Annotated in this window: 218 protein-coding genes, 2 tRNA genes and 2 pseudogenes; 86 read left to right on the forward strand and 136 right to left on the reverse strand. The window is 62.5% G+C overall.

The window, feature by feature from the left end; all coding sequences use genetic code 11:
* Nucleotides 1-108: 108 nt before the first annotated feature.
* From OEZ71_RS10835 to OEZ71_RS10855, 5 genes and pseudogenes are all read left to right on the forward strand, one after another.
* On the forward strand, nt 109-423 hold the full coding sequence (locus OEZ71_RS10835) for an acetate--CoA ligase family protein (protein WP_263740010.1): 315 nt from the start codon (nt 109-111) through the stop codon (nt 421-423).
* Nucleotides 420-1,724 (forward strand): NAD(P)/FAD-dependent oxidoreductase, encoded by a 1,305-nt coding sequence (locus OEZ71_RS10840; RefSeq protein ID WP_263740012.1) that lies wholly within the window; start codon nt 420-422, stop codon nt 1,722-1,724. The genes OEZ71_RS10835 and OEZ71_RS10840 overlap by 4 nt, the downstream gene beginning before the upstream one ends.
* 307 nt (nt 1,725-2,031) lie before the next feature.
* Nucleotides 2,032-2,289, forward strand: a pseudogene (locus OEZ71_RS10845) (FAD:protein FMN transferase); the annotation flags it as partial.
* A gap of 5 nt (nt 2,290-2,294) precedes the next feature.
* On the forward strand, nt 2,295-4,202 hold the full coding sequence (locus OEZ71_RS10850; protein ID WP_263740013.1) for a heavy metal translocating P-type ATPase: 1,908 nt from the start codon (nt 2,295-2,297) through the stop codon (nt 4,200-4,202).
* Nucleotides 4,199-4,900: a VIT1/CCC1 transporter family protein gene (locus OEZ71_RS10855; protein ID WP_263740015.1), complete on the forward strand. Its 702-nt coding sequence runs from the start codon at nt 4,199-4,201 to the stop codon at nt 4,898-4,900. The genes OEZ71_RS10850 and OEZ71_RS10855 overlap by 4 nt, the downstream gene beginning before the upstream one ends.
* Nucleotides 4,901-5,278: 378 nt before the next feature.
* Here OEZ71_RS10855 and OEZ71_RS10860 read toward each other — a convergent pair whose 3' ends face one another.
* The 3 genes from OEZ71_RS10860 to OEZ71_RS10870 all read right to left on the reverse strand — a co-directional run bounded on the left by OEZ71_RS10860 (nt 5,279) and on the right by OEZ71_RS10870 (nt 6,809).
* Nucleotides 5,279-5,443 (reverse strand): hypothetical protein, encoded by a 165-nt coding sequence (locus OEZ71_RS10860; RefSeq protein ID WP_263740017.1) that lies wholly within the window; start codon nt 5,441-5,443, stop codon nt 5,279-5,281.
* 509 nt (nt 5,444-5,952) lie between these two features.
* Nucleotides 5,953-6,384, reverse strand: a complete 432-nt coding sequence (locus OEZ71_RS10865; RefSeq protein ID WP_263740018.1) for a DUF6691 family protein — start codon at nt 6,382-6,384, stop codon at nt 5,953-5,955.
* The gene (locus tag OEZ71_RS10870; protein ID WP_263740020.1) at nt 6,384-6,809 is read right to left on the reverse strand and encodes a YeeE/YedE family protein; all 426 of its coding nucleotides are present in this window, start codon (nt 6,807-6,809) and stop codon (nt 6,384-6,386) included. Before OEZ71_RS10870 ends, OEZ71_RS10865 begins: the two co-directional genes overlap by 1 nt.
* A 576-nt stretch (nt 6,810-7,385) precedes the next feature.
* Here OEZ71_RS10870 and OEZ71_RS10875 point away from each other — a divergent pair.
* Nucleotides 7,386-7,790, forward strand: coding sequence for a hypothetical protein (locus OEZ71_RS10875; RefSeq protein WP_263740021.1), 405 nt, complete (start codon nt 7,386-7,388; stop codon nt 7,788-7,790).
* A 93-nt stretch (nt 7,791-7,883) separates the two neighbouring features.
* Here OEZ71_RS10875 and OEZ71_RS10880 read toward each other — a convergent pair whose 3' ends face one another.
* Entirely contained in the window at nt 7,884-8,285 is a 402-nt protein-coding gene (locus OEZ71_RS10880; protein ID WP_263740022.1) for a nuclear transport factor 2 family protein, read from the reverse strand.
* A 204-nt stretch (nt 8,286-8,489) separates the two neighbouring features.
* On the opposite strand from OEZ71_RS10880, the gene OEZ71_RS10885 reads away from it, so the two are divergent.
* Entirely contained in the window at nt 8,490-8,873 is a 384-nt protein-coding gene (locus OEZ71_RS10885) for a hypothetical protein (protein ID WP_263740023.1), read from the forward strand.
* Nucleotides 8,874-9,103: 230 nt separating this feature from the next.
* Here OEZ71_RS10885 and OEZ71_RS10890 read toward each other — a convergent pair whose 3' ends face one another.
* The 5 genes from OEZ71_RS10890 to OEZ71_RS10910 form a co-directional block, all read right to left on the reverse strand.
* A complete protein-coding gene (locus OEZ71_RS10890; RefSeq protein WP_263740024.1) occupies nt 9,104-9,640 on the reverse strand; it encodes a DUF3833 domain-containing protein in 537 nt (178 codons plus the stop codon).
* Between the two features lie 158 nt (nt 9,641-9,798).
* On the reverse strand, nt 9,799-11,916 hold the full coding sequence (locus OEZ71_RS10895) for an oxidoreductase (RefSeq protein WP_263740025.1): 2,118 nt from the start codon (nt 11,914-11,916) through the stop codon (nt 9,799-9,801).
* Between the two features lie 7 nt (nt 11,917-11,923).
* On the reverse strand, nt 11,924-14,440 hold the full coding sequence (locus OEZ71_RS10900; RefSeq protein ID WP_263740026.1) for a GcvT family protein: 2,517 nt from the start codon (nt 14,438-14,440) through the stop codon (nt 11,924-11,926).
* A 716-nt stretch (nt 14,441-15,156) separates the two neighbouring features.
* A complete protein-coding gene (locus OEZ71_RS10905; RefSeq protein ID WP_263740027.1) occupies nt 15,157-15,861 on the reverse strand; it encodes an IS6 family transposase in 705 nt (234 codons plus the stop codon).
* A 31-nt stretch (nt 15,862-15,892) separates the two neighbouring features.
* Nucleotides 15,893-16,630, reverse strand: coding sequence for a DNA cytosine methyltransferase (locus tag OEZ71_RS10910; protein ID WP_263740028.1), 738 nt, complete (start codon nt 16,628-16,630; stop codon nt 15,893-15,895).
* A gap of 67 nt (nt 16,631-16,697) precedes the next feature.
* On the opposite strand from OEZ71_RS10910, the gene OEZ71_RS10915 reads away from it, so the two are divergent.
* The 9 genes from OEZ71_RS10915 to OEZ71_RS10955 all read left to right on the forward strand — a co-directional run bounded on the left by OEZ71_RS10915 (nt 16,698) and on the right by OEZ71_RS10955 (nt 34,924).
* Nucleotides 16,698-17,195, forward strand: coding sequence for a very short patch repair endonuclease (locus tag OEZ71_RS10915; protein ID WP_263740029.1), 498 nt, complete (start codon nt 16,698-16,700; stop codon nt 17,193-17,195).
* Between the two features lie 558 nt (nt 17,196-17,753).
* Nucleotides 17,754-17,954 carry a helix-turn-helix transcriptional regulator gene (locus OEZ71_RS10920; protein WP_071167189.1) on the forward strand — a complete coding sequence of 67 codons (201 nt, stop codon included), beginning with the start codon at nt 17,754-17,756 and terminating at the stop codon, nt 17,952-17,954.
* Nucleotides 17,955-18,240: 286 nt separating this feature from the next.
* Entirely contained in the window at nt 18,241-19,128 is an 888-nt protein-coding gene (locus OEZ71_RS10925) for a WYL domain-containing protein (protein WP_263740030.1), read from the forward strand.
* Between the two features lie 102 nt (nt 19,129-19,230).
* Nucleotides 19,231-21,114: a GmrSD restriction endonuclease domain-containing protein gene (locus tag OEZ71_RS10930; protein ID WP_263740849.1), complete on the forward strand. Its 1,884-nt coding sequence runs from the start codon at nt 19,231-19,233 to the stop codon at nt 21,112-21,114.
* On the forward strand, nt 21,115-26,292 hold the full coding sequence (locus OEZ71_RS10935) for a DEAD/DEAH box helicase (protein ID WP_263740031.1): 5,178 nt from the start codon (nt 21,115-21,117) through the stop codon (nt 26,290-26,292).
* A 1-nt stretch (nt 26,293) separates the two neighbouring features.
* Nucleotides 26,294-29,065: a DEAD/DEAH box helicase gene (locus tag OEZ71_RS10940; protein ID WP_263740032.1), complete on the forward strand. Its 2,772-nt coding sequence runs from the start codon at nt 26,294-26,296 to the stop codon at nt 29,063-29,065.
* Nucleotides 29,066-29,067: 2 nt separating this feature from the next.
* Complete coding sequence (locus tag OEZ71_RS10945) at nt 29,068-32,985, forward strand: Eco57I restriction-modification methylase domain-containing protein (RefSeq protein ID WP_263740033.1); 3,918 nt, start codon at nt 29,068-29,070, stop codon at nt 32,983-32,985.
* Between the two features lie 3 nt (nt 32,986-32,988).
* Nucleotides 32,989-34,143, forward strand: a complete 1,155-nt coding sequence (locus OEZ71_RS10950) for an ImmA/IrrE family metallo-endopeptidase (protein ID WP_263740034.1) — start codon at nt 32,989-32,991, stop codon at nt 34,141-34,143.
* Between the two features lie 4 nt (nt 34,144-34,147).
* Complete coding sequence (locus tag OEZ71_RS10955) at nt 34,148-34,924, forward strand: HNH endonuclease (protein WP_263740035.1); 777 nt, start codon at nt 34,148-34,150, stop codon at nt 34,922-34,924.
* A gap of 30 nt (nt 34,925-34,954) precedes the next feature.
* On the opposite strand, the gene OEZ71_RS10960 is transcribed toward OEZ71_RS10955, so the two are convergent.
* The 14 genes from OEZ71_RS10960 to OEZ71_RS11025 all read right to left on the reverse strand — a co-directional run bounded on the left by OEZ71_RS10960 (nt 34,955) and on the right by OEZ71_RS11025 (nt 48,605).
* Nucleotides 34,955-36,880 carry a DUF2793 domain-containing protein gene (locus OEZ71_RS10960; protein ID WP_263740036.1) on the reverse strand — a complete coding sequence of 642 codons (1,926 nt, stop codon included), beginning with the start codon at nt 36,878-36,880 and terminating at the stop codon, nt 34,955-34,957.
* Nucleotides 36,881-36,890: 10 nt separating this feature from the next.
* The gene (locus tag OEZ71_RS10965; protein ID WP_263740037.1) at nt 36,891-40,856 is read right to left on the reverse strand and encodes a baseplate multidomain protein megatron; all 3,966 of its coding nucleotides are present in this window, start codon (nt 40,854-40,856) and stop codon (nt 36,891-36,893) included.
* 9 nt (nt 40,857-40,865) lie between these two features.
* Nucleotides 40,866-41,300, reverse strand: a complete 435-nt coding sequence (locus OEZ71_RS10970; protein WP_263740038.1) for an NlpC/P60 family protein — start codon at nt 41,298-41,300, stop codon at nt 40,866-40,868.
* The gene (locus tag OEZ71_RS10975; protein WP_263740039.1) at nt 41,297-42,181 is read right to left on the reverse strand and encodes a DUF2163 domain-containing protein; all 885 of its coding nucleotides are present in this window, start codon (nt 42,179-42,181) and stop codon (nt 41,297-41,299) included. Before OEZ71_RS10975 ends, OEZ71_RS10970 begins: the two co-directional genes overlap by 4 nt.
* Nucleotides 42,178-42,324, reverse strand: coding sequence for a hypothetical protein (locus OEZ71_RS10980; protein WP_263740040.1), 147 nt, complete (start codon nt 42,322-42,324; stop codon nt 42,178-42,180). The genes OEZ71_RS10975 and OEZ71_RS10980 overlap by 4 nt, the downstream gene beginning before the upstream one ends.
* Entirely contained in the window at nt 42,308-43,027 is a 720-nt protein-coding gene (locus tag OEZ71_RS10985) for a lysozyme (RefSeq protein ID WP_263740041.1), read from the reverse strand. The genes OEZ71_RS10980 and OEZ71_RS10985 overlap by 17 nt, the downstream gene beginning before the upstream one ends.
* Before the next feature lie 5 nt (nt 43,028-43,032).
* On the reverse strand, nt 43,033-43,164 hold the full coding sequence (locus OEZ71_RS10990) for a hypothetical protein (RefSeq protein ID WP_263740042.1): 132 nt from the start codon (nt 43,162-43,164) through the stop codon (nt 43,033-43,035).
* Complete coding sequence (locus OEZ71_RS10995; protein WP_128513659.1) at nt 43,157-43,507, reverse strand: hypothetical protein; 351 nt, start codon at nt 43,505-43,507, stop codon at nt 43,157-43,159. The genes OEZ71_RS10990 and OEZ71_RS10995 overlap by 8 nt, the downstream gene beginning before the upstream one ends.
* The gene (locus tag OEZ71_RS11000) at nt 43,504-44,130 is read right to left on the reverse strand and encodes a DUF2460 domain-containing protein (protein ID WP_263740043.1); all 627 of its coding nucleotides are present in this window, start codon (nt 44,128-44,130) and stop codon (nt 43,504-43,506) included. The genes OEZ71_RS10995 and OEZ71_RS11000 overlap by 4 nt, the downstream gene beginning before the upstream one ends.
* A complete protein-coding gene (locus OEZ71_RS11005) occupies nt 44,130-46,565 on the reverse strand; it encodes a phage tail tape measure C-terminal domain-containing protein (RefSeq protein ID WP_263740044.1) in 2,436 nt (811 codons plus the stop codon). Before OEZ71_RS11005 ends, OEZ71_RS11000 begins: the two co-directional genes overlap by 1 nt.
* Nucleotides 46,558-46,716, reverse strand: coding sequence for a DUF7697 family protein (locus OEZ71_RS11010; protein WP_263740045.1), 159 nt, complete (start codon nt 46,714-46,716; stop codon nt 46,558-46,560). The genes OEZ71_RS11005 and OEZ71_RS11010 overlap by 8 nt, the downstream gene beginning before the upstream one ends.
* A gap of 68 nt (nt 46,717-46,784) precedes the next feature.
* On the reverse strand, nt 46,785-47,222 hold the full coding sequence (locus tag OEZ71_RS11015; protein ID WP_263740046.1) for a hypothetical protein: 438 nt from the start codon (nt 47,220-47,222) through the stop codon (nt 46,785-46,787).
* On the reverse strand, nt 47,222-48,160 hold the full coding sequence (locus OEZ71_RS11020; RefSeq protein WP_263740047.1) for a phage tail tube protein: 939 nt from the start codon (nt 48,158-48,160) through the stop codon (nt 47,222-47,224). The genes OEZ71_RS11015 and OEZ71_RS11020 overlap by 1 nt, the downstream gene beginning before the upstream one ends.
* 25 nt (nt 48,161-48,185) lie before the next feature.
* Complete coding sequence (locus tag OEZ71_RS11025) at nt 48,186-48,605, reverse strand: acyl-CoA transferase (protein WP_263740048.1); 420 nt, start codon at nt 48,603-48,605, stop codon at nt 48,186-48,188.
* 156 nt (nt 48,606-48,761) lie between these two features.
* On the opposite strand from OEZ71_RS11025, the gene OEZ71_RS11030 reads away from it, so the two are divergent.
* Nucleotides 48,762-49,172 carry a hypothetical protein gene (locus tag OEZ71_RS11030; RefSeq protein WP_263740049.1) on the forward strand — a complete coding sequence of 137 codons (411 nt, stop codon included), beginning with the start codon at nt 48,762-48,764 and terminating at the stop codon, nt 49,170-49,172.
* On the opposite strand, the gene OEZ71_RS11035 is transcribed toward OEZ71_RS11030, so the two are convergent.
* From OEZ71_RS11035 to OEZ71_RS20240, 8 genes are all read right to left on the reverse strand, one after another.
* Nucleotides 49,169-49,798, reverse strand: a complete 630-nt coding sequence (locus tag OEZ71_RS11035; protein WP_263740050.1) for a DUF6441 family protein — start codon at nt 49,796-49,798, stop codon at nt 49,169-49,171. The genes OEZ71_RS11030 and OEZ71_RS11035 overlap by 4 nt on opposite strands.
* Complete coding sequence (locus OEZ71_RS11040; protein WP_263740051.1) at nt 49,795-50,106, reverse strand: head-tail joining protein; 312 nt, start codon at nt 50,104-50,106, stop codon at nt 49,795-49,797. Before OEZ71_RS11040 ends, OEZ71_RS11035 begins: the two co-directional genes overlap by 4 nt.
* Nucleotides 50,106-50,441, reverse strand: coding sequence for a DUF2190 family protein (locus OEZ71_RS11045; protein WP_263740052.1), 336 nt, complete (start codon nt 50,439-50,441; stop codon nt 50,106-50,108). Before OEZ71_RS11045 ends, OEZ71_RS11040 begins: the two co-directional genes overlap by 1 nt.
* 74 nt (nt 50,442-50,515) lie before the next feature.
* Nucleotides 50,516-52,552, reverse strand: a complete 2,037-nt coding sequence (locus OEZ71_RS11050; protein WP_263740054.1) for a prohead protease/major capsid protein fusion protein — start codon at nt 52,550-52,552, stop codon at nt 50,516-50,518.
* A gap of 4 nt (nt 52,553-52,556) precedes the next feature.
* Nucleotides 52,557-54,077 carry a phage portal protein gene (locus OEZ71_RS11055; protein ID WP_263740055.1) on the reverse strand — a complete coding sequence of 507 codons (1,521 nt, stop codon included), beginning with the start codon at nt 54,075-54,077 and terminating at the stop codon, nt 52,557-52,559.
* On the reverse strand, nt 54,077-54,298 hold the full coding sequence (locus OEZ71_RS11060; protein ID WP_263740056.1) for a phage head-tail joining protein: 222 nt from the start codon (nt 54,296-54,298) through the stop codon (nt 54,077-54,079). The genes OEZ71_RS11055 and OEZ71_RS11060 overlap by 1 nt, the downstream gene beginning before the upstream one ends.
* Complete coding sequence (locus OEZ71_RS11065) at nt 54,289-56,202, reverse strand: phage terminase large subunit family protein (protein ID WP_318527847.1); 1,914 nt, start codon at nt 56,200-56,202, stop codon at nt 54,289-54,291. Before OEZ71_RS11065 ends, OEZ71_RS11060 begins: the two co-directional genes overlap by 10 nt.
* The gene (locus tag OEZ71_RS20240; RefSeq protein ID WP_318527835.1) at nt 56,117-56,713 is read right to left on the reverse strand and encodes a terminase small subunit, Nu1; all 597 of its coding nucleotides are present in this window, start codon (nt 56,711-56,713) and stop codon (nt 56,117-56,119) included. Before OEZ71_RS20240 ends, OEZ71_RS11065 begins: the two co-directional genes overlap by 86 nt.
* Before the next feature lie 115 nt (nt 56,714-56,828).
* Between OEZ71_RS20240 and OEZ71_RS11070 the strand changes: the two genes are divergently transcribed.
* From OEZ71_RS11070 to OEZ71_RS11080, 3 genes are all read left to right on the forward strand, one after another.
* Complete coding sequence (locus OEZ71_RS11070; protein ID WP_263740058.1) at nt 56,829-57,011, forward strand: hypothetical protein; 183 nt, start codon at nt 56,829-56,831, stop codon at nt 57,009-57,011.
* Nucleotides 57,012-57,022: 11 nt separating this feature from the next.
* Entirely contained in the window at nt 57,023-57,271 is a 249-nt protein-coding gene (locus tag OEZ71_RS11075; RefSeq protein WP_263740059.1) for a hypothetical protein, read from the forward strand.
* 93 nt (nt 57,272-57,364) lie between these two features.
* Nucleotides 57,365-57,877, forward strand: a complete 513-nt coding sequence (locus tag OEZ71_RS11080; RefSeq protein WP_263740060.1) for a DUF3489 domain-containing protein — start codon at nt 57,365-57,367, stop codon at nt 57,875-57,877.
* Between the two features lie 46 nt (nt 57,878-57,923).
* On the opposite strand, the gene OEZ71_RS11085 is transcribed toward OEZ71_RS11080, so the two are convergent.
* The 20 genes and pseudogenes from OEZ71_RS11085 to OEZ71_RS11180 form a co-directional block, all read right to left on the reverse strand.
* Nucleotides 57,924-58,610: a DarT ssDNA thymidine ADP-ribosyltransferase family protein gene (locus OEZ71_RS11085; protein WP_263740061.1), complete on the reverse strand. Its 687-nt coding sequence runs from the start codon at nt 58,608-58,610 to the stop codon at nt 57,924-57,926.
* Nucleotides 58,611-58,732: 122 nt separating this feature from the next.
* Entirely contained in the window at nt 58,733-58,960 is a 228-nt protein-coding gene (locus OEZ71_RS11090) for a DUF7220 family protein (protein ID WP_127657428.1), read from the reverse strand.
* Nucleotides 58,957-59,439 (reverse strand): hypothetical protein, encoded by a 483-nt coding sequence (locus OEZ71_RS11095; RefSeq protein ID WP_263740884.1) that lies wholly within the window; start codon nt 59,437-59,439, stop codon nt 58,957-58,959. The genes OEZ71_RS11090 and OEZ71_RS11095 overlap by 4 nt, the downstream gene beginning before the upstream one ends.
* Nucleotides 59,440-59,641: 202 nt before the next feature.
* A pseudogene (locus OEZ71_RS11100) lies at nt 59,642-60,151 on the reverse strand (DNA cytosine methyltransferase); the annotation flags it as partial.
* A 3-nt stretch (nt 60,152-60,154) separates the two neighbouring features.
* A complete protein-coding gene (locus OEZ71_RS11105; protein WP_263740062.1) occupies nt 60,155-61,381 on the reverse strand; it encodes a DNA modification methylase in 1,227 nt (408 codons plus the stop codon).
* A gap of 370 nt (nt 61,382-61,751) precedes the next feature.
* The gene (locus OEZ71_RS11110; protein WP_126156057.1) at nt 61,752-62,138 is read right to left on the reverse strand and encodes a DUF6362 family protein; all 387 of its coding nucleotides are present in this window, start codon (nt 62,136-62,138) and stop codon (nt 61,752-61,754) included.
* Nucleotides 62,131-62,328 (reverse strand): hypothetical protein, encoded by a 198-nt coding sequence (locus OEZ71_RS11115; protein ID WP_154491262.1) that lies wholly within the window; start codon nt 62,326-62,328, stop codon nt 62,131-62,133. Before OEZ71_RS11115 ends, OEZ71_RS11110 begins: the two co-directional genes overlap by 8 nt.
* A complete protein-coding gene (locus OEZ71_RS11120; RefSeq protein WP_263740067.1) occupies nt 62,325-62,813 on the reverse strand; it encodes a crossover junction endodeoxyribonuclease RuvC in 489 nt (162 codons plus the stop codon). The genes OEZ71_RS11115 and OEZ71_RS11120 overlap by 4 nt, the downstream gene beginning before the upstream one ends.
* A 390-nt stretch (nt 62,814-63,203) precedes the next feature.
* Entirely contained in the window at nt 63,204-65,477 is a 2,274-nt protein-coding gene (locus tag OEZ71_RS11125; RefSeq protein ID WP_263740068.1) for a PriCT-2 domain-containing protein, read from the reverse strand.
* Nucleotides 65,477-65,701, reverse strand: coding sequence for a DUF6511 domain-containing protein (locus OEZ71_RS11130; RefSeq protein WP_093359441.1), 225 nt, complete (start codon nt 65,699-65,701; stop codon nt 65,477-65,479). The genes OEZ71_RS11125 and OEZ71_RS11130 overlap by 1 nt, the downstream gene beginning before the upstream one ends.
* Nucleotides 65,698-67,434: a DEAD/DEAH box helicase gene (locus tag OEZ71_RS11135; RefSeq protein ID WP_263740070.1), complete on the reverse strand. Its 1,737-nt coding sequence runs from the start codon at nt 67,432-67,434 to the stop codon at nt 65,698-65,700. Before OEZ71_RS11135 ends, OEZ71_RS11130 begins: the two co-directional genes overlap by 4 nt.
* Nucleotides 67,428-68,372 carry a PD-(D/E)XK nuclease family protein gene (locus OEZ71_RS11140; RefSeq protein ID WP_263740071.1) on the reverse strand — a complete coding sequence of 315 codons (945 nt, stop codon included), beginning with the start codon at nt 68,370-68,372 and terminating at the stop codon, nt 67,428-67,430. Before OEZ71_RS11140 ends, OEZ71_RS11135 begins: the two co-directional genes overlap by 7 nt.
* Entirely contained in the window at nt 68,372-68,731 is a 360-nt protein-coding gene (locus OEZ71_RS11145; protein ID WP_263740072.1) for a hypothetical protein, read from the reverse strand. Before OEZ71_RS11145 ends, OEZ71_RS11140 begins: the two co-directional genes overlap by 1 nt.
* A gap of 64 nt (nt 68,732-68,795) precedes the next feature.
* Nucleotides 68,796-69,296 (reverse strand): DUF669 domain-containing protein, encoded by a 501-nt coding sequence (locus tag OEZ71_RS11150; RefSeq protein WP_164612602.1) that lies wholly within the window; start codon nt 69,294-69,296, stop codon nt 68,796-68,798.
* A gap of 19 nt (nt 69,297-69,315) precedes the next feature.
* Entirely contained in the window at nt 69,316-70,062 is a 747-nt protein-coding gene (locus OEZ71_RS11155) for an ATP-binding protein (RefSeq protein WP_263740073.1), read from the reverse strand.
* Nucleotides 70,062-70,547 carry a hypothetical protein gene (locus tag OEZ71_RS11160; protein ID WP_263740074.1) on the reverse strand — a complete coding sequence of 162 codons (486 nt, stop codon included), beginning with the start codon at nt 70,545-70,547 and terminating at the stop codon, nt 70,062-70,064. Before OEZ71_RS11160 ends, OEZ71_RS11155 begins: the two co-directional genes overlap by 1 nt.
* Before the next feature lie 11 nt (nt 70,548-70,558).
* The gene (locus OEZ71_RS11165) at nt 70,559-70,768 is read right to left on the reverse strand and encodes a helix-turn-helix transcriptional regulator (protein WP_043869387.1); all 210 of its coding nucleotides are present in this window, start codon (nt 70,766-70,768) and stop codon (nt 70,559-70,561) included.
* Nucleotides 70,769-71,005: 237 nt separating this feature from the next.
* Entirely contained in the window at nt 71,006-71,557 is a 552-nt protein-coding gene (locus OEZ71_RS11170) for a hypothetical protein (RefSeq protein WP_263740075.1), read from the reverse strand.
* Between the two features lie 192 nt (nt 71,558-71,749).
* Nucleotides 71,750-72,679 carry a hypothetical protein gene (locus OEZ71_RS11175; protein WP_263740076.1) on the reverse strand — a complete coding sequence of 310 codons (930 nt, stop codon included), beginning with the start codon at nt 72,677-72,679 and terminating at the stop codon, nt 71,750-71,752.
* Nucleotides 72,672-73,898: a hypothetical protein gene (locus OEZ71_RS11180; protein ID WP_263740077.1), complete on the reverse strand. Its 1,227-nt coding sequence runs from the start codon at nt 73,896-73,898 to the stop codon at nt 72,672-72,674. The genes OEZ71_RS11175 and OEZ71_RS11180 overlap by 8 nt, the downstream gene beginning before the upstream one ends.
* A gap of 161 nt (nt 73,899-74,059) precedes the next feature.
* Here OEZ71_RS11180 and OEZ71_RS11185 point away from each other — a divergent pair, with 161 nt between their 5' ends.
* From OEZ71_RS11185 to OEZ71_RS11210, 6 genes are all read left to right on the forward strand, one after another.
* Nucleotides 74,060-74,380 (forward strand): helix-turn-helix domain-containing protein, encoded by a 321-nt coding sequence (locus tag OEZ71_RS11185; RefSeq protein WP_206892583.1) that lies wholly within the window; start codon nt 74,060-74,062, stop codon nt 74,378-74,380.
* Complete coding sequence (locus OEZ71_RS11190; RefSeq protein WP_263740078.1) at nt 74,377-75,297, forward strand: ImmA/IrrE family metallo-endopeptidase; 921 nt, start codon at nt 74,377-74,379, stop codon at nt 75,295-75,297. The genes OEZ71_RS11185 and OEZ71_RS11190 overlap by 4 nt, the downstream gene beginning before the upstream one ends.
* Nucleotides 75,298-75,695: 398 nt before the next feature.
* On the forward strand, nt 75,696-76,193 hold the full coding sequence (locus OEZ71_RS11195) for a DUF2924 domain-containing protein (protein WP_263740079.1): 498 nt from the start codon (nt 75,696-75,698) through the stop codon (nt 76,191-76,193).
* 2 nt (nt 76,194-76,195) lie between these two features.
* Nucleotides 76,196-77,527: a recombinase family protein gene (locus OEZ71_RS11200; RefSeq protein WP_263740080.1), complete on the forward strand. Its 1,332-nt coding sequence runs from the start codon at nt 76,196-76,198 to the stop codon at nt 77,525-77,527.
* Entirely contained in the window at nt 77,524-77,904 is a 381-nt protein-coding gene (locus OEZ71_RS11205; protein ID WP_263740081.1) for a hypothetical protein, read from the forward strand. Before OEZ71_RS11200 ends, OEZ71_RS11205 begins: the two co-directional genes overlap by 4 nt.
* Before the next feature lie 171 nt (nt 77,905-78,075).
* Complete coding sequence (locus OEZ71_RS11210; protein WP_263740082.1) at nt 78,076-78,738, forward strand: hypothetical protein; 663 nt, start codon at nt 78,076-78,078, stop codon at nt 78,736-78,738.
* A 54-nt stretch (nt 78,739-78,792) separates the two neighbouring features.
* Here the strand turns inward: OEZ71_RS11210 and OEZ71_RS11215 are convergent, their stop codons facing one another.
* The 10 genes from OEZ71_RS11215 to OEZ71_RS11260 form a co-directional block, all read right to left on the reverse strand.
* Complete coding sequence (locus tag OEZ71_RS11215) at nt 78,793-79,629, reverse strand: protein NO VEIN domain-containing protein (RefSeq protein ID WP_263740083.1); 837 nt, start codon at nt 79,627-79,629, stop codon at nt 78,793-78,795.
* Between the two features lie 349 nt (nt 79,630-79,978).
* Nucleotides 79,979-80,068, reverse strand: a tRNA-Ser gene (locus tag OEZ71_RS11220).
* A 140-nt stretch (nt 80,069-80,208) separates the two neighbouring features.
* Nucleotides 80,209-80,925 carry an alanyl-tRNA editing protein gene (locus tag OEZ71_RS11225; protein ID WP_263740084.1) on the reverse strand — a complete coding sequence of 239 codons (717 nt, stop codon included), beginning with the start codon at nt 80,923-80,925 and terminating at the stop codon, nt 80,209-80,211.
* The gene (locus OEZ71_RS11230) at nt 80,922-83,345 is read right to left on the reverse strand and encodes a DUF3772 domain-containing protein (RefSeq protein WP_263740085.1); all 2,424 of its coding nucleotides are present in this window, start codon (nt 83,343-83,345) and stop codon (nt 80,922-80,924) included. Before OEZ71_RS11230 ends, OEZ71_RS11225 begins: the two co-directional genes overlap by 4 nt.
* Nucleotides 83,345-84,376, reverse strand: a complete 1,032-nt coding sequence (locus OEZ71_RS11235; protein WP_263740086.1) for a cysteine synthase A — start codon at nt 84,374-84,376, stop codon at nt 83,345-83,347. The genes OEZ71_RS11230 and OEZ71_RS11235 overlap by 1 nt, the downstream gene beginning before the upstream one ends.
* 51 nt (nt 84,377-84,427) lie before the next feature.
* Entirely contained in the window at nt 84,428-85,555 is a 1,128-nt protein-coding gene (locus tag OEZ71_RS11240; protein ID WP_263740087.1) for an NUDIX domain-containing protein, read from the reverse strand.
* A gap of 4 nt (nt 85,556-85,559) precedes the next feature.
* Entirely contained in the window at nt 85,560-86,000 is a 441-nt protein-coding gene (locus OEZ71_RS11245) for a TrgA family protein (RefSeq protein ID WP_263740088.1), read from the reverse strand.
* The gene (locus OEZ71_RS11250; protein WP_263740089.1) at nt 86,001-87,215 is read right to left on the reverse strand and encodes an SAM-dependent methyltransferase; all 1,215 of its coding nucleotides are present in this window, start codon (nt 87,213-87,215) and stop codon (nt 86,001-86,003) included.
* Nucleotides 87,216-87,286: 71 nt separating this feature from the next.
* On the reverse strand, nt 87,287-88,687 hold the full coding sequence (locus OEZ71_RS11255; RefSeq protein ID WP_263740090.1) for a cryptochrome/photolyase family protein: 1,401 nt from the start codon (nt 88,685-88,687) through the stop codon (nt 87,287-87,289).
* Between the two features lie 55 nt (nt 88,688-88,742).
* The gene (locus OEZ71_RS11260; protein ID WP_263740091.1) at nt 88,743-89,969 is read right to left on the reverse strand and encodes an aminotransferase class V-fold PLP-dependent enzyme; all 1,227 of its coding nucleotides are present in this window, start codon (nt 89,967-89,969) and stop codon (nt 88,743-88,745) included.
* Nucleotides 89,970-90,269: 300 nt separating this feature from the next.
* Here OEZ71_RS11260 and OEZ71_RS11265 point away from each other — a divergent pair, with 300 nt between their 5' ends.
* From OEZ71_RS11265 to rplI, 7 genes are all read left to right on the forward strand, one after another.
* On the forward strand, nt 90,270-92,102 hold the full coding sequence (locus OEZ71_RS11265) for a BCCT family transporter (protein ID WP_263740092.1): 1,833 nt from the start codon (nt 90,270-90,272) through the stop codon (nt 92,100-92,102).
* Nucleotides 92,103-92,285: 183 nt separating this feature from the next.
* Nucleotides 92,286-92,795 carry a hypothetical protein gene (locus OEZ71_RS11270; protein WP_263740093.1) on the forward strand — a complete coding sequence of 170 codons (510 nt, stop codon included), beginning with the start codon at nt 92,286-92,288 and terminating at the stop codon, nt 92,793-92,795.
* 2 nt (nt 92,796-92,797) lie between these two features.
* Nucleotides 92,798-93,169: a DUF1275 family protein gene (locus OEZ71_RS11275; RefSeq protein ID WP_263740094.1), complete on the forward strand. Its 372-nt coding sequence runs from the start codon at nt 92,798-92,800 to the stop codon at nt 93,167-93,169.
* 131 nt (nt 93,170-93,300) lie between these two features.
* Nucleotides 93,301-93,681 (forward strand): potassium channel family protein, encoded by a 381-nt coding sequence (locus OEZ71_RS11280; protein ID WP_263740095.1) that lies wholly within the window; start codon nt 93,301-93,303, stop codon nt 93,679-93,681.
* Nucleotides 93,682-93,818: 137 nt separating this feature from the next.
* The gene (gene rpsF, locus OEZ71_RS11285; RefSeq protein ID WP_263740097.1) at nt 93,819-94,181 is read left to right on the forward strand and encodes a 30S ribosomal protein S6; all 363 of its coding nucleotides are present in this window, start codon (nt 93,819-93,821) and stop codon (nt 94,179-94,181) included.
* A 28-nt stretch (nt 94,182-94,209) separates the two neighbouring features.
* Nucleotides 94,210-94,437, forward strand: coding sequence for a 30S ribosomal protein S18 (rpsR, locus tag OEZ71_RS11290; RefSeq protein ID WP_068765176.1), 228 nt, complete (start codon nt 94,210-94,212; stop codon nt 94,435-94,437).
* A 12-nt stretch (nt 94,438-94,449) separates the two neighbouring features.
* Complete coding sequence (gene rplI / locus OEZ71_RS11295) at nt 94,450-95,034, forward strand: 50S ribosomal protein L9 (protein ID WP_263740098.1); 585 nt, start codon at nt 94,450-94,452, stop codon at nt 95,032-95,034.
* Between the two features lie 77 nt (nt 95,035-95,111).
* On the opposite strand, the gene OEZ71_RS11300 is transcribed toward rplI, so the two are convergent.
* Nucleotides 95,112-96,827, reverse strand: a complete 1,716-nt coding sequence (locus tag OEZ71_RS11300; protein ID WP_263740099.1) for an NAD(P)H-hydrate epimerase — start codon at nt 96,825-96,827, stop codon at nt 95,112-95,114.
* Nucleotides 96,828-97,006: 179 nt separating this feature from the next.
* Between OEZ71_RS11300 and OEZ71_RS11305 the strand changes: the two genes are divergently transcribed.
* Both OEZ71_RS11305 and glnA read left to right on the forward strand, forming a co-directional pair.
* The gene (locus OEZ71_RS11305) at nt 97,007-97,345 is read left to right on the forward strand and encodes a P-II family nitrogen regulator (RefSeq protein WP_263740100.1); all 339 of its coding nucleotides are present in this window, start codon (nt 97,007-97,009) and stop codon (nt 97,343-97,345) included.
* A gap of 51 nt (nt 97,346-97,396) precedes the next feature.
* Nucleotides 97,397-98,803, forward strand: coding sequence for a type I glutamate--ammonia ligase (gene glnA, locus OEZ71_RS11310; RefSeq protein WP_263740101.1), 1,407 nt, complete (start codon nt 97,397-97,399; stop codon nt 98,801-98,803).
* A 115-nt stretch (nt 98,804-98,918) separates the two neighbouring features.
* Here the strand turns inward: glnA and hflX are convergent, their stop codons facing one another.
* The 9 genes from hflX to dusB all read right to left on the reverse strand — a co-directional run bounded on the left by hflX (nt 98,919) and on the right by dusB (nt 110,851).
* On the reverse strand, nt 98,919-100,205 hold the full coding sequence (gene hflX / locus OEZ71_RS11315; protein ID WP_318527848.1) for a GTPase HflX: 1,287 nt from the start codon (nt 100,203-100,205) through the stop codon (nt 98,919-98,921).
* Nucleotides 100,202-100,435, reverse strand: coding sequence for an RNA chaperone Hfq (gene hfq / locus OEZ71_RS11320; protein ID WP_105512925.1), 234 nt, complete (start codon nt 100,433-100,435; stop codon nt 100,202-100,204). The genes hflX and hfq overlap by 4 nt, the downstream gene beginning before the upstream one ends.
* A 138-nt stretch (nt 100,436-100,573) precedes the next feature.
* Nucleotides 100,574-102,088, reverse strand: coding sequence for a TrkH family potassium uptake protein (locus tag OEZ71_RS11325; protein WP_263740103.1), 1,515 nt, complete (start codon nt 102,086-102,088; stop codon nt 100,574-100,576).
* Nucleotides 102,089-102,091: 3 nt separating this feature from the next.
* Nucleotides 102,092-103,468 carry a Trk system potassium transporter TrkA gene (gene trkA, locus OEZ71_RS11330; protein WP_263740104.1) on the reverse strand — a complete coding sequence of 459 codons (1,377 nt, stop codon included), beginning with the start codon at nt 103,466-103,468 and terminating at the stop codon, nt 102,092-102,094.
* Between the two features lie 164 nt (nt 103,469-103,632).
* A complete protein-coding gene (ntrX, locus tag OEZ71_RS11335; RefSeq protein WP_263740105.1) occupies nt 103,633-105,045 on the reverse strand; it encodes a nitrogen assimilation response regulator NtrX in 1,413 nt (470 codons plus the stop codon).
* A complete protein-coding gene (locus OEZ71_RS11340; protein WP_412175625.1) occupies nt 105,042-107,240 on the reverse strand; it encodes a sensor histidine kinase NtrY-like in 2,199 nt (732 codons plus the stop codon). The genes ntrX and OEZ71_RS11340 overlap by 4 nt, the downstream gene beginning before the upstream one ends.
* Before the next feature lie 175 nt (nt 107,241-107,415).
* Nucleotides 107,416-108,783 (reverse strand): sigma-54 dependent transcriptional regulator, encoded by a 1,368-nt coding sequence (locus tag OEZ71_RS11345; RefSeq protein ID WP_263740107.1) that lies wholly within the window; start codon nt 108,781-108,783, stop codon nt 107,416-107,418.
* Nucleotides 108,783-109,862, reverse strand: a complete 1,080-nt coding sequence (locus OEZ71_RS11350; protein ID WP_263740108.1) for a two-component system sensor histidine kinase NtrB — start codon at nt 109,860-109,862, stop codon at nt 108,783-108,785. The genes OEZ71_RS11345 and OEZ71_RS11350 overlap by 1 nt, the downstream gene beginning before the upstream one ends.
* Nucleotides 109,859-110,851, reverse strand: coding sequence for a tRNA dihydrouridine synthase DusB (gene dusB, locus OEZ71_RS11355; protein ID WP_263740109.1), 993 nt, complete (start codon nt 110,849-110,851; stop codon nt 109,859-109,861). The genes OEZ71_RS11350 and dusB overlap by 4 nt, the downstream gene beginning before the upstream one ends.
* A 191-nt stretch (nt 110,852-111,042) precedes the next feature.
* Here dusB and OEZ71_RS11360 point away from each other — a divergent pair, with 191 nt between their 5' ends.
* The 4 genes from OEZ71_RS11360 to OEZ71_RS11375 all read left to right on the forward strand — a co-directional run bounded on the left by OEZ71_RS11360 (nt 111,043) and on the right by OEZ71_RS11375 (nt 114,479).
* Nucleotides 111,043-112,167, forward strand: a complete 1,125-nt coding sequence (locus OEZ71_RS11360) for a bifunctional 2-C-methyl-D-erythritol 4-phosphate cytidylyltransferase/2-C-methyl-D-erythritol 2,4-cyclodiphosphate synthase (protein WP_263740850.1) — start codon at nt 111,043-111,045, stop codon at nt 112,165-112,167.
* On the forward strand, nt 112,164-112,664 hold the full coding sequence (locus OEZ71_RS11365; protein WP_263740110.1) for a phosphatidylglycerophosphatase A family protein: 501 nt from the start codon (nt 112,164-112,166) through the stop codon (nt 112,662-112,664). Before OEZ71_RS11360 ends, OEZ71_RS11365 begins: the two co-directional genes overlap by 4 nt.
* The gene (locus OEZ71_RS11370; RefSeq protein ID WP_263740111.1) at nt 112,661-113,134 is read left to right on the forward strand and encodes a CinA family protein; all 474 of its coding nucleotides are present in this window, start codon (nt 112,661-112,663) and stop codon (nt 113,132-113,134) included. Before OEZ71_RS11365 ends, OEZ71_RS11370 begins: the two co-directional genes overlap by 4 nt.
* A gap of 166 nt (nt 113,135-113,300) precedes the next feature.
* Nucleotides 113,301-114,479: an ammonium transporter gene (locus OEZ71_RS11375; protein ID WP_263740112.1), complete on the forward strand. Its 1,179-nt coding sequence runs from the start codon at nt 113,301-113,303 to the stop codon at nt 114,477-114,479.
* A gap of 53 nt (nt 114,480-114,532) precedes the next feature.
* Here OEZ71_RS11375 and OEZ71_RS11380 read toward each other — a convergent pair whose 3' ends face one another.
* Entirely contained in the window at nt 114,533-114,988 is a 456-nt protein-coding gene (locus OEZ71_RS11380) for a type II toxin-antitoxin system RatA family toxin (protein WP_263740113.1), read from the reverse strand.
* Between the two features lie 65 nt (nt 114,989-115,053).
* Here OEZ71_RS11380 and hpt point away from each other — a divergent pair, with 65 nt between their 5' ends.
* On the forward strand, nt 115,054-115,608 hold the full coding sequence (gene hpt, locus OEZ71_RS11385; protein ID WP_263740114.1) for a hypoxanthine phosphoribosyltransferase: 555 nt from the start codon (nt 115,054-115,056) through the stop codon (nt 115,606-115,608).
* A 171-nt stretch (nt 115,609-115,779) separates the two neighbouring features.
* Here the strand turns inward: hpt and OEZ71_RS11390 are convergent, their stop codons facing one another.
* The gene (locus tag OEZ71_RS11390; RefSeq protein ID WP_263740115.1) at nt 115,780-116,652 is read right to left on the reverse strand and encodes a LysR family transcriptional regulator; all 873 of its coding nucleotides are present in this window, start codon (nt 116,650-116,652) and stop codon (nt 115,780-115,782) included.
* Between the two features lie 188 nt (nt 116,653-116,840).
* Between OEZ71_RS11390 and OEZ71_RS11395 the strand changes: the two genes are divergently transcribed.
* The 4 genes from OEZ71_RS11395 (at nt 116,841) to OEZ71_RS11410 (ending at nt 119,736) form a co-directional block, all read left to right on the forward strand.
* Nucleotides 116,841-117,305: a c-type cytochrome gene (locus tag OEZ71_RS11395; protein ID WP_263740116.1), complete on the forward strand. Its 465-nt coding sequence runs from the start codon at nt 116,841-116,843 to the stop codon at nt 117,303-117,305.
* 64 nt (nt 117,306-117,369) lie between these two features.
* Nucleotides 117,370-118,260: a c-type cytochrome gene (locus OEZ71_RS11400; RefSeq protein WP_263740117.1), complete on the forward strand. Its 891-nt coding sequence runs from the start codon at nt 117,370-117,372 to the stop codon at nt 118,258-118,260.
* Between the two features lie 219 nt (nt 118,261-118,479).
* On the forward strand, nt 118,480-118,680 hold the full coding sequence (locus OEZ71_RS11405) for a hypothetical protein (protein ID WP_263740118.1): 201 nt from the start codon (nt 118,480-118,482) through the stop codon (nt 118,678-118,680).
* A gap of 150 nt (nt 118,681-118,830) precedes the next feature.
* Complete coding sequence (locus OEZ71_RS11410; RefSeq protein ID WP_263740119.1) at nt 118,831-119,736, forward strand: hypothetical protein; 906 nt, start codon at nt 118,831-118,833, stop codon at nt 119,734-119,736.
* A 35-nt stretch (nt 119,737-119,771) separates the two neighbouring features.
* Here the strand turns inward: OEZ71_RS11410 and lipA are convergent, their stop codons facing one another.
* Nucleotides 119,772-120,722 (reverse strand): lipoyl synthase, encoded by a 951-nt coding sequence (gene lipA / locus OEZ71_RS11415; protein WP_263740120.1) that lies wholly within the window; start codon nt 120,720-120,722, stop codon nt 119,772-119,774.
* Between the two features lie 177 nt (nt 120,723-120,899).
* Between lipA and OEZ71_RS11420 the strand changes: the two genes are divergently transcribed.
* Entirely contained in the window at nt 120,900-121,382 is a 483-nt protein-coding gene (locus OEZ71_RS11420; RefSeq protein ID WP_263740121.1) for an aquaporin, read from the forward strand.
* 34 nt (nt 121,383-121,416) lie between these two features.
* Here the strand turns inward: OEZ71_RS11420 and OEZ71_RS11425 are convergent, their stop codons facing one another.
* Nucleotides 121,417-122,346, reverse strand: coding sequence for a hydrogen peroxide-inducible genes activator (locus OEZ71_RS11425; protein ID WP_263740122.1), 930 nt, complete (start codon nt 122,344-122,346; stop codon nt 121,417-121,419).
* 159 nt (nt 122,347-122,505) lie between these two features.
* On the opposite strand from OEZ71_RS11425, the gene katG reads away from it, so the two are divergent.
* Complete coding sequence (gene katG, locus OEZ71_RS11430) at nt 122,506-124,680, forward strand: catalase/peroxidase HPI (protein WP_263740123.1); 2,175 nt, start codon at nt 122,506-122,508, stop codon at nt 124,678-124,680.
* 55 nt (nt 124,681-124,735) lie between these two features.
* On the opposite strand, the gene OEZ71_RS11435 is transcribed toward katG, so the two are convergent.
* Nucleotides 124,736-125,875: a DUF6456 domain-containing protein gene (locus OEZ71_RS11435; RefSeq protein ID WP_263740124.1), complete on the reverse strand. Its 1,140-nt coding sequence runs from the start codon at nt 125,873-125,875 to the stop codon at nt 124,736-124,738.
* Nucleotides 125,876-126,095: 220 nt separating this feature from the next.
* Here OEZ71_RS11435 and OEZ71_RS11440 point away from each other — a divergent pair, with 220 nt between their 5' ends.
* The gene (locus tag OEZ71_RS11440) at nt 126,096-126,380 is read left to right on the forward strand and encodes a DUF6477 family protein (protein WP_263740125.1); all 285 of its coding nucleotides are present in this window, start codon (nt 126,096-126,098) and stop codon (nt 126,378-126,380) included.
* Between the two features lie 76 nt (nt 126,381-126,456).
* Here the strand turns inward: OEZ71_RS11440 and OEZ71_RS11445 are convergent, their stop codons facing one another.
* The 7 genes from OEZ71_RS11445 to recA all read right to left on the reverse strand — a co-directional run bounded on the left by OEZ71_RS11445 (nt 126,457) and on the right by recA (nt 134,147).
* On the reverse strand, nt 126,457-128,001 hold the full coding sequence (locus OEZ71_RS11445; protein ID WP_263740126.1) for a trimethylamine methyltransferase family protein: 1,545 nt from the start codon (nt 127,999-128,001) through the stop codon (nt 126,457-126,459).
* Nucleotides 128,002-128,147: 146 nt separating this feature from the next.
* Entirely contained in the window at nt 128,148-128,939 is a 792-nt protein-coding gene (locus OEZ71_RS11450; RefSeq protein WP_263740127.1) for a class II glutamine amidotransferase, read from the reverse strand.
* A 148-nt stretch (nt 128,940-129,087) separates the two neighbouring features.
* Nucleotides 129,088-129,576 carry an MOSC domain-containing protein gene (locus tag OEZ71_RS11455; protein ID WP_263740128.1) on the reverse strand — a complete coding sequence of 163 codons (489 nt, stop codon included), beginning with the start codon at nt 129,574-129,576 and terminating at the stop codon, nt 129,088-129,090.
* Nucleotides 129,576-129,872: a DUF1330 domain-containing protein gene (locus OEZ71_RS11460; RefSeq protein ID WP_263740129.1), complete on the reverse strand. Its 297-nt coding sequence runs from the start codon at nt 129,870-129,872 to the stop codon at nt 129,576-129,578. The genes OEZ71_RS11455 and OEZ71_RS11460 overlap by 1 nt, the downstream gene beginning before the upstream one ends.
* Nucleotides 129,869-132,532 (reverse strand): alanine--tRNA ligase, encoded by a 2,664-nt coding sequence (gene alaS / locus OEZ71_RS11465; protein ID WP_263740130.1) that lies wholly within the window; start codon nt 132,530-132,532, stop codon nt 129,869-129,871. The genes OEZ71_RS11460 and alaS overlap by 4 nt, the downstream gene beginning before the upstream one ends.
* 91 nt (nt 132,533-132,623) lie before the next feature.
* Nucleotides 132,624-132,983: a nuclear transport factor 2 family protein gene (locus OEZ71_RS11470; RefSeq protein WP_263740131.1), complete on the reverse strand. Its 360-nt coding sequence runs from the start codon at nt 132,981-132,983 to the stop codon at nt 132,624-132,626.
* Nucleotides 132,984-133,070: 87 nt separating this feature from the next.
* Nucleotides 133,071-134,147, reverse strand: coding sequence for a recombinase RecA (recA, locus tag OEZ71_RS11475; RefSeq protein WP_263740132.1), 1,077 nt, complete (start codon nt 134,145-134,147; stop codon nt 133,071-133,073).
* Nucleotides 134,148-134,338: 191 nt separating this feature from the next.
* On the opposite strand from recA, the gene OEZ71_RS11480 reads away from it, so the two are divergent.
* Nucleotides 134,339-134,944 carry a sulfotransferase family protein gene (locus OEZ71_RS11480; protein WP_263740133.1) on the forward strand — a complete coding sequence of 202 codons (606 nt, stop codon included), beginning with the start codon at nt 134,339-134,341 and terminating at the stop codon, nt 134,942-134,944.
* 72 nt (nt 134,945-135,016) lie between these two features.
* On the opposite strand, the gene OEZ71_RS11485 is transcribed toward OEZ71_RS11480, so the two are convergent.
* From OEZ71_RS11485 to guaB, 3 genes are all read right to left on the reverse strand, one after another.
* A complete protein-coding gene (locus OEZ71_RS11485) occupies nt 135,017-137,293 on the reverse strand; it encodes an ATP-binding response regulator (protein ID WP_263740134.1) in 2,277 nt (758 codons plus the stop codon).
* Between the two features lie 135 nt (nt 137,294-137,428).
* On the reverse strand, nt 137,429-138,613 hold the full coding sequence (locus tag OEZ71_RS11490; protein ID WP_263740135.1) for an RsmB/NOP family class I SAM-dependent RNA methyltransferase: 1,185 nt from the start codon (nt 138,611-138,613) through the stop codon (nt 137,429-137,431).
* Between the two features lie 58 nt (nt 138,614-138,671).
* Nucleotides 138,672-140,120, reverse strand: a complete 1,449-nt coding sequence (guaB, locus tag OEZ71_RS11495; RefSeq protein WP_263740136.1) for an IMP dehydrogenase — start codon at nt 140,118-140,120, stop codon at nt 138,672-138,674.
* Nucleotides 140,121-140,250: 130 nt separating this feature from the next.
* Between guaB and OEZ71_RS11500 the strand changes: the two genes are divergently transcribed.
* Nucleotides 140,251-140,964: a type 1 glutamine amidotransferase gene (locus OEZ71_RS11500; protein WP_263740137.1), complete on the forward strand. Its 714-nt coding sequence runs from the start codon at nt 140,251-140,253 to the stop codon at nt 140,962-140,964.
* Here OEZ71_RS11500 and OEZ71_RS11505 read toward each other — a convergent pair.
* Nucleotides 140,961-141,926 carry a TDT family transporter gene (locus tag OEZ71_RS11505; protein ID WP_263740138.1) on the reverse strand — a complete coding sequence of 322 codons (966 nt, stop codon included), beginning with the start codon at nt 141,924-141,926 and terminating at the stop codon, nt 140,961-140,963. The two genes, OEZ71_RS11500 and OEZ71_RS11505, sit on opposite strands and share 4 nt — an antisense overlap.
* A gap of 209 nt (nt 141,927-142,135) precedes the next feature.
* On the opposite strand from OEZ71_RS11505, the gene speB reads away from it, so the two are divergent.
* From speB to OEZ71_RS11540, 7 genes are all read left to right on the forward strand, one after another.
* On the forward strand, nt 142,136-143,110 hold the full coding sequence (gene speB, locus OEZ71_RS11510; RefSeq protein WP_263740139.1) for an agmatinase: 975 nt from the start codon (nt 142,136-142,138) through the stop codon (nt 143,108-143,110).
* Nucleotides 143,107-144,012: a DMT family transporter gene (locus tag OEZ71_RS11515; protein ID WP_263740140.1), complete on the forward strand. Its 906-nt coding sequence runs from the start codon at nt 143,107-143,109 to the stop codon at nt 144,010-144,012. Before speB ends, OEZ71_RS11515 begins: the two co-directional genes overlap by 4 nt.
* A gap of 112 nt (nt 144,013-144,124) precedes the next feature.
* The gene (locus OEZ71_RS11520; protein WP_263740141.1) at nt 144,125-145,207 is read left to right on the forward strand and encodes an outer membrane protein transport protein; all 1,083 of its coding nucleotides are present in this window, start codon (nt 144,125-144,127) and stop codon (nt 145,205-145,207) included.
* Nucleotides 145,208-145,346: 139 nt separating this feature from the next.
* Nucleotides 145,347-146,210 (forward strand): ATPase, encoded by an 864-nt coding sequence (locus tag OEZ71_RS11525; RefSeq protein ID WP_263740142.1) that lies wholly within the window; start codon nt 145,347-145,349, stop codon nt 146,208-146,210.
* Nucleotides 146,211-146,247: 37 nt separating this feature from the next.
* Nucleotides 146,248-147,180, forward strand: a complete 933-nt coding sequence (metA, locus tag OEZ71_RS11530; RefSeq protein WP_263740143.1) for a homoserine O-acetyltransferase MetA — start codon at nt 146,248-146,250, stop codon at nt 147,178-147,180.
* 161 nt (nt 147,181-147,341) lie between these two features.
* Nucleotides 147,342-148,238 carry a polyphosphate kinase 2 gene (gene ppk2 / locus OEZ71_RS11535; protein WP_263740144.1) on the forward strand — a complete coding sequence of 299 codons (897 nt, stop codon included), beginning with the start codon at nt 147,342-147,344 and terminating at the stop codon, nt 148,236-148,238.
* On the forward strand, nt 148,231-148,848 hold the full coding sequence (locus OEZ71_RS11540; protein WP_263740145.1) for a TetR/AcrR family transcriptional regulator: 618 nt from the start codon (nt 148,231-148,233) through the stop codon (nt 148,846-148,848). The genes ppk2 and OEZ71_RS11540 overlap by 8 nt, the downstream gene beginning before the upstream one ends.
* 57 nt (nt 148,849-148,905) lie before the next feature.
* On the opposite strand, the gene OEZ71_RS11545 is transcribed toward OEZ71_RS11540, so the two are convergent.
* Nucleotides 148,906-150,108 carry a class I SAM-dependent methyltransferase gene (locus OEZ71_RS11545; protein ID WP_263740146.1) on the reverse strand — a complete coding sequence of 401 codons (1,203 nt, stop codon included), beginning with the start codon at nt 150,106-150,108 and terminating at the stop codon, nt 148,906-148,908.
* Between the two features lie 201 nt (nt 150,109-150,309).
* Nucleotides 150,310-150,621 (reverse strand): hypothetical protein, encoded by a 312-nt coding sequence (locus tag OEZ71_RS11550; protein WP_263740147.1) that lies wholly within the window; start codon nt 150,619-150,621, stop codon nt 150,310-150,312.
* 269 nt (nt 150,622-150,890) lie between these two features.
* On the opposite strand from OEZ71_RS11550, the gene dddP reads away from it, so the two are divergent.
* Nucleotides 150,891-152,234 (forward strand): dimethylsulfonioproprionate lyase DddP, encoded by a 1,344-nt coding sequence (gene dddP, locus OEZ71_RS11555; protein ID WP_263740148.1) that lies wholly within the window; start codon nt 150,891-150,893, stop codon nt 152,232-152,234.
* A gap of 13 nt (nt 152,235-152,247) precedes the next feature.
* Here dddP and OEZ71_RS11560 read toward each other — a convergent pair whose 3' ends face one another.
* On the reverse strand, nt 152,248-152,448 hold the full coding sequence (locus OEZ71_RS11560; RefSeq protein WP_263740150.1) for a hypothetical protein: 201 nt from the start codon (nt 152,446-152,448) through the stop codon (nt 152,248-152,250).
* A 220-nt stretch (nt 152,449-152,668) separates the two neighbouring features.
* On the opposite strand from OEZ71_RS11560, the gene OEZ71_RS11565 reads away from it, so the two are divergent.
* On the forward strand, nt 152,669-153,892 hold the full coding sequence (locus tag OEZ71_RS11565) for a bifunctional alpha/beta hydrolase/OsmC family protein (RefSeq protein ID WP_263740151.1): 1,224 nt from the start codon (nt 152,669-152,671) through the stop codon (nt 153,890-153,892).
* 48 nt (nt 153,893-153,940) lie between these two features.
* Nucleotides 153,941-154,810 (forward strand): alpha/beta fold hydrolase, encoded by an 870-nt coding sequence (locus tag OEZ71_RS11570; protein ID WP_263740152.1) that lies wholly within the window; start codon nt 153,941-153,943, stop codon nt 154,808-154,810.
* A 9-nt stretch (nt 154,811-154,819) separates the two neighbouring features.
* Here the strand turns inward: OEZ71_RS11570 and OEZ71_RS11575 are convergent, their stop codons facing one another.
* Nucleotides 154,820-155,233, reverse strand: a complete 414-nt coding sequence (locus OEZ71_RS11575; RefSeq protein ID WP_263740153.1) for a DUF6314 family protein — start codon at nt 155,231-155,233, stop codon at nt 154,820-154,822.
* Nucleotides 155,230-155,577, reverse strand: a complete 348-nt coding sequence (locus OEZ71_RS11580; protein WP_263740154.1) for a hypothetical protein — start codon at nt 155,575-155,577, stop codon at nt 155,230-155,232. The genes OEZ71_RS11575 and OEZ71_RS11580 overlap by 4 nt, the downstream gene beginning before the upstream one ends.
* An 81-nt stretch (nt 155,578-155,658) precedes the next feature.
* Between OEZ71_RS11580 and purB the strand changes: the two genes are divergently transcribed.
* The 4 genes from purB to OEZ71_RS11600 all read left to right on the forward strand — a co-directional run bounded on the left by purB (nt 155,659) and on the right by OEZ71_RS11600 (nt 159,398).
* On the forward strand, nt 155,659-156,963 hold the full coding sequence (gene purB, locus OEZ71_RS11585; RefSeq protein ID WP_263740155.1) for an adenylosuccinate lyase: 1,305 nt from the start codon (nt 155,659-155,661) through the stop codon (nt 156,961-156,963).
* A 106-nt stretch (nt 156,964-157,069) separates the two neighbouring features.
* A complete protein-coding gene (locus OEZ71_RS11590; protein WP_263740156.1) occupies nt 157,070-157,237 on the forward strand; it encodes a carbohydrate-binding module family 14 protein in 168 nt (55 codons plus the stop codon).
* A 69-nt stretch (nt 157,238-157,306) separates the two neighbouring features.
* Nucleotides 157,307-158,377 carry a flagellar motor switch protein FliG gene (locus OEZ71_RS11595; protein WP_412175626.1) on the forward strand — a complete coding sequence of 357 codons (1,071 nt, stop codon included), beginning with the start codon at nt 157,307-157,309 and terminating at the stop codon, nt 158,375-158,377.
* Nucleotides 158,378-158,522: 145 nt separating this feature from the next.
* Complete coding sequence (locus OEZ71_RS11600; protein WP_263740158.1) at nt 158,523-159,398, forward strand: lysophospholipid acyltransferase family protein; 876 nt, start codon at nt 158,523-158,525, stop codon at nt 159,396-159,398.
* 9 nt (nt 159,399-159,407) lie between these two features.
* Here the strand turns inward: OEZ71_RS11600 and OEZ71_RS11605 are convergent, their stop codons facing one another.
* Together OEZ71_RS11605 and OEZ71_RS11610 are read right to left on the reverse strand one after the other, a co-directional pair.
* Nucleotides 159,408-160,808, reverse strand: coding sequence for an aldehyde dehydrogenase family protein (locus OEZ71_RS11605; RefSeq protein ID WP_263740159.1), 1,401 nt, complete (start codon nt 160,806-160,808; stop codon nt 159,408-159,410).
* Nucleotides 160,809-160,898: 90 nt separating this feature from the next.
* Entirely contained in the window at nt 160,899-161,606 is a 708-nt protein-coding gene (locus tag OEZ71_RS11610; protein WP_263740160.1) for a DUF1223 domain-containing protein, read from the reverse strand.
* 222 nt (nt 161,607-161,828) lie between these two features.
* Between OEZ71_RS11610 and acnA the strand changes: the two genes are divergently transcribed.
* A complete protein-coding gene (gene acnA / locus OEZ71_RS11615; protein ID WP_263740161.1) occupies nt 161,829-164,519 on the forward strand; it encodes an aconitate hydratase AcnA in 2,691 nt (896 codons plus the stop codon).
* A 688-nt stretch (nt 164,520-165,207) separates the two neighbouring features.
* On the opposite strand, the gene OEZ71_RS11620 is transcribed toward acnA, so the two are convergent.
* The 9 genes from OEZ71_RS11620 to yajC all read right to left on the reverse strand — a co-directional run bounded on the left by OEZ71_RS11620 (nt 165,208) and on the right by yajC (nt 171,449).
* Entirely contained in the window at nt 165,208-165,750 is a 543-nt protein-coding gene (locus OEZ71_RS11620) for a DsbE family thiol:disulfide interchange protein (RefSeq protein ID WP_263740162.1), read from the reverse strand.
* Entirely contained in the window at nt 165,743-165,898 is a 156-nt protein-coding gene (gene ccmD / locus OEZ71_RS11625; protein ID WP_412175627.1) for a heme exporter protein CcmD, read from the reverse strand. The genes OEZ71_RS11620 and ccmD overlap by 8 nt, the downstream gene beginning before the upstream one ends.
* The gene (locus OEZ71_RS11630; protein ID WP_263740164.1) at nt 165,898-166,626 is read right to left on the reverse strand and encodes a heme ABC transporter permease; all 729 of its coding nucleotides are present in this window, start codon (nt 166,624-166,626) and stop codon (nt 165,898-165,900) included. The genes ccmD and OEZ71_RS11630 overlap by 1 nt, the downstream gene beginning before the upstream one ends.
* 56 nt (nt 166,627-166,682) lie before the next feature.
* Nucleotides 166,683-167,339 (reverse strand): heme exporter protein CcmB, encoded by a 657-nt coding sequence (gene ccmB / locus OEZ71_RS11635; RefSeq protein ID WP_263740165.1) that lies wholly within the window; start codon nt 167,337-167,339, stop codon nt 166,683-166,685.
* A gap of 76 nt (nt 167,340-167,415) precedes the next feature.
* The gene (gene ccmA, locus OEZ71_RS11640) at nt 167,416-168,042 is read right to left on the reverse strand and encodes a heme ABC exporter ATP-binding protein CcmA (protein WP_263740166.1); all 627 of its coding nucleotides are present in this window, start codon (nt 168,040-168,042) and stop codon (nt 167,416-167,418) included.
* Nucleotides 168,043-168,081: 39 nt separating this feature from the next.
* Nucleotides 168,082-168,441, reverse strand: coding sequence for an Mth938-like domain-containing protein (locus OEZ71_RS11645; RefSeq protein ID WP_412175628.1), 360 nt, complete (start codon nt 168,439-168,441; stop codon nt 168,082-168,084).
* The gene (secF, locus tag OEZ71_RS11650; RefSeq protein ID WP_263740167.1) at nt 168,438-169,412 is read right to left on the reverse strand and encodes a protein translocase subunit SecF; all 975 of its coding nucleotides are present in this window, start codon (nt 169,410-169,412) and stop codon (nt 168,438-168,440) included. The genes OEZ71_RS11645 and secF overlap by 4 nt, the downstream gene beginning before the upstream one ends.
* Before the next feature lie 12 nt (nt 169,413-169,424).
* Nucleotides 169,425-171,095, reverse strand: coding sequence for a protein translocase subunit SecD (secD, locus tag OEZ71_RS11655; protein WP_263740168.1), 1,671 nt, complete (start codon nt 171,093-171,095; stop codon nt 169,425-169,427).
* Nucleotides 171,096-171,119: 24 nt separating this feature from the next.
* Entirely contained in the window at nt 171,120-171,449 is a 330-nt protein-coding gene (gene yajC, locus OEZ71_RS11660) for a preprotein translocase subunit YajC (protein WP_263740169.1), read from the reverse strand.
* A gap of 193 nt (nt 171,450-171,642) precedes the next feature.
* Between yajC and serS the strand changes: the two genes are divergently transcribed.
* Nucleotides 171,643-172,932 (forward strand): serine--tRNA ligase, encoded by a 1,290-nt coding sequence (serS, locus tag OEZ71_RS11665; protein ID WP_263740170.1) that lies wholly within the window; start codon nt 171,643-171,645, stop codon nt 172,930-172,932.
* Nucleotides 172,933-172,995: 63 nt separating this feature from the next.
* Here the strand turns inward: serS and der are convergent, their stop codons facing one another.
* The 4 genes from der to OEZ71_RS11685 form a co-directional block, all read right to left on the reverse strand.
* A complete protein-coding gene (gene der / locus OEZ71_RS11670; protein WP_263740171.1) occupies nt 172,996-174,456 on the reverse strand; it encodes a ribosome biogenesis GTPase Der in 1,461 nt (486 codons plus the stop codon).
* A 45-nt stretch (nt 174,457-174,501) separates the two neighbouring features.
* Complete coding sequence (locus OEZ71_RS11675; protein WP_263740172.1) at nt 174,502-175,818, reverse strand: outer membrane protein assembly factor BamB family protein; 1,317 nt, start codon at nt 175,816-175,818, stop codon at nt 174,502-174,504.
* A gap of 46 nt (nt 175,819-175,864) precedes the next feature.
* Nucleotides 175,865-176,524 carry a tetratricopeptide repeat protein gene (locus OEZ71_RS11680; protein WP_263740173.1) on the reverse strand — a complete coding sequence of 220 codons (660 nt, stop codon included), beginning with the start codon at nt 176,522-176,524 and terminating at the stop codon, nt 175,865-175,867.
* A gap of 154 nt (nt 176,525-176,678) precedes the next feature.
* Nucleotides 176,679-178,541 carry an ABCB family ABC transporter ATP-binding protein/permease gene (locus tag OEZ71_RS11685; RefSeq protein ID WP_263740174.1) on the reverse strand — a complete coding sequence of 621 codons (1,863 nt, stop codon included), beginning with the start codon at nt 178,539-178,541 and terminating at the stop codon, nt 176,679-176,681.
* Between the two features lie 92 nt (nt 178,542-178,633).
* Between OEZ71_RS11685 and OEZ71_RS11690 the strand changes: the two genes are divergently transcribed.
* Nucleotides 178,634-178,975 carry an ArsR/SmtB family transcription factor gene (locus tag OEZ71_RS11690; protein ID WP_263740175.1) on the forward strand — a complete coding sequence of 114 codons (342 nt, stop codon included), beginning with the start codon at nt 178,634-178,636 and terminating at the stop codon, nt 178,973-178,975.
* Here the strand turns inward: OEZ71_RS11690 and OEZ71_RS11695 are convergent.
* Nucleotides 178,941-180,170, reverse strand: a complete 1,230-nt coding sequence (locus OEZ71_RS11695) for a cytochrome P450 (RefSeq protein ID WP_263740176.1) — start codon at nt 180,168-180,170, stop codon at nt 178,941-178,943. The two genes, OEZ71_RS11690 and OEZ71_RS11695, sit on opposite strands and share 35 nt — an antisense overlap.
* 5 nt (nt 180,171-180,175) lie before the next feature.
* Nucleotides 180,176-181,696 (reverse strand): LysM peptidoglycan-binding domain-containing protein, encoded by a 1,521-nt coding sequence (locus OEZ71_RS11700; protein ID WP_263740177.1) that lies wholly within the window; start codon nt 181,694-181,696, stop codon nt 180,176-180,178.
* A 96-nt stretch (nt 181,697-181,792) separates the two neighbouring features.
* On the opposite strand from OEZ71_RS11700, the gene OEZ71_RS11705 reads away from it, so the two are divergent.
* Nucleotides 181,793-182,350: an LOG family protein gene (locus OEZ71_RS11705; protein WP_263740178.1), complete on the forward strand. Its 558-nt coding sequence runs from the start codon at nt 181,793-181,795 to the stop codon at nt 182,348-182,350.
* 4 nt (nt 182,351-182,354) lie between these two features.
* Here the strand turns inward: OEZ71_RS11705 and rarD are convergent, their stop codons facing one another.
* The 5 genes from rarD to OEZ71_RS11730 all read right to left on the reverse strand — a co-directional run bounded on the left by rarD (nt 182,355) and on the right by OEZ71_RS11730 (nt 186,912).
* Entirely contained in the window at nt 182,355-183,257 is a 903-nt protein-coding gene (rarD, locus tag OEZ71_RS11710; RefSeq protein WP_263740179.1) for an EamA family transporter RarD, read from the reverse strand.
* Nucleotides 183,254-184,111 carry a metallophosphoesterase gene (locus tag OEZ71_RS11715; RefSeq protein WP_263740180.1) on the reverse strand — a complete coding sequence of 286 codons (858 nt, stop codon included), beginning with the start codon at nt 184,109-184,111 and terminating at the stop codon, nt 183,254-183,256. The genes rarD and OEZ71_RS11715 overlap by 4 nt, the downstream gene beginning before the upstream one ends.
* 40 nt (nt 184,112-184,151) lie before the next feature.
* Entirely contained in the window at nt 184,152-184,751 is a 600-nt protein-coding gene (locus OEZ71_RS11720) for a superoxide dismutase (RefSeq protein ID WP_263740181.1), read from the reverse strand.
* Nucleotides 184,752-184,911: 160 nt separating this feature from the next.
* Nucleotides 184,912-185,763: a putative rhamnosyl transferase gene (locus OEZ71_RS11725; RefSeq protein ID WP_263740182.1), complete on the reverse strand. Its 852-nt coding sequence runs from the start codon at nt 185,761-185,763 to the stop codon at nt 184,912-184,914.
* A 39-nt stretch (nt 185,764-185,802) separates the two neighbouring features.
* Nucleotides 185,803-186,912, reverse strand: a complete 1,110-nt coding sequence (locus OEZ71_RS11730; RefSeq protein WP_263740183.1) for a glycosyltransferase family 61 protein — start codon at nt 186,910-186,912, stop codon at nt 185,803-185,805.
* A gap of 782 nt (nt 186,913-187,694) precedes the next feature.
* Here OEZ71_RS11730 and OEZ71_RS11735 point away from each other — a divergent pair.
* Nucleotides 187,695-188,147: a c-type cytochrome gene (locus OEZ71_RS11735; protein WP_263740184.1), complete on the forward strand. Its 453-nt coding sequence runs from the start codon at nt 187,695-187,697 to the stop codon at nt 188,145-188,147.
* A gap of 67 nt (nt 188,148-188,214) precedes the next feature.
* On the opposite strand, the gene OEZ71_RS11740 is transcribed toward OEZ71_RS11735, so the two are convergent.
* From OEZ71_RS11740 to OEZ71_RS11755, 4 genes are all read right to left on the reverse strand, one after another.
* On the reverse strand, nt 188,215-188,775 hold the full coding sequence (locus tag OEZ71_RS11740) for a sarcosine oxidase subunit gamma (RefSeq protein ID WP_263740185.1): 561 nt from the start codon (nt 188,773-188,775) through the stop codon (nt 188,215-188,217).
* Nucleotides 188,768-191,749, reverse strand: a complete 2,982-nt coding sequence (locus tag OEZ71_RS11745) for a sarcosine oxidase subunit alpha family protein (protein WP_263740186.1) — start codon at nt 191,747-191,749, stop codon at nt 188,768-188,770. Before OEZ71_RS11745 ends, OEZ71_RS11740 begins: the two co-directional genes overlap by 8 nt.
* Complete coding sequence (locus OEZ71_RS11750) at nt 191,746-192,069, reverse strand: sarcosine oxidase subunit delta (RefSeq protein ID WP_263740187.1); 324 nt, start codon at nt 192,067-192,069, stop codon at nt 191,746-191,748. The genes OEZ71_RS11745 and OEZ71_RS11750 overlap by 4 nt, the downstream gene beginning before the upstream one ends.
* Before the next feature lie 76 nt (nt 192,070-192,145).
* On the reverse strand, nt 192,146-193,396 hold the full coding sequence (locus OEZ71_RS11755; protein ID WP_263740188.1) for a sarcosine oxidase subunit beta family protein: 1,251 nt from the start codon (nt 193,394-193,396) through the stop codon (nt 192,146-192,148).
* 202 nt (nt 193,397-193,598) lie between these two features.
* Here OEZ71_RS11755 and ccmI point away from each other — a divergent pair, with 202 nt between their 5' ends.
* Genes ccmI through OEZ71_RS11770 form a run of 3 tightly spaced genes read left to right on the forward strand, consistent with a single transcriptional unit; the run spans nt 193,599 to nt 195,498 of the window.
* Entirely contained in the window at nt 193,599-194,792 is a 1,194-nt protein-coding gene (gene ccmI / locus OEZ71_RS11760; RefSeq protein WP_263740189.1) for a c-type cytochrome biogenesis protein CcmI, read from the forward strand.
* Nucleotides 194,789-195,265 (forward strand): Holliday junction resolvase RuvX, encoded by a 477-nt coding sequence (gene ruvX, locus OEZ71_RS11765; protein ID WP_263740190.1) that lies wholly within the window; start codon nt 194,789-194,791, stop codon nt 195,263-195,265. The genes ccmI and ruvX overlap by 4 nt, the downstream gene beginning before the upstream one ends.
* A complete protein-coding gene (locus OEZ71_RS11770; RefSeq protein WP_263740191.1) occupies nt 195,262-195,498 on the forward strand; it encodes a DUF1289 domain-containing protein in 237 nt (78 codons plus the stop codon). Before ruvX ends, OEZ71_RS11770 begins: the two co-directional genes overlap by 4 nt.
* 10 nt (nt 195,499-195,508) lie before the next feature.
* On the opposite strand, the gene OEZ71_RS11775 is transcribed toward OEZ71_RS11770, so the two are convergent.
* The 3 genes from OEZ71_RS11775 to OEZ71_RS11785 all read right to left on the reverse strand — a co-directional run bounded on the left by OEZ71_RS11775 (nt 195,509) and on the right by OEZ71_RS11785 (nt 198,068).
* Nucleotides 195,509-196,318, reverse strand: coding sequence for an FkbM family methyltransferase (locus OEZ71_RS11775; protein WP_263740192.1), 810 nt, complete (start codon nt 196,316-196,318; stop codon nt 195,509-195,511).
* Nucleotides 196,318-197,208 carry a glycosyltransferase family 2 protein gene (locus OEZ71_RS11780; protein WP_263740193.1) on the reverse strand — a complete coding sequence of 297 codons (891 nt, stop codon included), beginning with the start codon at nt 197,206-197,208 and terminating at the stop codon, nt 196,318-196,320. Before OEZ71_RS11780 ends, OEZ71_RS11775 begins: the two co-directional genes overlap by 1 nt.
* Before the next feature lie 395 nt (nt 197,209-197,603).
* Nucleotides 197,604-198,068: an outer membrane protein assembly factor BamE gene (locus OEZ71_RS11785; RefSeq protein WP_263740194.1), complete on the reverse strand. Its 465-nt coding sequence runs from the start codon at nt 198,066-198,068 to the stop codon at nt 197,604-197,606.
* A gap of 119 nt (nt 198,069-198,187) precedes the next feature.
* Between OEZ71_RS11785 and OEZ71_RS11790 the strand changes: the two genes are divergently transcribed.
* The 8 genes from OEZ71_RS11790 to OEZ71_RS11825 all read left to right on the forward strand — a co-directional run bounded on the left by OEZ71_RS11790 (nt 198,188) and on the right by OEZ71_RS11825 (nt 203,619).
* The gene (locus OEZ71_RS11790; protein WP_263740852.1) at nt 198,188-198,739 is read left to right on the forward strand and encodes a YceD family protein; all 552 of its coding nucleotides are present in this window, start codon (nt 198,188-198,190) and stop codon (nt 198,737-198,739) included.
* Nucleotides 198,740-198,916: 177 nt separating this feature from the next.
* On the forward strand, nt 198,917-199,123 hold the full coding sequence (gene rpmF, locus OEZ71_RS11795) for a 50S ribosomal protein L32 (protein ID WP_263740195.1): 207 nt from the start codon (nt 198,917-198,919) through the stop codon (nt 199,121-199,123).
* Between the two features lie 25 nt (nt 199,124-199,148).
* On the forward strand, nt 199,149-200,270 hold the full coding sequence (plsX, locus tag OEZ71_RS11800; protein ID WP_263740196.1) for a phosphate acyltransferase PlsX: 1,122 nt from the start codon (nt 199,149-199,151) through the stop codon (nt 200,268-200,270).
* A complete protein-coding gene (locus tag OEZ71_RS11805) occupies nt 200,267-201,241 on the forward strand; it encodes a beta-ketoacyl-ACP synthase III (RefSeq protein WP_263740197.1) in 975 nt (324 codons plus the stop codon). The genes plsX and OEZ71_RS11805 overlap by 4 nt, the downstream gene beginning before the upstream one ends.
* Before the next feature lie 89 nt (nt 201,242-201,330).
* Entirely contained in the window at nt 201,331-201,633 is a 303-nt protein-coding gene (ihfA, locus tag OEZ71_RS11810; RefSeq protein ID WP_263740198.1) for an integration host factor subunit alpha, read from the forward strand.
* An 11-nt stretch (nt 201,634-201,644) separates the two neighbouring features.
* Complete coding sequence (locus OEZ71_RS11815; RefSeq protein WP_263740199.1) at nt 201,645-202,313, forward strand: MerR family transcriptional regulator; 669 nt, start codon at nt 201,645-201,647, stop codon at nt 202,311-202,313.
* Between the two features lie 88 nt (nt 202,314-202,401).
* Nucleotides 202,402-202,479: transfer RNA gene (locus OEZ71_RS11820), tRNA-Pro, on the forward strand.
* A gap of 57 nt (nt 202,480-202,536) precedes the next feature.
* The gene (locus OEZ71_RS11825; RefSeq protein ID WP_263740200.1) at nt 202,537-203,619 is read left to right on the forward strand and encodes a 2'-deoxycytidine 5'-triphosphate deaminase; all 1,083 of its coding nucleotides are present in this window, start codon (nt 202,537-202,539) and stop codon (nt 203,617-203,619) included.
* Nucleotides 203,620-203,706: 87 nt separating this feature from the next.
* On the opposite strand, the gene OEZ71_RS11830 is transcribed toward OEZ71_RS11825, so the two are convergent.
* From OEZ71_RS11830 to OEZ71_RS11865, 8 genes are all read right to left on the reverse strand, one after another.
* Complete coding sequence (locus OEZ71_RS11830) at nt 203,707-203,919, reverse strand: hypothetical protein (protein ID WP_263740201.1); 213 nt, start codon at nt 203,917-203,919, stop codon at nt 203,707-203,709.
* Between the two features lie 9 nt (nt 203,920-203,928).
* Nucleotides 203,929-204,531, reverse strand: a complete 603-nt coding sequence (gene scpB, locus OEZ71_RS11835) for an SMC-Scp complex subunit ScpB (RefSeq protein ID WP_263740853.1) — start codon at nt 204,529-204,531, stop codon at nt 203,929-203,931.
* A 44-nt stretch (nt 204,532-204,575) separates the two neighbouring features.
* Nucleotides 204,576-205,364, reverse strand: a complete 789-nt coding sequence (locus OEZ71_RS11840) for a segregation and condensation protein A (RefSeq protein WP_263740202.1) — start codon at nt 205,362-205,364, stop codon at nt 204,576-204,578.
* Nucleotides 205,357-206,397: a glycoside hydrolase family 3 N-terminal domain-containing protein gene (locus tag OEZ71_RS11845; protein ID WP_263740203.1), complete on the reverse strand. Its 1,041-nt coding sequence runs from the start codon at nt 206,395-206,397 to the stop codon at nt 205,357-205,359. The genes OEZ71_RS11840 and OEZ71_RS11845 overlap by 8 nt, the downstream gene beginning before the upstream one ends.
* Nucleotides 206,373-207,335, reverse strand: a complete 963-nt coding sequence (locus OEZ71_RS11850) for an SPOR domain-containing protein (RefSeq protein ID WP_263740204.1) — start codon at nt 207,333-207,335, stop codon at nt 206,373-206,375. The genes OEZ71_RS11845 and OEZ71_RS11850 overlap by 25 nt, the downstream gene beginning before the upstream one ends.
* 73 nt (nt 207,336-207,408) lie before the next feature.
* Nucleotides 207,409-209,151 (reverse strand): arginine--tRNA ligase, encoded by a 1,743-nt coding sequence (gene argS / locus OEZ71_RS11855; protein ID WP_263740205.1) that lies wholly within the window; start codon nt 209,149-209,151, stop codon nt 207,409-207,411.
* Nucleotides 209,152-209,300: 149 nt separating this feature from the next.
* Nucleotides 209,301-211,121, reverse strand: coding sequence for a cation:proton antiporter (locus OEZ71_RS11860; protein ID WP_263740206.1), 1,821 nt, complete (start codon nt 211,119-211,121; stop codon nt 209,301-209,303).
* Between the two features lie 3 nt (nt 211,122-211,124).
* Nucleotides 211,125-211,832, reverse strand: a complete 708-nt coding sequence (locus OEZ71_RS11865; RefSeq protein WP_263740207.1) for an SDR family oxidoreductase — start codon at nt 211,830-211,832, stop codon at nt 211,125-211,127.
* 147 nt (nt 211,833-211,979) lie between these two features.
* Between OEZ71_RS11865 and OEZ71_RS11870 the strand changes: the two genes are divergently transcribed.
* A complete protein-coding gene (locus tag OEZ71_RS11870) occupies nt 211,980-212,264 on the forward strand; it encodes a hypothetical protein (RefSeq protein ID WP_263740208.1) in 285 nt (94 codons plus the stop codon).
* 176 nt (nt 212,265-212,440) lie between these two features.
* Here OEZ71_RS11870 and OEZ71_RS11875 read toward each other — a convergent pair whose 3' ends face one another.
* Nucleotides 212,441-213,619 carry a deoxyguanosinetriphosphate triphosphohydrolase gene (locus OEZ71_RS11875; RefSeq protein WP_263740209.1) on the reverse strand — a complete coding sequence of 393 codons (1,179 nt, stop codon included), beginning with the start codon at nt 213,617-213,619 and terminating at the stop codon, nt 212,441-212,443.
* Between the two features lie 74 nt (nt 213,620-213,693).
* Between OEZ71_RS11875 and OEZ71_RS11880 the strand changes: the two genes are divergently transcribed.
* The 5 genes from OEZ71_RS11880 (at nt 213,694) to OEZ71_RS11900 (ending at nt 218,517) form a co-directional block, all read left to right on the forward strand.
* A complete protein-coding gene (locus OEZ71_RS11880; RefSeq protein ID WP_263740210.1) occupies nt 213,694-214,026 on the forward strand; it encodes a HesB/IscA family protein in 333 nt (110 codons plus the stop codon).
* A gap of 134 nt (nt 214,027-214,160) precedes the next feature.
* Nucleotides 214,161-216,005, forward strand: a complete 1,845-nt coding sequence (locus OEZ71_RS11885) for an ABC-F family ATP-binding cassette domain-containing protein (RefSeq protein WP_263740211.1) — start codon at nt 214,161-214,163, stop codon at nt 216,003-216,005.
* Between the two features lie 3 nt (nt 216,006-216,008).
* Entirely contained in the window at nt 216,009-216,626 is a 618-nt protein-coding gene (locus OEZ71_RS11890; RefSeq protein ID WP_263740212.1) for a MarC family protein, read from the forward strand.
* 3 nt (nt 216,627-216,629) lie between these two features.
* Complete coding sequence (locus OEZ71_RS11895) at nt 216,630-217,205, forward strand: retropepsin-like aspartic protease family protein (RefSeq protein ID WP_263740213.1); 576 nt, start codon at nt 216,630-216,632, stop codon at nt 217,203-217,205.
* 94 nt (nt 217,206-217,299) lie between these two features.
* On the forward strand, nt 217,300-218,517 hold the full coding sequence (locus tag OEZ71_RS11900) for an MFS transporter (protein ID WP_263740214.1): 1,218 nt from the start codon (nt 217,300-217,302) through the stop codon (nt 218,515-218,517).
* Between the two features lie 58 nt (nt 218,518-218,575).
* Here the strand turns inward: OEZ71_RS11900 and OEZ71_RS11905 are convergent, their stop codons facing one another.
* The 5 genes from OEZ71_RS11905 to OEZ71_RS11925 all read right to left on the reverse strand — a co-directional run bounded on the left by OEZ71_RS11905 (nt 218,576) and on the right by OEZ71_RS11925 (nt 224,060).
* Nucleotides 218,576-219,343: a squalene/phytoene synthase family protein gene (locus OEZ71_RS11905; RefSeq protein WP_263740215.1), complete on the reverse strand. Its 768-nt coding sequence runs from the start codon at nt 219,341-219,343 to the stop codon at nt 218,576-218,578.
* On the reverse strand, nt 219,340-220,050 hold the full coding sequence (locus tag OEZ71_RS11910) for a class I SAM-dependent methyltransferase (protein ID WP_263740216.1): 711 nt from the start codon (nt 220,048-220,050) through the stop codon (nt 219,340-219,342). The genes OEZ71_RS11905 and OEZ71_RS11910 overlap by 4 nt, the downstream gene beginning before the upstream one ends.
* Nucleotides 220,047-221,669, reverse strand: a complete 1,623-nt coding sequence (cimA, locus tag OEZ71_RS11915; protein WP_263740217.1) for a citramalate synthase — start codon at nt 221,667-221,669, stop codon at nt 220,047-220,049. Before cimA ends, OEZ71_RS11910 begins: the two co-directional genes overlap by 4 nt.
* Entirely contained in the window at nt 221,666-223,087 is a 1,422-nt protein-coding gene (gene cysS / locus OEZ71_RS11920) for a cysteine--tRNA ligase (RefSeq protein ID WP_263740218.1), read from the reverse strand. Before cysS ends, cimA begins: the two co-directional genes overlap by 4 nt.
* A gap of 364 nt (nt 223,088-223,451) precedes the next feature.
* Entirely contained in the window at nt 223,452-224,060 is a 609-nt protein-coding gene (locus OEZ71_RS11925) for a DUF6778 family protein (protein ID WP_263740219.1), read from the reverse strand.
* 326 nt (nt 224,061-224,386) lie between these two features.
* Here OEZ71_RS11925 and OEZ71_RS11930 point away from each other — a divergent pair, with 326 nt between their 5' ends.
* A complete protein-coding gene (locus OEZ71_RS11930) occupies nt 224,387-225,262 on the forward strand; it encodes a TPM domain-containing protein (protein ID WP_263740220.1) in 876 nt (291 codons plus the stop codon).
* A 39-nt stretch (nt 225,263-225,301) separates the two neighbouring features.
* On the opposite strand, the gene OEZ71_RS11935 is transcribed toward OEZ71_RS11930, so the two are convergent.
* Nucleotides 225,302-225,895 carry an outer membrane protein gene (locus OEZ71_RS11935; protein ID WP_263740221.1) on the reverse strand — a complete coding sequence of 198 codons (594 nt, stop codon included), beginning with the start codon at nt 225,893-225,895 and terminating at the stop codon, nt 225,302-225,304.
* Between the last annotated feature and the right edge of the window lie 178 nt (nt 225,896-226,073).

Consider the following 226,073-nt stretch of genomic DNA (forward strand, 5'->3'; position numbering starts at 1 on the left):
AAGGGCGAGCGTTTGGTCATCGGGGAAGGCTACTCAGCCCCCTGCCCCGCCGCAAGCCAAGTTCTTCTGACACAGCCGTGAAAGCCCTTGAACGGGTCAGGTTTGGTCATGCTCCGACGCTACGTGGCCGCCCTGCCCGTCTCAACCGAAATCCTTCTGACAACACCCAGTGCTGCAATGCCTCGGCGGCGAACTCGGTCCGTTGTCGAAACGGATGAACGACGGGGCACCACGCAGGTTGAGATCGCTCAATCGCCCCTGGCGCGTGATGCACTGGCAGAGGCTGCGGCACGCCTGTCGCAACTCGCCCATGACGCGCGCCACGTGATCGAGGAGTTACACGTCAATCCGGTGATCGTGGCACTTGACAGTGCGGTTGCCGTCGATGTCCTGATCACACCAGGGGTACGGGGGCATGAATGAGCGGCACAGATGATCTTTTCACGCCGGACTTCAAACCCGCCCCCTATTGGTGGGATCGTACGCCGCGCCCCGATCTGCCCCGCGCCGATCCTCCGACTGAAGCGGATGTGGTCATCATCGGATCGGGCTATACCGGGCTGCACGCGGCACTCGTGACCGCGCGGGCGGGCCTGTCGACCATGGTGGTGGATGCCGAGGATGCCGGCCATGGCTGCTCGACGCGTAATGGAGGCCAGATCTCGACCAGCATCAAGCCGGGCTATGCGGAGCTTTCCCGGCGCTACGGGCCCGACGTGGCCACCGCGATCCGGGCCGACGGTCAGGCTTCGCTCGACTTCACGGGCGAATTCATCCGGATCGAAGGGATCGACTGCGATCACCGCGTCGTCGGGCGGTTCCACGGCGCGCATCTGCCGAAAAGTTATGATCAGCTGTCCCGCGACTGCGCGGTCACGCATCCGGGCTATACGACCGACGCCTTCATGGTCTCGCCGCAGGACATGCCCGGCGAACTGGGGACCAAAGCCTATCACGGCGGCTGCGTCTTTCCGCATCACGCCAGCGTCGATCCCGCCCGCTATCACGCGGGTCTTTTGTGCGTCGCGATGGAAGCAGGTGCCACGGTCATCCCGCATTGCGCGGCGACCAATCTGGCGCGCGGGCCGACCGGCCAGACCGTGACCACAGCCAGGGGCCGTATTCGCGCAGGGCGGGTGATTCTTGCCACCAACGGTTATTCCGGGCCGCTCTCACCATGGCACCGGCGGCGGATCATCCCGATCGGCTCTTACATGATCGCGACCGATCCCATCGCACCAGAGTTGATGGACAGTCTTTTCCCTACCGACCGCGTGCTCTCAGACACCCGCAAGCTCGTCTACTATTACCGCCCCTCGCCGGACCGGACGCGGGTGCTGTTCGGCGGGCGTGTCTCGGTCACCGAGACCGATCCGAGAATGAGCGCGCCAAAGCTCCACGCAGAACTGGTCCGGCTGTTCCCTGAGTTGAAGGGCACCAAAGTCAGCCATTCCTGGATGGGCTTTGTCGGTTACACGTTCGACACGCTTGCCCATATCGGCGAGAGGGACGGCGTTCATTACGCTATGGGCTATTGCGGGTCCGGCGTTGGCATGGCCGGCTATCTGGGCATGAAGCTCGGCCGCAAGGCGGCGGGCCTCGCCGACGGGGAGACCGGGCTGGAACAGGCACCCTTTCCGACGCGGCCGCTTTACTCCGGAAACCCATGGTTTCTTGCACCGGCAGTTATGGCATACAGAATGCGTGACAGGTTCGGTGTTTGATCGCGCGACACGCAATCGCAAACGGCCTGCCGCCTGTAGGTAGCCTTTCGCCCATTTTTACGCATGTCTCAACACGCCGCGATGCTTATCCGCTGTGAACTGAAGGGCCACATTCTTGCAGACGATGGCCGGTTTGGCGGGCCGCAGCGCAGCACCTATAAGATTCCTCGAGGGTCCGGTCGGGGTCGGCCGTTACGGCGGTGGCCGCCGACCTCATGGCCTCCGAGCTGTACCGCCGCAGGTCTGCTTTGAGCCCAATGCGGACGCTGAGAATTTGGCGGATCACCTATCTTTAGGAGCAGAAGGAGTCGACCCGCAGCGCGGCGCGCCGCTGATCGCGTCGCCGGCGTCCGTCACGGTCGTCGCCCGCACCTGCGCAGAGACCGACGCTTGGGCGACGGTCATTATGGTGCTTGGGCTAGAGAAGGGCGCAACGCTCGCAAGACAAAGCGACCTCGACGCCCTGTTCCTCTTGCGCGATGATGATACCAGCGCAAGGGGCGTGGGAGTCGGACGACTATTTTCCGAGGAACCAGCGGCAATCGCCTCAGCCGAGAGGAGATGAGCCGCATGGAAACGACCCGGGCCGATCGCTTCAAGACCGCTATCCTGCTCATTGCCGCGACCGGCTTGACAGTGGGACTCGCATTCCACTTCACCGGCCGGCCCGACATAGCGAACCTGATCTGGATCGCCGGCGTTGTTCCGGCGCTCGCCGCGCTCTTGGTTGAGATTTTTGGCAGCATCGGGCGCGGTGAAATCGGTCTGGACGTTGTTGCTGCGCTGTCCATGTCGGCGGCACTTGTCTTCGGCGAGACCCTCGCCGCGGCGGTGGTCGCTGTGATGTATTCCGGCGGCACCTTACTCGAAGCCTTCGCCGAAGGCCGTGCCCGCCGTGAAATGCACGACCTGCTGTCCCGAGTGCCGCGGACCGCGACCCGGCACCGCAATGGTGGGCTGGAGGAAGTCCCGCTCGACCAGATCGCCCCCGGTGACCGTTTGCTGATCCGGCAGGGCGACGTGGTGCCGGTGGACGGCACGGTGGCGTCCGAGGCGGCCTTCGTCGACACCTCGGCGTTGACCGGCGAGTCCCTTCCGGTGCGCCTAGCGCACGGCGCCGACGCCATGAGCGGCTCGACCAACGCGGGCGAGGCGTTCGATCTGACGGCAACGCGAGAAGCTAAGGATAGCACCTATGCCGGGATCGTTCGGCTCGTGAAGGCGGCGCAGGCGTCCAAGGCGCCCATGTCGCGGCTGGCCGACCGCTGGTCACTGGGATTTCTTGCGGTCACCGTGATCATCGCCTTTGCGGCTTGGTGGTTCACCGGCGATCCGATCCGGGCGGTTGCCGTGCTGGTCGTCGCCACGCCCTGTCCCCTGATCCTCGCCGTGCCGGTCGCGCTGGTCGCCGGCCTGTCGCGCGCCGCGCATTTCGGGGTGCTGATCAAGGGCGCGGGACCGCTGGAGACGATGGCGCGCATCCGAACGCTGATCCTCGACAAGACCGGCACGCTGACGGATGGCCGTCCGCAGATCGTCTCGATCGACAGCCACGACGGCATGGTTGAGGACGACATACTGCGCCTCGCTGCAGCGCTCGATCAGGCGTCCAAGCACCCCGTGGCGCTGGCAATCGTCGCGACCGCGAAGGAGCGGGGCTTCGCTCTGCCCGTTCCGTCAGACGTGGCGGAGATCCCGGGTGAAGGCGTCGTGGGCCATGTCGAAGGCCGAAAGGTCATCGTCGGTGGGGATGCCTTCGTCGTGTCCCGCGTAGGTCGGCGGCCCGGCGATCAATCCGTCATCGCCGCCGGCTCGGTCCTCGTCGCAGTCGCCGTCGACGGGCACATGGCCGGGCACCTCGTGATGTCCGATCCGCTGCGCGAAGGCGCGGGCGGCATGCTCGACGGGCTGCGGCGGGAGGGGATCGCGCGAATCCTGCTCGCCACCGGCGACCGCGCCGACGTGGCCGAGCGCGTGACCGAGGGGCTTGGCCTCGACGGGCTGCGCGCCGGGCTCACGCCCGACCAGAAGGTTCTGCTGGTTCTCTCCGAGCGCAAGCGCGGGCCCGTGATGATGGTTGGCGACGGCGTCAACGACGCGCCGGCCCTCGCGGCGGCCGATGTGGGTGTCGCGATGGGCGCACGCGGGGCCGCTGCATCGGCGGAGGCGGCAGACGTCGTGCTGTTGGTCGACCGTATCGACCGGCTCGGGCCGGGGATCGAGATCGCGCGCGGCGCGCGCCGCATCGCTGTCGAAAGCGTTGTCGCCGGGATCGGGCTGTCGGTCATGGGCATGATCGCGGCGGCTTTCGGCTATCTCACTCCGGTGCAGGGTGCGCTCCTGCAGGAGGTCATCGACGTTGCAGTTATCCTGAACGCCCTCCGTGCGCTGCGCATCGCGCCCCATGAACCCACCACTCCGAAACCAAAGGCTGTCTCCTCCGGGCAGGACGACATCGCGCAAGGAGCCACGCCATGAGCCGCCTCTCGCATTTCGAAATTCACATGGTGCATCGCATCGGCTGGCTGCGGGCGGCCGTGCTGGGTGCCAACGACGGACTGGTGTCGACTGCGAGCCTCGTGGTCGGCGTCGCCGCAGCGGGATCCGGAAAACCGGAGGTCCTGATCGCGGGGCTGGCTGGCCTCGTGGCCGGTGCGATGTCCATGGCGGCAGGAGAATACGTCTCGGTCAGTTCCCAGACCGATGCGGAACGAGCCGATCTTGCCCGCGAGACCCGCGAGCTGGCGGAAACGCCCGAGGCAGAGCTCGAGGAGCTCACCCGGATCTACGTAGACCGAGGGCTGGATCGCGACCTGGCGGAAAAGGTGGCCCACCAGCTGACCGAACGGGACGCGCTCGGATCGCATGCCCGCGATGAGCTTGGCATCTCCGAGAGAGTGACGGCCCGCCCAATCCAGGCTGCCCTGGTGTCGGCTCTCACCTTTGCCGTTGGCGCCGTGCTTCCGTTGATCCTCGCGCTGCTTGTGCCGGAAACGCGGATCGGGCTTCTAGTGGCGGCATCGTCGATCGTTGGGCTGGCGGTGCTCGGTGGGCTTGGCGCGTCAGCCGGCGGAGCAGGCGTGCTACGTGCGGCCGCAAGGGTAACGTTCTGGGGCGCACTGGCCATGGGCGCGACAGCTGCGGTCGGGGCGTTGTTCGGGGTCACGGTGGGGTAGCCTTATCAGACCCGCGCCGAACGACCACAAAGTCCCGCAAAGCGGTCATTGGCTTGGTGAGTACAACTCGGGCACAAAGCCAACCCAAGCGCCCCGCCCAGCGCCCTAGAGCCGCGCCGAGATGTCACGCTAGAGCCAAGTCCACCGGCGAGCGCTGCAAGCCCCAGTGGTCACGGGCTGGGACGTTTGCCGCATTCACGGCGCGGGCGGAGGTGCGCCGCGCAGTAAAGCGCATTGAAACTGGAAGCATGGCGGGCGGTCAGCCGATGCGGTCGAAATGCGCCGACTGGTGAACGCGCTTGCGCGTTTGGCCCGCGATGAAGGGGAAGCTATCTAGGGCCCCTCTGACACACCACGTTTTATCGACCCGCAGCCGGTTTAACCAACAAGAAGCCAGTTCACCGCCAGAGCGACTACAAGTCCGGCAGTAAATGATGCCGACAGCACCCTAAGCACTACACCCGCATTCGTATTTGGTTTGGGCTTCGGTGCCTCAATCTCTTGCTGTGATACCAAATCAGGAAACAGTGTTACGTTGTTCATTGCTATTGTCACAAATTTACCATTTACATCATAAGCTTAGCATTCAGACGCGCAACCGTAGTGAAAAATCGTGCTTCGACGCAAAACTTGTCCGCTCGCCGAACCAGTACCCGGTGACAGCCGAAATTGAAGGGGCAGAGAACACAACCGCATCTGGACTATCGGTATCTCCACAGCATTGACGCACTCAATCTTGTGCAAAGCAGAGATACACCGCGGTTCAGAGACGCATCCAAGTGCCATGCCAAGGAAAAAGCTACCGGCGAGCGGTGTACGGCCGCAGCGGTCAAGGGAGGGGCCGTGCAAGCACTCGGCCACCTCGCCGGTCTGGCCGGTTATAGCCGTCCGGTGGCCCGGCGCGGTCAGGCCGCTCTACGGTACCGTGTCAGGAACAATTATGCAGACGGGTTGCAGCGGGGGTAAACCACCGCGCGGTGCGTGCTGACCGTGCATTGCGCTACGGACGACACAGGCGTTTGCAAGGCCGAAGTCGGACTTCAGTTGCTGCGTTATGACGAACCCGCCACTGCGTCTAGCCAGCGCCGGGCTGGCGGCGCGGCCAGCATTCCGGCAATCATAGCGATGAGGAATACTCCGCCGCCGAACCCGCCATAGCTCAGCGAGGCAATTGCCGGGCCGGGGCAGAGCCCTGCAAGCCCCCAACCGAGACCGAAAATGAGAGAACCGAGCACGAGGTTATGATCGAGTTTCGGTTCTGGCGGCGCCGGAAACTTGCCTCCAAGCCGTGGCAGACGACCATCGGTGTAGCGCCAAGCGAAAAACATCGGCACCACCGCACCGCCGAGCACGAAAGCCAGCGTTGGGTCCCAGTCACCGAATATATCGAGCCAGCCCTGTACCTTGGTGGTGTCGGTCATCCCGGAGACTACCAACCCGGTGCCGAACGTCCCCCCGGCAATGAATGCAAACAGCGCGCGCATCAAATCACACCCAGGACATGCTTGAAGAGCAGCAACGACGCGCCGCCACCGAGCAGGTAAAAGACTGTGGCGACCATACCGCGCGGAGCCAGCCGGGAGATGCCGCAAACACCGTGGCCGGAGGTGCAGCCGTTAGCAAGCCTCGTGCCGACCCCAACCAAAAGCCCTGCGAATATCACTACAGCGAGGTTCGGCGTCAGGTGGGTGTCGACGGAAGAATAAAATGGCACCACCGAAACGGGCACGAGCACCAGCCCCGCCAGGAATGCAAGTCGCTCCTTCGAGTGTGCCCTCTCGGTTCCGTCGACCAACCCGCCCAGAATGCCGCTCGCACCCAATATCCGGCCATTCACCAGGAGGTAGAGTGCCGCAGCGATCCCAATCAACCCACCACCGACAAGGCCCCAAATCCAGTCCTGATACATGCCCCCTCTCCTGACAAGTTTGTTGCATAAGGGTCTACTGCAACCTGAAGACATGGTCCATTCCCCGCAATTTCGACGCCGCCGACATCGCATGTTTTGTGGCCCCTCGGAAATTGCCCGCACTCTCCACGCCGCACAGCCCCTGAACACATCCGGTTCAGATCGTCTGCTACAAGCCTGACTAGATAGATCAATGAACGGTAGTTGGTTGGTCTGCAAAATCCGCAAAGCAGTCGTGCATCATGTCAAATGTTGCTGCCACGCAGCAAACGGCAGGTTCGTCCCGCTGAGCCGACATTGGGCTGAGGATGAAGCACTAACCGAGCGGCGAACGGCAGCGCCGAGCCCAAAATTTACAGCGTGCATATATCTATCATCGAGGCAAACCGTGCAGCTATGCTTGATCGTGCTCAATGCAACTAAATTCCCGCTCTGTTACGAACATCGCGTTCGGCGTCGTTCTAGTAAGTAAGAGCGTCGGAAGGACTTCCCCGTCTCTTGCTTTCGAGACGACATCGGCGGACTCCCCGGAGTTTGGCGTGGTGCCAGACAGGGGAGGGTCTGCGGGAGGTTCAGATGCCGCAAGTCTCTCAAAATTACTTCAAGGTAGCCGCGATCTTTCTTCTGGCGAGTATCGCCATCGGTCTGCAAATGTCGATCAGCGGAGCGCACAATGTCGCCGGTGCTCACGCTCATATGAGCCTTCTTGGCTGGCTGTCTCCCGCGGTATTCGGGACGTACTTCGCCTTGAACAAGGAGAAAGCAAAATCCGGCTTGGCAACCTTGCAGTTCTGGATCGTTGTTGCGTCCTGCGCTGTAATGACAGGAGCCCTCTATCTCCTGCTCCTCGGAAATAAGGCAATGGTACCAGTCGTTGCCGCGAGTTCGCTTGCCTATGCCGTGGGTGCCGCCTTGTTTGCGTGGATCGTCTTTTCACATCGCGCCACGGATGCAGCACTAAGCGATCATGCTCACGGCTGACTCGAAGCTGTAGCCTTGGCGAGCCGCCTGCCTTCAGGGCCGGCCGCTCAGAACCCGAAGCGGCGTGGCTAGCACTTCTTCGGAGCGCCAAAATCAGGCGCATGTCATGTTTTGGACGGGTGTTGCCTGAAAAGCTTCTCTCAGCCATTGACCTTTGTCCCACCGCCAAACTTGCGTGAACGCGATGGACAGATCACGGCTGTCATCGGCTTTCAAGATTCCTCCTCCGGAAATGTCGTTGAAACCGGTCACGATGGCTATCCCGTCAAAGATGCGGAACTCCACGTCACGAAAGGCGATCTGCGTCCCCCGACCTGTTCTCTTGGCAGCATAGGAAAGCCAGGCATCGCGTTTCAGATGCTCTCCGGTGGCATCGTTGTGAGTGTAAGTCGGGGAAAGGAGTTCGGCCAGCGCCACGGTGTCTCCGCGAGCCCATGACTCTCCGAACTTTTGTAATGCACCGTTGAGTGCGTCAGTAGTCGGTTCTTTGTCCACTTGATACTCCACGAGCGATTGCTTGCGTGCTCATCATAACTAGGCGACTATTCCCATGCTTGTCGCGGCGCGACCCTTACAGCGTTTCCCGCCATCCGCCGCTTTTCCCGCGAAGCAGACGTTCAAGCTGATCCCGGTCGATGGTTGCTTCGAGCCGGAAGGCGACTCTTTTAGATTTCGGAGCCTACATGTAGTCTTCGGACCATGAGTGGCGATCCCCAAAAACGAATAGCCTTCCTGAGAGAGTATCTTGCCGGAGTGCAGTCTATGGACCCGGAACGCGCCATGCGTGCTGCTGCACCTGGATACCTCTGGTACGACGGAATGGTTGCCGAACCGATTACGAAGGATCAGTTCGCAAACTACCTTCTGGGCTGGGAAGACAGAATGAAGGCGATTGGAGGTACCGGTCGATACGAGGTTTCTGATGAGTTATCCGCAGATCAAAATGGACATATACTCCGATGGGCATGGTGGCGGTTCGTCGGCACGGATGTGGGTGGATCTGCCTTGTTAAAAGTCGGAGATGAAGGCGTGATCTACGAGAAGATCGCATACTTCAAGCCGGTTGATGCCGCAGACGTCTGAAGAGTCCGCAACTCGGCCGTTAGCGCAATTGTCGCGAGTGACCGGTGTCGGCTTGAGCGGTCGTTGAATACGGATTCCGCCAGTCGTCGCCAACCAATGACGGCTAACCGCGAGAGACCGGTCATCTGACAAAATGGCTAAGATGACGGCTCCGAGCTCAAAGCGGACAACAATCAGCCATCTAATCGGTTCTGCTTCGCAATCTCCAGCCTTCAGTATCGCCTTGCCCGCTAGTTGCGTTCGAAACTGATAATCACCTCTCCAATAAGAACTCCGAAGCGGCGCATGTAAGCCCTGTTCAGCAAACGATCCTCGGACAGAAGCCACATCCAGTCGTCGAAACTTACGCGAACGGTTTCGCCATTCGAGATTGGCAGATCAATGGTGTACTTCCAATTGAATACGTCGCCGCGCTCTTCTCCGGCGGCCATACCAATCACGCCTGGGGCGGTGCCCTCCCAAGTTTCCAGCCCAGTTTTTCGGAGCTTCCAGACGCGCCGCTCTGTTGAAAGGTCTTCATAAATGAAGTCTTCGACAAGATGGAGAGTTTCACCATCCCATGTGCCTTCGATATCGACAGTGAACCGTCGGCTTACATTCCCGAAAATATCTTGAAATTGCCCGTGGGCAATAACCTTGCCTGCGAAGAACTCTTCCAAGTTCAGATCCCGGTCAGACAACACCTTGTCCTCTAACGAGGGTCGGCCAACGCATGCAGACAAAACCAGGAAGATTGAAAGCAGGGGCGGTGCGAGCAAGCGTCTCAAGAAACAGGCTCCCTAGTTCAGTCGATAGTTGGTTGGATACGATCGGTAGTTGAAAGCAGATCATTTGTTTCAGTCAAAGCACCTGCTTCTCTGACACTGTCTACCCGCAGTTGCAGTTAGTTTAGTCTTACGCGAAGGCTCGCAATGAACTTTTCTTGCTAGCGGCCATGACGAGGGGTTGGGGCCGGGACGGAGGTTAGTCCCTTTGGATTTTTGTCACCGCAGGTAATTTCGACTCGGTCGCGTAGTGGCTCGCTGTCAATGTCGACCGTGGTGTCCAGCGCTAGTGCATAGCGGTGCCCGGAGAGGATGGCGGCTGCGATGATCGCGGGCGCCTCGCAATCGCCGATCCGTGTTAGCGTAAAGGGCAAGTCGCTATTGCCGGCCTCGTCCTTTAACTCGCGATACAATCGGTCATTGGGTGTCCGCCCGGTGACCATGACCACATGTCCCACGGCGATGCGTTCATCTGTACCGCCGTATGTGCCGCGAAGCACCGCTTCGATCCCGTCAAACCCCTTAAGCGTACGCGCGGTCAAGAGAGGTATGCCCAGTTGCGTCAAATGCCTGCGAATGCGGGCCCGGTCACCAGTATTGCCTGACCAGTTGGAAACGCTGTCATATGCCGTGGCATAGGTCACTTGCAGCCCGGCCGCATGCAGATGCTCCGCGATCACGCCACCCATGTAGTAGCCATCACCATCGAAGACGAGTGTTGGGCCGGCAGGCAACTTGCCATCCATTATTTCGTCGGGCGTGAGGACATGTGCTGCCGCTTCAGGGTCATAGGCGGGAAGAAACCTTTCGCCGTCGAAAAGTTCGGGCCGCCAGTTTGATCCGGTTGCGATGACCACATGTGAGGCATCGACTTCGAAGACGTCGGCGGCACTCATGTGGCTTTCGCGGAACACCTCAACATTGGCCATCTTGCGCAACTGTTGCTCGCGGTAGTCACGCACCCGAATGTACTCGCGCATCCCCGGTAGTTTGGCTTCGCGGGTAACGCGCCCGCCCAAGTCGCGTCCTGCTTCGGCCAACATGACCTCATAACCACGTTGTCCGAGCGCGCGGGCCGCTTCCATGCCCGCCGGCCCGGCGCCGACGATTAGAACCCGAGCATGAGATGTCTTAGGTGGCAGCGATTCCGGATGCCAACCGCGCCGCCATTCCTCGCCCATGGTTGGGTTTTGGGTGCACCGGATCGGTACGCCAATGCTGTCCCCAGAGTAGCATACGTTGCAGCCGATGCACTCGCGGATTTCGGAAAGCCGGCCCTCTTCGATCTTCTTCGGCAGGAAGGGATCGGCGATCGAGGGGCGTGCGGCACCGATCAGATCGACGATCCCGCTGCGGACCTGCCGCGCCATTGTGTCGGGTGAGGTGAAGCGCCCCACTGTAACGACCGGCTTGGTCGTCACTGACCTTACCCAGGACATATATGGCTCAAGTGGCGCCTCCTTGATGAAGCGCGACGCGCCCATCTCGACCGAATAGTCTGAGATGTTGATGTCCCAAAGATCCGGTAGATCGGCCAACATCGCGAGCATGTCACGCCGTTCTCCAAAGACGGGCTCACCGTCCTCGCCGATCTTGTCGTCCGCCGCGAAGCGCACGGCAACTGCGCAGCGGTCGCCGATGGCCTCCCTGGTTTCTTCGATCAACTCTCGCACAAGCCGTGTGCGGTTCTCAAGTGAACCACCATATTCGTCGCAGCGCGTGTTGATACGCGGATTAAGAAAGTTTGACAGCAGATAGCCGTGCGTAGCGTAGACATAGACGATGTCGAAGCCCGCATCCCGCGCCCTGATCGCAGCCCGTCTGTGCCAACGTCGAAAGGTCCGGATGTCCTCTTTGTCCATCGCGCGGGTCTGTAGCGGATGGCCGGCGAGATTTGGAAAACTGCCCACGTCCATCGGGGTGATCCGCGTGAGCAGGTTCGGGGTGCGCGCTCCTCCGTACCAGAGTTCAGCCCCGGCGAGTGCGCCGTGCTGGTGCACGGCGTCAGTCATCAAGCTATGGGCGCGAATGTCGTTGTCGTCCCAAAGCGATGCCGAGGGATGCGGAAGGTCGTCGGAACTAGGGTGGATCGAATTGTACTCGGTGCAGACCACACCCCAGCCGCCCTCGGCCTTAACCTTTCTCATGGCAGCGAGCATGCGCGGCCTCAGCCAGCCCATCCCGGTGCAATGCGGCACTTGGTAGAAGCGGTTCTTCGCGGTGACTGGTCCGATCTTCACCGGCTCAAAAAGGATGTCGTAACGGGGGTCGCGCGTCATGGACAACTCAGCATTTCACGCGCGCCATTGCCGGATCGAAGAGTGGCTTGAGAGAGGCCACCGCACCTACACGTTGTCCGGCAATGTCGATTTCCCAGTTGCCGCCATTCACGATCTCGGCAGTCAGCGACGTCTTGTACTCAGTAAATCCTATACCGACGGCGGCCCCAAGAGTATGTCCGTAGGCGCCGACCTGAATATATCCCACGTCCGTGCCATCGAGATAGATCGTTTCGTTTCCATGAAGCAGGGGCGCGGGGTCCTTCAGGAGGAATTGCAGCATCCGTCGCTTTGGCACGCCTGCCGCCTTCAGTGCCGCTAATGCGTCCCGCCCGATGAAGCCACCTGGCTTGTCCAGCCTTACCGCGAAGCCGAGCCCGGCCTCGATCGGGTTGTCGGTGTTGTCCACATCGACGCCGAAATCGCGATAGGCCTTCTCTAGTCTCAATGACGCCAGCGTCTGCATCCCCGCGTCCCTTACGCCCAGGTCCCGTCCCGCCTCCTTGAGAAGGTCGTAGACTTGGACAGCGTGAAGGTTCGGCACATGCAATTCCCAGCCAAGCTCACCGACATAGGTCACACGCAGCGCGACCACGTTGAAGTAGCCGATATCGATCTCCCGCGCCGTCATAAAAGGAAAGGCTTCGTTGGACAGATCCACCGTGCTCACCCGTTGCATGAGGTCACGCGCTCTGGGGCCATGGACATTGATCTGTGTAGTACCGGGTGTGACGTCGGTGATTGTAACGAACTCGTCGGCTGCGATATGCCGGCGCATCCAGGTTTCGGTATGGCCGTGCGAGTTCTCGCCGACGACCACCAGGAAACGGTCCTCTGAAAGACGGGTCACGGTTAGATCGGCCTCGAAGCCGCCCATTTCGTTAGTCCATGCCGTGTAGACAACCCGGCCCGGCGTGACATCCACATCGTTGCAACTGATCCGGCTGAGGAACCTTGCGGCGTCGCGCCCCTGCACAAGAAACTTCGCCATCGAGGACATGTCCATCAGAATAGCGCCGTTCCGCGCGGCCCGGTGCTCGGCGGCATGCCAGTCCCACCATTTCTGCCGGCCCCAGCTGTAGGTTTCGAGTCTGGCCTCGTCCGGCGATGGCGCGAACCAGTCAGGCTGTTCCCAGCCATGGCTCTCGACGAAGTGCGCGCCAGCCGATTTCAGGCGATCGTAGAGGACCGAGCGTTTGAGACCCCGCGCGGTCTTGAAAGTGTCATTCGGGAAATGTGCACCAAAACTCTTTGCAAGCAACTCCTTCGTACGGTCCCGTCGAAACGCAGGTGTGTTGTGCGAGCCGTCGGCGAAGCGATCCACGTTGAAGGACGTATGATCGACCGGACAGAACCCATCGATGATCCAGCGCGCCAGCGCCATTCCGATGCCCGGCCCGTAGAGAATGCCGAGCGAGTTCAGACCCGCCGCGACCCAGCAGTTCCGAAGGCTAGGCGCTTCGCCTACTAGGGGCGCGAGATCGGGCGTGAAGCTCTCGGGGCCGCAAAAGAGCTTCCGGACACCCGCATTGGCGGCACTCGGAACCCGTCTGAATGCTGCTTCGAGATGCGGCAGAACCCGATCCCAGTTGGGTTCGATCTCGCCGAAGGTGAAATCGCCGGGGATGGAGCCCACATTCCAGGCTGCCGCGTCAGGTTCGAACAGCCCTACAAGAAGCCCACCTGTTTCCTCGCGGAAATAGGCCCATGAATGTGCGTCTTCCAAAAGCGGTAGGTTTCGATCCAGGCCCTCGAGTTGCTCGGTGATCAGGTAGTAATGTTCGGCTGCCTGAAGGGGTAGGTTGATGCCGGCCCGCGCCCCGACCTCCCTTGACCACATACCGGCCGCGATGACGACGTGTTCCGCCTTGATATCCCCTTTGTCCGTCCGCACACCTATGGCGCGGCCGTTGGCGGTGAGGATCTCGCGAACTGGGATATCTTCGATTACCCGGGCGCCGCGGCTCCGCGCTCCGCGGGCGAGCGCCTGCGTCGTGTCGACCGGATTGGTCCGACCTTCGAGCGGATACCAGAAGGCAGAAATTGTGTCGGAGAAATCGCCAACAGGGAATCGTTCCGTCGCCTCCCTGGCCGTGATCTCATGCATTTCAATTCCGAAACGGCGCATGAAGGCCGCACCGCGGCGTAGCTCCTCGAGACGTTCGGGCGAGTCTGCCGGCTGTATGTAACCGACCTGCCGAAACCCGGTGGCCAGACCGGTTTCTTCCTCCAACCCAGCAATTAGATTACGCCCATAGGTGTAGAGTTCGCATTCCCACTCGTTTCCGAGCACGGCCGGAACGATTTCACCCGCCGCATGCCATGTCGTACCGGATGTGAGCTTGTCCCGTTCCAGAACTACAACATCACTCATTCCGAACTTCGTGAGGTGATAGGCAATGTTACAGCCCAGCGACCCTCCGCCAATGATGACGCATTGGGTGTGAGACGGTAACTGGTCGGACATTGAAAACCCTCGCAGCTGGACTTTTGCCGCCCTTTTCGAACAGGCGGTTGAGGTCAATAGGTTTACCCGATCCGAAGGAAGTCAATACCCACAATGCGTCAACGCTCATCTTGCATCGGTACCCATGTATCCATCAAAACAACCATATCTTGAGTACAGTCAAGCCGAGCGACCAACCGCGTTGGGGTCACAGTAGCGATGTGGCTGGTTTGATAAGGAAGCCCAGCGCATAAGGTCCATTATGTTAAAGGTGCCCGCACGGTGCCGTGGCCTCAATTCCAACCTTCTCGCAAGGAATTGCCGTTGCAGTGGCTTTCGGAATCGCGGCGGAAATAAGTCGCACGATTGCGGGGCGCAATGCGTGAGAGGACCTCGATGAGCAAGGCCCATGCGGCCCCGAGATGTACCGCAAAATCGAAACGTACGGGCGAGCGCTGCAAGGCCCCAGCGGTCAACGGATGGGCCGTGTGCCGCGTTCACGGCGCGGGCGGGGGTGCTCCGCGCGGCAAGGCGCACTGGAACTGGAAGCACGGCGAGCGGTCATCAGAAGCTGTTGAGTTGCGCCGGATGGTGAACGCGCTCGCGCGGGTGGCGGTGCGCCGGTGCGGCAAGCGGTTAGCTCTGGCAGGCTATCGACATAGGAACACGTGTTCCCCTGAATAAGCGTCAATTTGTCGGACACCCTGATAAACAGCCTCTCGACCGCAGGTTTCACGCGCGGGTGCTGTCAGACGGATTCGAACCAGTCTCTCCTGGGGCAGTGACCCTGCCCCTTATTCGGCGCAGAGGCCGCGCCACTCGGCGAGAGCGGCGGCGCGGTTCTGCTTGAAAAGGTGTCGGCTGGAGAGGCTGCGTTCCGTGTTGAAGAGGTTGTGGACCGAGGCATGGACTGCGGCGAATTTCTGTAACGTTCGCATACGCCGAAAGCGAAGCATGGCTCTTTCCCGTCGTCGAAATGGCAGGTGCGAGTTCTCGGCCCGATTGTTGAGCCAGCGGCCCGTCTCCTGCAGGTCCTCGACACCGAGCTCCCGCATCGCCGCACCGTAGGATCGCAACCTGTCCGTGACGTAGCGCGCGCATCGGCCATGCTTTTTTATTGTTTTCATGAGAAATTTCAGCGCGGCTTTCTTATCACGGGTCTTGGTGACGAAGCTCTCAAGCACTTCGCCCTCGTGGTCCACGGCCCTCCAGAGGTAGTGCCGCTCGCCGTTGATCTTCACGAAAACCTCGTCGAGATGCCACCGCCAGTGGCTTGATTTCATGCCCTCGATCCGGCGCTTCCGGATCTCGGCAGCAAACATCGGGCCAAACCTTTGCCACCAGAACCGGACGGTTTCATGGCTGATCTCTATGCCGCGCTCGTGCAGCAGGTCCTCGACGTTCCTGAGCGAGAGCGGGAACCGAACGTACATCATGACCGCTAGGCGAATGATCTCCGGGCTGCTTTGAAAACCTTTGAACGGATTGGATTTGGTCATGGCCGGACGCTACGAGCCCGCCCTGCGCCGCTCAACCTGAATCCTTCTGACAAGACCGTACGATGAAGTCGGAAGGTTGTGTCGCTTCCTGCAGACTTGCCTTTTCGTCTTCGACCCGGATGGCACGCAGTTCGTAATGATGGTCGCGCCCCGTACCGAGCGAGGACAGGTCTTCCATCAGCATCTCGAAGACCAGCCGACTCTCGACCGTCGAAGACAGCATGCCCTTGACGTTCTCCATGACGAAGGCGGCTGGGCGAAGCTTGTCCAGCACCCGGATGTACTCGCGGAAGAGGTAGTGCCGTGCGTCTTTCTCGGGAACATAGCCGACTTTGCCCTTCGACCGAGCGCGCCCGACCAGGGAATAGGCCTGGCAGGGGGGGCCGCCGATCAGGATCGTATCGTCGTATCCCGCCTTCAGATTCTCGATGGCGCAATCTATTGCGGACGCGGCGACATCGGTTCCAAGTTCAAGCGCACGGGCTTCGTCGACGGCATGCTTCCACGCCTGAGCGTCGACGGCTGACCAGTCTGGTTCGGTCTCAAGCCCTGCATGAAAATTGATGAACTGATCGGGCAAGGTGCCGTGAAGCGCCATGTATTCACGCAAGAACGCACGCAGCGTCAGGGTCCGATGGGCCGACGCCTCCTTCTCGACCGAAATGCCGATCCGGAACGGCGCATGGCCGTCCCTGGCAAGGGACGCAAATCCCTCGCCAAGCCCGCCTGGACCGGCAAACAGATCGACAATGCCGAAAGTGGAAGGCAAATCAGGCTCCTGACGAATTTCATTCAGCCGGTGTATACTAGGTTCAGGGACGAAAACCAGGACGGATGTGAACGATATCGTGGACCAGCAGACCCGTTCCCGGATGATGTCGGGGATCAGGGGAAAGAACACCAAGCCCGAGCTGGCTCTCAGGCGGGCGTTGCACACGCGCGGTTTCCGCTTCCGACTTCATTCAAGGAAGGTCCACGGGCGACCGGACCTCGTTCTGCCGAAGTATCGCGCCGTCGTCTTTGTGCACGGCTGCTTCTGGCATCGGCATGAGGGATGCCGCTACGCCACCACGCCCGCAACGCGCTCGGAGTTCTGGCAGGCCAAGTTCGCGGCGAACGTTGCACGGGACAGCGTCGTTCGCGGAGCGCTGCTTGATCAGGGTTGGCGCGTGGCGACGATTTGGGAGTGTGCTTTGCGTAAGGCCGAACAAGTCTCCGTGGCCACCGACCGTCTTTCAGAATGGCTGGTGTCTGTAGGTGACACGCTCGAACTCGGTGAAAACGAGGCTTCGGCACACGTAAGAGAAGGCGAGGACGCTGGCTCTTCCCGCTGATTGATCCAGCGCAGCAAGGCTATGATCCGCCTGTTGAATGTTCGATCCGGGTTCCTTTTCACGAACGCCACTGACATCGAAGTGTTCAGGTGGGGCGTCAGGAAAAACATGAAATTTCTGATAGTTACAAGCTATTCACCAAATCGGCGCAGTCATGAGATCCGGAGAATATCGGCCCTGAGAGACCGCCTCCGGGCCGCCTGGCAGCAGGGGCAGTGCTCAGCCCCAACCGCATAACCCTCGAATACAACGAGAAAATCCGGCCGCGGCCGGATCGGGAGAACGCTTCCGCTGTGGCAAGTGGCGGAGGAAGTGCCCTTCCAACTGGACCGTCTCCTGTGACCCCTGAGGGAGCTCCGGCAATCTGCAGGGTTTAACGGAGTTCTAGGGAACATTTCGTAATTCGACGCCGGTTCACTGGGCAATTCGATGCTGCGCCCACTGTCCGAAGGGCGCCGCCGGCAACGCGCAGCGTCCCCAACACACTGACTTGAATAGGTTTTCTTTCTACGCATTCGTTGTCGTGCGACCATGGTGGTCGTTCGAAAGGAAACGGAAATGCGAGAAATGTGCCTCAGTCAAATCGAGCTGGCTGCCCGATGGAGAATCAGCCCAAGGACACTTGAGCGGTGGCGGTGGATCGGCGATGGGCCGCGCTTCATGAAGCTCGGCGGGCGGGTGATCTATCGCGTCGAAGATGTGCTGGCGTTCGAACAGCAAGAACTGCGAGATTTGGAGGAGATAAAGGCTGGGCGCTGAAAACGGCGCTGGCATCGTCAGCCAAGCCCTGCGCGGCGACTATTTCTGACCTGCGCAGGGAAGTTACGTGCGCCGAATAGCCTGCAGTTCGCCACCACGCACCATTCCGCCCCTCCGGCCGAAGCCATAACCTCCATCCACATCTGCAGATAGAACCCCGTTCGAAAACAAGCACTTTACGCGCAATTTCGATTGCCCGCTTTCCTCCCGTCAGTTAGCGTCATCGAGAGCACAGAAAATGGGCCCGCATAGTTTGCGGGTCCACCGATCTGGCCCGGAGGTGATTTTGGAGAGCGACCGGTCGGAACTTCGCTGGGGTGTCGAGCAGCGCCTAGAGTTCATAGAGTTCCGCCTGTTCTGGGAGGGGCATGTGAACCGCAGCGATCTTATGGATCAGTTCGGGGTATCGGTGAACCAGGCGTCCACCGACCTGAATCGGTACATCGGCTTCGCCCCCGACAACATGCTCTACGACAAGAGCGCGCGAACCTATGTACGAGGCTCCGAGTTCAAGCCGCAGTTCCTCGAGCCTGACGCGAGCCGCTACCTTGCACAGCTGCGATCGGTCGCCGACGGGATCCTCGACCGCGAGGACGCCTGGATCGCCAACCTCCCGCCCTACGCGGCCGCCCCTACGCCGGTTCGTGGGGTCAATCCGGCGACGCTTCGTTCTGTCGTTGGCGCCATCCGCCGGTCCGAGGCGATCGAGGTAAAGTACCAGTCCCTGTCCCGCCCCGAGCCGCGCTGGCGCTGGATCGCCCCCCATGCCATCGCGTTTGACGGTTTCCGCTGGCACACTCGGGCGTTCTGCCAAACTGACGATTGCTTCAAAGACTTCCTGTTGTCGCGGATGCTCGAGATCCGAGGCTCGGGCGAAAGCGACAAGTCGGCCGGCGACGATCACGACTGGCTTTTCGAGGTTACGCTGGAAGTCGGGCCCCACCCCGACCTCTCGGAAACACAAGCGAAGGTTATCGCGCTCGACTATGGCATGCGAGGCGGCAAGGCGAAAATCAAGGTGAGACGTGCGCTCCTCTACTATGCGCTCAAACGCCTCGGTCTAGATACCGCCCCCGAAGCGCGCACGCCCCAAGACCAGCAAATCGTGCTGATCAATCGCGACGAGATTTTCAGCGGCATTCGAGCAGATGGCGCTCCGGAGGGTTCGAAATGAAGCCTTCTTCGTACACCGCGCCCAGTTGCCAGAAGCCAGCAAGTTCATTTGAGGAGAACCAGATTGGGTAAACAAGCGGCATTCAAGACCAACCCGGTCAGCTTGGAGGAGCTTCTCCGTCAGTGCGGGAACGGCAAGATTCAGTTGCCGGATTTCCAGCGCAGTTGGGTTTGGGACGAGGAACGGATCAAGGGGCTGATCGCCTCGATCTCGCAGGCGTTTCCGGTCGGCGCCTTGATGACGCTCGAGGTGAAGCCTGGTGCGGCTGATACCTTCGCACGCCGACCAATCCAGGGGGCGGATGCCGCAGTTGGCGACGACGCACCGGATCAGCTATTGCTGGATGGCCAGCAGCGCATGACCTCGCTTTATCAGACCTGCTTACGCCGCGAGGTGGTGCAAACGGTCACGCCTCGCCTCAAGCTCGTGAAGCGCTGGTTTTACATCGATATTCGAAAAGCAATGAACCCGGCCGAGGATCGCGAAAACGCCATTGTCTCAGTACCCGAGGATCGGCGGATCAAGTCGGACTTCGACCGGAAGATCGACCTCGATCTCTCCACCCCGGAACTCGAATACCAAAATCTCATGTTCCCGCTGAACCAGGTTTTTGACTGGGACGAATGGCAAGATGGCTTCAACGAATACTGGCTGGAAAACGACCCGGAGACACGCAAGCTCTTCAAGCCGTTCAAGGATGAGGTCCTTCAGAACTTCAAGGCGTACCAGCTGCCCGTAATCGCATTGAGCCCCGACACTTCCCACGAGGCCGTCTGTCTGGTCTTTGAGAAGGTGAATACCGGCGGCAAGCCGCTCGACGCATTCGAGCTTGTGACCGCGATGTACGCTGCCCGCGGCCATCGCCTGCGGGACGATTGGCTCGGCGCCGACGGCCAACCGGGGCTCCAGACGAGACTTCAGCTCTTTGGGCGGGCGGCCGAACAGAAGTTCGGCGTGTTGGAAAAGGTCGCGGCAACAGATGTGCTCCAAGCCATCGCCCTCCTGCATGGGGTCGAAACTCGTGCGGCCGAAATTGCCGCCGGGCGCAAGGAGTCGGAGCTGTCCGCAGTTCGGGCCACGCGTCAGTCGCTCCTCGACCTGCCGCTGGAGGCCTACCTGAAGCACCGCGCTGCGGTCGAAGAAGGGTTCAAGACTGCGGCAAAGTTCCTCCGGCAGAACCACATCTATCGGGTCATCGATCTGCCCTATCAGGGCCAACTTGTCCCCTTTGCCGCGATCCTCGCCATCATCGGGCCTAGGTTCGACCACGCTGCAGTGAAAGACCAGCTTGCCCGCTGGTTCTGGTGCGGCATTTTTGGCGAACTCTATGGCTCGGCCATCGAGTCCCGATTTGCCAAGGACGTGCTCGAGGTGCCCGCATGGCTTGACGGTGGTCCCGAACCCAGCACGATCACCGATGGCCGCTTCCGCCCGGAGCGACTGCGCACCCTGCGCACCCGTCTGTCGGCTGCCTACAAGGGCATCCACGCCCTTCTGATGGCCGAAGGCGCGAGAGATCTCCGCTCCGGCCAGCACTTCAAGGACACCGTGTTCTTTGACGAATACGTCGATATCCACCACATCTTCCCGCAGGACTGGTGCAAGAAGCAGAAGATCGAACCGAAGGTCTTTGACACCGTCGTCAACAAGACGCCACTCAGCTACAAGACTAACCGCATTCTTGGCGGCGTAGCACCATCGGTCTACCTGGAACGACTGGAAACAGGCGGAAAGGACAACCCGCCGATCGCCCGCGAAGCGCTTGACGATTATCTGGGGTCCCACGGGCTGGATCCCTCTTTGCTGAGGGCGGATGACTTCGAGGGATTCATGGCGGATCGGGAGACGCGGCTCCTTGCCATGATTTCAAAGGCAACCGGGCATGCGATCGTCAGGGCAGATTCCGTGCCGGAGGAAGGCGAGGACGTTCTCCAGGACGACGAAGGCTTCGATGTTCCAAGCCCGGACGCCGAGAGGGCCGCCTGAATGAAAGCGTTTGAGTTCGACCATCAATTGATCCGTGCTTACGAGCACTTTTCGCGTTCATTCAGCGCAATTCGGGCACCCGACCTGAAATCCGAGATCGATGCCCAGTACGACGCCGGAAAATTCTGGCCGGATGCCCTCTTGTCTCTGAACCCACGCTTCATGGCGGGGCCGACGGTCGATGAACTCGTCGCCACGGGTGATCTCGACGACGGCACGGGCAAGGTTTTCCGGTTTGGCACTACGCCTCTTCGCTTTCACCGGCACCAAGCCGAGGCTATCGCTAAGGCGAAGCAAGGAAAGAGCTTTGTCGTCACTACCGGCACGGGTTCGGGGAAATCCCTGTGCTTCTTCGTGCCGGTTGTCGACGCAATCATCCGCGCGCGACGCGCAGGAAAGCCGCGCCGCACGACGGCAATCATCGTTTACCCCATGAACGCACTGGCAAATAGCCAGTTGAAGGAGATCGACAAGTTCATCGCCGGTTCCGGTTTGCCCGATGAGCTCAAGCCGGTGGTCAAACGTTACACCGGTCAGGAAAGCCGTGAAGAGCGGGAGCGCATCGCAGCCAATCCGCCCGACATTCTCCTGACGAACTACATGATGGCAGAATTGCTTCTGACGCGTCAGGACGACCTGGACTCGAAAGTCATCTCGAACGCGTCCGGTCTCGAGTTCATCATTCTCGACGAACTCCATACCTATCGCGGGCGCCAAGGTGCCGATGTCGCGGTCCTCGTTCGACGCCTGCGGGACAGGTGCTCGCCGGACAAGGAGCCAATCTGCATCGGAACCTCGGCAACGATGGCCTCCGAGGGATCGGACGAGAGCCGCGCGCTTGCTGTCGCGAAGGTAGCGTCTCGTCTGTTTGGCACCGACATTGGCCCGGACGCGGTCATCGACGAGTCCTTGCAGCGCGCGACCGATGACACCCTGAAGACCGAGCACGTCCTTGGCGCTTTGAAGACGGCCCTAACTCAGCCTTTGCCGGACGCACTCGATGACGAAACCCTAAAGCGCCATCCGCTCTCGGTGTGGGCCGAACTCGAACTCGGATTGGACGATGGGCTTGAGCTTCGCAGGAAGAAGCCTATCCCTTTCGAAGAAGCCGTTGAACAGCTTTCTCTGGCCAGTGAGGTCGATGCCGAAACCTGCCGAGACTATCTCGAAAAATTCCTGACCCGGGTAAGCCTGCCGGAGCATGAGCGCGGCGGCACGAAGGACGGAGCCTTTCTCGCCTTCAAACTCCACCGTTTCATCTCCGGTGCCGGTGAAGTCTTTACGACGCTCACAGCCAGGCCGCGTCGGATCCTTCTTGAAGGGCAGCTCGAGGACCCCGAAGCACCCGGAAACCGCCTCTATCCCACGCGGTTCTGCCGAAATTGTGGCCAAGAATACCATGTCGTGACCAAGGTTGACGATGATGGGAGCTTGCGCTTTCTGCCCCGAAGCATCGACGACACACCGCTCGACACTGAAGAAGACGAAGTTGCAGGGTATCTCTGTCCGGTGACGCCCGGCGATACTGATTTTCAGTTCACTGGCGAGCTTGAGGGTTACCCCGAAAGCTGGCGAGAAGAGAAAAACGGCATTGAACGGCTGAGAGGGTATCGCAAGAAGCGTATGCCGGTATCCTACGTCGTGGGTGCTGATGGTCGCCACGGAGCGGGCGGAAACGATTTCTGGTTCATCCCGGGAAAGTTTGCGTTCTGCCTGTGCTGCCATGACGAACCGACGCAGGGGATGCGAGAGCGCAGCAAGTTGGCGGGGCTGTCCGGCGAAGGGCGAAGCTCGGCAACAACCTTGCTGGTCGCCAGCGCCCTGGAGTGGATGAACAAACCTGGCAGCAGCGTACCCGAGACGAAGCGGAAGCTTCTAGGATTCACGGATAACCGTCAGGATGCAGCCCTGCAGTCTGGCCATTTCAATGACTTCCTGTTCGTAAGCCTGTTGCGCGGAGCCATCCTTCGCGCGGTCATTTCTGCTGGCTCAGGTGGGCTCGCAGAAGACGAGTTCGGCCTGCAGGTGGTGAAGGCGCTCGGCTTTACTGCCGCCAACAAAGAGGCGCGACAGCATTGGCTGCTGGATTCGAATGCTGGTGCCATCATTCGTGAAGATGCCCAGCGGTCGCTCGCAAAGGTTCTCGCCCATCGTGTCTGGACCGACCTGCGTCGCGGTTGGCGCTTCACCAACCCCAGCTTGTCTGTCCTGAACCTGATCGACGTGAATTTCCTCGGCCTCGAAGAAATCTCTGAAGATCGCGAGCGCTTCATGGCCATCCATCCAGCGCTGGGAGACCTCAGCCTCGAACAGCGGCAGGCAATTCTAAAGGCGATTTTGTCCGCGATGCTCGAGGGCCTGGCTGTTCAGACCGAAGCCTTGGACCTGACTGTCCTCGACGGCGTGGCCCAGAAATCCCGAATGCTGCTTCAGGCACCTTGGGCCATTGACCAAAAGGAAAACCCGCGAGCGCGGTCCTCGCTTGTCCTGCGCGCGGGCAGCAAGAACGTCGTCACGCTGCGTGAAGAACAAACGCTTCTTCGGGCAGGTCCCAATTCGCGGATCGCACGGCTCGTGAACCGGAAGTCCGTTCTCGGCACAAAGCTGAACAAGGATGAATACTACGAGTTCATGGAAGGGATGCTTGCCTTCCTGAGCGACGAAGGGCTGCTGGTTCCTGTCGAACTCGATAGCGATGTGACGGGCTGGCGTCTGTCACCATCTGCGGTTCGGCTTGTGCCGGGACCGGCCCTCGATGATGAAACCCACCGCGGCAACCGATATTTCCACGATCTTTATACCGCGATTGCCAGTGATCTTGGCCACGGGCGCAGTTCCTACTGGGGGCTGGAGGGACGCGAGCACACGGCTCAGGTCTCACAGAAGCAGCGTGAATGGCGGGAATGGCGGTTCCGTTTCGAGCAGGACGACATGGACCATCTCGCGACCTCGGAGTACCGAACGGAAATTCGGGCGACTGGCGAGTCAGACCGATTCCTGCCCACGCTGTTCTGCTCTCCGACCATGGAACTCGGCGTTGATATTTCCGCCTTGAACGCCGTCTACCTGCGCAACGTACCTCCTACGCCGGCGAATTACGCGCAGCGTGCTGGTCGTGCCGGTCGATCGGGTCAGGCCGCGGTTGTCGTGACCTACTGCGCCTCGGGGTCTCCGCATGACCAGTATTTCTTTGAACGGCGCAACGATATGGTCGCCGGCGTCGTGCGGCCGCCAGCGCTCGACATAACCAATGAAGAGCTGGTCCGATCGCACCTGCATGCGGTGTGGCTGGCGGAAGCGAAACTGGCGCTTTCTCCCGACATCCCAGAGATCCTGGACCTTCACGGGGACAAATTCCCGCTGAAGGAAGACGTTCTGGAGGTCATCTCGAAACCCGCTCTGGTCTCGCAGGCACGGGGACCGATGGCGCGTGTCTTGAAGCAGATTCTGGCGTCCGAGGGAGGGCAAACCCCGATCTGGATGGACGACCCAGACGAGTTCGTTCTTTACACGGCCATGAATGCCCCAAAGGAGTTTGACCGCGCCTTCGACCGTTGGCGGGAGCTTTATAGTTCTGCCAGGACGCAATTGGCCGAGGCCAACAAGCGTTCGGAGATTACGGGGCTATCGGGAGCTGACCGGCGCAAGATCAAAGCCGCGCAAATGCAGGCCCAGGATCAGATCGCCATCCTCGAACAAGGCAAAGCCTCGAATGGCTCCGATTTCTATTCGTATCGGTATCTGGCAACAGAGGGCTTCCTGCCCGGGTACAACTTCCCGCGCCTGCCACTCTACGCGTTTGTTCCTGGCGAAGGTAAGACAGGGTCATTCCTGTCCAGAGCCCGCTTCCTCGCAATTTCCGAATTCGGCCCGCGCAGTCTGATCTATCATGAGGGCCGCGCCTACCGGGTCATGAAAGCCAAACTGCCGCCCGAGGTGCGTCAGGGCGACGGATCGGAATTGGCGACCAAGGATATCTACATCTGCTCCAACTGTGGCGCATCGCATGAGGGCGAGGTCGAGCGGTGCCATGGGTGCAACAACCACATGGCGGGTGAGGTCCCCATCAAGAAGACCCTGCGCATCGACAACGTCGAGGCCGCCCCGACTGAGCGCATCACGGCGAATGATGAAGAGCGCGTTCGGCAGGGCTTTGACATCCAGACCGTCTTCTCCTGGCCGAAGAAGGATGGGCAGGTCCAAGTGACCAACGCCAAATTCGTCTGTGGCGAGACTTCCCTCTTGGCCCTGCAATACGCCAACAGCGCAGAAATCAGCCGACTGAACAAGGGCTTGAAGCGCCGAAAGGACCAGACGGTCTTCGGTTTCCACATCGATCCGAGGTCCGGATACTGGGCGAAATCCGACGACGAGGACAGCGACACGGACGTCCCGCCGGACGTGGTCAAGCCGGTTCGCATTGTTCCGATCGTCCGCGATAGAAAGAATGCCCTGCTGTTTCGCTTCGAAAAGCCAGAGCAGTATGAGCCCGAGACAATCGCGACGGTTCAGCATGCGTTGCTGCGCGGAATTGAGGTGGTTTTCCAGTTGGAAGAGGGCGAAATCCTCGGTGAACCGCTGCCCGCGAGGGACAACCGTCGCGCAATCCTTGCCTACGAGGCAACGGAAGGCGGCGCCGGCGTGCTCACGCGCCTGATTGATGACGGAAAGGCAATCAACGAGGTGGCGAAAACCGCACTGGGTCTGATGCACTTCGAGAATGTGGATGCAGCGATTGCGGCGGGTGATGCGGATCTGTTGCAGGAGAAGAAAGACGGAAGCTGTGTTCGCGGCTGCTACCGTTGCCTGCTGTCCTACTTCAACCAACCGGACCATGAGCTGATCGACCGCTCCAGCCCGGAAGTGGCGCAATTCCTGATCGATCTTGCACGCGGCACAATTTCCCTTGCTGCGAAGCCGACCGCTGGAACCGTGCCATCACCATGGCTTGAGGCATTCAGCGCGGCAGGCATTCCCCAAGTCGATACGATGCCTGCGAGCTTTGGTGGGCGCGAATTCGAGTTCGTTTGGCGCGCTTTTGCGGTCGCCGCTACGACCGCTGACCTGACGGCAGAAGCTGAGGCAGACGCGGTAAACAAGGGCTGGGTCGTTTTTGGATTGCCTTCGGCGCCACCGGAAGGACTGCCGGATGGCTTCATGAAGAATTTTGAAGGTTGATATGACTGTGAATTTTACTCCTGGAGACCTTGTCAGAGCGCGCGGCCGTGAATGGGTTGCCTTGCCGACACCCGGTGAGGGCCTGCTTGCCCTGCGTCCTCTCTCGGGCAATGAAAACGACATCGTGGTTCTTGCTCCGGATCTGGAGCTTACACCGGTCGAAGCCGCTCGTTTCGACCTGCCTGACGACGCGCGCACGACAGTGCAGTCCAAGGCGGCCCTTCTTGCCGACGCGTTGCGACTGACACTCCGCCGAGGGGCAGGTCCGTTCCGATCTGCCGCACAGCTCGCGTTCGAACCTCGGACTTACCAGTTGGTCCCGCTTCTCATGGCCCTTCGGCTTCAGGTCCCGCGGCTGTTGATTGCCGACGACGTTGGCATCGGCAAGACCATCGAAGCGGGTCTGATCCTCCGCGAACTGATGGATCGCGGAGAAGTCGATGCGTTTTCGGTTCTCTGCCCTCCGCACCTCGTGGACCAGTGGATCACCGAATTGAACGATCGCTTCGGGATCGATGCTGTTGCCGTCACCTCCGGGACTGCCGCACGTCTGGAGCGCAACCTCCCATTGGCGCAAACCCTTTTCGATGCCTACCCCTTCACGGTGGTCAGCCTTGACTACATCAAAGCCGAGAAACGTCGGGATGGGTTCGCCAGGGCCTGTCCGGATTTCGTTATCGTCGATGAAGCACACGCCTGCGTCGGCACGCACAAGGGAAAGCAGCAGCGTTTCGACCTACTCCAAGGCCTTGCACGCGATCCTGCGCGTCGGTTGATCCTGCTGACAGCCACGCCGCACTCCGGGGACGAAGAAGCGTTCGCTCGGCTTCTGTCGCTAATCGATACGGAATTCGGGACCGTCAACTTCGACAACCAGAAGTACCGAGAGCGCTTGGTCAGGCACTATGTTCAGCGGCGGCGCGTTGACCTTGTCGAGGGCGACTGGGATGAGAACCGCTCCTTCCCCAAACACGAGACGACCGAATACTCGTATCGCCTGAACGACGAGCATCGGGCCTTCCAAGAGGCCGTACTTGATTACTGCTTCTCGGTCGTATCTCGGGCTGGAGACGCGCAAAAGGATCGCCGCCTCGCATTCTGGGGCACTCTGGCACTAATGCGTTGTGTCGGATCGTCACCAGCAGCCGCGATGAGCGCTTTGCGGAACCGCGCTTCCAATGAAGACGACCGCCTCGAGCCGCAGATTTATGACGAAGATGGCGATGACGAAGACGCCGTCGACATTGAGCCAAATACTGTCTTCTCAAATGATCCCGCTCTCCAAGGGCTACTTGACGAGGCCAGCGAACTTCTTGCGGTCGAAGATCCCAAACTGAACGCCCTGATCAAGGCCCTCAAACCCTTGATCAAAGACGGCGCCAACCCTGTCGTCTTCTGCCGTTACCTCGCCACGGCCGAACATGTGAAGGAAGGACTTCGTAAGGCCTTCCCCAAACTCAATATTCAGGCGGTAACGGGTGAATTGACGCCGGACGAACGTCGCGACCGCGTCGCGGAAATGGCGGCGGAAGAAAATGCCGCCACAGATCAGCGCATCCTTGTCGCCACGGACTGCCTGTCGGAGGGGATCAACCTTCAACAGCTGTTCGACACCGTGATCCACTACGACCTTTCCTGGAATCCGACGCGCCATCAACAGCGTGAAGGTCGCGTGGATCGTTTCGGACAGCCCGCCGAACTCGTTCGCTCGATCATGATGTTTTCGCCCGACAGCGCCATCGACGGTGCCGTGTTGGACGTCATTCTCCGCAAGGCTGAAGAAATCCGCAAGGCGACGGGCGTGACTGTGCCTCTCCCCGACGAGCGGGGACCGGTCACCGATGCGCTGATGGCGGCAATGATGCTTCGCCGTGGCGGTGGCAGCCACAAGCAGCTGACGCTGGACCTGCAAATCGGCGACGGTATCCAGGTGATGGAGACCCGCTGGCGCGATGCAAGCGAGAACGAAAAGCGGTCGCGCGCCCGGTTTGCACAAAACGCAATGAAGCCAAGTGAAGTCGCTCCTGAATGGGACAAGGTGAAGTCACTGCTTGGATCGCCAGCGGAAACGCTCGAATTCCTCGAGCGCGCGATGTCTCGCTTCGGGGTGCCCCTCGAGAAGAAGAAATCGCTGCAGTTCGCCCATGTGCACGCCCTTCAGGACAGCCTCAAGGAAAAGCTGGAGCAGCGTGGGCTGAAGGGCTCTCTGAAACTGGCCACGCAGGAACCGGTACCCTCTGGCGCTTCACTTCTGACAAGAACCCATCCGCTGACATCGTCCCTGGCAGAAAGCCTGCTTGAAGCCTCTCTTGACACCGAAGCGCTGCCGGATCTGGGCATCGGTCGTGTCGGGGCCTGGCCGAGTGCCGCCGTCACTCAGATGACGCGTGTCGCGCTCCTGCGTATTCGTTACAAGCTCACGGTTCATGCAAGGCGCGAGCGCCTTCTGCTGGCAGAGGAGGCCGCCCTCGTTGCCCTCGACAGCAACACGGTGATCGCCTCTGGCAGCGAGGCGCGCGCGCTGCTTGCCTCTCCCGCGACTGCTGATCTTGCGCCTGTTGCCCGCGACCGGATGATCAATACGGCGAAGGCGGCCCTTCCTGACCTGCTGGGCGGCCCGATTGCCGATTTCGTGCAAAAGCGTGCCGCGGAGCTGGTTGAAGACCACGCCCGTCTTCGTGCTGCCGCCGGTTCCGCGTCGCGTGTCAGTGTCGAGCCGATCATTCCCCCAGACGTCATCGGCCTCTTCGTTCTTGTTCCGGGGGAGGTGTAATCATGGCCCGCAAACCAATCACCGATATGTCCGCGTGGCCGTCGCTGAGCCTCGAAGGCAACCTGATCGCGCCAGCGATGATCGCCAAGATCGATCAGCGCCAAGCACCCGAGCAATCCCCCGAGGAATACGGGGTTCGCAAAGGTCTGCAGATCCGCGAGGAAATCGCCACCGCCTTCCGCGTAGGCCAATCGCATTTCGATGCCTTTGCGAAGATCGAACACCCCTCGGCCGCCGCTACCTCACGCTTCATCGCCGACTTCTTCAAGGAAACCTTCGGGTACACCGATCTCGCGGTAGCAGCAGCACCGATCGCCTTGATCGCGTCCGACCGTGTGCCTGTCGTCGTCGTCCCGCCGTCCGAGCTGCTTGATCGCCGCAGCCCGACGCTCTCGACGGACAGGTCGCGCTCTCCGGCATTCGCCCTTCAAGATCATCTGAATGATCGGGACGAGGCCCTTTGGGGTATCGTGACCAACGGGATGCAGTTGCGCCTCATGCGCGACAATGCCTCGCTGACCCGTCCGGCTTATATCGAGGCCGATCTGGCGCAGATGTTCACAAACGAAGACATCGCGTCCTTCGCAGTGCTCTGGCTCCTGATCCACCGCACCCGCTTCGGCGCGGCAGATACCCCCGCCACCGATTGCCCCCTCGAACGCTGGCGCGATGCTGGTTCAAAGGAGGGCGAAGCCGCGCGTGATCGCCTGGCCGGTCAGGTCCAGCTGGCCCTCAAACTGCTCGGCTCGGGTTTTCTGGAGGCCAACCCCGACCTCGCCGCGAAACTTCACTCCGGCGAAGTGAACCTGACCGAATGGTTCAACGAACTCCTGCGTCTCGTCTATCGCCTGATCTTCCTCATGGTGGCCGAGGACCGGAACCTCCTTCACCCGGAAAAGGCCAAGCCCGAGGCCCGCGCCCTTTACGCCCAGGGCTATTCGCTCCAGTCGCTGCGCAAGCAATGCTACCGCGCCGCCACCTGGGACAAGCACCATGACCGCTACGAGGGGGTGAAGATCGTCTTCCGCGCCCTCACGCATGGCCAGCCCGCCCTTGCGCTGCCCGCCCTCGGCGGCCTTTTTGCCGAGGACAGGCTGCCCCACCTCGAAACCGCCCGCCTGCGCAACCGCGCCTTCATGGAGGCGCTCTACCGCCTCTCCTGGCTCGCCGACAAGAACGGCATGGTCCCGGTCAACTGGCGCGCGATGGAGACCGAGGAACTGGGCTCGGTCTACGAATCCCTCCTCGAACTGCAGCCGCAGCTGGGCGACGACGGCAAGACGCTGGTCTTCGCGTCCGAGGCCGCCGAGCAGAAGGGCAACCAGCGCAAGACCACCGGCTCCTACTACACACCCGACAGCCTCGTTCAGGCGCTCTTGGACACCGCGCTCGACCCCGTGCTCGACAAGACCGAGGCCGAGGCGGATGATCCCGCCAAGGCGCTGCTGAAACTCTCGGTCATCGACCCCGCCTGCGGCTCGGGCCACTTCCTGCTGGCCGCCGCCCGCCGCATCGCCACGCGGCTTGCCCGCATCCGGGCCGAGGGCACGCCCTCGCTCGCCGATTTCCGCCATGCGCTGCGCGATGTGGCGCGTTGCTGCATTCATGGGGTGGACCGCAACCCGATGGCGGTGGAGCTGACCAAAGTCGCGCTCTGGATCGAGACGGTGGACCCGGGCCTTCCCCTCGGCTTCTTCGACGCGCAAATCCGCTGCGGCGATGCGCTGCTGGGGGTGTTCGACCTGCAGGTGCTGCAGGACGGCATTCCCGATGCCGCCTACAAGCCGCTGACCGGCGACGACAAGGAAACCGCGAAATACTACCTCAAGGCCAATCGCGATGCGACGGCGGGGCAAGGCGGGTTCGACTTCGGCACCGGTCAGGCGTCGATGCCCGCGATGAAGCCGCTGGCGCTGGATTTCTCGGGCTTCCGCGACTTGCCCGAGGATACGGTCGAGCAGATCGGCGCCAAGGCCAAGCGGTTCAAGGAACTGCGCAAGGGGCAGACCTTTGTCCGCGCCAAGGCGGCGGCGGACCTCTATGTGGCGGCCTTCCTGCTGCCCAAGGTCGGTGGCGCACCGGCGGGGGCCTCGGCCCGCACCGTGCCGACGACAGAGGAACTGTGGATGGCCCTCAATCAGGGCAAGATGCGCCAGGCGATGGTCGAGGCGCCTAAGGCCGCCCGCAACGCCCGCGCCCTGCATTGGCCGTTGGAGTTTCCTGATGTGATGCAGCGCGGTGGGTTCGACGTGGTACTGGGCAATCCGCCTTGGGAGCGGATCAAGCTGCAGGAACAGGAGTTCTTTGCCTCCCGCTCGCCCGAGATCGCCAATGCGCCGAACAAGGCTGCGCGGGACAAGCTAATCAAGGCGTTAGATAAGGCGGCTCCCGGTACTCCAGATCGCGCTCTGTTTAGCGCCTTCACTGCGGCCAAGCGCGAGGCCGAGGCGACCAGCGAATTTGTCCGTGTGGCGGGCGAGGATGGCGGACGCTTTGCGCTGACCGGACGGGGCGACGTGAACACCTATGCCTTGTTCGCAGAGCTTTTCGCCAATCTTGCAAGGCAGCGGGCGGGAGTGATTGTACCCACCGGTATTGCCACCGATGCAACCACTGCGCCCTTCTTCGCGCATCTGGTGGGGGCGCGGCGGCTCGCAAAGCTCGTGGACTTCGAGAACTCCGCACCGATTTTTTCAGGCGTTCACCGCAGCTTTAAATTTGCCCTGCTCACCTTGGGCCGCGATGAAACCAACGCGCGTTTCGCGTTCTTCCTGACTGATCCGTCGCAACTTGCTGAACCAGAACGCAACTTTGCTCTCACACCTGACGATATCGCGGCGATCAATCCAAATACCAACACCGCGCCCGTGTTTCGCGCGCGCGCAGATGCGGAACTGACAGCCAAGATCTACGCAAGGGCCCCTGTTTTGATTGATGAAGGGAAAGGCGCGTCTGGCAACCCTTGGGGCATTTCGTTCATGGCCATGTTCCACATGTCGAACGATTCCCATTTGTTTCGAACCGCTGAGCAGCTTAGCGCCGATGGTTTCGCCCGCGATGGAACAGACTGGCGAAATGGAAGCGACCACTTCGTCCCACTATATGAAGCGAAGATGATTTGGCACTTCGATCATCGGGCTTCTTCGTATCACACGCGCGGCAATGATCGAGGAAACCGTATCCTGCCGCCGACCACTGAAGAAGAGCATGAGGACATCGCGTTCGAAGCAGAGCCTTTCTACTGGGTGGCCGCAAAGGACTTGAACGGTGCGCTTCGGGATCGAAGCAACCAAGTCGAATGCCTGTTCGGATGGCGTGATGTTACAACCGCAATTGCAGAAAGGACCATGGTGCCATGTATCATTCCACGATACGGCACCGGGGATACTTTTCTCTTAGCCTTCACAGAAAAGCCGGCCGAATTGCTGCTCTGTCTCTATGCAAACTGGGCGTCTTTGGCTTTTGACTACGCCACAAGGCAAAAGATCGCATACGTCCATCTGAAATATAACATAGTCAAGCAGTTGCCGACGATTGCGCCCGACTTTTACACTGAAGTTCATCGCGCCTTCATCACCCCGAAGGTGCTGGAACTCACCTACACCTCGCACAGTCTCGCCCCCTTCGCCCGCGATCTGGGCCATGACGGCCCGCCCTTCGCCTGGGACGAGGACCGCCGCGCGCTCCTGCGCGCCGATCTCGACGCCTTCTACGCCCGCGCCTACGGCCTGACCCGCGACGAGCTGCGCTACATCCTCGACCCCGCCGACGTGAAGGGCCCCGACTACCCCTCGGAAACCTTCCGCGTCCTCAAGGAAAAGGAAATCCGCACCCACGGCGAATACCGAACCCGCCGCCTCGTCCTCGAAGCCTGGGACCGCATGGAAGCGAACGGCGAATTCACGGCGATGGGGATGTGAGCGATGGCGGTCATCGACCCCGTCGTCAACGGTCGCGTGGCCGACTTCATCCGGGGCGCGGTCCAGTCGATCTTCGACTCGCGCTTCGACTGGACGCCGGACGCCGAGTCCATCCTCGTGCTGATGCGCGAGGGTGGCATGTCGCCCGAGCAGGAGCGACGCTTTCTCCCCTATTTCGATCTGTTCGTCGAACAGGCCCGGCAGGGCGAAGTTAGCGGTTTCAGCCCGCGGGTCGACGATGAAACCTTCGTCGATTACCCGCCGAAGTTCGACCTCGACGCACTACTGACACCGCCATCGTCGCCCGACGCTCAAAAGGACCTGTTCGACGGAACTGGTCCAAGAACCGAGTCCGAGCGCGCCCTGATCGACCAGCTGATCGCGGCGACAAAGCTCTATGACAGCAGCGAGGCGATCCAGGAGCTGTTCGCCTTCACGGTCCGCCTTCGCGAGTTCGCCCCTTTCAACGCGATGCTGCTGCACATCCAGAAGCCGGGCCTCACGCATGCCGCGACAGCGCATGACTGGTGGCACAGGTTCGGCCGCGTGCCGAAAAAGAGCGCACGGCCGCTCCTGGTGCTGCGCATGAAGGGCCCGGTCGACTTCGTGTTCGACGTGCAGGATACCGAGGGCAAGGACCTGCCGATCGATGCGTTCTCCTTCCCGACCTTCGGCAATCTGAGCGACAACCGCTTCGCCGAGTTCATGCGAGCCGTCGGCAAGGAGAAGATCGATCTCGTCCCGCTCGACGCAGGAGACGGTCAGGCAGGCTGGATCCGACTGCTCGCCCGCGCGAAGAACGACAAGGGCAAGAACGTCTACCAGCTTGCCTACAACCGGAATCACGCCGCACCGACGCGCTTCGTGACTGTCGCCCACGAACTGGCGCACCTGTACCTCGGCCACCTCGGAGCCGATAACGGACGCCGTGTTCCGGATCGGCGTAACACGCCCCACGCGCTGATGGAAGTGGAAGCCGAGATGGCGGCATACCTGGTGGCGATGCGCAACGGACTCACGCCGAGGAGCGAAAGCTACCTGTCGAACTACAAAGGGGCCTTTGAGGACCTGAACCTCTACGCGGTGACGAGAACCGCGAATGCCGTGGAAACCGCGATGGGCATCTCCGCCCAGAAGCTCTGGAACGAGAAGGCATGAGGGAATGATCGAGACGCCCCAATCCTTCGTGACCCGCCAGGAATGCGACAAGGTCACCTACCAGAACGGCTTCCGGCGCCCCCATGGCGAATTCGATGGCTGGCAGCGGTACAGTTCGACGACCGCGCAGGGGTCGATCTGGCTCGCTCGGGACACTTCCGGTCCGTGGCTCCTCGCCCTGGATCACGCCGGGGTCATTGCTGAGATCGGGATTGAGGCGTCAGATGCCCCAGGACCAGGCCTCGCACGGTTCCGGTTTGCCTCGCTGGCACAGCTTTATGGCGTGATGCCAAGAGTTTACGAGCTTGCCGCAAGCCTTCCCGACGCACCACTTCAGGAGTTTCTTCACCGCACAAAGAACTTGCCGAAGACGACAGAGGCGGAACGCCTTGTGGTCCAGCGTGTCGGCCAGAACATTTTTCGTGAGCGTCTGATCAAATACTGGCGGGGGCGATGCCCTCTGACCGGGATTGTCGACAAGCCGCTTCTCCGTGCCTCTCACATCAAGCCATGGCGCGACTGTGAAAACGACGCAGAGCGTCTGGATGTCCATAACGGCCTGCTTCTGTCGGCTCTTTGGGATGCCGTTTTCGATGGCGGTCTGGTTACCTTCGGCGATGACGGCATCCCTGTCTTTTCGGAGAACCTCAGCGAGCAGGCGCGTGCGCGGCTTTATTTTGATCGGCCAGTCGCTTTGACGGACAGGCATCGAGTCTTCTTGGAGTGGCACCGGACGAAGGTATTCGACGTCAAAGCGTCTGACGCCCCGCCTGCCGATTGAGACGCGATAGGTCGAAAGCTGGTCGGCTGGTCAATAGTCCGTCTCGACATAGACCCCCGAGCAATCATAGGCGACCGCCGCCGCCGTCGCGCCGTTGTTCATGAAATTCCGGGGGCTCAGGAGTTGCGTCGCGGCGGGGATGTCGCTGTCGAGCATGGTCTCGACTACCGCCCCGCTGACCTCCTCGACCACCCGGACGCCGATCTCGCTGCTGTTCGGGGCCGCGAGGAGCGTCAGGGTCAGTACGTTCGTCGTGCTCGCCACCGGGAAACTCGCTCCGAGATCGGTGAGCGTCGGCGCGCCGGAGCCGTCGTTCTGCACCAGCTGCCAGTTCGTGTGGGTGCCGCGCTGGAAGCCGATGCCGATGCAGTTCACCACGGCGGACAACGTCAAGGTCGTGGCCAGCGCCGTGGTCGATCCGTAGAGGCCGAAGAAGCCCATACCGGTCGCCTGCAGCGTCACCAACGAGAGTCTGTTTACATAGGTGAAGCCGCCGAGGCCATCCGCATTGCCGCGCCAGCAGACCCAGCCGGCCGAGCGTTCCTCGGCCGCCGCATCGACGGTTGCGGCGCTGGTCACGCGCCAGCGGCGCATCGAGGTCGAGAGGTTGGTGGTGGCGAGCGTCGGGGTGGAGACGGTGCCGACGGCGGTGCGCGGCATGCCGTTGGTGTTGACGGTCGTGCCGGTGGACGGCGCCCAGGTCGCGATCCGGTTCACCCCGAAATGCGGCTGGAGCGGAAAGAACCGCCCCGAGGGGCGCTGGACGTCGAGCCATCCAGCCCCGGCGCGGTCCCGCGCATAGACGGCGAGCTTGCCGGAGGGGGGCGGCGTGGGCACGGCATCGAGCGCCGGGAGCACGACGGGTTCGGGCATCTCGACCCGGCCGCTGCTGCGGTCGATCCGGAGCGCCTCGTAGAAGGCCGAGCCGTCCGGGCTGACCTTGAAGCTGAAATCGTCGCTGCCCAGAAGTCCGATCAGCGCCCGGGCCGACCAGTTGGTCTTGAAGGCGAAGCTCGCATCGTTGGCGGGCGCGGCCTTGTTGATGGTCGCCTCAACCCCGGCACCTGCGTTGTTCAGCAGTACTGCGGGCGTGTTAACCGAGAGCCGGTTGTAGCTGTCGGCCGTCGCCCCGCCGAGGCCCAGAAGCTGGGCGGTCAGGTTCGCCTGGGGCATGCCGACCTGGGTCACGGCATTGGCGAAGGTCACGGTTGGGGTGTTGATCACCGTGGTGCCATTCGCGCCTGAGGTCGCGGGGCCGATGTTGATGACCGTGTTCGAGCCCGATGCACCGCCGGTGCCAAGGTTTACGGTCTTGGTGAGGCCGGTCGTCGTCGCCCCCGTGCCCATGCCGTAGGTCGCGGTGCCCGTCGCCGTGCCGATGGTCGCGGTTGCGCCCGAGACAGTGACGGTGCCAGAGGCCGTCAGCGTGCCCGAGAAGGTCTTGTTGCCGGTGAAGGTCTGGGTGCCCGCGAGGATCGCCAGTTCCGAGGAGGTGTTCGGCAGCGTATAGTTGCGGGTCGTGCCGGTGCTGATACCGGCGAGCGAGAAGACCGCCTTCTTGGTGGGATCGGCGTCGTTCACGAGGCTGAAGACGGCGTCAGAGATGTCGCTCGGCTCGCCCATGACCTCCCAGGCAGCACCTGTCCAGACGAGCAGCACGGCCTCGTCCTCGACCCATGTCCGCCAGCCGATGCGCGGCGGCAGGCGTAGCCAGGCGCCGTTGGTCCAGAGGGCAACGTTCAGGTCCCAACCAGCCCAATCGCCCGCCGCGCCCGAAGCGACGATATAGCGGTCGCCATCGGCGGGGCTTCCCGGCGGAACGGTCAGATCCCGGTCGAGGACCGAGAGCTGGACGAGTCCGTCGAGGATCCGCAGCGCCTCGTTATGGGTGACATGCTTCTGGGCCTGCGCCGCGAGGATATAGGGCAGCAGCAGATGGGTCGTTGCGTCGGACATGGGATGGCCTTCAGAAGGTCAGCGTGACGATTTTCGGCGCGCCCCGCCCCGCGAGGGCGGAGAGCTGATAGATGCGAATGTCGAGGGTGTCGCCGGGGCCCAGCATTGCGCCCCAGTCGGTGATCTGCTGGGCGACGGCGTAGACGGCATTGGTGGTGGCCGTGCTCAGCACTCGCTTCACCGTGGCGCCGTCGAGGATCTCGACCTCGTAGGCTTCGAGCTCCTCGGCCAGCGGCACCTCCAGCCCACCCCAGTTGTCGGCGGACAACGCGCGGGATCGGCGCGTCCAGCGGATCGTGAGGTCGCCGGGCGTGCGCGGCGTGCGCCACGGCTGCTCGACATGGGCGACAGAGAATGGTCGCAGCCCCACGCCTTCGGGCGTGAAGGCCTGCGCCACATAGGTCTCGTCGCTGACCGTGCGGCTCGCGGGGCCGATGCGCCAGTTCCATGGAATGCCGAGCTCGGCCTCGGCGATCGGCAGCGATGTCAACGCTGCGTCGAGTACCACGACCCGCGCACCAGAAGGCGTCGGATTGCCCATGGCGCCCTCGGTGCCGCGCTGGCCGCGCAGGAGTCGGGTCAGGCGATACCGGCCAGGGGCGATCAGTTCCGCCGCGCCCGCCTGCACGATCTCCCAGACACCGGACGCGCTCTCGATGGCCAGCGCATTGGCGCCGCCGAACAGGGTCAGATCTGTGACGCTTTCCAGAGTGCCGGTCAGCAGATCGATGACCAGCATATTGCCGAGGTCGAAGCGCGACGTCGGCCCGGCATAGAAGTCCGACACCAGCGTGCCGATCCGGGCGCGTGTGCCAAACGTGGTTAGCAGGTCGAAGCCGTCCGTCGATGGGCTTCGATAAACCGCGATCTCGCCGGGCCAAGGCACCGCATGCGCCGCCGCGAAGGGCCGATGCGCGGCCTGATCATCGGTCAGCTGCGGCAGATCGAGAAGGACCGCCTCGGGCGTGCCGAAGACGACGGCCTGCGACAGCGCCGAGGGTCGCGGCGCGCCGGGCGGCAGGTCGTAGGCCTCCCGATCCTGACGCACGGCTTCGATGCCACGCGCGTCGGCGTCGGCGATGGAGATGAGCCGCAGCGGAATGGACCGGCCGTCATGGGCTAGCATCACCACATCAGCCGGGTCGAGTGCCAGCCGTGACGGCGGCAGCCGAAAAGCCGCGCTTTCCCGGCCGGTCCAAGCTTCCATCAGCGCGCGGCGGCAACGGCGCTCGGCCTCCTCCGGCGGCACAGCCATCGGGAAGCTCTCGGAGGCGATGCGCGTCGTGTCGACGGTGATGCGCCGGGCCTCGACCTGCGCGGCCTCGTAATCCTCGTCAGCACGGGCCACCTGCCACTTCAGCGCCTGGGGCAGTTCGGTCTCTTGGCCACGGGTGAGTTCCAGCACGTCGCCCTCGCGCGCGGCGACCAGACCGTCCGGTGCAACACTCGCCACCGCCGCCCTGCCACGCATGACGAAGCGGATCACTCCCTCGGTCTCGACGGCATCGAAGCCGAAGTGGCGGGCCAGCGTCGTGATCGAGGCCCGCGGGCTTTCCAGCGCGGTGATTGCGTAGCCCTCCACCGCACCCCAGAGCCCGGTGACGTCGATCCGGGTCCCCGGCAGTCCGGCGCGCAGGCAGAGGTGCCGCACGAGCGCGGCCAGAGCCACTGATCCGAGCCGTCCGGTCAGCCAATGGCCGAGCCGCCAGTTGGGGCCATCGGTCCAGACATCGGTCAGTTCAGGAAAGAACGGGTACGGACGGGCGTCCCAGGTCCAGGCCGCGCATTCGGGGACATCGACCATCCGGCCGCCGTAGACCGAGGACAGCGGGTTGTTTGCGGCCTCGCCCCAGAAGAGATAGGTCGCCTCGAGATAGGCGCGCTGGATGGTGTCGTCGCGCCAGCCCCGCGAGAAATACGGCGTGAAGCTTTCGGAGGATTTCGGGTCGAAGAAGACGTTGGGCTGGTTGGTGCCCCGGTCGATGGCCGGGCAGCCGAGTTCGGTGAAACGGATGGGCTTGGACTCCGGCACCCACGCGGTCGGCGTGCCGCTCTCCACCCCACCCGGACGATTGAAATGCGGGTTCGACCACCAGCTGCGCAGATCCTTGTAGCGGAAGACCCACGGCTTGCCGGCGGCACCGTCGGTGATCGGCGTGCGGACCTGTGCGGAGCGGTCAGCGGCACTGGCATAGAACCAGTCGAAGCCTTCGCGGCCCGCGATGTTCGCCTGCAAATAGGCCCGGTCGTAGATCGCTGGCCAGCCCTCGGCCGCGTCCGCATGTCCGAACCCGTCGCGCCAGTCCGACAGCGGCATGTAGTTGTCGATGCCGACGAAATCGATGTTGGCGTCCGCCAAGAGCGGATCGAGGTGGAAGAAGACGTCGCCGCTGCCGTCGCCCGGATGGTGGCCGAAGTATTCGGACCAGTCGGCCGCGTAGCCGATGTCCGTGCCTGCTCCGAGAATGGCGCGCACATCGGCGGCAAGCGCCTTGAACGCGGTGACGGCGGGATAGGTGCTGGGGCCCGAGCGGATGGTGGTCAGGCCGCGCATCTCCGAGCCGATCAGGAAAGCGTCGACCCCACCCGCCATGGCGCAGAGATGGGCGTAGTGCAGCATCATGCGGCGCAGGCCCCAGTCCCCGGACGGGCCGGTCCAGGAGACGGTCTCGCCCGAGATCGCGAAGTCGGAGGGGCTGGCAGCGCCAAAGAACGCCGAGACCTGGCTGGCAGCAGTCGCCATCTTGTCCACGCTCCCGGCATAGTCCGCGGCGGGCGAACAGGTGATCCGCCCGCGCCAGGGGAATGTCGGCTGGCCCGTCTCGGCGGCATTGTCGGAGTAAGGGTTCGGCAGCGTGTTGCCGAGCGGGACGTCCATCAGGAGGAACGGATAGAAGGTCACGCGCAGACCACGCGCTTTCATCTCCCGGATCGCCTGCACCACCGCGAAATCGGCCGGCGTGCCGCCATAGACCGGGCGATCCTCGGCGTCGCGGCTGACAAGGAAGGCATTCGCGCGGCTGACGCCATTGACCGACCAGCCGACCGGCGTCGTGGATTTCGCCGTGACCTCGACGCCGGGGCGCAGCTTGCAGGAGCTCGCGCGCAGGTCGTCCCCAAACCACGCCACGACCAGGCTGACGCTTTCGACGGCCGGGGCCATGGCCTGCAGGCGGTCAAGCGCGACCACAATGTCGGTGATGTCGGGCAACGCGTTCAGGTTTTCGGAAACCGTCGCGCCGCCAGAGGATTTGCGGATCGCCTGCGTGGCATAGGTGAACTCGCCCGAGGCCGGGATCAGGGTGACGGCGCGGGTCAGCCCCTCGGCGGTGTCGGGATCGGCGAGCGGCCGGAACACCTCGAAGGAGAGCTGCGGCAGGCGGTTGCCGTAGGTCGAGAGCGCCAGTTCCTCGAAGACCACATAGGCGGTGCCGCGGTAGGCAGGCGTGCTGGCCGCGCCCATCCTCGCGGCGATGAACGGATCGGCGGACTGTGCTTCGTCGCCGGGATACCAGCGCCAGGTGACGCCGGAGAGGTCCATCGACTTGCCGTCAGCCCACATGCGCCCGATGCCGGTGATCGGGCCTTCACACAAAGCGACGGCGAACGACGCATAGTAGAGATACTCGGTGGTCTTGACCTTGCCGCCCCCGCCGCCTTTGCCGCCGCCTTGGGTGGTGGTCTTGGTCTCCTCGCGGAAATCGGTTGCCCAGATGATGTTGCCGCCGATCCGCATCCGCCCGTAGAGGCGCGGGATGACCGCGCCTTCGGTCGAGGACGTGATGCGCAAGCTGTCGAGCCGTGCCCCTTCGATCCGCTGCGTCGGTGCGAGCGAGGACACGATCCAGCTGTCGACGACCGAGCCGATGGTGGAGCCGATGAAGCCGCCGATGGTCGCGGCGCTGACGCCGAGGATCGCGCCACCGATCGAGCCGCCTATGGCGGCACCGGCAGCGCCGAGAATGAGGGTGGCCATTTCGGGGTCTCAGCGTTGCGGAAACAGGAAGGCGAAGGCGATGCGCCGCCGCCAGGCGTTGGTGAGCGGTTCCTCGATCACGCCGAGCCGCTCATAGGCATGGAGGAAGCTGTCCGGCCCGGTCAGGATGCCGACATGCTTGGCGATGGCCCGCGGCACCATCCGAAAGAGGACCAGCACACCGGGACCGGCATCTGCCGGGACGATCTCCGGCATCATGCGCCGCGCGCCCTCGGCCAGCACCTCGCGAGGGCCGGTTTCGCCCCAGTCCCGGCTGTAGGGCAGGATCGGAAACGGCTCGGGACCGACAACCTCGCGCCAGACGCCTCGGGCCAGCCCGAGGCAGTCGCATCCGACGCCCTTAAGGCTTGCCTGGTCGTGGTAGGGCGTACCGAGCCACGCGCGCGCTGCCGCGATCACCTTGTCTGGATCAGCGGTATTCACAGCACACCCCCGTCGTGGCCGCCGTCCTTGGTGGCATAGCGCAAAACGGCGTCCTGGCCGGGGATATGCGGAAAGCCACGGAAGTTGACCGTGTTGGCGAACTTCGCCCCGCATGTCTCGATCCGCTTGTCGCAGCCCGCGCGGATCGTGAATGCGTCTTCCTCCGCGATGGCCCGCACCGGTGCCTCGAGCAGGGTCAGTACGGCGACGCCATCCGCCACGTCATGGCCCAGCACCTCAGTGCGCCGCCCCGAGTTCGCGCCGCTGGTCCATTCAATGGTACCGAAGGTAAACCAGCCGGCCGCGAACCAGCCGAGGCCCGATGCGGTGAAGGCGCGGTCGCGCAGAAGATCGATCACCGCGCCTGTCCCCTTGAAGGCCGGATCCTCGAGATCGAGACCGCAGCGCGCATCGCCGAGCGCCGCGTCGCAACTCGCCTGGAAGGTCCGCCCCACTGTCTGCCCGAGGACATGGGCGAGCGAGCGGACCTCGGCTACGAAGGCCAAGCGCCCGCGCCGGATCTGGCCGATAGCCCCGCGTCGCATGAGGACGCGTTGGCCGGTGTCGGCCCAGTTCACCCGCCAGACCTCGACGGCCGCGTTGTCCCAGCGGCCGTCGAGGATATCGGTCTCGGTGATCCGGTCCGAAGTCAGCACGCCTTCCGCGTCCTGCGCATCGACCGACAGGTCCGAGCCCGAGCGAACCTCGGACGCCGTCAGCCCACTCTCTGGCTCGAAGTCCGTGCCGTCGAAGCTGAGCGTCCGGTCGTGGTCGGTGAAGCCGAAAGTGACACCATCGGCCCGCGCGATCCGCCAGCACCAGGCCAGCGTCGTCGTGCCCTCGTCGAGATGGGCCTGCAGCGCGGGAGAGAGGGATTTCACTTCCGCCCCCAGCCGCGAAGCAACGCCAGAGAGGCCAGTGCGGACGAGACGACACCGCCGCCAGCGCCGGTCAGGGCGTAGAGGTTGAAGGGCCTCAGGTCGAAGGTGCCGGTCGCCAGATCGAAATCAGCTAACCCGGCCATCGCCAGACCGGAGGCTGCCAGACAGGCAAGGTAGATCAGCCCACGCGCGAGGTTCCAGTTCATGATGTTGCCTTTCCTTTGAATTGGTCCAACAGCCTCCGCCACCAAGACGGGGCGAATTGGTTTGCGTCGGCACCGGCGCGCTTGCGGGGCGCAGCAGCGCCAGCGCTTCGTCCTCGGTCAGGCGCCGGATCGGTCGCGAGAAATCGACTCGGCCGTTGCGGTCGACCGACCAGATGGGGATGTTGCCAGCGGGATAGTGGCCTTTGGCGAAGAGGTCGCGCTCGGCCTCGCGGCGCGGGCGGATCGCAACGGGCTTGAGCCAGCCCATGAAGGCTGCTGCCGCAGCAGCCCGGTCGCCCGCGTTCAGGTGCCGGGTGAGCGCCGCCTTGGCGATGCCGCCTGTGTTGTAATGGAAGGAGACCAGCGCATCGAATTCGTGCCGCTCGAGCGGCACCTTCACGGCGCGCAAAACGTCAGCCTCGTAACGCGCGAGGTCGGACTGGAAGACCCGGAACGCCTCGCGGATCGCGGCATTGAGATCGGCGGGCATACCGCGCGGCATCGTGGCGGGGTCGGGTGCCCCGGCTGCGGCCGTGTGGCCGATGCCGAACGTCCAGACCTGTTTCACATCGAGATAGGGTCCGGGCACGATCCCTTCGTGCCGGACGAGGGCCAGAAGGCCCTGGTCAGTCATCTGCATGGAAGTTACCCCAGAAGCGAGAGGATCAGGATCAGCGCGGCGACGGCGATGCCGATGCCCAGGCGGTGGCGGAAGGCCTGGCCGGGATCGGCCGGGTCGCAGCGCAGGGAGCGCGCGAGGCGGAGAAGGTCATGCATCGCCATCGCCTTTCCCGGCATGGCGCAGGCGGGCGAGCAGCACCTCGATGAAGGCAGGTCCGAAGACGCCGACCAGATAGGCGGCCGATCCGGCCGCGCCCCCGGCCGGGATCGCCTCGGGCGGCAGGCTGAGCCAGCGGGTGATGATCGCCATCGACAGGCTCCCCATCCCGGCCGCGATCAGACCGCCGAGCAGGATGTGGCGCAGCGCGTCGCGCAGCCGCATCTTCGTGGTCAGCGCATTGGTCGCGCCCCCGAGCGCGCCCCAGGCGGCAAGGATCACCGCCGTGGAGGCGAGTAGTTCCTTCAGCGCCGCCGCCAGAAATCCGGTTTCGTCGTTCATCGTCGGATCTCCAGAAGCGGGATGGAGGTGATCGAGCCCAGCCGCTCGAGGTCGAGCGTCACGTCGAGCGCGTCGGTGTCGAAACGGACCGGCACGTCGAACTCGAAGCCTGCGGTGATCGCGACGCCAGCGCCCGGCGGGGTGGTGAAGGTGATGACGCCGGTCGTGGTATCGACGGACCAGCCGGACGCCTGGGGCGTGCCATTCAAGGCGATGGTGACCGAGCCCGCGACCGGCTTGGCGATGGTCCGCACCCATGTCTGGCTACCCGAGGCGTAGCGCTTCACGAGCTGGAAGGCGGTTGTCGTGCCATCGCCGGTGGCAATCACCTGATTGGTCGGGGTCGGTGCTCCCGAAGGCAGGCAAGATTTGTGATCGCCCCAATCCTTGAACCGGAAGCCATGGAGGCGCCCGTTCCGCGCCTCGAAGAAGGCGACGACCGCCGCCAGATCGTCGGTGCGGCGGATGCCGTAGGCCACATCATAGCGGCGGCGCGAATTGGCCCAGCTGGCGTTGCGCTCTTCGTCGCCCGATGCCAGCTCGACGATCTGCGTGCGCCGCTCCGGCCCGCCGCGCGCGCCGCGGCTGATGTTGTCCGGGAACCGGACCTCATGGAACGCCATCACATGCCCCTCCGTCCCAGCGAGACCGCGCGGGCGATGTCCGCCGCGACCTGCGTGCGGGATTGCCGGAAGCTCTCGGCGTCGCGCGCCATGATGGTGACGTTGATCCCGCCGCCCGCTCCGTAGCTCTGCGCCTCGCGGCGCGAGAGCACCCGCTCGCCGCGCTGCAGGATCGCAGGCACCTCGTCGTGGCGAAGCCCGGCCACTCCGCCGCTATGCATGCGGGGCGCGGCGGCGAAGGCCATGGCCGGGACCATGCGCGAGGGACCTGTCGAGCCGACCATGCCGCCCGCGTGCAGGATGTTGGCGAAGATCCCGCCCGCGCCGCCGAGCGCGCCCGAGAGCGCGTTGGCGATAGGGCCGAGGATGAAGCGGCGCGCCGCCAGATTCGCCAGATCGGCGATGATCGAGGTCACCAGATCGCGGAAGTTCAGCTTGCCGGTCTTCACGAACTCTCCCACCGCGTCCTCGGCCGACTGAAACGCGCTGACGAGGCTCTGGCCAATATCGCCGCCGATCTCCCGGGCCCGGCTGGCATAGTCCGAGAGCGCGGCCGTCACCGCCTGCCATCCGGTCAGCGCACGCTCCGCCGCTTCGCCGGCGGCGGTTCCGGCATCGCGGGCAGCGCCACCGGCGCCACTGGCTGCGGATGCAGTGCCGTCGAGCCCGGCCGCGAGTGCATCGGCGGATGTCGTGGCATCCGTCAGCGCGGTTTCGGCCTCCGTGCCGGACCCGGTCACGGCATCCTTCAGCGCCTGCCAGGCGGCAAGCGGCCGGGTCGCCGCGTCGGTCAGCATGCCCGCGGCCTCACGATAGGCATCGGCCCGGGCGCGCGCGTCATCGGCCATGGCGCCGAGCCCGAGATCGGGCGGTGCGATATAGGTTCGGGCAAGCGCCGCCGAAAACGCATCCGCAGCCGCCGTTCCCGCCGCCGTCGCGGCCCCTTCGAACGGGTTGTCGATCCGGCTCAGATCCACCGCGTCGAGCGTGCCGATCCGCACGCCGCCTTCGCCGGTCGCCCATTCCGGCAGCAGGGCCAGCGCGGCGTTCAGCGTCTCGATGAAGCTGTTTATGCGGGTGACGACGCCGTTCAGCATCGCCTCGACCCCGCCGATCAACCCGTTCGCGGCCTGGTAGGCGAAATCGCCGATGGCACCCGGCAGGCTGCCCCAGATCGCCACCGCGCCGTCATAGGCCCCCTGGAAGATCGCGACGGTGCGGTCGCCGAACCCCACGACGCCCGCGACGGTTCCGTCGAGCGCCGAGAGTGCTGCGGCCTTCAGCCCCTCCCATCCGGCGGCCATGCGGGCCAGCGCGGCATCGAGCGCGAGCCCGATGCGCGACCAGACCTCAGAGGCGAGATCGGAGAGCAGCCGGAAGGCTTCGCCGACGCCACCCACCCGGGCGACGAATTGGGAAAGCCGATAGATCAGCTCGCCTACGCCGACGATCAACGCGCCGATGCAGGTGCGGATCAGAGCCCCGCGCAGCACGACGAGCGCGGTTGCAAACCCGCGCACCGACAGCGCGGCAGCTGCCAGCCCGGCAACCCAGCGGCCCGCGAGAAAGGTCGCGAAGGTCACGGCATAGGTGGTCAGGCGGCCGATGTTGTCGAAAAGACCGCGAATGGCGATGCCGAGCGGCCCGGTGCGGCTGGCAATGGCGGCCAGCGCGTTGGCGACGGCTTCCAGCGCGGGAGCCGCGGCGACCGCCAGCTGGTTCGAGAGACCACGCCAGATGAGGCCGAGGCGCGAGATCGCGTCATTCGTCCGCTCGATCTGGTCGGCGTCCTGTTCGGAGACCACCACCCCGAAGGCAAGCACGTCCTCGGTCGCCTGGCGAAGAGTCGCGGTATCGATGCGCGACATGGCAATGGAGCCTTCCTCACCGAACAGCTGTCCCGCGACAGCGGCACGCTCGGCGGCGGGCACGAAGTTCTCGATGGCGGCATTGATCGCGCCCACCCGCTGGTCCAGCGGCAACGCGATCAGGTCAGAGGCGGAAAGGCCCAGCCGGTCGAGCGCGTCAGCAGCAGGACCGGTCCCGGCGGCCGCCTGGCTGAGACGGCGCGTCAGATCCTTGGTGGCCTGCTCGATGCCGGATATCGAAACGCCCGCCAACTCGCCCGCGCGCCCTAGCGTCTGGATCGAAGCAACGGTGGTGCCGAGCGACTGCGCGAGCTTGGCCTGCGCATCGACGGTCTGCAGGCCGGAGCGGACCATGGCAACGCCAGCGGCAGCGGCAGCGGCCAAAGCGGCTGCGGCGGCCACGCGCACCCGGCGCGAGAAGGCCGCGAGCCGGGTGTTCGTCGCTTCCATTTCGCGGCTCAGCCGACCGAAACCTCGGGCACCGGCTTCACCGACGCCTTCCAGTTCGGCGCGCACCTGCCGACCACCGACCGCCGCGAGGCGGACGCTGACGCGTTTCTCAGCCATTGGGGCGTTCCATCTGTTCGTTGAGTTTGGCCACCATCACCGCTTCTATGATGGGCAGCAGTTCGGCCGCGGCGGCTGGCGGTACGCCGAGAGCCTCGCCAAGGGCCAGCGCGGCGGTCAGGTCCCAGCCGACGACGGCGCCGGGCAGCACCCGCAGCTGCCCACCAAGGCGGCCGACGAGGTCCCAGACCTGCCAGCCTTCATGGGTAAGCGGTCGGTTCAGCTGCGCCGGACAGTCTTCGCAGGCTTGCGCGCAGGCTTCGCAGTATCGCTCGCCCCCACCGAAGGACCAATCGGCGAGAGCGCGGAGGCGTTTTTTTCCTGTTCCAGCAGCAGGCCCTTGGAGACGTAGGTCAGCTGGAACGCCTCGAAGATCGGCCAGAGGTCGAGCAGCGCGTCGATGGCCTCGGGGCTGGGATCGATCGTCTTGCCGTCCGCATCGCCGATACCCTCCCAGGCGAGCACCGCGCGTCGGGCCAGTGCCTTGGCGAAGGCGACGGCCCGTTCCTCGTCGGAAACCTCCTCGGGCACCGCCTCGACGGCCGGATCGCTGCGCGTCGCCACCATCAGCGCGGTGGTCAACGGGCGCAGTTGCACCCGCACGCCGGGCGCGAGGTCATGCCAGCGCGGGGCGTTGGTCAGGTCGAGCGTCAGCATCAATAGGTCTCCACATCGTTCACGAGGGTTGCCGTGCACATCCGGCCGACCACGCTGTCGCGGGCGGCCTGCCAGTCGAAGGTGGCCTGCACACCCTGTGGTCCGGAGATATCGATGCGCGGGCGCGGCAGGTAGACGGCGTGCACCGTGAAGGTGAAGCTCTCGCCTGAAGGCAGGACGTAGGCGAACTCGAGCTCGCAGGGATCGCCGTTGATCGCCTGCGTCACCAGTGTGCTGTCGGCGAACCGAACCTCAATGGAGCCGGTGAGCGCAGCGATGGACGGGTCCGCGCCGTCGATCCGACCATCTGAGCGGATGGTCTCGATCCGGTCGAGGTTGTTGGCATAGGCGATGTCGGCCGAAACGACGTTGCCGAGGGCGGTGCCATTCCGGGTGATCGCCCCGTTGAAATGGCCAAACCGCTTCAGCTCCAGCGCGGTGGGCGTCCCGGCACTGGTGGTCGTGCCGACAGTCTCGCCCTGGGCCACCAGACGCGCGGTCGCGGTCAGCAGCCCCGAGCGTTGCATCTGCCAGGTGATCTGGTCGAGGACACAGCCGGAATACATGGCGTAGCGCGGGACCTCGGGCATGCCGGTCTCAATGGAGAGGCTCGGCAGCGTCCAGGCGCCGGACTGGAACTCATGCGTCCAGGGGCCGGTGCCCGTGGTGGTCGGCCCGCCGAAGGCCGCCTTCAGCCAGAACCCGAACGCCTCCGCGTCCAGCGGCACGACGACATCGCCGTCGGCCGTTACCGCATCCTTGATCGGTGCCAGCGGATCGCGGCCGTAGCCGAGAAGCTCGGAGTTCAAGAGCGGCTGCTCCGCGCCGAGCGTGGTGCTGGCGAAGGGCATCTTCGTGAAGCCGCCTGCTGGCGGCGTGCCATAGGTCGTCTCGAACGCAAGCGCCATCAGCGCCCGCGCCCCCTGGGCTCGTGCCATGTCTCAACTCCTTTTGTTGGTTGGATCAGCCGAGTGGGTCGGCCGTGGAATAGTGCAGCACGATCGGGATCACGGCGGCCTTCAGGCTCGCCGCGCCCTCGACCGGCAGATCGACTGGCCGCGGCGCTTCCGCCTCGACCCAGTCGCAGAGCCCACCGAGCGTGCGGTCGGCGGAGAGCGCCGCGCCGATGCTGGCGGTCAGCGTGTCGAAGGCGGCGTCACGCGAGGTGCCCTGCACGACCGCCTCGATTTCGGCCCTGTGCTGGTAGTGGTAGGCCAGCGGCGAGAGGGTCACCTCCGGCTCCCCCGGCTCGCCATCGCGCAGGATCAGCAGCCCTCCGGCTGGCACGCGCTCGGGCAGCACCTCGCCGCGCAGGGTGGTGGCGGACAACGCCGAGAGCCGCGCGTGCAGCGCGGCGAGGACGGTTTCGCGGGGGGTGGGCATGCGGAAAACCCTTGGAAATGCGTTGCGAGCTCTTCGCGCTCCGCCTATTCAGCAGTTTCAACCGAGAGTATTGGAGATCATCTTTTGTCAGAAAAACAAAACCATGCGGCAGAAGACGCGCGAGAGATCTGGAACATTCTTCAGACAGCAAAATGCATGGCCCGCTATGACAAGATCAGCCACGAAATCCTAGCTGAAATCCTGGTCGCGATCGCAACGGGCGGCGAGGTTATTGGTGGCAACAACCGCGGATCAGATGTTCGCTCTCCGCAGTTTGGTCTCATTGAGGTCAAATCGCGGATCCTCGGCACTGATGGCCCTTATCCCCGCGTTTCGCTGAAGCAGCACAATCTCGACAAGGCGCAGTGGTTCGCGGCTATACGATGGGACCGCAATTATACTCTCTACGACGCGGTCATGCTGCCCAAGCTTGTCGCTCAGGGACTCTACGAGAAGAAGAGGCAGTCATCCGGTTTGGCTCACATTAGCTGGGCTGATTGGTCGTCAGTTGCTGGCGCAAAAAACATTCGGGCGGAATGCGAATCTGTGATGCAGGGGTTGTGTTAGAATCGCTGATCTACCCAATTCGCCACAATCAACCCCGGCACGCTGTCCAACGCCCGGTCTGCATCCCGCGCCAGATCCAGCCGTTTCGGCAGCTTCACCTGCGGCACCAGCAGGAAGATCGGCGCGCTGACCTTGCCGCGCCCGGTTCTGGAGCGCGACACCACCGCCTGGCCCTTCGTGTTCAGCCGTCCCTCCGCCACAAGCAGGCTCGGGCCGGTGCGGCGATAGACGAAGCGCAGGCGCAACCCGCGTCGCCGTTCCCACTCGCCGGGAGTGATCCGGCCGCCGCGCAGGGACTTGCCTGCGGCGGGCAGCGGGATGGCAAGCCAAAACCCGTCTTTCGAGCGGATCAGCGGGCCAGTGTCGTGCGCGCCAACGATAACCGGAGCCTGGGACCAGACCAGCGCGGCGGCGTCCAGGCTTTCGCCCGACTTTGGAAAGGTCTGGCTCCGGATCGTGTTGGCGAGGCGTGTGCCAAGCCCTGCGCCGGTGACCTGCAAGCGCCACGCGGCCTTCAGCCCGGTTCCGGCCTCGCGCATGGCGGCCGTCACGGCGCGTTCGCCCGCCGCGACTTCGGCGGCCATCATCGCGACAATGTCGGGATCGATGTCGAGCTTCAGTTTCATGTGGGCCTCAGATCGACGGTCCAGACCAGCCGTTCACGGTCGCGTACTAGCTCGCCTTGAATGAGGAAGGCGTCGCCTTCGATCTCGATCCGGTCGCCGGGACGCGGTTCCGGTATCTCGGCCACCTGCAGATCCACGCGCGTGGTCTCGGACCAGATCCTTGCATCGCCGAAATCCGTAACCGCGTCCGCGCGCCGGGCGACGACGCGCACCAGAACGGGCGCGCCGCCCTCGGGCGTGTAGACCGCATCCCTGCCGATATTCGGATCGGCGAAGAGCGCGCTGACGGCGGCAGCGAAAGCGCTCATCAGAACGCGCCGTTCAACCGCACCCGGCCGAGGGTGTCACCGGCGCCGCCCGCGACCGCCTCGGTGGCGACGCCGATCAGCGTGTTTGAGGTGGCCACGTTAGTGGTGCGCTTGTTGGTATCGTCCCAGTAGATCCTGGCACCCGCGGTCCAGGCCTGCGAGCCGATCTTGGTGATGTCGAAGATGCCGGTGAGCGCGGTCTCGACGCTCTCGCCGAGGGCGGCCGTACCTGCCGCCACGCCGAAGATGGAGCCGACGAGCAGGCCATCGCCGGAGGCGACGGCATAGGGCGCGGTCAGGGTGATGGTGTTGCCGGGCTGGACGAAGTTTTTCATGGGGAGGATCCTCGTGGAAAGACGAAGGGCGGCCCATCTGGACCGCCCGCGTGTCAGGGTTCAGGAAGCGGGCGTCACGCGCCCGGGTTCTTGTAGAGGCCGCGCCAGTCGATGGCCTTGGCGCCGAAGTCGAGGCGGCACTTGATCTCGACGCCGTCGACGTCGAAGCCGTTGCGCGTCTCGATGTAGGCACCCTGCTGACCCTCGAGATAGGCGTATTCGATGGTGTCGATCTGGTTCGGGCTGGCGGCCAGATACCAGGCGGTGGCGCTGGCGGCATCGAGGCGCGGCTCGCTGATCGGCGAGAGCGTGCGGATCGACTGCGGCACCACGCTGGAGGTCGCAGCGGGCACGAGGTTCTGCGCGACCAGCTGTTCGGCCTTCAGCTCCAGCGCGGCCGGGACGATCAGGAAGGCGGGCCGGATGTTCAGCACCGTCTTCTTGTCGAGGCCCGTCTGCAGCGCCATCGCCGCACGGGCCGCCCCCACCGCATCGACGGCCAGCGCCGCGCCGGTGCCCGCGAGGTTCTTGTGGTTGGCGTGGAACAGCGCGGTGCCGTCGGCCATTGCCGGGTTCGCGGTGATGATGCCCCAGACCACATCGCTTTCCAGCTGGGCGATGGAGTTGCCGTACATCGCCGGGATCCGGGTGAAGGCATCCAGATCGTCGTTGATCAGCACCTGGCGGGTGATCGCAACCACGCGGCCATAGGTCTTGACCTTGTAGCTCTCCTTGCTCTCGCCCAGCGTGCCGCGCTTGAACTCGCCGCTCTCGCCCACTTCCAGAAGCTGCGGCGCTTCGCCAAGCTGGACCCGGTGCATCGCCTTGAAGTCGGTCGCCAGCACCTGGCGGCAGAAAAGCGAGAAGGTGCGCGGATAGGCGTCATAGGCCTGACGCAGGGTCTTGTTGGTGACGGCTGAGAGGATCTCGGGGAAGTCCGAGGTCGAGTGCAGTGCCCGCGTCGCCACCTCATCACGCGAGAGACCGCGCGTGTTCACCCCGGCATTGCCGAGACTTTCACGGGCCAATTCCAGCAGCGTCATGCCGCGATATTGGCGCGCGGCATCCTCCAGCGGGAACAGCGTCGGGCTGTAGCGGTGAAGCAGCGCGTTCGCCACGGCATCGCGGCGGGTGATGCGTTCATCCCGGCCGCCAAGGGGGACCGAGACATGCGGGAAGGTCCGGGTCTCGTCCGACTTTGCCGCGACCTGGTCGAGGATCAGGCGGCGGGACTCGTCCACGCTGACGCCGCGCTTGACCAGATCCTCGGCGAAGCTGCGCTCGAGGTTCAGCCGCCCCGCGAGATCATAGATGGTGGAGACGCGGTCGCGCTCGGCCTCGCGGGCGCGGGTCGCGATGGCCTCGGTGTCGGGGGCCTCGGGCTTGGGGGCCTTCGGCTGGCTGCGCGTCTCTGCCGCGCGCGTCTGCGCCTCGGCCGCGCCGGTCTTGTCGTCGGGCATGGTGATCTCCTCGGTCGCTGCCGTGTCGGTTGTGTCGTCGGCCGGGGCGGCCGGGGTCGTCTTGTCGGTCATCGGGGATGCTCCTTCGCTGGTTTCGGCGTCCCGGCGATGGAGGACGCAATCGTGATGTTCGCCCTTGGCGCGGAATCCCGCGGCGGGATCGGCGCCGACCGGCACGGCCGAGATCTCGAACGGGGTCCAGTCGACCGCGCGCCAAAGCTCGCGCCCGCCATCGGGTTTCGAGATGTCGAAGCGGTGGACCTGGTAGCCGATCGAGACGGCCCGGATGTGCCCGGCCTGGATGTCGCGCCAGATCGGCTCGACATCGGCGCGCTCACTGATCCGCACCTGTGCGATGCCGCGCCCGTTCTCGATCCGCACCGACCCCGGCACAACCGAGCCGATGACGGCATCGAGCGTGTCGATCTCATGGACCTTCAGGAACGGCGCGCCCGCGTTCAACCGATCAAGCCGCACATGGGCGGGGTCGAGGCTCAGTTCCTCGTCATAGGGTTCGCCGAAGAAGCTGGAGCGACGAACGCGGGCGCCCGCCGACCAGATCACCTCGACGGTGCGCGCGTCATTATCGACGCTATTCGGCGCAAGCTCCGCCGACCGGCGCAGGGCCGGCAGTTCGATCATTGTATCCATGGGGTCAGTCCTGTTGGTCGGCCTGCGCCGGTGTGGTTTCCGTGTCAGCGGGGGCTGTCGGGTCGCCCGCCTGCGCGCTGCCGGTCTTGGTGACGCGGCGCGGGTCGCTGTCGAGCACGAGGCCGAGGTCGTCGAGCTTCGCATTGGTTGCAGCGATCTCGGCCAGCACGGCATCGGGGTTGCGCCCCTGCCGTGCAATGGCCTGTGCCAGCGTCATGGTGCCCGACCGGATGGCCAGCAAGTCCGCCATCGCATCCTTCTGCGGATCGACGGCCTCGAACTTCGGCGGTTGCCATTCGACAGGCACGTCGGGTGTCGGGATCTGACCCGCCGCCCATGCGGCTTCCGTGAACCAGCGCCAGACCGGCGCGCAGAACATCGGAATGAAGAGCTGCCATTGCACGGCGTCGATCTGGCGGCGGAATTCGACAAGCCCCGCGCGGATCGAGGAGTAGTTGACCTGGGACAAGTCCCCGGTCAGCAGCTCGTAGGGCACCCGGAACCCGGCCGAGATCGTGTGCAGGCTCGCCCGCTTGTACTCGCCGTAGCCGCCGGTGGCGGCAGGCTGGTTGAAGCGGATGTCCTTACCGCCCCGCGCATAGGCGATCAGACCCGGCTCAAACTGCTCGACCCGGTTGCCGTCGGCATCGACCACGGCTGGCGCGATACCCTGCTGGGCCTCGTCGTCGCCGAAGACGATGGCGGTGACGCAGGCCTCGGTCTTCTTGCGGACCAGTTCGGCCACCTCGTAATCGTCGAGGTCACGCAAGCTGCGGATCACCGGCGCGCCCCAGGGAACGCCACGCGCCTGTGTTCGCTGCTTCTCGTAGACATGGGCGATCTCGGTCGCTGGCACCGGGCGCGATCCAAGTCCGCCATTCAACGCGCCCCAGGTATCGCCGGGGTGGTCGGTATGGAGCCAGTAGGCTCGCCGCTTGCCGAGCTGGTCGAACTCGATTCCCTGCACAAGGCGTCCCGCGCCGAGCGCGCCGGATTTAGAGGCGTCGAGGAAGTCGGCCTCCAGCACCTGCAATTGCAGCGGCACCGGCAGTCCGTCCGAGGATCGCCGCAGACGGCGGCGCACCAGCACCTCGCCCGCCTCGACCATCTCGCGGCAGATCAGCGTCTGCAGCCCGTAGAAGTCCAACTGGCCGTCGGCGTCGCACTCCGCTGTCCAGCGTTCGAAGAGCGTGTCGACCGTGCGGTCGAACGCCTCGTTGCCACTCGCGGCGCGCGGCATGATCCCTGCGCCGATGATGTTGTTGACCAGCACCGCGACGGCCTTGGCCGCATGCGGGTTGTTGCGCACCAGATCGCGCATCCGGTCGCGCAAGAGCGCCCCGGCCACGCCGATCTCGGTGTCTGCGGAGGATCCCGGCGCCCGCCAGCCCTCTGTCCGCCGCCCTTTCGCTGCCCCGTCATACCCGCGCGTCAGAGTCTCGAAGGCCTGGCGGGCCAGCACGCGCCTGGCGGCGGTCCGAGGGGCGAAAGAGGCAATTGCCCTATCGAACGAGTTGGCCGACATCAGCGATCCCCACGGGAGAAGCCCGCCAACCCGGCCACAGGCAGCAGACGTGCGGTCCCAGCGATGGCGCGTTCGATGGTCCGGATGCGTGCCAGCAGGTCTTCGGCCGAGCCGTAGTCGACGGACTTGCCGTCATAGCTGACGCGTGTCGTGCCGCTGGCATAGGCCCGGCGCAGCGCTGAGAGCTCGGTTTCCGTCCAGTCGGTCATCTTCAAAACCATCCTTCCCGCCGCCCAAGCCAGTCGGAGCGGCGCTTGCCCTGTGGGGCCTGTCCGGGTCGGTGAATTTGACCGGCGGGATCGGTGTCACCGTAAGGCGCAGCCCCGAGCTGATTCTCGAGGTCGCGCCATTTCTCATCAGACCAGCGGTCCGCGCCCGCGATCCAGGCGGCGGCGCGGGCATAGACCCTGCAATCCAGCGCCTCGTTGCGTTCGCGGAGTTTCTGCCATTCGAGTTTCGCGAAGCCGCGCTTGGTGCGGACGGTCACCAGCTGTTCGGCCACGACCTGCTTCAGCCACTCGCTTTCGACCCATGTCGGCAGGTGGATCGTGCCGGGCGCAAAGGCCGCGCCCTCGGCGCGTTCTTCCTCAGTCGGCCGTCCCAGCCGCAGAAAGCGGTAGGTCTCGGCTTTGAAGGTTGAGACAGCCACGGTCCAGAGTCGAGCTCCGCGCCGCAGACGTTTGCCTCCCTCGGTCGCATCGACAAACGTCGGCCCCGCCACCGGGCTCGAGCGGTTGAACCCCTCAACGCCCTTCACGGGTGCGACCTGTGCGAAGCCTTGCGCCCGCGACCAGGAATAGACCGCCGGAGCCTCGTAGCCAGTATCGATGGCGAGCCGGGCGATGCGCAGATGCGCGCCGCGTTCATGTGGCCAAGACTTGTCCAGCAGCGCGGTCAGCTCCGACCATGCGTCATGCCGGTCCGGCCCGCCCTCGATCACAACGTGATCGACGAGCCAGCTTTCCAACCCGCGGCCCCAAGCCCAGACATCGACCTCGATCCGGTCCTTCTGCACATCGGCCCCGGCGGTCAGGAACAGCCCGCCGGCAGGCACCGTGCCCGGTTTCCACGCCTCGCGCCGGTCGTAGAGACGCTGCCAGTCTGGGGCTTCCCCGGCCTCGACCCAGGTCTCGCCCAGCGAGGTGTTGACGAAGGTCTTCATCGTCTCGTCCCCGCCGGAGCGCGCCGAGAGAAAGGCCCGCACCATCGCCTCCAGTCTGACCCATGGCGAGTAGATCTCGTTCAGGTGGAAGCCCGCCACGCCCGCGAAGGGCTGCTCCGCCACCCAATGTCCTTTTGAGACGGCCGCCCAGCGGGTTTCGTCCCGCCAAGCCGCATCGCATTCCGCGCAGTGGTAGCGCGCCGTTTCGGGCCGGTGGTTGCCCCCGGGCCCCTTGCTCCAGCGCACCTGTGTCCAGGTCAGCACCTGTTCTGCCCCGCAGTCCGGGCATGGCACCCAGAACCGGCGCTGATCGCTTTCCTCGAAGGCTGCCTCGATCCGGCTGGTGCCCTTGTTCGTGGGCGTCGACACCAACACAATCTTGCGGTTCCAGAAGGTCACCGTGCGTTTCCGTGCGAGGTTGACAGGATCACCCTCGGCACCCGCGCTGAACGGGTAGCGGTCCACCTCGTCGCAAAGCAGCAGGCGGATCGGGCGGCTGGCCAGACCTGAGGGTGCGTTCGCACCCACGATGGTCAGATGTCCGCCCGGAAACCGCTTGTGCAGGATCTTGTTGTTGCCGTCGCGCGAGCGCGGATCGGCGATCTTGCCCTGCAGGCAGGGCGTGTCGCGGGCCATCGGCGAGAAGCGGTCCTTCGACCAGGTTTCCGCGTCGCGCTCGGTCGGCATCACCACCATGATTGGCGCGGGATCCTGATCGATGTGATAGCCGCAGGCGTTGTTCAGCACCTCGGTCTTGCCGACCTGGGCGGAGGACATGATGACCACCGTCTCAGTCGAGGCGTCCGAGATCGCCTCCATGATCCCGCGCTGATATTCGGCCCGGCTCGTGCGCCATTGCCCGGGTTCGGCGCTGGCCTCAGAGCTCAGCCGTCGGTTCTGGTCCGCCCAATCGCTGATTGTCAGTTCCGGAGGTGGGCGCAGCACCTTCAGCGCCGTCTCCACCGTCCGCTTCAGGATCGGCGAGCCCGTCAATGTCAGCGCTGGCTTCGAGTTGGACATTTGGCTGCGCGAGATCATCGAGCACCTCGCGGATGGTCATTCGGATCAGGTTCCGGGTGTCTCCGACGGTTGATTGTTCAAAAACCTGCGGCGCCAGCCGGTCCGGCAGCGCGAGCAAGCGGGAGCGCAGAAGCGCCAGAACGGCGATCCAGGCGGCCTCGATCTCTTCGGCCGCAATCAGCGCGCCACGCTTTTCCTCGGCCTCCATCTCGGCGAGATCAGCCCGCGCCCGAATGAAGCGCGCCCGCTCGGCCGCGTAATCCGGCGCACCGGCCTGCGCCTTCGTGGCCTGATCGCGCAGGTAGCGGACATAGCCGCGCACCGATCCGATTAGTTCGTACTGGCCGCGCTCGGCCTTCGGGATCACGCCTTCGCGGCTCAGCTGCTGAACCCGCCGCTCCGAGAGATCGAGGAGCCGCGCGATCACGCCGATGGGTTGCGTGGCTGATGACATTAGATGATTCGCGCGCTCCGATTAAAGCCATGTAATTGCTGCGATTATACTGGATGATGGGCCCCGGCAGAGCGAAGCTGATCCTACGAAAACGATGCACACCACGGAGCCTGCCATGACCCTCGCCGAACGCTACAACCTTGAAGCCGCCCGCCTGCTTCCGCACATGGCCGCCGAACTTCAGGTCGATCCCGCCATCACCCGCGCGACCGAGATCGACGAGATCGTCTTCCGGCGCGGCGAGTTTCTGGGCGGCATGGCCTGCGCGATCCTCGCGATGATCGAGCAGAAGAACTGAGGGGCAAGATGATGATCGACCGCCACCAACTCCACGCCGAAAAGGCCCGCAGGAACCAAGAAGCCGCACTGGCGGCCTTCATCGGCAAGAAGGCCGAGATCGACGCAATGCTCGCCCGCCTGCAGAGGCTGAGCGATGACCACTTCGACGCCCAGCCCGACGAGATCAACTGGGGCCACGTCGGCACCCTCGAACACTACGCGAGCCTGTTGAAGCGCATCACCGACAGCGCATTCGGCGAAGGCGAATTCGCAGACTGACCTCCGGCATCTCCGGACCTTTTCCGCGCGGGTGCGCGGCTTGGAGTCGTAGAAGGATCGCGACGGCCGCGACCCGAATACGGAGACGACCCCATGACCCAGCTTTCCGATACCCAAGCCATCATCCTCAGCGCCGCCGCACAGCGGCCCGAGCACATCGCGCTGCCGCTACCCGAGAGCCTGCGCGGCGGCGCCGCCGCCAAGGTTGTCGGCGCGATGCTCACCAAAGGCTTCCTCGAAGAGGTCGACGCCGACATGCGCAAGGGCGAACCCATGTGGCGCGAGACCGGCGACGGGCACGGCGTCACGCTGGTTGCCACCGACGCAGGGCTCGCGGCCATTGGCATCGAACCGGACACCTCCGCCGCCCCCGAACCCTCACCCAAGACGCGCACGCCTCGCGAGGGCACCAAGCAGGCGACCCTGATCGCCATGCTGCGCATGCCGAACGGCGCGACCATCGAGGAGATCATGGCCGCGACGGGCTGGCAGTCGCACACTGTGCGCGGAGCGATGGCAGGCGCGCTGAAAAAGAGGCTCGGGCTCGAGGTGTCCTCAGAGAAGATCGAGGGGCGTGGGAGAGTGTACAGCCTGCCGTCGGCCTAGAAACCAAGAAACGGATTCTTACTGCTGAACCGCGACTACGTGCGGCTCAGCCCCACCAATAGGGCTTTGAGCAGATCCTTGGAACGAAGGGCTGGACAACTACATCACATTGATCACGCCCGGATGCGTCGAAAGCCTTCCGGACGTGGTCGCCGATTTCAGGCGTCTCGACCCATGCACCCAAGAGATAATCCGGGTGGACAGGGTTCATGACCTGCACTTCGGCGTCTGGAAAAGTTGGCCAACCCGTTGGCAAGCCATGCGCCTCTCGAAACCCGGTCCCGCGCGGATCCATCATCATTGAGCAATCGTCAAAAAGGCGTTCCAGCGCAAACCCGCCGTACCTCTTGCCGTGCTCGTATTTGGTTGCATTCGTTGATGCGCCATTCCGGTAGAACAGACAGTGATGGGTCCACAATAAGCTGGGGTCGAACGCAAGGATAACCCACGGCGCGTTGCCAGATCGATATCGTTTCGCGTCGAACATCTTTGGATAGAAACAGGAGATGGACATGGATATTGCGCCATCCTCTCCATCCAATCTATCTACGTCACTGGCAAATACGTCGTAATCCGCGTCTTGAAGGATTGCTCGGCTGAGGAGCCCATTCCTCAGAATGCCCGGCAGATTTTCTAGCAGCGTGAAGTGCAAGATATGCTCGATATTTCGGGCCTGCACTACCGCGGTGATGTGATCCGCGATCTTTTCACCATAGGTCTTTTTTCGTGCCATTGCTCGCCCTACCGCCCCTGCAGTAGTTGCATACGAAATGCGATGCCGGGCGGGAAGCCGCTTTGCATTCTGGCGGTTCAGATATTCCGAAGTTGATGCAGCCGCCGCTATTTCAACGCGATCTATTCAGGTATGGTCCGTATCCGGATCGCCTCGAACAGCCGCCGAAGGGCGAAGGAACGGGCGATCGACACCACCGTGAATATGGCGCCCATCTTCAGGTTCTGCGCCAGCGTCGTGTGCAGCCCGAAGATCGGGAAGATCAGGATCTGTGTGACGACCGCAATGCCGTAGCCCACGATCACGTTGGCGACGGACTCCACCAGCGACATGAGGCGCGACTGTTTCATGCCGCTGCCTCATCCATCGGCCAGCAGTTCAGCTGCCAGAGTTTGAAGCGCATGCGCCGCAACCAAGGGGACCACGCCGTTGCCACAGAGGCGAAGGCGGTCCACCCGGTGGGCCAGCCCATCAGCGCCTCGACGAACAGCGGGTTCAAGGTCCGGCGCGGCTCGGAGGTATCGCGCCCAGCCATCGGCGTCGCCAGGACCTGGCGGCCAAGCAGGCCGTTCACCGGCGTATTCGCCAGCGTCGTCGCGCCGTCCTTGTGATCGCGCGCCGTCGGCGTCATCCACATGCCCGCCGCATGGGTCAGATCGGCTGTCTTGCGCTTGCCCCCGCTCGGTTTGCAGCCGTCGTTCGCCATCGGCGTCGGCCAGTCCCGCGCCATCCGGTCCAGACCCTTCTCGTCGCGCCGTTCGCCGCCCCGGCTGCGAAAGCTGTCCGTCTGCGGCGTCGGCCACCTCGCGGCCGTCGTCGCGAGGTTCATGCCGTGCTGGCCTGCTGCCTGCGAGGGCGTCGGTTTCGTCTGCCGGTTCTCGTTGGCGCTGGCGCGGGGTGTTGGCCAGAGCCGCAGCAGTTCCGTCCGGTTCCCGCCACTCGACCGGGTGCCAGAGCAGGCGCGCGGGGTCGGCCAGCTCGTCGCCCTCTCGGATGGCGAGAATGAAGAGCCGCTCGCGCTTGTGGGGCGCGCCGACTTCCGCCGCCGTGAAGAGGCCTGCCGCAAGCTTGTAGCCCATGCTGACCAGTCCTGCGGCGACTTCGGGGAAGCCGAGGCGGAGATGATGGGCGACATTCTCGAGGAAGACGAAGGGCGGCTCGACCTCGCCGATGATGCGGGCGACATGCGGCCAGAGGTGGCGCGGGTCGTCCGCGCCCCGTCGCTTGCCCGCGACCGAGAACGGCTGGCACGGATAGCCCGCAGTGACGACGTCCACCGCGCCGCGCCACGGGCGGCCGTCGAAGGTGGCAACGTCGTCCCAGACAGGCGCGTGATCCAGGGCCGCGTCTTCCATCCGCGCCACGAGAGTGGCTGCGGCGAAGGTTTCCCGTTCGACATGGCCCACAGTTCGATATCGGGGCAAGGCGATGGTGAGCCCGAGATCGATGCCACCGGCACCGGAGCAGAGCGATAGGCCGAAAAGGCATGCGTCGCGTGTTCCGTCAGGCAGGCCTGCGGAAGATAAAGCCAGGTCATCCATTCCTCAGCGGTCTTTGGTCTTGAGGTCGTCGTAGGGCGTTCCATCCCCGTCGAGGACGGCCTGTTTCCCGGTGAATTTCTGCCAGCGCTGGACGGCCACATCGACATAGGCCGGGTTCAGTTCGATGCCGTGGCAGACGCGGCCCGTGGTCTCGGCCGCGATCAGCGTGGTGCCCGAACCCATGAAGGGCTCGTAGATCGCCTGACCCGGGCTCGAATTGTTGAGGATCGGCCGACGCATGCATTCCACAGGCTTCTGGGTACCGTGGACGGTCTTTTCGTCCTGATTCTTGCCCGAGATATGCCAGAGCGTTGTCTGCTTGCGGTCGCCCGCCCAATGGCCCTTGCCGGACTTGCGGACGGCGTACCAGGCGGGCTCATGCTGCCAGTGATAATCGCCCCGGCTCAGAACCAGCCGATCCTTCGCCCAGATGATCTGGGACCGGATCGTGAAGCCCGCGACCTCGAGACTTTCCGCCACGGTCGCCGCGTGCAGCGCGCCGTGCCAGACATAGGCAACATCGCCCGGGAACAACGCCCAGGCCTCGCGCCAATCGGCCCGATCGTCGTTCAGCACCTTGCCAGTGCGTTTGGTCTTGGCCGCCCCCGCCTGGTTGCGCCAGCCCGGGTCATACTCGACGCCGTAGGGCGGATCGGTCACCATCAGAAGTGGCTTCACAGGGCCGAGCAGACGCTCGACATCCGTGGCGACCGTGCTGTCGCCGCAAAGGAGGCGGTGGTGCCCGAGGAGCCACAGATCGCCGGGGCGGCTGATCGGCTCCTCCGGGGTTTCCGGGATCTCGTCTTCGCCCTCCTGCGGACCGGTGCCCGCATCGAGACTCGACATCAGCGCGTTCACCTCGTCCTCAGTAAAGCCGGTCAGGCCGAGGTCGAAATCCGCCTCCAGCAGGTCCACCAGTTCGAGGTTCAAGAGGTCCTTGTCCCATTCGGCATTTTCGCCCGAACGGTTGTCCATGATCCGGAACGCGCGGGCTTGCGAGGCGGTCAGCCCCTTGGCGACATGCACCGGGGCGGTCTTGAAGCCGAGCTTGCGCGCCGCCTCCAGCCGGGTGTGCCCGGCCAGCACGACCATCGCCTCGTCCACCACGATGGGCTGACGCCAGCCAAATTCCTGGATCGAGGCCGCGACCGTGGCGATGGCCTGCTCGTTGCGCCGGGGATTGCGCGCATAGGGAATGATCTGCTCGAGCGGCAGGTCGACGACGTCCATGGGAATGTCCTTGGGGTGCCGGGTGGCGAAATGGGGGCGTGAACCGAAATGCCCCCGCAGGGCCGTTTCGGTTCAGGCAAGGGGTCTCGGGCCGTCAGGCCTTTCGCACGTTGCCGCGTAGGCCCAAGCGAAACGAAACAGGTGTTTTCAGGGGCGTCACTGGGAAACCCTCGCGCTTCGCCCGCCCGCATAGGATGGACGCCGGGAAGGACCCGCCGATTTCAGGGAGATGCGCTCCGCTGCGGCCCTGCTGTCGCGGGTCCGCGCGAACGGAAACGGGGAGAGCCGTCTTCCGACGCACTCTCCCCATCATATCCTTCAGATAGCACGGATATGTTGCAGCTGTCGAAGATCAAAGCGTTGCAACACTTCATGCACGCGCAGCATTCAGCCGCGCGGCGATCTTGGTGAGCGCGAGCTTGTGCTGGCGCCATGCGGTGCTGCGGTCGACGCCCAGCTCATGGGTGATCTGCTTCCACGGCCGCCGGGCGGCACGCCACCAGATCAGGCGGCGCTCGGACTCGCCGAGCCAGAGCACCCAGTCGAAGGTTTGCTCGAGCCGCGAGATCGCGGCGGCCGAGGGCCAGACCCGCATCGGTTCGGGCTCCATGGCGAGGATCTCGCGTTCGGTGCGGATGACCTGCGGCCAGGCGTTGAAATAGCCCTGCACCTTCACGGGCGGCAGCTTACGCAGGGTGCGGAACGCCTCCTCGAAGTGATCGGCGACGTCCTCGGCGGTCCAGATGTGCTCAGCCATGGCGCAGATCCTCGACCGGGCGCGGACCATAGAGCCGCGTGCCCAGCTGCTCGACGAGCTCGCGCTCGGGCCAGGTCAGGCGCTGATCGTCCACGCTAACGGCCAGCAGGCCCTGTTCGCGCCAACCGTCGCGCTTCACCTCATCAGGCGACCGGCGCTGGCCGCCATAACCCTTGGGGTGGAACCTCATGCCGCACCTCCCCGGGCGTCGAGTGCCCAGAGCAGGATGGCGATGGCATCGGCCTCGTTGTCGTCTTCGGGGCCGAAGCCCTTCGCGCGGGCCGCATCGATCATGGCCTGCTTGGGCGCATTGCCCTTGCCGGTAGCGTGGCGCTTGATCGTGCCCACCGGCACGCCCTCGTAAGGGACGCCCCGCAACTCGCCCCAGCTGGTGAGCGAGGCCATCAGCCCGCCATAGACATGGGCCGCATCGGTTCCGGCGTGGCGACGGACCTCCTCGAACCAGATGGCCGCGACGGGCCCCGACAGGTGGTCCAGTTCGGTCAGCCAGTTGGTGAAACGCAGATAGCGCATGCCACCGCCGTCATAGCGCCCGGGCCGGAAGCTGGCGGTGCCGCTGGTGATCAGCCCGTCGTGGCTGCGCAGCGCCCAGCCGGTGGTGGTGCCGAGATCCAGCGCAAGGATGCAGCGCGGGTTTTCGTTGGATTGGGTCATGAGAGACCTCCTCTTCGCGTTTGTGAGCGAGGCGAGCGGGCTGGCCGGTGAAGGCTGCGGTCTCGCCAGGCCCCGAAGGGTGGTCTGGTCAGTTCATGGGCTGGGCAGCTGGGCCGCCCGGCAAATCCTTCAGAACCTTCAGAGGGGCGTCTTGAAGGATTTCTGCCCCTAAGTGGTTGTCCTGTATGTGTAATATATAATCTTTCAATTGTTCAATATTTCAATAGGTACCTGTCTCTCTCTTTGAGAATGCGCGTGCACGCGTATAGGGGAAAGGGGTCCTCTTGAAAGATTGAAGGATTTGAAGGATTCGGTTTTTCCCATTCGTTTCTGTGACTTGTCGGAATTTCGGCTTCAAGGGCCACTTCAGGCGGATTGAAGGATCTCCGGTCACCCGCCCCACCGCGCCATCCGGTAGACCATGGCCTGCTTGGTCGAGGAGCCACGCATTCCGGTGGTGATGTCGCCGCTCTCGATCAGGGTCAGCAGGATGTCGTCGCGGTCGCGCGATTTCAGCCATTGGGAGGCACGGGTGATCTCGGACTTGGTGATCCCCTTGGGCCCAGCGGCGCGGACGATCTCCTTCAGACGCTTCAGATGCGCCTCGGTCTCGGTGTCCGCCACATGGCGCTCGACCGCCTCCATGGTGCGCCGCGCGTAATGGCGCACGAAGCCGATGGCCCAGTCCGCCGCGGTGATGTCGATCTCGGGGCGCACAGGGTCGCGCCCGACGGCGACGATGAGCGCCAGCTTCAGCGCGTTCTCTCCGATGCGGGCGAGAATGGCGGTGAAAGCGGTGCCGGCTGCTGCCCGCAGCTCCTCCGTCAGGGCGTCGCTGAGATCGACGAACCTTGCCCTTGCCGCGTCGGACATTGGCACTGTCATCGGGCTCACGGCGGTGTTCTGATCGGCGGTCTTGCCGGTCAGGTTGCCCTTCACGGCCCCGCCGCCTTTGGCAACCAGCTGGAGCGCTTGGATCAGCGCGGGCGGCGCTTGCCGGATTCCCACGGCGAGGTTCTCGTCCGGATAGTCGTCATCACTCGGCAAGATCAGAAAGCGCGCAAGCGAGCCGTCGACCACATTCGCGCCCTGCAGCGCGCCCCAGAAATGCAGCGGCGTCGTGGTGCCATAGACGCAAAGGCAGGGCTGGTTGATGTCGCGCCGCTCATTGGTGCCGTCACGGTTCGCATATTCTGCCCCGAGGAAGATCCCGCCCGCGGCCGTGAACAGTTCGGTCATGTTGTCGAGGATCTCGGTGATGTGGCGCGGGCTGCGCTTGCGGTCGGCGGCGGCCGACAGGAACATCCCGAATTCGTCGATCTGGAACAGGATCGCGGGCTGCCGATGAAGCGCAGTCAAGAGCCCCGCGCCGGAGGCGATCTTGTTGCCGCCGAGATGGTGCGCGAGGCCTGCCTCGAAGAAGACCTCGTTGATGATCTCGCGGGCGTGGTTCTTGCCCGAGCCGCTGTCAGCGATCCCCACGACATAGAGGTTCGAGCGCAGGTTGCTGGTCGTGCGATACCGCCGCCCCATCAGCGCGCCGATGGCGCAGAGGCTGGCCCCGAGCGACAGAAGCGGTTGCGGGCGGCGGGCGGTGGCCAGCATATAGCCGGTCAGATCCCCGACGAGACCATCGGGGATGGTCAGGCTGAAGGCGGGCATTTCCAGGGCGGTGACGCTCGGTGCGCTCCCTTCCAGCCGGGCCAGCAGATCGGCGGCCGGATGCGGGCCGTTCGGATCGAGGCTGCCATCGAGGCGCAAGGCGGCATCGGGCTGCCAGCCACGTTCCATGGCGAGGTGGTAGATCGTGCCCGCGCCGATCCGATCGGGCTTGAAGCTCGCCCAGGCGCGGGCCGTGGTCGCGGGCGCATCCTTGGCGGCCTGTGCCGACCAAGTGACAAAGACCTCGCCGCCCTCATCGCCAAGCGCCCCTTTCAGCGCCATGCCGATGCGCATCCAGCTGTCGTAATCGAGCTCGTCATTCGGCAGCCAGTCGAGCGCCGACCGGATGGCGGGCAAGGTGCCGATCTGCCCGTGGTTGCGCAGCACGGTGGCCGGTGCTGCCGAGCGCAGCCCACGCTGACGCAAGGCCTCGGGCAGGATCGCATAGGCTTCGTCGAGAAAGGCGGCCGCCGCTTCCGCCGTGATTTCCGGAAGGTCGCTGATATCGAGATCGGCCAGCCCCTCCTCGGGCCAGACATAGGGCGCGCCGGTATCGGGGTGGTCGGCATAGGCCAGAAACTGCTGCCCGAGGCAGAGCACCTCGAGCGGATGGCGTTTGATGCCCCGAAACGGCTCGGCCGTGCGATAGACCAGCATGCGCTTCGGGGCGCGGCCGATGCGCAGCGCGGGCGTGTCACCGAGGCGCGCCCTGGCCAACGCCTCGATCTGCAATGCCAGTTCGGCGTCCGCCGCGATATCGATATCGACCGCCGCCACCGCACCGCCGACGATGCCGATGCCGCAATTGGGCCAGGCAGCCCAGGTTGCGACCTCAACCTCCGTAGTCGGGCGTTCGGCGTGGCGGTTCCATTCCGGGTAATCGACCCAGCCGCCGCGCTGGAACCGGCCGGGCTTCTTGGTTCCCGGGCCGATCGGCAGGATGGCATAGCCATTGGTGACGAGCCGCGCGCCGAAGCGCGCCATCCAGGAGGTGTCGGCCATCAGAACGGCACCTCCGGCGCCATCGCGTCGAGCCGGTTGCGATCTTTCGCCGCCAGCGCACGCAGATGGTCGCAATAGCCGGTGACGACAGCATCGAGAAACCGGGCCCATTCCTCCTCGGACAGGGTCGCGAGGTCGGACTTGCCGATGGCTTCCAGATATTCGCCGCCCATCTGGCCGCCCGTGGCCATGGCCTCGGTCTCATTCGGGGTCGGATCGATCATGCCCTTCCTCCCATGGCAGAGGTCCTGACAGTCACCGCTGCAGAGCTGCTTGCGGCTGGCGTCACGCCGCGGGTCGGTGCGGCGGAACCCAGGTTCGAACCAGCCAAAGCCGCGAGGTTGCCGGTGGCAGACGGCGCAGAGGCCGGGGTCGGATGGGCGCATGGGGCGAACCTGTAACCGGAGATCTCAAGATAGCGGCCCGAGGGGCGGACCGAGATGTCGTTGGGGCGCGCAAGTCGGCTCGTCTGCGCGAGGGCCTCGGCCACGCTCAGCGGCACATGGCTGCCGGGCGCGCGCTTGCGCCACCACTCGGCCGCCTTCTGGCGGGCATAGCCCTGATGCTCGAGGCAGACCCATTCGCTGTAGGTGGCAAGGCCGCAGCTATAGGTCACCTTCAGCGACGGCCGGCCGCCCGCCTTGTCGTGACGGCTGTAGGAAACGCCAGTGACCGGGAGCCATTGTTGCTTCGGCGAAAGCACTGGCAGCGTGGCGGCCGTAGGGGCGATCTTCACCTCGCGCGCCGGGAAGACATAGCCGCAATCCGGGCATTCCATTGCCGAGAGCCCGATGGTGCTGTCGCAGTCCGGGCAGACCTTGGTCGGCGCTTCGCCCCCGCCGCCATCACCGGGGCGTTTGGGGCGTACCAGGTCGATCGGTCCGTGCCGACGGACATTGCCGGCGAAGTCCAGTACCAGGCAGTTCTCCTTGCCCGGCGCAAGGCGGGTGCCGCGCCCGACCATCTGCACATAGAGCCCGGCCGATTGCGTGGGGCGCAGGAGCGCGATCAGGTCAACCCCCGGCGCGTTGAAGCCGGTGGTCAGCACGCCCATCGAGGCGAGCGCCCGGATTTCTCCGCGCTTGAAGGCGGCAAGGATCGCATCGCGCTCGTCCTTCGGCGTGTCACCGAAGATCGTGCGGCAGCTGATGCCCTGGCGGCCGAATTCCTCGGCCACATGGCGCGCATGCTCGACACCCGAGCAGAAGGCCAGCCAGGATTTGCGGTCGCGGCCATGCTCGATGATCTCGGCGACGACCGCGCGGGTGATGGCGTCCTGATCAACCGCCGCCGCCAGATCGCGCGCGATGAAATCGCCCGCGCGGGTGCCCACCTTCGAGACGTCGAGCCGGGTCGCGGGCTGCTTCGAGACCAGAGGGCTCAGATAGCCCGCATCGATCAACTCGCGCACCGGGGCCTCATAGGCGATGTCGGTGAAGAGCGCATTCTGCCCCTCGTGCAACATCCCGCAATCGAGCCGGAATGGTGTGGCGGTCAGCCCGATCACCTTGAGCGCCGGGTTGATCGCCTTCAGTGCGTCGAGGAGGCGCCGATACATCGTGCTCGATTTGCCGGGGATCAGATGCGCCTCGTCGATCAGCACCAGATCGGTGTGGCCGATCTCGGCCGCGCGGCGGTGGATCGACTGGATACCGGCGAAGAGGATCCGCGCCTGTGCCTCGCGCTTGCCGAGGCCCGCCGAATAGATGCCCGAGGGCGCATCGGGCCAGAGGCCGATCATCTCGGCGTGGTTCTGCGCGATCAATTCGCGGACATGGGTCACGATCAGGATGCGCTGATCGGGCCAGGCCTTCAGCACGCCTTCGATGAAGGAGGCCATGACGAGCGACTTGCCGCCCGCGGTTGGAATGACCACCAGCGGATTGCCGGTGTGGGTCTGGAAGTAGCCGTAGATCGCGGTGATCGCGGCCTGTTGATAGGGGCGCAGGGTCAGCATGGCGCGGCCTCCGGGGAACGGGCGTCGTTGGTCCAGGTCGAGCCATCGGCCATGCGGTAGGTGACGACATCGTCGCCCGCATCGATGACTTCGCCCGGGATGAGATCGGGGATGAAGAGATGGCGGCCGCAGGCCGTGCGTTGCTCGGCAGGCACCAGCATCTGGTCGTGCCGCGCACAGTGCCAACCACCCTCAACGGGCGTCACATGCAGGCAGGACCGGCAGGTCACCGCAGACCCACCGCCGTCATGGCAGGCCGCATGGTGATCGCAGAACCGGCATTCGAACCAGGCCGGGTCCTCGCTGATCCGCGCGGGCGGATGCTGGGCGAAGATGATACGCCCGGCCTTTTCCAGCAGGCGCTCGGCCATGGCGCGATCCGCCTCGATGCGCTCGACATGCAGCGCGTCGGTGTCCTTGCAGACCGCTACGTAGAGGGCGCGCGTGATGCCCGTCAGGTGCATGTAGATCTGCATCTGCGCGGCGTGCTGGGGCTTGGCCAGAACGACACCCTTGGCGGTCAACTCGTTGAAGCTCTTGACCGAGTGGGTCTTGAACTCCAGCACATGCCAGGTCTTCGGCGCCTCCAGGAGCCCGAGGGCCACGCCGTCGAGCGAGCCGCCGAAATGCCCGCCATGGGCCTCGACCCGGAACTGACGACCGGTCTCGGGATCGACCTCGAGCACGGTCGCCCCGGTGGCACGCAGGTTGCGCACGAGCCGGTCCTCTTCCAACTGACCCGTCTCGAAGAGGCGCAGCAGGCGGCCGGAATGGTGCGCGGGCGTGATCCAGCGGAAATCATACCAGAGCGCCCGGGCGCAGGATTTGCCGATGATCGAGGCACCGAGATGGTCGCGGAAACCATCGCCCTGGCGGGCTTCGTAATCGGCATAGATCGCCGTCAGCGTCGGCGTGGGGGCTTCGGGAAGCTCTGCCATCACAGACCCTCCCGTTCGGCTCTCGCCTGGGCCTCGGCCAGAATGCCATCCCAGGTCTCGGGGTCATGGCGTTCGCGCAGGATGCCGATCAGCGCGTCCTTCAGCTTCTCGCGACGACGGTGGCCGGTCCCTTGGGCCAAGAGTTCCGCCCGCTCGCGGCACAGGTGGCGGAGCGCCGTGCGGGCCCGGTGGAACCAGTCCGGATCGATCGGCTTCTGGCCGCGCTGGCGGGCCAGATCGGCCGTCGCGATCTGCGTGCGGATCTTGGCGATGGCATCGTCGAGCTCAATCAGCCGCCGCTGGTCTTCGGGCAAGCCGATGCTGGTCGCAGCCGCGGCTGCGTTGGTCAGTTCAGTCATGGGAGTATCCTCAGATGGGGGTGCGCGCTGCCCCGTTAGTCAGGGCGCAGGGCAGCGCGGGTGCTCAGCCCTTCTTGTTCCAGGGCGCGGAGGCCATTTTCGGCGGCACCGAAGAGCCGGCCGGATCGGGCGCGGGCTTCGCCGGACGGGCGGCCGGGGCCGAACCTCGCTCGGGCGGCAGGTAGGCAATCGCGTTGCTCTCGCCGTAGCCGTTCTTCGGCGGGCGGATCTTCACCTGGATCGTCATCGGGATCAGGTGCAGCTCCTCGCTGTCGCTGACATGCATCCGGCCCGTGGCGTGGCAGATCGCCGAGAGCGTGCGCTGCGCGATTTCCACCGTGGTCGGGTTCGGGTTCACCAGGTTCAGTTGGTCGAAGATCTTCCGGCCCTTGTGCTCGCCCTCGAGGATGTCGAGCATCAGCCAGAGGAACTGGCCCATGCCGTTCTTGGTGACGCGCATCTCGCTCTCGACGATCTGGGCGCGGTATTTGCCTGCGGGCAGCAGCTCGTAGGCGGTGGTGGGCTCGACGCTGGTGGCGTCGAAGGACGTGTCGAAACGTGCCATGGTCTTGTCCTTGTTCAGTTCATTGGGATTGGGGCATGGCCGCGAGGAACTCCGACCACATCAGCGGCAGGGTGTCCGGAAGGCCGTAACGGTTTTTGGCGAGGAAGGCGGGGCGCTCTTCGGTGTGCATGACGCGCGCACCGGACCCGAGCGCCCGGGTCACCTTCTTGTTGAAGCCGACATCGGATTTCGCGACCGAGATCTGATAGTTGGCGAAGAGCACCACGTCGGAATGCTCCTGCAGCAGCGCCGAGGCGCGGGTCTGCAGCTTGATCACATAGCGGTCGTAGGGCTCGTGCTCGGGGCTGTCGAAACGCTTGATGTCGGTATGGGCGATCTGGATGACCACCATGCCCTTGCGGTCACGCAGCGCGTTGAGCCGGTCGAGATATTCGCGCCAGATGGTCAGCGCCTCGGCATAGCCCTTGCCGAACCCCGGCGCCTCGATCGAGGCCCAGCCGTTGCGCTTGCAGGCCTCGGCCCCGATCAGCGGCTCCAGCCAGTCGACGCTGTCAACGACGACCGTGCCGAAATCGTGGTCCTCGTTCTGCAGCGCATCAAGCGCCTCGGCCACCTCCTCATAGCTGGTCGCGAGCGGGAAATGCGGCACCTGCAGCTTGCCCAGGCCATCCTCGGTCATGAGGAAGACGGGCCGGTCGGCATCGGCTGCGAAGGTGGATTTGCCCACCCCGGCCACGCCGTGGATCAGGATGCGCGGCGGGGTCAGCACCGAGGTCGTGCGCAGGGACGCGAGCGAAATGGCCATCAGCGCACCTCCTCGTTCAGCACGAGGCGGAACTTCGGCTTGCCGGTGCGGACCGTGCGCGCGGGCTCGAAGCCCTTGCGCCAGCTTTCCGGCAGCGCCGTGTATTTGCGCTCGGACACCGACAGCTTGGTCTCGATGAATTCCGCCGGGTCCTCGCCCGCCGAGGCGATGTTCTCGGCGATCTGCGCCAGCAACGCCTGATCCCAGTCGATGCGCTTGGGCAGTTCGGCAATCACGGTGACGCCGTCATCCTCGAACCGGATCGTGCCGGTGTCCTTGCCCGCCTCCTGGCGGGTGTCCTGGGCGCGGTCGGCGTACTTGAGGGAGATGGCACCGTCGAGCCAGCCCGCGACCGACTTCGCCTGCGTCAGCTGCTCCTCCGCCGCGCCTTTCAGCAGCGCGAGCTGATCGGCGGGCAGCGCCGCGATCTGGCCCACCGGCATGCGGTGGATATCGGCAAGGGTGATGTGATTGGAGATCGTCATGTTCCGCCCCCTCACGCCGACATCGGACGATGGGGTTCGTGATCCACGCCGCGGATCTGTTCGGCCTCGAAGGCCTCGACATCCTCGAGCCGGTAGATCACCCGGCCGCCGAGCTTGATGAATTTCGGGCCTTCGCCCGTCCACCGCCAGCGCTCCAGCGTGCGGTGCGAAATGTTCCAGCGAGCCGCCAGCTCGATCTGGGAAAGGTGCCTGGTCGCCATGTGAACCTCCTTGGGATTTCTGCGAACACTTGCGGGTTCAACATGGCGGAGGGGGTGGGAGGCGTTGGGGAGGCAGCCGGGAGGCAAAGCGGGAGTTCGGAAAGATCTTCGCGTCGAAACTAAAAAAGGCCGCCCCAAAGGACGGCCTCTTTCAACGATCATGCAGGCGTGGCGTCACCTGCAGAAGTGGCTCAGGGCCAAGACCCTCTTGGACGCCCGCATCCTGCAACGCACAGATTACCCGTCGATATCCCACAGGTAGTTGATGTTCCGGACATAGGTCTCGATCTTTTGCACATCGCCATCTTGAATAAGGGACTGATGAAAGATGCCGCGACCTGTCGAACGCAAGGAAGGCGTGTCGGTCATCTCGCCAAAGGTGATCGACCAAGAATCCTCGTGCTTGGCCGCGACCACATCGTTGATGACCCGGGTAACCTCTTCCCGGTACACGCGCTTCTGGTTGTCGCTCAGACGGGCAGCAGACATCGAGTTGAACACGATGGTCACGCCGCCCTTCCGCTCGCCGATCATGGAAACTGCGTGCAGAAGGCCAGCCATGAGCAGCGCCTCCACGCAGGGAATGATTCGCTCATCATGGTCTTCATCCCAGATGATCGCGACGTTCTGGACAGCAGCCTGCTGACGCAGTTCGCCTTTTTCCGAACGCCAAGACAACGCTTGAACCACGGAATAGTGCGTGCCGCGGCCGATGTGCCCCGTCGGAGCGGGCTCATCGTAGATGCAGTGAAGGTGGGGGGAATATTTCGGGGTGTCATGCATGGGCATGAGCATTTCCTTTCCATTAGAACTGTTTCTGATGGCTCGCGCCATCGCTCTTCGCAGGTTCCCCTGCCGCGCTGCAGCCTTCCGGCATTCACGCATGACCCCGGGCCTCTCAGCCCGACCGTCTCACCAGACGTAGAGGCGGCGCACTCTCGTTTCAAGTGCGTAGCCTAGTGAAATGGGGCGAAACACCAATCAGGGCTCGATCCAGCAATTCCCGTCGTCGAACTTGATGAAGGATTGCCAATCCTCGCGTCGGCCGAAGGCTTTCTTGAGCGAGTTCACCTGTCCGCCATAGCCTGCCTCTTCCAGCACGGCTGCCACCCGCAGAACCGGTGATCCGGACCAGTATGCGGCAAACAGGATCTGGAGAAGGAGCCGCTGCTTGTCGCCGCCGAAGGTAAGGGTCTTGTCACCATGCCAAACGAGTCCGCAGTCATCCGAATGATCGATGGGAAGTCGCCGCTGCGCTTGCCCGGGGAACACGCGCGCCGCGAGGACGTGCGGCGAGATCGCGAGCTTGGCCGGATCATCCGCAACATCCGCTACGTTGATGATGTGGTTGCGTTTCTGGGCGGTCGCCGGGATACGCTCGCCGGGTGTGGAGGTCAGAATGATGCGGATTTCCTGCGGCGGCTTGCGCCCGATCAGCGCCTCGAGCTGCGTCCAGACTCCCGGATCGCCAAGCCGCCGGGCAAACCAGACGGGCACCGGGGCCTTCGCTCCGGCGAGCTTGATGGTTCCAACCTCCCAGACGAGATCCGTGACCAAGGACGTCGGGCGTGAGGGCCCGGCACGCTCGAACGCCACCAGCATCTTGGCAAGGGCCAGACCGTAGTCGACCCTGCACGCCGCGATGCCCTCATGGGCGACCTGCACCCAGCGGCCGGTGCTGTCATGATAGCCGAATGATTTCAGCTCGGCCGACCAGGTAGCCTCAATGGGTTCATCCTCATAGTCGTCCATCGCGGCGACGACCGGGACATGCCCGCCCGACACCAACAGCTTGGCCGCGATCAAAGCGTCGGTCGCGCTGCGCGAAACCTGGTGCAGCGCCGATGTCTGGAGCGACATGCTGCGGGCTTCAATGACCCGCAGCAGAAGGTCGATCGCACGCTTACTCAAAGACGTCGCCTTCGTCGTTGTCGTCTTTCAGGATGCCCCAGAGCCGCAGATACTTCTCGCCGATCAGGCGCTCCTGCGGGGTCATGTCCTTCAGATTGCAACCATGCGGCATGGTCACGGTCAGCGACAGCGACTTGCCCCGCCCGCCATCGGGGCCCGGGTGGAACTTGATGGTGAAGCGCGCACGGGTGACAACCCATTCCGCCGCGTCGCCGACGCCACCCAAGATCCGCGCGCCGCCACCGATGTCGAGGCCAATCCGGTGCTCCGCCATCTGCCAGATCGTCCGGTCGGCACCCGACATGGATTCGAGCGTGATGCGCTCCTTCGCATCGCCCAGATCCATCAGGCGCAATTCCTTGACGGTCACGCCGGCAATCCCGTCGGCCGGGTCAGTCGGGAAGTCGAAAGGCCGCAGCAGCATGCTGAGATCGTATTCGCGCAGCGGCAGCGACTGCTTTTCATCGAGGGTGATGCCCAGCAGGTCGCGCGCCATGTACCGGGTCAGATCGATCCGGTCCTCGCGCGTCTTTGCCACGACCTCGATCACCCCGGTCGCTGCCTCATAGGTCAGCGCCGCCTCGAAGACCGGCTTCACGATCCGACGCGACAGGGTGCTGTTGGCGTCGAAGCCCAGCATATCCTCGGGACGCCCCTCCCGGTAGACCGCGACTTGGACGAGTTCGCATTCCTCGCCCTCGAGGATCACCCGGTGGCGGTCGAAGATGTCGACATGGACGTTGGGGGTTTCGAACCGCGCGCGGATCGCGGCAGTGAAAGCCGCGAGCGAGACCGGGTCTTTCTTCACCGCGAGATCGGGATCGACGCCGAACCCGCTCCACGACCGCCCGCGGCGGCGCTCGTCATTGTAGCGCACCTCTTCGGCCAGGCGGAACCGGTCGTTCTCGTTGAGGAAAACCCAGAGCGAGCGGTTGTTGGCCCCCTCAAGCGTATCGAAGACCGCGCGGTTCACGACGACGTTCTGCAACGCGTTCTGGCCGGGCTCATCCGCCAGCGCCGCCACGCGGGCCGCATCGAGGACGACGCGCTGCTTTTCGTCATCGGACATGGCGTCGACGGCCTTGATCAGCGGCTCCACCACCTCGGGCTCGGGCTTCGTCCAGTCGATGGGCGCAAGCGAGGTGAACCCGCCAGCAGTGAAGTAATCCTGCAGACGGATCACGGGGGTCTTGCGGAGAAACGCGGCGATGGCGGTCATGAGAGCCCTTTCTTTGGCCGGGGAGGAGGACAGAATCGCGAAAATGCGATACAATGTTGTTCGATACATACCGAACAAATCGCCACGTCTACTTGCGTGGAACAATTTTGTTCGGCATAGCGAACAAGCGTTCTCCAACCAAGGAAACCAAGGATGATACGATGACCACGTCCCTCGGCGCGAAGATCAAGCGTCACCGTCAGGAAAAGGGATATTCCCTCGACAAGCTCGCCGAGCTGACCGACTCCAGCAAGAGCTATCTTTGGGAACTCGAGAACCGCGATACGCGAAAACCGTCGGGCGAGAAGCTGACCCGCATCGCCCAGGCTCTGGAGGTCACGACCGACTACCTGCTGGATGACAGCGAGGAGCCCAGCGACGAGGTTCTGAAGGAGGCATTCTTCCGCAAGTTCAGCAAGCTCGCCCCCGAAGACCAGCAGAAAATCAACCAGATGATCGACATGTGGGGAAAGAAGGATTGAGTCTGCCGACGACGCCGAAGGGGTGGGCTATCCGCCTGACACAGATCCTGTCGATGGTCCAAGGAACCCATGGCCTTCCGCGGTTCCCCATCGATGTGGCCGCGCTCGCGCAGGATTTCTCGCGTCAGGTGTTTCCGGACGCGCCGATCACCATCGTGAAGGGGCTTGCGCTGTCCAAGGGCGTCGAAGGCATGCTGATGCCGCATCCCAGCGGCTCCGGCGAGTGGGGCGTTGTCTACAACGAGACCATCCGGTCGGCGGGGCGGCGCAACTTCACGCTGGCGCATGAGCTGGGGCACTACCTCCTGCACCGGCAGGCCAACCCGCGTGGGCTGGAATGTACCAGCCGCAACATGGCCGACTGGGACGAGGCTCGGAACAGGATCGAGGCAGAGGCGAACACATTCGCCTCCTACCTGCTGATGCCCCTCGACGATTTCCGCGAGCAGATCAAAGGCCGGATCATCGATATCGACGTGATGACCGAGCTCGCGGATCGGTATGCCGTCTCCCTGACGGCCGCGATCCTGAAATGGATGACCATCACCGACAAGCGCGCGATGATCGTGGTTGGCAAGGAGGGCTTCATCGACTGGGCCTGGTCTAGCGAGCCGCTGTTGAAGTCCGGGGTTTTCTACAGGGCACGGCAAGAGGTGATCGAATTGCCGCCCGCCTCGCTTGCCGCGCAAGAGGTGGACGGCGAAGAGGGGCGCTACGGCTGTCGCCATCCGGCTGGCATCTGGCTCGGCTCTGAACCGGTCCACGAGATGACCGTGTTCTCACCCAGCAATGATCAGATGACGATCTCGCTTCTGCTCTACCCCGACCGCGCCCCATCGCGATGGGAGATGGCGGAACTGGAGGAAGAGCCTGTCCTCGACAGCTTCGACAAGTTCATGGACGGCCGGACGAGTTGATTCGCCATAGCCGCCCGACCGAGAGATAAGCGAGGGGACATTTCAGCTACGCAGATTTTCGCCACGGTGCGCAGCGACCGCATGAGGTCGTAATAAATTGATTTACTTGATATTTTTCTGATTTCGCGACACATTTCGCCTATCACAACAGTCGCGAAAACCCGCCATGTCCATTCCCTCCGAAGACCCGGTTTCCGGGCCCAATCCTCTATGCCCTGAACGCATGTCCCCTGATGCTCGGCTTGCCGAGCTGGGGCGCATCCTCGCCGCAGGCGTCGTTCGCCTGAATGCCGGGAAGTCCAGTTCTTTATCGCCCGCCGACGGAGACAGTTCCGTGGACTACCCGCCCCGAAAGAGCGGTGGTCGTCGCAGGAAACGCATCCGCATCGGAGGAATTGATGAAGCATCACAGTAAGATAACGCCGCCCAAACCCGGGCAGGACGCACGCCTGGACCAAAGCGTCCTGTCGCGCATCGCCGCGCTCAAGGCCATGTCGGTGAAAGAGCTGAAGGCCGAATGGGAACGGCTCCTCGGCAGTGCCGCACCGAACAACAGCCGCGCCTTTCTCGAGGCCCGCATCGCCTATCGCCTGCAGGAACTGACCTATTGCGGGCCCGACCACGAGACCCGCCGCATGCTGGACCTGCTCGCCGACGAGGTCGAGGGCGTCTCCCGTCGCAAGAACCAGATCGCGGATCCCCGCAATCCGGTGGCAGGCACGCGGTTGATCCGGGAATGGAACGGGGTCGAGCACATCATCACCGTGCTGAAGGACGGTTTCGAGTGGCAGGGCCGCAAGTACAAATCGCTCTCCGGCATCGCGCGCGAAATCACCGGCGTGCGCTGGAACGGCTATCGCTTCTTCGGGCTGCAGGTCCGATCGCGGGAGGTTTGACCATGGACATGAACACGCGCCCCGGCCGCCGCCTGCGCTGCGCCATCTACACCCGCAAGTCGAGCGAAGAAGGGCTCGACATGGAGTTCAACAGCCTCGACGCCCAGCGGGAGGCCTGCGAAGCCTATATCGCTAGCCAGAAATCCGAGGGCTGGGTCGCCACCCGCGACCGCTATGACGACGGCGGCTTCTCGGGCGGCAATCTGGACCGGCCGGGACTGAAACAGCTGCTGGCCGACATCGACGACGGGCTGATCGACGTGGTCGTGGTCTACAAGATCGACCGACTCAGCCGCGCCCTGATGGATTTCTCGAAGCTGGTCGAGGTCTTGGACCGTAACGGCGTCACCTTCGTCTCGGTCACGCAGTCCTTCAACACGACCACCTCGATGGGGCGGCTGACGCTGAACATCCTGCTCAGCTTCGCCCAGTTCGAGCGCGAGGTCATCGGCGAACGCATCCGGGACAAGGTCGCCGCCTCGCGCAAGCGCGGGATCTGGATGGGAGGCTATGTGCCGCTTGGCTACGATGTGCAAGACCGCAAGCTGGTGATCAACGAGGCTGAGGCCGCCTCGGTGCGCCGGGTCTTCGACCGGTTCGTCGAACTCGGCTCGGCCACGATGCTGGCGAAGGAGCTGCGGCGGGAGGGGTTTCGCAGCAAGCAGGGCACGTTGATCGACAAGGGCTACCTCTATAGGGTGCTCCGCAATCGCGTCTATCGCGGCGAGGCCGTCCACAAGGGCAAGGCCTATCCGGGCGAGCACGAGGCCATCGTCTCTGACAAGGTCTGGGATCAGGTCGACGCCATCCTGCAGGGCAACCGCCACGCCCGGTCCAGCAACAGCCGCATGCAGACGCCCGCGCCGCTGAAGGGCCTGATCTTCACCGACACCGGCGCGGCCATGACCCCGACCGCGACCAAGAAACGCGGCAAGCTCTACCGCTATTACGTGTCGATGGACGTGATCAAGAACCGCACGGCGGAGGACGATTGCGGTGGCGATCAAGCACCGGCCCGCCTGCCTGCGGGCATGGTCGAGGACGCCATCGTCACCGAGGTGCGGCGCATCCTGCAGACGCCCGAGGTGGTCACGCAGGTGCTGGCGGCGCTGAAGCGCGATCAGGTGTCCGAGGCCGAGGCCATCGCGGCGCTGCATGATTTCAACACCCTCTGGGCGCGACTTTTCCCGCTCGAGCAGGCGCGGATCGTCCAGCTTCTGGTCCGGCGCGTCACCGTCACCGCCGCCGGGCTCGAGGTCGACATCCGGCGCGAAGGCGTCGCGGGGGTCATCCGCGAGATGATCGCCCCGCGGGACATGGAGGCCGCCGAATGACCCGAAGCAACGACACCATCCGCGTGCTGATCCCCCTGAAGCTGCGCAAGAAGAACGGGCGGCCCAAGATAGTGCCGCCCGCCGATTACAGCCCGAGCGAGGATCAGACGCAGGACCCGCACGTCCTGCGCGCCATCGGCCGGGCATGGGGCTGGCGGCGGCGCATGGAGGCAGGCGAGTTCGCCACGATCCAGGAACTGGCCGAGGCCGTTGGTCTGGCCGAGCGCCACGTCAGCCGCCAGCTGCGCCTCGCCTATCTGGCACCAGAGGTGCTGAAGCGCCTGACCTGCGGCCGCGAGGCGTCGGCGGTCAGCCTCTACGACCTGTGCTTTCTGGCAGGGGAGACATGGCAGGAGCAGGCCGAGCGGGTTTTCTAGAAAAAGAAAGTCAAGGTTTCCGCGAACTTCCTCCATCCGTGAAGTACCGAATGCTGTGACCCACGACAGTTCTCTGAACTGCCAAAGAGCTGGTCGACAGGCCATACTCAGTAGTGTCGGCCAATTCTCACTACTTGACGAAGTGCATCGGGCCAGATCATTTCATGTCTCATGAGCAGATACTATCAGACATTCGCACGGATCGGCGCGGGCCTAGCAGCCATTGCAATGCTTGTTTGGTTCTTGTGGCCCGGCGGGGCATGGCAGTTCGAACCTGAGCCGTTTTTCGCCTTTGGTGTTGCGGTGGTCGTCTGGGCATTTACCGAGTTTAAGTTGAGCGAGGAGGTGATCTATCGAGCATCTACGCCCAATGATATCCGGTTTGGCCGCGAGATCTTTGCTTATGGAACCTGGAACTTCCGAGAACTTTTGAAAGATCACGACTACCATCGTGGCATACACCCTAGATTTCTGACTGAAGCGTCGCTGTTGGTCAGCGAAACAGAGCTCGGAATTGCACATTTCCAGGATGGGCGGGTCCAGAAAAAATACTTAGACTTCTTCGAGCGCCTGAAGGTCTTTGTCGACTATTTTGGAATGCATTCATCTCCCGAGCGGTTTGGATCTGTGATGCTGCAGTCCGTCATTCCAGCCAACCAGTTTGATGAAATGAATGTAGCCCCGCATCATCAAGCTGAGATTAATGAAGTAAATCGACTAGCTACTGAAGCTTGGAAAGCCATGCGGCCTCTCATCACGGAGATTAAAGAACGAATTCCCGAAGTGTTCGACGAACAGATTAGGGGCGGTTGGATCAGGAGTCCCGAAGAGTAAAGAGCGTCGACGCGCGACATGCCGCAATTGACTCGTCTGACACCTGCGTCGCTGTCAGTGAAAACTCGCCTGAAAGGACGTCGCGGTCAGCGAGACATGCGCGTCCAGTGGCGGGCGCAGCTCAAATGCTTTCGGCTCGCGCGCGAAGTTCCAGAGCCGGAACAGGGACCATTCCGCACGCCGCTCCTCAGCCACGGCCAGCTCGTTGCGGCTGATGTGAAAGGGTGTGCGTTCCCAGCCATTCGTCGTTTTCACCTCGATCAGGCGCGGGCGGCCATCCGTCGCGAAGCTGGCGATATCGTAGCCGGCACCATCGCCATCCTCCTCCGACACCCACCTGACCTTGCGCGCAAGATCATCGCGGCCCGCTGATTTGAGGGCTTTACGTTCGTGCGCCAAGGCGCACTCCTCTCCGGCACGGCCGAGGGCGCGGTTTTGCTCGTCTCTCGCCGCGACATCGAATTTGCGGGCGATGTGCAGCATCTGCTCCAGCTCCTGCGGAGGCGGCTGGTTCGACAACGTGGGCGGCGGCCCGATCCAGATCGGCCGCGGCTCCGCGAGGCCAGTCGGCGCTCCTGCACCCGAATGGCGGCCGAGCCACGCCGAGTTCAGCGCCAGCCAGCGCGCCACGGCATCCACCAGCGTCATCTGGAAATTGAAGGCAGGCTTGTAGCCCGGGATCCAGTCCTCACCCAGCCCCTTCAGCACGGCGCTGATGTTCTGGTGCTTGAACTCGACCGATCCCTCGGAACGTCCGTTCAACAGCGGCAGAAGTCCGCGCCGGTGCTCGGCCTTGTTGTAAGGGCGACCACAGACGTCGTCGGCCAGCATCGCGAAGTAATCCGCGACGATCAGGTCGTTTTCTTGATCTGTCCAGGCCCCGTTCGACATCGCGCCAGGCTAGGGGCGCAAACTGCGTTTGTCATCAGAGACTTCGCGCAAAACTCCCAAGATATACCAACCACCACGCCGCCCGTGTCGCGTCTCCGTCTGCTTTGAAACAAGCCGGAACCAGCGAAACAGGGGCGCAACGCGATCCCACCAGTTCCTTGAAATCAATGGATGTTTTGAACCCGTCTCGCCGAGAGCGCAGGGCGGGTGGAAAGAGACGGCGGGCGTTTGGAGACCGATCTCGCGCGGGTGGGCCGTCTCCGAAGGGCGGATGGTCCCTGCAAACCCCTTTGGCACATAAAGAAAAAGGCCCCGCGAGGGACCTGTTTTCGGGTTTGCAATGTGCAAGTGGCGGAGAGAGAGGGATTCGAACCCTCGAGACGGTTCCCCGCCTACACACTTTCCAGGCGTGCGCCTTCGACCACTCGGCCACCTCTCCGTTCGGCGCTGTTTATACGGGGGGCTACCCTTTGTGCAAGGGGGCAACGGGGCGAAAATTACGCTGGCAAAATGGGAACCGGTTTCACGACCTCATCGCCCGGCAGAAGCCAGAAGCCGAACCGGCATAACTGGAACGTGTCACGCAGACAACAGGAGGCTGACCCTGCGGTTCTGGCGCCCTTTTTTTTCGATCTTGCCGAGGCTGACCCGTCCGATCTCACCAGTCCGGGCGACATGGGTGCCACCGCAGGGTTGCAGATCGACCTGATCGTCGCCCTGCCCGATCCGCACCAGCCGTACCCTACCCTGTCCCGTCGGCGGCTTCACCGACATGGTTTTTACGAGGCCCGGATTGGCGGCAAGCTCCGCGTCCGTGATCCAGTCATCAGTGACCGGCAGGTCGCGGGCAATGAGCGCATTGAGTTGGTGCTCCAGCGCCGCCACATCCTCTGGCGGTTCGGGCATGTCGAAGTCCAGCCGACCCTTTTCGGTCCCAATTTGGCCGCCGGTGACGGGAAGCGGAATCACGACAGACAACAGATGAAGCGCGGTATGGACCCGCATGTGACGGAAGCGGCGGTTCCAGTCGAGATGCTGGATCACTTCGGCCCCGACCGGTGGAAGCTCTTGGCCCGCTTCGGGCACCAGCACCACCGCACCATTTTCTCCTTTCACGGCCGTTGATGTCGTCAAGCGACCGCCGGACCAGTCAAGAAATCCGCCATCGCCGGGCTGGCCGCCGCCTGTCGGATAGAAAAGACTCGCATCGACAACCAACCCGCCCTCAACCGTATGACCAGTCACGCGCGCCTTGGCTTCGCGCAGATACGCGTCGCGGAAGAGCAGTTCGGTCATGCATCGTCCCCCTCAGCATCGGGATCGTTGTGAACCCCGCTCAGATCGTCACCGTCGTGGTCACGTACGGGTTCCTGGGCGGGCTGCGGCTTGGGCTGCGCCCTCTTGCGACCGGTCAGATCCTCGGGGTTGCGGATCCAGAGGTCGCGCTGCGCGAATGGGATCTCGATCCCTTCGGCGATGAAGCGTTCGTTGATCTGGTGCAGAATTTCCGTCTGCACATCGAGCTTGAAGTTCACATCCGACAGGATCGCCCGGATCTCGAAATTCAGACTGTCCGCGCCAAACGCCACAAAGTGAACCGACGGGGCCGGGTCGACCATGACAAGCGGTTGGGCCTCGGCAATCTCCATCAGAATCGATTGCACCTTGCGGGTATCGGTGCCGTAGGCGACGCCCACAGGAATGATCAACCGTCCGGTCAGGTTGGTTCGCGTCAGATTCGTTACCACGCCCGAGACGAGGTCGGCATTGGGCACGATCACATCGGTGCGGTCAAATGTCTCGATCCAGGTAGAACGGACTGAGATACCTCTCACGGTGCCGAACTGTCCGTTCACCTCGATCATGTCGCCTTCGGAGATCGGCCGTTCGATCAGAAGAATGATACCGGAGACGAAGTTAGACACGATGTTCTGAAGGCCGAAGCCGATGCCGACCGAAAGCGCGCCGGCAACGATGGCGAGCGAGGAAAGGTCGATGCCCGCCCCGGTGATGGCGACAATTGCGGCCAGGAAAATACCGACATAGCCGACACCCGAGACGATGGCGTTCTGCACGCCCTTTTCCAATTCCGTCCGGGGCAGGATGGTTGAACGGAGAGCGCTTTGGGCCAACCGTGTCACCGCATAGCCAAGTATAAAAATAACGATCAGAGCAAGAATTGCGGCTGGCGATATTTGAGTGTCACCAATCGTGACGCCCTCGCTGAACCGGGTCCAGGTCTCAGACAGTTCCGCAGTGCGGGCCCCCCAGATCAGCGCGAACAGCGGCAGGGCGAGCAGGGTAAGTACGAAGCTGATCAGCACCGGTGCAAGCGCCTCGCGCCCGTCTTCACCTTTGTGGAAAACCAGCACATAACTGTCGGTGGCAAACCGCTGCAGCAGCAGGATCAACCCGATCAAGCCAAGTGAGCCCACTGCCGGCCAGATCAGCGCATTGGCGGCTGCGACATAGCCGACGACCGCTAGAAGGGGCGCTACGACAGATACAGCGACAGTGGCTGTACCAATCAACCGCATGATCTTATTGCGGAATTCCTTGGCGCCGCTTACACCCTCTGAAGGGCGCGGTCGCAAAAGAACGCCGAGCCGGAAGAGCAGGACCGCAACGACACAGACCAGCGGCGCCGCCCAGACCGCCTGCGCCGCCATCGACAAAGGCGGGCGCACTTCGGTGATGAATGCTGTGCGGAAGATCTCCAGCGCGCTTACAAGGCCAATCAGGTTGGTATGAAAGCGTGCCTCGGAAGCACGTTCCGACAAGGGGGCATAGCTGCCGTCGACCCGGAACAGCCAGCTTGCAATCCATCGGGCAAAGAAAAACGCGTAAGCCGCGCCAGGAAGGGCATCGATCAGCGCCCCGGACCGGATGCCAGTCATACCGCTCGCCTTGATGGCGAGGACGAGAAAGATGGTCCCGAGGATGGGCACGATGACCTGACCAAGCGAGACAACCGCGGCGGCAATGTTCCTCGCCCGCATCGACACGCCGGTTAGAAGTCGGGTCGTCATTCGTTCCATGAAGCCCGGGCCACGCAAGACGAGAACGGCAGCAACCAGAAGGTAGAAGACGATGGCAGGCAGGTTGTCTTTCAGTTCCGCCCGGCGCGTGGGGTTCGACCACGCCTCGGTCGTCTCGGCGCTGAGTGTCTTTATCCCCTGTTGCAGGACCGCCCAGCCTGCGGGCCAGTTCGCCGGATTGGCAGGCGACGGTGACAACCGCAGAAGCTCAGTCGCCTGTCGGGCGCGGATGCGTGCGTCGATCTGGCGGATCAGCCCCTCTGCCCTGCTGTGCGCCTCGACCGCAGCAAGCCCGGGGGCCTGAAGTTTCGCCAGCTGATCGTTCAATTCAGCGCGCCTTTTTGCGATCTCAGGCGCGTCGGGGGCGTCTTCGGTTGGCGCCGGTCCCAGCGCTGCGATCTGGTTCTTCAGCGTTTCAATCGGTGCGGCATTAATGCCTTGTGCGGCCGTAAACTTCGCCCGCCATTCAACGAGGTCCGCCCGAAGCTGTTCAAGCGCCTTATTTGACGCGCGGTCATCCGCCAGCGTCTGCTCGGCGGTTTTCGCCTGTTTTTCCCACGCTGTGTAGTCAGGTGCCTGCACGTCCTGTGCGGCGACAGGCATGACGGAATAGGTCAATACAGCCGGGGCGGCTATAAAGAGGCTAGTGGCCAGAAGTAGAAAACGAAGCACTTGCATCAGTCTTCGAAGACGCTGGGCAATGCACGCGGGCCGCGGTCCAGCCATACAGGCACCGGCAGGGACTTTGCGCGCAGGAAGTCGGGATTGAACAGCTTGGACTGGTAGCGGTTTCCGTAATCGCAGAGCATGGTGACGATCGTACGACCCGGCCCCATTTCATTCGCCATTCGGATCGCCCCCGCAATATTTATGCCTGTTGAACCGCCCATGCAAAGCCCCTCCTCGGCCAGAAGATCGAATATGACCGGCAGAGCCTCGGCATCAGGGATGCGGAAGGACATGTCGGGTGTCAGACCCTCAAGATTGGCGGTAATCCGCCCCTGCCCGATCCCCTCGGTAATCGAGGACCCTTCGGCTTTCAGTTCACCCTCCGCGTAGTAACCATAGAGCGCCGAGCCTTCCGGATCGGCAAGCGCCACTTTCACACCTTTCGGCTGCAGGGCCATTGCGACGCCAGCAAGCGTGCCGCCAGAACCGACGGCACAGACGAAACCATCGACTTTGCCACCGGTCTGCTCCCAGATCTCGGGACCCGTCGTCTCCACATGTGCCTGGCGGTTAGCCGTATTGTCGAACTGGTTGGCCCAGATCGCGCCGTTGGGTTCCGTCCTGGCAAGTTCGGCAGCCAAGCGTCCGGAATATTTCACATAATTGTTCGGGTTCTTATACGGCGCGGCAGGCACCTGCACCAGTTCCGCTCCAGCCAGCCGGATCATGTCCTTCTTTTCCTGGCTCTGCGTCTCGGGAATGACGATCACCGTCCGGAACCCCATCGACGCGCCAACCAGCGCCAGACCGATGCCGGTATTCCCGGCCGTGCCTTCCACGATCGTGCCGCCGGGTTTCAACAGGCCCTTGGCCACGGCGTCACGGATGATGAACAAGGCTGCTCGGTCCTTGACCGACTGACCGGGATTGAGGAACTCTGCCTTGCCGAATATCTCGCATCCCGTCAGTTCGCTGGCCTTCCTCAGGCGGATCAGAGGGGTCTGACCGACGGCATCGGCGAGGTCGCTGGAAATACGCATGGTCGGTCCCTCCTGTGGCTCGTCCATACCTAGGCCGGGCCGGGGCGGACCTCAAGCCCCGGCGGCGGAACGAATGCGGGCGCGGTTGCGGTCGAGCCAATAGGCCAGAAGCGCCAGAGGCGCGGTGTTGGCCTCGCCGCTTTCGACGAGTTCCATCAGCGTAGAAAATGGTACGATGTGTGCACGGATATCCTCCGCCTCGCCCTCCACACCGCCGATCCCGGCGGCATCGTCCGGCAGATCGGCGATGCCGATATAGGTATAGAGGTATTCAGCCATGGCGGCGGGTGAGGGATAACAGTTCAATGCCGGGATCAGTTCGCGGATCGCGAGCCCCGCCTCTTCACGCGCCTCGCGAAGCGCGGCCTCTTCCGGACTCTCGCCGCCGTCGATGCGGCCCGCGACGGTTTCTATCAGCCATGATTGCGGATCACCGCGCCCATGCGGACCCATGCGGAACTGCTCGACCAGAAGCACCCGGTCGCGCACCGGGTCGTAAGGCAGAACGACGGTCGCGTCGCCCGAGATGAAGACAGCGCGATTGACCTCGGGGCTCATCGACCCGTCAAAGCGGCGGAACCGAAGGTCGCTTTCTTCAACGGCAAAGTAGTTGGCATAGACCTGTCGCTTGCGGGCGACGGCCACATCTTCGCGCCCGGCGCGCCGCCGCAGGTGCAGCCCTGGGGTTTCTGCTTCCGCCCTAACGCGCGACCCGCCACGCATCAACATCTGGGGATAGCGTGCATGTATTTCCGCCGGATCGCCCAGACCGTAAAGCGCCATCGCGTCATAGGCTGTCGTTACAACCGTTTCGCCCCATCGCGCCGCCCAGTCCGCCAGGTGCCACGGTGCACCGGGTGTCCACTTCCCGGGATCGGGGAAGTAGACCTGCGCCGATACTGAGCCCGCACCCTCTGCCTCGACGATCACATCGCGGGTCTGATAGGCAAACCCGCCTTCGTAGTAATTAAGCCGGGCAACGTCCTCGTCGCTCATATCTGCGACAAGGACACCCTCGGCCCCCGACCCGCCCGTCTCGATCATCGGAAATGCGCGGCCCGCGACCCAGAAAACCGAATGATCGGGCAGTCGCCCAGGTATTGCCTGCACGTCACGACCCAGAACGACGCGCAAAAGCGGGCCATGGCACAAAGTGCCGTAGAAGAAAAAAGTCGTCACGAAGTTATCTCCAGCGCCGCGCTGCCCATTCGGAAAACGATCCGGCGAGCGCGCCGCCGACGAAAAGCACGATCAGCACGTCCCATGCAAGGAAAGCCACGAAATAATCGACGGCAAATTCAAAGATCGCGACCACCGCCTCCATCGGGCCGGAATAGGATGGGCGGAATGCCTCGCGGAGCATTTCGTAGGTCGAGAACACGAAGAGCGCGACCAAAGCCATGAAGAGCGCGGTCTTCATCCCCGAACTCAAGGCCATAAGGTTGCCGCGTCCGGCCTCGGGACCCATCACCTTCCAGCCGCAGATCGCGCCGATCAGCGCCGAAACAAGCGAGAAATATCCGAACTGCGTGCCCTCCGGCATATGCGGCTTGAACACTTCAGCGGTGAAAAACGCCACGATCGCGAAGGCGAACGCGGCAAATAGCTTGGCTGCGGTGGGCATCTATGCTGCTGGCCTCGTAACCGTTATCTGCGTTACGTCGCAGTTTCCGCCGCGAAACGCGCCCGCGCAAGAGGTCAGGTAGAAATTCCACATGCGTTGAAAACGCTGATCGAATCCCATCGGCGCGATTTCGTCCCAACGGTCGTTGAATACCTCGTACCAGCGGCGCAATGTCTGGCTGTAACTTTCGCCGAATTCAATGGACCCGACCAGACCCAGCCCGGCGCGTCTGATTTCCTCCTGTAGCGCACTGCGCGATGGAAGCATGCCGCCTGGAAATATGTATTTCTGTATGAAATCAACACCTTTACGGTATATCTCAAAACGCTTTTCTTGAAGGGTGATGATCTGCAAAGTCGCATTCGCCCCTGGCTTCAGTCTTTCGTGCAAAGTGTGGAAATAAACCGGCCAGTACTTTTCGCCCACCGCCTCAAACATCTCGATGGAGGCGATACCGTCATAGATCCCGGTCTCGTCCCTGTAATCCTTAAGCCTCAGGTCAACCCTTTCGTTCAACCCTGCTTTGGCAATCCTTGCCTGAGCATAGTCCAGCTGAGCCCGGGAAATCGTCAGTCCGGTGACGCGCAGTCCCCGTTCTTTCGCAGCATATTCCGCAAACCCTCCCCAGCCGCAGCCGATCTCCAGCACATGATCGCCGGGCTTTACCCCCATCTGATCGATGAGTGAGGCATATTTCTGCTGCTGCGCGGCTTCGAGGCTTTCCTGACCCGTGCGGAAAAGAGCCGACGAATACGTCATGGTCCCGTCGAGCCACTTGGCGTAGAAGTCGTTTCCAAGATCGTAGTGATAGGCGATGTTCTTCTTCGCCTGCCTACGCGAATTGGAGCGGAGCAGGTGGCGCATCCGCTCATAGGCGCGGACAAGAGTCATGCCGGGAAAGCCGTCATAGATCTCGTTGTTGTCCGCATGTACCAGGTCCATGAAGGCCTGCAAGTCCGGCGACGACCAACCGCCTTCGAGATAGGCGTCACTGAACCCCAGATCACCTTCGCGGATCAACCGTGCGAAAATGTCATCGTCATGGACATGTATCTCTGCTGCAGGTCCCACGCCCTGGCCGGTGGCGCGAAAACGGCGGCCGTCCGCCAGAACGAAATCCAGCCGGCCGTTTTTGAGTTCACAGGCAATACGAAAGACTTGCGCGAAATAGCGCGGCAGGCCGGATTGGCCGTCGGTGGACGTCAATACCTCCATCAGGTCCTCCCGCGACAACTATATCCCGGTCGCCACAGGCGACAAGACGGTCATCTTGCAGGTGCAGAATTCTACCCGCGATAGGCGGCAAGCGCCCTTTCCCGACCGGTTTTCAGATCGACAATCGGCGACGGGTATGGCGCGTCTGGCGACATGTGCCATGATTTTGGCACAGCGTCGAAATAGGCTTGGGCCGTTGCTGGCGGGTTTGCCTGCCCCTCGGCGATATAGGCTGCACGGTAGGCGCCATCCGAATCGAACTTTGAGGCCTGTGTTTCAGGATTAAAGATGCGGAAGAACGGTGCCGCGTCCGGTCCAGATCCCGCTACCCATTGCCAACCCATCGCATTCGATGCGGGGTCCCAATCGGTCAGGCAATTGGCGAACCATTTTAGTCCCACCCGCCAGTCCGTCAGAAGATGCTTGGTCAGATAAGAGGCTGCGATCATCCGAGCGCGGTTGTGCATCCGTCCAGTGACGAACATCTCACGCAACGCGGCGTCAACGAATGGCTCGCCTGTCAGACCCCGCCGCCAGCGTTCAGCATCTGCATTGTCGTCGCGCCATGGGAACCCGTCCCAGTCTGAGCGCCAGTTGGCTCGGTCCATATCGGGGAAATGGTACATCAGGTGCCACGCGAAATCGCGCCAGGCGAGTTCGGAGAGGAATTTTTCGGCGCCCGGCATGCCGTCTTGATGCGCGGCGAATCCGGCCTGCCAGACGGACCGCGCCGATATCTCGCCCCAGGCGAGGTTTTCCGACAGGCCAGAGGTCGCATCGACGGCGGGATAGTCCCGTTCATCCGCATATCTACGAAGCCGTTCAGCAATGAACCGGTCAAGCCGTGTCCTTGCTGCCACCTCGCCGACCACCGCATACGGCGCGACGATTGCTGCCCCCCGGTTCATGGCTTCCCCCATGGCCCAGTCCTCCAACCTTTCGCTGCGCGGCCATTCGGCGGGTGCGATAAGCTGTACCGGAGATGGAAGCGGCGGGGCGACCTCCCTGCCCCGCAATGCCCGCCAGAACGGTGTGAAAACCTTGTAGGGTCCTCCCGTCGCGGTCGCGATGTCCCAGGGTTCGAAAAGAACCGCTCCGGGAAAACTTTGCACGTCCAGCCCGGAATCCTTCAGTATCGTCTTGACCTTGCGGTCGCGGGCGATACCGTCACGATCATAGACCCGCTGCCAGTAGATGGCCGTCGCCCCCGTCTCGCGGATAACATCCTTCAGCACATCCAGCGCGTTTCCCCGCCGCAGGATCAGGCGCGACCCGGCATCTTTCAGTGCCGCTGAATAGGCGCAAAGCCCCTCGGCCAGACGCCACTTCGGCGCGGCTCCCATGGCTTCAACTGTTTCGTCGTGGATGAAGAGCGGAATCACCGGCCCCAACGCAGACGCGGCGCTCAGCGCCGGATGATCTGCCAGGCGCAGATCACGACGCAACCATACAATCACGGGCCTGTTCGTCATGCTGCCTTTGTTCTCGCTCCAAATACTACTGGGGTACGCCTTGCGGGGCGCTGCATCAAAGCACCTTATCCAAGGCCGTAATCAGCCGAGTGACATCTCCGGCACTCGTGTAATGTACCATCGACAGGCGAAGGACCCCGCGATCCAGATCGACCCCCATCGCGGTCAGCGGACGCACGGCGTAGAAATCACCGGCCCAGCAGTTGATACCGTGATCGGCAAGCGCGGCCGAAACCGGTTCGGCCTCGCGGTCCAGCGCGACGGCGACCGTCGGCGCCCGGCGCGTAGCGTCTCGCGGTCCGATCAGGCGCAGATCGTTTCGAGCGCCAAGATAGTCCAGCAGCGGCTGGCAGACCGCCACCTCATGCGCGCGCATCAGGTCATGCACCTGCGCCGCGCGTCTTGCCGCGTCGGGCTCTGGCCCGAAATGGTGCGCGTGCAGCGCGTCGAAATAATCCGCGATGCCGGCTGATGCGGCGACCTGAGCGTGGTCGGGACCTGCAGGCGTGAAGCGCTTATAAAGCATGTCGCCGTTGAAATAGTGCCCCTGATTTGGCAGGCGCATCCCCAGATCCTCGCGGATCACCATGATCCCCTGATGTGGGCCATAAACCTTGTAGGCCGAGAAAAGGTAGATATCTGCCCCGATTTCAGCCACGTTTGGCAGGCCGTGCGGCGCATAGCTGACCCCGTCCACGCACGTCGCCGCACCGGCGTCATGTGCCATCGCCACGATCTCTGCGACCGGATTGATCTCGGCAACCACGTTCGAGCAATGCGGGAAACACACCAGCCGGACCCTGCCGTCAGCCAAGAGGGGCGCAAGACGCGCTGGGTCGAGATGCCCGGTTGTCGGGTCGATCTTCCATTCGCGGATTTCGATGCCTTCCTCGCCCAACCGCCGCCAGGGGCCGGAATTCGCCTCATGATCCTGATCGGTGACGACGATCGCCTCACCCGGTTTCAGATCACGCCGGAAGGCCTGCGCCAGCACATAGGTGTTCTGGGTGGTCGACGGGCCAAAGCTCACCTCATGGGTCTTCACCCCCATCATCGCGGCCAGCCGCAGACGCGCCTCGTCCATCTCGGCCCCGCCCTCCGACGAGGCGGCGTAAGGTCCGTAGGGTTGCACCTTGCGCTCGCGGTAGAACCGCGTCAGCCGGTCGATCACCGGCTGAGAGGCATAAGACCCGCCTGCGTTCTCGAAGAACGCCCGGTTGGCCAGATCCGGCACCGCGAAGGCCGGGAAACTTGCGCGTACAAAACCAAGATCAAGTTGCATCTATTTCCTCCGAAGGGCATGGCCGGACCCTGACCTCAGGCGGAAGACTTCGCAATCCCAATCCGAACCGTATCGCTCAGTTAGGTAAGGAAGAAGTGCGGTTTTCACGATAATTTCCGGCAATACAATCGTCGTTTTAGTCGCATCGGCCCGCACCGAGTGTCGTTTTTCTCCCATCGCGGGAATTCAATTTGGTCCAACTGGACCTGTCAGGGGGGAAAGGACAGCTGCGGAAGGCTACTGCCAAAACGCGCTGACCTGAACGTTCCTGTCGGGAAAACGACACGAACAGGACAAAACATGCACATCAAACCACCGTTTACGGAGATCGAGATCAAGAGGGCCGCGTCAGGCTTTTACAAGGGACATAGCGTCGAAATTGCTCTCGTCTCGAAGATATCGATGACGCTTCTCGTCATCTGGGCACTGGTCTGGCCGGCAAACGCCAACGGCGTTCTGGGCAGCCTGAACTGGCGTCTGCTGGAGGATTTCAACGCTTTCTACATCGTTATCGTCGGTTTCTTTGCCTTCTTCCTTTTTGTCGTCGCGGCGCTGCCGCAGACCGGCAAACGGATCATGGGTACGCCCGGTGAGGCACCCGAGTTTTCCAATTTCTCATGGTTTTCCATGATGTTCGGTGCCGGTCTTGGCGTTGGCCTAATGGTCTTTGCGACCGCTGAACCACTGGGCCTCTGGGGTTCGAACCCCGAAATCCTGAAGGGCGGAATCGCTGGTAACAGCGCTGAATCACTGCAATCAGGCTACCGCTACACCTTCCTTCACTACGGCTTCCACGCCTGGGCGATTTATGTCGTCACCGGTCTCAGCCTCGCCTACTACTCCTATACGCGAAACATGCCGCTCACGATACGGTCGGCGCTTACGCCTCTGTTCGGCAAATACGTCAACGGCTTCTTCGGCCACGTCGTCGACATTCTCGGCGTTGTCGCCACGATCCTCGGCGTTTCGGTCACAATCGGCTTCGGCGTCAGCCAGTTCATCGATGGTCTTTACGCGATCACCGGTGCGGAATGGATGATGGACATGACCGGCGAAGCGCCTGCTCCGGGCACGGTCGGCCTGATCGCGGGTCTGGTCGCAATCATGGGCATGTCAATCATCTCGGCGGTCTCTGGCGTCGGACGCGGGGTCAAATACCTCTCTAACCTCAACCTCGTCCTGTCGATCATACTGCTTCTGGTCTTCGTGATCTTCGGGTCGTTCCTCTTTGCGATGACAACCTATGGGACGGCGCTGGTGGATTACATCCTGCACTTCACCCAACTCAGCTTCGGCCCGCATCTGCCGATGTCAGAGGCCGAGTTCGCGGCCGCGATTCCGGCAGAGGCGGCCCCGCTGGCCGACAGCCTCTATTCTGGCGCGACAAACGCCTGGGGATCCTACGAAGCGTTCCAGGGTGGGCTTGAGGGAGAAGCGGCAGCGCTTTCACCGGAAGTCCAGCAGGCCGTGTATGCCGCAGGCACCGAAGGCCGTCTCTTTGGCTGGCAGGCTGGCTGGACGACCTTCTACTGGGCCTGGTGGATCGCGTTTTCGCCCTTCGTGGGCCTGTTCCTTGCCCGGATTTCCAAGGGTCGGTCGGTGCGCGAGTTCATCGTCGGCTGTGTATTTGCGCCAGCCATGGTCTGCTTCGCGTGGATGACGATCCTCGGCGGCACGGCGATTGATCTGGAACTGACGGGCGGCGCCGAGGGCACCATCATCGCGGCCTCCAACACCGCGAAACTCTTTGTGACCTTGGGGCAAATGATCTCTGGCAAGTTCCTGTCGGTGATCACCGTAATGTGCGTCGTATTGATCATGACCTTCCTCGTCACTTCGGCCGACTCCGGCATCCTCGTGATGAACACGATCATGTCGGGCGGCGATCAGGAGACCGACAACAAGCACAAGATCATCTGGGGAATTATCCTGACGCTGGTCATCGGCACGCTGCTGATCGCGGGCAAAACCAATGGTGGCGCAGACCCGATGGAGGCGCTGAAAAGCGCGATGATTATCGGGGCCCTGCCCTTCACCATGGTCATGGGTCTGATGTGCGCGTCGCTTACCAAGGCACTCTATCGCGACGGGCTTCGTGAAAAGCACGGGGCGGCGGCGACTGCGGCCGAATGAGCCCGGACAACATCGTTGAACAACAACGGCGCCGTTCGCGGCGCCGTTTTTTTTGGCATTTTCCGACCGAATGCAGCGTCTGTCATGTCTTCCGCTGCGCCAAACATGACAGCGGCGGCAACCCGTGTTACATTACTTAAGATTGAAGATTTAATTGCTAAGTTCTGTATTTGGAGCAAATAGATGCCGCATCTGTCACAACAGACTATGGCCGCTATGGCTGCTACCGCCTTCGTTGCCATGGCCCAGCCACTTGCCGCACAGGACCTTACCGGCAAGCTGATCGAACCGAGCCAGACGGCGCCGATCCGGGAAACACCACCTTCCGGTTTCTGGCGCACTTTAGGCACGCAGGTCGGAGAAACCGCGATTGGCACCGAGTATTACATCCTCGACCAGTACGACATGCAAAGCAGCGTCGGTGCATCCCAGACCTGGATTCAGATCGCGCCCGTTGACCCGGGATCCGACGAGGTCGATCCGGCCAAAGCTGGCTGGGTCTATTTCGGTGAAAATGCCAGTAGCCGAAGCGGGAATTTCGAACAAAGTGGTTCTGATGCGACCCGCAGCCTGAATTTCGAGCCAGGAGAAGCTGTGACCACACGGAGCCTGTCGGTGACGCCCGAGGACGAAGCCGGTGCCGCGCCCGACGGCGCACGCTCCATTATTATTCTCAGCCCCGAGGAGAACTGACCATGGAACCGGCATTTTTCGACATGACGGTCAAGCTTCTGGCTCTGGCCTATCTTGTGCCCTTCATCGCCTTCCTCTTCGGCGTCGTGATCTGCGATCAGCTCAAGCTGCATTCGATGCACAAGCGAAAGCATCTGTGGCTCGTTTCGGCGCCGGTGGCGATGTTCACAGTGGGCATGATGGTCTCGTCCACCAAAATCAAGAGCGCCCATGACGACGTGATCACCTATCAGTACGCCCATGTGACCGAGTTCGACCAGTACCTGATGTTCCTTGCGATCACGATCTTCCTTGGCACGATGGCGCCGACAACCTTCGATCGTTTGCGAGACAAGCTGGCCAAGACCGGGCCGGGCGGGATGGCGGCAGAGTGACGGCGGCGGACCGGGGCCTGAGCGTGTAATACCGTGTGCAGCCTGAATTCAACCTGCACCGGCATCTGCTGGAACCGATCAACCCAATCCGCTAATACAGCTATCAAACGCTGCCTTCCGGAGACCGGGAAATGATTTCATTCTTCCTGACGTTGATCCGCCTGATAAAGGCGCTCGTTCGGGGCTTGCGCGATCCCGAGTTTCGGGCGGTCGTGATACTTGCCATGCTGCTCATTCTGTCGGGTGGCCTGTTTTACCGGTGGGCAGAAGGCTGGACATTTCTGGATGCGATCTATTTTTCGGTGATCACGCTATCCACGGTCGGTTACGGCGACCTTTATCCGGTCACGCCGATCGGCAAGGTGTTCACAATCATGTATATCCTCGTCGGTATCGGCGTCTTTGTGACCCTCGTAACGCTCATGGCAAAAGCGCTTTTGATCGACACAAAAATCGAGCGCAAAGCCGATAGCAGCGACGCCGACACGTCACCCGATGACAAGACCGGGTAATCGCGCCTTGCATCCTGTCTCCATTCCACTATAAGGCCGCATCCTTCCGCATTCACGGGAACCGGCGCAGCCTCTCGTGGCGGGCAGCGGAAGGTGTCGCCCGCCTATGAAGCCGCCTGAGACTGATAGGAGTATGCATGCCGCTGTATGAGCATGTCCTCATCGCGCGTCAGGACCTTTCCAACGCGCAGGCCGAAGGCCTCATCGAACATTTCTCCACCGTCCTCGCTGACAACGGCGGCAAAGTCGTCGATCACGAGTACTGGGGCGTCAAGACGATGGCCTACAAGATCAACAAGAACCGCAAGGGCCACTATGCCTATCTGCGCACCGATGCGCCCTCGGCCGCCGTGCTCGAGATGGAGCGTCTTGCCCGTCTGCACGACGACGTAATGCGCGTGATGTCGATCAAGGTCGATGCGCACGAGGAAGGCCCCTCGGTCCAGATGCAGAAGCGCGACGACCGCGGCGATCGCGGCGACCGTCGCGAGCGTCGTTGATCAGAGCCTGAGGAAAGGAACCTAACACATGGCGAACAAACCGTTTTTCCGCCGCCGCAAGGTCTGCCCCTTCTCGGGCGAGAACGCGCCGAAGATCGACTATAAGGATGTCCGTCTTCTCCAGCGTTACATCTCCGAGCGTGGCAAGATCGTGCCCGCCCGCATCACCGCCGTTTCGGCGAAGAAGCAGCGTGAACTGGCCCGCGCCATCAAGCGCGCCCGCTTCCTCGCCCTGCTGCCCTACGCCGTGAAGTAAGGAGACACGACCATGCAAGTGATCCTTCTCGAACGCGTGGCCAAGCTTGGCCAGATGGGCGAAGTCGTCAAAGTCAAGGACGGCTACGCGCGCAACTTCCTTCTGCCGCAGGGCAAGGCGCTCCGCGCCTCGGAAGACAACATCAAGTCCTTCGAAGGCCGCAAGGCGCAGCTCGAAGCGCAGAACCTTGAGACCAAGAAAGAGGCCGACAAGGTCGCCGCGACGCTCGACGGTCAGGTCTTCATCGTGATTCGTTCGGCCTCCGACGCCGGCGCGCTCTACGGCTCTGTCACCACCCGTGACGCCGCCGATGCCGCGACCGAAGCCGGCTTCACCGTCGATCGCAAGCAGGTCGTGCTGACCCGCCCGATCAAGGAACTTGGCCTGCACGACGTCGAAGTTGTCCTTCACCCGGAAGTCTCGGCCACGATCAAGCTGAACGTTGCCCGCTCGACCGAGGAAGCCGAGCTTCAGGCCTCCGGCAAGTCCATCCAGGAACTGGCCGCCGAGGAAGAAGCCGCCGCCGATTTCGAAATCGCCGAGCTGTTCGACGATATCGGGTCTGCCGGTCAGGATGCCGAGGAAACCGCGGAGTAATTTCCGCCGGTTACGAGATCAAGGACCGCGCCGGTTCGCCCGGCGCGGTCTTTTTCTTGGCCAACGGTTTTCAGCCGTCACAGACCGAGATCGCGGAAGACTGCGGGAAGCTGCTCCGGCAGGTCCTCGGCAATCAGGCCGGGGCCGAACTTCAGCGCGCATTCGACATGCAGCCATGCGGCCGTCTCAGCCGCCTGCATCGGCCCGAACCCCCGCGCCAGAAGCCCTGTGATGAAGCCCGCAAGCACATCGCCCGATCCGGCGGTCGCGAGCCACGGCGCTGCCCGGTCGTAGTGGGCGGAATTGATGCTGCACCGGCCCGTCGGGTCGGCGATCACCGTATCCGGCCCTTTGTAAAGCACCACGCAGCCCGCCCGCGCCGAGGCCTCGCGGGTCGCATCTACCTTGGAATAGGCGGGGCCTTTCGTGGCCGGGGCGGCCAGTTTCTTGGCGATATCGGGGAAAAGCCGGGCGAATTCGCCGGCATGGGGGGTGAGGACACAGTTTTCGTGGAGAGCCGCGAAGAGATCGGGTTCGCGGGCGAGGATCGTCAGCGCGTCGGCGTCGAGGACGACGGCGCAGGATGCCCCCCTCCCTTCTTCCCTCCCCACAAGGGGGAGGGAAACCGCCCCGACCTTGTGCGCATCGCCCGGTGCCTCGCGGCTCCCCTCCCCCTCGTGGGGAGGGGATGGGGGTGGGGGGGCACCGACCGCAACCCCAAGCGCCACAGCGACCAACGCCACCTCCCGCCCACCGGTCCCCAGCCCCGGCCCGAGGCAAAGCGCATTGATCCGCTGGTCCTCCAGCACACGCTCGAACGCATCGGCATCGGCGACCGGCCTCAACATCACCGCATCAAGCCGCGCGGCATTCTCCGCCAGCGCCTCGGGCGGACAGCCCACGGTGACCAGCCCCGCCCCGATCCGAAGCGCCCCCCGCGCGGCGAGGCGGGCCGCCCCGCCCCGACTCGCACCGCCTGACAGGATCAGGGCATGGCCGTGTGTGTATTTGTGGGTGGCAGGGGTCCCGTCTGCACTCCACTCTTTGCTTAATGCTCCGAGATATAAGTTCGGTTCACCGGGGGTGAGGACAGTTGACTTTGTGGGGTGCGGAAACCTCGCCCTGATTCCGATTGATTTGATTGAAAGTGAAAAGGACCTGCGCGCACCTGCACTCAAATGATGACCGAGTTTGGGAAGGTGAAACGTGACTATTTGGTCCGCAGGAAGAGAGACGCCCAGTTCCACACCACTGTCGGAACAAATGCCGCTTGGAATGTCCACGGAAATGATCGCAGGCCGCTGCCCCAAGTTGGCTCTGCCAAGCTCTTTGACACGTTGTGCTGCAACGCCTTCCATCGGGCGCGATAGTCCTGTGCCAAAAAGGGCGTCAATTATCCATGTGCGCGTTGGTTCGCCTGTACGCACTGGCGAGTATTGGTGTGCGTCGAATAACTCGAGCGCTCGAACCTCCCCCAAAGCCCACCAGCGCTCATAATTCTCCCTTGCATCCGGCGGCAGCTTTTCGGGGTCGCCGTAGAGGAACACCTCCACCTCCCAGCCCCACTCCTTCAAGAGCCGCGCGACGACGAATCCGTCGCCGCCATTGTTGCCCGGGCCGCAGAGCACCACCGCCCGGTGGGACGTCTCTGCCAGTTCCGGCCATTCCTCGAAGATCGCCTCGACCACGCCGCGCCCGGCGCGTTCCATCAGCTCAAGGCCGGTGACCTCTCCGCTCGCAATCGCGGCCTCTTCGATGGCGCGCATCTGCGCGGCGGTGAGGAGTTCAGTCATGGCTTGGGCCCCGCTTTTCACAAACTGCCCGACCTTCGGGCGAACTGCACAAATATTAGGCAGGCGGTACAGAATCCCGTCCGCACGTGCCCTGCCCTGACCCTAGCCAATTGTGCGCGTGCGGCGAAAGTGGTCACAGGGGCGCGACCGCAGGAAATTGACCCCGGGAGAGTCGCCCCATGAAGAAGATCGAAGCCATCATCAAGCCCTTCAAGCTCGACGAGGTGAAGGAAGCGCTTCAGGAGGTCGGCGTGCAGGGGCTTTCGGTGATCGAAGTGAAGGGCTTCGGCCGCCAGAAGGGCCATACCGAGCTTTATCGCGGCGCCGAATATGTCGTCGACTTCCTGCCCAAGGTGAAGATCGAGGTCGTGCTTTCCGACGACATGGTCGATGCCGCCATCGAGGCGATCGTTTCAGCCGCCCGCACCGACAAGATCGGCGATGGCAAGATCTTCGTCACCCCCGTCGAACAGGTCATCCGCATCCGCACCGGCGAAACCGGCGAGGACGCGATCTAACACCCGGGTCCCGACCCGAAACCGAAATCTCAATTCAGAAGGACAGACGAGATGAGCGCCAAGGACGTTCTGAAACTGATCAAGGACGAGGAGGTCGAATATGTCGACGTCCGCTTTACCGACCCCAAGGGCAAGCTGCAGCACGTAACGCTGATCGTCGACATCATCGACGAGGATTTCTTCGAGGAAGGCTTCATGTTCGATGGCTCCTCCATCGCCGGATGGAAGTCGATCGACCAGTCCGACATGAAGCTGATCCCGGACACGTCCTCGGTCTATATCGACCCGTTCTACGCCGAAAAGACGCTCTGCATCCATTGCAACGTCGCCGAGCCGGATACGGGCGAGCCCTATAGCCGCGACCCGCGTGGCACGGCGTCCAAGGCCGAGGCGTATCTCAAGGCGTCCGGCATCGGCGATGTGGCCTATTTCGGACCCGAGGCCGAGTTCTTCATCTTCGACGATGTGCGTTACTCGGTGACACCGCAGAAAGTGGCCTACCAGATCGACGCGCATGACGCCGCCTGGAACACCGATACCGAATACGAGATGGGCAACCAGGGTCACCGCGCCGGCCACAAGGGCGGCTATTTCCCGGTGAACCCGATCGACGCGGCGCAGGACCTGAGGGGCGAGATGCTCTCGACCATGAAGCGCATGGGCATCAAGGTCGACAAGCACCACCACGAGGTCGCGACCGCCCAGCATGAGCTGGGCATGATCTTCGGCGGGCTCGTCGAGCAGGCCGACAACATCCAGAAGTACAAATACGTGATCCACAACGTGGCCCACGCCTACGGCAAGTCGGCCACCTTCATGCCGAAGCCGATGAAAGGCGACAACGGCTCCGGGATGCACGTCAACATGTCGATCTGGAAGGGCGGCAAGCCCCTTTTCGCGGGCGACAAATATGCCGACCTCAGCCAGGAAGCCCTGTGGTTCATCGGCGGCATCCTTAAGCATGCGAAGACGCTCAATGCCTTCACCAACCCGTCGACGAACTCCTACAAGCGCCTGATCCCGGGCTTCGAGGCGCCGGTGCTGCGCGCCTATTCCGCCCGCAACCGCTCGGGCTGCGTCCGGATCCCGTGGACCGAAAGCCCGAAGGCCAAGCGCGTCGAGGCACGTTTCCCCGATCCGGCGGCGAACCCCTATCTGGCCTTTGCCGCGCTCCTGATGGCCGGTCTTGACGGCATCAAGAACAAGATCGATCCGGGCCCCGCATCGGACAAGGACCTTTACGATCTGCCGCCGGAGGAACTGGCCGGCATCCCGACCGTCTGCGGTTCCTTGCGCGAAGCACTTGAGGCGCTCGACGCGGACCACGCCTTCCTGCTGGCGGGTGACGTGTTCACCAAAGACCAGATCGACGGCTATCTCGCGCTGAAGTGGGAAGAGGTCTATGCCTACGAACACACACCGCATCCGATCGAGTACCAGATGTACTACAGCTGCTGAGCCGATCTGCACTGAAATAAGAAAGGGCGCCTTAGGGTGCCCTTTTCATTTCTGGCGCAGGCGTCGAGTCAATCGGGGGGTTAATAGATCTTGCCGCGGGGTCACTGAGGTTTTCTCAGAGGCTTTCGAACGCGGCCTTCTGACGCGCTGACCAGCGAACCAGCAGCCGGAATCCGTCACTGGTTTCCGTTTCCTTCTGAACCACCCCTTCGCGGTGCAGCCACGCCCTTTCCTTCCCTGCCTGGAATGGCAGGTCAATATTCGTCTCTTCCCGGGGTTCGTCGAGCGTACCATTGATCGCTTCAAGAAGCGCAGGCAAACCCTCACCCGTTAGAGCTGAGACGGCATGAATGCCGGGCGTCCGCGCGTCCTGCACCTCCAGCGCCTCGCGGAGCGGCGGAGCAAGCAGGTCGATCTTGTTCCAGACCTCGAACATCGGCACATCTTCATCGACCCCGAGGCTTTCAAGGATATCACTCACATCAGCCGCCTGTTCCTCAGTTTCGGGATGGGCGATATCGCGGACATGGAGGATAAGGTCGGCCTCCAGAACCTCTTCCAGCGTGGCGCGGAAAGCCGCGACCAATTGCGTCGGCAGATCGGAGATGAAACCCACCGTGTCGGACAGGATCACTTTCTTGCCCGAGGGCAATTCAACCCCCCGCATGGTTGGATCGAGCGTTGCAAAAAGCATGTCCTTTGCCAGCACCTCCGCCCCCGTCATGCGGTTGAAAAGCGTCGATTTGCCGGCGTTCGTATAACCAACCAGCGCAACGATCGGGAACGGCACCTTGCGACGCGCGGCGCGGTGCAACTCGCGTGTCTTGACCACCTTGGCCAATTGGCGGCGGATCTTCACCACCTCTTCGTCGATGGCGCGGCGGTCGGCCTCGATCTGCGTTTCCCCAGGACCACCGACGAAGCCCAACCCGCCGCGCTGGCGCTCAAGGTGGGTCCATGCGCGAACAAGCCGCGTGCGTTGGTACGAAAGCGCCGCAAGCTCCACCTGCAACACGCCTTCCCGCGTCCGCGCCCGATCGGCAAAGATCTCGAGGATCAGGCCGGTCCGGTCGAGGAGCTTCACGCCCCATTCCTTTTCCAGATTTCTCTGCTGCACCGGGCTGACAGGTCCATCGACCAGAACGAGTTCAACGTCAGCGGCTGCAAACCGGGCCTTTAATTCGGCGATCTTGCCCGAACCGAACAGCATACCCGGCTGCACCTTGGGCAACCGGACGATCTCGGACCCTGCGATTTCAAGGTTGGGAAGCGCCGCAGCCAGCGACACCGCCTCCGCCAATGCGTGTTCAGGCATCCGGCGCGCGGTCCGGCCGGATTTCAGATCGGGATGCAGGACATAAGCCTTGACGGGCCTGTCCTTGACGGTAACGGGAGTGTTCAGTCTTCGCCCTCGTAAAGCGAGATCGGCTGCCCCGGCATGATGGTCGAGATCGCATGCTTGTACACAAGCTGCGACTGGCCGTCACGGCGCAGAAGGACGCAGAAATTGTCGAACCAGGTGATCACCCCCTGAAGCTTCACCCCGTTGATCAGGAAGATCGTCACCGGAACCTTTGCTTTGCGGACGTGGTTAAGAAAAGCATCCTGCAAATTTTGTTTGTCGGCAGCCATGTTTATCGTCGCCTTTTGTTTTCTATACGCGCGTAAACGCCCCTCGGCGCTGCACCGGGAGCTTGGGGCGAGTATGCGAAAGAATTTCCGACTTTCCAGCCCAAAAGTATGATTTTTCTTGGATTGTCGCAGTTCCGGTCAACCGCGCCAGAACTCCGGGTTGAGCAAGGCGATGATCGCAAGCGTTTCAAGGCGACCAAGAACCATCGCCGCGCCGACGATGACACGGGCCACGCCGTCGAGATCCGCCCAGCTGAGGGGCGAGCCTGCGGTCACATTTGCCAGAGGACCGGTGGTCGAAAGCGCGGCCACGGCAAAAGTCGTTGATGATACGAAATCGAGCCCGGTCAGCGAAAGGGCCAGCATCGTAACCGCGATGGCGAGGGCAAAGAGCATGAAGAAGATCCATGCCATCTGCGCTCCCTGCCGCCGCAACTTGCGTGCCTGCGCCCCTGATCCACCAATGGAGTTCGGGTGGATCAGGCGCTCAACCTCCCGTTCGCCATGCCGGTAGAGCGCGTAGACTCGCAGCAGCTTCACCCCTCCGGCCGTCGTCGCGACACCGCCGCCGATCACGGCAAGCCCGGCGAGGATAAGGCCCGGCGTCGCCAGTCCCGACCAGGTCCGCGCCTCAGCCCAATCGATCGATTCGAAGCCCGTGGTGGTCAGGAAGGACAAGACCGTAAAGACCGTGCCCCAAAGTGCGGACAAGGCCGCGACCGTGTCCTTAACCTCATCGACCTCCAGCGCGCCCATCCAGTGGCGAAGGAACAAAAGTGCCGGGACAACGGTGACCAGAAGGAGCGCCATACGGAGTTCCGGATCCTCCGACAGACCGCGCACCGCCTGCAGCGTGCGACCGGATGGATAGAGACGCCGCGAAAGACCGAAGACGAGAAACACGAAGATAATAGCCTCACCGGCCACCCCGGCATCGGACCCGGCCATGCCCCCGACCGGGGAGATGCCCGACGTGGCAAGCGTCGACATCGCATGGCAGGCTGCAACCAACGCCCGATCGCCGGCGAGGATCAGACCGATCCAAAGCACCAGCGTCAGTCCTGCATAGGCGGGAAAAAGCGTCACGGTATAGCGCCACAAGCTTTCATTCGGGCCGGTGCGCTGCAATGCCTGCCCGCCTGCTGTCGCGCCCTGCCCGGCCGGCGCCCCGGTCAGAACCTCGAACCCGCCAAGGTTCATTGGCGCAAGGATGGCGATCGCGGTCAGCAGTACGAAGAAGCCCCCCATCCAGCCGACAAGGGCGCGCCAGAGATGGACAGATCCGGGCAATCTTCCGGGATCGAAAAGGGTGGCGCCGGTCGTTGTCAGGGACGAAACCATCTCCCACCAGGCGTTGTAGAAGGATGTGTCCGGTACTGCTTCCGAAAATGGGACCGCCAGCATAAGCGGCAGAACCGTGAAAGCGCCGAGCAATGTCAGAAGTTGATCGCGTGCCGGCTGACGGGTGCGATTGGCCGCTGTTGCGATACCCAGCAGGATCGTGACCATCAGAAACAGGGTGCCGGAATAGAAGAATGCGCGTGAAACCTCGTAGTTGCGAACCGAGAACCCATGGACGGCAGGCACATACATGGCCAGGGCGAAGATCCCCATCAGGATCACCATGAACGGAATCTGATGAAGGCGGCGCATCGATCAGAAGAAGTCGATCGAGACTTGTAACAGCCGCTCGACCTCGGGGATGTCGCCCGCCATGCAGAAGAGCGCGATGACATCCCCCTCCTCTACCCGGGTATCCCCCGTCGGCTTGACCACCTTGTCCCCCTTCATCAGCGCCCCCATCAGTACGCCCTCGGGAAACTCGATGTCCCGCACCGGGCGGCCCGCGATGGGCGAGGTCGACAGGACCTGAGCCTCGATCACCTCTGCCTCCGCATCGCCGATGGAATAGATCGCGCGGACACGGCCATGACGGATGTGACGCAGGATCGACGAAACGGTCGTCGCGCGCGGGTTGATATAGGCGTCGATGTCGAGCGCCCCCATCAGCGGCACCAGCGTCGGGTCGTTGATAAGCGCGATGGCCATCGGGCATCCGGCCTGCTTGGCGCGGACGGCAGCGAGGATATTGGTCTTATCGTCATCCGTGACGGCCAGCACCGCATCCGCGCGTTCGATATTAGCCTCGGCGAGAATATCCATATTCATGCCGTCGCCATTGAGAACGATCGTCCGTTCAAGTGAATCCGCTGCCCGTTCGGCATTGCCGCGGTTCTTTTCGATCATCTTGGCGCGAATACGGTCAGTGCGGCTTTCCAGCGCACGGGCCACGGCCAGACCGACATTGCCGCCGCCGATGATGACGATCCGCTCCTGCTTCTTTGTTGTCTTTCCGAAGATGTCGAGCGTTCGGTTGACGTCCTCGACATGAGAAAAGACATAGATCTGATCATCTGCGAAAAGCTGGTCATCCGGCTCGGGCGCGAAAAGTCTGCCTTCGCGCCGGATGCCGACAACGATCGCACGGAGCGTCGAGAAGAGATCGGTGAGCTGGCGCAGAGGGGTGTTCAGGACCGGACATTCCTCGCTCAACGAAATGCCAAGAAGCTGCGCTTTCCCGTTCATGAAGCTTTCGGTGTCGAATGTCGCAGGCGCAGCGAGCCGTTGCAGTGCGGCCTCCGCCACTTCGCGTTCAGGGCTGATCACCACGTCGATCGGCAGATGATCGCGCCGGTAAAGGTCAGAATAAATCGCGTCCATGTACGACTGCGCCCGCAGGCGGGCGATCTTGCGGGTGATGCCAAAAACCGAATGCGCCACCTGGCAGGTGACCATGTTGACCTCATCCGAATGGGTGGCGGCGATGATCATGTCGGCATCGCGTGCGCCCGCCCGTTCGAGAATATCCGGATAAGAAGCGAACCCCGCCACCCCTTGCACATCCAGCGCCTCGGTGGCGCGACGGACAAGCTCGGCATTGCTGTCGACGACCGTCACATCGTTCTTTTCGCCTGAAAGGTGCCGTGCGATCTGCCAGCCGACCTGTCCGGCGCCGCAAATGATGACTTTCATGATCGCTCCAGCATGAGACTGCGCTACTTGATAGGCGGAGGTCGATGCGCGGTCAACGTGCCCAGTTCCGAGCGCCGGTGGCGGAAAAGTTTTGTCTTAAAACTTTTCTTGGAAGGATTTTGCTTCAAAATCCCTCCGCCCCCGGTTGTTCTGGCCAGACGTCCTCAGACCTCCTCTTCCTCTTCCTCCTCAACATGCGCCACGCGCGCGCCGGATTTGGAGGTCGTGACCACCCCGAGCGATTTGAGTTTGCGATGCAGAGCCGACCGTTCCATGCCGACAAAGGTCGCGGTGCGGCTGATATTGCCGCCGAACCTGTTGATCTGGGTGAGCAGGTACTCACGCTCAAAGAGTTCACGCGCCTCGCGCAGCGGAAGGGTCGCAAGCCCACCGGACAGAACCACGCGACCTTCTTCCTCAGGCCCCTCGCTCTGCCCCGGCAGTTCGCGGGCGTCGATCGGGCCGCTGGAATCGCCAAGGATCAAAACCCGCTCGATTACATTGCGAAGCTGACGGATATTTCCCGGCCATGCCATCGTCTGCATCAGCGCCTCGGCCTCTTCCGACAGGTCGCGCAGCGGCAGGCCCTGGCTTTTATTGAACGCGGCCACGAAATGCCGTGACAATTCTGGAATGTCCTCGCGGCGTTCCTCTAGGGACGGCACCGCGATAGGAACGACATTGAGACGGTCGTAAAGCTCCTGCCGGAACCGGCCCGCCGCGATTTCATTGGCCAGATCGCGCGTCGTCGACGAAATCACCCTGAGATCGACGCGAACCTTGTCGGCTCCGCCAACCCGGGTGAATTGCTGTTCGGTCAGCACCCGAAGGATCTTCGACTGCGTGCCCGAAGGCATATCGGCCACCTCGTCAAAATAGACGACGCCGCCATGCGCCTGCTCCAACAGACCCTTTTCCACGCCACGTTCCGGTGTTTCGCGCCCGAAAAGCACCTCTTCCATGCGCTCCGGTTCAATGGAGGCCGAGGCAACCGAAATGAACGGACCACTTGCCCGGTTGGAATTGACGTGAATGTAACGCGCCGCAACCTCCTTGCCCGAGCCGGGCTGGCCGGTCAGCATCACACGGCCATTGGATTTGGTCACCTTGTCGAGCTGAGCCTTCAGCGCACGGAACGAATGGCTGGACCCGATCATGTCGGATGACGCCACATCGCCACGCCGAAGCGACGCGTTTTCGCGACGCAGGCGAGAGGTTTCCATCGCCCGCGCGATCACGACCGTCAACTGGTCAATGTTGAAGGGTTTCTCGATAAAGTCATAAGCACCCTGCTTGATGGCTGCGACTGCGATCTCGATATTGCCGTGACCCGAGATGATGATGATCGGCACGTCAGGGTTGTCCCGCTTCACCGTCTTCAGAATGTCGATCCCGTCCATCCGGCTGTCCTTCAGCCAGATATCGAGCACCATCAGCGCCGGCGGTTCGGCATTGATCTCGGCCATGCATTCATCCGAGTTGGATGCCAGCCGGGTCGTAAAACCTTCATCCTTCAGGATGTCAGAAATCAGTTCTCGGATATCACGTTCGTCGTCGACGATCAGAATGTCGTTCATCTACCACCTCCGGCCGTTTCTACGGCTTTGTCTTTCTGCCCTCGACCGGTCTTCGCCCTTGGCAGACGAATTTCGGCCATCGCGCCCCTGCGGGCGCCCACTTCAAATGGATCGGCATCGGTCAGGATGAGCGTGCCGCCATGTTCCTCGATGATTTTCTTGACGATGGACAGGCCAAGACCGGTGCCCTTCTCGCGCGTCGTCACATACGGCTCAAAGAGCCGCGCCCGGTCTTCCGGAAGGCCAATGCCGTTATCGGCAATGCGGATCGTGACCAAGGCGGGCGTGGCTTCCATCGACACGCGGACCTCGGGCGCGTAGCCCTCGGGCGCGCCCGCTTCCAAGAGCGACTCAATCGCTTCGCCGCCGTTCTTGATCAGGTTCGTGACAGCCTGCGAGATCATCGTCGCATCGAGTTCCACGATCACTGGTTCGTTTGGTAGATCGGCACTTAGTTTGGCACCGTGCAGCGCGCCGTCCTGCAACGTCACCGCATCACGCATGAGCTTGGTCAGATCATGGTCGCGCCGGTCGGGCTCAGGCATGCGGGCGAATTTGGAAAACTCGTCGACGATGCGCCGCAGGTCGCCGGTCTGGCGGACGATGACGTCCGTCATCTGTTCGAGGTTCTCCGATTGCTCCCCCACGAGCCCGGTGAATTTGCGCCGGATGCGTTCGGCCGAAAGCTGGATTGGGGTCAGCGGGTTCTTGATCTCGTGTGCGATGCGGCGGGCAACGTCACCCCAGGCAGCCATGCGCTGCGCGCTGACAAGCTCGGTCACATCGTCGAAGGCGACGACGTAACCTTCCAGCCGCTCTTCGGCATTGCGCCTGATCGCCATGCGCACCAGAAGGCTTTCCAGCCGGCCTTCCCGGCTGACCTTGATTTCCTCCTGCGCGACCTCGCCGATCCCGTCACGGAGCCGGTCAAAGAGCGTGGAGAATTCGGGGACGGCCTCGGCCAGCGGGCGGTCGTGGTCGGTTTCCTCATCCAGACCCAAAAGCCGGGTCGCAGCGCGGTTCAGGAAATCGACATTTCCTTCTGCATCGAGGCCGATGACCCCGGACGTAACCGAAGAGAGAACCGAGTCAAACAGCCGCCTCCGCCGTTCGGTCGCCCGGTGGCTGTCCATCAGGGCCTGCCGCTGAGTATTGAGTTGCCGCGTCATCTGGTTGAAGACCCGGCCGAGCATGGCGATTTCGTCGTCGCCTTCCTCTTCCACCACCTGCACTTCCAGATCACCCGCTCCAACGCGCTGCGCAGCCCCCGCCAACCGACCTACGGGGCGCGACAAGCGTTCAGCCACCCACAGCCCCATCCACGTCGCAGCCAGAACGAGGAGGAGCGCGAAGCCGACATAGACGAGGCCGAATTCAAAAAGGACCCGCCCCCGCGACGCTTCAAGCTGCTGGTAAAGCGCCACAGTGGCGCGGGTGTCATCCAAGAGGTTAAGGATCTGACCGTCAACGTTCCGGCTTACATAGAGCATACGGTCGGCAAAGGCCGGCAGCGCGATCAGCGCGCGGAATTCGTTGTTATCCCAGTCTTCGACCAATACCGTTTCACCACCGCGCGCGCGGGTTATTTCCTCACTGCTTGGCTGCTCGAAATCAAAGAGATAGGACCGTTCACCACGCGCCCTGATCTCGCCGCTTCCGTCGATGACATAGGCCTCGCGCAAACCGCGCTGGATCTGGGTCTGGCCCTGGGTCAGAAGCTGGCGCAGATCGGCGTCGGGTAAAAGGAACGTCGCTTCTTTCGCGCGGTTGAGGAAATCCGCCAAGGCCGTGGCATCGGTAATCAGATCTTGACGGTGTTCCTCCTGATAGGCTTCGGCGGCCGTCAGCGATGTGCCGACAACTCCGCGGACACGGTCGGAAAACCAACCCTCCAGACCGATATTGACGGTCAGCCCGGCAAAAATCGCTACGAGGATCGTCGGCACCAGCGCGATTCCGGCAAAAATACCCGTAAGGCGCATATGCAGGCGCGAACCTGCCGAACGCGCGCGCCGCGCGGCAATCATCCGCGCCAGCCGGGCCAGCACCATGCCGCCGAGTGCCAGGAAATAGACGAGGTCGGCAAGCAGGATCAGGCGGAGCGAATCTGACTCTGCCCCCTGTCCGAAAGGCCCAAGCGCAATGAAAGTTGCGATCGCCAGTAGCGGACCGAGAACGACCAGACCCAGCGTCATGACATTCTGGAAACGCCGTTGCCGCCGCAACCGCGTGAAACGCTCCCATGATGCACTGCGCGCTAAGCCCTGCACGAGGCTCGCCCCTGATCTTGGGCCGCAAACGCGGCCATCGCCGATATATCGTGATCCTTGCACCTGCTGACGCAGATGGGCCACGGTTTGTGTTGCTGTTTTACATCAACTTGCGGCGCCGTGTCACGCGGATATCTAGGTCAGTGATCTTCTTGCGCAAAGTATTGCGATTGATGCCGAGAAGATCGGCGCACTTCGCCTGATTTCCCCCGGTCGCCTCCAGCGCAATCTCGATCAGCGGCAGTTCCATTTCCCTCAGAATGCGGTCGTAGAGCCCCGGCGGCGGCAGCCCGTCGCCATGCAGGTCGAAATAGCGCCGCAGATGACGCGCGATGGAGGCGGAAAGCCGTTCGGTCAGTTCGGTTACATCGCTGCGCGGCAGAGGGGCGGGTGTGCCGCCAAGGACAACCTCGACCTCTGCCTTGGTGATCTCGGCCTCAAGCGCGGTCACGGCAAGCCGTCTGAGCGTGTTTTCCAACTGCCGAACATTGCCTGGCCAACGATAGGCCCGGATCAAAGCCATTGCGTCCTGCGCCATCCGTCGCCGTGGCAAGCCGTCCCGCTCGGCCCGGGCAAGGAAATGCTCGGCCAACAGCGGGATATCATCCACCCGGTCGCGCAAGGGGGGAACGGTCATTGTCACCCCGCCGATCCGGTAAAAGAGGTCATCACGGAAGCTGCCCGCCTCCATTCGCGCGGCCAGATCCTGCTGGCTGGTGGCAAGGATGCGCGGTGCGGTGGCGGGCAGCGCATCGATCATGCGCACGATCCGTCCCTGCGCCTCGGCATCAAAATCGCCGATCTCATCGAAGACAATCGTCCCGCCCCGAGCCCGCGACAGAACCGCCGAAGGGCCATCGACCCCCTGCAACTCGGCAGCCTGCACAATGACAAAGGGCAAGGTTCGCCTGTCCGAAAAATCGTGGATCGCGCGGGCTACCAGCGACTTGCCGGTCCCCGATTCACCGGTGATCAGCACTGGCAGATCTGCATTCATCACACGCGCCACCAGACGGTAAAGCGCCTGCATGGCCGGCGTGCGACCGACGAGCGGCAGGTCGTCCCCACCTTCGCGCGGCGCGGGTTCGGGCACGGCCACCCGCCGCTTCTGACTCAGCGCACGAGCCGCGCGTTTCATAAGATCGGGCAGATCGAAGGGCTTTGGCAGGTAGTCGTAGGCCTCGGCCTCGGCCGCCTGAATGGCGGTCATGATCGTATTTTGCGCCGAAATCACGATAACCGGCAGACCCGGCCTTTCGGCGGCGATTTTCGGCAGCGCCTCGATCCCGTTTCCGTCCGGCATGACCACGTCTGAAATCACCAGATCGCCCTTACCCTCCTCGACCCAGCGCATCAGCGTGACCATGGATGAGGTCGCATGGACCTTGCAGCCTGCCCGCGTCAGGGCCTGTGTCAACACCGTTCGGATCGTGCGGTCGTCATCAGCGACCAGGACAGTTCCATCCATCAGGGTGCCTCCTCAGGTTTGGGCGCGACGGGCAAAGACAGGCGGAACGTGGTGCGACCCGGCACTGACTCCACCGTGATCCAGCCGCCGTGATCGGCCACGATCTTGGATACCAATGCGAGGCCAAGGCCCGTGCCATTCTCGCGTCCGGATACGAAAGGGTCGAAGATGTCACCCGCGAGATCGGGCGGAATGCCCGGCCCGTCATCGGTGATCTCGATCTGAAGGGGCAGCGATACGCCGCCGCCATCGGCCCGGCGCAGGCGCAGCCCGTGATCGTAATATGTGTGCAGCCGGATCGTACCGGCCGCCCCCTTCGTCGCCTCGGCCGCGTTCTTCAGAAGATTGAGGATCACTTGCAAAAGCTGATCGGCATCACCCGCCGTCGGCGGCAGCGAGGGATCGTAATCCTCGGAGATCGTCATATGCGCGGCGAAACCCAGAAGTGCGGAGCGACGCGCACGGTCTAGCACGTCGTGGATGTTGACCGGTTTAGCCTCTGGTGCGCGCAGATTACCGAACTGTTCCACCTGTTCCAGCAGTTTAACGATCCGGCGGCTTTCCTCGACGATAAGATCAGCGAGTTCAATATCTTCCGGGCCGAGGTTCATGGAAAGTAGTTGCGCGGCACCGGTTATGCCGGCCAGCGGATTCTTGATTTCATGCGCCAGCATTTCGGCCATACCAATCGCGGACCGCGCAGCCGTTTTCATCCCCGGCCCGCGCCCCAACCTCTCGGCCAGTTCCCTGGGCGAGATCATCAGAATGACGGTACCCGGATATTCGGCGAGCGGCGCCGCCTGAAGGTTGCAAATGACAGGCGCCCGGTCACCAGTTCCCACATCGATGTCGTTGATGAAAAGCGAGGAGTGATTGGCGCGGACCCGGGCAAAGACCTCTTCCAGAGGCGCGTCGATCGCGAGCCGATCGAAGATCGGCTGACCCTTAAGCGCTTTGGCCGAGACGTTCAGGAATGCTTCGGCGGCGGGGTTCAGGTTCACTGCCCGGTCGCTTTCGTCGATCAGAATTGCCGGAACCGGCAGCGAGGCCCAGAGGGTCGCGGCGGCGGGCAGGCTCATGCCGCGCACCTTTCGGCTTCAGCAAAGGCCCGCGCGATGAGGCGCAAAACCTCCGTCGGGTCGGTGGCCACCATCATTCGGGCGCGGATCGCGGGATCAGCGTCGGCTTCGTCCATATACCAACCCAAATGCTTGCGCGCGATACGTATGCCCAGTTTGGTCCCATAGAAACTCAGCATCGCCTCGTAATGCTCTGAAACAATGTCTGAAAGTGCGTTCCCATTTGGGATAATAGGCTCCGGTGCGCCGAATAAAGCCGCCGCGATCTGCGCCAGCCGCCAGGGCGCGCCCTGAGCCCCGCGCCCGACCATCACACCCGTCGCACCAGACGCCTCCATCGCTGCGCGGGCCGAGGCGGTATCGACGATATCGCCATTGGCAATGACCGGGAGCGTTACCGCTTCACGTACAGCGCGGATAGCGGCCCAGTCGGCCGATCCCTTGTAGAATTGCTGCCGTGTACGGCCATGGACGGTGATCATCCGCACCCCTGCCGCCTCGGCCCGCCGCGCCAGATCGGGTGCGTTCACGCAGTCGGTATCCCAGCCCAGACGGCATTTCAGCGTCACGGGCACATCGACTGCCCCAACGACCGCCTCAATCAGTGTCAGGGCGTGGTCTGGATCGCGCATCAGGGCCGACCCTGACAGACCGCCCGTCACTTTCTTGGCCGGGCAACCCATGTTGATGTCGATGATCCGCGCCCCCATTCCGGCAACGACCTTCGCCGCCTCGGCCATCGCGCCCGCTTCACGCCCCGCAAGCTGGACGGAGGTCGCGGTATCGTCGCCAAGCCCCAGATCAGTGCGCGCTTTGGCCCGGACTGAAGGTTTTTCCGTCAGAAGTTCGCCAGAAGCCACCATCTCGGACACCACGAGCCCGGCACCGAACCGTGCCACCACACGACGGAACGGCAGGTCGGTGATCCCGGCGAGCGGAGCCAGAAAGACCGGCGGGTCCAGCGTGATATCGCCGAGCGTCAGAGCCAAATGCCTAATCCTTGTGCAACAGCTAACGTCCTAAATGCGGTTAGGCAGAAAGACAACAATAACGCCGCCATACAGGGCAGTCATTCTTAATGCGCCTAAAAATTAAGCGCGACCCCCGGCGCATGCTTGGCGGCCGGGCATTGCCGAGAAAGCCCAGTCGGATTACAGCAGGGCAAACGGAGGCAATCGTGATCGATACGGCAATCATTATCGTCGCGGCCGGGCGCGGCACACGGGCAGGTGGCGAGCCGAAGCAATGGCGGATGCTTGCCGGGCAAAGCGTGCTGGCCCGGACCGTCGCTGCCTTTCGGGGCGCGGGACGGATCATTGTCGTGCTTCATCCCGACGAGATCGTGCGGGGTATCGCCGAATTCGCGGGGCAGGTTACGCTTGTCGCAGGCGGTGAGACACGCGCGCAATCCGTCAGGAATGCACTTGAAAGCATTGATCAGAATGAAATTTCTTTTGTCTTGATCCATGACGGTGCGCGCCCGATGGTGTCGCCCGCCGTCATCGGTCGCGTACGTGACGCGTTAAAGAAATCAACTGCCGCCGCCCCTGCGCTGGCGGTGACAGACGCGCTCTGGACCGGAGTCGGGGCAAAGGTGACCGGCCTGCAACGCCGCGACGGCCTTTATCGCGCCCAGACTCCACAGGGATTCCATTTCCCGGCAATTCTTGCCGCGCACCGCGCCCATCCGGGTGGCGCGGCTGACGACGTCGAGGTCGCGTTGGCGGCGGGGCTTGACGTGGCTATCGTCGAAGGCGAGGAGGAGAATATCAAACTCACCTGGCCCGGCGACTTCGCCCGAGCCGAAAGGATGCTGGGGACTGGCATGGATATCCGCACCGGCAATGGCTATGACGTCCATGCCTTCACCGATGGTGATCATGTCATGCTCTGCGGTATTCGGGTGCCGCATTCCAGGGGTCTGCTGGGCCACTCTGATGCCGATGTCGGCATGCACGCCCTGACCGACGCGATCTATGGCGCGCTGGCCGAAGGCGATATCGGCCGACACTTCCCACCGTCTGACCCTCAGTGGAAAGGCGCGGCAAGCCAGATCTTTCTGGCTCATGCGGCAGGACTAGCCCGCGAAAAGGACTACCGGATTTCCAATGCCGATGTGACGCTGGTTTGCGAACGCCCGAAGATCGGACCGCATGCTATTGAAATGGCAAATGAACTCGCACGCATCACCGGCGTAGAACCCGACCGGATCAGCGTCAAGGCGACCACCTCCGAAAGGCTGGGCTTTACCGGCCGCGAGGAAGGCATCGCCGCCCTGGCCACCGTCACGTTGGTAAAGCCATGACCTTCCCGCGCCTACTCGCCACCTGGTTTGGCGTCGGCCTCCTAAGGCCCGCGCCGGGGACATGGGGATCGGCGGTCGCCGTGGCGCTCGGTCTTCTTCTGCACGGGATCGGACATTTCCCGCTTCTGCTGGTCGCCACCCTCATCATCACGCCGCTTGGCTTCTGGGCAACCGCGAAAACGGTAGAGGGGCAGGATGAAAAAGATCCGTCCGAGATCGTCATCGACGAAGTCGCAGGCCAGTGGATTGCGCTTCTCTTCCCCTCCGCCGGGTTCTGGTGGATGGGGCTCGACAGCTGGAATTTTCCATGGCCGGGCTGGGTCGCGGCCTTCCTCTTCTTCCGCCTCTTCGACATCTGGAAACCCGGGCCTGTAGGTTATGCCGACCGCAAGCACACCGCCTTCGGCACGATGGCGGATGACCTTTGGGCCGGGTTATTCGCCGGAATCGCCACGATGATCGCGGCCGGTCTTGCGCATGGGGTCATGGGGGCATGAACCGGGCCGAAGGACTTCTCTCGCTCGCCCGCGCAAATGGCGCCATAATCGCAACGGCGGAAAGTTGCACCGGTGGCCTGATCGCTGCGGCGATCACTGACATTCCGGGGTCTTCGGATGTCTTCGACAGGGGGTTCGTGACCTACTCCAATGGGGCCAAAGAGGATATGCTGGATGTCCGCGCCGAAACCCTGAATGCGTTCGGCGCGGTCAGCGAAGATGTCGCTCGCGAAATGGCGGAAGGAGCGTTGAAACGTTCAGACGCCAACATCGCTGTCGCTGTGACCGGCATTGCAGGACCAGGAGGTTCCGAGCATAAGCCGGAGGGCCGGGTGTGCTTCGGTCTCGCCAGAACTGGCGCGGCGACACAGGTAGAGACCATCGAATTCGGCGCAATCGGACGTGATGCCGTGCGCCGGGCGACGGTCGACCACGCGCTCAACATGATCGTCGGCGTCCTCAAAGCGTGATACGAAAACCGATCAAATCCTGACCATATGCTGGGCAGGATTGCCCGCAGTTTAGGCAGTTTTGAAATTGCTGCACTTTCTGGCATCTGACCGCGCGGTGCCGCTTTTCTTGGCATCGGGTTCAGGCTCTGTCCGTCGCGACACGAAACGCGAAAGGACTTTATCCATGAACGGCGCCGATACTGCCTGGATCATCGTGGCCACCGGCCTTGTCCTTTTGATGACCCTTCCGGGGCTTTCGCTCTTCTATGGCGGGCTCGTACGGTCTCGGAATGTGCTTTCCGTCTTCATGCAGTGTTTTGCCGTGGCCTGCCTGATGAGCGTCCTGTGGCTGATTGCAGGCTATTCAATCGCCTTCGGGGGGGAGGGTGCCTATTGGGGCGGGCTAAGTCGTGCGTTCCTGATGGGTGTCGATGCGACCACGCTGAAGGGCACTCTGCCCGAGGTGTTATTCTTCGCGTTCCAGATGACCTTCGCGATCATCACACCCGCGCTCTTCCTCGGTGCCTTTGCCGAACGGGTGGGTTTTGGCTTTGTACTCCTGTTCTCGGCGCTCTGGATGCTTGGCGTCTATGCGCCGGTCGCCCATTGGATTTGGGGTGGCGGGTTCCTGGCGGATGGCGGCATCTTCGGCGAGATTGGTACGAAGGATTTCGCGGGCGGCATCGTCGTGCATGAAACGGCGGGGCTCGCCGCCTTGGTCCTCGCCGTTATGATCGGCCCGCGCAAGAACCCCACCACGCCGCCGCATAATCCGGGCTTTGTCGCCATCGGTGCGGGACTTCTCTGGGTCGGCTGGTTCGGTTTCAACGGTGGGTCGCAGCTGGCGGCTGACGGTGGGGCTGCGATGGCGATCACGGTCACGCATATCTCGGCCGCGACGGCTTCGCTCACTTGGGCTCTCTGGGAACGGGTGAAGTTTGGCCGCGCCTCGCTCGTCGGTCTCGTCACTGGCACCATCGCGGGGCTTGCCTCGATCACGCCCGCGTCGGGTTTCGTCGGCCCCATCGAGGCGCTGGTGATCGGCGCGGTGGCGGGCGTACTCTGTCAGGAGGCCGTCGCCCTCATCCGCAACAGGATCCGCGTCGACGACACGCTCGATGTCTTCGCCGTACACGGAGTCGGCGGCATCTTCGGCACGATCATGATCGCTGTCTTCGGCGCGGGAGACTGGATAGCCCAGCTTGGCGCGCTCCTGATCGTCGGTGTCTTTACCGTTATTACAACCTGGGCGCTGGCCAAACTCGCCGGTCTTGTGACGCCGATCCGCGTGGATGCGGAAACGGAGTTCAATGGCCTCGACATCTCCGCCCACGGAGAGCGCGCCTACGACATCACTTCGTAGGAAGTCTCAACACACGCCATGAACGGGGCCAAATGACCCCGTTCTCATCTGGATCAGACCTGTCCGTAAAGCGCCTTCGCCCGATCCTCGAAGGCCCGCACGACCCGGTGCATCGCCTCGTCGAACACAACGCCGATCAGCTTCTGCAGGATCGCGTTCCTGAACGCGAAGTCGACGAAGAACGATACCTCGCAGCCACCCTCATCGCGGTCGCGAAACGACCAGTTAGATCGCATATGCTGAAAAGGTCCGTCGAGATATTCCGTGTCGATACGCCCCTCGGCGGGCCAGAGAACGACCCGGCTGCCGAACCGTTCACGAAACACCTTAAACGAAATCACCAGATCGGCCTCCATCACCTCTGCCCCGTCGGGCCGGAGCGTGCGTGACCGGATGCGGGCGGCGGCAGTCCAAGGCAAAAACTCAGGATAGCGCGCGACGTCGGCCACCAGATCATACATCTGGCGCGCCGAATAAGGCATCACACGGTTCTCGGAATGGGTCGGCATCGCGCATCCATGGTGACTCTGGCCCCCCGTGTCGCTAAATGGAGAAGGGAATTCAAGGGGACCGCATGCCGCATCGTGCTTACGTCATAGACGAAATGATATCCGCCAAGTCCATCGCCGCGCGGGTGGAGGCCTTGGCCAAGGAGATTACCAGGGCGTTCAACGGTACCGACAAACTCGTCGTCGTCGGCCTGCTGCGCGGTTCCTTTGTTTTCATTGCGGATCTGGTGCGCGAGATCGACCTGCCGGTCGAGGTCGATTTCCTTGAAGCCTCCTCCTATGGCGATGCGATGGAGTCGAGCCGCGAGGTGCGTATCCTGAAAGACCTGAGGGGCGAGATTTCGGGCCGTGACGTGCTGGTGGTCGAAGATATCGTCGATACCGGCTTCACGCTGCACCATGTGGTCAATCTCCTACGCTCACGCGAGCCGAAGCGGCTGGAGGTCTGCGCGCTTCTCGACAAGCCCTCGCGCCGGGAAGTGCCGATCAAGGCAACATGGACAGGGTTCGAGATCCCTGACGAATTCGTCGTGGGCTACGGCATCGACTTCGCGCAGCGCAACCGGAACCTGCCGCATATCGGAAAAGTGCGCTTCACCGATGAGGCCGACGCGGAATGAACCCGCGCCATTTCCTACGCATGACCAAGTGGGCGCGCAACCCACCCTCCACCCGGCGCGTCGTATTGGTCCTGGGTGTCATTGCGGTGTGTCTGGCGCTGGTGGGTTTGGAACGGGCCAGCCTCATACCTGAGGGGCTCGGATTGTCATCCGGTGACAGCAAGCTGAAGATCAAGCCGCTGCCATAGGCGCGCCCCGCAACCTTTCCGCCATCCGTCCCAACGCCGCAACGAGCGCCTTGCGGGTTTCCGCGATACGCGGAACATCAGCCAGATCAGCGTGGCTCGCCACCCAGACGTCGACGCTGATATCGGGGATAAGGCCGGTCACTTCCTCTAACCGGGCATCCTCATGACCGAGGAAATACGGCAGTGGTGTCATGCCCTGCCCTGCCGCCGCCATTTCCCGAAGGACCGGAAAACTGTCGGCACAAGCGACAATGCTGGCCGAGTCCAGTTTATCCGCCATCCAGCGCCCAATGAGCGAGCGTGAAAGTGGGCCGCAAATACTCAACCAATCCGCGGTTCCACAGTCCCTCCGACGAAAAACACCGAATCCCAGCTTTGCCCCGATCTCACCAATCAGATCGTCGGCAAGCTTGTCGGTCGGGCGCACGGTGATATCCGCATGGGTCCGCGCCAGATCGAGGTGCGTGTTTGTGCAAAGGAGTTCGATCCGCAGTTCCGGCGATGTCTTGCGCAGTTCGGAGACAACCGGCGGCAGCACGTACTGGCAAAACGTGTCGGTGGAGGTGACGCGCACATCACCGGTCAATGGCGCACGCACACCCTCAAGCGAGCGGGCGACCGATTGCACGGCCCGGTCAACCTCGCGCGCGGCTTCGATCACCCTTTTATGCGCGCTGGTGACCACATATCCCCGCGCTGTCTTGTCAAATATCTCTACGCCGGACGCCTCCTCATAGGCTGCGATACGCCTGAGCACTGTCGCGTGATTCACGCCTAAACGCCGTGCCGCCGCATTGACGGATCCTTCTTCCGCGACCGCGAGGACAAACCGTAAATCGTCCCAATTCTCCCTCATGCCGCGATCCTCACGCCATTGTTATCGGTCCAAATCGCGCTTTGGGCTCAGGTACCATAGCTTCTGCGCCCAAAATCGGGGGAAATCCCCCACTTGTGCAATTTCTCACGTATACCATGCAGGATTTGCGGATGGTAATGAAAATAGGCACATGTACTCTACCCAAATCCTCAACAGGGAGTTGTTTGATGAAGAAGATTCTTGCCGGTCTGGCGCTCGCCACCATTGCCATCACCGGAGTTGCTTCCGCTCAGGATTCACCTTTTGCGCTGCAGATCGGCGCGCGCAAAGGCGTGATGGATTATCGCCAGTTGCAGTTGATAACACTCGGCCAGATGGCCAAGGGCGAGGTCGAGTACAATGCTGAAGCGGCGCAGAAGGCAGCGGACAATGTCGTCGCGTCTGCGATGCTCGACCAGTCCATGCTTTGGCCGCAGGGATCGGACAGTGACTCCAACATCGAATCCCGTGCCATGGCTTCGATCTGGGCCGAAGGGTCGGATATCGGTGCTAAGGGCAAGGCCTTTGCCGAGGCGGCGATGGCCATGCAGGCCGCGGCAGGCGTAGATTTGGCCAGCCTGCAGGCGGCGATGGGTCCGCTGGGCGAGACCTGCGTCGCCTGTCACAAGGACTATCGCGCGCCCGCGAACTGATAGGGTATTTCTACAGGAAAAGACCTCAGGGGGCGGGATTCCCGCCCCCTTTTCAAGGAACATCATGCGCCGCATCCTTCGCCTTTTTCTCGTGGTCGCGATCGTCGGGCTGGGTGTCACCTATCTGGTCGTCCGGCCAAGGACACTTCCCGCCGACACGCTTTCCAGGCTCACTGGCGATGCCGGGCGCGGTGAACTGGTGTTCTGGGCGGGTGGATGCGCCTCGTGCCATGCCGATGCGAAGGCGACGGGCGATGACAAGCTTGTCCTGAAAGGGGGGCAGAGCTTTCCCTCTCCCTTCGGCACCTTCATCGCACCGAATATCTCGAACGACCCTATCGCCGGGATCGGCGCATGGAACGAGCTGGATCTGGCCAATGCAATGATCCGTGGCGTGTCGCCCGAAGGGCAGCACTACTACCCGGTCTTTCCCTATGCGAGTTATGCGAAGGCCGATCTGCAGGATGTGGTCGACCTGCGCGCCTTTCTCGCCACCCTGCCCGCCGATCCGACCCCGAGCGGCGCGCATGAGGTGGGGTTTCCCTTCAATATCCGCCTCAGCCTTGGTGGCTGGAAGCTCCTGTTCCTGAAGGATGGCTGGGTCGTCGATGGCGACTTGACCGAGGAAGAACAGCGCGGCCGCTATCTGGCGGAGGCGCTCGGCCATTGCGGTGAATGCCATACGCCGAGAAATGCGCTGGGCGGAATGGAGAGCGCGCGCTGGCTCGCAGGCGGGCCAGTCCCTGCGGGGCGTGGAAACTTCCCCAATATCACTCCTGCAAAGCTGGACTGGTCAAAGGCCGATATCGTCGAATATCTCACCTCGGGATTCACACCGGATTTTGACAGCGTCGGCGGCCACATGGCTTTGGTGGTGGAAAACACTGCCCGCCTGCCCGAAGCAGACCGGGCCGCCATCGCCGCATATCTGAAGCGTGTTCCCGCGTCGGAATGACCTGCTAATTCACGATCCGTTAACCCATTCAGGCTCATGATCGTCCTATGAGCCAATGGTACCGGCGGGGGCGGTATCCGGCGGCCGGTATCGCGGGACACTGCCATGAAAACCGCTTCGTACTGCCTCGTTCCCCTCCTCGTCCCCCTTACGGTTACTGCGCCCTGCAACGCAGACCCGATCACCCAACCCACTGCGCCTCCGGTTGCGAGGTTGCAGTTGACCGATGACCTCTATGGCCAGCCGCATCCGCAACCTGAACCGCGTATCCGGTTGCCGGAGCCGGGAGACCTGATTCCCGATGCCATCAGCAGCGGAATCGGTTTTCTGTTGAGTGACAGGGTATCAACCGAGGCCAATCTCAAGGGCGGCAGCGCAGCGGGCCCGCGCCTTAACCTGTCGATCGGGTTCAACTTCTGAAACGGATATCCACCACTAACTCCGTCTGGAACTGTGCAGTTCGGGCTACAGCGACCAAATAACTGGCACCTCATGGTAAGGAACACTTGTGGCTGCCTCGAGAACCGGCGAATGGCTGCGGCAAGTAGTAATTTACCGGGGGCTAATATCATGAATGCAGATCAACTTTCCAAAGCTTTCGCCGGGCTTGTTCTTGCGGTGGCGGTGCCTTCCTCTGTTGCTGCGCAATCCGCTCCGAATATCAATGTCACCGGTGAAATTGAAGTTGAGGTCCTTCACAGTGACGGGTCCGACGAAACGTTCCTCTTCGGTGACATTGATCTGAGCTTCGGCCCCGCCGCCGGTGCGGGCGGGCTCGGCTTTGATCTCGGCGTTCTCGCAATCGACAGCGATGGAATTGGCTCCGAATCGGCGATTTTCGCGGCGGCCACCTACACGACCAGCTATGGCAAGTTCAGCTTCGGTGTGCCGCGCAACGCAGCGAGTGCGTTCAGCCGCATGCCGGACCTCGGCGGCATAAAACTGGTGTCGCTCCAACAGGACGCGTTCACCGGCGGGGTCGTCGAATTGATGTACTTGACGAATGACGACGTCCCGGTTGGTCTGCGGTATGACGCGGATTACGGCGCGATCAAAGCGGCGACATCGTATCACCGCCTGTCCGACTCGGAGGCGACCGTCTTTGACTTGGCCGCCAGCTTTGAGATGGGCAAGTTCTTCACCAACGGCTCGGTGGAAATCGTGAAACCGCAGGGCACCTCGTCACAATCGGCCGTGCATGCCGAAATCGGTGCGAGCACGGACCTCTACGAGGCGGGGATTGGCTACACGATCGGCAGCAATGTCATTCCCGATGCGTTCATGGCCTGGGCGACCTACCGGCCGGTTCAGAAGCTCGACATTTCGGCAACCGTCCTCGACATCGACGGTACCGACGCGCTTTATGGTCTGAGTGGCACATACGCGTTCTGGAACTCGGCCTATGTGCAGGCGGGTGTCGCCGACAGCAGCGGCATCGATGCTGTCTGGGACCTGTCGCTCGGCTACAAGTTCTGAATCTGAATGGGGCGGGTCATCAGCCCGCCCTTTGTTCACGCCCGGCCAAGACGCTCCAACCGCGCCGCGCGCAGCCGCGCGAAGTCGTCGCCAGCATGATAGGATGACCGGGTCAGCGGCGTGGCAGACACCATCAGGAAGCCCTTGCCATAAGCGGCCTTCTCATAGCCCTTGAATTCCTCAGGCGTCACGAACCGGTCAACTCGGTGGTGCTTCGGCGTCGGTTGCAGATACTGACCGATGGTCAGAAAGTCGATATCTGCGGCGCGCATGTCGTCCATCACCTGACGCACCTCCTGCGCATTCTCGCCCAGCCCCACCATGATGCCGGACTTGGTGAACATTGCCGGGTCCAGATCCTTCACCCGCTGCAAAAGCCGGAGCGAGTGGAAATACCGCGCGCCGGGTCGGACCGAAGGGTAAAGACCGGGCACGGTTTCCAGGTTGTGGTTGAAGACGTCCGGTCGGGCTTCGACAACCTTTTCAAGTGCTTCAGGGCGACACTTGAGAAAGTCCGGGGTCAGGATCTCGATTGTCGTTTCCGGCGAACGATGCCGCACCGCCCTGATCGTCTGGGCAAAATGCTCAGCCCCGCCATCTTCCAGATCGTCGCGGTCGACCGAGGTGATGACGACATGGTTCAGGCCCAGCGTCTCAACCGCATGGGCAACCCGGCCCGGTTCGAACACGTCAAGCGCATCGGGGCGGCCCGTGGCGATGTTGCAGAACGAACAGCCGCGTGTGCAGATCTCACCCATGATCATCATGGTCGCGTGACCGGCCGACCAGCATTCGCCGACATTCGGGCAGCCGGCCTCTTCGCAGACCGTCACGAGCTTGTTCGTGCGCAGGATATCTCGCGTCTGCTTGTAACCAGCAGAGGTCGGGGCCTTGACCCTGATCCAGTCGGGCTTTTTCGGCTGCGCCTGATCCGCCCGGTGGGCTTTTTCAGGATGACGCTGGTCCGGAATTCTGAGGTCGCGCACGAATTATTCCCCCTAACTGGCGGTCGTGTCGGAGATATGCCTTTTTTCAGTGAAACACAATGAAACTGCGCGCATGGCTGGTTTGTGCGCAATTGGAGGATACTTGGCTTCTACACTCGTCGCCGAGGTAGTCGGTACGTTCATCCTGGTATTTTCGGCGGTGGATCGGCGGTTCTGATGGGCGAACATGTCGGGACGCTCGGGATATCGCTGGCATTTGGCCTGTCGATTGTCGCCGCCGCCTACGGGATCGGGCCGATTTCGAGCGCTCATCTGAACCCGGCAGTGTCCTTTGGTATGATGGCCGCCGGACGCATGAGTGGTCACGATGCGGCGATCTACTCCATCGCTCAGGTCGCCGGGGCAACGCTGGCCGCAGCTGTGATCCTGATCATCGCGTCCGGTCGGGCCGACTATTCGCTGGCCACGAATGGTCTGGGCCAGAACGACTATGGTGCGGGATACCTGGGTGAGTATTCGATGGGCGCCGCGTTCCTGTTCGAAACGGTCGCGACTTTCCGCTTTATCACCGTCATTCTGGGTGTGACGCAGAACGGCGCGCCCACCACCCTCGCCGGGTTGGCAATCTGTCTGACACTGGCGGGCATTCACCGCTTCTTGGGGGTATTCTGGCCGGTTTTGCCCACAGTCTGGGCGTGACGAGCGCACAGGTACAATAGGATCGTCGGGGTTGCTAAACTCCCGCTCTGCGCGCGGCATTCATCAATGCCGCGCCTGCTTCTGCCAGAATTTCCGCAAGCCGGGCGAACCAGCCTTCGCCATCGCTGGTCACGCGGCGCACCAGGACGATGCGCCTTGAGGGTTCAGGTTCCGCAAAGCGACGCAAGGCGATACCCGGCACGGCAGCCGATTCTGTCGCGACCGCGATTTCTGGCAGAAAGGTCAGCCCGACCCCCTGCCCCACAAGCCCGCAAAGCGTCGACAGCGAGGCGGCCCCAAGGTCGAGACGCAGACGCTTGCGGTCGAGGCCGCAGACTTCCAGCGCCTGATCAGCAAGGCAGTGGCCTTCATCCAGCAGAAGCAATTGATCCGGATCGAGCGTGGCCGGTCTTAGCGCTTCCATACCGGCAGAGGCCGCTGATATCCGACGTTCACTGCCCGCAAGCAGGAATCTGTCCTCGAACAGGGACGTCGCCGACAGGTCAGAACCATAGGCTAAATCCGCCACCACCACGGCATCCAGCCGCCCGGAATGCAGGTCGGCCATCAGGTCATCGGTGCGGGCCTCGCGAATTCTGAGATCACGGGTCAGGTCGTCGGCACGAAGGTTTGGCAAGGCGCGCGGCAACAGATACGGGGCAACGGTCGGAATGACGCCGAGGTTGAGCCGCCCGGTCAGGGCCTTCCGCCGCGCTGCGGCCTCCAGCTCACTGATTTCGGCCAAAATCCGCCGCGCCCGAGTTTCCAACTCCCGCCCTTCGCGCGTCAGATGCAGACCCCTTGGAAGTCGCTCAACGAGCGCAACATTAAGTGCGGCCTCTAACTCTCTAATCTGCATAGACAATGCAGGTTGCGAAATGTGGACCTTTTCGGCCGCGCCACCAAAACTGCGCGCGTCGGCAAGTGCGAGGAAGTAGCTCAGTTGCCGCAATGTAATCGACATAAGAAATCCTTATTGCAACACGAAGAAATTCCGATTTTTAATTATTACAAACACAGCCCATAGTCACGCTGCAAATCCCGATCCCGTCGGAAAGGCACAGGGCCCAAATCCGGGCTTCGACCGCCTTCGGGATCAAACATCAAACCCATTGGAGGACACATGGACGGCGACATCAAATGCCCGGTGCATCACACCGTTGCGGGCGGTAGATCGAACAAAGACTGGTGGCCGAACCAGCTTAACCTGAAGATCCTTCATCAGCATTCCGCGAAGTCGAATCCGATGGGGGCCGATTTTGACTATGCCGAGGCCTTCAAGTCGCTCGACCTCGACGCATTGAAGCAGGACCTCTACGCCCTGATGACCGAGAGTCAGGACTGGTGGCCCGCAGATTACGGCCATTACGGGCCGCTTTTTATCCGTATGGCCTGGCACAGTGCCGGGACCTATCGTACCGGCGACGGACGTGGCGGCGGCGGCACCGGCGCGCAGCGTTTCGCGCCCCTCAACAGCTGGCCGGATAACGGCAACCTCGACAAGGCCCGGCGCCTGCTCTGGCCGGTCAAGAAGAAGTACGGCAACAAGATTTCCTGGGCCGACCTGATGATCCTCGCCGGAAACTGCGCGCTCGAATCCATGGGATTCAAGACTTTCGGTTTCGGCGGCGGCCGGGCCGATATCTGGGAGCCGGAAGAGGATATCTATTGGGGCAACGAGGACACCTGGCTTGGCGACAAGCGGTATTCCGGTGAGCGCGACCTCGAAAACCCGCTGGCCGCCGTTCAGATGGGCCTGATTTACGTGAACCCGGAAGGGCCGAACGGCAATCCCGACCCGGTCGCTTCGGGTCACGACGTCCGCGAAACCTTTGGCCGCATGGCGATGAACGACGAGGAAACCGTGGCGCTCGTCGCGGGTGGTCACACCTTCGGCAAGGCTCATGGCAACGGTCCGGCCGATGCCGTCGGACCCGAACCTGAAGCCGCCCCGATCGAGGCGATGGGCTTTGGCTGGCTGTCATCGCATGGCTCAGGCAAGGGCTATGACACGATCACCAGCGGCATCGAGGGGGCGTGGAAACCCAATCCGACCAAGTGGGACATGGGATATTTCAAGGTTCTCTTCAAATATGAGTGGGAACTGACGAAGAGCCCGGCCGGCGCCAATATCTGGCTCGCTAAGGACGTGGCCGAAGAGGACATGGTCGTTGACGCCCATGACCCGTCCAAGAAGCACCGTCCGATGATGACGACGGCCGACATGTCGCTGCGCCTGGACCCGGCCTACGAAAAAATCTCGCGCCGGTTCCTCGCCAATCCCGACGAATTCGCCGACGCCTTCGCCCGCGCCTGGTTCAAGCTGACCCACCGCGACATGGGGCCGAAGGCGCTTTATCTTGGCAAGGAGGTTCCGGCCGAAGACCTGATCTGGCAGGACCCGGTTCCGGCGGTCGACCACCCGCTGGTCAACGCCTCCGATATCGCTGATCTCAAGGCGAAGGTTCTTGGCTCAGGCCTTTCGGTGTCGGAACTGGTCGCGACGGCATGGGCCTCGGCCTCCACCTTCCGGGGTTCGGACAAGCGTGGTGGCGCCAACGGTGCCCGTATCCGTCTTGCACCGCAGAAGGACTGGGACGTCAACGACCCTGCACAACTCGCCAAGGTCATTGGTGTTCTGGAAGGTATCCGTTCGGCGTTTAACGGATCTGCCTCGGGTGGCCGCAAGATCTCGCTTGCCGACCTGATCGTGCTGGCAGGCGCCGCCGCCGTGGAGCAGGCTGCGAAAGCGGCGGGTCACAACGTCGAGGTTCCGTTCACCCCCGGGCGGACGGACGCATCGCAGGAGCAGACCGATGTCGAGTCCTTCGATGTGCTCGAACCGAAAGCAGACGGGTTCCGCAACTACATGCAGGGCAAATACACCGTCCCGGCCGAACAGATGCTGATCGACCGTGCCCAGCTTCTGACGCTGACCGCTCCAGAAATGGCGGTTCTGGTCGGCGGCCTACGGGTCCTTGGCGCCAATAGCGGCGGCAGCAAGCATGGCGTCCTGACCGATCGTGCGGGCAAGCTGACGAACGACTTCTTCGTCAACCTTCTCGACATGGGTACAAAGTGGAGCGCCGCCGGTGACGGCGTATACGAAGGCCGCGATCTTGCCTCCGGCGCGGTGAAGTGGACCGGCACCCGTGCCGATCTGGTCTTCGGATCGAACTCGCAGCTTCGCGCCATCGCCGAAGTCTACGCTCAGGATGACAACGAAGGGGCGTTTGTCGGCGACTTCGTCAAGGCCTGGACCAAGGTGATGAATGCCGACCGGTTCGATCTGAACTGATCGGCGGGCCATCTGACACAAGGAAAGCGCCCCGGATACCGGGGCGCTTTTCTTTTCAACCGATCATCGGAGATTGCCCACCATAGGTTTCGTCATAGTGGCGCTTGAGCCGTTGAAGCGCGATGCGCAGGACGATCTTGCCAGATCGGGCCGACCAGCCCATCCGCTTTTCCGCCGCCTCCAGCCCTTCAAGAAAACAGCAGCAGCGCAGAACCATATCGCCAAGCCCCGGGCCAAGGTCGCGCAGGGCTGCGGCCACCCGATCCCGCGCCTGACCCGAGCCGCCTCCAACACCGCCCGAGAAGGCGCCCCTGTCACCCGCCGTCAGAAACCTATCCCAGTTCTGGGCGACCCTCGGTCCCATCTGCGCGAGTTCAAAATCTTCGCGCAGTCTTTCACCCGCCGCGACCAGTTCCGGGCTGAGAAAGGGATTGCCGTCCTTTTCCTTGCGGCGCGCCAGCACCGTCAGCGGGCTTTCGGCGAGGTTGTAGCGGACACGTCGTTGGTTCTCGGCCCCCGGATCGGCGACGTTGCGTTCTTCCCAGTCGCGGTGTTGTTCCGCAAAAGGGCTTTGCGCTTCGGCGAAACCGGGATTGCGCGTCGCCTGATCCTGCGCGAGCAACCGTTTCAGCATCGCGCGCCCTGCCCCGGTGATCTCGTAGGTCGTCACCCGGCCGGTTTTTTGCACGGCGATCCAATCGTTCAGGGCAAATGCCTGTGCGACAGTCCGGTCCACCACGCCCGTCCTGACAGTACCTTTCAGCACCACCGCCTTTTCCATCTCGGTCGAAACCGCCAGAACGGCGCCGATTTCACATAACCTCCGTAGGATACGGCGGGCTTCCCGATGCAATGCAGCTTCATCGGGGACGTGACACTGGGTCGACCGGACCGGTGCACTCATATGGCAGGCTCCTTCCTGTTTTTGACATGCTGTTTCCGTCTTTCGTGCCCGTTCGGACCAGCTGGGCGGGACATAGAGCCGCCCAAACCGGTTCAGTGCCTCATCAATCAGCGGATCGTCGCGGCGGTTTTCGAACGCCCGGACTTTTCTGAGCACAGTCGAGGCATGGCAACCCTCGAACCGCGCAAGTGCGCGGAGCGACAGCCCCTCTTCGACATGGCGCAGGTAAAGACGCGCATTTTCTGGCAGCCAGCCAGGCAATGCTGCTGGCGGTTGGGCCATAACCGTCATTCAATCCCCCGAATTTCCTACAGCTATTTACGCTGCATTAACCACAATAAATTCAACCGACGGTTGCTTTCGTTACCTGATCGTTAAAGCCGAGCACGATCCCGAGAATTGTTGATAAATAATAAATTTCTCTGAAAGATACGGACGCTGCCCGGCGACAATCCGCAACACCGGGATTTCCTGTTTCATTCTCCGGTTGTCTTCAACATGGAGGAAACAGATGTCCGATCTTCTGTCTATGGTTCAGGAACTGCACCGCCCCCGTCTTTTGATCCGTGCTGCGCGGGCTGGGTTGGCCGAATACAACCGGAACCGTGACCTGAAGCGGCTTATGCGGGCCAGCACAGCCCCGACCCCGGACAGGGCTTTGCCCATATTGATGGAGGAGGAAGAGCGGATCGAGGCGACGCGACTGGAAGGTGACGCGAGCTATTCCTTTATCCGCCACATCGAGGTTCTGATTGCGATGATGGCCGAGGTCCGCCTGCTCAGGTCCTGTGCGTAACTAGGACCTGTCCGCCAATTAAAAGGGCCGCCCGATCCGGGGCGGCCCTGTGTCTTTCGATACCGGTTTGCGCCGATCACATGAAGGCGTCGGGCATCGAGGCCTTTTTCTTCGCCACGTATTCGTTCAGCGCCTCTTCGATCGCGGGATCGATTGCAGGCTTCTGGTAGTCGTTAAGAAGCTTCGTGACGCGCGCCTTGGCGAGCGCGACCGTGTCGCGCGCGCCTTCTTCGTCCCAGGTTTCGAACGGCTTGTAATCCAGAAGTTCGGTCCGCCAGAAGGCTTGCTTGAAATTCGCCTGCGTATGGGCGCAGCCCAGATAGTGACCGCCCGGGCCAACTTCACGGATTGCATCCATTGCCTGCCCGGTCTCGGACATATCGATGCCTTTGGCAATATGATGCAGCACGCCAAGCTGATCCGCATCCATGACAAACTTCTCGAAGGACGAAACAAGACCGCCCTCCAACCAGCCGCAGGAATGAAGCATGAAGTTCACACCGGCCAGCAGACCCATGTTGAGCGAGTTCGACGTCTCGTAGGCCGCCTGGGCGTCCGGAAGCTTAGAACCGCAGAACGACCCGGCCGAGCGGTAGGGCAGCCCCATGCGGCGGGCAAGCTGGCCGGCGCCATAGGTGATATGCGCTGCTTCCGGCGTGCCAAAAGTCGGCGCACCCGAGTTCATGTCGATCGAGGTCACGAAAGCACCGAAGATCACCGGCGCGCCCTGACGGATGAGCTGGCTGTAGGCGACGCCAGCCAGAACCTCGGCCATGACCTGCGTCAGCGTGCCCGCGACCGTCACCGGCGCCATTGCGCCGCCGACAATGAAGGGCGAGATGATCGCGGCCTGATTGGCCTTCGCATAGACCTCAAGCGCGCCCATCATGATCCCGTCAAAGGTCATCGGCGAGTTGATGTTGATGAGCGAGGTCATGACCGTGTTCTGGTCGACAAAGTCGGACCCAAAGAGGATCTTCGACATCTCGACCGAATCCTCGGCCCGGACCGGCTCCGTCACCGAACCCATATAGGGCTTGTCGCTGAGAGTCATGTGCGCGAGCAGCATGTCGAGGTGGCGCTTGTTCACCGGCACATCGGTCGGCTCGCAAACCGTGCCGCCCGAATGGTGCAACCACTTCGACATGTAGCCGAGCTTCACGAACTTCTGGAAGTCGTCGAGCGTCGCATAGCGGCGGCCGCCATCGGCATCGCGCACGAAGGGAGGGCCATAGACCGGCGCGAGAACAAGCCCCTTGCCACCGACGGTGACGTTACGCTCAGGGTTCCGGGCGTGCTGGACATAAGACGAAGGCGCGGTTTTGCAGAGCTGACGGGCAAGACCCTTCGGGATGCGGACGCGTTCGCCGGTGACGTCGGCGCCAGCATCCTTCCAGCGCTTCAGCGCTTCGGGGTTTTCGACGAAGTTGACGCCGACCTCTTCGAGAATCGTTTCGGCATTGGCCTCGATGATCTCCAGCGCCTCGTCGTTTAGAATCTCGAGGTTCGGGATGTTGCGTTCGATGAACTTCGCGCATTCAATACGCACAGCCGTCCGTTCCGCCCGCCGCGCAGCACCGCCGCCACCCCGTGCCCGCCGGCCTTCCGCAACTTCACTCATGTCCTCGAGTCTCCTGACAAGTCGGTTTCGGCCACCTTGTACTCGGATTGCCCTTTTCACGAACGCGGGATGCGTCGTTTCGCGGGCGAAAACGACATTTGACGGTACCGTAAGCGACAATCGGACCAGAGGTCGCGCCCTGACGGTCAGGCGGCGCGGGCCAAACAGTCGGGCGCGAAGGGTTCCACCGTCACAGCCTCGCCGTCAAAGGTACAGAAGCTGCCGGGTGGCACTGCTTCCCAGCATTCACCGGTCTCCAGCGGTTCGGACACAACCGCGCGGCCGATCCGGGTTTCGGACCAGCGATGGTAGAGCGTGGGTGCCTTGTCGTCGGTCGCATAGCGCGCGGCGTAAAGCCGTTTTCCGTCAGAAAAAGCCACGGTCATGCGGACATGCGGGCCGGTTCCTTTCTCACGCGAAAGAGCCTCCAGCCGACCCGTCGCACGTTCCAGTGCCCCCTTGGCATCATCATCCAGCCCTTCTCCTAGCGCGATGAGGAACAAGGCCTCGCTGTCCGTTGCGCCTTTCCGGTGCGCATAAAGGTGATCGGGGATCAGCATCTCGGCGTCGCGGCGAAGGCCATCATAACCACCGATCTGGCCGTTATGCATGAATGACCAGCGCCCGACCGCGAAGGGATGGCAATTGTTGCGGCTGGTCGCCGTTCCGGTCGAGGCGCGGACATGGGCGAGGAAAAGATGCGACTTCACCTGAGCGGTCAGTGAGCGCAGGTTCGGGTCCGACCATGCAGGAAGGATGTCGCGGAAGAGCCCCGGCTCCTCGCGTTCACCGTACCACGCGAGGCCAAACCCGTCGGCATTGATCGCCGACTTGCATTCCGACGCGCATTGACTCTGGTGGATCAGCGAATGCCCCGGGCGGCTGACGATATCCTCAAGAAAGATCGGAGTGCCGGTATAGGCTGCCCATCTGCACATATTCTTGCCTCTGCTCGCGGGCGGGTTGCCGAAATCCTCCACCTTTGCGGAAGTATGGCGCGCACCTCGTTGATTTGGGCTTAATTTAGCGCGGCGGATGGCAAATATCGACATATTTCATGTGTCGCGGTTTCAGCGTCGAGCTGCATTACGCAGCGGGCGGCTCCGACGCCTTCGACACTACCGTGTCGCCAATCCTGATCCGACCGGGCCGGATCACTTCAGCATACCAGCCGCCATGGCCGCGCATGGCGTTGTAGCCGCCTTGCCCCAATGCCTTCTCCATCCGAGAGCATGGCGGGCACGGGCCGGTAAGGGCGATCTCGACCCCGCCAATTACCAGTCGGGAATGGCGAAGCGCCGTCAGGTTGATCCCCTCAACCACGATATTGCGGCGCAAAAGGTCCGGTGTGACATGATCACGTCGGCAAAGCGCCGCGATCACCGGCAAATGCTCGGCCTGAATGAGCGTAAGCGCCCGCCTGCCAGCGCGGGCATGGTCGCCTACCAGCCCCTCCTCGGTCAATTCGGCTTCTTTTACAGCGACCAGTTCAGCCAGCCGCGCGGCGCGAACCCCGATCCACGTCACCCGCCCTGCCCCGGCATGGGTCGCCAGCAGCCGGGCAAGGGCGGCCATCAGGCTTCCTCGACCACCATCAGGTCGCGTTCTGACGCGCCCTTCGCATGGGCAAGTGCTGCCTGATATTCCGCGCTGTTATAGCACTCGACAGCCGCCTCCAGCGACGGAAAGCGCGCCACGACATTACGCGGCCGGTCATTGCCCTCAAGCTGCACATACCGACCGCCACGGGCCAGAAATACCCCGCCATGTTTGGCGATCGCCGGACCGGCTGCGGCGGCATATTTTCCATAGGCCTCGGCGTCCGTCACTTTCACATGCGCAATCCACAGCGCAGATTTGGCTTCGCTCATTTTACCCCTCCGATCACCGCCTCGGCGGCCTTGACCGCATCGTCGGCCTTAGACGCATCCGCACCACCGGCCTGCGCCATGTCCGGCCGTCCCCCGCCCCCTTTGCCGCCAAGCGCCTCAGCCGCCGCCTTGACGATGTCGACGGCCGAAAGCCGCGCGGTCAGGTCGGCGGTGACACCCGCAGCGACCGCCGCCTTGCCACCGGTATCGGCCACGACCAGCACCGCGCCGGAGCCGACGCGCGATTTCAGTTCATCGACCAGCGCTGGCAGGTCCTTGCCCGAGACGCCCGAGACAACTTGCGGCAGGAACCTGATGCCATTGACCTCTCGGTCTGCGGCCGCACCCGCAGCCCCGCCACCCATCGCCAGCTCGCGGCGCAGTTGCGCGACTTCGTTTGCCAGCGCCTTTCGTTCGTCCATCAGCGCTTTCACCCGCGCCGGAACATCAGCTGCCTGTGCCTTAAGCGCCAGCGCCACTTCGGCCAGCCGGAGATCCTGCGCGCGCAGATAGTCGAGTGCTGCCTGCCCGGTCAGTGCCTCGATCCGACGCACCCCAGCGGACGAAGCGCTGTCACCAAGTGTGACGAAGGCGCCGATATCGCCGGTGCGCTTCACATGCGTGCCGCCGCACAGTTCCAGCGAATAGGTTGACCCATCCGCGCCCTTGCCCGACCCGGCCTCATGGCCCATCGAGACCACGCGCACCTCATCACCGTATTTCTCACCGAAGAGCGCCTGCGCGCCGATGGCGCGCGCATCATCGGGTGTCATGATCCGGGTTTCGACGGGCGCATTCTGCCGAATGAACGTGTTCACCTCGGCTTCGACCCCTGCAAGTTCCTCTAGGCTCAGCGCCTTGGAATGGCTGAAATCGAAGCGCAGCCGGTCCTCGGCATTCAGTGAGCCGCGCTGCGCGACATGACTGCCAAGCGCCTTGCGCAGCGCCTCATGCAGAAGGTGGGTTGCGGAATGGTTGGCGCGGATCGCGGTGCGGCGGGCATGGGCTACTTCCAGCTTCGCAGGCTGGCCACGCGCGATCTCGCCCTCGGTCACCTCGGCGATATGGATGAAGACACCGGCCGATTTCTTCGTATCGGTCACGGTCGCCATGCCCGTATCGGTGCGAATCAGACCGCTATCCCCGACCTGACCGCCGCTTTCGGCATAGAACGGCGTCTGATTGACGACGATCTGAACCTTGGTGCCCGTTGCGGCTGCTCCGGATTCCTTGCCATCTGCAACCAGAGCAAGAATCTGGCCCTCTGCAGTTTCCGTATCATAACCGAGGAACTCGGTACCCCCATGCTTTTCAGCGAGGTCGTACCAGATCGTCGCGTCCTGGGTTTCACCTGAACCGGCCCAGGCGGCGCGGGCCTTGGCTTTCTGTTCCTGCATCGCGTGGTCGAAGCCCTCGACATCGACGGTGCGGCCTTTTTCACGCAAAGCGTCCTGCGTGAGGTCGAGCGGAAAGCCATAGGTATCATAAAGCTTGAACGCCGCCGCACCGGGCAGCGGCTGGCCCTCCCTCAACTTGCCGAGTTCGTCGTCCAGCAGCCGCAGACCCCGGTCCAGCGTCTGCTTAAACCGCGTCTCTTCCAGCTTCAGCGTTTCCTCGATCAGTGCCTGCGCACGGGTCAGTTCGGGATAGGCCGCGCCCATCTGACGAACCAGCGCGGGAACCAGCCGGTGCATGAGCGGGTCCTGAGCACCAAGCAGATGAGCATGCCGCATCGCGCGCCGCATGATCCGGCGTAGCACATAACCGCGCCCTTCATTCGAGGGCATCACCCCGTCGGCAATCAGGAACGAAGTCGACCGCAGATGGTCCGCGATCACCCGGTGATGCACCTTGCCCGGCCCGTCGGGATCGGAGGAGGTGCCATGGGCTGAGGCCTCGATGAGGCTGCGCATCAGGTCAGTGTCATAGTTGTCGTGCTTGCCCTGCAAGAGCGCGCCGATCCGCTCCAGCCCCATGCCGGTATCGATCGACTGCATGTCGAGCGCGCGCATCGAGCCGTCCTCGAACTGCTCGTTCTGCATGAAGACGAGGTTCCAGATCTCGATGAAACGGTCGCCGTCCTCCTCGGCCGAGCCGGGAGGACCGCCCCAGATATGGTCGCCGTGATCGTAGAAGATCTCGGTGCAGGGGCCGCAAGGGCCGGTCGGTCCCATGCGCCAGAAATTGTCGTCCGTCGGAATGCGGATGATCCGGTCGTCGGAAATCCCCGCAACCTTCTTCCAGATCCCCGCAGCCTCGTCATCGGTGTGATAGACCGTGACCAGAAGTTTGTCCTTGTTCAGCCCGAAATCCTTGGTCAGCAACTCCCAGGCAAAGGGGATCGCCTCATTCTTGAAATAATCGCCGAAGCTGAAATTCCCCAGCATTTCAAAGAACGTATGGTGCCGCGCGGTATAGCCGACATTGTCGAGGTCGTTGTGCTTGCCGCCCGCCCGCACACATTTCTGGCTGGTCGAGGCGCGCACATAGTCCCGCGTCTCTACCCCGGTGAAGAGGTTCTTGAACTGCACCATGCCCGAGTTGGTGAACATCAGGGTCGGGTCGTTCCGGGGCACCAGCGGCGAGCTGTCGACGATCCGGTGATCGTTGCGCCGAAAATAGTCGAGGAAGGTGGAGCGGATATCGTTCAGGCTGGGCATCGGACAGGCCTCATGGGGCGGAAGGGATCAGCCTTGGCGTGTTAGCCCGTGTCAGCCCCCATGTCCATATTCCTGCGGTGCAGCATCGCGCTCAGGTCAGGTGCAGAAAAACCTTTGAAACGATCTGCCAGCGGCCCTCATTCTGAAGCATCGTCAGCGTATCGCGGAAATTGAGACCGGCCCAGACATCGTGAACCCGTACGATCGCCGTATCTCCGGCAATCGCAATAGACTCGATCTTATAGGGCGGGACCGGCGTCTCGGCACCGATCGCCTCGGTTTTGCAGGCCGCGATGAACTCTTCGACACTCGCCCATTCGAGTTCACCATCGAAATGCCCGATTGAGCTGGCTTTCGGATGAAAGGCGCGACGAAGCAATACCGCATCCCCCCGCGCAATTCCCGTCACATAGTCCTCAACAACCGCGGCTATGGCTTCGCATGCCCCCATCTGGCCCCCCAACAAAAAAAACGGCACGAACAACCCTGTCCGCGCCGTTATGATACCGTCAATGTGCCACAGGGCAACTTTTCGGGGTCAGGCTTCCATCACCTCGTCGCTCGGACCTTCATCGTCCGACGATCCGAAATCGAGGCCATGGCTTGCCCGGATCTTGTCCTCGATCTGCCAGGCGATATCGGGATTGTCCTTCAGAAACTGCTTGGCGTTCTCCCGGCCTTGACCGATGCGTTCGTCACCATAGGAATACCAGGCGCCTGACTTCTCCACGACGCCGGCCTTGACCCCAAGGTCGATCAACTCGCCGGTCTTGGAGATGCCTTCGCCGTACATGATGTCAAACTCGACCTGCTTGAAGGGCGGTGCGACCTTGTTCTTCACGACCTTCACGCGGGTCGTGTTACCCACAACCTCGTCCCGGTCCTTGATCGAACCGATGCGGCGGATATCGAGACGAACAGACGCGTAGAATTTCAGGGCATTACCACCCGTCGTGGTTTCCGGGGATCCGAACATCACGCCGATCTTCATGCGGATCTGATTGATGAAGATCACCATGCAGTTCGAACGGCTGATCGAAGAGGTCAGCTTGCGCATCGCCTGGCTCATCAGGCGGGCATGAACGCCCACGCTCGAATCGCCCATATCGCCTTCAAGTTCGGATTTCGGAGTCAGTGCCGCGACACTATCGACAACGACAAGACTGACCGCGCCCGACCTTACCAGCGTATCGACAATCTCCAGCGCCTGTTCGCCAGTATCGGGCTGCGAAATAAGCAGCTCATCAAGGTTCACGCCAAGCTTCTTGGCATATTGCGGGTCAAGCGCGTGCTCAGCGTCGACGAACGCGCAAACCCCGCCTTTTTTCTGTTCTTCGGCCACAGCATGAAGGGTCAGAGTGGTTTTCCCTGAGCTTTCCGGCCCGTAAATCTCGATCACCCTGCCCTTAGGCAAGCCGCCGATGCCCAAAGCAATGTCGAGGCCGAGCGAGCCGGTCGAGGTCGACTCGATCTCCATCACCGGATTGTCGGCACCCAGCTTCATGATGGAGCCCTTGCCGAACTGCCGCTCGATCTGCGCCAATGCGCTGTCCAACGCCTTTTGTTTGTCCGCGCTGCGCTTGTCGTTCATGCTTAGAAGATCCGCTGTCGCCATGTTTTGCTTCCTTATTTCACACCCGAAAGGGCGCGGCAATCATTGCTCGTGTTCGCCTCTTGTTCTCATTCTTATGAGATCAAAACGCGAACAGATCAACCCAATTTTCCTAAAATCGACTTTTTCTTCTTCCGGTAAATCTTTAGTTAACGGGAACGTGTTTTCTCGTGCCGGACCCTGAAGGAGACGTAATGCTGGTTTTCTGGAAACAACGTCTGGTCTATCTCGCCACCCCGAAAACCGGATCGACGGCGATCGAGGCCGCGCTTGAACCGCTCGCCAGCGTGGTGATCCAGCGGCCGCCGGAACTGAAGCACACTTCGGCTTTCCGATACTGGAAGCATCTCGCCCCCTATCTCGGCCAGGCGGCGGACGAGGATTTCATGGTTGTCGCCGTGATGCGCGAACCGCTTGACTGGCTCGGCAGCTGGTACCGGTACCGGCAACGGCCGGGTAATCAAAACAAGGAAAACAGCACCCGGGATGTCAGTTTCGACACGTTCATTGAGGGTTATCTCAGCGACCCGCAGCCCAATTATGCCAATGTCGGCCGTCAGAGCCGGTTTCTGATTCCAGAACGCGGCCCGGGTGTCGACCGGATCTTTCGCTACGACGATATGCCGGGTTTCGTCAGCTTTCTCGAAGACAGGCTGGATTGCGAGATATCTCTGCCGCGCCTCAACGTCTCTCCCGAAGGGACGACCGACCTCGCGCCTGACCTCGAACGCCGGCTGCGAGAGGAATGCGCCCGCGATTTCGCGCTATACGAGACGTTGAAAACAGAACAAACCGCATGACCGACAAGGGGGAGCGCGCGACCGCAATCGCCACCTCCCCACCCTTTCATAACGGTTCGCGACAATTGGACATCAATGAATTTGCCCCTGAACCGTCGCCGTCAACTCACTTAGGGAAAACGGTTTGGGCAGAAAGACTGAATTCGGGATGCGTTCGCGGGTCTGTGTCAGGCTTTCCTCGGAATAGCCCGAGACGAAGACGACCCGAGTGTTTGGGCGGGCCTTCAGCGCTTCGCGCACCCAAGACGGGCCATCCATGCCGGGCATTATGACATCAGTGACGAATACGTCGACAGCCAGCGCTTCGTCTTCCAGGGCTTTCAGAGCATCTTCGGCGCTCTCCGCCTCAATGACCGTATAGCCCCTCAACCTAAGCGCCCGACTGGCAAAGGCGCGGACCGGGGCTTCGTCCTCCACCAGCAGGATCACACCTTCACCCGATTGCGTAACGCGGCGCGGCTGCGCGGCTGGAACCACCTTTTCCTCGACCTCGTCAGACGCTTCATGGGCCGGGAAGTAAAGCGAAAACGTCGTGCCCTGCCCCGGCACCGTGTCGCAAAAGATAAAGCCGCCAGTCTGCTTAATGATTCCATACGCGGTCGAAAGACCGAGCCCTGTGCCCTCACCCTGGCGTTTGGTCGTGTAAAACGGCTCGAATATCTTCGGTAGCTGTTCAGGTGCTATGCCGCAGCCCTGATCCGTAACACGAACAATCACATAGTTGCCGGGTTCAACGGTGGCCCGATCGCGGTGAAGGTCTTCCTTCAGTGTAACGGTTTCGGTTTCTATCTTTATCTCTCCCCCCTGCGGCATCGCATCGCGCGCGTTGACCACAAGGTTCATGATGACCTGTTCCAGCTGCCGCTTGTCAGCACGGATTGGCGCAAGATCCGAACCATGCATGAGTGTCAGCCGCACTTTCTCCCCGACCAGACGATTGAGAAGATGGGTCAAATCCGACAGCGTATCTCGCAGGTCTATTGTGGTCAGCTTCAGCGTCTGCTTGCGGGAAAACGCCAGTAGCTGGCCGACAAGGCTCGCGGCGCGATTGGCGTTCTGATTGATTTGAACGAGATCAGCATAGTCCGGATCGCTCTTGTCATGTCGCAGCAGGAGCAGGTCACAATGCCCCGAAATCGCGGTTAGAAGGTTATTAAAGTCATGTGCGACACCTCCCGCCAGCTGCCCGATTGCCTGCATCTTCTGACTTTGGACGAATTGTGCCTCAAGCGTCTTCAACTGGGTCGCGTCCGATAGGACGGCGACCAAAGCAGGGCTTCCATCTTCCAGAACACGTGTCAGGGTCACCTGCAGGAATGTATCCTGATCCGATCTGCGCACTTTAAGCACCTCGGGTCGCCTTTCACCTCGGCCAGCCAAAGCGTCAGACAGCCAGTCATCCACCGGTCTTCCCAGCCCTTCCACTATGGTCGCCAGCGGGGTCCCGGGTTCGACTTCACCAAGCAATGCACGCGCGGCGCGGTTGGTGTCGATAAGCTGTCCATCGTCATCCAGCCGCAACAAAGCGACCGGAAGGGTTTCGAAGGCGGTCGGATCTCCCGTCTGAACCGGAAAGCACGCCGCCGGAAGGAAATAGATCTCACGACGCCCACCACTGCCATCAACCGCCGCGACGAGCGCCCTGACCGGCCCATCTGCACCGACGATTTCATGCTCTTCGCCGGGTCGAACCGGCAAGTCCTTGAATATCGCTTCAAGTGTCTTGACCCGGTCACCGACAAGGCGCTTTAGCGCTTCGTTCATGAAAAGGATCATTCCTGTCTTGGATGCGGTGAGCATGGGCAGGCTGATCGTGTCGGCGCTGCGCCCGCCCGCACCACGATCCATCATATCCTCTAGCCGCCAGAGGAATCCGGTTTCCCCGATCCTGTGAACCGCAAGACGGACATGCCCCCTGCGGGTTACGACATCCTCGTGCGCGAAGCCGTTTGCCTCGGCACATCTCTGCAAACGATGCAGCACCGTCGCGGGGCTGGCGAACAGTTCCGACAGCGCGCGTGTCAGGGTCTGACCGTTCCGCCACCCGAACCTCTCCAACGCAGCCTGATTCTGGGTTCCGATTTCTCCGACCAGATCCGTGGTAAAACTCGGTGCAGCATCATGGGCAATGAACGCTGCCAGGTGTGACTGCAGGTCGTCATAGGCCCGCCGTTGCCCTTTCCGGAGCCAGACAATTAGGACCGCCATAACGGCAAAAGTCCCCGATACGCCGCAGACTACCAAAGCGAACATGCCTTCGGCAAAAGCATACGCGAACCCGGCGAAGAGCAGGGAGGTCAGCACAAGGTACTGGCTGTACACCGAAAATCGCACTGCCGTGCGCGTCATCGGATTCGGTGTGAGCGCCGGATTCGACACCAACCTGCCTCCATTCAGATTCTGGTGTTCCGCATTCCGACCGGAAATGCTTAATCGCTGATTAACTCAGGTCAAAACACTACTTTAAATTGTGTAAACTTATGATCACTCTCGCGTCAATAGCGCGCTGTAGAAGCCGTCGCCGCCATCGATCGGTGTAAACATCCGCTCGGCGCAACAATGCCAACCGGGGTTGCGCGCGATGAACGCGTCGATCTGCTCCCGGTTCTCCGCGTCCAGAAGCGAACAGGTCATATACGCGATCGCACCGCTTGGTGCGACAATATCCACGGCCCCATCAAGAATCTCAGCCTGAACCTTCACCAAGTCCGAAAGCCTGTCTGGCGTGAGCGTCCATTTGGCGTCAGGCGCCCTACGCCATGTGCCACTGCCGGAACAGGGCACATCCAGCAAGACAAGGTCAAAACGCTGGCCTATCAGTGCCTTTCCATTCCGGATCGAGACCGCAACCCCGGCGCGGCGTGCGCGCTCGGGCAGATCGCGCATTCGTTGCGGGGCGACATCATGGGCGGTGTAGTCAGCATCGCAAAGGGCCGCCATTGCCAGGGTCTTGCCGCCGCCCCCAGCGCAGAAATCGAGCACCTTCATGCCGCGACGGAGCGGCAGCGCCGCGACGGCGGCTTGAGGACTTGCGTCCTGAAGCTCGACCAAACCACTGAGATACGCCGCCGAGTTACGGATCCGCCGCGCGCCCCCAATGACTTCGATGGCAGTTTGCGTCAGCGGATGCGGCTGCGCCTCGACGCCGTCGTCAGCCAGAGCCTCAATAGCAGCAGGAACATCCGCGCGCGCGGAATTGACCCGCAGAAATACAGGTGCGCGCTCACGAAAGGCCTGCAAGACGTGTGTAAAATTTTCGCCCAACGCGTCCTTCAGAGGCACCATAAGCCAATCTGGACAATCCAATGCAACCGCCTCGGGCAGCGCGCCGGCCTCCGGCGCAACAGAAAGGGCATTACGCTCGGTCTGAGACAACGGCAGCGGCGCGTACGCTTCCCCGGTGAAGAACTCGTCCGGCTCCTGCCCGGCAGCGCGAAGCGAACCGAGGATCAGCGCCCGCCCGCTCGGCGTATGGGCACCGGCCATCGCTGTAAACGACCGCAGACAACGTAGCGCGTCATAGACATGATCTCGGATCGCTGCCCGATCACCTGACCCGGCAAATCGGCTGGCCCGCGCCCATGACGTCAAGGCCTGTTCGGCCGCAGCCCCGGAAAGCACCCGGTCCAGAATGTCGATCGCCGCGCCGAGCCGTGCCGCCGGGGTCATGATCCCGCCTTCCGATCCGCTTGAGGATCGCCCCGCAAGACAAGGCGATCACATGGTTTTACATCACCCGGTAATTGGGGCTTTCACGCGTGATCTGCACATCGTGGACATGGCTTTCCTTCAGGCCCGCCCCGGTGATCCGGACGAAACGGCAGTTCTTGCGCATGTCGGCCACCGTCCGGTTGCCGGTATAACCCATCGCCGCGCGCAACCCGCCGACAAGCTGATGCACCACCGCCGCTGCTGAACCCTTATAGGGCACCTGGCCCTCGATCCCCTCGGGAACGAGCTTGTCCGAGGCCGCGTCCTTCTGGAAGTAGCGGTCTGCCGAACCCCGCGCCATGGCGCCAAGCGACCCCATGCCGCGATAGCTTTTGAAGCTACGCCCTTGATAAAGAATGACTTCCCCGGGGCTTTCATCCGTGCCCGCGATGGCCGAGCCAACCATGGCGCAGGAGGCACCTGCCGCAATGGCCTTAGCGAAATCGCCGGAATACTTGATGCCGCCATCGGCGATGACGGGCGTCTCACCCGCCGCGCCCGCCGCATCCATGATCGCGGTCAGTTGCGGCACACCGACACCGGCGACAATCCGCGTCGTACAGATCGACCCCGGCCCGATCCCGACCTTGATCGCATCGGCCCCGGCCGCGATCAGCGCCCGCGTCGCCTCGGCTGTTGCCACGTTCCCGGCGATGACCTGCACGTTGTTCGAGAGCGCCTTTATCCGCTCAACCGCCTTCGCCACGCCTTCGCTGTGACCATGCGCGGTGTCAATCACGACCATGTCCACGCCCGCCTCGATCAGCGCCTGTGACCGCGCGAAACCGGCGTCACCGACCGTCGAGGCCGCCGCGACGCGCAACCGACCGAGTTCATCCTTGCAAGCATGAGGGTTCAGCACCGCCTTTTCGGTATCCTTAAGCGTCAGGAGACCGGTCAGCTTACCCTGCCCGTCCGTGACAAGCAGCTTTTCGATGCGCCGCGCCTTCATCAGCGACTTCGCCTGATCGAGATCGGCGGGCTCTGTCAGAACCGCCAGATTATCCGCGGTCATCATCACCTTGACCGGCGTCTTGTCATCCGAGGCAAAACGCATGTCGCGGTTGGTGACGATGCCCACAACACGACCACCCTCGTCGACAACAGGAAAGCCGGTGACGTTGTAGCGGTCCTGGAGCGCCTTGGCATCGGCCAGCGTCTGGTCCGCAGTCAGCGTGATCGGGTTATACACAACGCCGCTTTCGAACCGCTTCACCCGGCTGACCTCGGCCGCCTGCTGCTCGATGTCGAGGTTGCGATGGATCACGCCAATGCCACCGGCTTGCGCCATGGCGATGGCCATTCGCGCCTCGGTCACGGTGTCCATGGCTGACGACAGAAGCGGGATGTTCATCCGGATCGACTTCGTCACCCAGGTCGATGTATCGGCATCGGATGGCAGGACACTCGACGCCGCTGGAACCAGAAGCACATCATCGAAGGTGAGAGCCTCGCGAATCTCCATGGGGGACCTCATAGGGAGCTTTCGTTTGGCGCTTCCCTGTTTCATGGGGGGGCCGGGATGGCAAGCCCTAATTCCCGGAATAAGCGCCAATTGCTTGCACCGGCCCGTTCGCCGTGCTCAATCCGGAGAAATGAGGGAGGAAACGATGCGGGTGGCCATTGTCGAGAATATTGACGGTACGTCCCTGGGATCGGTCGGTCAGGCGCTGAACGAAGCTGAGGCTGAATGCACACTGTTCAGGCCCCGGCATGACGGTCGGCTTCCTGCCGGTCCGGACGCCTTCGACGCGCTTGTAGTCCTTGGCGGCGAGCAATCAGCCGTCGACGATGCTGACCATCGCTACCTTGAACCGCTGTCCCGGCTGATGCGCAGCTACGGCGAGTCCGATCGCGCCGTTCTCGGCATCTGCCTTGGCGCACAACTTCTGGCGCGGGGATATGGCGGGACAAATCTGATCGGGGCAGCGCCCGAATTTGGCTGGCTTAACGTGCAGACGACCGTTGCTGGACTAAGCGACCCTGTCCTTTCCTCCGCCGGTGCGGCGTTTCCGATATTCCAGTGGCACCGCGATACGTTCACTTTGCCTCAGGGTGCAGTGCACCTCGCCGAAAACAGGGGCGCCACTCATCAAGCATTCCGCCTCGGTCGAGCTGTCTACGGCACGCAATTCCACTTTGAGGCCAATCGCACCGTCGTTGCGGACTGGACCCGCGACTTCCCGGAGGCTGCCGAGGTGATGTGGCCCGGCTGGAGCGCCGATCACGCGGCTGAGGAAGCCATTCACGGCGCCAAGGCCGATGCCGCGGGTCTCGCGCTTGCCCGCGCCTGGGTCAGCCTTATCTAGGCAGTCGCCGCGTTGGTCTTTACGGCAAGTTGTCCGCCCGCCCAAAGACGAATAATCCAGAAAGCGATAGGCGGGACGATGAAGGTGGCAAGCGCTAACGCCGCTATTCCGGGCCAGTGCCAAATGCCGCCCAAAGTCAGCCACAAAGATGCGGTCGCGGCAGCGGGGAAGGTGAAAGCCCCCCAAAGCGCGGAAAACCCACCCGCCGTCAGCCAGAGTACACGCACGAGAAGCCAGACGAGGATCACTGCCGACAGCGCTGCAAAACAAGTCGCTACCGCTTCAAGTCCGAGCGCCGCAGCCACCAACCCCAGAAGTGCCGCCGGAGAGAGATGGATCGCTTGAATCGGACGCAAGGGGGGTGGCACCGTTTCGCGCAGCACCTGCTCAAGCCCCACGGCCCAGATCCAGACCGCGATCAGTGTCGTTACACCGAATACAGCAAGCGCCCCGAACGGCGAACCAAGCTGGGTCAGGGCAAGCGCCCCGATGATAAAGCCGACGAAATTCAGATGCCATACCGGCGTAACGCGCCTCTGCTCTGCGGGTCCGGTTGCGAAAACAAAAATCAGAACCAAGACCAATACGCCATGAGCGGCGAACCCTGCCATTGCGATCACATAAGCGACGGACGCTGCATAGGGCGCCAAGGCAAGTGCCAGCAAATAGAGGCAGAGAACCATCGTTCCAACCCCGGCACGCCCCGGCACGATGCGCAATTCCTCAATCAACACGCCCGGCCGGCGCGCAAGTTTCGAAAGATAGGCGACAAGTGCGAAGAGGAACAGCAATGACGCCGCGCCGAGGATCACCTCACCGATGCCCTCAGGCCCCGAGACAGCATCAGCGGCCCGCCGCCATGCCAGACCAAGTCCGAACAACCCCATGATCGACGGAAAAACAGCCGGAGGCGTGCGCCGCCACAATCCGGGCTTCGTCGCTGGAGGAGGTTTGAACGCCATCTCTTGGGTGCTCCGATGTTATTCACCACCGGAGGATGGCGAAGCGACGCCCGGGATGCGAGGCTTTGCGGGTTCGACACGGAAAGTTTCCTGCGCGATGCGGCTTTTCGGTCGCGCACGAACGGACACAGATCGCCCGGCCTTCCCTCTGCGGCAAATCGCGCGCAGTGTTGCGGAGAAAGGTCAAGCATCTTCGCGGAGGGAGCCTGATGGGTGGACACGGATATGAAAGCGGCCGGCTCAATCTGCCTTTCGTCGGAATATCGACCTTCGGCAAGCGCCCCTACACAGAGGACTGGAGCAGGATCGAGGCCGATGTCGCGATCCTTGGCGCGCCGTTCGACTTTGGTACGCAGTTCCGCCCCGGCGCGCGCTTCGGCCCGCGCTCCGTGCGCGAGGCCTCTACCCTCTTTTCCTTCGGCCATGCCGGGGCCTATGATCATGAGGACGACGCCACATATCTCGGATCTGATGTTCGGATCGTCGATATTGGCGACGCCGACATCGTGCATACCGATACCGAAAAGAGCCATGCCAATATCGAGGCAGGCGTGCGCGCGATCCTGAAAGCCGGCGCCCTGCCCGTGGTGATCGGCGGCGACCATTCGGTCAATATCCCGTGTATCCGCGCCTTTGACGATCAGGGGCCGATCCATATCCTGCAGATCGACGCCCATCTCGATTTCGTCGACGAACGCCATGGGGTGCGCCACGGCCACGGCAACCCGATGCGCCGCGCCGCCGAGATGGTCTATGTCACCGGCCTGACGCAACTCGGTATCCGCAATGTGTCATCGACCGCGAAGGAAGGTTATGAAGCGGCCCGTAATATGGGTGCGGATATCCTGTCGGTGCGTCAGATCCGCAAACTTGGGACCGAAGCGGTTCTGGCGCGCATCCCGAAGGGCGCGCGCCTTTACGTTACCATTGACATCGACGGCTTCTGCCCCTCCATTGCACCGGGTACCGGAACCCCCAGCCATGGAGGCTTCCTTTATTACGAGGTTCTGGAGCTTTTGCAGGGCGCTGCGCGGGCGCACGACATAGTCGGCATTGATCTGGTGGAAGTTGCGCCGGATTATGATCCGACCGGCTCCACCGCCATCCTGGCGGCGCAGGTGCTGTTGAATTTCCTCGGCTTCATCTTCCATGAACGCGGCAAATCCGCCGGTGCATCTGCATGACCCAATTCATTGCGCCTGTGGCCGGGGTTCACCGTCCGGTGGCCGCAGCCTTCTGGATGATCGGCTCGATCCTCGGCTTTTCCGCTCTCGCGATATCGGGACGCGAGATCGGCGCGGCGCTCGATACGTTCGAAATGATGCTTTACCGATCGCTCATCGGGGTCATCGTCGTGGTGGCCTTTGCGAGAACGACCGGCCGCCTGAACGAGATCGAGCTCCGCCATCTTGGTCATCACGCCTTGCGCAACATCATCCATTTCGCCGGACAGAACCTCTGGCTCTATGCGCTTGCCCTCATTCCGTTGGCGCAACTCTTTGCGGTGGAGTTCTCGAGCCCGCTGATCGTCGCTCTGACGGCACCGTTCTTTCTGTCCGAACGGCTGACGCGAACCAAACTGATGGCGGTGCTCATCGGGTTTTGTGGCATCCTGATCGTTGCACGACCGTTTGGAACTGGCGGCCTATCCGTCGGTCTTGTCACAGCCCTGCTCTGCGCCGTGGCATTTGCGGGCACGGCCATAGCAACAAAGCGCCTGACCCGTCGCGCATCAATCATCGGAATCCTCTTCTGGCTGGCGGCCATGCAATCAATCTTCAGTCTGATCTGCGCCGGTTATGACGGGAGCATCACCTGGCCGGACGCCGAAACGATTCCCTGGGTCATCGTGATGGGTCTGGCCGGGCTCGGCGCACATTTCAGTCTGACCAAGGCCCTCACGCTCGCACCCGCCTCGGTCGTGACGCCCGTCGACTTCCTGCGCCTGCCCGTCATCGCGCTGATTGGTATGGCCTTTTACGCCGAGCCGCTCGACCTATTGGTGATTTTTGGCGGAACGATCATCTTTTTCGCGAATCTGCTCAACATCCGCGCCGAAGCAAAGTATCGTTACGTCACGACCTGATCTTCATAGATAAGTACGCTGCGTCACAAATTGACGTGCGCTTAATGCCCCGCATAGGGTCGGTGCAAAAAACAACACAAGCAACCACGATCTTGTTAGGGATGAGGAAAGAATGAACAGAACTCTGGCCGTGACGAGCGGTCTCTTACTAAGCGCGTCAACAGCCTTGGCTGGAGGCCTCGAGCGGTCGGCCCAATCCGTGGCGATCCTGTTTGAGCCGGGTAACTATGCCGAGTTTACGCTCGGTGCGTTTAACCCCGTTGTAACCGGCGTCGGCAATGGTCCTTTCGCAGGGCTTGTGAGCGGTGATATGGCGGGAAGTTATGTCACCTATTCGCTCGGTTACAAGCAGGCCCTGAACGACAAGGTTGACCTCGCGATTATCGTAGACCAGCCGATTGGGGCGAGTGTCAGCTATCCGGCGGGCAACGCACCCTACCCGTTTGCAGGCTCGTCAGCAGACGTCGAGTCGCTCGCCGTCACCGGACTGCTGCGCTACAAGCTGCCATCGAATTTTTCCGTCATTGGCGGCGTTCGCGTGCAGGCATCCAAGGGCCAGGTTCATCTCGAAACTCCCGTCCTCACCAACTACGATCTATCCGCAGATCGCGACACGGCACTCGGTTATGTGATGGGCGTTGCTTGGGAAAAGCCCGAGATCGCAGCCCGGGTGGCCCTGACCTACAACTCGAAGATCGATCAGAGCTACGACACGGTTGAAACCGGTCTTGCGTTGATCCCGCTGAACGGCACGCTCGACGTTCAGATCCCGCAATCGGTCAACCTTGAGTTTCAGACCGGCATCGCGGCCGATACGCTTCTCTTCGGGTCGATCCGCTGGGTCGACTGGACGGTCTTCGACATTACGCCACAGTTCCTTGGCTCACCGATCGTGTCTTATTCGAACGACATCGTGACCTACAATCTCGGCGTCGGCCGCAAGTTCAACGAGCAGTGGTCTGGCGCGGTTCTCGTCGGTTACGAAAAGAACCTCGGCGATCCGGTCGGCAACCTTGGCGCGACCGACGGCTATACGAGCTTTGGGCTTGCTGCGACCTACAAGGTGGACAACATGAAGATCACCGGCGGTGTCCGCTATGTTGCCATCGGCGACGCGACGACAACTTCCGTCGGCTCCAGCTTCAACGACAACTCCGGTATCGGTGCCGGTATCCGCGTCGGCTACAGCTTCTGAACAGCCGCAAAGATTCAGGTTGCAAGGCCCCGCTTCTGGCGGGGCCTTTGCGTTTCCTGTGCAGCCCCGCGAAAAATTGCGTGATCTTCTTTGCTGATCCGGTTAGGCAAACGCCGGAACGGCAATCGGGATTTCGGTGATGATCTACCAGTCGGCGTCAGAGTGGCAGGCAGCAAAGCGTAAGCGGGTGCTCGTGTTCGGCATGTCGGGGCTCGGCAAGACCCATATTGCCAATCTCCTGCGCGCGGGCGGCAATTGGTTCCACTACTCTATCGATTACCGCATCGGCACCCGCTACATGGGCGAACATATCGCCGACAACTTCAAGCGCGAGGCGATGAAGGTGCCGCTCTTGCGCGAACTGCTGATGACGGATTCCGTTCACATCACCTCCAATATCACCTTCAACAACCTCGCGCCGCTATCGACCTATCTCGGCAAGCCCGGCGATCCGGCCAAAGGCGGTTTGCCCTTCGCCGAATACATGCGGCGTCAGGATCAGCACCGGACAGCCGAGATTTCCGCCCTGCTTGACACCGTCCATTTCGCCGATCGGGCGCAATCGCTTTACGGCTACGATCACTTCATCTGCGACAGCGGCGGGTCGATCTGCGAGGTCGTGGACCCTGACAATCCCGCCGACCCTGTGCTAACCGCACTGTCGGATGCGGCGCTCATGGTCTGGATCAAGGGTTCTGACGCCCATACCGAGGAACTGATCCGCCGTTTCGACCGTGCGCCGAAGCCGATGTATTACCAGCCCGACTTCCTGCACGCGGCCTGGGCGGAGTATCTGAAAACCAACGGGCTGACGGAAGAAAAGGTCGACCCCGACGCCTTCGTCCGCTGGGCCTATTCCCGCGCGCTTGCCCATCGTCAGCCGCTTTACGAGGCAATGGCGCGGAACTGGGGCATCACGGTCACCGCGGAAGAGGTGGCGCAGATCCGTACGCCCGGCGATTTCGAAAGCCTTGTCGCTGCGGCCCTTGAGGCCCGCGCCTGACCGACCTATCTCTGGCCTTCCGAACAGGAGAACCCGGATGCCCATCACCCTGCCCGAGACGCTGCCCGCCTTCGACGTGCTGTCGCAGGAAGGTGTCATGGTGATGTCGCCGGACCGGGCCGCGCATCAGGACATCCGGCCGCTGCGGATCGGGCTTCTGAACCTTATGCCCAAGAAGATCCAAACGGAAAACCAGTTCGCCCGGCTGATCGGCGCGACACCCCTTCAGATCGACTTCCAGCTGATCCGGATGAGCGAGCACCAGACCCGCAACACCGCCGCCGAGCATATGGAGGCTTTCTATCGTCCGTTTCAGGAGGTGAAGGCCGAAAAATTCGACGGGCTGATCATAACCGGCGCGCCAATCGAACATCTCCCGTTCGAGGAGGTGAGTTACTGGGATGAGCTTCTTGAGGTCATGGACTGGACCCAGACCCATGTCCATTCCACCTTCGGCGTATGCTGGGGCGGCATGGCCATGGCTTATCATTTCCACGGGCTGAAAAAACACATGCTGGACGCCAAGGCCTTTGGCTGCTTCCGCCATCTGAACCTCGCCCCGGCCTCGCCCTATCTGCGGGGATTTTCCGATGACTTCGTCATTCCGGTCAGTCGCTGGACAGAGATGAAACAGGCCGAGGTTGACGGCGCTGAGGGTCTCAGGACGTTGCTCGGCTCGGACGAGGTCGGCCCCTGCCTGATCGAAGACCGCTGCCACCGCGCACTCTATATCTTCAACCACTTCGAATATGACAGCGGCACGCTGAAAGAAGAGTATGACCGCGATGTGTCGAACGGCACCCCGATCAATGTGCCGATGAACTACTATCCCGATGACGATCCGAGCCGGCAGCCGCTGAACCGCTGGCGCAGCCACGCGCATCTTCTCTACGGCAACTGGATCAACGAGATCTACCAGTCGACGCCCTTCGACCTTGCCCGGATCGGCAGCGCAGACGATTCCGTTTAGACCGCGGCGGCCGGAAAAGTTTTGGACAAAACTTTTCCCTCGCCAAAGGGAAAGAATTTTGTCTCAAAATTCTTTCAACCGTCGGGGAAACTGCCGACCGGGCAATTGTGCGCGACCGTGCAATCGCCATACTGAAACCACAAGGTCACGGGAGGATTGTCATGGCGAAGACGCAGAAAACGGAACCGCAGACAATTCCATTTGTCGGCGATATCACGAAGTACCTCGAAAACGAGGCTCCCGCCGCGATCCGCAAAGCTATCGCCGAAGGCGACAAGGACGATATCCTGTCCGGCACCTATCCCTATGACCGCGAGATGAAAGGCAAGGATTATGCCCGCCAGATGGATGCGTTGCAGATCGAACTGGTGAAGATGCTGTATGACTTCCGCAACACCGGCAAACGGCTCTGCGTTCTCTTCGAGGGTCGTGATGCCGCTGGAAAAGGCGGCACGATCGAACGGGTGCGCGAAAACCTGAACCCGCGTTCGGCCTATATCGTCGCCCTGCCGAAACCGACGGAGCGCGAGGCAACGCAGTGGTATTTCCAGCGCTATACCGACTGGCTGCCTGCCGCCTCTGAAATCGCACTTTTTGACCGGTCCTGGTATAACCGGGGCGTCGTTGAACATGTCTTCGGCTTCTGCACGCCCGATCAGCGCAAGCTTTTTTTCCGCCAGTTGCCCGACTTTGAGAAGATGATGGTCGACGAGGGGATCACACTGGTGAAGCTCTGGCTGAACGTGGGCCGTGCCGAGCAGCTTCGCCGGTTTCTAAAGCGCGAGAAGGACCCGCTGAAACAATGGAAGCTCAGCTGGATCGACGTCGAAGGGCTGAAGAAATGGGACGCCTATACCGACGCCATCCGGGAAACGCTTGCAAAGTCGCATTCTAAGCACGCGCCCTGGACGGTGATCCGGTCAGACGATAAGGCCCGCGCCCGCATCGCAGCGATCCAGACGATCCTCAATCGCGTGGACTATGCAGGCAAGGACAGGACGGCCATCGGCAAGGTCGATGGCAAGATCTGCGGGGGCCCGGACCTTCTCGATGCCTAAGCAGGGCTATCATCACGGCGACCTGAGGCGTGCGCTGGTCGATGCGGCGCTGATGCTGATCGAAAAGCAGGGTCCACAGGGCTTTACCCTGTCGGATGCGGCAAAGTCGGCCGGCGTGACGCCCGCTGCCGTCTACCGCCATTTTGCCGGCCGCGACGACCTCATTGCCGAATGCGCACGGCAGGGGTTCGAGATTTTCGCTGACCTCATGGATCACGCCTATAACGGCGGCAAGCCTTCTGCCCTGTCCGCTTTCGAAGCCACGGGCCGCGCCTATCTTGCCTTCGCCCGCAAATTCCCCGGCCATTACATGGCGATGTTCGAAAGCGGCATTTCGCTGAACACGAACCCCGACCTTGCCCGGGCCTCGGAACGGGCGCGGCAGGTCTTTTCCCGCGCGGCTGAAAAGCTGTCGCAGCATATCCCGGCGGACAAACGGCCCCCGGCCGCGATGTTTTCGGCCCATATCTGGGCGATGAGTCATGGCGTCGTGGAACTCTTCACCCGCGGCAAACCCGGCGCAAGGGCCCCGTTTCCGCCCGAGGAACTTCTTGAGGCCGGGATCGGTATCTATTTGCGTGGCCTCGGCCTTGTGCCGCCAGACGAATAGGCGTGGTGGCAGTGCCGAACCAGCCGCCAATTGTCGCCCTTAAGCAAAGGCGCGGGTTTACCCCAATAACCGCGAATAGAGCAGGATACCGGCCTGCACCAATACACGCTCAGCCGGGCGCCAGAGCGCGTTGAAGGCGAAGGGGTCGAGCCGCGTCGCCTGAGCCAGCACCGATAGTGGCTTGCGCCCGTCTATCCCGGCCAGCAGAGGGGCCACGTCACGCGATAGCGTCAGCCGGGTCTTCTCAGCCCCGCGGGCGATTGTGATCTCACCCTTGCGCGCCACCTCGCGCGAGAGATCGGCACCGCTGACGCCCTTCAGATGCGGGACTGATGCCATGTCCTTACCCGGAACCGGGATCACCCGGTTTTTAGGAGCGGCATAAACAACATGGGTCTTGATCGTGCCGTCGAGCCTTTCGGCCAGTGCCATTCGTGAGGTCGGGTCAAGCCCGTTGGGCAGCGCGATGCCATCGGGCAGGAACCGAGCGAGATCGTAGAGCCCCGCCTGTGGCGCACCGGCAAAAGCGAGCCCCGCCGCCTCAAGCGCCGCGATGAGGTCGTCGATTGCGAAAGGCCGGTCCTGCGAATGCAGAAGAAGATCGTAGAACCCTGCATCGCCCTGTTCATGGTCGACGAGATGCGGATTGCGCTTAAAGGGATGACCATCGGGCAGCCTTTCGTAAATCGATTTCGCCGCCTTCAGCCGTGCCTTCGGCGTCATCCCATCGGTCAGTGTGCTGAAAGCCTCCTGCAACGGATAGACGCCGGAACGGCCGTAAGGGGCATAGACCATCAGTCCCATGCCCCCTTCTGGCGCCAGCGCCCGCGCCAGTGCGTCAAACCCCGCCTGAGGTTCGGGCAGGTGATGCAGCACCCCGCAGCAGTCGATATAGTCAAAGCTGCCATAGCCGGCGGCATCGAGGAGGCTTCCGGTCTCGAACCGGATACTCTTCAGTTCCCGCACCTTCGCCCGCTCCTCAGCTATCTTGCGCGAGGCACGGGAGAGGTCGAGATAGGTGATCTCGTAGGGTCGCCCGGCGGCAGTCAGGACGGTCGCCACCTGAATGAGCGCATCCCCTGTCCCGCCACCGGCAACCAGCGCCCGAAGCGGTCGCGACCAGTCGCGTTTGCCACCCCAGAGGAAATGGTCCATCTCCAATGGATGCGAGGGCGAGCCGGTGATCAGCCGTTTCCGCTCATCGGCGGGATTGCGCTCCGGATAGGGATAGGCCTCGTACTGTTCGCTGACCATGTCCATACCCGCCTCCCCCTTCACCGATGCTCCCTCCTAGCAAGCGTGGCGGAGCGAAGCAAAGCCGGAAACGGAAGCAGCCCGCGTGAAATCCATCGGACTCCAACTGACGTGTTGCGGCATCAGGGAAACTGCAAAACTTTAAGTGCCATCCACACTTAGCCCAAGGCCCACTGAGGGGCCCCAGGCCTTGAAGCATCCGGGGCGTCAGGCGTGCGCCCCGGCCTTGGCCGAGATATGCAGCGCGGACTTGCCTTCAGTCACCTGTGGCGCGGGCGCTCCGATGTGACCGGCATTGGCCTTCAGCCATTCCTTGGCGACGGCGAGGCTGCGGTCCGTGCCGGCCTTGTCCTTGCAAACCGTCACGGTGAAACAGCCGTCGTCGGTCTCGACCAGATCATAGCTGACCAGACCGGGCACATTCCCGATGAGTTTCTCGACTTCGTCTTTGCGGGAAACAAGGAGCTTGGTCAGATCGGCCGCGCCCTTACCGGTATAACTGCGTGTCATAACATGCATCGTCAAACCTCCCTATGACGTCAGTTGGACATCGTCGTCGGGCGTTCTCTCTCGCCCGAAGGCGACTGAGAGAGAATACCCGAAATGGGGCGAATCCGACAGGACGTTCTGTGTTCAACCCGCTGCCAGGCCCTTTTCGACACGTGACCCGCATCGCGGATACACGTAGAACAATGGAAAAGCCGGAAACGGACGCGATCCGTGTCGCAATCGGACGGGATTGCGCGACCGGAGGGCCGGATGCTCGGGCCTGAAAACGGAGAGCCCCCATGGACACGCACTATTCCGACACCCGCAAGATCGATCCGACCAAGGGCAAGGCCCTGGGGGATGGCAGCCCGAACGACAACAACCGGATCGAGATCGGGCCGACCCAGTTGGCGTTCCGCGAATGGGAAGCGGCGGGGCTTACGCTGCCGAACCTTGAGCGGATGCGGGAGTTCCGCTGGAAACGGCTCACGCAGCATGTCGTCGAGCGCGGCTGGGGCGGCATCCTGCTCTTCGATCCCCTGAACATCCGCTATGCCACGGATGCGACGAACATGCAGCTTTGGAATACCCACAATCCGTTCCGGGCGCTTCTTCTCTGCGCCGATGGCTACATGGTACTCTGGGAATACAAGAACTCGCCCTTCCTGGCCGAGCACAACCCGCTGGTCCGTGAGGTCCGGTCGGGTGCGTCCATGTTCTACATGTCGACCGGCGACCGGGGGGAGGCAGCGGCAAAGCGCTTCGCAGCTGATGTCGATCAGGTGATGCGCGAACATGCCGGGACGAACCGCAGGCTCGGTGTCGACAAGATCATGGTTCACGGCCTGCGGGCGCTGGAAGGCGTAGGATTCATCGTCGGGGAAGGCGAGGAATGCACGGAAAAGGCCCGCGTCATCAAGGGACCGGACGAAATCCTTGCCATGCGCTGCGCCCATGACGCCTGCGAGAAGTCCATCGCCGCGATGGAAAAGGCCTGCCGCGAAGGCGTGCCACAGGGCAATATGAGCGAGGATGACGTCTGGGCCGTCCTCCATGCCGAGAACATCAAACGTGGCGGCGAGTGGATCGAAACCCGGCTGCTTGCCTCGGGACCACGCACAAATCCGTGGTTTCAAGAATGCGGGCCGCGCATCATCCAGCCGAACGAGATCGTGGCCTTCGACACCGACCTCATCGGCTCCTACGGTATCTGCATCGACATTTCACGGACATGGTGGGTGGGTGACGCCAAACCCACCAATTCGATGATCTATGCCATGCGCCACGCACATGAGCATATTGCGACGAATATGGAGATGCTGAAGCCCGGCGTGTCCTTCCGCGATCTGGTCTTCGGTGGCCACAAGCTCGACCCGGAATTCGACCGTCTGAAATACGGGGTCAAGATGCATGGTGTCGGTCTGTGCGACGAATGGCCCTCGATTGTCTATCCCGATGCATGGGAAGACGGCGCCTTCGACTACGAGGTTCAGCCGGGCATGGTGCTCTGCGTCGAGGCTCTAGTCAGCCAGGATGGCGGGAACTTCTCGATAAAGCTAGAGGATCAGGTCCTGATCACCGAGACAGGATACGAGAACCTTACGAAATATCCGTTCGACGAAAGGCTGATGGGGCTGGCCTGACCAGCCCCATCCCTTAATCGTTCGTCCAGCCCGAGGCGCGCACATTGCCGTGCCAGTCTTCGACTGCGACCGCTGTGCTGGCGTTCGGGTAAGGAACGGTCGGGGCCGACGCGACAATGGCCATGCCGCCAAGGACGAGAAGAATGAGCCCGAGCGATAACGATGCGGACGGCTCGGGTGCGGTGTCGCGGTTGATGCAATCGGTGCATGTCATGGCAAATCTCCTTGGGTGGGGGTCGTTCTCCGTCCTATCTAGGCGCGCGATTAGAATTATTAAAACGAATGTATGTTCTGATATTAATAACGTATCGTGATGAATTATGGTGAGTGGCTAGACGCCTCGCCCTCACCACTACGTGACGACCCGGTCACATTCCTTGTCATCCCCCCGGATTGCACCAAGTCTTGCGGGAGCGCGCAATACGGAGAGAGAAATGGCAACCGAACGCATCACCTTTCCCGGCCATTCCGGGGCAGAGCTTTCGGCGCGGCTCGACCTGCCCGAAGGCCCGCATCTTGCCCCCGCACTCTTTGCCCATTGCTTCACCTGCGGCAAGGATGTGATCGCCGCCCGTCGCATCGCCGCCCGGCTGGCTGCGATGGGAATTGCGACCCTGCGCTTCGATTTCACCGGCCTTGGCCAGTCCGGGGGCGACTTCGCTGAGACGGGGTTTCTGTCGAACGTCGCCGACCTGATCGCCGCCGCCAACTATCTGGACGGGCGCGACATGGCGCCCGCTCTGATCATCGGTCATTCGCTGGGTGGCGCCGCTGTCCTGAAGGCCGCCGGACAGATCGAAAGCATCCGCGCGGTGGTCACCATCGGCGCTCCCTTCGATCCCGGCCATGTCACCCACAACTTCGCTGGCGCTCTTGACCGGATCGACAAAGAGGGCGTGGCCGAGGTTGATCTCGGCGGCCGCCCGATCCGAATCGGCCGGGATTTCGTGCGCGAGGTTGCGGCCGAGGAACTCTCGGCCTCAATCGCCAGTCTCAAACGCGCGCTTCTGGTGCTGCATGCCCCCCGCGACCAGATCGTCGGGATCGAGAATGCTGGCGCCATCTTTTCCGCCGCGAAACATCCAAAGAGCTTCGTCACACTCGACAATGCGGATCACCTTATCTCCGACCCTGCTGATGCCGACTATGCCGCCGAGGTCATCGCGGCGTGGGGCGCGCGCTATCTGAGTCTGAAGCAGCCCGAAGCCCCGAAAGGCGCGCCCGAAGGCATCGTCCGTGTGTCCGAGGCTGACCCGGAGGGCTTCCTCCAGCATGTCAATGACGGTCCGCTGCACCATGCACTGGCCGATGAGCCCGAGGCCTATGGCGGCACCAATCGCGGCATGTCGCCTTATGGCTTCCTTGCAGCGGGTCTCGGCGCCTGCACCTCGATGACGATCCGCATGTATGCACGGCGCAAGAAATGGAAGCTGACTCATGTCCGGGTAGATGTCAGCCATTCCAAGGTCCATGCCGAGGACTGCGCCGATTGTGACAAGGGCGCAAAGATCGACGTGTTTCTGCGCGAGATCACGCTGGAGGGTGATCTGGATGATGAACAGCGCGCAAGACTCTTGGAAATTGCTGATAAATGCCCGGTCCACCGCACGCTTGAAGCCACGTCCCATATCAAGACGGCACTGACCGCACCCGCTTGAACAATCCAGCCCTCCGGGCCATCGTGCGCGCAAGTTCGGGGGGTGTGAATGCGGATCGCGGCCAACAATATCCATCTGGAAGTCGAAGAGCACGGCGATCCCGGCGCTCCGGTTCTGATCCTAGTCCGGGGGCTGGGTTCGCAGATCGTTCACTGGGCTCCCGAACTGATCACCGGCTTTGTGGCGGCAGGCTACCGGGTCGTGACCTTCGACAATCGCGATGTGGGTCTGTCCGACCGGTGCCCGGCGCCCGGGTCGCAGGGTGATGCCGACGCCATTCTCGCGGACGTGCAAGCGGGGCGGGTGCCGAAGCCTGCTTATGACCTGCAGGACATGGCACGCGATGTCACGGCGCTTATGGATGCGCTCGGCATCGAGTGCGCCCATGTGTTCGGCATTTCCATGGGAGGCGCCATCGTTCAGATTCTCGCTTGCGACCACCCGGACCGCTTTCGGTCTGCGACGATCGTCATGTCGTCAGCCCGATTGCGTGGCCTTGATCTGGGCGAACGCCTGTTGTCCCGGCCGGTGGATCGGGCGGGATATGTCGATGGTGCGCTTGCTGGCGATCGCGAATGGGGTAGCCCGGGTTATCCGGCATCGGAAACCTATCTCAGGGCGCAGGCCGAACGCGCCTACGACCGCGGGGCCGAAGCGGAGGGGGTAAACCGGCAACTGGTGGCGATCCTGAACACGTCAGACCGGCGCAATGCCCTGGGGCGCGTTACCCTGCCCTGCCTTGTGATCCATGGCACCGATGACACGCTGATCCCGCCGGAAGAGGGGCGCGAAATCGCGTCGCTGATTCCAGATGCGGAACTGGAGGTCATCGACGGAATGGGTCATGTCATCACGCCCGCGCTCGCGCCTCTTATCGTGGAGCGGGTGAACCGCTTTATCGCAGGTCGTTCTGTCTGAGCGCCCTGATCAGCGCGAATACCGGCTGGTCATCGTATAATCCTTGCGCGGCCCTTTCACCGTCCATTCCGCCTGCCAGTCAGGCCATCCACCAAAGTCGTAGCGCACGCGGTAATCATCGGGATCGCAGGCATGATGTGCCGCCGGATCAGCCGGATCGAAATCGTGAAACACCCGGCCATCACAATAATCGACCGCAATACGCCCGCCCGCGTCGCGCCAAAGGTATTCCCGCACTGCGGTCATTGGCGGACCGCCCGTAAGGCTCAGCAGCCCTTCCTCGCGGTAACGCAAGACATCGCCGTCGGCCACGAAACGCGCATGACCCTCAAACCGACCTTCTTGACCTGAGAGGCGATCTTCGATCACCCGGTCGATCTTCCAGTTTCCAATGAAATCATAAAGTTCAGGAACAAAGCTCATTCGTCGGAATAACTCCCGACCGACATATCGCCGCTCGCTCCGGCAAAGCGGAACCGCCCGGTATCAACATCCCGCTCCAGAGTATAGCAGCTCCACGTCGCCGCTGGTGGCCAGTTCGAACAATACTCATCACCCTCCACCCGCCAGCGCCCCTCGCTGAGACCGGACCCGACGCTATACGTCGTCGCGCCACTTTCGCGGAAGACCTGAACGGCGCCGTTTTCATAGGTCAGTTCACGCTCGTCGAGCGCCTCGGCAATGTCTGCCCCGCCAAGCACCTGCCAGTCCTCTGCAAGAACCGGCGTCGCCAGACAGAGCCCTACCGCCACTATCAATCGCCGCATCATCTCCCCTGCCCGCTTGCCTCCGGTACGCCGCCAGTCTAGGACACGCCCGCGCGTCCCTCAAACGGAAAGGCCCCACGGATGATCCCCCGTTATTCCCGCCCCGACATGGTTGCCATCTGGTCGCCGGAAACTAAATTCCGAATCTGGTACGAGATCGAGGCCCATGCCTGTGACGCGATGGCCGACTTGGGCGTGATCCCGCGGGAAAACGCGGAAGCGGTGTGGAAAGCCAAGGATGTGGAATTCGATGTGGCACGGATCGATGAGATCGAGGCCGTCACCAAACACGATGTCATCGCCTTCCTGACCCATCTGGCCGAACATGTCGGCAGCGAGGAGGCGCGCTTTGTCCATCAGGGCATGACCTCGTCCGATGTGCTCGACACCTGCCTGAACGTGCAGCTGGTCCGCGCAGCGGATATCCTTCTGACCGGTGTCGACAAGCTGCTGGCGGCGCTGAAAAAGCGCGCCTATGAGAACAAGGATACGGTCCGCGTCGGCCGCAGCCACGGCATCCATGCCGAACCGACCACGATGGGCCTGACCTTTGCCCGCTTCTATGCCGAGATGGACCGCAACAAGAACCGGCTGGAAAAGGCCCGGTGGGAAATTGCGACCGGTGCGATTTCCGGTGCGGTCGGCACCTTCGCCAATATCGACCCCGCGGTCGAGGAACATGTCTGCGAAAAGCTGGGCCTCCGCCCCGAACCGATTTCGACGCAGGTTATCCCGCGCGACCGCCACGCGATGTTCTTTGCCACCCTCGGCGTCATCGCCTCTTCGATTGAAAACATCGCCATCGAGATCCGCCACATGCAGCGCACCGAAGTGCTGGAAGGGGCGGAGTTCTTCTCCATGGGGCAGAAGGGCTCCTCGGCCATGCCGCACAAGAAGAACCCGGTCCTGACCGAGAACCTGACCGGGCTGGCGCGGCTCGTCCGCATGGCGGTGATCCCGGCGATGGAGAATGTGGCGCTCTGGCACGAACGCGACATCTCGCATTCTTCGGTCGAACGCGGCATCGGCCCGGATGCGACCATCACGCTCGACTTCGCCCTGCACCGGCTGGCCGGCGTGGTCGAAAAGATGCTGATATTTCCGGAAAACATGCTGGCCAACATGAACAAGTTCCCCGGCCTTGTCATGTCGCAGCGGGTTCTCTTGGCGCTGACCCAGGCCGGTGTCAGCCGCGAGGACGCCTATGCGATGGTGCAGCGCAATGCGCTGAAGGTCTGGGAAGACCGCGTCGATTTCCGCGAAATGCTGCTGGCCGATGACGACGTCGTGAAAGCCCTCGGAAAGGACGCGATCAACGAGAAGTTTGACATGGGCTATCACACCAAACATGTCGACACGATCTTTCGACGGGTGTTCGGGGACTGACACCCCGGCACACGATTCCGTGAACAATAAGGGGTTTCGCGCAGCTTTTGTTTGCGTGGCGCCCCCTTCCGCTGGCACACTCGATCCGAACAGGATGGAGGATAAAATGCCGATGAAGTCTCTGATCACTGCGCTTGCGCTTGCAGCCGGACTTGTCCCGGCGGCAGTTCAGGCGCAAGGGTGCAGCCACGGAGAGCGTCAGGCCCAGATCAGCTGCGCCGAAGGCACGGCTTGGGATGCCGCGACCCAAAGCTGCGTCACCGTCGGAAGCTGAACAACCGTAACGACGCCTTAACCGCTTTCTGAGAGCCTCCTCCGAAGACCGGATCGGAGGTGATGCTACATGACGGCCCTGACACCCTTGTCGCGACCGCAAGCAGGTTCCGTAACCGGTCGTCCCCTCGCACCATCCACCATGACCGGTCGACAGAAGGCCGCGATTATCGTGCGGCTTCTCCTGTCCGAAGGTGGCAACCTGCCGCTGCGCGATCTACCCGACCATCTACAGGCCGCGCTGACCGAACAGATCGGCTCCATGCGCTCGATCGATCGCGACACGTTGCGAAATGTGGTGGAGGAGTTCCTGACACGTCTTGAATCGGTCGGCTTGTCCTTTCCCGGCGGCATCGACGGCGCCTTGCAGATGCTTGATGGCCATATCTCGGCCACCGCCGCCAGTCGGTTGAAACGGCTCGCCAGCGCCTCGGCCAAGGCCGATCCCTGGGACCGGATCGCCGCGCTTGATCCGGAAAAACTCCTGCCCGTCCTGACCGAGGAAAGCGTCGAGGTCGGCGCGGTGATGCTGTCGAAACTCGCCGTTTCGCGCGCCGCCGAGCTGCTCGGTAAGCTGCCGGGCGACCGCGCCCGCCGCATCGCCTATGCGGTCAGCCAGACCGGCAACATAGACCCGGAGACGGTGCGCCAGATCGGCCTGTCGCTGGTCGGCCAGCTGGAAGCGCAACCGATCCGGGCTTTTGACACCGACCCGGTGGAACGGGTCGGCGCGATCCTGAACTTCTCACCTGCCGCGACACGCGATGACGTATTGCAAGGCCTGACCGAGACTGACACCGATTTCGCCACGCAGGTCCGCCGCGCGATCTTCACTTTTGCCGACATTCCAGCACGGATCGAGGGGCGCGACATATCCAAAGTCACGCGCGGCGTGGACCAGGCAACTCTTATCAACGCGCTGGCCGGGGCGGCCGGCGATGACGACAGGGCCGCGGCGGAATTCATCCTGTCGAACATGTCGCAGCGCATGGCTGCCTCGCTGAGGGAAGAGATGGCCGAACGCGGCAAGGTCAAGGATAAGGATGCCGAGGCGGCCATGACCGCTATCATCGTCGCCATCCGCGATCTGGAAAGCGCTGGCGAACTGGTGTTGAAGACCAGCGACGAGGACGACGACTGACGCGCCGGCTGTCGCAGGTTAAATCCCTACTAGGGCGGTCCCGGCCGCTTCCCCCATGCGCTTGTGATCGCGCTTTCGCGCCTCTATGTCTGGCTGCGGAAGGTGCGCGCCGGAAAGATGAGCCGCGCCAGATCGACGAGGACCGATGACGGCGGAGAACGGACTGAAGGCCAGCCTGCGCGACAAAGTGACGGACGGTGCCTTCCGGCTGCTGCTGACGCTGGCCCGGACCCTGCCCTACGAGCGGCGCGTTCCGGTTGCGGGCTGGGTAATCTCGCGCCTCATCGCGCCGCTTGCGGGCTGGTCGCGCCGGGTGCGCGACAACCTTGCACTCGTCTGCCCGGACCTGCCCGAAGCCGAGGTCAGGCACCTTGTCCGCGCCGTGGCCGACAATGTCGGCCGCACCACGATCGAGCTTTATTCAGGCCGCGAATTCATCAAGCGCGTGCGCGACCTGCCGCTGACCGGTCCGGGGGCAGAGGCGCTGGAAGCCGCCCACCGCGGAGGCCGCCCGGTGATCCTCGCCACCGGGCATTTCGGCAATTACGACGTCGCCCGTGCGGCCCTGATCGCGCGCGGCTACCGGGTCGGCGCGCTCTACAAGCCGATGAAGAACCCGCTTTTTAACGCCCATTACCTCGACACGATCTCGGTGATCGGCACGCCATTGTTCCCGCGCGGGCAGAAGGGCATGGGGGCGATGGTCAAGTTCCTGCGTTCGGGCGGTATGCTAGGCCTGCTGATGGACCAGCATATGGGGCGGGGCGAGAAGCTGAGCTTTTTCGGCCATCCGGCCTATACCGCGACCTCTGCCGCCGATCTGGCCTTGAAATACGGGGCCGAGATCATCCCGGTCTATGGCGTGCGGGAACCGGACGGGCTCAATTTCCGGATCGTCACCGACGCACCCATTCCACATAGCGATCCGCTGACCATGACGCAGGCGATCAATGACAGCCTTGAGCGGCTGGTGCGCGACCATATGGATCAGTGGTTTTGGATTCATCGCCGCTGGAAATAGAGGCGCAGTTCAGCGCATCATGTAACGGGCGAAGAGTTTCACGAACCTCCCGCCGGGGCGTCCGAACGGAATGAGACTGCGGCGCGGCTCCTCGAAGACACCCTTTGCATGGCTCATCGCCTCGAACCCGGCGCGGCCGTGGTAGGCACCAATGCCGCTTGCGCCTACCCCGCCGAACGGAAGGCTTTCGACTGCGTAATGGGTCATAACTCCGTTCAGGGTTACATTGCCGCTGAGAGTGTCGCGCAACACGCGGCCCTTCAGATCGCGGTTGGCTGTATAGAGATAAAGCGCCAGCGGGCGCGGACCGGAGCCGATCCGGGCAATCGCCTCTTCCATCGTCGCATAGGTCACGACCGGCAAAAGCGGGCCGAAGATCTCTTCGCGCGTCAACCGCATCTGAGGCCGGAGGCCAATGATAATCGTAGGGGTGACGTTACCCTCCTCGCCTGTTTCGATCACTACGGCACCCCCGATCCGGGCCTCCTCCTGAAGCGATGCAAGCCGTTCGGCATGTCTTGCGCTGATGATCCCGGCCGGACCGCCCCGCCGCCCCGCGATTTTCGCCGCGCGGGCCATTTCTGGTTTCAATCGGGCGATGAAATCCTTGGTGTCGTCCTCATGCACCAGCACGTAGTCCGGCGCGATACAGGTCTGTCCGGCATTCGCCACCTTGCCGAAGGCGATGTCGCGCGCGGCCTTGGCGAAATCCGCGTCACGGGCCAGCAGAACCGGCGACTTGCCGCCAAGTTCGAGCGTCACCGGCACGAGGTTTTCCGCCGCCGCTCTCATCACCTTGCGTCCGACTTCGGTTGATCCGGTGAAGAACAGGTGATCGAAAGGCAGTCCTGCGAAGACCGTGCCAGTTTCCACCCCGCCTTCGACCACAGCGACCTGCGTGGCTTCGAATGTGTCTGCGAGCAGATCAGCCAGCAGGCGCGATGACGCGGGAGCCAGCTCCGAAGGCTTCAGCATCGCCCGGTTTCCTGCCGCAAGGGCCGTCGCCAAGGGCAGCAGCGACAGACCGAACGGATAGTTCCATGGCGCCATGATGCCGACGACCCCCAACGGCTGACGGTGGATATGCGCCCGTCCGGGCCAGAGCGTGTGGGGCACCGGCACCCTTTCGGGCCGCATCCAGGCGCCAAGGTGACGGTGCATGTGGTTGATGCCCTGCACGACGGGACCGATGTCGAGTATCAGCGTATCCTCTGCGGGCCGGCGTCCGAAATCCTCGCGTGCGACGGCTACAAAGTCGTTTCTATGGGCCCGGATTGCCGCTTTAAGCCGGGCGAGGTCGGTCCGGCGGGACGCCAAGTCAGGCACAACCTCGGAGGCAGCCGCTTCGCGTTGCGCGGCCAGAACCGCAGCCAGCCTTCGGGTTTCGCCAGTAACCGTATCGCTGTCCATGATCACTCCCTCGGCCCGATCCGGGCCAGAGCAAGGAACGCGGTGCAGCCCGGAGTCAACCGGTCGGGCGCAAAGACGTTGCGGCAGACCTCAGCGAAGGCGCGCTGCGGCCAGTATGGGGCCGGGCCCGTCTTCCTGAATGATGACAACGACCGGTTCCGCGCCCGACGCGGACAACTCCAGCGAAAGCTCGCTTTTGCCATCCCATTCTGCGACCCGCATCCAGTCGGTGACGATATTGCTGTATGTCAACGTGCGTCCGGCATTCTCTCCGCGGCCGATCTCGACCCGCCGCTCGGGAAGATACCGCACGACCTGAACCACCGCCTTGCGCGAGAAGGGTGCGGCGGTCTGCGCCCGCACCCTCAGCCGGTCGCCACTGCGGCCAAGCGCAAGAGATACCGTTCCTTTCCGGGCAGCATGACGACGGATCGTCTGGTCAAGCTCTGCCGGACGGCTGCCGACGAGGTGATCCATACCCGCGACGATAATCTGCGGCGTATAGACGGTGCGCGCACCTGCATGTGCCGCATAGGCGCGCTGGCGATCGGAATACTGCCGCTTCGCGAAAATGTCCTTCCAGCCGATATAATCCCAATAGTCGACATGCAGACCAAGGGCGATGACATCGTCCCGCGCGGCGAACCCGCTAAGGATCTTGTCGGCCGGCGGACAGGACGAGCATCCTTGCGATGTATAAAGCTCCACAACTACCGGGTTGTGACCCGCCGACTGGCCGAGGACGCCCCCCGCGAGACCAAGCCAAAGGCCCGCGGCGGCGCTGATGATCCTGCGCATGTTCTCTGTTCCGTATCCCCTGGTCCCCACATTGGTAGTCAAACCGATCGCAATTGGCCAATCAAGGTTTTGCGAGACTCTGTGACAGGGTGATGTACCCCTTGCCATTAATTGTGCACAATTGTATACAATACATCGTATTTCTCTTGATCGCCCACTTCCCATACGGCACAAGGCAGGCGGAGAGAGACCGAGAACAGCCCACCGATTAGGGAGATCCCGATGCCCATCGTCACCGGCAAGGACACCGCGAAGACGCGCAAGACACTTACCGCAGGCGGCAAGACCGTCAGCTATTATTCGATCCCGGCGGCTGAGGCGGCCGGACTGGGTGAGTTTTCCAAGCTCCCGGCGGCACTGAAGGTCGTCCTGGAGAACATGTTGCGCTTCGAGGATGGCGGCCGCACCGTGTCGGTCGACGATATCAAGGCGTTCTCCGACTGGGGCAAGAGTGGCGGCAAGAACCCGCGCGAAATCGCCTATCGCCCGGCGCGCGTGCTGATGCAAGATTTTACCGGCGTCCCGGCCGTCGTTGACCTGGCCGCGATGCGCGACGGGATCAAGGCGCTGGGTGGCGACGCGCAGAAGATCAACCCGCTGAACCCCGTCGACCTCGTCATCGACCATTCGGTGATGATCGACGAGTTCGGCAATCCCCGCGCCTTCCAGATGAACGTGGACCGCGAATATGAGCGGAACATGGAGCGTTACGTCTTCCTCAAATGGGGTCAGAACGCTTTCCAGAACTTCCGCGTCGTGCCGCCCGGGACCGGCATCTGCCATCAGGTGAACCTCGAATACCTCGCCCAGACGGTCTGGACCGACACCGACCAGAATGGCGAGACGGTCGCCTACCCCGACACGCTCGTCGGCACCGACAGCCACACCACCATGGTCAACGGCCTTGCCGTCCTTGGCTGGGGCGTCGGCGGGATCGAGGCCGAGGCCGCGATGCTCGGCCAGCCGGTCTCGATGCTGATCCCCGAGGTTGTGGGCTTCAAACTGACCGGCGAGATGGTCGAGGGCACCACCGCGACCGACCTCGTGCTCAAGGTCGTCGAGACGCTCAGAAAGCACGGCGTCGTCGGCAAGTTCGTGGAATTCTACGGGCCAGGTCTGGACCATCTGCCGCTGGCCGATCGCGCGACCATCGCCAACATGGCGCCGGAATATGGCGCGACCTGTGGCTTCTTCCCCATCGACAGCGAAACCTTGCGCTATCTCGAACAGACCGGCCGGGATGAGGACCGCATCGCGCTCGTCGAAGCCTATGCCAAGGAAAACGGCTTCTGGCGCGGCGCGGATTACGATCCGGTCTACACCTCGACGCTGGAACTCGACATGGCGACCATCGTCCCGGCGATCTCGGGCCCGAAACGTCCGCAGGATTTCGTAGCCCTCACCGCCGCGAAATCAGCCTTCGCCAAAGAGATGGACGCGACCTTCAAGCGCCCGCAGGGCAAGGAAGTGGCGGTTAAGGGCGAGGCTTACACGATGTCGTCGGGCAAGGTCGTGATCGCCTCGATCACCTCCTGCACCAACACATCGAACCCCTATGTGATGATCGGCGCCGGTCTTGTCGCCCGCAAGGCGCGCGAACTGGGGCTGAACCGCAAGCCGTGGGTCAAAACCTCGCTCGCCCCCGGTTCTCAGGTCGTTTCCGAATACCTTGAGGCCGCAGGGCTTCAAGAAGACCTCGATGCTGTCGGCTTCAACCTTGTCGGTTATGGCTGCACCACCTGCATCGGTAATTCCGGCCCCCTTCAGCCGGAAATCTCGGCAGCAATCGCCGAAGGCGATCTGGTCGCGACCGCCGTCCTTTCGGGCAACCGCAACTTCGAAGGCCGTATCAGCCCGGACGTGCGCGCGAATTACCTCGCCTCGCCGCCGCTGGTGGTCGCCTATGCGCTGGCGGGCGACATGAATATCGACCTGACGACAGAGCCGTTGGGCACGTCGAAAGACGGCAAGCCAGTGTACCTGAAAGACATCTGGCCCTCGAACAAGGAAATCGCCGATCTGGTGAACAAGACCGTGACGCGCGAGGCATTCCTCAAGAAATACGCGGATGTCTTCAAGGGCGACGCGAAGTGGCAAGACGTGAAAGTGACCGAGTCGGAAACCTATGACTGGCCGCCCACCTCCACCTATATCCAGAACCCGCCCTATTTCCGGGGCATGGGCAAGGAAAAGGGCAAGATCACCGATCTGAAGGACGCCCGCATCCTCGCGCTTCTGGGTGACATGATCACCACCGACCACATCAGCCCGGCCGGGTCGTTCAAGCCCACAACGCCCGCGGGTCAGTACCTGACCGAACGGCAGGTGGCGCCCCGTGAATTCAACTCCTATGGCTCGCGGCGCGGCAACCACGAGGTGATGATGCGCGGCACCTTTGCCAATATCCGCATCAAAAACGAGATGCTGGACGGCGTGGAGGGCGGCTACACGCTCGGGCCCGACGGACAACAGACCTCGATCTACGACGCCTCGATGGCCTACCAGGAGGCGGGTACGCCGCTGATCGTCATCGGTGGCATTGAATACGGCGCGGGCTCGTCGCGCGACTGGGCAGCCAAGGGCACCAACCTTCTGGGCGTCAAGGCGGTCATCGCGGAATCGTTCGAGCGTATCCACCGCTCGAACCTCGTCGGCATGGGCGTCATCCCGTTCGAGTTCACCGCCGGCGACAATCGAAAGACGCTGGGCCTGAAGGGCGACGAGATCATCTCGATCCACGGACTTGAGGGCGACCTGAAACCGCTGGCCGAAGTGCCCTGCACCATCCGCTACGCCGACGGGACCGAGAAGACGATCCAGATCAAGTGCCGGATCGATACCGAGGTCGAGATCGAGTATGTCGAAAATGGCGGCGTACTGCACTACGTGCTCAGGAACCTCGCCCGCGCCTGACCGGTTGATAACCACGACAAAGGGCAGCCGTCAGGCTGCCTTTTTTTCGTTTCCTCCCCAAAGCCCTCTGAATGCATGGAAAGGCCACCGTTCGGCCGCGCGCGCGTCGCGCAGTCAATCGGGGCAATCAGCCCGCGGTTGATGCCGTTTTTGCCAAACGCCCAGCAATTCACCCAGGCGACACGGAAGTTGCCGCCACTTCTCAGTGGCTTCATAACTAGAAGATTTACTGGTATTTTAAGCCTGCGTTCACGCGCCATTCATATAACATCAATGTGATTCTGTGTCGTGAATTAGTTAATTGGTCGTGTTCAAGAAATGATCCGGTAAGAATACGCAACTTGTTTTCACTCCAACATTGTTTCACAATATGAAACCGTTTAATATCAATAACTTACAAAGATATCTCCACTTCGGAATATTTTTACCCGACTAAACTTTGTATCAAAACTGCATGAGAGCGATTGTAACCAGACTTCCATTTGTTCCGAGTATGCCGTGGTTCGAAACCGCCGGTCTGCTCTTGTTGATCGCCGTAACACGCGCAGGGTGACGGCCGGCCGCCGCGGAGAGCAGCTACTCCGCGGCGGCCCATTTTTATTTATCGGTGCATTTAGTGCATTAGCGGGTCATCCGGGCCTGAACATTTACGCAGCACTCGGCCAACACGGTCCACCCGAAGTGAACCTCAGTTCCCGCCCTTAGCCTCATCGATGGCGGGGTAGATATCGGACGTCAGGAAACGTTCGGTGATGGGACCCGCGAACCGCAGGATCACCTTGCCCTCGCCGTCGATGACAAAGGTTTCGGGAACACCGTAAAGCCCCCAGTCGATACCCATACGGCCGTTTCCATCGGCCCCGGTTGCGGCGAAGGGGTTGCCAAGTTCGTTCAGGAACCGGAGGGCGGCCTCGGGCTTATCCTTGTAGTTCACGCCGTAAATCGTGATGCCCTCTGACTTCAAGCGCTCCAGATTGGGATGCTCAGCCCGGCAGGGCGCACACCAGCTTGCCCAGAAGTTCACCAACTTGACGTTGCCGTCCCGTAGATCTGTATCGGAAAAGACCGGCAGGTCGCCGAGTGGCGTGACGACCACCGCCGGGGCTTCGCGGCCCTTCAATGCTGAAGGCAGCGCATCGGGGTCTTCCCGGCTCATGCCCCAAACGAAGATCGCGGCAAGCCCGGCGAAGATCGCCGGAGGCAAAAGCATCAACGGTGAAACCTTAGCCATTGCGGCCCATCCTGCGTTCCTGCTCTTCCAGCCGCCTGCGCATCTTCGCGCCTTGCCGGAGGGTCATCCAGACGAGGCCGAGCAGCAGCGCGATTGTCACCCCATAGGCCCCGAGGACCGTGCCCGCGTATTTACCTAGCTCCACCATCATGCCATCCTTTCCCGCGCTTCCAGCGCCCGTAGACGGCGCGCCCGGATCTCGGTCCGGGTCCTGAGCAGGACGAGTGTCACGAAAAGCAGGACGAAACCGGCCATGGTGAGCCAGAGCGGATGTGCAAACTGGTCGGCGACATGCTCCTCCTTGTCGAGCGACAGGGACGCGCCCTGATGCAGGCCTTGGTTCCAGAAGAGCACCGCGTAGCGGCTAAGGAGTGCGAAGACCGAACCGACGAGGCAGAGGACCGAGGTGAGGTCCGCCGCCGTATCGGGGTCGTCGACCGCCTCCCAAAGCGCGATATAGCCGAGGTAGAAGAGGAACAGGATCAGGAACGAGGTCAGACGCGGGTCCCATGCCCACCATGTGCCCCACATCGGCTGGCCCCAGATCGCCCCGGTAAAGAGCGCGATCAGCGTCATGGTGATGCCGATCGGCGCCGCGGCCTTTGCGGCCAACACCGAGACATGATGGCGGCGGATCAACCAGACGAGCGAGGTCACCAACATCATCGCCCAGCAATTGATTGCCATCATCGCCGAGGGCACATGTATGAAGATGATCTTGACCGTGGACCCCTGGCGAAAATCGTCAGGCGTGAAGAAAAAGCCCCAGACGAGGCCCGTCAGCAGGGTCAGCACGGCAAGCCCCGTCACCCAGGGCAAGGCCCAGGACGAGGTCTGCATGAATTTCTTCGGGTTCGCATATTCCCAGATCGACATGGCGCCCTGACTAGCCGTTCCGGCCTTGGTCCTCAATATTCATAACATGGGTTTCCCTAGCGCAGATTGACGCGGATTGCCGCAGCCGCGGCGAAGGGCAGGATGGCGACGGTGCCGGCGGTGATGCCCGCGAGCATTAAAAGCGGCGTCGCGGTCGCCAGCCCCTCAGCCCCGCGCTTGGCGGCCTCGGCCCCGAAAATGAGCGTCGGGATATAGAGCGGCAGGACGAGGAGCGAAAGCAGCAGCCCGCCACGTTTCAGCCCGACTGTGAGCGCTGCACCGAAAGTGCCGATGACGGAAAGCGCGGGTGTTCCGAACAGCAGCGACAGCGTTAGCCAGAGGAACCCCGATTGCGGCAGGTTCAGAAGCACACCCAGCACCGGTGCAGCGAGCGTCAGCGGCAGGCCGGTCGTCAGCCAATGCGCCAACCCCTTGATCGCCACGACCCCTTCCAACGGGATCGGAGCGGTGGCCAGCAGGTCAAGCGAGCCGTCCTCGCGATCCAGCGCGAAGATACGGTCGAGCGAGAGGAGGCAGGAGAGCAGTGCGCCGACCCAGAGGATTCCGGGGGCGATCCGGGCGAGCGTGCCGCCCTCCGGGCCAACTCCGAATGGAACGAGAACGGTCACGATCAGGAAGAAGGCAAGCGAGAGGCCAAAGCCACCGCCCGCGCGCGTCGCAAGGCGCAGGTCGCGAAGAAGAAGCGCTAGCATCGGCGGGCGCTCCGCTGGCGGAGAGTCCCGGGGCGCTGCCCCGGACCCCGGAGTATTTCGGCAATGAAGAAGCAGGTCATGCGAAGGCCTCGTCAAAACCGCCGCCCTGCCCCGGCGCCGGGGTTTTGGCGCGGAAGGGCGCGAGGTCGAGGATGGTGGCCTCCTCCAGCCCGAGGTCGATATGTGTCGCCATCAGCGCGGCGCCCCCCCGCTTCAGATGCGCGCGCACCGCCTCGGCGAAAAGCGCGACCGAGGCCGCGTCGAGCGAGACGGTGGGTTCATCGAGAAGCCAGAGGCCACGACCGGTCACCAGGAGGCGGGCAAGGCCAAGGCGGCGTTTCTGCCCGGCCGAAAGGTTCTGCGCATCGCGGTCGGCGAGAGTTTCGAGATTCATCGCTTTGAGTGCCGGGGCGATGTCGCGCTGCCCGTAGATGCGTGCCCAGAACGTCAGGTTCTCGGCCACCGTCAGCGTCGCCTTCAGCCCGTCGGCATGGCCGGAATAGGCGGCCCCTTCCGGCGGCAGTTCGACCCGGCCCGAGACTGGCAGTTGCAGTCCGGCGACGGTCCTGAGCAGCGTCGTCTTGCCGATCCCGTTCGGGCCGCGCAGCACCAGCGCCTCGCCCGGCTGAAGCGTCAGCGAGACGGCGTCGAGGATCGTGATACCGCCGCGCGACACGGCAAGGTCCTGGACTGAGAGCATCATGGCAAAGGGCTAGCCGATCCTTGTCCCGAGGCAAAGCGTCTATTCCACCGGAAGAAGCGCCGCGGCGATCCGCCGCCCCTCGGAGAGAAGGACGTTGTAGGTGCGCGCCGCCGCATCCGTGGCCATCGCCTCGACCCCGATCCCGGCCTCTTCGAGCTTCTGCCGAAGCGCCGCAGGCGGGTTGGCGATTGACGTGCCAGTCCCGAGGAAGAGCACGTCGATCTGATCGGCGAGCGCGATCAGGGGCGCGGTATCCTCATACCCGCCCCAAACCAGCGCCGAGGTCGAAGTGACCAGCACCGCACCGTGCAGCACCTTGCCATCGACGCGGAAAAACCCCGGCCCGTAACCGTCGATGGGTGTCAGCCCGTCAAAGGCGATATCGGTTAATTGGATCATTTGCCCGTGGCGAACTGGGTGCCTGCCGGACCGTCATCCTTCTTGCCCCAGTCTCGCTTCACGCCCAGCATCAGGACCACATTCTTAGCCACATAGACTGAAGAGTAGGTACCCACGACGATTCCCCAAGTCATCGCAAAGACAAAGCCCCGGATCACGTCGCCACCGAAGATCAGGAGCGCGATCAGCGCCAGAAGCGTCGTGCCCGAGGTCATGACTGTACGGCTGAGGGTTTCGTTGACCGACAGATTGCAAAGGTCGCGCAAGGGCGTCTGCTTGTACTTGATCAGGTTTTCCCTGAGCCGGTCGAAGACAACCACCGTATCGTTGATCGAATAGCCGAGGATCGTCAGCAAGGCCGCGATGATCGTCAGGTCGAACTTGATCTGGAAGACCGAGAATATGCCAATCGTCAGCGCGATGTCATGGATCAGCGACACAACAGCGCCAACCGAAAACTGCCATTCGAAGCGGAGCCAAATGTAAAAGCAGATCGCGGCCACCCCGGCGAGCACCGACAGGACGGCAGTTTTGATCAGCTCGCCCGACACCTTGGGGCCAACGGATTCGACGGACGGAAACGTAATCGACGGATCAACGCCCTTCAGCGCCTCTTCGACCTTGGTGATAATTTCGGGCGTGACCGCCTCATACCCTTCCTGCGCCTGAATGCGCAGCATGGCGACATGCTGGTCGGGCCCGAATGTCGGGTCATAGACCTCTGTGATCGAAACATCGCCGAGGCCGAGCGGCGCGACGGCGGTGCGGTAGGCACCGACATCGACAGCAGAGGTCGACTCAGTGCGGATCGTCGTGCCGCCCTTGAAGTCGATGCCGAAATTCAGACCCATGATCGCGCTCAGGATGATCGAGGCGATCACCAGCGCGACCGACCCCCAGAAGGTCAGCCATTGCCAGCGAAAGAAGTCGATATTGGTGTTATCGGGGACGAGTTTGAGACGGAATGCCATGAGAATGCCCCCTTAGACCGTGATCGTCTTCGGCCGCGTGCGGTCGAACCAGAGAACGACGAAAGTCCGCGTAACAAAAATTGCGGTGAAGACCGAGGTAACAAGGCCGACGACCAGCGTGACGGCAAAGCCCTTCACCGGGCCGGAGCCAAGGGCGAAGAGGATCAGCGCGGTGATGAACGTGGTGATGTTGGCGTCGATGATCGCCGACATCGCCTTTTCATATCCAAGCTCGATTGCCCGCGCGGGCCCTTTCGCGGTCTTCAGTTCCTCGCGTATGCGTTCGAAGATCAGCACATTGGCGTCAACCGCCATGCCGACCGTCAGCACGATCCCGGCAATGCCGGGCAGCGTAAGCGTCGCGCCGATGGTCGACAGGAAGCCGAACATCATCGAAATGTTGAGGCCGAGCGCGATGGTCGCGAAGACACCGAAAAGCCCGTAGCTCGCAATCATGAAGGCCACAACCGCGACGATACCGACGATGGCGGCGACCCGGCCCGCATCTATGCTGTCCTGCCCCAGTTCCGGACCAATGGTGCGTTCCTCAAGAAAAGTCATTTCTGCGGGCAGCGCACCCGCGCGCAAGAGAACCGCGAGATTGGTGGAACTTTCCACCGAGAACGAGCCGGTGATGATCCCGGAGCCTCCCGGGATATGCTGGTTGATGCGCGGGGCGGAAATCACCTCGTTGTCCAACACGATGGCGAACAACTGGCCGACATTGGCGGCCGTGTAGTCACCGAACTTGCGCGCGCCGGTCGGATTGAACCGGAACGAAACAGCGGGCCGGCCGTTCTGGTCGAAGTCTGGCCTGGCATCGACAAGGTCCTCGCCCGTGACTACGGGCAATTCGTCCAGCGTGTAGAAGACACCGTTTTCATCGTCGTCTATCGACGGGTAGATGACCGTGCCCGGCTTGGCGATAGCATTGCCGTCCGTTCCGCGCCCCAGAACCGGGTGAAAAGTCAGTTGTGCAGTTGTGCCGATCAGTTCCTTCAGTTCGGTGGCCGAACCGATGCCCGGCACCTGAATCAGAATGCGATTATCGCCCTGCCGCTGAATCGTCGGCTCACGGGTGCCGACCTCGTCGACCCGGCGGCGGATGATCTCAAGCGATTGTTTCAGCGTCCGGTCGTCAGTCGCGGCACGTTCGGCCTCACTCAGACGGATGACGAGCTGGTTGCCGTCAACCGTGACATCGATGTCCTTCTGCCCGACCCCGGTCAGGCTGACGACGTTCGAGGCCAGGCCATCCGCAATCTCGACCGCCTTCGCCATCGCCTCAGGTTTTTCGATCTGGATGCGCAGTTCCGACGGGTCGGAGGGCGCCCGGCGGATGCCGCCAATCTCGCCGCGGGCGTCGGCCAAGGCCCGCCGCATCTCAGGCCAGAGCCCGTCCATCCGCGCCTTGTAGACATCCGCCACCTGAACCTCGGCCAGAAGATGCGCACCGCCGCGCAGGTCTAGGCCGAGATTGACGAGGCCCGACGGCAGCCAGTCCGGCCAGAGGGCACGGTCGGCGGCCTGCGCTTCGGTTTCAAAACCCGCGCGTTCGGCAGCCGTCACGGCGTCATTGTGCTTTTCGACGCGGGTATAGAACGTGTTCGGCAGCGCCGTCAGCAGCCCAAGGGCGCAAAGCCCCCAGATGACGATCCGCTTCCAGAGGGGGATGTGCAACATGTCGGGGGCCTGGGGCTTTGCTTCTTACTTCGACGCGGCCGGTTCGGTCTTGGACAGGACCGTGGCAATGGTCGCGCGCACAACGCGCACCTTCACGCCCTCGGCGATCTCGACCTCAAGCTCGCCGTCTTCCTTGACCTTGACGACCTTGCCGATGATGCCGCCCTGCGTGATCACCTGATCGCCGCGGCGCAATGCCTCGACCATCGCCTTGTGTTCCTTCATCTTCTTCTGCTGCGGACGGATCAGCAGGAAATACATGATTGCGAAGATGAGGATGAGCGGCAGGAACTGCGCGAAACCGGCAGCGCCACCGCCCCCGGCGGCCTGGGCATAGGCGGGTGTGATCAGCATGGAAAGCGTCCTCTTGCGTGATGGGGCGCTTGATCGCCCGCTTTTGTCGCCCGGGAACCTATAGTCGCGGATGGGGCTTTGCAAGGAGCCCGGACCATTCCTGTGCAACCTGATCAATTGCCGGTTCAAATAGCAAAAGAGATCGGGCATATGGGGCGTGCCGAACGGCGATACCATGCGAAGGATAATAGACATGCACGACATCCGCGCGATCCGCGACAATCCTGAACGCTTCGATGCCCTTCTGGCGCGGCGGGGACTGTCTAGCCTGTCGTCGGAGATCCTCGCGATTGATGAGGCGCGTCGGGCAAAGATTCTGGCCGCCGAGACCGCTCAGGCGGCCCAAAACGCGGCCTCAAAAGAGGTGGGCGCGGCCAAGGCTAAGGGCGACGAGGCGGAGTTCGAACGGCTGCGCGCGCTCGTGACCGAGAAGAAGGCCGAGGTGGCGCGGCTGAATGAGGAAGCGGCTGCCGAAGACGAGCGGTTGCGCGATATGCTCATGGGCATCCCGAACCTGCCGCATGATGACGTGCCCGAGGGCGCGGATGAAAACGACAATGTCGAAATCCGCCGCTGGGGCACGCCGCGCGCCTTCGACTTCAAGCCGGTCGAGCATTTCGAAATCGCGGGCGTCAAGCCCGGCATGGATTTCGAGACCGCGGCAAAACTCTCCGGCGCCCGCTTCGTCCTCCTGCGCGGCGGCGTCGCCCGCATCCACCGGGCGCTTGCTCAGTTAATGCTCGACCTCCACACGACCGAGCACGGGCTGACCGAGACGATGACCCCGGTTCTCGTGAAGGACGAGGCGATGTACGGCACCAACCAGCTGCCGAAATTCGCCGAGGACAGCTATCAGACCACCAATGGCTGGTGGCTGATCCCGACCTCCGAAGTCACGCTGACCAACACAGTTGCTGGCGAGATCGTCGATGAGGCGGCCCTGCCGATCCGCATGACCTCGCACACCCAGTGTTTCCGCTCGGAAGCGGGGAGTGCCGGCAAGGACACGTCGGGCATGTTGCGTCAGCACCAGTTCGAGAAGGTGGAGATGGTGTCGATCACCACGCCCGAAACCTCGCTGGCCGAGCACGAGCGCATGACGAAATGCGCCGAGGCCGTGCTGGAACGGCTCGGCCTGCCCTACCGGACGGTCGTCCTCTGCACCGGCGACATGGGCTTTGGCGCACGCAAGACCCATGACATCGAGGTCTGGCTGCCCGGGCAGGACAAGTACCGCGAAATCAGCTCGGTTTCGGTCTGCGGCGACTTTCAGGCCCGGCGGATGAATGCCCGCTACCGCCCGGCGGGCGGCAAGCCGGACTTCGTCCACACGCTGAACGGCTCCGGCCTCGCCGTCGGCCGCTGCCTGATCGCGGTGCTGGAGAACGGCCAGCAGGCGGACGGGTCGGTCGTGATGCCCGAGGCGCTGGTGCCATGGCTCGGCGGCAAGACGCGATTGACGGAAGACGGCGCGTTGGTCTGACAAAAAGCGGGGGCGCTGCCCCCGCACCCCCGGAGTATTTTCAGACAGAAAGTGAAGTGGGGCTCAGGATTTCTTGACCTGAGTCCCCTTGTGCTTCCTGAGCCGCGACGGCGTGTGGAACTTCTTGTCCTTGAAGGGGTTCTTGTCGCCCTGATCGCGCATGGTCAGCCGAATCGGCGTGCCGGGCATGTCAAAGTCGGCCCGCAAGCCATTGACAAGATAGCGGGAATAGCTGTCTGGCAGCATGTCGCCATGATTGCACATCACGACAAATGCCGGGGGTCGGGTCTTTACCTGCGTCATGTAGCGCAGCTTGATCCGCCGCCCGCCAGGCGCGGGGGGCGGATGCGCCTCGGTCATCGCGGTCAGCCACTGGTTCAGCTTGGCGGTCGTCACCCGGCGGTTCCAGACCTCATAGGCCTTCAGGATGGCCGCGTGCAGCCGGTCGAGCCCTTTGCCGGTCTTGGCAGAGACGGTCACCATCGGCGCGCCGCGTAGCTGCGGCAGCAGGCGCTCGAACGACTCGCGCAACTCCTTTAATTTCTCGGTCTTGTCTTCTTCGAGATCCCACTTGTTCGCGGCCACGACCACCGCACGACCTTCGCTTTCGGCGAAATCGGCGATGCGCAGGTCCTGCTGTTCGAAAGGAATGCCGACATCGAGAAGCACCACGACAACCTCGGCGAACCGCACCGCGCGCAACCCGTCCGAAACCGATAGTTTCTCTAGTTTTTCAGTGACTTTCGCCTTTTTCCTCATCCCCGCCGTATCGAAGATGCGCATCGGTGTACCCATGAATTCGGCACTGACCGAAATCGCATCACGGGTGATCCCGGCCTCGGGGCCGGTCAGCAGCCGCTCCTCTCCGATGATCTTGTTGATCAGCGTGGATTTGCCCGCATTCGGGCGGCCGATGACCGCGATCTGAAGCGGCTTCTCACGGGTGGGCGTGCGCGGCCCCGCCTCACTCTCGTCGTCGGAAACATCGACATCGACCTCGGGCGCGTCCATCGCGGCCTTCGCCTCGAATTCCTCGGCGAGGGGACGCAGCATATGGTAAAGCTCGTCCATCCCCTCGCCATGTTCGGCCGAAAGCCGCAGAGGCTCGCCTAGCCCGAGCGAATAGGCCTCCAGCACGCCTGCATCAGCGTTCTTGCCCTCGGCCTTGTTGGCGGCAAGGATCACATGGGCGTTCTTCTTGCGCAGGATCTCGGCAAAGACCTGATCGGTGGGCGTGACGCCTGCCCGCGCGTCGATGATAAACAGGCAGATATCGGCCATCTCGACCGCCCGTTCGGTCAGACGCCGCATCCTTCCCTGAAGGCTGTCATCGGTCACATCCTCGAGCCCCGCCGAGTCGATAACCGTGAACTTCAGATCGCCCAGTCGCGCGTCACCTTCACGCAGGTCGCGCGTGACCCCCGGCGTGTCATCGACCAGCGCGAGTTTCTTGCCGACGAGGCGGTTGAACAAAGTCGATTTGCCGACATTCGGGCGCCCGACAATGGCGAGGGTGAAGCTCATGGGGTTCTTCCTGATAAGAAGCCGCCCGCATACACGGGTTTTCCCCTATCGGAAAGCCCGAAGCTTGCCATCCTTGGTCACGACGTAGAGGACACCGCCCGCGATGGCCGGACCTGTGGCCGCACCACCCGGCAGATCGACGGTTCCCACCAACGCGCCCGAGGCCGGGTCAAAGCTGCGGATCAGCCCGTCGGAGGACACAAGCACCAGCCTCCCTCCGGCCAGCACCGGCCCGTAATGGGCGTGGATCGCCTTGCGCCGCTTTTCCTTGTCTTTTGTGAAATACGGCAGGTCCACGCGCCAGATTTCTTCGCCCGTCGCGGCATTCAAGCGCATCAGTTGATCCTCATCGTTGACGAGGAAGACTGAACCGCCCGCGACGCTCACCGCGCTAAGGGCGCCGTCGGGGGCGCTCCAGACTGGCTGGCCGGTATCGGCGTTGATCGCAACGAACCGGCCCGCGGATGTCCCGGCATACACGATGCCGTCGGCGATGACGGGATCACCCGTAAGGTCGGACACGGTGGCATAGGCGCGGCCGCGCCGCTTACCCGCCACATGGGCCTGCCAGAGACCGGTACCGCTGTCCTTCGCGACCGCGATCATCTGTCCTGAGGAGAACGGATAGACCACCTGCCGCTGATCTACCGCGGGGGCGGAAACACCGGCCACACCGGCACCCGACGGCGTCCCGGGCAGAATCCATTCGACCTTGCCATCGGCGGCACGCACAGCCCAGGCCGCATCATCCCTCGCGACGATAAAGACCTTTCCGTCCGACACGGCGGGCGCCCCGCCAATCGCGGCCTCGACCTTTTGCCGCCAGACGACACCGCCGGAAGCGGGATCAAGTGCCACCAGCTCGCCGAAGCCCGTCGCAGCGAAAACGAGTCCCTCGCCAGCGGCAAGACCGCCGCCCGAAGCATCGCCCGAACGATCCGATGCGGGCGTCAGGTCAGTTTGCCACAGCGTGGCGCCGTTGGTGCCGGTCGCTGTTACCCGCGCCTCGGCATCAAGTGTGAAAATCCGCCCGCCCGCGACAACCGGACTGGCCGTAATTCGGTTCTTGCGGCTGTCACCTGAACCGATGGAGGCGGTCCAGATCTGGGCCGGGGCGGAGGACAGCGCGAGATTGCCGGAACGGTGCAGCGCGTTGCCACCGCGTTGCGCCCAGTCGGCATTGGCCACGGCTGCCGGAAGCGCGATCGGTTCCGCTTGCGCTGCAATCGCCGTTGCCGGGTCCTCACCCATCGCGGCGGTCCTGACATCCAGACGTTCGCCCGGCAGGATAACCTCGCCTTTGGTACATCCCACCACAAGGGCGAGAACGGCCAGAGTGCCAACACCTTGGGAAATCTTCACCAGTCTGCCCCTTCGTTTCTTGCCCACCCGGTACCTGGATGCGGGACTATGCCGCCCCCGGCTCTCCGCCGAGAACCACAATCATCTGTGACGCCCGACGACGCAAGCCCGCGGTCACATCCGGCTCGTTCAGAATTTGATTGAAAAGCCCCAGCGCCTCGTCGGTCTTGCCCTCCTTGGCAAGAACCAGCGCCTGCTGCTCAAGCGCAAGAACACGATAGGGCGCGCCGGCCGCGGCCAAGCGGGACAATGCGGCGTCCCGGTCCGCAGCCGGCATGTCGGCATCCGCAAGAATTACGGCCTTGAGTTCGGCCAGTTGCCTGTAGCTGTCCGCAAGATTCGTATCCGCAGCCAAAGCCTGAAGACGGGTCAGCGCACCGTCGCGGTCGCCGCTTTTCAGCGCCTCGTCCGCTGCCAGAAAGCCCAGAACCGCCGTCCGGCCAGCCGCGTCCCCTGCTCCGATCTGCTCCAGCGCCACCGCGCGTGCGGCGGCATCGTCGCTGTTGAGCGCGGCCAGAATCGAATCACCGAAGACCTGTGCCTCATGCCGGGCCTGCGACTTGGTCCACTCGGTCCAGGCGGTGCCGCCGACCACGAGCACGACAAGCGCAACACCGATCCAGCCATATTTGCGAAAAAGCTTGTAGAGCCGGTCGCGGCGAACCTCCTCGGTGACTTCCTCGATGAAACTGTCAGTTTCGCTCACGCGGTCTTCTCCCACCTCGGACCGCTAGCGGGCCCCTTGTTCGGCACCGTCTTACACGCAAGCGCGCGACCTTGCCAAGCCCGGGACCGCTCGCGGAAAAAGTGCCAATGCATGTCTTGCTGGCGCGTTCAGCGCCTGCACAATCGGATCAGGACTAGCCCGCGGCTTCTTCGGCGTCGGCGAGGCGCAAGCGCGGGCCCGGCGCTTCTTTGGTTTCTTCGTCGGCCGATTGCCGCGCCCACATCGCGGCGTAGCGTCCTCCCCGTGCCAGAAGGTCGTCATGCGTGCCTTCTTCGACGATCTCACCCTTCTCCAGCACCACGATCCGGTCGGCATCCGCAATGGTCGACAGACGGTGCGCGATGGTGATCACGGTCCGCCCCTCGCCCATCGCCTTCAGGCTGTCCTGAATGTCGCGCTCGGTCTGGGTGTCGAGGGCCGAGGTGGCCTCGTCCAGCAGCAGGATCGGCGGGTTTTTCAGAAGCGTGCGGGCGATCCCTACGCGCTGCTTTTCGCCGCCCGACAGTTTTAGCCCGCGTTCACCGACCTTGGTCTCATAACCTTCGGGCAGCGACATGATGAAGTCGTGGATTTTCGCCGCTTTCGCCGCCGCGATCAGCTCTTCGCGCGGGGCATCGGGCCGCCCATAGGCGATGTTGTAAAGGACGGTGTCGTTGAACAGAACCGTATCCTGCGGCACGACCCCGATCTGGGCATGAAGGCTGTCCTGCGTGATGTCGCGCACATCCCTGCCGTCGATTTTCAATGCCCCGCCGGTGACGTCGTAGAACCGGAACAAGAGCCGCCCGATGGTGGATTTACCTGATCCCGACGGGCCGACGATGGCCACGGTCTGGCCTGCGCCGACCTTCAGACTGACCCCTTTCAGGATCGGCCGGGTCGGGTCATAGGCAAACTTGACCGCCTCCAGTTCCACTTCACCACCATCGACCTTCAGATCCGGCGCGCCCGGCTTGTCGGTGATCTCGGCCGGTTGGCCCAGCAGGTCGAACATCTCGCCCATATCGACAAGCGCCTGACGGATCTCGCGATAAACCGTGCCGAGGAAGTTCAGGGGCATGGTGATCTGGATCATATAGGCGTTGACCATGACAAAATCGCCGACTGTCAGAACCCCCGCCTGCACGCCCATCGCCGCCATCACCATGACGATGACAAGGCCCGTGGTGATGATCAGCGACTGGCCGAAATTCAGCATAGACAGCGACTGACCGGTCTTGACTGCCGCCTGTTCATAGCCCGCCATCGCCGCATCGTACCGTGCAGCCTCGCGCGCCTCAGCGCCGAAATATTTCACGGTCTCGAAGTTCAGAAGGCTGTCCACCGCCTTCTGGTTCGCGTCGGTGTCCTGTTCGTTCATTTTGCGGCGGATCTTTACCCGCCATTCGGTGATCTTGAACGTGTAGGTCACGTAAAGCGCGATGGTGATCAGCACCACGGCCGCATATCGCCAGTCGAAGACAAGCGCGAAGATCACCGTGACCATAGAAAGCTCCAGGATCAGCGGCCCCACGGACAAAAGCATGAAGCGGAGAAGAAACTCCACCCCCTTTACGCCGCGTTCGATGATGCGGCTGAGGCCCCCGGTCTTGCGGGTGATATGGTAGCGCATCGAAAGCGCGTGGATGTGGCGGAACGTCTCCAGAGCGAGCTGCCTGAGCGCCCGCTGCCCGACCCGGACGAAGATCACGTCGCGAAGCTCGTTGAACCCGATCGACCCGACCCGCGCCAACCCGTAGGCCACCGTCAGTCCGATGGCGCCGATCGCCAGAAGCCAGGCATCGCTCCGCGTCTCATTCGACAGGGCATCGACGGCCGCCTTATAGAGAAACGGGGTCAGGACAGAGACGACCTTGGCAAAGGCCAGCGCCATCAGCGACAGCACCACCCGGCGCCTAACCCAAGCCTCGTCTTCCGGCCAGAGATAAGGGGCAACACGGCGCAGGGTGCGCACGCTTCGCTTCCAGCCGTCACTCTGCTGCGCCGGACCTGCCATCTTATCTTCCTTTCCGAAACATGACCGCTTGATCGCAGAACCGGGCACCGCTATCAAGGGCATTAATTCATAAATTCATGAAGTGTTGAATTATGGAGCGGAAACAGGCCCTGCTCGCGCTGTCGGCGCTGGCGAACGAGACCCGGCTGGACCTTGTGCGCATGCTCGTGGGCACCGGTGCCGAAGGGCTACCCGCCGGTGAGATTGCCCGGCTGCTCGATATTTCGGCTTCGCGGCTGTCGTTTCATCTTGCGACATTGGAACAGGCCGGGCTCATCACATCGCGCCGGGAATCGCGCAATGTGATCTATGCCGCGGATGCGACCGGGATCGGTGGCACGATCTCGTACCTTTTGAACGATTGCTGCCGCGCAGATCCAGAGGTGCGGGCCTGCTGCATCACCCAGAATGGAACCGCACCATCTGGCGCGTGATATTGTCAAAGCTGGCATTTCCGCCAAACATCGGCGGCGCGGTCAGTTCGACCACCTTTGTCTGTTCCAGGATCGCCCGGGCGGTTGTCTGGGTTTCCATCCGTGCCAGCGGTGCACCAAGGCAGAAATGCGGGCCGCCGCCGAAGGCAAGGTGTTTCGGTGTGGCAGTACCCGGCAGATAGCGGTCTGGGCGGAACACATTCGGCGCGTCGAACACGTCCGGGTCGCGGTTGCCCGCCGTCAGCCACAACACGACCAGCCCGCCTGCCGGAACCGTGACACCCGCCACCTCCTCCTCGGCCAGCGCATAGCGGTCGATATTGCGGATCGAGTTGCGCATCCGCAGCACTTCCTCGACCGCGGGCACGGTCAGGTCGGGATTCGCCCGCAACTGCGCCGCCGCGTTTGGAAAGGCATCCATCAGACGCACGAAATTGACGATCAGGTTGGTCGTCGTCTCATTCCCCGCGAGAAGGATCAGCATGGCCATCGAAAGAATCTCGTCGTCCGACAGCCGCTGCCCCTCGACCTCCACGGCCATGAAATCGGAAATCAGATCGCCCTCGCGCGGGCGAGCGCGGCGATCATTCATGTAGTCCTGGAAATAGGCCGTCATCTCCAGCCCGGTGCGCCGTCCGCGCTCCAGCATCTCCGGGTCCATCGTCGACAGCCATGTCGTCGCGCCGCTGTTTTCGCCCAGAACAGCCGTCCAGCGTCGAATGTCGCACATGTCGGACCGGGGCAGGCCAAGGATAGCCGTGATCATCGCCACCGTGATCTCGGCCGCGAAATCCTCCACCAGATCGAATTCTTCCCCTGAAAGCGCCATCTCCATCCGCTCAGTCACGACCGCCTCGACGGCAGGACGGAAACGTTCGACCATCTTCGGCATGAAGACCCGGTTGCCGATCATCCTAAGCCGCCGGTGCTTTTCGCCCCCTGCCGAGATCATGTTGTTGAAAAGGAAGGCAAGGTTGGCATCCCCAAGCTCACCCCCGCCCAAAAGCGAGCGGTCGGAACTGAAGCGGTCCGGCGCGGCAAGGATCGCCTGAATGTCGCGGTAGCGCAGCACGTGATGGCTTTCGATCAGGCCGGGATGGAGCCGGACTACGCCCGCGGCCTCGCGCAGGCGGGCTAACACGGGATAGGGATCGGCGCGGAAGCTGAGCGAGGTCAGGGCGTTAAACTCGTCCATCCTTGCTACTCCGCCGGATCGGGCACCTTGAAGATCTGACCGGGATAGATCAGGTCAGGATCTCGGATGAGATCCCTGTTGGCCTCGAAGACCTTAACATAGAGAATGCCGTCTCCATAATTTTCGCGCGCGATATGCCAGAGGGTAAAGCCGGGCTGAACGGTGACGATGGTCGCGCGGGTTGTCGGTTGCGGTTGTGACTGGTTTTCGGGCGCGGCGACGACTGTTCCCACTGCGGCCGACGCAGTCTCCGCCCCGGCAGCTCCTTCACTTTCGGTTTCTCCTTCGGGTGCAGCAGCGATCGGTTCGGATGTCGCAGCGCCTGTTCCGGGCTCTTCCGGCATGATCTCGGATTCCGAGGTTTGCGCCTCCGGGTCCTGATTGCTTCCGGAGGCAGCGCCCAACGCAGCGACGACCGTCTCAGGTGCCTCGCGTTGGAAAGGGGTCTCGAAGCGTGACGTGACCTTGCCGGTCCCGTCAACCTGATCGATGCGCAGCGTATACCGCCCCGGCTCGATCTCCGTCAGATGCATGTTCCAGTGGCCATCAGCGCCAATACCCACAGTCGTCACTTCGCTGTTGTCGAGGTAGAGCCGGGCGAACTGACCGGCCGTTCCGCGCCCGGCGATGTCGACCTCGCCACCGGCGCCGTAACCGATCGTGTCGATGACAATCCCGACGACCGGGCCCGATGCGGCCTGTTTGCGGACACCGGAATTATCCACGATCAGCACCTGAGGTGCGGCGGTTTCCGGTTCAGGCGTGGGGTTAGCGCTGGCCACAGCTTCGCTTGCCGCAACCTGATCATCGCCCGTGCCTTCACCGGCCGTATCCGACCCGGCCTCGGGTTCGGCAGCCGCGACCACTTCCGGTGCGGCGATCGGCGAAACAATGACGCTGGCCTCGGACGTGATCATGACACCGTCGGGGCCGGTCATCCGGAGCGTCAACACGCGAGGTACGTCGCTCGGTCCGAGCGTGAAAAGCGAAACGAAGGCACCCCGGTCGTCAGCCTCGACACTGTCTGCCTCGGCATCATCCACAAGGATCGCCACCGTGCTTCCCGCCCCCGCGCGACCGGCGACAAGGATGGAGCCGTCCGCCTCCACCCGCACCGTATCGAAAGCGGGCGCCTCGGGCATGGCGATCTCGGGTTCCGCTTCGGGCTGAGCGTCCGGTTCGGGTGTGGTCTCGGCAGCGGACTCGACGGCGGCGGATTCGACTTCGGCGGGCTCCTGATCGGAGGCCTCTGCTACCGGTTCTGTGACAACGGGCGCCTCAGTACCGGCTGGTTCTTCGGTCACTGTCTCCGCCGCCGTTTCAGTCGCGGCTTCCGTCTCGGCCGCTACAGCCGTATCCGCACCGGATTCGGGTGCCGTCACAGCAACACTGTCCGGTATGACCGTCGGCTCCTGACGCAGATATACGTAGAACGACCCGATCGCCACGAGCAGCGCAACAACCGCCGCCACGACCCATTTCAGCGTGGCCGCCTGAGGCCCCTGCCCGTTCGGATTTTCTGTCATGCATCCCCCTCGGACGCGCACTCGTCCCCGGTGCGCTTGAGGGACCATAGCAACGCGGTTATCACGGGTCAAAAGGAACCCTGAGCGAGGCCGATCATGAGCAGCACCCCGAAATCCATCTGTGTCTATTGCGGCTCACGTATGGGGGCCCGGCCTGCCTACGAAACAGCCGCAAGGGCCACCGGAGAGATGCTCGCGCGGAGGGGTTGGCGGCTGGTTTATGGCGCGGGCGATATCGGGCTGATGGGCACGGTGGCACGCGCCGCACAGGGCGCGGGCGGCACAACCTTCGGGGTGATTCCGACCCATCTCTTGCAGCACGAGGTTGGCAAGCGGGACCTTTCGACCTTCGTGATCACCGAGACGATGCATGAGCGCAAGAAGGTGATGTTCATGAATGCCGATGCGGTCGTCGTGCTGCCCGGCGGCGGCGGATCGCTGGACGAGTTTTTCGAGGTGCTGACATGGCGCCAGTTGGGGCTGCACAGGAAGCCGATCATCCTGCTGAACACCGAGGGTTACTGGGACAAACTCGTCGGGCTGATCGACCACATCATCGCGGAAGGCTTCGCAGATGCTACGCTTGCAGGTTTTGTTTCGGTGGTCGGCGATGTGGCCGAACTGGAAACTGCAATAGCCAACAGCCTCAGCTGAACCCTTATCCGGCTACGGGTATCGCCCGGCGTTTGCGTTCCTGCCTGAGGACGCTGAAAGAATAGAGGCCTAGCGCAGCCCAGATCATCGGAAACGCGATCATGTGCCAGAGCGTCACCGGCTCGGCGAAGATCGTGGCGGCGACGGCGAATTGCAGCGTCGGGTTCAGGTATTGGACAAGGCCGACCGTGGCCATGCGCACCCGTTTCATCGCATAGGAAAACAGCATCAGAGGCCCGCCGGTCGCGACACCGGAAACCGCCAGCAGCAGGCTGTCCGCCCAGTTCCTGCCGAACCCCCCGCCGCTGCCCCAGTGACCACTGTGAACGCCCCAGAGCCAGAGTGCAGCAATGGGCGCAAGAACCGTCACCTCCCCGGCGACTGATACGACCGGCCCCGCCTCGATCCGCCGCTTGAGAAGGCCATAGAGACCAAACGTAGCAGCAAGGTAGAGCGCGATCCACGGCCCAGCACCAAGCCCCACCGTCAGGACAAGAACGGCAAGGGTCGCCAGGGCCACCGCCATCCATTGCAGGGGCGCAAGGCCTTCGCGGTAGATCACCCAACCGATCAGCACGGCAACAAGCGGAAAGATGTAGTAGCCGAGCGACGCCTCGATTACCCGTCCGTTCTGAACCGACCAGATATATCCGAACCAGTTCGCCGAGACGAGCAGCGCCGCCAGAACCACGAGCCAGACTGCCTTGCTGACGAGCAACCGCGGCAAATGCCGGAGCCGCCCCTGAATCATAAGGACGACCAGGAAGAAGACGAGCGACCAGAGTGTCCGGTGGGCGAGAACCTCGGGAGGCGGCACGTGGTCAATGGCCTTGTAGAGGAGCGCCGACAGGCCCCAGACCGTGCAGGCCAGCACCATTGCGGCAACGCCCCTGGCCGCGTCGCTCATGCACCGATCTCCACCAATGTAATCTCGGGCACGACGCCGAAGCGGACCGGAATGATCGAACAGCCGATCCCACCCGAGACAATCAGGTCACGCGCGCCTTCCCGGACATGGCCGTAGGCATAGCGATTGCCGAATTTCGACGGTACAACCGGAGAATAGCCAAAGAGCCTGACCTGCCCGCCATGGGTATGACCCGACAGCGTCAGGCAGAAGCGGTCAGGGACATCCGGGAAGATATCGGGTTCATGCGCCAGGAGGATGGCGGGCGCGTCGTCGGTGATCTGCGCCATCGTACCAGGCAGATCATCAAGGCCGCGAAACTCCATATGCCCGACACCGATGGCAAGCTGATCGTCCAGACCCGCCAGCCAGAACGGGCCGGACGCCGCGCCCTCACCCAGCCTGATCGCCCGGTTCTGCAAGACTGGCACGCCCGCTGCACGCAGATGCTCGGCAATCCGGTTCGGTCCACCACCACGCGCCTGCGCGGCGCGGTCGTGCCACCAGTCGTGATTGCCCAGAATTGCTTGGACACCCATCGGTGCAGACAGATCCGCGAGGACCTTGGCGGTTTCTTCCATCGACACCCTTGCCGTGACGAAACGGTGGCCGGCCTCCAGATCGCCGAGAATGACGATCAGGTCAGCGCCGAGCGCATTGGTCCGCGTCACGATCTGCCTGAGCCGGTCGAGCGTGACATAGGGTTCACCCATATGGATGTCGGCCAGAACCGCGATCTTCAACGGGCCGCCGCTCCAGTTTGCCGGATTGATCCGCCGCCGTTTGACACGCAGCCGCAAGGCGGGTTCGATGAAGAACCCATAGGCCGACGTGAAAAGGCCTGCCAGGAACACCCCCAACAGGCCCTTCAGTATTCCGCGTCGTGTGATCAACTCAGAGGCGCGAGGCGACGTTTTCCCAGTTCACGAGCTTTTCGAGGAAGTTCGTGAGATAGGCGGGACGCTTGTTGCGGAAGTCAATGTAGTAGGAATGTTCCCACACGTCGCAACCGAGAAGCGCGGTCTGGCCGAAGCAGAGGGGGTTCACGCCGTTCTCGGTCTTGGTGACCTTCAGGCTGCCATCCTTGTCCTTGACGAGCCAGCACCAGCCCGAGCCGAACTGACCGGCACCGGCAGCGGCGAAATCATCCTTGAACTTCTGGACCGAACCGAAGCTTTCAGTGATTGCCTTTTCCAGCGCGCCCGGCATGGATTTGCCGCCCGGCCCCATCATTTCCCAGAACTGGGCGTGGTTCCAGTGCTGCGAGGCGTTGTTAAAGATACCGTTCTGTGCAACCGCACCAGCTTGATAGGTGCCGGTCACGATGTCTTCAAGCGACTTGCCCTCCCACTCGGTCCCGGCAATCAGCTTGTTGCCGTTATCGACATAGGCCTTGTGGTGAAGGTCGTGGTGATATTCGAGCGTTTCCTTCGACATGCCGAGTCCTGCAAGGGCGTCATGGGCATAGGGAAGGTCGGGAAGGGTGAAAGACATGGGCGGGCTCCTTTCGCGCTATGAGAAGGCTCATCCTGTATAAGCTGTTTCGGGTTCCGAAGGTCAATGGCCCGATCAAATATGTTCATTGTTTTTGATCGGTCACAATCGGCCAGTACTGAAGCCCGATAAGGTCACGTGCGAGGGAGACTCCTCTCGCTCACTCTGCATGAGAGACTATTCGGTCAAAGCCGCATAGCGCCAGTCCAACTTCGTCCAGATAGTCGAAATGCCGGTCCCGGACACGCTGCACCTCGGCTTCGGAAGCCGGAACCATCCCGCGCTTTTTCAGAATCCGCGCTTCATGGCGAGGCGTGTCATTGTCACCCCGATGGGTAACTATGTTCGGAAAATGAGGATCGGTGACGGCGATCATTCGGGACGGGATCTGGTAGTGTCCCCAGTCGAAAACCGTTTTGTCACGATGACGTGTCATGGCGCCGGCTGAAAAGAACGGACTGTACCAGTTGTAAATACCTTCAGTCGGGCCATCGGTCACGCAGTAGTATTGTTGCGCGAAACTAATGGCGAAGTTCTGATTCTCCCACATCGCAGCGGCGTGGCGTCGGGCGCGTCGGATAAAGTCCCTGGACACGCAATCGTCATCATCCAGCCGAAACTGAAGCGTGTTGCCGTGATCGATCTCGAGTTCAGCCAGCACATCCCGAATTACATCGGAGATATGGCTAGGAGGAACGAAGCGAAGGACGACGGTGCTTACCTCGGCACAAATACGGGTAAGACGTTCCTTGTATTCCGACGGAAGCCTGTCAGATGTCACGACGAGAAAGTGGAAATTTTGGTCGCTTTGCGCCGCAAACGATTTCAGCGTCAGATGCTCCAAGGTCGCAAGCCGGTTCTCCATTCGCTCGGGCGCAAACAACTCCCGCGCCTTCTCCTCGTAGATCTCTTCGAGCTTGTCGTCTGGCTGGTTGCGGTATGCTTTCCAGTCACCGCGCCCAAGCATCGAAAACCGGCACACGCCCAGAATATTGACCGAGTTGGCGTTCATTTCCTGCGTCCCAATTTGGTGCTGGCCTTCATTCGTGAGCTAAGAGTTCGCGCTGGCCAAGACGTCGTCGCGGTGAACCGGCCTGCGCGCCACTTCAGTCTTCGCCTTTTCCGCGGCGCGGGCTACGGATGCAGCTATTTCATCTTCCGGGGGTGCTTCCCAGCCATGGGCTGTGTCGATGAAGCCATTATGTTCAAGAGCAGCCGCCAGTCTAAGATGGTCCAGTTCACCCCAGCTAAGATGATTGGACTCGGTCTGGAGCACATCCAGCCAATGCGCTGCCAGCACGTCTATCACGGCCGGATCACGCCCGATCATCGCGCGAATTTGCGCGGTGATCGCGTCGTGGCCACCGTTCGAGCGCCGAAGGATGAAGCCGATTCTTTGCGAAGGGTCCGCCATCATCCCGGCGATATGAAACGCCGAGCTGTCAACTCCGATGATGTGAGTAGCCGACTTGTAGTACCTGAATTGCTCCAAGAGGGGCATCTTCTCGGGGTGCATGATCGTATAGCCGTGTGCGGCCATATTGCGTTCAAGTGCTGCTTCCGCAATGACCCCACCACGCCCGTTGAACTTCGTGCGCGACACGTAGATCTTGCGCTTTTCGTCGTCGGGAATTCGTTGCCTGATCCGCCGCATCGCGGCCCGAAACTCGGGCGTGCCCGAAGCGATCTTGCCAAGGCCAAATCCCTGTCCTGGGACAAGAAGCTCCTCAAACTGGGTCGGTTCGCGCGCGATCGTGATGTCGGTTTCGAGACCGAGGAGGTCCCAGAATTCTTTCTGGTATTGCGCAAAGTCTTTTAGATCCTTGTGTTTGGGCACGAAGACGACGCTGTCTATTCCCTCTCGGTCAAAGGCCCAGCATCGTGACATTGTTTCGACCATGAAGTGGCCGAAATGCCCGTAATACATGCCGCCCCACATGTGGCGTCCACTAACTTTGCGCGCGGGCTCAGGGGGTGGCGATTGAATATCACGCGTCATGCGCATCCCGCTGCGCCACGTCGCGGCATGCGCACAATCGCCATCTTCCGAGACGACGCCACACACCGGCTGCCACGTCATTTTTTCTGGCGGCACCACCGTCGCGTTTTTCACCGTGACGACCTCGCGTGACCACCCTCCGTCGGGCAAGGGTTCAGGCATACCTACTCCTGCTCTTTGTTTTGGCCAGTTCTTAGACAAACGTGTCCGCTAGCGCAACCAAAGTCGCCAGAATCTCATGCACCCGACCGGGACCAACATTACTGTTGACATCTAAATCTCAAATCTTCAGCGGATAGAAAGTCTAAACAAAATAGGGGATGTGTCCCCGCACCAATCGGGTTCGTTTATCAAGCCCGTATGTACCAGTCGAATAAAAAACCTTGGAATATTTTCAAGTAGAGACGTTTTCTTAGCGATGCTGCGGTAGGTAGACTCGTCCGGGACATAATCAGCATGTGTTCCTCCTGACCTCCGGCCCAGAATCCGATTGATCACTTGGAACAGGTTGCTAAACCTGTCGCCATGTTCAGAATGCTTGCAGCCCGGTTCCTTTACCTGTGCCTTGCTTTGATGGTCACGGCACAGTCTGCTTTGCCAGTGGCAGAGACGCAGGGATTACCTTGCCAAGCCAACGGAACGACAATGGCATCTGGCTACATGCCCACCCCCTGCCCGCCAAGCGGTCAGGTATGTGGGGGTAACGGCTGCCTGAGCCATGTGTTCGTCCTGTCGACCCCCTGTTCGCGTGTGAGGCCAGCAGTCGGATATTACACCCTTAAGTCGGGCGACGGTCCGGCGGAGCTTCTCCCCTTTCGAATAACCAACAGTCTCTTGCGTCCTCCGAACGTGTGACTGAGGCCATCCGGGTATCCGGATGCAACACGGTCACGCAACGGGGTCGGATACGAAACGTAGGGCCCTTCCAAACGTCCGAGGACACCATGAACAAAATAGTACTTGCCGCCATTGCTCTCTCCGCACTTCTCGTAGCCGGATATGTCGCTATACCCTTGGGTCAGAAATCCAGTCCTGACGCGCAAGCCACGGCCACCCGCCCTTCATCTGCGCCGGTAGGAGCACCGATGGTCGAGGTCAAGACGGTTGAACTTTCAGGCGATGAAGTTCTTGGCGAAACCGCCTTCAACGCCAAATGCGCCGAATGTCACGGGGAGACCGGGGCAGGCCGGAACGGCATGGCGCCGCCCCTGATCCACAAGATCTATGAGCCCGGCCATCACGGCGATCAGTCATTTCTAATTGCCACTCAGATTGGGGTGCGCGCCCATCATTGGCCCTTTGGGGACATGCCCCCGATCGACGGGCTCACGGTGTCTGATGTGGCCAATATCGTGGCCTATATCCGTGCGCTGCAACGTGCGAACGGGATCGAGTGACCCGAATGAAAACGGGGGGCGTTCCGCCCCCCGCCCCCCCCTGAGGGTATTTCAGCAATGAAGAAGCTCAGGCCGGAAAGACCTCGCCGCCCTTGCGGGCCGAGACTTCCAGAAGCCCCATGACGTAACCCGCGACCGAGCGGAAGGAGACGAGCGTGAATTCGTCCGCGCCCGATTTCCAGAAGGCGGCGGCGACCTGCGCCGCGCGGGTGCGGCGTATTTCGCCTTCGGCCAGCGTTTCGAAATCGACCGGGCAGAGCTTCATCAGCGCTTCAGACGCCTTCGCACCTTTCACCGTGAAGACCGACCGCGCGTCCGACACATCGGCGACGAGATGATGTTCGCCCGCGAGCGCTTTCTCCAGCGCCTCTACCGTGGCGACGGCCTCTTCATAGGGGACGAGGATCAGAAGTTCGTCCGGCGACATCCAGGCCGCGCCCTTGTCACCGTTCAGTTCGATCCGGCGCGCGGCGGGCACGGCGGTACCGGTCGCGGCTTTCACGGCCTTCTTCATCTTTGCCGAGGCGAGATCTCCGCGCAGGGTGATCATGCCACGCAAACCGGCCTCTGCCACATCGACGAAACCTGAGTGAGAAACGCCACCCAAAGCGCTGACAGCCTTAGACATTCTGTTTCTCCCCTTCCTTGTCGTAGAAGACCGGATCAACGATCCGCGCCTTGACCACCTTGCCATCGTCGACGGGGAAGTCGATGACCTCGCCCATCCGGTCCGGCCCGTGTTTCACCAGCCCCATGGCGATGCCCTTGTCGAGCGTCGGCGAGTAGTAGGTGGAGGTGACGCGGCCCTGCACATTGCGCTGGCCATTGGCGTTGTGCCCTTCGGCGACCGCATAGGCGCCATCGGGGATCACACCGCCGTCGAGCGTCTCAAGGCCGACGAGCTTCCAGCGCTCGGCGCTTGCCATGAAGGACCGTTCCTGCGCGCGTTTGCCAAGGTAGTCCTCTTTCTTCTTCGAGATAGCCCACTGAAGATTCAGGTCCTGCGGGATCACCGTGCCGTCGGTTTCATCGCCGATCATGATGAAGCCCTTCTCGGCCCGCATGATGTGCATCGCCTCGGTGCCATAGGGCATCACGCCGAATTCCTCGCCCGCCGCGATCAACGCGTCCCAGAAGGCGCGGCCTTCCGAGGCCGGAACCGCGACCTCGAAGCTGAGTTCACCGGAGAAGGAAATCCGGTGCACCCGCGCGCGGAAGCCGCCAAGCGTGCCCTCGCGCCATTCCATGAAGGGCAGCGCCGCTTTCGTCAGCTCCATGCCGCCAAGCTTTTCCAGAAGTTTCCGGGCGTTGGGGCCGGCAATCGCCACCTGGGCATATTGTTCCGTCACGTTGGCGGTATAGACCTTCCAGTCCCACCATTCGCATTGCAGCCAGTCTTCCATCCAGCCATGGATGCGGTCGGCGCCGCCCGTGGTGGTGTGGCAGAGCCAGGTATCCTCGGTCAGGCGCACGACGACGCCGTCGTCCGACAGGAAGCCGTTTTCGTTGCACATCAGGCCATAGCGGCATTTTCCAACGGGCAGGGTCGACATCATGTTGGTGTAGAGCATGTCGAGGAACTTGCCCGCGTCCGGCCCCTTCACGAGGATCTTGCCGAGAGTCGAGGCATCGAGAAGACCCACGGAGTTCCGCACCTGACGGATTTCGCGGTTGACCGCGTCATGGACGCCCTCGCCCGTGCGCAGGAAGCAATAGGGGCGGCGCCAGTGGCCGACCGGTTCCCAATGCGCGCCATGCGTTTCATGCCATTCATGCATCGGCGTCTTGCGCAGAGGCTGGAAGATCTCGCCCCGCGCCTCGCCGGCGATGGCGCCCATCGAGATCGGCGTATAGGGCGGGCGGAAGGTGGTGGTGCCGGTGGCGGGAATGGCCTGATTGAGCGAATCCGAGAGGATAGCCAGACCGTTGATGTTGCTGATCTTGCCCTGATCGGTCGCCATGCCGAGCGTGGTGTAGCGCTTGGCGTGTTCGACGCTCTCGTAACCTTCACGCGCCGCAAGCTGCACGTCAGAGACCTTCACGTCGTTCTGCGGGTCGAGCCACATCTTGAAGCGGAGCGCGGGGCCCGCGCCCTGCGGCATGATCCAGACCGGCATGATCGGCGCCTCGGTCGCGCAGACGGCGCCCGGGGCCGCGCCCTTGCCGCCCACGGCCTTGTGGGCGTCGGCAAGCACGTCCGCAGAGGACAGGTGGCCGTTGGCCGAGCCGATGGCCGTCACCATCGCCTCACCATCCGCGCCGGTGGCCGGGCGGTTCGGGTCGGGACGGAACATGGCCTGTTTCTCGTCCCAGTTCAGCTTGCCGCCGCAATGGGACCAGAGATGCACGACCGGCGACCAGCCGCCCGACATCGCGACCGCGTCGCAGGGAATGGTTTCCAGTTCCGCGCCCTCGCCCGCCTGCAGGCAGACCGAGACACCGGTCACGCGCTTGCCGCCCTTGACCTTCGCGATGCCCTTGCCTTCCAGCACCTTGACGCCACGCGCGCGCACGGCCTCGGGCAGATCGCCCTTCGCCTCGGGCCGCGCGTCGACGACCGCGGGCACCGAAAGCCCTGCGTCCAGAAGCGCCAGCGCCGTGCGGTAGGCGTCGTCGTTGTTGGTGACGATCACGGTGCGGTCGCCGGGGCTGACGGCCCAGTTGACGACATAGTCGCGCACGGCCGAGGCCAGCATCACGCCCGGAATATCGTTGCCCGCGAAGCTCAGGGGACGTTCGATCGCGCCCGTCGCGGTGACGATGTGACCGGCGCGCATGCGCCACAGGCGATGGCGCGGACGGCCGTCGCCCGGCGTGTGGTCGGCGATGCGTTCGTACATCAGCAGATAGCCGTGGTCATAGAGACCGGAGGCCATCGTGCGGCTGCGAAGCGTGACATTCTCCATGCCTTCAAGGGCTTCGAGGGTTTCCTTCACCCAGGCGTCGGCGTCCTGACCTTCGATCTGCACACCGTCCACGACGGCGCGGCCACCCCAATGGGCGGTCTGTTCGATCAGCCAGACGCGCTTGCCTTGCTTGCCTGCGGCCAGAGCGGCGGCCAGACCGGCGATGCCGCCACCGACGATCACCAGATCGGCGAAGGCATAGGCATATTCATAGCGGTCCTCGTCGCGGGCATGCGGCACTTTGCCAAGGCCCGCCGACTGGCGGATGACGGGCTCAAAAACGTGTTTCCACGCGAAGCGCGGGAACATGAAGGTCTTGTAGTAGAAGCCCGCGGGCAGGAATCGATAGAACTTGTCGTTGACCGCGCCCACGTCGAATTCAAGGCTCGGCCAGTGGTTCTGGCTGGACGTAACTGCGCCATCGAACAGCTCGGTCGTGGTGGTGCGCTGGTTCGGTTCGAACCGTCCGCCCTCACCCAGACCCACCAGCGCATTCGGCTCCTCGGCCCCCGAGGACATGATCCCGCGCGGGCGGTGGTATTTGAACGAGCGACCGACCAGCATCTGGTCGGCACCAAGAAGTGCGGAGGCCAGCGTATCGCCCGCATAGCCTTGCATCTTCTTGCCGTTGAAGGTGAAGGACATCGACCTTGACCGGTCGATCAGGCGGCCGCCTTTCTGAAGACGCGTGCTCATTTGTAGCCCTCCCAGTTCGGGCGCTTCTGTTTGATCTTCGCCTGAAGGTCCGCAGGCGGTTCCTTGGTCTGCGCGGGGTACGTGCCGAAAACCTCCAGCGTCGCAGTGCAACGCGCGGCGAGGAACCACTTGCCGCAGCCATAGGCATGGCGCCAGCGCTCAAAGTGCACGCCCTTGGGGTTCTTGCGGCTGAACATGTAGCCGTCGAATTCCTCGTCGGTCGAGCCCGGCCCGTAGCGCTTCAGATGCGCCTCGCCACCGGCCTGCAACTCGGTCTCATCGGCCTTCACGCCGCAACAGGGGCATTCAAGGATCAGCATGTCGTAGTCCTTTCGGAAGCCGGCCGGGGGCTCTGCCCCCGGACCCCCGGGATATTTGTGCCAAATGGAAGGAACATCAGTGCGCCACCCCGGCAGCGACGCTTTCGTCGATGAACTTGCCTTCGCGGAAGCGGTACATGGAGAATTCCTCGGCCAAGGGCGAGGAGCCTCGCGCCATCAGTTCCGCCATGGCCCAGCCCGAGCCCGGGATCGCCTTAAAGCCGCCCGTGCCCCAGCCGCAGTTGACGAAGATGCCGTCCACGGGCGTCTTCGAGATCAGCGGTGAACGGTCGCCGGTCATGTCGACGATCCCGCCCCATTGCCGCAGGTTTTTCAGGCGGCTGATCATCGGGAAGGTCTCAACGAGCGCCCGTACGGTTTCCTCGATATGATGGAAGCTGCCGCGCTGGGTGTAGTTGTTGAACCCGTCGGTGCCGCCGCCGATCACCATCTCGCCCTTGTCGGACTGCGACATGTAGCCGTGGACCGTGTTGGCCATCACCACGACATCCATGCAGGGCTTGATCGGCTCTGACACCAGCGCCTGAAGCGCGAGGCTTTCAATCGGCAGGCGGAAGCCCGCCATTTCGGCCAGCACCGAGGAATGGCCAGCGACGACCATGCCGAGCTTGTCGCAGTCGATGGCGCCCTTGGTGGTGTCGATGCCGACAACCTTGCCACCCTCGGTCCGCACGCCCGTCACTTCGCATTGCTGGATCACGTCCATGCCCATCTGCGAACAGGCGCGGGCATAGCCCCAGGCCACGGCATCGTGCCGCGCGGTGCCGCCGCGGGCCTGATAAAGAGCGCCGAGGATCGGGTAGCGGGGGCCTTCGATATTGATGATCGGCACCAGTTCCTTGACCCGCTGCGGCGAGATCCATTCGGTCGCCACACCTTGCAGGTTGTTGGCATAGACGGTGCGCTTGTAGCCGCGCACCTCATGCTCGGTCTGGCCCAGCATCAGAAGGCCGCGCGGCGAGAACATGACGTTGTAGTTCAGGTCCTGCGACATCGTCTCGTAGAGCGAGCGCGCCTTTTCGTAGATCGCGGCCGAGGGGTCCTGCAGGTAGTTCGAGCGGATGATGGTGGTGTTCCGGCCGGTGTTGCCGCCGCCGAGCCAGCCCTTCTCGATGATCGCGACATTGGTGATGCCGTAATTCTTGCCGAGGTAATAGGCCGAGGCGAGCCCATGGCCGCCGGCGCCGATGATGATCACGTCATATTTCTTCTTCGGGGCGGGCGAGCCCCAGGCGCGTTCCCAGCCGAGATGATAGTTCATCGCCTCACGTGCGACGGCAAAAGCCGAATAGCGTTTGAACCCCATGCGAATCCCCTTTCCGGCGTGGTTACACCTTTGGGCGGCTTGATGGATCGGCGGAACAAATGCAACGCTCGTCCAAGCGTCGCATTTCAGCAAAATACGACATTCCGGTCGCTCTGCGGCATCGCGCCCCGCCCTTGCTGGGGTCTTTGCCCTTTCGTACGGGGGCCGAAGAGCTTAGATGAAGCCAAACACGGGAGGCTTGATGCTTTTCTGGATCATTTCGCTGGCCCTTGCCGCCATCCTGTCGGCGACGCTCATCCGCGCCTATTTCCGGGCGGGCGGGACTGCGGGCAATGCTGACTTGCAGGTCTATCGCGATCAACTGGCCGAGATCGACCGGGATGCCGCACGTGGAGTGATCGACGAAAGCGAGGCCGAGCGGACGCGGATCGAGATTTCCCGGCGCATTCTGGAAGCTGACCGGGCAAGCGGAGCGGCGGAAACGGCGGGGCGTGGCAGCCTGCTTTTCCCGGCGATTCTGATTGGTGCTGCTGTCGCTGGAGCTGCCGGACTTTATCTCCGGCTCGGTGCGCCGGGTTATCCCGACCTGCCGATTTCTGAACGCATCGCGCGGGCTGAGGCATTTAAGTCGGACAGGCCGTCACAAGCCGAGGCCGAGTCGCAGACCACCCTGCCCCTCACACCGGAGCCTGATGCGGCCTATGCCGAGCTGATCGGCAAGCTGCGCATTGCCGTCGCCGACAATCCCGCCGACCCGACCGGTCAGCGTCTGCTGGCGCGGAACGAGGCGGGGCTGGGCAACTACGCGGCGGCAGCCGAGGCACAGCGCAAGCTAATCGAACTACTGGGGGCCGAGGCGACGGCGAGCGACTACGCGACGCTTGCCGATATCTACGTGCTGGCAACCGCCGGATATGTCTCGCCCGAAGCTGAAGCTGCGCTGAAGGCCGCGCTGGAGCGCGATCCGAAGAATGGCACAGCGCGGTTCTATACCGGGCTCATGTGGGCGCAGACCGGCCGGCCGGACCTCGCGTTCCGTTTCTGGCGACCCTTGCTGGAAGAGGGGCCGGAAGAGGCGCCATGGATCGCGCCTATCCGTTCACAGATCGACCTCGTCGCGCGGGCGGCCGGGGTCGATTACACGCCCCCCTCGGCTAAGGGACCGGATGCGGCTGATATCGCGGCAGCGTCCGAGATGAGCTCCGAGGACCGGCAGGCGATGATCCGAAACATGGTCGATGGGCTGGCAGACCGGCTGGCCACCGAAGGCGGTCCAGCAGAAGAGTGGGCACGGCTTATCTCCTCGCTTGTCGTGCTAGGCGAAGTCGAGCGGGCCAAGGCCATCTGGACCAATGCACAAGGCGTGTTTGCCGAACATCCAGAGGAGCTTGAGAAGGTTCGCGCGGCCGCGGTTCAGGCTGGGCTTGCCGAATGATCTGCGAGGCGATGGAGGATTTCGCCAGTGCCCTGCCCCGCGACCGGGCTTTGGCGGGACTCGACCTTGGCACCAAGACCATTGGCGTCGCCGTGTCGGACCGGCGGTTGTCAGTGGCGACGCCGCTTGAAACAATCAAACGGACGAAATTCACCGCCGATGCCAATGCGTTGCTCGCGATTTGCGCCAAACGCGAGATCGGCGGGCTGGTGCTGGGCCTGCCTCGCAACATGGACGGGACCGAAGGTCCACGCTGCCAGTCGACGCGCGCCTTCGCCCGCAATCTGGAGCGTCTGACCGATCTGCCGATCACCTATTGGGACGAACGCCTGTCGACCGTCGCCGCCGAACGCGCGCTTTTGGAGGCGGATACGACACGCAAGCGTCGCTCCGAGGTGATCGACCATGTCGCGGCGGGGTATATCCTGCAAGGGGCGCTCGACCGGATCGGGCATATGAGGCGGCAGGCATGAGCGACGAGGTCTGGAAGCGGCAGGAAGTGGACAGCCCCTGCATCAAGATCTGTACGATCCATCCGGCCGAACGGCTCTGCGTCGGCTGCCTGCGTTCGATCGACGAGATTGCCGGCTGGGGCAGGATGAGCCCCGAGGAACGCCGGGCGATCATGGCGGACCTGCCCTCCCGCGCACCGCGCCTGCGCCAGCGCAGGGGTGGACGTGCGGTGAGAATGTCAGCCAAGAACTAGCGTTGCTCCGTCACGCTTTTTGAACAGCCTCGAAGCCATGAACGCGCTCGGTTTCACTTTCGCTGAAATTGCCTCGCCAGACGATCTCGAAACCAGCTTCCTTCAAGAACCCGTAAAAGGTGCTTTCATTGATGACGGATTCGTGCATTTCGCCAATGATGACAGCGACGTCTTTGATCCGTTCACCGAGCCCCGAAAGCACCTCCATTTCGGCCCCCTCAACATCGAGTTTTAGGAGGTCGATGCGGTCGATTCCGTGCGCCTCAAGGTGATCAGCCAGTGTGATCAGCGGAACACGCTCGGTCATGGCACCGTCATTAAAGCCTTCTTTAAGTGAATGCATCGCCCCGAATTCGGCGATCTTCAGGTCGATCGACCCGGTTTCCGCGCCCAGAGCGCTCTTGAAGGCCAGCGTCCCCGGTATGCAGGCAAGGTTTTTCTCGAGAAGGTCAAAGTTCTCCCGCTCCGGTTCGAAAGCATGAAGAGAAAAGCCCGGATACCGCCCTAGCAACCAAAGCGCAGCAATGCCGACATTAGCACCGGCATCAACAATGAATGGTGAGGCGGTGACCTTCGAGCGCACGTGGTACTGTCGCTCAAACAGTATTTCGCCCAGAACGAAAATATCCTGCACCCGGATTGTGACCGGAAATACCTGGCCTGAGATGCGCAGGCGCAGCGAAACCTTATCGCTGTAGCGTTCGGGCTTGGACAGAGCTAGGTAGATTTCGAAAAGGGCGCGCCGGCTCGCACCGTCGGCAGCGGCACGAGTGATCAGGAAAAGAGCTTCACGCGCGCGATGAATTTTCTTTCCGATCATCATCGTACCTTCGATAGTGAATTGCCCGGCCCGAAGAAGTAACCGACGATTTCGCCCGCACCCCAAGCAATTGAAAACGCTACCTGATGTGGCAGTGATTTCATTAGCTTATCAACATGATAGTTCTTGGCGCGGATCCGCTTCATAGTCCTGATGAAGATCACCGGCGGCAGCGCGAAACCGAGGATACCCATCTTAATTCTCTGCGCCAGAGGCGCATCCGCGACCCGTGCACCAGCATAGCTGCGTGAATACAGGAAACGCTGAGAAAGATAGAGACTGAATGTGTAGTGCATCTTGTGCCCAACCACGATGTCGGGCCGCATAATCAATTCTATGCCCTTGGCCCGCATTGCATCGTGCAGCCGGTTTTCCCATTTGTGCTCGGCGAGCACGGTTGAAAAGCGCATCAGCACCTCGCGCCGGTAGATCACGTTATTTCCGGGGAGCCATGTCGATGGGCCTGCAGGCAAGGGGGGCAGAACCGAGGAGTATTCACAAAGGAACGCGGCCCAATCCATCAGTGTCTCGGTCGCAGCATTCTTGACCGCGCCGCCGACTACATCATGACCTTCTGCCAGCGCGTCAAGCATACGCCGCGCCCAGTCGTCGGGCACGATCACATGATCCTCGATTATCGCGACTGCCGGTGCCGTCGCGCGACCGATCGCCAGCGCTCGCATCTCGGGGATCGTAGCCACTGGCGGCACCCGGATCAGTACCACCTCGGGGTAGTCTCGCTCGACGGTCCAGCGCAGCCTTTCCCCAGTCCGGTCGATAACGATTATTTCAAGCTTCGCGTCTTTGTTCGCCTTCAGCGCATCAAGGCAGCCGATCAAATCGGATAAATCGTTGACGACCGGTATAATGACAGAAAGATCAAAGGGCATCTGGCTGAAAGGATCCTAACGAGGCAGAACGGCCTCTTACCCGCTTTACGTAGCAGAACCACTTCAACGTCACAATCTAAGGGGAAAGACTGTCCGCGTTGATGGCGCACCTAGAGCAATTGGAGAGATATTGTTTCGCTCGGCTCGCCTTTCAAAAATCCCGCCACCTTGCACAGCGTTTTAAGGCAAAAGCTAAAGGAAGACCTAGATGACACGTTTGAGCAGCTTCAGGGTCTTCGCGTGGAGCAGTTTCTCTCCCATAGCGTCGCAATTAGTGACATCGCAACGATCGCAGCCAAAAGATAAGCATGGACCATGCCAATAATTGGGGGAGCGCCTCAGACCGGCTCACGCCTCTGACGCCTGACCTGACCGCTACTGGTCTTTAACCGGCGTCAGCTATTGTCACCGAGAACCTGACCGGCGCTGATATTGCCGATATTCCCAAGAAGCTGACGCAGGAAGCTCAGGCCCTTGATATTGCTGTCCGTCACGCGACGAGACAAGACCACGGCCTGTCCGTCCTCCAGCCCGAAACGTTCGACATTCTCGACCGTGCCGCCTTCATCGAAGGTGATCGCGACGACCTGACGGTCCACTTCCTGCGGAGCCTTGCCACCGTAATGCCGGAACCGGCTGCCGACGTAATACCATGCACCGCCGGTCAGAAGTCCGGTTGACGATGGACGGCCCACGGCACGGGCCACCGTCTCTTGCGTCGATTCGCCGACCACGACTTTTTCGAGATCTTCATCACGCGGGACATAACCGTGGTTGCGGTATTGCGCCGAACATGCCGCTAAGACGACGAGCATAAGCATCGCCGCACCGCGCTTCATCCCGGAACCGAGCCTACCCATACCGCCCTCTTGCCTTACCGCCCCAAGCCTTTTATCCGGCTTACAACATGCCGGGGCCGTCCTTCAAGGACGAAGCCGCCCCCAAGGGCCTCGCCCCTGCCCGCGCAGAGGATCGCAAGATGACCGCTGACACAATCCCCTACTCGCATCCGCTCCGCGTCGCTGACCTGGCGACGCGCAAGCCGACACGCTTTGACCTGAAGCCGGACGCGACCACCTGCAACCAGATCGCAGCGTCTTTGGGCCTTCTGGCGCTGGACAAGCTGCGCTTTGCCGGAGAGATCCGGCCGCAGGGCGGGCGCGACTGGTTGCTGGAGGCGACGCTTGGGGCGACGGTGACGCAGGCCTGTGTTGTTACGCTTGCCCCTGTGACGAACCGGATCGAAGAAGACGTGACCCGGCACTACCTGGCCGACATGCCCGAGCCTGAGGGCGAGGAAGTCGAAATGCCGGAGGACGACAGCGTTGAGGCCCTTACCGATGTGATCGACCCCGGCGCAGTTCTGATTGAGGCGCTGGCGCTCTCGCTGCCACTTTATCCGCGAGCCGACGGCGCTGAACTGGGCACGGCCCGTTTCGCCGAACCCGGCGCCGAACCGCTGTCTGACGAAGCGCTGAAGCCCTTTGCCGGCCTTGCGGACTTGCTTAAAAAAGGCGATGACACTGCATGAGTGGCCGGGAAAACGACGCCGCCGGAAAAGCGCCAGAAAAGACTTGCGCCCGCGCGGAATCGCAGTATGTTCCCGGCCTCGCTTGAACGTTGGGTTCGCACCGGTCGCAATAAGGCTGCCACGTGTCGAAACCCCAGGAAAACCGGGGCCTTGCCCCAACTAACCCGAGGTTGAGACATGGCTGTCCCTCAGAACCGGACCACACGGTCCCGCCGCAACATGCGCCGCGCCCACGATGCTCTGGTCGCCGCAAACCCGAACGAATGCCCGAACTGTGGCGAACTGAAGCGCCCGCATCACGTCTGTGGCGCCTGCGGTCACTACGCTGATCGCGAAGTTGTCGCGCAGACCGCCGAGATCGACCTGGACGAAGACGCGGCGTAAGCCGGCTGTCTGACCGGTCCCCGGCATGACGTCAGAAAACGATCCCGCGCCCGAAGCCCCGAAATCCGGGACTTCGGGCCGTATCGTTATTTCGGTCGACGCCATGGGCGGCGATCAAGGGCCTGCTGCCGTTGTTGGCGGCATGGCTGACGCTGCCGACAAGAATCCCGAGATTGAGTTCATCCTTCATGGCCCCGAGACCCTGTTGCAGAGTCTCGTATCGGCGCGCCCGTCGCTGAGCGGTCGCTGCACCATACGTCACGCTGACGGTATCGTGACGATGGAGGACAAGCCCGGTCAGGTCATGCGCAACGGGCAGGACACCTCGATGTGGTCCGCCATCGAAAGTGTGCGGAACCACGAGGCAACCGTCGCCGTCAGCTGTGGCAATACCGGCGCCCTGATGGCCCTTTCGGTTATCCGGCTCCGGAAACTCCCCGGTGTCAATCGTCCCGCCATCGCCTGCCTCTGGCCCTCGCGCAATGCGGGCGGGTTCAACGTGATGTTGGATGTCGGCGCCGACATCAAGGCCGAGGCGCAGGACCTTCTTCAATACGCCCTGATGGGCGCTTCTTATGCCCGGAACGGGCTCGGGATCGAGCGGCCCCGGGTGGGCCTTCTGAACGTGGGGACCGAGGACCACAAGGGCGGGGCCGAGCTGAAGGCTGCGCAGGACCTTCTGATGGCTTCAACCGAAACCGGCCGCTTCGACTATGCCGGTTTTGTCGAGGGCAGCGACCTACCCTCCACCAAGGTCGATGTGATTGTCACCGACGGATTCACCGGCAATATCGCGCTGAAAACCGGGGAAGGCACTGCAAAGCTGGTCGGTGACTTCCTGAAAGAAGCGTTGAATGCTGGTCTCATGTCGCGCCTCGGCGCGCTACTGGCCATGGGATCGCTGAAGCAGCTTCGTCAACGCATTGATCCCCGCCGGGTCAATGGCGGAGTATTCCTCGGGCTGAACGGCACGGTGGTCAAATCGCACGGATCGGCGGATGCGACGGGTGTGTCGGCAGCACTGAAACTTGCATTCCGGCTGGCAAAGTCGGGCTATCAGGAAAGACTCGCCGCGCGGGTTGCCTCTGCCGCGCAGGCGGGGCAGGATGCCGCCGCGAAGGGTGAACAGGGCGGAAATTCCGAATGACAATTCGTGCGGTTGTGCGGGGGGTGGGGCACTATCTCCCCGAACGTGTAGTCCCGAATACATGGTTCGAGGACCGCGTCGACACGACCGACGAATGGATTCGCAGCCGCACCGGCATCGAGCGCCGTCACTTTGCGGCGGAAGGTGAAACGACATCCGATCTTGGCGCGAAGGCGGCCCAGGCTGCGCTGGCCGATGCAGGAATGACGGCTGAAGATGTCGACGCTGTGGTCGTCGCCACCTCGACCGCCGATCTGACCTTTCCCTCAGCCGCGACCATGGTTCAGGCCAAACTCGGTATGAAGCAGGGCTTCGCTTTCGACGTGCAGGCGGTCTGCGCCGGATTCGTCTATGCGCTGTCGAACGCCAATGCGCTGATCCTTGCGGGTCAGGCGAAGCGGGTGCTTGTCATCGGGGCCGAAACATTCAGCCGCATCCTCGACTTCGAAGATCGCGGCACCTGCGTTCTTTTCGGCGATGGTGCGGGGGCGGTTCTGCTGGAAGCGTCGACCGGCGGCGGCACCTCAGACGACCGCGGCATCCTCGCGACAGACCTGCACAGCGATGGCAGCTACAAGGACCTGCTCTATGTCGACGGTGGTGTCTCCACCACCGGCACAGCCGGGCATCTGCGCATGCAGGGCAATCAGGTGTTCCGCCATGCCGTTGAAAAACTTGCAGAAACTGCTCACACCGCGCTCGACAAGGCGGGGCTTTCCGGCGCCGATGTCGACTGGATCGTTCCGCATCAGGCCAACCTGCGCATCATCACAGCGACTGCACAGCGCATGCAGGTGCCGATGGAGCGTGTGGTCGTCACCGTACAGGATCATGGCAACACTTCGGCCGCATCGATTCCCCTCGCTTTGTCGGTCGGGAAAGAGCGTGGCCAGATCAAGGAAGGCGATCTGATCGTCACCGAGGCCATCGGCGGTGGTTTGAGCTGGGGTTCAGTCGTCCTGCGCTGGTAAATCTCCGCTTGAAAACCCCTTCCCAAGCCATTGATATTGACTTGGGTTTTTAAACCCCTCATCCTCGCCCAAACATTCAGGGGGACGAGATGAGCGACAAGACATTGACGCGTATGGACCTGAGCGAGGCGGTGTTCCGCGAAGTGGGCCTTTCCCGCAATGAATCCGCACAGTTGGTCGAAGGTGTGCTGCAGCACATGTCCGACGCGCTGGTGAACGGTGAGACGGTCAAGATCTCGTCCTTCGGCACCTTCTCGGTGCGCGACAAGGCGGCCCGTGTCGGCCGCAATCCCAAGACCGGTGACGAGGTGCCGATTCACCCGCGTCGGGTCCTGACCTTCCGGCCCTCGCATCTGATGAAAGATCGCGTCGCCGACGGCAACAAGGGCTGAGGCAGTCCGAGATGGAGAAATCGGCTGAGGCCTTCCGCACCATCAGCGAAGTCTCCGAGCTTCTCGACACGCCAGCCCATGTGCTGCGCTTCTGGGAAAGCCGATTCTCGCAGGTTCGGCCCGTAAAGCGCGCGGGCGGGCGGCGTTATTACCGACCAAACGACCTAGCGCTTCTGGGCGGGATCAAGAAACTCCTGCACGAAGATGGCCTGACGATCCGGGGTGTGCAGAAGATCCTCAAAGAACAGGGCGTCCGCCATGTCGCTGCCTTCTCGGCTGTCGATCTGACGGGCGCGGCGGAGGCGAAGGACCAGCCTGCGGCCGCCAGCGCGCATAAGGTCTGGCCGGAAACCGCGTCGCCTGATGCAGCGGCACCGGGCGACCGGCTTCTGCCCGATCCCGACGATACGCCAGAGGCGCCGATGCATGTCGATGCGCCGACGCTGCCCCTTGGCGACGGTGACAATGTGCTGCCGCTCGGGACCCAACCTCAGAAACACGACGAACGTCCCGTCAAGCGGGCTTCCGCGCCGCGCGATGCGCAGCCCGCGGCCGCAATGCTGAGGGCAATGGATGCGCTTAGGGCTGAGGAAAAGAAATCCGAACTCACATCGGTCTACTTCCGGCTCGTCAACCTCAAAGATCGCCTTCAGCGCAACCTACCCGCGTCACGCGGCTGAACCTGACCGTGCCCGCTGCATCCCGTTCCCCGGCCTTGCGTTTTGTCGCTTGCCCCCGCCCCCGCAATCATCCTATACACCGCCCCGTCGGGCCGTGGCGCAGCCTGGTTAGCGCGTCCGTCTGGGGGGCGGAAGGTCGCGAGTTCGAATCTCGCCGGCCCGACCATCACCGAAACGCCCACCCCCTTACCGGGGTGGGCGTTCGCATATCGGGAGGGGCCAGATGACGGGAACCGGAGTGCTCGCCGACAGCGCCATCCGCGCCATGGTGGAGGCCGGTCAGATCGTGGCCGACGCGCCTGTTCTTGACGCCCAGATCCAGCCTGCGAGCCTTGATCTTAGACTTGGTACAACCGCCTACCGGGTCCGCGCCTCTTTCCTTGCGGGTAAGGGGCGAACGGTTGAAGACCGGCTGACAGAGTTTGAGATGCACCGGATCGACCTGCGCCCCGGGGCTGTGCTTGAAAAGGGCTGCGTCTATGTCGTGCCCCTGATGGAAAGCCTTGTACTGCCGGAGGGTATGACTGGTGCTGCCAGCGCGAAATCCTCCATCGGCAGGCTCGACCTGCTGACACGGATCATCACCGATCACGGGACCGAATTCGACCGGGTGCAGGCGGGCTATCAAGGCCGCCTTTATGTCGAAATCTGCCCGCAAAGCTTTTCCGTCATCGCCACGGCCGGGCAGATGCTGAACCAGATCATCTTCCGGTGCGGCCATACGCTGATCGACGACGATGCACTCAGGGCGATCCATGCGAAAACGCCGATCGTCTCGGGGCAGGCCGTGATTTCCGGTGGTCTCGGCTTCTCGGTGGACCTGAAGCCTGAGACAGGCAATCTCGTCGGCTACCGTGCCAAACCCCATACCGGCGTCATCGACCTTTCAAAACTCGGCCATTACGATCCGGCTGAGTTCTGGGAAGAGGTCCGAACCGATACCGGCTGGATCATCCTCGACCCCGGCGCCTTCTACATTCTCGTCAGCCGCGAGGCGATCGCGATCCCGCCAGACTGCGCGGCTGAAATGGCGCCCTATCTGGCGATGGTGGGCGAGTTCCGCGTGCACTACGCGGGTTTCTTCGATCCCGGATTCGGCTGGGCCGAGGCAGGCGGCGCGGGGTCACGCGGTGTGCTGGAAGTCCGCTGTCACGAGGCGCCCTTCGTGCTGGAGCACGGTCAGGTCGTTGGGCGGCTGGTTTATGAGCGCATGGCGAGCGTCCCGGAACGGGTCTATGGCGCGGGGATCGCCTCCAACTATCAGGGTCAGGGGCTGAAACTGTCAAAGCACTTCCGCAGCCGCTGACACGTCTTTTCCGGTAAACACCCAAAAAAATTCAACTTTCTTGGGAATAGTCTTCAAAGATTTTTCCGCCCTTCGCAGCCGTTCAGATCAACGCCCCAGCCTTCGGGTGATCTTCGCCGCCTGCCGGGCACGTTTTGCCAAAGCGCGGGCGTCCTGCGCCTGCTTCCTGTCCTCGGCGGTCATCTTGTTCTTCGGCTTACCCTTGCGCGCGACCGTATCGATGCCCTTGTTGATTCCTAGATTGATCAGCCGCCGGGTAACGATGTTGACGATCGTATTGATCAGCCGTTGGGCATCCATCCTGTTACCTCAATCCTCGAAAAGTTCGCTCTGACCGACCTGATCCTCGGCCTCCGCATCTTCCTCAGAGAGGTTCGCCGCCCCCGGCAAGGGCCGGTTATCGAGCAGACCGGCGGCACGGAGTTCCTTCAGCCCCGGCAGGTCGCGTGCGGATTCGAGCCCGAAATGATCGAGAAATTCCTGCGTCACAACGTAGGTCACGGGGCGTCCTGGAGTCATCCGGCGGCGGCCGAAGCGGATCCATTCCATTTCCAGAAGCTGATCGACCGTGCCCCGGCTGACCGCAACGCCCCTGATCTCTTCGATCTCTGCCCGTGTACAGGGCTGATGATAGGCGATGATCGCCAGCGTCTCGATGGCAGCACGGCTGAGTTTCCGGGTCTCGGTCGTTTCCTTCTGCATCAGGAAACCAAGATCGGGCGCGGTGCGCATCGCCCAGGCATCCCCGACCTTCACGACCCGCACACCCCTGCCCTCATACCGCTTTCTCAGATGCACCAATGCTTCAGCCGGATCGGCGCCATGCGGCATCCGCGCCTCCAGTTCTGCCACCGTCACCGGGTCGGCCGAAGCAAAGAGGATCGCCTCGACCATCCGCTCCTGCTCGGCCATGGGCGGCGCTTCGAAGAGGCTCTTTTCCGGGGCGCTGGTCTCGGTCACGTGGGCTTCCGTCTTATGGCAATCGGGGCGAATGTATCGGCCTGTTTCAACTCGATATGCCCCTGTTTGGCAAGTTCCAGCGAGGCAGCGAAGGTCGAGGCAGTGGCGGAGCGTCGCCTTGACGGGTCGGCTGTCCAACCCTCTGGCAGATAGACCGAAATATCGGTCCAGTCGCCGGCAAAGCCGATAAGGCCGCGCATCCGTTCCAGCGCCTGTTCCATGGTAAAGACATGGTCGCGGTCAAAGGCGTAGGGGCGGAATTCATCATGGGTTCGGGTGCGGGCATAAGCCTGCATCAGGTCGAGGAGCGTCGCGGTATAGGTGATCTTGCGCACGCGTGTCACATCCTCGGGGATGCCGCGCACGAAGAAATCGCGCCCCTTCTGATCGCGCCCCATCAGCCGCGCCGCCGCTTCGCGCATGGCCTGAAGCCGCTCAAGCTGGAAGGCCAGATGCGCCGCCAGTTCCTCGCCCGACGGGCCTTCATCCGACGGGTCCGGCGGCAGCAACAGCCGCGATTTCAGAAAGGCGAGCCAAGCGGCCATGACCAGGTAATCGGCCGCGAGTTCGATCCGGAGCGCCTTGGCCTTTTCGACAAAGCCCAGATATTGCTCGGCAAGCTTCAGGACCGAGATCTTGCGCAGGTCGACCTTCTGTGTCCGCGAGAGCATCAGAAGAAGGTCGAGCGGCCCCTCGAACCCCTCGACATCGACGATCAGCGCCTCGGCGGCCAGCCGCTCGGTGACGCTTGTCGTATCTTCCTCGAATTCCTGGCCCTCAGCCATCCGCCTGTCCCTTCAGAAGCGCCTCAAATTCGGCCTCCAGAAGGGCGGTGTCAATGGCGTCGGGCGTGATCCGGGCGGCAAGTGCTGCCTCGGCGCGCCGGGATGCCGCATCGCTCATGCGTCCTGCGGCCCCGACAACCGCCTCGGCCTCTTCCCTGATACCCTTGCAGTAAAGCGCAATATCGCAGCCGGCCGCGATCCCGGCGGCGGCGCGGTCGGGAAGTGTGCCAGACAGCGCCTCCATTGACAGATCATCTGTCATCAGCAGACCGTCAAAGCCGATCCGTTCGCGGATCAGCCGCACGGCGGCCGGAGAGGCCGTGGCGGGCCGATCGGGATTGACCGCGTCGAAGACGATATGGGCAGTCATCGCCATCGGCAGGTCGGTAAGGGCCGAGAACGGCGCGAAGTCGGTCGCGTCGAGCTCGTCGAGTGGCGCGGTCACGCGCGGCAGGTGCAGGTGGCTGTCAACCACCGCGCGTCCATGACCGGGCAGATGCTTCACGACCGGCAGGACACCACCCGCCAGAAGGCCGTCGGCTGTAGCCCGTGCCGCCAGGGTCACCGTTGCTGGGTCGGACCCGAAGCAGCGGTTGCGCAGAAAGGGATGGGTGTCGGCCCCGGCAATATCGGCGGTTGGGGCGCAGTTGGCGTCGATACCCACATCGCGAAGCTCTGCCGCGATCAGCCGATAGCGCAGCCAGACCGCGCGGGCATGATCGCCGGGCGCAGTGTGCGCCATCTGGTCGAGCGGCGGCAGATACTCACGCCAGTGTGGCGCGCGCAGGCGCTGGACCCTCCCGCCCTCCTGATCGACAAGCACCGGCGCATCCCGGCCGACTGCGGTACGCAAGTCACCGGTCAGACGGCGAAGCTGATCGGGCGTCTCGACATTGCGGGCGAAGAGGATGAACCCCCACGGGTCTGCGTCACGATAGAAAGCCGCCTCGTCGGCATTCAGTACGGGACCGGAGGGGCCGAGGATCGTGGCCGAAGCCCCTGAAGTCATCAGCGCACCGCTGTGGGCACGCATTCGGCGTTTTCGGCCTTGAGGGCGGCGCAGAACCGGCGTGCATCCTCGACATCGGTAAAACCTTCAGCGCGCAGCCTATAAAAGACTTCGCCGCCGCTTTCTGTTTGTTCGATGACACGGCGCTTGCCGTCCATCAGGGCCCCGAACCGGGTTGCCGCCTTATCCCATTCCAGCCGGGCGGTGGCCTCATCGGGATAAGAGCCGATATGGGCAAGCTGCGTTCCTTCGGCAAGCGCCGCGGCGGTGACGTCCTCGGTCACCGGCTGGGCGAAGGCAGCGGCGACCGCCGCAGCGGCGGCTTCGGCCATCACGTCGCGTTCACCGCCGAACGAGGCAGGGCGCGGCAGGGGTCTCAGCGATGTAGATACACCGGGAATGCTGGCGGGAATGACATCCGGAGCAACGAAGGCGGTCTGCGTCTCGTCAGTTCCGGGAAGGCCGGCAACCGGTTCGACCGGTCCGTCCGGCAGGGGCGCAGTTAGTTGCTGCGCCGTGAAGTCCGGGGCGGGAAGGACAGTGCCGGGCTCCTGCGAGAGTGCTGCGGCAGTACCCTCGGTGGACGCAAGCGCACCCATCGGCTGGTCGGCCGCATCCAACTCGTCCGAGCGCGGCGCAAGTGTCAGCCGGTCGGCTGCATCGCCCGCCGTACCGTCCGCGGCGATCTCATTCACCGCCATGCCCTGATGAAGTGCCAGTTCGCCCCCGGGATTATCGGGTGCGATCCGCGCGGGTCCTTCGAGGGCCTGGATGACCGGAATACCGCGCACGTCGCGTACGGCGAGTTTGTAAGCCCAGACGCCCAACCCGACAATTAGCGCGGCCGAAGTGATCGCCCCCGCCGTATTGACAAGTTTCTGCGCCCGGACGCCACGTCCCGCACCCCTGACCGGTGGGTGCCGGTCATAGGCTTCGAATTCGTCGAAATCCCAATCCGCCATGCTCTGCCTCGCTCGTCCCGGACCTCTCGGGGTCCGGCTCTTGCCTGCTTTGTTCCGGCGGAGGCGCCTGTTCTCAGCGCATTTCTTCCGCAGGGGTCACACCAAGGATACCAAGACCGGCGGAAATAACAACGCCTGCGGACCGTGCGAGCGCGATTTTGGCCTGAGAAACGCCCGCATCCTCCTGCACGAAGCGCAGAGAGGTATCCTCATTGCCCCGGTTCCAGAGCGCATGGAGGTCGGAGGCAAGTTCGTAGAGGTAGAAGGCGACCCGGTGCGGCTCATGCCCGCGTGCGGCGATCTCCACCAGACGTGGCCATTCGGCGATCTTTTTCGCGAGCCCGATCTCGGCCTCATGCGAGATCTGAGAGAGGTCCGCAGCGCCAAGGGTCGCGTCATCGGCGGCAATTCCGGCCTCGCCTGCCTTTCGGATCACCGAACAGACACGCGCATGGGCGTATTGCACGTAGAAAACCGGGTTGTCCTTCGACTGCTCCAGTACCTTGTCAAAATCGAAATCGAGGGGCGCATCGTTCTTGCGGGTGAGCATGACGAAGCGGGTTACATCGGCACCCGCCCGTTCAACGACATCGCGGAGCGTAACAAAGGTCCCCGCCCGCTTCGACATCTTGAAGGGCTCGCCGTTCTTGTAGAGCTTCACAAGCTGGGTGAGCTTGATGTCCAAAGGCACCCGCCCGTTCGAGAGCGCGGAGACGACAGCCTTCAACCGCTTCACGTAGCCACCATGATCGGCGCCGAACACGTTGATAAGCTGGTCGAAGCCCCGATGCACCTTGTCCCAGTGATAGGCGATGTCAGGGGCGAAATACGTCCACGACCCGTCCGACTTCTTTACCGGCCGGTCCACATCGTCGCCATGAGCGGTGGAGCGGAAGAGCGTCTGTTCACGTTCCTCCCAATCCTCGGGCAGCTTGCCTTTCGGGGGTTCCAGCGTACCTTCATAGATCAGGCCCATGCCACGCAAGGCCTCGATCGCCTCCTCGATCCGGCCCGAGGCGGTGATCGCTTTTTCCGAGGAGAAGACATCCATCGTGACGCCGAGAAGTGCCAAATCCTCACGGATCATCTTCAGCATCGCATCGGTCGCGAATTCGCGAACGTCGGCCAGCCAGTCGGCTTCCGGCTTGTCGAGCAGGCTATCGCCGTAATTTGCCTTCAGCGCCTCGCCAACCGGGATCAGGTAATCCCCGGGATAAAGCCCTTCGGCAATCTCGGGGGAAAGCCCGTTGGCCTCGCGGTAGCGCTCATAGGCGGACCGCGCCAGCACGTCGACCTGTGCGCCCGCGTCGTTGATGTAGTATTCGCGCGTGACGCCATAACCCGCAAAATCAAGAAGAGCGGCCAGCGCGTCACCGAAGACGGCGCCACGCGTATGGCCGACATGCATCGGGCCGGTGGGGTTGGCCGAGACGAACTCGACATTGACCTTCACGCCCTTGCCCATGTCGGACCGGCCGAAATCCCGGCCCTCCGCAAGCGCAGCCTTGACCACGCCCTGCCAGACGGCGGGATCGAGACGCAGGTTGAGAAAACCCGGCCCGGCCACCTCTGCCATTGCGATCCGGTCATCCGCGCCAAGCCGGGCGGCAAGCTTTTCAGCAATCGCGCGCGGCTGCAGTCCGGCCGGCTTTGCAAGCACCATCGCAGCATTCGTCGCCATATCGCCATGCGCGGCATCGCGCGGCGGCTCCACCGCGACATTGGCCATGTCGAGCCCGTCGGGCAGTTCGCCCGCGGCGACCATGGCCGTGAGGCTGTCGATGACGAGCGCGCGGATATCGGCGAAAAGGTTCATGTCTCGGGTCCTTCCATCGCCGCTGCCATGCCAGAGGGCGGATGCGGCGTCAATGCTCGGGCCTTGTTTTGGCCTCGGCTTTGCCTTGGCCGACCAAAGCGGGGTGCCGGCCCCCCGCGTCCCCCAAGGTATTTGGCAACAGAAGAAGATCAGGAGGCTTGCCCGGCAGCCTCCGGCGGAAGAAGAGCAATAGCGCGGGCACCGGTGCCGAGGTTCGGGTCGGTATCGCCTTTGGTCAGCCGAAAGGAACCGGCGGCATCGAGATGACCCACGAGAACGGCCTCGGGGCGTTTTTCGCGCCACTGGCCTTGGGTAAACTCTGCGCTGAGTTTCGTCATGCGGAAAGTCCAGCCCTTGAGCAGCAGGTCTTCGTACCCGTCAAAGCCGCGTCCTTCGCCGAAGGGGCGGCCACCAAGTTGGGTGGGCAATGCATGTCGCGACTTACCGGCTTTGGCCCGCGCAATCTGCCAACAATTGTCACGGCCGAATTCAGGGCCGAAATCGGTGGCGACCAGCGTGTTGTAGGCATCGTTGTCGGTCGCCGCGACAAGGGTCCGATAGCTCAGAAGCTCCACCTGGTGTTCGGCGGCTTCCGACAGGATGTCGCCATAGAATGTCTTGATCCCCGCGGCACGGGCGCGGATCAGATGACCATGGTTCGGATCGGCGATTAGCACAGGCGCACCGGCTTTTTTCAGGCATTCCGCCAAGCCCGTCGTGAAGCGCGAACCGCCGATGAAGAGAATGCCTGGCTGATCGGCCCCCGCCAGCCCCAGATGCCGCGCAAGCGGGGCGAGCCCGAAGCCATGCAGCACGACGGTGGCAAGGACCAGAAGGAAGGCCAGCGGACCGATCAGCGCCCCGTCGGCGATTCCCGCCGCCGCCAGCCGGTCGCCGAAAAGACCCGCCACCGCCACCAGCACGACGCCGCGCGGGCCGGTCGCGGCAATGAGCAAGCGTTCATTCCACGGCAGATCGGTTCCGATCAGCGAGACGAGAACCGTCAGGGGCCGGGCGATCAGCACAACGGCCGCGATAAAAAGCCCTGCCCGCCAGTTGAGCGCGCCGAGTGTCGAGAAATCGAGCGAAGCGGCCAGCAGGATGAAGACCCCAGAGACCAGAAGAATCGTCGCATGTTCCTTGAAGCGCCTGAGTTCCTCGTAACTCGGCAGGTCGGCATTGGCGATGACAAGGCCCATAACGGTAACGGCCAAAAGGCCCGCCTCATGCAACACCGTGTCCGAGAGCGCGAAGGCCAGAAGCAGGACGGCGAAAAGGACAGGCACCTTCATGTATTCCGGCACCCTGCCCCGCCAGAATGCCCAAGACGTGCCATACCCGGCGGCAAGGCCGATCATCGTGGCAAAGCCGATGCCGAGCGCGAGGTGGCCGAAGGCCTCAGACGCCGTGGCGCCGGTATGCAGGACCAGCACGATCTGGAACGCAAGAACCGCCGCCATCGCCCCGATCGGGTCGTTGACGATCGCCTCCCATTGCAGCAGTTGCGCCGGACGACGGGCAAGGCGCGCCTGCCGCAGAAGCGGCGCGATGACCGTGGGGCCGGTCACCACCATGATGCCGCCGAAAACCGCCGAGGCCTCCCATCCCAGCCCTGCGCCGTAACGCAAGGCGAGCGTGGAAAGCAGCCAGCCGAGCGGTGCCCCGATCAGCACGAGGCGCATGACACCGCGCCGCGCATCGCCGAGCTTGTGCAGATCCAGCGTCAATCCGCCCTCGAACAGGATCACTGCGACGGCGAGCGAGATCATCGGCCTTGTGATCTCGCCAATGTCGCGCACGGGGTCGAGCAGACCGAAAACCGGCCCGACGATCATGCCTGCCACCAGCATTAGGACGATGGCGGGCAGGTGCAGCCGCCAGGCGATCCACTGGCTGCCAACGCCGAGCGCCCCAACCAGCGCGAAGGCCATGACCGGGCTCAAGCCTCCGGCGGCCTGTTCAATCGCCATGGCTCAGACCGACCGCGTGATGCCGCCATCGACGCGGATGTTCTGGCCGGTGATGTAGCCGCCTCCTTCTGATGCGAGGAAGGCCACGGTCGCTGCGATCTCTGCTTCGTGCCCATAGCGGCCCATCGGAATGCGGGTGCGGAACTCTTCCTTCTCGGGCAGGCTGTCGATGAAGCCCGGCAGGATGTTGTTCATGCGGATATTGTCGGGCGCGTATTTGTCCGCGAAGAGCTTTGTGAACGCGGCAAGGCCTGCGCGAAAGACACCTGAAGTCGGGAAAGTCGGGTCAGGTTCGAACGTTGCGAAGGTCGAAATGTTGAGGATCACGCCCCCCTTCTGCGTCTGCATATGCGGGGTGACGAGGCGCGCGGGCCGCACCGCGTTCAGGAAATAAACCTCCATCCCCTTGTGCCAGTCCTCGTCCGTCAGATCGAGCACCGGGGCGCGCGGTCCATGACCCGCCGAGTTCACCAGAACGTCGATCCGCCCCCAGCGCTCCATCGTGCCGTCGATCAGCCGCGCGAGATCGTCGTTCGACTGGTTCGACCCGGTGATGCCGAAACCACCCAGTTCAGCCGCCAGCGCCTCGCCCTTACCAGACGAGGACAGGATCGCGACCCGATAGCCATCGGCCGCCAGCCTGCGGGCCGAAGCCGCACCCATACCGCTGCCACCCGCCGTGATCACCGCCACCCTGTCCGAATTTGTCATTGCTGCTCCTTCCGCACGAAACTTTTGGCGAGTTTGATCCGGCCCCGGCGCGGAAGGCAAGGCCATTGGCTGGTTTGGCCGCACCGTGCTGCCATGGTAATCTGCTTAGATTATTTCGGTTTTCACATTGGAAATAGGATTGTTGCCATGGATGAAGTTGTCACCATGCACCAGACCATCGCGCTGGTCGGCGTGATCGGGATCGCCGCCATTGCCCTCTTTCTCGAGGGCTATGTCATGGTCCGCCACAATGTGGCCCTGGCCGAAAACAATATTCGTATCCTGACTGTCTGCCTTGTGATTCCGACCGTGGTGATGATCTCATTCATCCCGGATACGAGCATCGCCGACCGCTCGGCAGTCTACGGTCTGATCGGCACAATCGCGGGCTACATTCTCGGTCGGGCAAAGGATGAAAAGCAGGGCGGGTAGGAAACCTCTAGCACACCAGTGGAGAAGGGTTTTCCGTCCCAAGATGACTGCGTTCCGGTGCGCCGGAAACTTACAAAGTTTCCGGTCCGGTTTCTTTTGAAGAAATCGGGCTCCGCGTCAGGGGGCTGATCTGTGCGACAGGCTCGACTTGGTCCGCAAAAACCCGCCGTTCCCGGTTAGCCGCAGAGCCTCTCGTGTTCCTGTATCGCGAAGCGGTCCGTCATGCCCGCGACATAGTCGAGAACGACGCGCGCAAGTTCGGTCTCGTTCCGCACCCTGGCCACATCGGCGCGCCATTCAGCGGGCAGGAGCGCCGGATCGTTCATGAACAGCGGAAATAGGTCATTGATCATCGCCGTCACCCGCTTGCGTTCCTCGACGACCGAGGGCGCCCGGTACATGCGGGTAAAGAGGAAGGATTTGATCGCTTTCAGGTTCTGGTAGAGCGGCTTGGAAAAGCGGATGATCGGCCCGTCCATGTCGCGGATCGCCTGCGCCGATTGTGGTTGGCTGGAGGTCAGCCGGTTCTGCGCCACGGCGATCACATCCTCAACCATCACGCCGAAAACCCGGCGCAAAGCCTCATGCCGCCGGCGCGTTGGATCTAGGTTCGGGTAGAGCTTGTCCACCTCCTCGAAACAGGGCCCCGTCACCGGCAGCTCCAACAGATCGGCCTCGCTAAACAAGCCCGCGCGCAACCCGTCATGCAGGTCGTGGTGGTTATAGGCAACGTCGTCGGCAACGGCGGCCACCTGCGCCTCGGCCGAGGCATGGGTGTGCAGTTCCAGATCGTACTCCGCGTTGAACTCGGCCAAGGCATATGGCATCTCGCCCCCGTCCTTGACCGCATGCGAACCGCTTGCATGTGGGCCGATGACCGGACCGTTGTGCTTGGCGATGCCTTCCAACGTCTCCCATGTCAGGTTCAGCCCGTCGAAATCGGCGTAGTGGCGTTCCAGCCTTGTGACGATGCGGATCGCTTGCGCGTTGTGATCGAAGCCGCCATAGGGCGCCATGAGGTCATGCAGTGCATCCTCACCCGTATGGCCGAAGGGCGGGTGGCCAAGGTCATGGGCGAGTGCCACCGCCTCGGCCAGTTCGACATTCAGACCCAGCGTGCCGGCGATGGTGCGCGCTACCTGCGCCACCTCGATCGTATGGGTCAGGCGGGTGCGGTAATAGTCGCCCTCATGTTCGACAAACACCTGTGTCTTGTGCTTTAGCCGCCGGAAGGCCGAGGAATGGATGATCCGGTCGCGGTCGCGCTGGAAGGGCGAACGGAAGGTGGACATGCGTTCGGAATAGCGCCTGCCGCGGCTTTCATCGGGCTGGCAGGCATAGGGGGCAAGGGTCATGGTGCCTGTTCTTGTCGTCTTACTCACCCCATCATATATGATGGTCATTGAGGAATTGACACGGGCGATTGCCAATGGAACTGACCCTGCCGCCGAAAGTGACGCCCCGCGCCTTTGCGCGGCTGGCCGAGATCAATGAAGGCACCGGTGAGGCCAAGGCCCTGCGGGTCGCGGTCGAGGGTGGCGGTTGTTCGGGGTTTCAGTATGACATCCGGCTAGACGATCCCGCCCCCGACGATCTGGTTCTGGAAGGCGGCGGCCAGAAGGTGCTGATCGACGCGGTCTCCCTGCCCTTCCTCGCGAACGCTGTCATCGACTTTTCCGAGGAACTGATCGGCGCGCGCTTCGTGGTCGAAAATCCGAACGCCACATCTTCTTGCGGCTGCGGCACCTCTTTTTCCATCTGATCCCACGTCCGCGCCGTCCCGACGCGATGCTTTTTTGGCGCCTGTTTGTGCGGGGACGCCTTCGGTATGAGTATTTCCGGCAAGATGAAGCACATGTGCTTTTCGCCGCCCCAACGCTCTGATATGGCGCGGCCATGCTCAGGATCAGTGACATAACCTATTCCGTAGAAGGCCGCCCCTTGTTCGAGGGCGCGTCCGCGACCGTTCCGACCGGTCACAAGGTCGGACTTGTCGGCGCCAACGGCGCAGGCAAGACCACGCTTTTCCGTCTGATCCGCGGCGAACTTGCGCTCGAAAGCGGGGCGATTTCCCTGCCCGCGCGGGCGAAGATCGGAGGCGTCGCGCAAGAGGTGCCGTCTTCGTCGACCTCGCTTCTGGACACGGTTTTGGCGGCAGATACCGAACGCGCAGTGCTTATGGCCGAGGCGGAAACAGCCACTGACCCGCACCGGATCGCCGACATCCAGCACCGCCTTGCGGATATCGACGCCTGGTCGGCCGAGGCGCGGGCATCGGCAATCCTGAAGGGGCTTGGTTTCGATAACGAAGACCAGCGACGTCCCTGTTCGGACTTCTCGGGCGGCTGGCGGATGCGGGTGGCGCTGGCGGGCGTGCTTTTCGCCCAGCCCGACCTGCTTCTTCTCGACGAACCCACGAACTACCTCGACCTCGAAGGCGCGCTCTGGCTGGAAAGCTATTTGGCGAAGTATCCTCATACCGTCATCATCATCAGCCACGACCGCGGCCTTCTGAACCGGGCCGTCGGCGCGATCCTGCATCTGGAGAACCGCAAGCTGACGTTCTGGAACGGGCCTTACGACCAGTTCGCGCGTCAACGAGCCGAACAGCGCGCGGTGCAGGCCGCCGAGGCCAAGAAGCAGGAGGCACGACGCGCCCATCTGCAAAGCTTCGTCGATCGGTTCAAGGCCAAGGCGTCGAAGGCCGTGCAGGCCCAATCGCGCGTGAAGATGCTGGAAAAGATGACGCCGATCCTTGCGCCAGAAGAGGCGAAGAAGGTCGTCTTCACCTTCCCCGAACCCGAACAGCTTTCGCCACCCATCATCACGATGGAGGGGACGGCGGTCGGTTATGACGGTCCACCGGTTCTGAAGCGACTCGACCTGCGCATCGACCAGGACGACCGGATCGCGCTTCTGGGTAAGAACGGCGAGGGAAAATCAACGCTTTCCAAACTCTTGGCGGGCAAACTTCAAGCTTGCGCAGGCAAGATCGTCCGCTCATCAAAGCTGCGTATCGGCTATTTCGCCCAGCATCAGGTCGATGAACTGCATCTTGATGAAACGCCCTTGCAGCACATCATGCGGCTGAGGCCCACCGAGGGACAGCCCAAATTGCGTGCGCGGCTTGCGGGGTTCGGCCTTGGCGCGGATCAGGCCGATACAGTCGTCGCGCGGCTCTCGGGCGGGCAGAAGGCGCGGCTCTCGCTCCTATTGGCCACGATCGACGCGCCGCATCTGCTGATTCTCGACGAACCGACGAACCACCTCGATATTGAATCGCGCGAGGCGCTGGTTGAGGCGCTGACCGAATATTCCGGTGCGGTCATCCTCGTCAGCCACGACATGCACCTTCTGGGCCTCGTCGCCGACCGTCTCTGGTTGGTCAAAGGTGGCGCGGTCGCGCCCTATTCCGGCGATCTGGAAAGCTACCGCAAGGAGCTTCTGGCGGGCGACGAGACCGAGAAACCGGCCGAGAGGATGAAGGACAAGGCCCCGCGCCCCTCGCGCGACACGATCCTTGCCCTGAAATCAGACTTGCGCAAATGCGAGGAAAGGCTGTCCAAACTGAATGAAATGCGCGACAAACTTGCCGCGAAGCTGGCCGATCCGGAGCTTTACGACCGTCCCGCCGAAGCGGTCGTCTGGCAGAAGAAATACGCCGAGGTGATGGAGGGGCTGGACCGCGCCGAGGCCCTTTGGCTGAAAGCAGCGGAAAAGCTGGAACTGGCGGAGGCCTGAGCGATGGAACTGCAATTCTACATAACCGCCTTTGTCACGCTTTTCGTGATCATCGACCCTCTGGCGCTGACGCCCCTGTTCGTTGCGCTCACGCAGGGGATGGAGGACCGCCGCCGCCGCCGTCTGGCACTGCGGTCCTGCGTCATTGCGATCATCCTGCTTACACTTTTCGGGCTACTTGGCGACAAGATCCTCGCTGTCATCGGCATCACTATGCCCGCCTTCAAGATCTCAGGCGGGATTCTTCTCTTTGTTACCGCGCTCGACATGCTCTTTGAACGGCGCACCCAACGGCGCGAAGGGCAACACGCGGACCCAGATCACGATCCATCCGTTTTTCCGCTGGCCACACCGCTCATCGCCGGGCCGGGCGCCTTTACCACGATGATCCTGCTTGTGAACAATTCCCCTGCCTCGGGCGTGGCCCACACGCTGGCCGTTCATGGCGTGATGATCACAGTCGTCGCCGTGTCCTTCCTCTTCTTCCTCGCCGCCGGGACGATCGAACGCGCTATCGGCCGGACCGGACTGCTGGTCATCACGAGGCTTCTCGGAATGCTGCTCGCCGCCCTCTCGGTTCAGTTCGTCGTTGACGGCGTCAAGGGCACCGGGCTCATCTGAGACATGGACAGCGAAGACCTTCCCCGGCTCATCTATCTCGTTTTGCTCGGCGCGGCGGTCGGAGGCTATTTCCTGATGCAAAACCGCGACCGGCTGGGCAAGACCGCACAGCAGGCGGCAATCTGGGCGCTGATTTTCCTCGGCGCGATCGCCATTGCGGGCGTCTGGGGCGATGTCAGGCGCGGCGCCTATCCGACCGAAGCCGTAGTCAGGGGGAACACTCTGGAAGTCCCGGTGGCCGATGACGGGCATTTCTACCTTGCGGCAGAAATCAACGGCGCCAAGATCCTGTTCGTCGTCGATACCGGGGCAAGCGAGATCGTGCTGAACCGCCGCGACGCCGAACGCGTCGGGCTGGACCCGGACAGGCTGAACTTCTTCGGCAGCGCGATGACGGCGAACGGAATGGTGGAAACTGCCCCCGTCCGGCTGGAGAGCTTCACGCTCGGCGGCCTTACGGACACCAACCTACCGGCTGTCGTGAATGGTGGCGAACTTGATACCTCGCTTCTGGGGATGAGGTATCTCGGCCGCTTCGAGATGACGTTGCGGCCGGACCGGCTGATCCTGAAACGATAGGCTGCCGGAACTGGTGCTGGGGCAGGAGCGACAAATTGTACCCGCGACAAGGTCGCGCTTGCGGAACGCGGTGATGCGGGATTAGGCAGTCAGCATGGAAGTCACTGCCCCCCTGCCCGACTATTCGCACCGAGCAAAGCGAAACGTCTTCGTTCTGATCCTCGCGCAGGCTGTGCTTGGGGCACAGATGCCAATGGTCTTCATCGTCGGGGGATTGTCGGGGCAGATGCTGTCGCCAAATCCCTGCCTCGCCACGCTGCCCATCACAATGATCGTTCTGTCGTCGATGCTGATGGCGACACCTATGTCTGCGCTGATGGGGCGTTTTGGCCGACGGGCGGGGTTTTGGCTCGGCACGACGGGGGGCGCGGTGGGCGCAGCCGTCAGCGCGGCCGGTCTGTATCTGGGTTCGTTCCTGATCTTCCTTGCGGGGTCTTTCCTTACCGGTATCTACATGTCGGCGCAGGGGTTTTACCGGTTTGCCGCCGCCGATACGGCGTCGGACACTTTCCGACCCAAAGCGATTTCCTGGGTTATGGCGGGGGGACTCGCCTCGGCCATCGTGGGACCGCAGATCGCTAAACTCACCACGGACGCCTTGCCTGTTGCCTTCCTCGGCACCTATCTGGCGATCGCGATCCTGAACATTCTCGGTGCGGGGCTCTTCCTTTTGCTCGACATTCCTCGACCGCCAAGGCGGCGCGATGGCGAGCCGATGGGGCGAAGCCGGGCAGAGATGTTGCGCGACCCGACGATCCTTGTCGCGATGATCTGCGCGATGGTGAGTTACGCGCTGATGAACCTCGTCATGACCTCGACCCCGCTCGCCGTCGTCGGTTGCGGATTTGAGGAAGGCGATGCCGCCGATATCGTCTCGGCCCATGTGCTGGCGATGTTCATCCCCTCCTTTTTCACGGGTCATCTCATCGCGCGCTTCGGTCCGCCGGCGGTCATGGGCACGGGCCTTGCCATCCTGGCAGGCGCCGGGGCGGTTGCCCTGTCGGGGGTCGAACTGGAACAGTTCTATGTCGCGCTGATCCTTCTCGGTCTCGGCTGGAACTTCGGCTTCATCGGCGCGACGACACTTCTCGCCTCGGCCCACGCACCCGAGGAAAGGGGTCGGATTCAGGGGATCAATGACCTCGTGGTTTTTGGCGGGGTGACGATGGCTTCGCTGGCCTCCGGCGGCCTGATGAACTGCTCCGGGACGAGTGTTATCGCGGGGTGGCAGGCCGTGAATCTCGCCATGCTGCCGTTTCTGGTTCTGGCGGGCGGGTCGCTGATCTGGCTGGTGCTCAGACCTCGGGGCTGAGGCGGGACCGCGGGCCAGCCCCCGGCCCCCCCGGAGTACTACAAGACAGAAAGTGGCGTTAGAAGCGGCCGGTCATCGCGCGGTTCAGAAGCGCCCATTTGCGGGCGAGCGGGGAGAGGTTAAGCCTGCCATCGGCAATGCGGCACGGGTCATGCTCTGCCCGTTTCAAGACCGCATCGGCCGTGGCGCCGGACCAAAGTGCGGGCCGGGCGATGCGGGGAATGGCCGCTGCTTTCGCCCGGGCGATGCGGGCACGGCCTTCGGTGGCGAGTGCCCGCAGCGTTTCCGGCCGTCCATCTGCAAAGGGGAAACGTCCGCGCGCCTCCAGTTCCGGCGCGGCGCGCAAGTACGCAGCCAGCCCCGCCCCCCAGGCGAAGTCGCGCACCGGTCCCTCGCATGAAGACGGCGCACCGAGCGTGAGGGCCGCGGCCCAGATCAGATTGCCCGAGGTCTGGTCGAGGTAGGCCTCGAAGGCTTCGCGATCCTCGAATGGATCACGCCAGCAATCCCAACGCCGCGCTTCGGCGATCTCGGCCAAAAGTGGCGCGAGCGTGGGGTCGCCCTGCAACATGGGGGCAAGACACTCGGTCACCGGATGGCCGGGCCGGTCGAATCCCGCGGCGAGATCAGTAATTGTGTCGATCCACCATTGCAGCCGCATCTCGGCCACCATCGGCTCGGATGCGGCCCAAGGAGCGCGGGCGATTTCAAGATTGGCGGCGTAAAGCGGCCAGAGTTTCCACCGCACTGCGGCGGGCGCCGCCATGGTCGCGGCGAACCGGTCGGGATCGCCCTCCTCAACCAGTGAGGCGCAGGCGTCGGTCATGCCGGCTCCACGATGCTCAGAAGGTAGGCGATCTCGGTCGGCGCGGCACGCCAGCCCGCAAACTCGGTCTCCGCCGCGTCGAGTTCGCGGGCCAGATCCGGCCCCGCCCCGATCCTGAGCCGCGCGGCACGCGACATCAGCGGCAGGTAATAGTCGAGCCAGGCGCGCCCGGTGATGACCCGCGTGGCGCGTGTCCTGAAGCCTGCGCTTTCCACGCGCGAGGCGATCTTGTCCGCCGTACCGACGCCGGGACAGTCGGCCCAGAAAGACTCGGCAGCTTTCGACGGCGGATCGGTCAGAAAGACCGGTTCGGAAAAGGCGATGACGCCCCGCGGCGCAAGCGCCGAACGCCAGCGGGTAAGGGCCGTCTCGATGCCAAGAAAGTACACCGCGCCCGCCGACCAGATAAGGTCAGCCTGGCCGGTGATCGCTTCCATATCACCGCACCAAACCCGGACGCGCGGGCCAAAACAGCTGAGCCGGTCGCGCGCCTCCTCGACGAAATGGGGCACTATGTCAAAACCGTCCACTTCCACCTTGGGCAGGGTCGTGGCGAAGGCCTCCATATCCGCGCCGGGGCCGCACCCTGCATCGATGATTTGCGCGGGCGGGTCGATCTGTTCCAGCACCCAGAGAACGTCCTCAGCCGTCCCCGGTCCCTGCCGGGGAATTCCTCGGTGAAGCGTGAAAAATGCCTCTTCGCTCATGCCGGCGTCACACCGTCATGGACGAGCTTCCAGGTGATCGCATCAAGAAGCGCCTCGAACGAGGCGTCGACGATGTTCGGGCTGACGCCGACCGTGGACCAGCGGTGCCCCGCCCCGTCCTCGCTGTCGATGATGACGCGGGTCACGGCCTCGGTGCCGCCTTGCGTGATCCGCACCTTGAAATCGACGAGCTTCATGTCATCGATCGCCGCCTGATAGGGGCCAAGATCCTTGGCGAGCGCCTTGGCCAGTGCGTTGACCGGGCCCCGGTCGCTGCCCGTCTCATCCATGCTTTCGCTGACTGACAGGGTCTTTTCGCCGCCGATCTTCACAACGACAACTGCCTCCGAGAGCGTCACCATACGGTTGTACTTGTTCTTCCGCCGCTCGACGGTGACGCGGTAGCGTTTGACCTCGAAGAAGTCGGGCAAAAGGCCAAGCTCCCGCCGCGCGAGCAGTTCGAACGAGGCCTGCGCACCGTCATACGCGTAACCCTGATCCTCCCGCTCCTTGATGATCTCAAGGATGCGCGACAGGGTCGGATCCTTCGGCGCGACCTCGATCCCGGCTGCGGCAAGGCGCATGCGCAGGTTCGACTGACCCGCCTGATTGGACACCGGGATCACGCGTTCATTTCCGACAAGGGCGGGATTGATGTGTTCGTAGGTTGTCGGATCCTTGAGGATCGCGCTCGCGTGCAGCCCGGCCTTGTGGGCAAAGGCCGACGCGCCGACATAGGCGGCAGAGCGCAGCGGCACCCGGTTCAGGATATCGTCGAGCATCCGGCTCGCCCGGGTGAGGTTTTTCAGCGCGTCCTTCGTAACACCTGTCTGATACCGGCTGGCATAGGGTTCCTTCAAGAGAAGCGTCGGGATCAACGCCGTCAGATTGGCATTGCCGCAACGCTCTCCGAGCCCGTTCAACGTACCCTGAATCTGCCGCGCGCCCGCATCGACGGCGGCAAGGCTCGCGGCGACGGCATTTTCGGTATCGTTATGGGTGTGTATGCCCAGATGGTCGCCGGGAATGCCCGCAGCGATGACCTCGGCGGTGATGCGGCCGATTTCGGCGGGCAAGGTGCCGCCATTGGTGTCGCAGAGCACGATCCAGCGGGCACCGGCCTCAAGCGCCGCCTTCAGGCAGTCGAGCGCGTAGGTCGGGTTGGCCCTGTAACCGTCAAAGAAATGCTCGGCGTCAAAGATCGCCTCGCGGCCCTTCGCGACGAGATGGGCAACAGAGGCGCCGATGTTTTCGAGGTTTTCGTCAAGCGTGATGCCGAGCGCGGTCGTGACGTGGAAGTCATGGGTTTTTCCGACAAGGCAAACGGCGGGCGTATCCGCGTTCAGGACCCCGGCGAGCGTGTCGTCATTCTCGGCCGAGCGCCCTGTCCGCTTGGTCATGCCGAAGGCTGTGAAGGTGGCGCGGGTTTCGGGGCGGTTCTCGAAAAACTCGCTGTCGGTCGGGTTGGCCCCGGGCCAGCCACCCTCGATATGGTCGATGCCAAGCGCGTCGAGCGCCTCGGCAATCTGACGCTTTTCGGGAACCGAGAACTGCACGCCCTGCGTCTGCTGCCCGTCACGCAAAGTGGTATCGTAGAGGTAGAGGCGTTCCGGATTCATCTGAGCGCCTCAAGTTTTGACAAGTCGAAGCCCTTCGCGATTTCCCATTCCACACCCTGAGGTGTGTCCTTCACCACGACACCCGCAGCCGCAAAGCCGTCCCTGAGCGCGTCAGCACGGGCAAAATCCTTTGCCTTGCGGGCGTTCAATCGAGCCTGCAGAAGTTCTTCGATCAACGCCGAAACCGCAGCGTCCGGACCTTCGCTCACCGCCCAGGCCCCCTGCTCATCCCCGAGAAGCCCCAGCAGCGCTGCCGACGCCTTCAGGCCGGCGGCGTCTCCAGACGCCGCCAAAGCGTGCAGTGCCGCAATAGCACCCGCAGTGTTTACATCGTCTGCAATTGCCTCGACGACACTGGAGGCCGGATTAGCGGTCGGCCTAACCTCATTGGTCATCGCTCGCCATTTCCGCAGTGTCGCCTCGGCTTGATGTGCCTTCTCGTCGGTCCAGTCCATTGGCTTGGAATAGTGCGTACCAAGATATACAAACCGGATCACCTCGCCCGGAACCTTCCAGCCGCCGGACCAGTTGCCTTCCAACAGATCGCGCACAGTGAAGAAGTTGCCGAGCGATTTCGACATCTTCTTGCCTTCGACCTGCAGCATCTCGTTGTGCATCCAGACCCGGGCGAATTCGGCCTCAGGGTGGCTGCACATCGACTGGGCGATCTCGTTCTCGTGGTGCGGGAATTGCAGGTCGATGCCGCCGCCATGGATGTCGAATGACTGACCCAGCAGTTCGTGGCTCATCGCCGAGCATTCAATATGCCAGCCGGGGCGGCCACGTCCCCATGGGCTCTCCCAGCCCGGCAGGTCGTCGGTGGAGGGCTTCCACAGCACGAAATCCATGGGGTCTTCCTTGAAGGGCGCCACCTCGACGCGCGCGCCCGCGATCATGTCATCGACCGAGCGGCCCGAGAGTTTGCCATAAGCCTCATAGGAGCGGACACGGAAGAGGACGTGACCCTCTTTCTCATAGGCGTGGCCCTTGGCAATCAGGTCGGAAATCATCGCAATCATCTGGCCGATATATTCGGTGGCGCGTGGCTCGGCTGACGGTGTCAGGTTGCCGAGCGCGCCCATGTCGTCGTGATACCAGCGGATCGTCTCATCCGTGCGCTCTCGGATGAGCTCCTCCAGCGTGCGCGGGTCGCCCGCATCCTTGCGGCGCTGAGCTTCGGCGTTGATCTTGTCGTCGACGTCGGTGAAGTTCCGCACATAGGTGACGTGGTCGTCCCCGTAGACGTGACGCAGCAGCCGGAAGAGCACGTCGAAGACGATTACGGGCCGCGCATTGCCGATATGGGCGCGGTCATAAACCGTCGGCCCGCAGACATACATCCGCACGTTATTCGGGTCGATGGGCGCGAAGACCTCTTTCTTGCGGGTCTTCGTATTGGTGAGCCTGATCTCGGTCATGCCTATATCCCTTGCGCACGCATCCCGGCGGCGGGCTTACCAGTCTCTCGGTTCGATGGAAACAGAAGAACGGCCCGCCTGACTTATGTCAGCCGGTAATGCAGCAAATGCAGATGGTGCCGTTTACCTTCATGGGCTTTTGCATAATGCACTTTCCCAATTCTGCCAAGACTATCCAAGCGAGTTCCGGCCACCGGCACAGCAATTCATTGAGGCGCTCTGGCCAAACAACGGTTGGCGGATCCGCGGACGCGGGCGGCACGATAGTTCGCCAAATCCGTCTGGCTTTATCAAAACGAAAGGGCAACGCCCGGCTGAGCGTTGCCCCTGTTCTAAATGCGCCGCCTGATGGTGCGAATTCAGATCAAGCCCCGACGCTGGAAAACTCCGTCCGCGGGTCTGCGCCAATGCCAAGCCATCCGGCAACGGTGCGCGCGACATGGGCGCTGATCTGGGACTTCTGTGTTTCGCCTCGGCCACGCGCCGCGGCCATTTCGGCCCCGGTCATCGCGCGCAAAGAGGCCTCGATATTGTCCGGTCCTGCCAGAACCTCGCCGGTTCGCGCATCCCGCACTGTGATCATGAACTCAACATTGTGAACGCCGGCAGGGGCCTGTGTCTCGGCCTTCCACGTCATCGCATGGAACCGCAACATGGTGACATCCAGATGGACCGCGCGGCTGCCCTTGGTTCCGGCGGCGCCCTTGCGGATCGCGTTTTCCATCAGCGCGGCCACCTGTGCATACCGGTCACCTGCCGGGTCTTCCCGCCATACAATATCAGCGTTGGGAACAAAGACCTCGGCCTCCGAAACCGTTAGCGTCGCGGGAACCGAAACATTGACGTCGGTAACCCGCCAGTCAGCGGCAGAAACCGGCGCATCATAGCTGGTGCGGAACTGGCCGCCGCAAGCCGCCAGAAAGACGACAAGCAGCAACGATGAGACTCGAATAAACAGATCGCGCAATCGCATCACACACTCCTTCAGTGATCCAACCGGCGAATCAAGTTCACCAGCCCCCGCATGTTTCATATTCAATCATGGCCGATATTTGCCTGCTTTTGGTTAATAGTTGGGATGGGCGCATTGCGTCCCGGAAATGCGCGGCGGTTTTGCAACGATTTTTGGGCATCGCGCGTACCGCATCTGCGGTTTTTCCGCCAAACCACCGAACGAGAACGGGTTTTCCCAGCGGCACTACTGCGTACCAACCGTCATTTGACTGATCCCAATACGGTGTCATGATGAAATGGCGTCGGGAATCCCGACAGGTCTGGCGCCAGACATGGAGGCTCCTCATGTGGCGATTTTGCGCCCTGTTCTGCATCATCCTGTTTCCTTGGGCGGGGCCCGCAACGGCCAATGACTATCCCGCAGTTGCGGACCTTCATTTCAACGATCTTGCCGATCTCGTTGATGCAGAAACCGAAGACGGAACCCGCGCCGCGCTGTCGGCACTTCTGTCGCAGACCGGGGTCGAGATGACCGTCGTCACGATCAGGTCCCGGCAGGACTACGACGCGGCCGGAGATCTTGCGGAATTCGCGATGGGTCTGTTCAACGACTCGGGCATCGGAGACGCCACGCGAAATGACGGCATCCTGATGCTTGTGGTCAGTGATGACCGCGAGACCCGCATCCAGCTCGGCTCTGCCTATGATCAGGGATATGACGTGATCGCGCAGGATATCGTCAGCACCGACATGGTTCCGTATTTCCGCGACGGCGACTATGGCGAGGGGATTGAGCGCGGCGTTGTCGAACTAATTGACCGCGTCGCATTGCCCAACACCGAAGCCGGTGTCACCGGTGGCGCGCCTGACGGGGACACCGGCTTGTTCGAACGCTTCGACGGCTGGCTCTTCGGCCTCGCCTTCGCCGGGATCGCCCTATATGGCCTCTTCGGGCGTAAGATCGGCGACGGGATGACCCGGTTTCGCCGGTGCCCCAGTTGCGGGAGGCGCGGATTGCACAGCGAACGTGGGATCAGACCCGCATCGGATGTAGACGGGCTGCCTTTGGAACTTCACCGGATCTCCTGCCGCCACTGCGACTTTCGCGAGGATCGGGAACCGAGAGCCATGAAGACGCAGACCGGGCGAAGGCGGAGATCCGATCGGGGCGAATTTGGTGGTGGAAAATCTTCCGGCGGCGGCGCCAGCGGGCGGTGGTAGCGGGGGCCACCCCCCCCGCTCCCTAATCACTGACCGGGACTAGAACCGGAAGCCGACATTCACCGATGCGGTCGTCGCATCGACATCCACACCGGAATTGTCGAAATCGTCGAACTGATGGGTCAGAACCTCTGCCCCCACGGTCCACTGATCGGTGATCAGGTAATCCGCACCTACACCGGCGAACCAGCCGGTATCCGAGAGGCTGCTGCCACCGACATCGGCCTTGGCATGGGCTGCACCCGCGGTGCCATAGACCAGTGCACGGCCCAGATCGGCGCCGGCCCGCAGTTTCAGCCGCGCCACAGAATCGAGCGTGTCACCCGCCCCGCCAAGGTCGATATCGGTCCAGTCATAATCCGCGCCGACCCCCAGAACCCAGTTGCCGAAGTCCCAGTCATAACCGCCGCGCAGGCCATAGGTTACGCCATCGCCATCCAGCCCGGTCGCATTCACATCGCCATAGCCAAGCTGGCCGCCGATATAGGCGCCGGTCCAGTCCGTGCCTACGACAACCGGTGCAACAGGCGCCGCAACGGGCGCTTCGGGAAGCGGTTCTGTCAGACCTCCGGCCAAAACTGGGGCGGACAACGCGCCGACAAGCGCCATGCCAAGGGCAGTCTTCGTCAGCATGTGCATTTCAAACTCCATATCTGCTCATGTCATTCCGGCGCGACGGATGGACTTTGGTTCCGATCCTTCAGGTGGACCGATCAGACCGTCACCGGTGAGCGTTACATAGTTTACATCGAAGCTGCCCAAAGGGCGCCTCACAAACGCTTGATAACCATCGGCAAAGACCTGCCCTGGC

The sequence above is a fragment of the Albidovulum litorale genome, assembly GCF_025751495.1.
In the GTDB taxonomy this organism is placed as follows: domain Bacteria; phylum Pseudomonadota; class Alphaproteobacteria; order Rhodobacterales; family Rhodobacteraceae; genus Albidovulum; species Albidovulum litorale.

Bases quoted from the DNA above. Each gene is read 5' to 3' on its own strand.
- OEZ71_RS10935 (WP_263740031.1), top strand. From the start codon at position 21,115: ATGAAAGCGTTTGAGTTCGACCATCAATTGATCCGTGCTTACGAGCAC.
- OEZ71_RS10920 (WP_071167189.1), top strand. From the start codon at position 17,754: ATGCGAGAAATGTGCCTCAGTCAAATCGAGCTGGCTGCCCGATGGAGA.
- OEZ71_RS11520 (WP_263740141.1), top strand. From the start codon at position 144,125: ATGAACAGAACTCTGGCCGTGACGAGCGGTCTCTTACTAAGCGCGTCA.
- secF (WP_263740167.1), bottom strand. From the start codon at position 169,412: ATGGCATTCCGTCTCAAACTCGTCCCCGATAACACCAATATCGACTTC.
- ccmB (WP_263740165.1), bottom strand. From the start codon at position 167,339: ATGCTAGCGCTTCTTCTTCGCGACCTGCGCCTTGCGACGCGCGCGGGC.
- OEZ71_RS11790 (WP_263740852.1), top strand. From the start codon at position 198,188: ATGACCGCTGACACAATCCCCTACTCGCATCCGCTCCGCGTCGCTGAC.
- OEZ71_RS11775 (WP_263740192.1), bottom strand. From the start codon at position 196,318: ATGATCGGAAAGAAAATTCATCGCGCGCGTGAAGCTCTTTTCCTGATC.
- OEZ71_RS11140 (WP_263740071.1), bottom strand. From the start codon at position 68,372: ATGGCAGAGCTTCCCGAAGCCCCCACGCCGACGCTGACGGCGATCTAT.
- OEZ71_RS11550 (WP_263740147.1), bottom strand. From the start codon at position 150,621: ATGCATGTTATGACACGCAGTTATACCGGTAAGGGCGCGGCCGATCTG.
- OEZ71_RS11050 (WP_263740054.1), bottom strand. From the start codon at position 52,552: ATGGATACAATGATCGAACTGCCGGCCCTGCGCCGGTCGGCGGAGCTT.
- OEZ71_RS11720 (WP_263740181.1), bottom strand. From the start codon at position 184,751: ATGTCTTTCACCCTTCCCGACCTTCCCTATGCCCATGACGCCCTTGCA.
- OEZ71_RS11560 (WP_263740150.1), bottom strand. From the start codon at position 152,448: ATGACATGCACCGATTGCATCAACCGCGACACCGCACCCGAGCCGTCC.
- OEZ71_RS10940 (WP_263740032.1), top strand. From the start codon at position 26,294: ATGACTGTGAATTTTACTCCTGGAGACCTTGTCAGAGCGCGCGGCCGT.
- OEZ71_RS11735 (WP_263740184.1), top strand. From the start codon at position 187,695: ATGAACAAAATAGTACTTGCCGCCATTGCTCTCTCCGCACTTCTCGTA.
- OEZ71_RS11375 (WP_263740112.1), top strand. From the start codon at position 113,301: ATGAACGGCGCCGATACTGCCTGGATCATCGTGGCCACCGGCCTTGTC.
- OEZ71_RS11160 (WP_263740074.1), bottom strand. From the start codon at position 70,547: ATGACGATCTCCAATCACATCACCCTTGCCGATATCCACCGCATGCCG.
- OEZ71_RS11565 (WP_263740151.1), top strand. From the start codon at position 152,669: ATGGCAACCGAACGCATCACCTTTCCCGGCCATTCCGGGGCAGAGCTT.
- OEZ71_RS11030 (WP_263740049.1), top strand. From the start codon at position 48,762: ATGGCCCGCTATGACAAGATCAGCCACGAAATCCTAGCTGAAATCCTG.
- rpsR (WP_068765176.1), top strand. From the start codon at position 94,210: ATGGCGAACAAACCGTTTTTCCGCCGCCGCAAGGTCTGCCCCTTCTCG.
- OEZ71_RS11610 (WP_263740160.1), bottom strand. From the start codon at position 161,606: ATGCGCAGGATCATCAGCGCCGCCGCGGGCCTTTGGCTTGGTCTCGCG.
- OEZ71_RS11515 (WP_263740140.1), top strand. From the start codon at position 143,107: ATGACCCAATTCATTGCGCCTGTGGCCGGGGTTCACCGTCCGGTGGCC.
- OEZ71_RS11145 (WP_263740072.1), bottom strand. From the start codon at position 68,731: ATGACTGAACTGACCAACGCAGCCGCGGCTGCGACCAGCATCGGCTTG.
- scpB (WP_263740853.1), bottom strand. From the start codon at position 204,531: ATGGCCGAGCAGGAGCGGATGGTCGAGGCGATCCTCTTTGCTTCGGCC.
- OEZ71_RS11880 (WP_263740210.1), top strand. From the start codon at position 213,694: ATGGAACTGACCCTGCCGCCGAAAGTGACGCCCCGCGCCTTTGCGCGG.
- argS (WP_263740205.1), bottom strand. From the start codon at position 209,151: ATGAACCTTTTCGCCGATATCCGCGCGCTCGTCATCGACAGCCTCACG.
- OEZ71_RS11470 (WP_263740131.1), bottom strand. From the start codon at position 132,983: ATGGGGGCATGCGAAGCCATAGCCGCGGTTGTTGAGGACTATGTGACG.
- OEZ71_RS11115 (WP_154491262.1), bottom strand. From the start codon at position 62,328: ATGAGGTTCCACCCCAAGGGTTATGGCGGCCAGCGCCGGTCGCCTGAT.
- trkA (WP_263740104.1), bottom strand. From the start codon at position 103,468: ATGAAAGTCATCATTTGCGGCGCCGGACAGGTCGGCTGGCAGATCGCA.
- OEZ71_RS11095 (WP_263740884.1), bottom strand. From the start codon at position 59,439: ATGAACCTCGCGACGACGGCCGCGAGGTGGCCGACGCCGCAGACGGAC.
- ihfA (WP_263740198.1), top strand. From the start codon at position 201,331: ATGAGCGACAAGACATTGACGCGTATGGACCTGAGCGAGGCGGTGTTC.
- OEZ71_RS11275 (WP_263740094.1), top strand. From the start codon at position 92,798: ATGGAACCGGCATTTTTCGACATGACGGTCAAGCTTCTGGCTCTGGCC.
- OEZ71_RS11150 (WP_164612602.1), bottom strand. From the start codon at position 69,296: ATGGCACGTTTCGACACGTCCTTCGACGCCACCAGCGTCGAGCCCACC.
- OEZ71_RS10870 (WP_263740020.1), bottom strand. From the start codon at position 6,809: ATGTATCAGGACTGGATTTGGGGCCTTGTCGGTGGTGGGTTGATTGGG.
- OEZ71_RS11045 (WP_263740052.1), bottom strand. From the start codon at position 50,441: ATGAAAAACTTCGTCCAGCCCGGCAACACCATCACCCTGACCGCGCCC.
- OEZ71_RS11445 (WP_263740126.1), bottom strand. From the start codon at position 128,001: ATGAGTGAAGTTGCGGAAGGCCGGCGGGCACGGGGTGGCGGCGGTGCT.
- OEZ71_RS11705 (WP_263740178.1), top strand. From the start codon at position 181,793: ATGAGCAGCACCCCGAAATCCATCTGTGTCTATTGCGGCTCACGTATG.
- OEZ71_RS11035 (WP_263740050.1), bottom strand. From the start codon at position 49,798: ATGAAACTGAAGCTCGACATCGATCCCGACATTGTCGCGATGATGGCC.
- OEZ71_RS11090 (WP_127657428.1), bottom strand. From the start codon at position 58,960: ATGAAACAGTCGCGCCTCATGTCGCTGGTGGAGTCCGTCGCCAACGTG.
- OEZ71_RS11730 (WP_263740183.1), bottom strand. From the start codon at position 186,912: ATGCCTGAACCCTTGCCCGACGGAGGGTGGTCACGCGAGGTCGTCACG.
- OEZ71_RS11540 (WP_263740145.1), top strand. From the start codon at position 148,231: ATGCCTAAGCAGGGCTATCATCACGGCGACCTGAGGCGTGCGCTGGTC.
- OEZ71_RS11130 (WP_093359441.1), bottom strand. From the start codon at position 65,701: ATGATCGATCCGACCCCGAATGAGACCGAGGCCATGGCCACGGGCGGC.
- OEZ71_RS10980 (WP_263740040.1), bottom strand. From the start codon at position 42,324: ATGGCCGGGTTAGCTGATTTCGATCTGGCGACCGGCACCTTCGACCTG.
- OEZ71_RS11580 (WP_263740154.1), bottom strand. From the start codon at position 155,577: ATGCGGCGATTGATAGTGGCGGTAGGGCTCTGTCTGGCGACGCCGGTT.
- OEZ71_RS11085 (WP_263740061.1), bottom strand. From the start codon at position 58,610: ATGGCACGAAAAAAGACCTATGGTGAAAAGATCGCGGATCACATCACC.
- OEZ71_RS10995 (WP_128513659.1), bottom strand. From the start codon at position 43,507: ATGAACGACGAAACCGGATTTCTGGCGGCGGCGCTGAAGGAACTACTC.
- ruvX (WP_263740190.1), top strand. From the start codon at position 194,789: ATGATCTGCGAGGCGATGGAGGATTTCGCCAGTGCCCTGCCCCGCGAC.
- OEZ71_RS11400 (WP_263740117.1), top strand. From the start codon at position 117,370: ATGCGCCGCATCCTTCGCCTTTTTCTCGTGGTCGCGATCGTCGGGCTG.
- serS (WP_263740170.1), top strand. From the start codon at position 171,643: ATGCACGACATCCGCGCGATCCGCGACAATCCTGAACGCTTCGATGCC.
- ntrX (WP_263740105.1), bottom strand. From the start codon at position 105,045: ATGAACGACATTCTGATCGTCGACGACGAACGTGATATCCGAGAACTG.
- acnA (WP_263740161.1), top strand. From the start codon at position 161,829: ATGCCCATCGTCACCGGCAAGGACACCGCGAAGACGCGCAAGACACTT.
- OEZ71_RS11005 (WP_263740044.1), bottom strand. From the start codon at position 46,565: ATGGCTGAGAAACGCGTCAGCGTCCGCCTCGCGGCGGTCGGTGGTCGG.
- OEZ71_RS11645 (WP_412175628.1), bottom strand. From the start codon at position 168,441: ATGATCCAATTAACCGATATCGCCTTTGACGGGCTGACACCCATCGAC.
- OEZ71_RS11170 (WP_263740075.1), bottom strand. From the start codon at position 71,557: ATGCCCATGCATGACACCCCGAAATATTCCCCCCACCTTCACTGCATC.
- OEZ71_RS11460 (WP_263740129.1), bottom strand. From the start codon at position 129,872: ATGAGCGAAGCCAAATCTGCGCTGTGGATTGCGCATGTGAAAGTGACG.
- secD (WP_263740168.1), bottom strand. From the start codon at position 171,095: ATGTTGCACATCCCCCTCTGGAAGCGGATCGTCATCTGGGGGCTTTGC.
- dddP (WP_263740148.1), top strand. From the start codon at position 150,891: ATGGACACGCACTATTCCGACACCCGCAAGATCGATCCGACCAAGGGC.
- katG (WP_263740123.1), top strand. From the start codon at position 122,506: ATGGACGGCGACATCAAATGCCCGGTGCATCACACCGTTGCGGGCGGT.
- OEZ71_RS11770 (WP_263740191.1), top strand. From the start codon at position 195,262: ATGAGCGACGAGGTCTGGAAGCGGCAGGAAGTGGACAGCCCCTGCATC.
- OEZ71_RS10965 (WP_263740037.1), bottom strand. From the start codon at position 40,856: ATGGCCACCCTCATTCTCGGCGCTGCCGGTGCCGCCATAGGCGGCTCG.
- OEZ71_RS11860 (WP_263740206.1), bottom strand. From the start codon at position 211,121: ATGGCGATTGAACAGGCCGCCGGAGGCTTGAGCCCGGTCATGGCCTTC.
- OEZ71_RS10860 (WP_263740017.1), bottom strand. From the start codon at position 5,443: ATGAACAACGTAACACTGTTTCCTGATTTGGTATCACAGCAAGAGATT.
- alaS (WP_263740130.1), bottom strand. From the start codon at position 132,532: ATGCCCAGCCTGAACGATATCCGCTCCACCTTCCTCGACTATTTTCGG.
- OEZ71_RS11925 (WP_263740219.1), bottom strand. From the start codon at position 224,060: ATGCGATTGCGCGATCTGTTTATTCGAGTCTCATCGTTGCTGCTTGTC.
- OEZ71_RS11055 (WP_263740055.1), bottom strand. From the start codon at position 54,077: ATGTCGGCCAACTCGTTCGATAGGGCAATTGCCTCTTTCGCCCCTCGG.
- rplI (WP_263740098.1), top strand. From the start codon at position 94,450: ATGCAAGTGATCCTTCTCGAACGCGTGGCCAAGCTTGGCCAGATGGGC.
- OEZ71_RS11280 (WP_263740095.1), top strand. From the start codon at position 93,301: ATGATTTCATTCTTCCTGACGTTGATCCGCCTGATAAAGGCGCTCGTT.
- OEZ71_RS11725 (WP_263740182.1), bottom strand. From the start codon at position 185,763: ATGAACGCCAACTCGGTCAATATTCTGGGCGTGTGCCGGTTTTCGATG.
- glnA (WP_263740101.1), top strand. From the start codon at position 97,397: ATGAGCGCCAAGGACGTTCTGAAACTGATCAAGGACGAGGAGGTCGAA.
- OEZ71_RS11365 (WP_263740110.1), top strand. From the start codon at position 112,164: ATGACCTTCCCGCGCCTACTCGCCACCTGGTTTGGCGTCGGCCTCCTA.
- OEZ71_RS11370 (WP_263740111.1), top strand. From the start codon at position 112,661: ATGAACCGGGCCGAAGGACTTCTCTCGCTCGCCCGCGCAAATGGCGCC.
- OEZ71_RS11265 (WP_263740092.1), top strand. From the start codon at position 90,270: ATGCACATCAAACCACCGTTTACGGAGATCGAGATCAAGAGGGCCGCG.
- rpsF (WP_263740097.1), top strand. From the start codon at position 93,819: ATGCCGCTGTATGAGCATGTCCTCATCGCGCGTCAGGACCTTTCCAAC.
- OEZ71_RS11185 (WP_206892583.1), top strand. From the start codon at position 74,060: ATGACCACGTCCCTCGGCGCGAAGATCAAGCGTCACCGTCAGGAAAAG.
- OEZ71_RS10865 (WP_263740018.1), bottom strand. From the start codon at position 6,384: ATGCGCGCGCTGTTTGCATTCATTGCCGGGGGGACGTTCGGCACCGGG.
- OEZ71_RS11780 (WP_263740193.1), bottom strand. From the start codon at position 197,208: ATGCCCTTTGATCTTTCTGTCATTATACCGGTCGTCAACGATTTATCC.
- recA (WP_263740132.1), bottom strand. From the start codon at position 134,147: ATGGCGACAGCGGATCTTCTAAGCATGAACGACAAGCGCAGCGCGGAC.
- OEZ71_RS11910 (WP_263740216.1), bottom strand. From the start codon at position 220,050: ATGAGCGAAGAGGCATTTTTCACGCTTCACCGAGGAATTCCCCGGCAG.
- OEZ71_RS11200 (WP_263740080.1), top strand. From the start codon at position 76,196: ATGGACATGAACACGCGCCCCGGCCGCCGCCTGCGCTGCGCCATCTAC.
- OEZ71_RS11895 (WP_263740213.1), top strand. From the start codon at position 216,630: ATGGACAGCGAAGACCTTCCCCGGCTCATCTATCTCGTTTTGCTCGGC.
- OEZ71_RS11830 (WP_263740201.1), bottom strand. From the start codon at position 203,919: ATGGATGCCCAACGGCTGATCAATACGATCGTCAACATCGTTACCCGG.
- OEZ71_RS11135 (WP_263740070.1), bottom strand. From the start codon at position 67,434: ATGCTGACCCTGCGCCCCTATCAACAGGCCGCGATCACCGCGATCTAC.
- OEZ71_RS11350 (WP_263740108.1), bottom strand. From the start codon at position 109,862: ATGAGCCTGCCCGCCGCCGCGACCCTCTGGGCCTCGCTGCCGGTTCCG.
- OEZ71_RS11695 (WP_263740176.1), bottom strand. From the start codon at position 180,170: ATGGACGAGTTTAACGCCCTGACCTCGCTCAGCTTCCGCGCCGATCCC.
- OEZ71_RS11345 (WP_263740107.1), bottom strand. From the start codon at position 108,783: ATGGATGGAACTGTCCTGGTCGCTGATGACGACCGCACGATCCGAACG.
- OEZ71_RS10905 (WP_263740027.1), bottom strand. From the start codon at position 15,861: ATGACCAAATCCAATCCGTTCAAAGGTTTTCAAAGCAGCCCGGAGATC.
- OEZ71_RS11685 (WP_263740174.1), bottom strand. From the start codon at position 178,541: ATGGCAGGTCCGGCGCAGCAGAGTGACGGCTGGAAGCGAAGCGTGCGC.
- OEZ71_RS11380 (WP_263740113.1), bottom strand. From the start codon at position 114,988: ATGCCGACCCATTCCGAGAACCGTGTGATGCCTTATTCGGCGCGCCAG.
- rarD (WP_263740179.1), bottom strand. From the start codon at position 183,257: ATGAGCGACGCGGCCAGGGGCGTTGCCGCAATGGTGCTGGCCTGCACG.
- OEZ71_RS11930 (WP_263740220.1), top strand. From the start codon at position 224,387: ATGTGGCGATTTTGCGCCCTGTTCTGCATCATCCTGTTTCCTTGGGCG.
- OEZ71_RS10875 (WP_263740021.1), top strand. From the start codon at position 7,386: ATGCCGCAAGTCTCTCAAAATTACTTCAAGGTAGCCGCGATCTTTCTT.
- OEZ71_RS11000 (WP_263740043.1), bottom strand. From the start codon at position 44,130: ATGGCGTTCCATGAGGTCCGGTTCCCGGACAACATCAGCCGCGGCGCG.
- OEZ71_RS11805 (WP_263740197.1), top strand. From the start codon at position 200,267: ATGACAATTCGTGCGGTTGTGCGGGGGGTGGGGCACTATCTCCCCGAA.
- OEZ71_RS11325 (WP_263740103.1), bottom strand. From the start codon at position 102,088: ATGCGCCGCCTTCATCAGATTCCGTTCATGGTGATCCTGATGGGGATC.
- OEZ71_RS11455 (WP_263740128.1), bottom strand. From the start codon at position 129,576: ATGGCCGCCCTTGCCCGGCTGCTGGCGACCCATGCCGGGGCAGGGCGG.
- OEZ71_RS11700 (WP_263740177.1), bottom strand. From the start codon at position 181,696: ATGACAGAAAATCCGAACGGGCAGGGGCCTCAGGCGGCCACGCTGAAA.
- hfq (WP_105512925.1), bottom strand. From the start codon at position 100,435: ATGGCTGCCGACAAACAAAATTTGCAGGATGCTTTTCTTAACCACGTC.
- OEZ71_RS11570 (WP_263740152.1), top strand. From the start codon at position 153,941: ATGCGGATCGCGGCCAACAATATCCATCTGGAAGTCGAAGAGCACGGC.
- OEZ71_RS11020 (WP_263740047.1), bottom strand. From the start codon at position 48,160: ATGGCACGAGCCCAGGGGGCGCGGGCGCTGATGGCGCTTGCGTTCGAG.
- OEZ71_RS11125 (WP_263740068.1), bottom strand. From the start codon at position 65,477: ATGGCCGACACCTCCTGGATGGCGCGCTTCGGCGCGCGGCTCGTCACC.
- OEZ71_RS10835 (WP_263740010.1), top strand. From the start codon at position 109: ATGCTCCGACGCTACGTGGCCGCCCTGCCCGTCTCAACCGAAATCCTT.
- der (WP_263740171.1), bottom strand. From the start codon at position 174,456: ATGAGCTTCACCCTCGCCATTGTCGGGCGCCCGAATGTCGGCAAATCG.
- OEZ71_RS11390 (WP_263740115.1), bottom strand. From the start codon at position 116,652: ATGAGGGAGAATTGGGACGATTTACGGTTTGTCCTCGCGGTCGCGGAA.
- cysS (WP_263740218.1), bottom strand. From the start codon at position 223,087: ATGACCGAGATCAGGCTCACCAATACGAAGACCCGCAAGAAAGAGGTC.
- OEZ71_RS11825 (WP_263740200.1), top strand. From the start codon at position 202,537: ATGACGGGAACCGGAGTGCTCGCCGACAGCGCCATCCGCGCCATGGTG.
- ccmA (WP_263740166.1), bottom strand. From the start codon at position 168,042: ATGATGCTCTCAGTCCAGGACCTTGCCGTGTCGCGCGGCGGTATCACG.
- OEZ71_RS10955 (WP_263740035.1), top strand. From the start codon at position 34,148: ATGATCGAGACGCCCCAATCCTTCGTGACCCGCCAGGAATGCGACAAG.
- OEZ71_RS11500 (WP_263740137.1), top strand. From the start codon at position 140,251: ATGAGGGAGGAAACGATGCGGGTGGCCATTGTCGAGAATATTGACGGT.
- speB (WP_263740139.1), top strand. From the start codon at position 142,136: ATGGGTGGACACGGATATGAAAGCGGCCGGCTCAATCTGCCTTTCGTC.
- OEZ71_RS11740 (WP_263740185.1), bottom strand. From the start codon at position 188,775: ATGTCTAAGGCTGTCAGCGCTTTGGGTGGCGTTTCTCACTCAGGTTTC.
- OEZ71_RS10895 (WP_263740025.1), bottom strand. From the start codon at position 11,916: ATGACGCGCGACCCCCGTTACGACATCCTTTTTGAGCCGGTGAAGATC.
- OEZ71_RS11440 (WP_263740125.1), top strand. From the start codon at position 126,096: ATGTCCGATCTTCTGTCTATGGTTCAGGAACTGCACCGCCCCCGTCTT.
- OEZ71_RS11235 (WP_263740086.1), bottom strand. From the start codon at position 84,376: ATGCGTATTTCCAGCGACCTCGCCGATGCCGTCGGTCAGACCCCTCTG.
- OEZ71_RS11590 (WP_263740156.1), top strand. From the start codon at position 157,070: ATGCCGATGAAGTCTCTGATCACTGCGCTTGCGCTTGCAGCCGGACTT.
- OEZ71_RS11505 (WP_263740138.1), bottom strand. From the start codon at position 141,926: ATGGCGTTCAAACCTCCTCCAGCGACGAAGCCCGGATTGTGGCGGCGC.
- OEZ71_RS11270 (WP_263740093.1), top strand. From the start codon at position 92,286: ATGCCGCATCTGTCACAACAGACTATGGCCGCTATGGCTGCTACCGCC.
- OEZ71_RS11745 (WP_263740186.1), bottom strand. From the start codon at position 191,749: ATGAGCACGCGTCTTCAGAAAGGCGGCCGCCTGATCGACCGGTCAAGG.
- OEZ71_RS10990 (WP_263740042.1), bottom strand. From the start codon at position 43,164: ATGCATGACCTTCTCCGCCTCGCGCGCTCCCTGCGCTGCGACCCGGCC.
- OEZ71_RS11480 (WP_263740133.1), top strand. From the start codon at position 134,339: ATGCTGGTTTTCTGGAAACAACGTCTGGTCTATCTCGCCACCCCGAAA.
- yajC (WP_263740169.1), bottom strand. From the start codon at position 171,449: ATGCTGATCACACCCGCCTATGCCCAGGCCGCCGGGGGCGGTGGCGCT.
- OEZ71_RS11070 (WP_263740058.1), top strand. From the start codon at position 56,829: ATGACCCTCGCCGAACGCTACAACCTTGAAGCCGCCCGCCTGCTTCCG.
- OEZ71_RS11890 (WP_263740212.1), top strand. From the start codon at position 216,009: ATGGAACTGCAATTCTACATAACCGCCTTTGTCACGCTTTTCGTGATC.
- OEZ71_RS10850 (WP_263740013.1), top strand. From the start codon at position 2,295: ATGGAAACGACCCGGGCCGATCGCTTCAAGACCGCTATCCTGCTCATT.
- OEZ71_RS11255 (WP_263740090.1), bottom strand. From the start codon at position 88,687: ATGACGAACAGGCCCGTGATTGTATGGTTGCGTCGTGATCTGCGCCTG.
- OEZ71_RS11900 (WP_263740214.1), top strand. From the start codon at position 217,300: ATGGAAGTCACTGCCCCCCTGCCCGACTATTCGCACCGAGCAAAGCGA.
- OEZ71_RS11435 (WP_263740124.1), bottom strand. From the start codon at position 125,875: ATGACGGTTATGGCCCAACCGCCAGCAGCATTGCCTGGCTGGCTGCCA.
- OEZ71_RS11250 (WP_263740089.1), bottom strand. From the start codon at position 87,215: ATGGAGGTATTGACGTCCACCGACGGCCAATCCGGCCTGCCGCGCTAT.
- metA (WP_263740143.1), top strand. From the start codon at position 146,248: ATGCCCATCACCCTGCCCGAGACGCTGCCCGCCTTCGACGTGCTGTCG.
- OEZ71_RS11845 (WP_263740203.1), bottom strand. From the start codon at position 206,397: ATGCGTGCCCACAGCGGTGCGCTGATGACTTCAGGGGCTTCGGCCACG.
- OEZ71_RS11420 (WP_263740121.1), top strand. From the start codon at position 120,900: ATGGGCGAACATGTCGGGACGCTCGGGATATCGCTGGCATTTGGCCTG.
- OEZ71_RS11630 (WP_263740164.1), bottom strand. From the start codon at position 166,626: ATGTCGATCTGGGAATATGCGAACCCGAAGAAATTCATGCAGACCTCG.
- OEZ71_RS11485 (WP_263740134.1), bottom strand. From the start codon at position 137,293: ATGACGCGCACGGCAGTGCGATTTTCGGTGTACAGCCAGTACCTTGTG.
- OEZ71_RS11155 (WP_263740073.1), bottom strand. From the start codon at position 70,062: ATGGCCATTTCGCTCGCGTCCCTGCGCACGACCTCGGTGCTGACCCCG.
- OEZ71_RS11075 (WP_263740059.1), top strand. From the start codon at position 57,023: ATGATCGACCGCCACCAACTCCACGCCGAAAAGGCCCGCAGGAACCAA.
- OEZ71_RS11025 (WP_263740048.1), bottom strand. From the start codon at position 48,605: ATGCCCACCCCCCGCGAAACCGTCCTCGCCGCGCTGCACGCGCGGCTC.
- OEZ71_RS11110 (WP_126156057.1), bottom strand. From the start codon at position 62,138: ATGGCTGAGCACATCTGGACCGCCGAGGACGTCGCCGATCACTTCGAG.
- OEZ71_RS11905 (WP_263740215.1), bottom strand. From the start codon at position 219,343: ATGACCGACGCCTGCGCCTCACTGGTTGAGGAGGGCGATCCCGACCGG.
- OEZ71_RS11875 (WP_263740209.1), bottom strand. From the start codon at position 213,619: ATGACCCTTGCCCCCTATGCCTGCCAGCCCGATGAAAGCCGCGGCAGG.
- OEZ71_RS20240 (WP_318527835.1), bottom strand. From the start codon at position 56,713: ATGTCATCAGCCACGCAACCCATCGGCGTGATCGCGCGGCTCCTCGAT.
- OEZ71_RS11040 (WP_263740051.1), bottom strand. From the start codon at position 50,106: ATGAGCGCTTTCGCTGCCGCCGTCAGCGCGCTCTTCGCCGATCCGAAT.
- OEZ71_RS10950 (WP_263740034.1), top strand. From the start codon at position 32,989: ATGGCGGTCATCGACCCCGTCGTCAACGGTCGCGTGGCCGACTTCATC.
- OEZ71_RS11080 (WP_263740060.1), top strand. From the start codon at position 57,365: ATGACCCAGCTTTCCGATACCCAAGCCATCATCCTCAGCGCCGCCGCA.
- rpmF (WP_263740195.1), top strand. From the start codon at position 198,917: ATGGCTGTCCCTCAGAACCGGACCACACGGTCCCGCCGCAACATGCGC.
- ccmD (WP_412175627.1), bottom strand. From the start codon at position 165,898: ATGGTGGAGCTAGGTAAATACGCGGGCACGGTCCTCGGGGCCTATGGG.
- OEZ71_RS10855 (WP_263740015.1), top strand. From the start codon at position 4,199: ATGAGCCGCCTCTCGCATTTCGAAATTCACATGGTGCATCGCATCGGC.
- OEZ71_RS11935 (WP_263740221.1), bottom strand. From the start codon at position 225,895: ATGCTGACGAAGACTGCCCTTGGCATGGCGCTTGTCGGCGCGTTGTCC.
- OEZ71_RS11395 (WP_263740116.1), top strand. From the start codon at position 116,841: ATGAAGAAGATTCTTGCCGGTCTGGCGCTCGCCACCATTGCCATCACC.
- OEZ71_RS11210 (WP_263740082.1), top strand. From the start codon at position 78,076: ATGAGCAGATACTATCAGACATTCGCACGGATCGGCGCGGGCCTAGCA.
- OEZ71_RS11120 (WP_263740067.1), bottom strand. From the start codon at position 62,813: ATGACCCAATCCAACGAAAACCCGCGCTGCATCCTTGCGCTGGATCTC.
- OEZ71_RS11595 (WP_412175626.1), top strand. From the start codon at position 157,307: ATGACGGCCCTGACACCCTTGTCGCGACCGCAAGCAGGTTCCGTAACC.
- OEZ71_RS11525 (WP_263740142.1), top strand. From the start codon at position 145,347: ATGATCTACCAGTCGGCGTCAGAGTGGCAGGCAGCAAAGCGTAAGCGG.
- cimA (WP_263740217.1), bottom strand. From the start codon at position 221,669: ATGAATCCGGAACGCCTCTACCTCTACGATACCACTTTGCGTGACGGG.
- OEZ71_RS11865 (WP_263740207.1), bottom strand. From the start codon at position 211,832: ATGACAAATTCGGACAGGGTGGCGGTGATCACGGCGGGTGGCAGCGGT.
- OEZ71_RS11015 (WP_263740046.1), bottom strand. From the start codon at position 47,222: ATGCTGACGCTCGACCTGACCAACGCCCCGCGCTGGCATGACCTCGCG.
- OEZ71_RS11340 (WP_412175625.1), bottom strand. From the start codon at position 107,240: ATGACGCTGGGTCTGGTCGTTCTCGGTCCGCTACTGGCGATCGCAACT.
- OEZ71_RS11165 (WP_043869387.1), bottom strand. From the start codon at position 70,768: ATGGCGACCAGGCACCTTTCCCAGATCGAGCTGGCGGCTCGCTGGAAC.
- OEZ71_RS11605 (WP_263740159.1), bottom strand. From the start codon at position 160,808: ATGGACAGCGATACGGTTACTGGCGAAACCCGAAGGCTGGCTGCGGTT.
- OEZ71_RS11545 (WP_263740146.1), bottom strand. From the start codon at position 150,108: ATGGACATGGTCAGCGAACAGTACGAGGCCTATCCCTATCCGGAGCGC.
- OEZ71_RS11260 (WP_263740091.1), bottom strand. From the start codon at position 89,969: ATGCAACTTGATCTTGGTTTTGTACGCGCAAGTTTCCCGGCCTTCGCG.
- OEZ71_RS11215 (WP_263740083.1), bottom strand. From the start codon at position 79,629: ATGTCGAACGGGGCCTGGACAGATCAAGAAAACGACCTGATCGTCGCG.
- OEZ71_RS11690 (WP_263740175.1), top strand. From the start codon at position 178,634: ATGGAGCGGAAACAGGCCCTGCTCGCGCTGTCGGCGCTGGCGAACGAG.
- OEZ71_RS11450 (WP_263740127.1), bottom strand. From the start codon at position 128,939: ATGTGCAGATGGGCAGCCTATACCGGCACTCCGATCTTTCTTGAGGAT.
- OEZ71_RS11305 (WP_263740100.1), top strand. From the start codon at position 97,007: ATGAAGAAGATCGAAGCCATCATCAAGCCCTTCAAGCTCGACGAGGTG.
- OEZ71_RS11600 (WP_263740158.1), top strand. From the start codon at position 158,523: ATGACGGCGGAGAACGGACTGAAGGCCAGCCTGCGCGACAAAGTGACG.
- OEZ71_RS11575 (WP_263740153.1), bottom strand. From the start codon at position 155,233: ATGAGCTTTGTTCCTGAACTTTATGATTTCATTGGAAACTGGAAGATC.
- OEZ71_RS11300 (WP_263740099.1), bottom strand. From the start codon at position 96,827: ATGACTGAACTCCTCACCGCCGCGCAGATGCGCGCCATCGAAGAGGCC.
- purB (WP_263740155.1), top strand. From the start codon at position 155,659: ATGATCCCCCGTTATTCCCGCCCCGACATGGTTGCCATCTGGTCGCCG.
- OEZ71_RS10840 (WP_263740012.1), top strand. From the start codon at position 420: ATGAGCGGCACAGATGATCTTTTCACGCCGGACTTCAAACCCGCCCCC.
- plsX (WP_263740196.1), top strand. From the start codon at position 199,149: ATGACGTCAGAAAACGATCCCGCGCCCGAAGCCCCGAAATCCGGGACT.
- OEZ71_RS11195 (WP_263740079.1), top strand. From the start codon at position 75,696: ATGAAGCATCACAGTAAGATAACGCCGCCCAAACCCGGGCAGGACGCA.
- OEZ71_RS11490 (WP_263740135.1), bottom strand. From the start codon at position 138,613: ATGACCCCGGCGGCACGGCTCGGCGCGGCGATCGACATTCTGGACCGG.
- guaB (WP_263740136.1), bottom strand. From the start codon at position 140,120: ATGGAGATTCGCGAGGCTCTCACCTTCGATGATGTGCTTCTGGTTCCA.
- OEZ71_RS11620 (WP_263740162.1), bottom strand. From the start codon at position 165,750: ATGGCTAAGGTTTCACCGTTGATGCTTTTGCCTCCGGCGATCTTCGCC.
- OEZ71_RS10960 (WP_263740036.1), bottom strand. From the start codon at position 36,880: ATGTCCGACGCAACGACCCATCTGCTGCTGCCCTATATCCTCGCGGCG.
- OEZ71_RS11785 (WP_263740194.1), bottom strand. From the start codon at position 198,068: ATGGGTAGGCTCGGTTCCGGGATGAAGCGCGGTGCGGCGATGCTTATG.
- OEZ71_RS10985 (WP_263740041.1), bottom strand. From the start codon at position 43,027: ATGCAGATGACTGACCAGGGCCTTCTGGCCCTCGTCCGGCACGAAGGG.
- OEZ71_RS11230 (WP_263740085.1), bottom strand. From the start codon at position 83,345: ATGCAAGTGCTTCGTTTTCTACTTCTGGCCACTAGCCTCTTTATAGCC.
- ppk2 (WP_263740144.1), top strand. From the start codon at position 147,342: ATGGCGAAGACGCAGAAAACGGAACCGCAGACAATTCCATTTGTCGGC.
- OEZ71_RS11205 (WP_263740081.1), top strand. From the start codon at position 77,524: ATGACCCGAAGCAACGACACCATCCGCGTGCTGATCCCCCTGAAGCTG.
- ccmI (WP_263740189.1), top strand. From the start codon at position 193,599: ATGCTTTTCTGGATCATTTCGCTGGCCCTTGCCGCCATCCTGTCGGCG.
- OEZ71_RS11180 (WP_263740077.1), bottom strand. From the start codon at position 73,898: ATGACCGCCATCGCCGCGTTTCTCCGCAAGACCCCCGTGATCCGTCTG.
- OEZ71_RS11755 (WP_263740188.1), bottom strand. From the start codon at position 193,396: ATGGGGTTCAAACGCTATTCGGCTTTTGCCGTCGCACGTGAGGCGATG.
- OEZ71_RS11885 (WP_263740211.1), top strand. From the start codon at position 214,161: ATGCTCAGGATCAGTGACATAACCTATTCCGTAGAAGGCCGCCCCTTG.
- OEZ71_RS10885 (WP_263740023.1), top strand. From the start codon at position 8,490: ATGAGTGGCGATCCCCAAAAACGAATAGCCTTCCTGAGAGAGTATCTT.
- OEZ71_RS11225 (WP_263740084.1), bottom strand. From the start codon at position 80,925: ATGACCGAACTGCTCTTCCGCGACGCGTATCTGCGCGAAGCCAAGGCG.
- OEZ71_RS11840 (WP_263740202.1), bottom strand. From the start codon at position 205,364: ATGGCTGAGGGCCAGGAATTCGAGGAAGATACGACAAGCGTCACCGAG.
- hpt (WP_263740114.1), top strand. From the start codon at position 115,054: ATGCCGCATCGTGCTTACGTCATAGACGAAATGATATCCGCCAAGTCC.
- OEZ71_RS11245 (WP_263740088.1), bottom strand. From the start codon at position 86,000: ATGCCCACCGCAGCCAAGCTATTTGCCGCGTTCGCCTTCGCGATCGTG.
- OEZ71_RS11410 (WP_263740119.1), top strand. From the start codon at position 118,831: ATGAATGCAGATCAACTTTCCAAAGCTTTCGCCGGGCTTGTTCTTGCG.
- OEZ71_RS11815 (WP_263740199.1), top strand. From the start codon at position 201,645: ATGGAGAAATCGGCTGAGGCCTTCCGCACCATCAGCGAAGTCTCCGAG.
- OEZ71_RS11060 (WP_263740056.1), bottom strand. From the start codon at position 54,298: ATGGTTTTGAAGATGACCGACTGGACGGAAACCGAGCTCTCAGCGCTG.
- OEZ71_RS11850 (WP_263740204.1), bottom strand. From the start codon at position 207,335: ATGGCGGATTGGGATTTCGACGAATTCGAAGCCTATGACCGGCACCCA.
- OEZ71_RS10945 (WP_263740033.1), top strand. From the start codon at position 29,068: ATGGCCCGCAAACCAATCACCGATATGTCCGCGTGGCCGTCGCTGAGC.
- OEZ71_RS11425 (WP_263740122.1), bottom strand. From the start codon at position 122,346: ATGTCGATTACATTGCGGCAACTGAGCTACTTCCTCGCACTTGCCGAC.
- OEZ71_RS11750 (WP_263740187.1), bottom strand. From the start codon at position 192,069: ATGCTGATCCTTGAATGCCCCTGTTGCGGCGTGAAGGCCGATGAGACC.
- OEZ71_RS11105 (WP_263740062.1), bottom strand. From the start codon at position 61,381: ATGGACGTCGTCGACCTGCCGCTCGAGCAGATCATTCCCTATGCGCGC.
- OEZ71_RS11870 (WP_263740208.1), top strand. From the start codon at position 211,980: ATGGATGAAGTTGTCACCATGCACCAGACCATCGCGCTGGTCGGCGTG.